Below are 230,686 nucleotides of genomic sequence, written 5' to 3' on the forward strand. Positions count from 1 at the left end.
GTAACATCTTTATTTTCTGCTAAATAATTTTTTAATTCATCTAAATCCTTTATTTTGTGGCTATGTCCTTTTTGATAATTCAAAATTGGTTTTATATGCCCAGTTTCTTTTTTTCTTTTTCTTCATAAAAATAAAGTCTTTCTAGTGATATTGAACACTTTACAAATTTCTTTAATTTTCATATTTTTACTTTCATAAGCTTCTATTACTTTTCTTCGTAAGTCTTCACTGTATGGTTTTGGCATAATTTAATCTTCCTAATCTATTTTAATTATTGCTGAATTGTACTTTTAAATTCAAAAACTGTTTAAATTACATATTATTATTTTACATTATTTATGAGTAAATATTACTTTAGTTAGCTATATATCAAGATATTAATAATATATCAACTATGTTTTGTCATAATAGTTTAGAGATAATTATTAATTTTATTACTAGTGTTATTGTTAGCATAGTTTTGATTAAGATTCATTTTATGATTTGATTAGTAAATTTATTAAATGGTTTTATAACAGTATTAATTAATTTTATAATAATGTTATGAAAAAAACCATTAGTAAAAAAAGAACTAGTTACCAAATTAGATTTGCAGCAACAAATAATTTTAAGTCAAAAAAGTTTTGAAGATGCCTATTTTCGTAATTTGCAACTGCATATTAAAAGTATATTAGTTAAAAAATATAATACACATATTAATAATTATTGACAATTAAATAATTTAGTTATTAGACTTACTGCATAACTAGTTAACTTTTCATTTTTTTGTTATTATTAAAATAAAATTTGAATAGTTAAGGATAAATTTTATGACATATTTTGAATTAAAAGATAAACCGGATCAATATTTTCGTAAAATAGTTGGTATTAATAAACTAGTTTTTAATGAAATTTTAAATATTTTATTAGATCATCAAAATCTAAAAAATACCACTGGTGGAAGGCCATATAAAATGTCAATAGAAGATAGACTAGTAATGACTTTAAGATATTTATATGAAAATCGTACATATCATAGTATTGGTGCTGAGTATGATATGGTTGATACTACTGCTTTACGAAATATTCGTTCAATTGAAGACATTTTAATAAATAATAATAAGTTTAATAATTTAACAAATAAAAATATTTTTTTAAAAAGAAGAATTCAAAAATAAAATTTTGATAATTGATGTAAGAACCTGTTTAGGATCTTTTTTGATTAATTTTTAATAAAATTTATATTATAATGGTTATTTTATAATAAAAAATAGATTTTTAGTCGATAAGTTTTCAAATGATAAAATCTTTTTAACAAAAAAATGAAAAAGAAAATAAATTATTGGTTAAGTACCTATTTATAAATGATTATTTCTTGTTTTAGTTAAATTCTATTAAAAAGATTCTAAACAGGTTCTTAGGTGTCTCATATGAAGATACAAATCTTACTAATAATAAATATAATGAAACAAACGAAAAAAATTTAATTTTTCTTGGTTTTATAACTTTTCTTGATACACCAAAACCTACAGCAACAAAAATGATCAAATTGCTAAAAACACATGGTGTTGATCTTAAAATATTAACTGGTGATAATGAATTAGTAACAAGAGCAATTTGTAATCGTGTTAATCTAGAAATTAAAGGATTAATTTCTGGTGAACAATTAACTGGCCTAACTGAATATGAATTAAAAAGAATTGTTGAAAATAATAATATTTTTGTTAAACTAAACCCATTACAAAAGGCAAAGATTATTCAAACTTTAAAAAGTAATGATCACGTTGTTGGTTTCATGGGTGATGGTATTAATGATGCTTTAGTATTAAGAAATGCTGATGTTGGAATTTCTGTTGATAATGCTACTGATATTGCAAAAGAAGCATCAGATATCATTTTATTAGAAAAATCATTATTAGTTTTAGAAAAAGGGATTATTGAAGGTCGTCGCATTTTTGGTAATATTTTAAAATATATTAAAATTACGATTGCTTCTAACTTTGGTAATGTCTTTAGTGTGCTAGTAGCATCAGCATGATTTGCTTTTGCACCAATGTCACCAGTACAATTATTATTTCAAAATTTATTATATGATATTTCACAATTTACAATTGCCTTTGATCGTGTTGATCCATCATTTTTATTAAAACCACAACGCTGAAATCCAAAAGGAATGTTACCATTTGCTTTTATTAATGGACCTATAAGTAGCATTTTTGATATCTCTACTTTTGCAATTTTTGGATTTGGATTTGGTGTCTTTGCTAATCCTTCTGCAGAAAATATTAATATGTTCAACTCAGGATGATTTATTGAAGGTTTATTAACACAAACATTAATAGTACAAATGTTTAGAACTGAAAAAATTCCTTTTATTCAAAGTCGTGGTACTTGACCAGTGAATATAATGGCAATTGTTATTTGTACCATTGGATTAAGTTTACCTTATACTTACATTGGTCATCAAATGAATATGGTAGGACCACCACCAGTCTATATTCCAATTGTTTTAGGAATAATCATGACTTATTGTGTGCTAAGTCAATTAATAAAAATGGGATACATTAAAGTATTTAAAAAATGATTATAACGGCTAATTAATATTAACGTTTGCAATTGTAAATAGCAATTATCTATATTTACTATAGAAATAAATCTTATGATATAATTTTTTCAAACTTAATATAAGTTTTTAACCTATTTATTTTAGTTTTAAAATAAATAGGTTTTTTAATTTGATAGGAGAAAAAAATGTCTAATTTAAAAGAAATATCTAAATTAAATACAACTATAAATATTAATAAAAATGAAAAATTAATTAAAGGCGCTAAACATGATGATTTAGAATTGACCCAAACTTTACTAAAAAATAACGCTGATGTTAATTATGTAGATGAACATCATAATAGTCCATTAACAATAGCTGCTGAACATGGTAATTTAAAAATTGTTCAAATTTTATTAAAAAATAACGCTAATATTAACCATATAAATGATTTTGGTGATGATGCTTTAAGAATGGCTGCTAAAAAGGGATACACAGAAGTAGTTAACGCTTTATTAGCAACAAATAGTAAGAACCTGTTTAGAATCTTTTTAATAAAACTGAAATAAAGGAAAGAACAACCATTTGTAAACTAGTATTTAGTTTTCTTTCACAATTTTTTCATAATCTTCTGTATTTTTCTAATCAAGCAAAGCTTCGTTCTACAATTCATCTTTTTGGTAATACTACAAAAGTATGTAGTTCATTGCGTTTTATAATTTCAACATTTGCATTTATGATTGTTTTGATTTCAGAAGCAAATTTTTCACCAGTATAACCAGCATCTACTATTATTTTTTGAACTGCAGAAAGATTTTCTTTTTCATTTTCAATCATTATTATAGCGCTATTACGATCTGTTTTTTCTGCTGTGGTTATGTAAATTGCATGTGGTAAACCTTGAGAATCAACAATAATATGACGCTTTATTCCTGAAATCTTTTTACCAGCATCATAACCTTTATTTTCAGTAGTATCTGTATTTTTAACACTTTGCGAATCAATTATACAAAAACTAGTTTGTTCTTTGCGATTATTGTTGATACGAACTTTTTTAACCAATTTTTTTTAAAATTAATTGCCATACACTAGCTTCTTTACCGTTATTTTTACTTCAAATTTGAAAATAATAATATACAGTTTGTCATTTTGGAAAATTTTTTGGTAGCATTCTTCATTGACAACCACTTTTTAATACATATAAAATTGCACAAAATACTTCATATAAATCTAAACTTCTTGGTTTTGTTTTCTTTTTGCTATTTTCTAAAATTGATTTTATGTTCTCAAATTGTTCTTTGGTGACATGACTTGGATAATTTTTATGCATAATATATACCTCTGATTTTAAAATATATAATCATTTTACATTATTTTCGAAAAGATTCTAAACAGGTTCTAACAGAAGTAGAAACAGAACGACCAAAATATAATCAAAAAGATTGATTTTCTGGCAAAAAATGAATGCATACTGTTAAGTTTCAAACCATAATTAATGCACATACTAATGAAATTTTAAATATTTTTCCTGATACTGGTAAAAATCATGATTTTAAAACTTTTAAAAATTCAAAGTTAGAATTTTTGTCAGAAACTGTAATTCTTGCAGATAAAGGTTATCAAGGTTTACAAAAAATTCATAGTAATACATTTTTACCCATTAAAACTAGTAAAAATAATCCTAAAACAAGTAAAATTAAAATTTTTAATAAGATTATTAATAAAACTCGCAGAAAAATTGAACATGTTTTTGCATTTTTAAAATGTTTTAAAATTATTGGTTATAAATTTAGAAAAGGTAGAAAACGAATATTTTTAAGATTTAATTTAATTGCAGGATTTTATAATTTATCATTAAAACTTAAAAACGTTATGCAGTAAGTCTATTAATAATAGTTCGTTAACAAGTTTTATTAAAAATATTATTAGTTTTATTACTATATATAGCTAACTAAAGTAATGTTTACTTATATCTTGAAAAACAAAATCAATCGCTTTTTTAATATTTGGTCAATAATTTGGTAATATTTTTCTTATATTATGTTTTATAGCAAATCAAAAATGTTCAATTGGATTTAAATTAGGAGAATATGGCGGAAGAAATAATAGTTTGCATCCAGCATTTTCAATTAATTGTTGTGTTAATTTAGATTTATGAAACGTTGCATTATCTAAGAACCTGTTTAGAATCTTTTTAATAAAACTGAAATAAAGGAAAGAACAACCATTTGTAAACTAGTATTTAGTTTTCTTTCACAATTTTTTCATAATCTTCTGTATTTTTCTAATCAAGCAAAGCTTCGTTCTACAATTCATCTTTTTGGTAATACTACAAAAGTATGTAGTTCATTGCGTTTTATAATTTCAACATTTGCATTTATGATTGTTTTGATTTCAGAAGCAAATTTTTCACCAGTATAACCAGCATCTACTATTATTTTTTGAACTGCAGAAAGATTTTCTTTTTCATTTTCAATCATTATTATAGCGCTATTACGATCTGTTTTTTCTGCTGTGGTTATGTAAATTGCATGTGGTAAACCTTGAGAATCAACAATAATATGACGCTTTATTCCTGAAATCTTTTTACCAGCATCATAACCTTTATTTTCAGTAGTATCTGTATTTTTAACACTTTGCGAATCAATTATACAAAAACTAGTTTGTTCTTTGCGATTATTGTTGATACGAACTTTTTTAACCAATTTTTTTTAAAATTAATTGCCATACACTAGCTTCTTTACCGTTATTTTTACTTCAAATTTGAAAATAATAATATACAGTTTGTCATTTTGGAAAATTTTTTGGTAGCATTCTTCATTGACAACCACTTTTTAATACATATAAAATTGCACAAAATACTTCATATAAATCTAAACTTCTTGGTTTTGTTTTCTTTTTGCTATTTTCTAAAATTGATTTTATGTTCTCAAATTGTTCTTTGGTGACATGACTTGGATAATTTTTATGCATAATATATACCTCTGATTTTAAAATATAGCTAACTAAAGTAATGTTTACTCATAAATAATGTAAAATAATAATATGTAATTTAAACAGTTTTTGAATTTAAAAGTACAATTCAGCAATAATTAAAATAGATTAGGAAGATTAAATTATGCCAAAACCATACAGTGAAGACTTACGAAGAAAAGTAATAGAAGCTTATGAAAGTAAAAATATGAAAATTAAAGAAATTTGTAAAGTGTTCAATATCACTAGAAAGACTTTATTTTTATGAAGAAAAAGAAAAAAAGAAACTGGGCATATAAAACCAATTTTGAATTATCAAAAAGGACATAGCCACAAAATAAAGGATTTAGATGAATTAAAAAATTATTTAGCAGAAAATAAAGATGTTACAGTTCAAAAAGTAATTGATAAATTTGGAAATATGACTAAAGAAACAGTTTATAACTATTTTAAAAAACTAAATTATACATATAAAAAAAACTTTTCTATATGAACAAAGAGATAAAAATAAACAAGAAGATTTTTTAAAAGAAATAGCTAAAATAATGAATGAAGATTTAGTATATATTGATGAATCTGGAATTGATGATAATGAATTTTATAAATATGGTTGATCTGAAAAAGGTAAAAGATTATTTAATAATAAACCCGCATATAAAATAAAGAGAATGAGTATAATTGGTTCACTAAATAAAGGTAAATTAAAAGCCTTATGAGCATTTGAAGGACATTGCAATAGTAAAATTTTTGAATCATATGTTAAAAATAAACTAATTCCAGTATTAAAGCGTGGACAAATTAGACTTACTGCATAACGTTTTTAAGTTTTAATGATAAATTATAAAATCCTGCAATTAAATTAAATCTTAAAAATATTCGTTTTCTACCTTTTCTAAATTTATAACCAATAATTTTAAAACATTTTAAAAATGCAAAAACATGTTCAATTTTTCTGCGAGTTTTATTAATAATCTTATTAAAAATTTTAATTTTACTTGTTTTAGGATTATTTTTACTAGTTTTAATGGGTAAAAATGTATTACTATGAATTTTTTGTAAACCTTGATAACCTTTATCTGCAAGAATTACAGTTTCTGACAAAAATTCTAACTTTGAATTTTTAAAAGTTTTAAAATCATGATTTTTACCAGTATCAGGAAAAATATTTAAAATTTCATTAGTATGTGCATTAATTATGGTTTGAAACTTAACAGTATGCATTCATTTTTTGCCAGAAAATCAATCTTTTTGATTATATTTTGGTCGTTCTGTTTCTACTTCTGTTACATCAATTATCAAAATTTTATTTTTGAATTCTTCTTTTTAAAAAAATATTTTTATTTGTTAAATTATTAAACTTATTATTATTTATTAAAATGTCTTCAATTGAACGAATATTTCGTAAAGCAGTAGTATCAACCATATCATACTCAGCACCAATACTATGATATGTACGATTTTCATATAAATATCTTAAAGTCATTACTAGTCTATCTTCTATTGACATTTTATATGGCCTTCCACCAGTGGTATTTTTTAGATTTTGATGATCTAATAAAATATTTAAAATTTCATTAAAAACTAGTTTATTAATACCAACTATTTTACGAAAATATTGATCCGGTTTATCTTTTAATTCAAAATATGTCATAAAATTTATCCTTAACTATTCAAATTTTATTTTAATAATAACAAAAAAATGAAAAGTTAACTAGTTATGCAGTAAGTCTGTTGTGTTAATTTAGATTTATGAAACGTTGCATTATCTAAAACTATAATTTGTCCACGCTTTAATACTGGAATTAGTTTATTTTTAACATATGATTCAAAAATTTTACTATTGCAATGTCCTTCAAATGCTCATAAGGCTTTTAATTTACCTTTATTTAGTGAACCAATTATACTCATTCTCTTTATTTTATATGCGGGTTTATTATCAAATAATCTTTTACCTTTTTCAGATCAACCATATTTATAAAATTCATTATCATCAATTCCAGATTCATCAATATATACTAAATCTTCATTCATTATTTTAGCTATTTCTTTTAAAAAATCTTCTTGTTTATTTTTATCTCTTTGTTCATATAGAAAAGTTTTTTTTATATGTATAATTTAGTTTTTTAAAATAGTTATAAACTGTTTCTTTAGTCATATTTCCAAATTTATCAATTACTTTTTGAACTGTAACATCTTTATTTTCTGCTAAATAATTTTTTAATTCATCTAAATCCTTTATTTTGTGGCTATGTCCTTTTTGATAATTCAAAATTGGTTTTATATGCCCAGTTTCTTTTTTTCTTTTTCTTCATAAAAATAAAGTCTTTCTAGTGATATTGAACACTTTACAAATTTCTTTAATTTTCATATTTTTACTTTCATAAGCTTCTATTACTTTTCTTCGTAAGTCTTCACTGTATGGTTTTGGCATAATTTAATCTTCCTAATCTATTTTAATTATTGCTGAATTGTACTTTTAAATTCAAAAACTGTTTAAATTACATATTATTATTTTACATTATTTATGAGTAAATATTACTTTAGTTAGCTATACATTTAATAATTACTTACTTATTTTTATTATGCTTGCTATTTTATTTTTAGTTATTGAGACAATTGCAGATTGACAAAAGTTTAGATTTTCCTTAAAGAAAAAACATGATTTATTTTTTATTAATTATGGTTTATGAAAAGATTGTCGTCACCCTAATTATTTAGCAGAAATTGGGTTTTGATATATGATGACAGCATTGTTTATTTGTGATTTATTATTTAAAAATATTAATAGTGATATAAATAATTTATATCACTTATTATGATTATTAAGTCCGTTGTATTTTAATGTTGTAGTAATTAATATTACCTTAATATTACCGACATACCAATATGAGAAGTAAAACAATGACAAAGGTTACACTCTAATGAAGATTATTACAAATATTTAAATGAAACTAGTTGTGTAATGTGTTATATCGGTAAAAAAGGTCCAATTAATAAAGTGAAAAAATTAATATATAAAAAATAAGAACATATGTTCTTATTTTTTATATATTAATTTATTAAATTCTTTTTATTGCACTATTAATAAAATCTTCATTTGGATCAAATTTAGTTTCGTTATTAATATTTCATAATTTTTCTTGCTCTGTTTTAGTAACTTTATTAGGCATTTGTATATCAAGAATAACATGTAAATCACCACGTTTACTACTATTAGGGTAATAGAATCCTTGATTTTTTAAAGTAATTTTGTCACCGTATTGTAGTCCTAATGGTAATTTATGTTTAATTATTCCTTCAAAGGTAGGAATCATAATAATATTTCCCAAAATAATATCTAAGTAAGATACTGGTAATTTAATATACATATCACTACCTTGACGATCTAAGAAAGCGTGTCGCTTAATATTAATACCAACAAATAAATCGCCTTGAGTGCCACCATTATGACCAATTTTACCTTTACCTTTAATTCTAATTTGTTGACCATCAAAAATACTGCGAGGAATATCAAATTCTAATTTTTGATTTTCAATATAATAGCGATGTCCTTTGCATTTTAAACATTTTTGACGAATAATTTTACCAAGTCCTTGACATTGGTTGCAAACACCTTGATGTCTAAACATACCTAATGGTGATTGTTGAACATATTCAAGAACTCCTTTACCTTTACATTTATCACATGTACTAATATCATTAGGAGTTCTAGCACCAGTTTCTTTACAATCCTTACAAGCAACATCAATGTTAATACTAATGGTCATTTTTTTTCCAAAGAATACATCGCGATAACTAATTTCAACTTTTGTTAGGATATTATCACCTGGTGTTTTACCATTATAGCGTTGTTGTTGTCTTCTATTACCACCAAATAAGTCACCAAATAAGTCACCAAATGCTGAACTAAAGTCACCGAAACCACCAAAACCACCGAAACCAGAAGAACTGCCAACTCCAGGCATATCATGACCAAATTGATCATATTTTGCTCTCTCATTAGTATCAGATAAAACTTGATAAGCTTCGCTTATTTCTTTAAATCGAGCTTCATCACCACCACTTGGTGAATCAGGATGATATTTTTTTGCAAGCGTACGAAACGCTTTCTTAATTTCATCTGGAGTAGCATTACGTGAAACTCCTAGAATTTCATAATAATCACGTTTTTTACTTGCCATTTTGTCCACCTCTAATTATTTTATTTAGTTGTTGCGTCAACATCAATAACATCATCACTTTTATTATCATCTTTTTTAATATGATCTGTTGGTTCTTGTTTTTGTTTGTTCATAAATTGTTGTGCAGCAGCAAACGCTTGTTTTAATTGTTCTAGTTTTTCTTTTAAATCATCATATTTTTTTTCATCTAGTGATTTTTGTAAGTCATCACGTAGTTTTTTCATTTCAGCAATTTGTGGATTTTCTGCTTCACCTTCTTTTGCTGATTTAGTAACTTCAGCAGTCATTTTATCAATATCATAAATATAGGCTTGTGCTTGATTAGATAATTCAATTTCTTCTTTATGCTTTTCATCGTTTTCACGATTCTTTTCAGCATCTTGTACCATTTTTTCAATTTCGTCTTTACTTAAAGTACCACTATTGCTGATAGTAATTTTTTGTTCTTTATTAGTTTTTAGATCTTTAGCACTAACAGATACAATACCATTAACATCAATATCAAAAGTAACTTCAATTTGTGGAACACCTCTTGGTGCTGGTTCGATACCACTTAATTGGAAACGACCTAGTGAATGATTATCTTTAGCTAGTGGACGTTCTCCTTGTAAAACACTAATATCAACAGCGGGTTGATTGTCTTCAGCAGTTGAAAATACTTGTGACTTTTTAGTAGGAACAGTAGTATTACGAGAGATTAATGGTGTCATTACTCCTCCTAAAGTTTCAATACCTAATGATAAAGGAGTTACATCTAATAGTAAAACGTCAGTAACATCACCCGATAATACTCCTCCTTGAATAGCAGCACCTAAAGCTACTACTTCATCAGGGTTAACACCACGATGTGGTTCTTTACCAATTTCGTTTTTAATAACTTCTTGCACAGCTGGGATTCTTGTTGAACCACCAACTAAAATAACTTCATCAATTTCATTTTTGCTTAATTTAGCTTCTTTTAAGGCATCACGAACAGGAGCAATAGTTCTTTCAACTAGTGATTTTGTTAGTTCATTAAATTTGGCACGTGTTAATTTTTCATTTAAATGTAATGGACCTGAGGCATTCATTGAAATAAACGGTAATGAAATATCAGCTTGTACTACTCCTGATAAGTCTTTTTTCGCTTTTTCAGCAGCATCTTTTAAACGTTGCATTGCCATTTTATCTTTTGATAAGTCAACACCATTACTTTTTTTGAATTCACTAACTAAATGTTGAACAATTAAGGCATCAAAGTCATCACCACCAAGTTTGTTATCACCACTAGTTGATAATACTTCAAATGTTCCACCTGCTAATTCTAGAACTGAAACGTCAAATGTTCCACCACCTAAGTCAAATACTAAAATTTTGTGATCTTTATCTTGTTTATCTAAACCATAAGCAATGGCAGCAGCAGTTGGTTCGTTAATAATTCTTTCTACTTTTAATCCCGCAATAATTCCTGCATTTTTAGTAGCTTCACGTTGTTCATTGTTAAAGTAAGCAGGAACAGTAATAACTGCTTTTGATATTTTTTTACCTAATTTTGATTCAGCAAAAGTTTTAATAGTGCGTAAAATTTCTGCAGACACTTCTTCTGGTTTACGTGTTTTAGTAGCGGCTTTAACTGTTTCTTTAGTTCCCATAATTCTTTTAATTGAACTAACAGTATTATCTGGATCAGTAATAGCTTGACGTTTAGCAACTTCACCAACCATAATTTGACCATCTTTGTAAGCAACAACTGATGGTGTTGTTCTTCCACCTTCGGCATTTTCAATAACTTTTGGCTTATCACCTTCCATTACGGCAACACATGAATTAGTTGTTCCTAGATCGATTCCTAAAATGATTTCTTTATTTGTTGTTTTATTTGTAGACATAATATTTTCACTCCTTAATTTTTCTTTGTTTCTGTTTTTTCTTCTTTAGTTTGAAAAATTTTAACTTTAGTGGTGCTAATGACACGATTATGCAATTCATAACCATTAGCTATAACTTCAACAATAGTATTATTTTTTACATTTTGATAAACATTGTTTGTATTATCATTAATAATTTCTACTGCCTCATGTTGGTGAGAATTAAATTGATCTCCAACTTTAGCAGTAATTTCTTTTAAACCCTCTTTACCAAGTGCTTTAATTAATTCTTCATAGATAAATTTAAAACCAACTAGGAAATTTTGAACAGCTGCATTATCAGTTTTAAAGTTTAGTGCTCGTTGGAAATTTAATAAAGTATGAACTAAATCTTTAATAATTTTTTGATTAGCATATTTAATGTGTTCTTTATTTTGAATTTCTAATTCTTTAATGGTATTTAATCTAGTAGCTAGCATTAATTGCTTTTGCTGTGAATTAATTTTATTAAGTTCTGTTGTTAATTCTTTAATTTTTGTTTCTAATTCGATTTCTTTATTTAATGATATTTTTTCTTCTTCAACACTTACTGGTGTTTCAGTAACAGGAGTTGAAATAGTTGTATCTTTAGTTTCTGTTGCTGATACGTTATCAATGTTATCTTTTTTAGCTTTTGTCATTTTATCATCTCATTTCTATTTAAAGTTTTTAATCAATGTTTGATTAATCCAATTTAGAATTTCAGTTAGTTTTTCATATTCTAAACGTTTAGGTCCAACAATTGCAATTTGTCCTTGTTCACCATCATGAACTTTAAAAGTAGTAGTAATCATTGCCATATCGTTATTTTCATTGCCCAGTTCTTCACCAATTTTAATTTGTAGTTGATTATTATTTAATTCATCAAAATACATTCATGGTGATTGTGATTCAATGAATTTAATAATTGTTTTAACCTTATTAATATCATTAAATTCAGGATTTTCTAACATATATTGAACACCGTGTGTTGTTGATAGTGGTCGTGAGAAATTAATTAAAGTGTTAACAAATCCTTGAATAATATATTCTGATTTTTGTACTTGTTGTTCAAGAATTGGTTTTAATAAATTTACTTTCTCACTAATTTCACTAATTTTAGTACCAATTAATCTGGTGTTAAAAATATCAATAGCAATTGATAAATTGGTTAATGATGTTTCTTGAATATTAAACATTTTGTTTTGAACATGACCATTACTAGTAATACAAATTGTTAAAGCATTATCATTACTAATCGGTATTAATTCAATTTTCTTTAAAGTATCTTCATTAAGATTAGGACCAGTAACAATACTAATCAAATTAGTCATTTCACTTAAAATACTACTAGTTTTATTTAATACTTCGGTAATTACTAAGTTACGGTTATTAAATACTTCTGCTATTTTTTTCTTCAAGATTTCTAGTTCTTGGTGTTCACCCATATTCATTAAATTATCAACATAATAGCGATAACCTTTTGTTGAAGGAATACGACCACTAGAGCTATGTGCCTTTTCTAATAATCCTAATGTTTCTAATTCAACACATTCATTACGAATAGTAGCACTAGAAAAATTAATATTGTTATTATTTTCTAAAATAGTTTTGCTACCAATTGGTAATCCTGTTTTAATATATTTTTCAACAATGATTTTTAAAATTTGTGATTGTCTGTTACTTAACATTGTTCACCACCTTTTTTAGCATTCATTAACCTTGAATGCCAATACTTATATAATTATAACTGAGAGTGTAATAATATCAAGACTTAATTGAATTTTATTTTTTTACTGAGAATAAACATATTGTCTTTATTGATAGTAATTACCATTCGTTTGTGGGGTATTAGTTCTTCTTTAATAATAGCTTGTGCGATAATAGTTTCAATATGGTGTTGAATATATCGTTTAATCGGTCGTGCGCCATATTCTTCATCATAAGCATCTTTTAGTATTTTATTAACTACTTCTGATTCATAAGATAATTGTAAATTTTTTTCTTGTCTTAATCGTAATAATAAAGTATCTAATTCTTTAATAATAATTTCTGTTATTACTTTTTTACTTAATGGATTGAAGATAACAATTTCATCAATTCGATTAATAAATTCTGGTCGAAATGATTTTTTTAAGATATTTAATGCTTGCTCTTTGCTGTTATCTTTACCACTTAATAGTTCTTGTGAACCAAGATTTGAAGTCATAATAATTATTGTGTTTTTAAAGTCAATTAAGAGACCATGACTGTCTGTAATTCTACCTTCATCAAGAATTTGTAATAAAATATTTAATACTTCAGGATGGGCTTTTTCGATTTCATCAAAAAGAATGATACTGTAAGGATTTCTTCTTACTTTTTCGGTTAATTGTCCACCATTTTCATAACCAACATAGCCAGGAGGCGAACCTAGTAATTTGCTAACTGCGTGTTTTTCCATAAATTCTGACATATCAATACGAACCATATTTTTTTCGCTATCAAATAAAATATCAGCTAAGGTTCTGGCAACTTCAGTTTTTCCAACACCGGTTGGACCCAAGAAAATAAATGAACCAATTGGGCGATTGGGAACTTTAATACCAGCACGAGCTCTAATTAAAGCATCACTTACCAACTGTAGGGCATTACTTTGACCTTTAATTCTCGTATTTAAAGTTAAGGGTAATTTTAATAATTTTTCTTTTTCGGTTGCTAATAAACGAGTAACAGGAATGCCAGTTCATTTTGCAACAACTTTTGCAATATCTTCACTAGTAACATCTTCGCGTAGTAAAGGATTATCTTTTTTTATATTTTCACTATCTTTAAGTTCTTTTTCTAAGTTGGGAATAATACTATATTGTAGTTCACCAGCTTTTGTAAAATTACCTGATAATTGATACAATTCTAGTTCTGATTTAGCATTTTCTAATTTATTTTTTAAACTAGTAATGTGGTCTAATGCTGACTTTTCTTTGATTCATTTATCTTCTAATTGTTGTAAAGTATTTTTTTTAGTTTTTAATTGTTTATCGACTTCAATTAGTCTTGTTTGCGAGTTTTCATCTTTTTCTTTGCTTAAGACTGCTTGTTCAATTTTTAATTGTAAGACTTTTCTTCTTATATCATCTAAATCACTAGGAACCGAAGCAATTTCAGTTTTAATACTAGCACAAGCTTCATCAATTAAGTCAATTGCTTTATCAGGTAAGTAACGATCATTAATATATTTATTAGATAGATAAACAGCTTCTCGTAATGCACTATCATGAATTTTTACACCATGATAAGCTTCAAAACGTTCTTTTAAACCACGTAAGATAGCAGTTGTATCTTCTGTTGTTGGTTCTTTAATAATCATCTTACGAAATCTTCGTTCAAGGGCTGCATCTTTTTCAATGTATTGACGATATTCGTCAAGTGTTGTGGCACCAATACAACGTAGTTCACCACGCGCTAACGTTGGTTTTAGTAAATTAGAAGCATCCATTGAACCTTGTGTTCTACCAGCACCAACAATTAAATGTAGTTCATCAATAAATAAAATAATTTTTCCATTAGAATTTTTAATTTGGTTAATGACCGCTTTTAATCGTTCTTCAAATTCACCTTGGAATTTAGCGCCAGCAATTAGTGCTCCCATATCTAGTTCATAAATAATTTTATCTTTTAAGTTACTAGGAACATCACCACGAACAATACGTTGGGCTAAACCTTCAATAATAGCAGTTTTACCAATACCAGGTAAACCGATTAAGACGGGGTTGTTTTTAGTTTTTCGTGAGAGTATTTCTTCTACTTTACGAATATCTTCATCACGTCCAATAATAGGGTCTATTTTTCCTGTTTTAGCTTGTACAATTAGATTACGAGCAAATTTATCAAGAATTTTAGGATCATTACTATAGTTAGGGATTTCATTTAATTGCATAATGTCACTCCTCTTTTTAGCACTATAATTACTTGATTGCTAATAATATTAATATACTAACAAATAAAATTAGCAGTTTCAAGTAGTAACTGCTAATTTTATATTTAATTGACTTAGGGATAAGTATTTTCAATTAAAGAAACTAATATAATATTAATATTTGTGATAGATCTTGTAGGTATTTTAAATCTTAAATATATATTTCTCGTGTAAATAATATATATCATATTTTTAAAAGAATTGATATACTAATTACATAATTGCTAGATAAAAATAAATAATAGTAATTTAATAACTTTTAAATATTAAATTTATAAGGAAATATTATGAAACAATTTAAACAAAAATTAATTTTATTACTTAGTGCTAGCAGTTTATTAGTAACTTCAGTATTAAGTATTAGTTTTAATAATAAAAATCATCAAACTAGTAATAGTAAAGTTAGCGGCTTTCATATTACTGTTAAGTCATCAAATCGTAACTTAGTTAATAGTATTAAATCTTGAAATAATGATTCACAATATTTATATAATAATGTTAAAAATACACCATTAAATGTTAATTTTGATAGTTATGATCAAATTATTAATAATGATTGAACACATAGTAATATTGAAACCAATGATATTATTAATGATCAAGGTTATAGTCAATTAAAAAATATTATTAATGATAATAGTAGTTATTTTAAAAATGCAGAAGGTTTTCTTACTACAGGTGCTTTTGGTCATACTTTTAATGAAAAAAGTAATAATTTAATTTTACAATATCATCAAACAATTAAAGAAAGTATTGATGCAGGACTTTTTGCAACAATATATGAAGCAAGTGATATTAATACTTTAATGGAAGTTCCATATAATTTACAACCAACTACTAATTTTCAAAAATCTAATTTTGAAACGCGTGCTAAAATATTTCCAATTGGACCATTTGCAAATACTAAGGATAGTTTTAGTAATGAAATGTTTGTTTTTTATGTGCATCCTCCTTTTAAAAAATCAGGATTAGAAATTTCTATTAATAATGAAAACAGAGAAATAAAAATAATTGTTAAAACTAATAGTAATAAAACTTTTGACTATGCTATTTTAAACCAAGATTATAGTAAAAATAAGCCCACTATATATAATGTGAAATGAAATGATAGTGATGGTAGTACTGTTTTAAGACAAGAAACACTTACTATTAATAGTTCTATGCCAGACATTCAAGTTATTAATGAAAAAGAAGATAAATCTTCATTAATTCATCAATATTTTATTAATGATGAAAAAAATAGTAATTTACAAATGATTGCTTTTAGTCAAATTAAATCAGAAGCTGTTATTACCGCTAATGTTAGTGAAGATAAATGAACATATCAGCGCGTTGATGATAATCTTGTTCCGCAAGAAGAAAAGGTAACACCTATTTCAAATCAACCATTAAAAACATATCAATCTGAAGATCATACTATTTATTTATTACAAAGAATAGTAAATGATAAAGTTGATAGTTCTTCAAGACAATATTTAAATATTTATAATATTAAACCTTTATCAACTAAGTTTTCTGGTTTTACTAATTTTGCTAATAGTCAATCTGGTATTGATTTTAATCAGTATTTACAAGAAACTACTAATATAGATTGTGCAATTGATGTACTAAATCCAGGTCAATTACGTTATTGATTATTATTTTATGAGCACGATTTAATTACTCATTTATATGCTAATGTTAAACATGATGAAAAAAATAAAAATAACCCTTTTGCTTTACCAGAAATAAAACCAAAGACAACAACTTTAATTAATAATTGAAATATTATAATTATTGGTAGTACTTTTTTATTAGTTATTATTGCTATTCCAGTAGTTATAACAATATTAAGAAGAATAAAAATTAAAAAGTAAGCGGTTAATTGAAGTAAGCCTAGTCATTATAGATATAGTTTATTAAATTTTAATCATATAGATAGTATAAAAATTTATGTAATATTGATAAAAATAATTAAATTTTCTATATTAAATATAGAAAATATGATATTATTTTTTTAAAACCTGAATTGTAAAATTAAAAAGGACACTTATATAAAAATTAAATTGTGTTAATTCTATAATTAAGAAAAGAAAGGAATTAACACAATGTATAAGTATCTAACTATTGAATCAATAATAGCAATAAAAGAATATAAAGGTTATCGATTTTCGATTCGTAAAATAGCAAAAATGGTTGATTATAGTAAATCAACAGTACATAGAGTTTGCAGATTATTAAATAAAAACTTATTACCATTAGAAATATTAAATCAATTTAAAAAAAATAAACAAAATGCAGGTAGAAAATTAATAATTTTAAATTTAATAGAAATTAATACTATTAATAATTTGTTAATTACTAAAAATTATGCTCTTGATATAATTGCTAATTTTTTAAAGGAAAATAAAATAAAAAGTATTTCAACAAAAACCTTATATAACATGTTTAAAACAAATCGAATGGGTTTTGATGAAAATAAATTGTTGAGAAAAGGAAAAAATAAATCTCACAAACAAAAAGAAACTAGGGGCAGAATTAATAATTGTAAGTCTATTCATGAAAGAAATTTAATCATTCCTAATATTAAAAATATACAAGAATTTGGTCATTTAGAAGGTGATACTATCATTGGTAAAGATCATAAAAGTTCTATTATTACTTTGGCTGATATATGATCAAAAACCACAATTCCTTTAGCAACTAAAAATAATAAATCAGAAAATATTATGAAAAATATAATAAAATTTATTTCAAAATTACAAAAAGGAACAGTTAAAACCATTACTTTTGATCGTGGCAAAGAATTTAGTAAATGAAGATTAATCGAAAAAATTTGTAATGTCAAAATTTATTTTGCAGATCCTGGTAAACCTTGTCAAAGGGGTTTAAATGAAAATAATAATGGTATTTTAAGAAGATATTTACCAAAATCCATTGATTTATCTAATTTTAATCAAAAATCATTGAATCAAATAGCATTTCAAATTAATTCTACACCAAGAAAATCACTCTCTTATAAAAGACCAATAGATTTAATACAATTATTTTAAAAAAATGTCCCATTTATATTTACAATTCAGGAAACTTAATATAAGTTTTAAACTCATTACTTATTCAAAAGTAAATGAGTTTTTTTATTTTTTTAAAAAAGGAGAAGTTAATAATGACTTGATTAGAAGTAGAAAAGGCAATTGCAGATTTAGATGAAAGACAAAAAGATGAAACTAATTTTATATTAGTTGATAGTAATTATCATCCAGAAATGACTAAGAAAAAATACAAATACTGAAAAAAATTTAAAACAAAACATTCAACAACAGCAAAAACATTAAAAATTATTTGTGCGTCTACTAAAGGACTTGTTAAGGGGGTTATGAAGGTATTCCTGAAGGTGCTGTTAGAGGTACTATTATTGGTGCTGGTGGTGTTTTTTTGGTTACATCTTTTTTTGTATCTCCACCTGCTGGCATTATTGTTGCAGGAACTGCTGTTACTGGTGGTGTTACTTATGCAGTTGTTAAAGGTAGTCATGTAGCTATTATAAAAGGAAAAGCAGCAGCAAAAAAATTTGATGAAAAGAAAAAAGTACAAAAACAAGATTTAGAAGAAGCACAAAAACACGCAATAAATTCTAAGAACCTGTTTAGGATCTTTTTTGATTAATTTTTAATAAAATTTATATTATAATGGTTATTTTATAATAAAAAATAGATTTTTAGTCGATAAGTTTTCAAATGATAAAATCTTTTTAACAAAAAAATGAAAAAGAAAATAAATTATTGGTTAAGTACCTATTTATAAATGATTATTTCTTGTTTTAGTTAAATTCTATTAAAAAGATCCTAAACAGGTTCTAATACAGATTTACAAAATAAAACAAAAATTAAATCAAAAAAATCAATTAATTTATAGGATAGGTAATTTTTAATTTCATTAAATTGTGGAAAACTATTTTTATTTTTATTTTAAATTTTTGTATTAAAATAAGTGTCATTTAATAAATATAAATCTTATTTAATTATTGATAAAAGCATGTTAAAATTGTAAAGAATTATATTATAGAAGAGGATAAGTATGGAAAATAAAAACCAAAAAGTTAATTTTGAAAATAATAGTGAAAATACATTTCCAAGAACTAAGTTTTTGATAAGTGTTGGCTATTTAATAATACAAGTATTAATTCCAGGAATTATTCTTTTTTTTACTACTAGTACTGATTTTACTTTTACTTTTAAATTACCTTTTTGAATAATGGTACTTTCTAGTTTAAGTTTAATTATATTTACTTTTATTATAACCTTTATTACATATAAGTTAAAATTACATCAATTAGATCAATTTACATATAGTATTCCATTTGCTTTTGTTTTATCATTATTTTATTTGTCAGGATACTTTTTAACTCCTCAACAAATTTTAATACGTTTTATTATTTCAATCGCTGGTGCTGTTATTGGTATTTTTTTAACGAGTATTATTTTATTATTAGTATTAAGAAAAAAACAAAAAAAATCATATATTAAGATATAAGTGATATAAATCTAAAAAAATAAAACGAAAAGAAGGCGCGTAATATATGTTACGCACTTTTTTAAGTATGTGTTTTTTATTTACTATATAAAAATTATTCAATCTCTAATTCTCATATAGCTAACTAAAGTAATGTTTACTCATATCTTGAAAAACAAAATCAATCGCTTTTTTAATATTTGGTCAATAATTTGGTAATATTTTTCTTATATTATGTTTTATAGCAAATCAAAAATGTTCAATTGGATTTAAATTAGGAGAATATGGCGGAAGAAATAATAGTTTGCATCCAGCATTTTCAATTAATTGTTGTGTTAATTTAGATTTATGAAACGTTGCATTATCTAAAACTATAATTTGTCCACGCTTTAATACTGGAATTAGTTTATTTTTAACATATGATTCAAAAATTTTACTAGACTTACTGCATAACGTTTTTAAGTTTTAATGATAAATTATAAAATCCTGCAATTAAATTAAATCTTAAAAATATTCGTTTTCTACCTTTTCTAAATTTATAACCAATAATTTTAAAACATTTTAAAAATGCAAAAACATGTTCAATTTTTCTGCGAGTTTTATTAATAATCTTATTAAAAATTTTAATTTTACTTGTTTTAGGATTATTTTTACTAGTTTTAATGGGTAAAAATGTATTACTATGAATTTTTTGTAAACCTTGATAACCTTTATCTGCAAGAATTACAGTTTCTGACAAAAATTCTAACTTTGAATTTTTAAAAGTTTTAAAATCATGATTTTTACCAGTATCAGGAAAAATATTTAAAATTTCATTAGTATGTGCATTAATTATGGTTTGAAACTTAACAGTATGCATTCATTTTTTGCCAGAAAATCAATCTTTTTGATTATATTTTGGTCGTTCTGTTTCTACTTCTGTTACATCAATTATCAAAATTTTATTTTTGAATTCTTCTTTTTAAAAAATATTTTTATTTGTTAAATTATTAAACTTATTATTATTTATTAAAATGTCTTCAATTGAACGAATATTTCGTAAAGCAGTAGTATCAACCATATCATACTCAGCACCAATACTATGATATGTACGATTTTCATATAAATATCTTAAAGTCATTACTAGTCTATCTTCTATTGACATTTTATATGGCCTTCCACCAGTGGTATTTTTTAGATTTTGATGATCTAATAAAATATTTAAAATTTCATTAAAAACTAGTTTATTAATACCAACTATTTTACGAAAATATTGATCCGGTTTATCTTTTAATTCAAAATATGTCATAAAATTTATCCTTAACTATTCAAATTTTATTTTAATAATAACAAAAAAATGAAAAGTTAACTAGTTATGCAGTAAGTCTACTATTGCAATGTCCTTCAAATGCTCATAAGGCTTTTAATTTACCTTTATTTAGTGAACCAATTATACTCATTCTCTTTATTTTATATGCGGGTTTATTATCAAATAATCTTTTACCTTTTTCAGATCAACCATATTTATAAAATTCATTATCATCAATTCCAGATTCATCAATATATACTAAATCTTCATTCATTATTTTAGCTATTTCTTTTAAAAAATCTTCTTGTTTATTTTTATCTCTTTGTTCATATAGAAAAGTTTTTTTTATATGTATAATTTAGTTTTTTAAAATAGTTATAAACTGTTTCTTTAGTCATATTTCCAAATTTATCAATTACTTTTTGAACTGTAACATCTTTATTTTCTGCTAAATAATTTTTTAATTCATCTAAATCCTTTATTTTGTGGCTATGTCCTTTTTGATAATTTAAAATTGGTTTTATATGCCCAGTTTCTTTTTTTCTTTTTCTTCATAAAAATAAAGTCTTTCTAGTGATATTGAACACTTTACAAATTTCTTTAATTTTCATATTTTTACTTTCATAAGCTTCTATTACTTTTCTTCGTAAGTCTTCACTGTATGGTTTTGGCATAATTTAATCTTCCTAATCTATTTTAATTATTGCTGAATTGTACTTTTAAATTCAAAAACTGTTTAAATTACATATTATTATTTTACATTATTTATGAGTAAATATTACTTTAGTTAGCTATATATTTGTAATCGTTCCAGCAAATAGTTTTTTATCAACTATTAATGATGAATATACTGAAGCATTTAATTCATATTTGTTTTTTACTTGACTAAAAGTTGAATCAAGTTCATAAACATTATTATTATCAGTTGTAGCATATATTTTGTTATTTAAATCTTCTATTGATAAAGAAAAAATTTTACCATCTTTCAAATTAATTTTTTCTGTTATTTCATTTTTGATTAAATCATACTGATAAATTTTGTCTTCTGTTACTAATATTAATTCAGTATCAGATAGTGCTTTAATATCAAAAATAATATTACTTTTATTTTTAAAATCATATTTTAATTTCTGGGTTTTAGTTTCTAAGAACCTGTTTAGAATCTTTTTAATAAAACTGAAATAAAGGAAAGAACAACCATTTGTAAACTAGTATTTAGTTTTCTTTCACAATTTTTTCATAATCTTCTGTATTTTTCTAATCAAGCAAAGCTTCGTTCTACAATTCATCTTTTTGGTAATACTACAAAAGTATGTAGTTCATTGCGTTTTATAATTTCAACATTTGCATTTATGATTGTTTTGATTTCAGAAGCAAATTTTTCACCAGTATAACCAGCATCTACTATTATTTTTTGAACTGCAGAAAGATTTTCTTTTTCATTTTCAATCATTATTATAGCGCTATTACGATCTGTTTTTTCTGCTGTGGTTATGTAAATTGCATGTGGTAAACCTTGAGAATCAACAATAATATGACGCTTTATTCCTGAAATCTTTTTACCAGCATCATAACCTTTATTTTCAGTAGTATCTGTATTTTTAACACTTTGCGAATCAATTATACAAAAACTAGTTTGTTCTTTGCGATTATTGTTGATACGAACTTTTTTAACCAATTTTTTTTAAAATTAATTGCCATACACTAGCTTCTTTACCGTTATTTTTACTTCAAATTTGAAAATAATAATATACAGTTTGTCATTTTGGAAAATTTTTTGGTAGCATTCTTCATTGACAACCACTTTTTAATACATATAAAATTGCACAAAATACTTCATATAAATCTAAACTTCTTGGTTTTGTTTTCTTTTTGCTATTTTCTAAAATTGTTTTTATGTTCTCAAATTGTTCTTTGGTGACATGACTTGGATAATTTTTATGCATAATATATACCTCTGATTTTAAAATATATAATCATTTTACATTATTTTCGAAAAGATTCTAAACAGGTTCTAAGAACCTGTTTAGGATCTTTTTTGATTAATTTTTAATAAAATTTATATTATAATGGTTATTTTATAATAAAAAATAGATTTTTAGTCGATAAGTTTTCAAATGATAAAATCTTTTTAACAAAAAAATGAAAAAGAAAATAAATTATTGGTTAAGTACCTATTTATAAATGATTATTTCTTGTTTTAGTTAAATTCTATTAAAAAGATCCTAAACAGGCTCTAAATCAATTTCTCATAATTTTCCTTCACTAGTGCCAGCGTATATTTTATTTTCTGTAACTTTAACTAGGGCATTTACATCACCTCAATCGTCAAAACGATATTTTTTAGTATTACCAGTATTAATATCTAATTCATAAACATTACCAACACCAGTACCAACATATAACTTATCTTTTGAACCTTCAATTAAAGTTTTAGAATCATACTTATCACCAAATCCAATGAATTTCTTTTCTGCAGTTTCAGTTTCTAAATCAATTTCTCAAATTGTATTTGTTATTGTACCAACATATACTTTACCATTTGATGCTTTAATTAAACTATTTATACGTTCTTCATTTAATTGATATTTATTGATTTTTGTATTATTAGTAAAATCAATCTCTCAAATATTTCCGTTTTCTGTTGCAGCAAATATTATACTATCTGAGATTTGAAGAAATTTATTTATTTTTCCATCATTTAATTCATATTTATTAGAAATTTGACCTTCACCTATGATAATTGTTAGATTAGTAGTTAAATTTTTAAATGAATCATAATTATAATTAATTTTTGCATTAATAGAACCACTAACTGTGAAGTCTTCATCTTTTAAATCAATTTCTTTATTATTAGTAATTTTGTTTAATGAAAATAAATTATTTTTAAAAGAATTTTTAATTTCAGAAATTAATGAATTTTTAATAAATTCAGCATTAATTGAATCATTTAATTCCATTACTGAACTTTGAAAATTAACTTTTTTTGTATATTTTATTTCATTAATAGCATCAACAATTTTTTCAGAAGAAGCATTAATATTAATTATTAATAAAGTTTCTTTATTTTTAATTTCTCCATAATTAAAAATGATTTTAGCATTAATTATACCTCATTTATCTAAATCTTCTTGTTTTAAATCTTCTTCATTATTAGTAATTTTATTAAATTTAAAATCTTCGAATTTAAAAGCATTTTTAATATCATTATTTTTCATTTCATTTTTAATAAATTCAGATTTATTAATTTTTTTATTGATAGATTCTAAGCTATCTTTCATTGTTATATTAACTGTATATGTAGTTTCACTAATAGCATCAACAATTTGTTTATCTGAATATTTTACACTGATTTTTAAATCAACAAATTGATTTTTAATTTTTCCATAATTATAATTAATTTTTGCATTAATAAGTCCTATTTTTTTAAAGTCATTATTATTAATTTCTTCATTTTTTTCATTTATAATTTTATTTAATGAAAATAAATCATTATTAAAATTTTTTTGATTAATTTCATCTAATGAATTTTTAATAAAGTCTGAACTAATGTTTGTTTTTAATTCATCTATAGTACTATTAATTATAATATTATCAAGTGAATAATTAGTTTGATTAATTGCATTTACTATTTTTTGATCATTATTTTTTTGTTTTTCTTTTATTGCACATGATGCAATACTTAAAGACATTGGTAATACAACAGTTAATACACCAACTGTTGCTAGCATTTTTTTGTAACTTAATTTTCTTTTCATCTTTCATCAGTCCAAAGTGTTATTATATTGTTTTTCTGTTTGAATTTCAATACTTAAAAAGGAATGAGTTAAATTGAATATCAATTATATTTTCATTCCTAAATAATTTTTTAATGTTTTAATTTACTATTGATCAGTTTATATTAGTTTTAAATTATAGCTAACTAAAGTAATATTTACTCATAAATAATGTAAAATAATAATATGTAATTTAAACAGTTTTTGAATTTAAAAGTACAATTCAGCAATAATTAAAATAGATTAGGAAGATTAAATTATGCCAAAACCATACAGTGAAGACTTACGAAGAAAAGTAATAGAAGCTTATGAAAGTAAAAATATGAAAATTAAAGAAATTTGTAAAGTGTTCAATATCACTAGAAAGACTTTATTTTTATGAAGAAAAAGAAAAAAAGAAACTGGGCATATAAAACCAATTTTGAATTATCAAAAAGGACATAGCCACAAAATAAAGGATTTAGATGAATTAAAAAATTATTTAGCAGAAAATAAAGATGTTACAGTTCAAAAAGTAATTGATAAATTTGGAAATATGACTAAAGAAACAGTTTATAACTATTTTAAAAAACTAAATTATACATATAAAAAAAACTTTTCTATATGAACAAAGAGATAAAAATAAACAAGAAGATTTTTTAAAAGAAATAGCTAAAATAATGAATGAAGATTTAGTATATATTGATGAATCTGGAATTGATGATAATGAATTTTATAAATATGGTTGATCTGAAAAAGGTAAAAGATTATTTGATAATAAACCCGCATATAAAATAAAGAGAATGAGTATAATTGGTTCACTAAATAAAGGTAAATTAAAAGCCTTATGAGCATTTGAAGGACATTGCAATAGTAAAATTTTTGAATCATATGTTAAAAATAAACTAATTCCAGTATTAAAGCGTGGACAAATTATAGTTTTAGATAATGCAACGTTTCATAAATCTAAATTAACACAACAATTAATTGAAAATGCTGGATGCAAACTATTATTTCTTCCGCCATATTCTCCTAATTTAAATCCAATTGAACATTTTTGATTTGCTATAAAACATAATATAAGAAAAATATTACCAAATTATTGACCAAATATTAAAAAAGCGATTGATTTTGTTTTTCAAGATATGAGTAAACATTACTTTAGTTAGCTATATTTCCAAATTTATCAATTACTTTTTGAACTGTAACATCTTTATTTTCTGCTAAATAATTTTTTAATTCATCTAAATCCTTTATTTTGTGGCTATGTCCTTTTTGATAATTCAAAATTGGTTTTATATGCCCAGTTTCTTTTTTTCTTTTTCTTCATAAAAATAAAGTCTTTCTAGTGATATTGAACACTTTACAAATTTCTTTAATTTTCATATTTTTACTTTCATAAGCTTCTATTACTTTTCTTCGTAAGTCTTCACTGTATGGTTTTGGCATAATTTAATCTTCCTAATCTATTTTAATTATTGCTGAATTGTACTTTTAAATTCAAAAACTGTTTAAATTACATATTATTATTTTACATTATTTATGAGTAAATATTACTTTAGTTAGCTATATATTGATTTGTTGAAGATTTTTTTTGTGAATTTAGTGAATTTGCTTCTTTTTTTATTAGACTTACTGCATAACTAGTTAACTTTTCATTTTTTTGTTATTATTAAAATAAAATTTGAATAGTTAAGGATAAATTTTATGACATATTTTGAATTAAAAGATAAACCGGATCAATATTTTCGTAAAATAGTTGGTATTAATAAACTAGTTTTTAATGAAATTTTAAATATTTTATTAGATCATCAAAATCTAAAAAATACCACTGGTGGAAGGCCATATAAAATGTCAATAGAAGATAGACTAGTAATGACTTTAAGATATTTATATGAAAATCGTACATATCATAGTATTGGTGCTGAGTATGATATGGTTGATACTACTGCTTTACGAAATATTCGTTCAATTGAAGACATTTTAATAAATAATAATAAGTTTAATAATTTAACAAATAAAAATATTTTTTTAAAAAGAAGAATTCAAAAATAAAATTTTGATAATTGATGTAAGAACCTGTTTAGGATCTTTTTAATAGAATTTAACTAAAACAAGAAATAATCATTTATAAATAGGTACTTAACCAATAATTTATTTTCTTTTTCATTTTTTTGTTAAAAAGATTTTATCATTTGAAAACTTATCGACTAAAAATCTATTTTTTATTATAAAATAACCATTATAATATAAATTTTATTAAAAATTAATCAAAAAAGATCCTAAACAGGTTCTAACAGAAGTAGAAACAGAACGACCAAAATATAATCAAAAAGATTGATTTTCTGGCAAAAAATGAATGCATACTGTTAAGTTTCAAACCATAATTAATGCACATACTAATGAAATTTTAAATATTTTTCCTGATACTGGTAAAAATCATGATTTTAAAACTTTTAAAAATTCAAAGTTAGAATTTTTGTCAGAAACTGTAATTCTTGCAGATAAAGGTTATCAAGGTTTACAAAAAATTCATAGTAATACATTTTTACTCATTAAAACTAGTAAAAATAATCCTAAAACAAGTAAAATTAAAATTTTTAATAAGATTATTAATAAAACTCGCAGAAAAATTGAACATGTTTTTGCATTTTTAAAATGTTTTAAAATTATTGGTTATAAATTTAGAAAAGGTAGAAAACGAATATTTTTAAGATTTAATTTAATTGCAGGATTTTATAATTTATCATTAAAACTTAAAAACGTTATGCAGTAAGTCTATTGAAGAAAAATCTTGAATCTTATTTACTTTTTTCTTGATTTTATATCCTTGTTTCAATATTTGATATTCTGGTCTAGATTTTACATAACTACTGCCTTTATCAACAATATATTTACCACCTTTAGCAATTACAATACCACCAGCAGTTGCTTCTAATGTATTCATTAATGATACTTCTGGATTTAATACTGCATTTAATACACCAGCACCAGCACCACAAATTAATGATGTTCCAACTTTAGTTTTATTTTTATCTTTATTTTTTACAGCTTTTTTAATTTGATAACCTGCTATTCCTCCAGCTGCAGAACCAATCGCAATGTTGGTAACAGGACCGGATTTGTTCATGAAAGACCGTCAATTGCTCCTAATCCAGCACCAATCAATGGTAAATAATCAATTGTTTCATTAATGATATTTTTATCTTTAGCCATTTCTTTTAATCTTCCTTTCTAAAAATAAAAAAACTCATTTACTTTTGAATAAGTAATGAGTTAAAAACTTATATTAAGTTTAGAAAAATAATATCATAATTTTAGTAATAATTATAAAAAGAATATTAATTACATAATCTAGTGTAGATATAATTATAGTTACATTAATTATTTAAATATTAAAGATATAATTTTTTATTTTCTTTTTAGTAATTTTTATATTTAAATTATGTGTATAATTACTAATTTTGTATTGCTTTTAATAAAAAATACTTTATAATATTTAAGACTGTTTATGCAGTTTCAACCGCTCTACTTTAGGTTAACAAGTGATTTATTCCACCTATAAGGCGAGTCTAAACTGGAGGTAATAAGAAAAATGTTTGTAGTTATTCAAACAGGAGGAAAACAAATTAACGTTTCCTATGGTCAAGAGATTTTTGTTGAAAAACTTGTTGGCAAAGCTAAAGATAAGATTATTTTTGACAAAATATTGATGATTGATCAACAATTCGGTAAACCTTTCCTAAAAGGTGCTGAAGTTCATGGTGAGATTATTAAACAAGATAAATCAAAAAAGATTCGAGTGTTTAAATATAAACCTAAGAAAAATTCAAAAACAATGTATGGACACCGTCAGCCATATACAAAGGTATTAATTACTGATATTTTACTTGGTGGTAAAAGTCTTGTTGATAAGAAGACTGAACAATCAAAACCAGTAATTAAAGATGAAGTAAAAAAAGAACTTACAAAAGAAAAAGTTGTTAAAACTAAATCAGTTGTTAAGGATAATATTACAGAACCAGATAACACTAAAACTGTTGTTAGTGAAGGTAATTTAAAAACTATTTTTGATCATAAAAATATGACTGTTAAAGTTGTTAAAGAAGATGATGAAAATAATAAAAAATAATTTAAGGTAATATTAAATTATGGTTAAAGTTACTTATAATTACCAAAATAGTAACATTGTAGAAGTTATAATTACTGGTCATGCTAATTTTTCAAAAATTGGAAATGATATTGTTTGTGCAGGGATTTCAGCCATTGTTATTGGTACATTAAATGCACTTCATGAACTTGATAATAATCAAGTTCAAGTAATTAATAATACTGCTGGATTAGTTAAACTTAAAGTTGCTAGTTTCACTAATAATAGTCAAATCATTTTAAAAACAATGCTTTGACAATTAAAAACTATTAAAGAACAATATCCAAAATATATTAACATAAAGGAGGTGTAATTATGTTTTATAAATTAAATTTACAATTATTTGCTTCAAAAAAAGGAGTGGGTTCAACTCGTAATGGTCGTGATTCACATTCTAAACGTTTAGGTGCTAAAATTGGTGATGGACAAAGTTTAAAAGAGGGAACAATTATTTATCGTCAACGTGGAACTAAAATTCACCCTGGTGAAAATGTAGGACGTGGTGGTGATGATACCTTATTTGCTTTAAAATCAGGAATTGTTAAGTATACTATTTTTAAAAAAAATAAAACACGAGTTTCAGTTTTAATTGATAAAAAGTGAAAATAAATTTTTAATAATAAAAACCTATTTTCAATGCTATCATATTTTGAAGATAGGTTTTGTTTGTTTATTTTATGTTTAATGATATGATAGGAGAAAATAATGAAACATATTAATTTAATAATTACTGGTAGTATTGCAGCAAACAAAGCCTTAATTTTATTAAAACAATTAAAAAAAGAATTTTTAGTTGATATTATTTGTACTAAAAGTTCTTTACATTTTCTAGAAGATAAAACATTTTCTTATTATTCTGAAATGTTTGAACAAGAATCATATGTTAAAGGAGATTTAATTACTCATACTAATTTAGCGATTAAAACAAATTTAATTGTTGTTTATCCTGCTACTATGAGTTTTATTAGTAAAGCAAATTTAGCAATTGCTGATAGTTTAGCATTATCAGTATTTTTAGCTTCCAAAGCAGAAAAGATATTATTTCCAGCAATGAATCATAATATGTATCACAATCAAAGTTTTCAAAAAAATTTATTAGAATTATCTAATTTTGAAAATATTACTATTATTCCTCCAGATTCAGGAATGTTAGCCTGTAAGATGATTGGTGATGGACGGGTTAAAAGTCCAGATAATGCATTAACAATAATTAAAGATTTTTTTAAAAAAAGTATTGATTTATCTGATAAAAAAATTTTAATTAATATTGGTCGTACTAGAACTTATATTGATCCAATTCGTTATATTACTAATAATTCTTCAGGAAAAATGGGTAAAGCATTAGTAGATGCTTTTCTTAAAATTAATGCTAAAGTAGTATTAGTTGCAGGTGATTGTGATTTTGAAATTAAATCGCAAAAAAACCTAACTATTATTAAAGCGAATACTAATGAAAAAATGTTCTTAGCAATGAAAGAAAACTTTGATAATGCTGATATTGTAATATGTGCTGCTGCTTTAAATGATTATAAAGTAAGTAAATATATTCCTAATAAAATAATTAAAAATAAAAATGAAAATTTATCTTTATCACTGATTGCTAATATTGATGTATTGGCATTTTTAGGTAAGCAGAAAGCACAACAAGTTTTAATTGGTTTTGCTGCTCAAGAAGTTAATGATAAAAATCTTGGTATCGAAAAAATGAAAATTAAAAATTGCGATGGTATTTGTATTAATAATATTAGTGTTATGGGTAAAAATGAAACAGAGATTAATTTTTATTTTAAAAATAATAATTATAATTTGATTGGTTCAAAAGTGGAAGTTGCTAAACAGATAGTTGATATTATGGTAATGTTTAGTAATCTGTGTAACTTACAAAAATAACTATGTTTAATTAATTCTAGTAAATATAATTAAATGACTAGAAAGAGTGAGTTACAGATGGCTAAAAAACAAAGTATTAATAATAATGATCCAATATCAAAAGCAGTAGATTTATTACTAGAAAATACTGAAGATTTAACAACAGTATTTAAAGAAGGAGGATTATATAAAGAATTAACAAAAAGATTAGTAGAAAAGATGTTAAATTCTGAAATGCAAAATTATTTAGGGTATGAAAAAAATCAACATAGTAATAGTGAAAATGCTCGTAATGGTATAAGTTCAAAAAAATTAATAACTCAACAAGGTAAAATTGAAATTAATGTACCAAGAGATCGTAATAGTGGAGGCTTTTATGTAATCTGTGTATCTTTGTTTTACAAAGTTACTAGTTCAGATTAATTCTATCTTCAAATTTTATCATAAAATGAGCAATTGCTGTATTTCAATTTTGAATGGGCATTGTTCATTTTTTTGTTATATTTTCAATTGCTAAGTAAAATATTTTGAAAACTGCCATATCATTAGGAAAAACTTTTTTATTTCTGATAACTTTTCGTAATTGATTATTAACAGATTCAATAGCATTTGTAGTATAAATCACTCTTTTAATTTCTGGTGGATAACTAATAAAAACCATTAAATTATCTCAATTTTTATATCAAGATTTAGTAATTTGCGGATATTGTTTGAGGCTTTTATGTAATCTGTGTATCTTTGTTTTACAAAGTTACTAGTTCAGATTAATTCTATCTTCAAATTTTATCATAAAATGAGCAATTGCTGTATTTCAATTTTGAATGGGCATTGTTCATTTTTTTGTTATATTTTCAATTGCTAAGTAAAATATTTTGAAAACTGCCATATCATTAGGAAAAACTTTTTTATTTCTGATAACTTTTCGTAATTGACTATTAACAGATTCAATAGCATTTGTAGTATAAATCACTCTTTTAATTTCTGGTGGATAACTAATAAAAACCATTAAATTATCTCAATTTTTATATCAAGATTTAGTAATTTGCGGATATTGTTTATTTCATTTACTTTCAAATGATTCTAAAGCTTGCATTGCTTGTTCTTCACTACATGCACTATAAATTGGTTTTAAATCTGCAACTAAGGTTTTTCGATGTTTGTATGAAACATATTTTAAACTATTTCTAATTTGATGAACTATGCATAATTGATGTTCAGTTTTAGGATAAACTGCTTGTATTGCTTCTGACATGCCTGTTAAATTATCACTACAAGCAATCAAAATATCATTTAAGCCTCGATTTTTCATTTCTGTAAAATTAGCTAGTCAAAATTTAGAACCTTCATTTTCACTAATTCATAAACCTAAAACATCTTTTTTGCCTTCTAAATCCACTCCTAATGCTATATAAACTGATTTGTTAATAATGCGTTTATCTTGCCGTACTTTAACTACTATACAATCAAAATAAACAATAGAATAAATACTTTCTAATGGTCGATTTTGCCACGCCTTGACATCATCTATCACATCATCAGTAATTTGACTAATAACACTTTCACTAATATCTGCACCATGATATAACTCTTGCAACTGCATTCTAATATCTGATAAAGTCATTCCTTTGGCATATAGTGAAAGAACTTGTTGATCAAAGCCATCAAATCTTCTCTGTCTTTTTGCAACTATTACAGGAGTAAAATCACTATTACGATCTCTTGGTACATTAATTTCAATTTTACCTTGTTGAGTTATTAATTTTTTTGAACTTATACCATTACGAGCATTTTCACTATTACTATGTTGATTTTTTTCATACCCTAAATAATTTTGCATTTCAGAATTTAACATCTTTTCTACTAATCTTTTTGTTAATTCTTTATATAATCCTCCTTCTTTAAATACTGTTGTTAAATCTTCAGTATTTTCTAGTAATAAATCTACTGCTTTTGATATTGGATCATTATTATTAATACTTTGTTTTTTAGCCATCTGTAACTCACTCTTTCTAGTCATTTAATTATATTTACTAGAATTAATTAAACATAGTTATTTTTGTAAGTTACACAGATTACTAAACATTACCTTAATTGGTCTTTATAAGAAAATATTTTTTCTTTATTCATATTAATCACTTCTACATCAATCACAAACATATCCATATGGTTTTGTATAATCCAAATGTTCTTCAATATCATAATCATCTTCATATTTTTTAATATCATGTTGTTGTGATTCTTCTTCTGTTTTAAAATAATAAGTCATATTTAAATAATCATCATTATATAATTTGTCACATTCTACACATCTTTTTCTTCTTTTTTTAATTTTATTATCAATCTTTCTTAGTGCTTCATAATCAAGAATTTCTATTGCCATAATAATCCTTTCCTAATATGTCCTTTATGTTAGAAGCAACAGGACATATATTTTTATTTTTATATTATTAATAACTACTACTATTCGTTTTATTAATTCCAGCAATTCTGGGCTCAAAAATAAATTGTAAAATTTTAAAAAACATTAAGGCATTCGATTCAATATTTATTTAATTTATGTTTAATAAATTAATATTTTAATTGAACCGGCACCGCTCAATTTTTTTTACAAGTTTTAAATTTATTTTCTCGCCCAAAAATTTTTTCAAAAAAAATAAAAAATAAAACCAACACTTGCTCACTCGAGAGTGGCAAGGTTGGTTAAATAAAGAATAGAATTAATATAGTAGGTTCCCTAGTAGGTCTATATATACTAGTTTCCAATTCGCTCCCACCCCAATAATTACCATTATTGGTTAGTATATTTTATTAGGTATCACTCCACTTATTATTTATCCATGCAAGTCCACATGTTTTAGCCACTATTTTGAACAACTGTGTTGTGGTTCACTGTTTTAATTCCCTAACACGTGTTGATAATAGTATTAAAGAAGTTTATTAATTATTAACTTTCTCCTACTTGGTCACTGCGTGTAGTAGATATTTAAAGGGTGTTAATAATAAAAATTTTAAAATTTTACAATTACAAAAAAAAGACAAGATTTTTATTCTCGTCTTTTTATTAGTAAGAACCTGTTTAGAATCTTTTCGAAAATAATGTAAAATGATTATATATTTTAAAATCAGAGGTATATATTATGCATAAAAATTATCCAAGTCATGTCACCAAAGAACAATTTGAGAACATAAAATCAATTTTAGAAAATAGCAAAAAGAAAACAAAACCAAGAAGTTTAGATTTATATGAAGTATTTTGTGCAATTTTATATGTATTAAAAAGTGGTTGTCAATGAAGAATGCTACCAAAAAATTTTCCAAAATGACAAACTGTATATTATTATTTTCAAATTTGAAGTAAAAATAACGGTAAAGAAGCTAGTGTATGGCAATTAATTTTAAAAAAAATTGGTTAAAAAAGTTCGTATCAACAATAATCGCAAAGAACAAACTAGTTTTTGTATAATTGATTCGCAAAGTGTTAAAAATACAGATACTACTGAAAATAAAGGTTATGATGCTGGTAAAAAGATTTCAGGAATAAAGCGTCATATTGTTGTTGATTCTCAAGGTTTACCACATGCAATTTACATAACCACAGCAGAAAAAACAGATCGTAATAGTGCTATAATAATGATTGAAAATGAAAAAGAAAATCTTTCTGCAGTTCAAAAAATAATAGTAGATGCTGGTTATACTGGTGAAAAATTTGCTTCTGAAATCAAAACAATCATAAATGCAAATGTTGAAATTATAAAACGCAATGAACTACATACTTTTGTAGTATTACCAAAAAGATGAATTGTAGAACGAAGCTTTGCTTGATTAGAAAAATACAGAAGATTATGAAAAAATTGTGAAAGAAAACTAAATACTAGTTTACAAATGGTTGTTCTTTCCTTTATTTCAATTTTATTAAAAAGATTTTATCATTTGAAAACTTATCGACTAAAAATCTATTTTTTATTATAAAATAACCATTATAATATAAATTTTATTAAAAATTAATCAAAAAAGATCCTAAACAGGTTCTAAGATTTTTACATAAGGATTAGAAAGGATTTTATTTTCAAAAATATTTAGTTATAGACATCTTTGCTACGCTCCCAAAATTTAGTTAAAAATTAAATAAAATTTTAATTTTACAATAAATATAAAATTATGAAATAAATTCGCCTTTTTATAAAAAAGTGATTTTTTTATTGTATATTCATTTTTTCAATTATAGACTTAAATTAAGATTTACTTAGAATTCAAAAATAAACAATAAATAATAATTTTTCAATTAAAACTATATTCTATAAAAAATAATTTGTTATCAATTTATGTTATTAACAATATTTTTAATATTGTCATAAATTTAACTTATCATTTTATTTTTTATAAATTTACAAACTAATTTAATGTTCTTACACCATTTCGTATTTTTTTAAAATCCTAAATATTATAAATATAATCTATGTTCTAAGTAAATCTTAAATTATGGGAATATATAAAAAAGTATTGGAGTTAAAAATGAAAAAAATAATTTTATTTATGCGAGATATGATAAAGAAGATAACTGTTTAGGTGTTTATGACACTATGAAAGAAGCAATATTAAAAGTTTACCACATTGATAAAACTAATAAAAAACGCTATTATCAAGCCTATAATAATATTTGTCGTTCTTATCAAAAATATAAAAATAATTTTGGAAATGTTGTTTGTTATGAAGGTTTTTGATTTAAAATACCACTAAATGAAAATGGCTATTAAAATTAAAAAAATAAAATAGTTATACTATGAAATGGTTAAAGATACTTAATAAAAATATTTTTTAATTTTATAGTTAAAACTCAATAAATTAAAAAACCATTACTTTGATTTATAGATATTTATTTTATTAAATTTTTTCAATTATTTCTTTAGTTTAAAACTTTAACTATTAATAAGAATTTAAATCATAATATTTAATATTTTATTATTTATAAGTTGAAAAAAATCTGAATGTTAGTAAACTAAATTAACCTTTACTAACATTCTTTTTTAGATTTAAATTTTTTTATATATTTTTCTAAAAAAACAAAATACTTAATCAATCTTTTATAAAACTACTTTTTTATTAGACTTCTTTTACTCATTGATTAGGTACTACTGAAAAACCAATAGTATTATTACCAGTATGTGTTTTTAAAATATTACATAATGGTTCAACTTTATATTTGGTAAATCCTCTATTTTTTACTTTTTTAATTGCTTCATCAATAATATCTTTTCTACATCAACCATCAATAATATATATTGTTTCTTTAGTAACATCTTTAATTTTAGTAATAATATCTAACATTTCTTCCATAGCTTTACTTAACGTTCTAACTCTACCAATATTATCAATTGTTTCTTTACATCTTAAAATTGGTTTAAAACGTAAAAAATTACCAATTCTTGCTTTACTCATTGGTAATCTACCACCACGAGCTAAAAATTTTAAATCATTAGGAGCAATATAAGATTCATAAGTTTTGCGGAATTTATTTAAAATTTCTAAAATTTCAGGAATTTTTTTTCCATTTTTAACAAGAGTAAAAGCAATTAAAACCATAAATTTTAAAGGTATTGAAGCAGCACCTGTTTCTAAAATATGGACTTTATTTTTATATTTTTCTTCTTTTTGTAAAACTTGCGAACTTGCATATTGTCCTGAAGCATTATTAGCAATTGGTAAAAATAAAATTTGATCATATTTACTCAAAGCATTATCTCAATATTGTTCAAGTTTACCACGACTAGTTTGACTAGTTTTTAAAATATAGTGTTCATCAATCATCTTTTTACGAATTGTTTCACTATCAATATCAATATTATTATCATCATAAGCATTTTCTCCTTCAATAATATTTAAAGGAATAATTATTATTTCAGGATATTTTTTCATATCTTCAAGGGTAAAACCAGTAGCTGAATCACTTACAATTCCAATTTTCATTTTGTTTGCTCCTAACTTTTTATACTAATAAATTATAGTAAAATTATAACAAATTTATTTTACTATATATCGTTTTAATTTGAAAAAATATAAAGTGACTATAAACTTATTAGTAGTAAAAATAAAAATGGTCTTAGTTATTGAGTAATTAAGACCATTTTTTAATTAGTTTTAAGTTAAATAAATAATACGATCAGCAATAATTTCTGTATAGTAAAAATCATTAGCTTTATTAGCAAATGTTTGAATTCTACCTTTAATACCAATAATTGCATTCTGGAATGGCAACACTTTTTAGGACTATTTTTTGGTAGACATTTGTTTTTGATAATTAACTGGAGTTAAGTAGTTTAAAGTGCTGTGGATTCTTATGTTGTTGTATCAATTGATGTAATCAAATAATTCTAATTTTAATTGGATTAATGATCTAAAATTTTTATCATTAATAAATTCAGTTTTGAAAGTTTTAAAAGTTGCTTCAGCAACAGCATTGTCATAAGGACAACCTTTTTTGCTTAAAGAGCGAGTAATATTGAATGCTAGTAAAAGTTTATCAATAATTTTATTATTAAATTCATTACCACAATCACTATGAAATATTTGAATATCTTTTAAACAGCGATTTGATTGCATAAATGCTTGATGTACTAATAAGGCATCTTTTCTAGTACCTACACTATGTCCAATAATTTCGCGGTTAAATAGGTCAATTAATAAGCAAATATAGTTTCATTTACCATTAACTTGAACATAAGTTAAATCACTGACAATAACTTCATTTTTAAGCCTATTATTAAAGTTTCTATTCACAAGATTAGTGATTTTTTCATCATTTACTTTGTTATTATGATTTTTGAATGATAATTTAGTGTATTTTGATATTAAATTATGCTTATTCATAATTTCTTTAATTTTTCGTCTTGATAAATAAATTTCTTGGTTTTCTAATATTACTTTTAATCTTCTTGTTCCATAAACACATTTATTTTCTTTAAAAGCACTAATAATAGCTTCATCATAAATATTATTTTGAATTTTATTTTCTTTTTTCTTTAAATTAAAATAATATGTTGATTTAGAAATTTTTAAAAAATGACACATTGTGCGAATTTTATATTTAAACTTATTGTTTGTAATAATTTCTATTTTCTGCCTATTATTAGTGCTGCTTGCTTTAAAATATCATTTTCCATTCGTAATTGTTTTAATTCTTTTCTTAATTTAATTAATTCATTTTCTTCAACAGAACGATTATCTTTAGCTTTAAAACTACCTGAATTAGTAAATTGCTTAATTCAATTATAAGTAGCTGCTCTTGTAACATTATATTCTTTAGCAAGGTAAGATACTGATTTGCCGCTTTGATATAAAGCTACTATTTGTTTTTTAAATTCATCGGTATATGAATTAATATTGGCCATAATTATAGTTCCTTTCTTTCAACTAATTTGTTCACTTGTCTACGTAATTAGTGTCCAATAAAGTGTAACCCATCCACTTTTCTACTAATCTTTTTGTTAATTCTTTATATAATCCTCCTTCTTTAAATACTGTTGTTAAATCTTCAGTATTTTCTAGTAATAAATCTACTGCTTTTGATATTGGATCATTATTATTAATACTTTGTTTTTTAGCCATCTGTAACTCACTCTTTCTAGTCATTTAATTATATTTACTAGAATTAATTAAACATAGTTATTTTTGTAAGTTACACAGATTACTAAACATTACCGTTTTTTCTGCTGTGGTTATGTAAATTGCATGTGGTAAACCTTGAGAATCAACAATAATATGACGCTTTATTCCTGAAATCTTTTTACCAGCATCATAACCTTTATTTTCAGTAGTATCTGTATTTTTAACACTTTGCGAATCAATTATACAAAAACTAGTTTGTTCTTTGCGATTATTGTTGATACGAACTTTTTTAACCAATTTTTTTTAAAAAAAAGATTGTTTAATTTATAAAATTTGTTAAAAGATAAGCATAAACTAAAAAAATATTTTTTTAGTTTAATAATTTAAAAGTAAGGAAGATTAAAATATAACAATGAAAAAAAATTAATAACTCAACAAGGTAAAATTGAAATTAATGTACCAAGAGATCGTAATAGTGATTTTACTCCTGTAATAGTTGCAAAAAGACAGAGAAGATTTGATGGCTTTGATCAACAAGTTCTTTCACTATATGCCAAAGGAATGACTTTATCAGATATTAGAATGCAGTTGCAAGAGTTATATCATGGTGCAGATATTAGTGAAAGTGTTATTAGTCAAATTACTGATGATGTGATAGATGATGTCAAGGCGTGGCAAAATCGACCATTAGAAAGTATTTATTCTATTGTTTATTTTGATTGTATAGTAGTTAAAGTACGGCAAGATAAACGCATTATTAACAAATCAGTTTATATAGCATTAGGAGTGGATTTAGAAGGCAAAAAAGATGTTTTAGGTTTATGAATTAGTGAAAATGAAGGTTCTAAATTTTGACTAGCTAATTTTACAGAAATGAAAAATCGAGGCTTAAATGATATTTTGATTGCTTGTAGTGATAATTTAACAGGCATGTCAGAAGCAATACAAGCAGTTTATCCTAAAACTGAACATCAATTATGCATAGTTCATCAAATTAGAAATAGTTTAAAATATGTTTCATACAAACATCGAAAAACCTTAGTTGCAGATTTAAAACCAATTTATAGTGCATGTAGTGAAGAACAAGCAATGCAAGCTTTAGAATCATTTGAAAGTAAATGAAATAAACAATATCCGCAAATTACTAAATCTTGATATAAAAATTGAGATAATTTAATGGTTTTTATTAGTTATCCACCAGAAATTAAAAGAGTGATTTATACTACAAATGCTATTGAATCTGTTAATAGTCAATTACGAAAAGTTATCAGAAATAAAAAAGTTTTTCCTAATGATATGGCAGTTTTCAAAATATTTTACTTAGCAATTGAAAATATAACAAAAAAATGAACAATGCCCATTCAAAATTGAAATACAGCAATTGCTCATTTTATGATAAAATTTGAAGATAGAATTAATCTGAACTAGTAACTTTGTAAAACAAAGATACACAGATTACATAAAAGCCTCGAAAAAACAGATCGTAATAGCGCTATAATAATGATTGAAAATGAAAAAGAAAATCTTTCTGCAGTTCAAAAAATAATAGTAGATGCTGGTTATACTGGTGAAAAATTTGCTTCTGAAATCAAAACAATCATAAATGCAAATGTTGAAATTATAAAACGCAATGAACTACATACTTTTGTAGTATTACCAAAAAGATGAATTGTAGAACGAAGCTTTGCTTGATTAGAAAAATACAGAAGATTATGAAAAAATTGTGAAAGAAAACTAAATACTAGTTTACAAATGGTTGTTCTTTCCTTTATTTCAGTTTTATTAAAAAGATTCTAAACAGGTTCTAAGACCAAAATTGAAAAATTAAATAAAAAACTACAAGAAACTCTTGATGATTTAAAAGAAATAAGTGATCTCTATGCAAAATCAGAAAGAGATGCATTAGATAAAAGAAAAATAATTACAAATCTTGCAAATAAAATTACAGAATTAGAAACACAGTTAACAGAAACTCAACAACAAGCAGAAATAAATAATAATAATAAAAAAAAATTATAATTCCAAAAATAAATTTAATAATACCTGGTGAAATATGTTCTTTAGCAACTGATACAAAAGGTAATCTTTATCTTGGAACTAGAAATAGTTCTTGACATGGTGCTTTTTATAAATGTTTAGTAGGAGAAACAAACTTTAAACCAATGTCTGGAATAAAAGGGGGAGTACTATCATTAGTTTTTAATAAAAATACAAATTTTTTATATGTTACTACATGAAACGGAGATGGAAAAACTAAAACTAATGATGGTTCACTTTATAAATGTTTAGCAACAAATAATGTCTTTACTTTAGTTCAAAAAAATTTACCAGCTATATGACATCTAAAAACCAAAGATAGTGAACCATTTATTGAACTTGAATATTAACAAATATCAAAAAAATATAATTGAAATTAATAATTATTAATTTAACATTATTGAAAAATTGATTTCAATTAAATTACATAATTAATCTCTAATGAAAAATAATTAAATTGTTTTTCATTAGAGATTTTTAATATTTATATTTTCTAATTTTATTAAACTTCTAATCACTTTAAAATTAAAATTTTACTTCTTAAATTCCAAATTTAATATTGATAACTGATCAGATGAAATTTCACTAGGACTATTTGTTAATAAACAAATACCACGATTATTTTTAGGAAAAGCAATAGTATCACGAATTGATTCATTCTTAATTAAAATCATTAATAAACGATCAATGCCAAAAGCAATACCACCATGTGGAGGAACTCCGTAATTAAAAGCTGATAAGAAAAAACCAAATTTATTTTCAATTTCTGTTTTACTTAAATCTAATAATTCAAAAATCTTTTTCTGTAATTTATAATCATGAATTCTAATGCTCCCACCAGCAATTTCAAAACCATTTAAAACCAAATCATAAGCATCTGCAGTTAAAGTTCCTAAATCTTTATTTTTTATATCTAATAATTTTTCAGGATTTTTTGGACTTGTAAAAGGATGATGACAAGCTTGTCATTTATTTTCTTCCTGTTCAAACATTGGTCAATCAATAATTCAAATAAATTCAAAGTTTTCAATATTATTCATAAAATCTTTATGATTAATTCGTTTTGACAAATCATTAATATAAAAACTTCTAATAGCACCCATAACTTTATTAGCAATATCTTGTTGTTCATATACGAAAATTAAAAAATTATTATTATATTTTATTTTTGATATTTCTTCTGATAAAACTAAATCATCAAACTTTACTTTAGAATTATTATGAATAATTTTTTTCTTAATTAAGTCATAAATTATTAATGTTTTTCCTCCGTGCTGATTGCTAATTTCTGTTAATTTTTTTATAGTTGTTTCATTAATTTTATCATTAACTATAAAACCCTTATAAATAAATCCATCACTATTATTGTTAATATTAATATTTATTAACTTACATGTACAACGTAAATCGGGTTTATCACTACCATATAAATCCATTGCTTGATCATAGGTAATTGATGAAAATGTTGAAGGAATATTACCAATTTTTAAAGTATTAAAAAGACTTATTAGCATATTTTCTACTATTAATTTAATTTCTTTACTAGTAGTAAATGCCATTTCTAAGTCTAATTGTTGAAATTCGGGTTGTCTATCAGCACGAAAATCTTCATCACGAAAACATTTAGCAATTTGATAATATTTGTCAATACCTGATATCATTAATAATTGCTTATAAATTTGTGGTGATTGTGGTAAAGCATAAAAATGTTTTTTTTGAATACGAGCAGGAACTAAAAAATCACGAGCACCTTCTGGTGTTGATTTTGTTAAGCAAGGAGTATCAATTTCTAAAAAATTATTTTGATTCAAAAATGTTCGTAAGCAACTAAGAACTTGGTGTTTAAATTTAATATTATAATTCATTGCTGGTCTTCTTAAATCTAAATAGCGATATTGTAAACGTAATTCTTCACTAGCAAGCGTATTATCATTTTTAATAACAAATGGTAAATTAATAGAATTGCTTAATATTTCAATATCTTTTGCTACTACTTCAATCATATCATTAGCAGTTTTTGCATCTTTATTTTTTCGTAAGACAACTGTTCCAATTACTTTTAAAACAGATTCAACTTTAACATTTTTTATTTCTTGATAATATCCGTTATCTGGTTTAACAATGACTTGTGTTGTTCCGTACATATCACGTAAATCAATAAAAATACCAAATTTATTAATACGAATATCTTTAACTCAACCACTAATAATAATTTCTTTTGTAATATCACCCTGCGTTAAATTACCACATGTATGAGTTCTAAAGAGTTTTTCCATATTCTTCATTCTCCTCTAATAATAGATTTTTAACCTTACTAAGCAATTGCTGTTCAGTATCAAAAATTAATTTTATCATTTCTTTTTTAACAAAAGAATAAAAACTAACCTGATTTTTTTCTTTTAAAAATAGTATATTTTTGGCTAAACTACGATCAATAATCTGTGACTTATTTTTATCTTGATATAAATTATATTCCATATCAATATGATAATTTTCTTTACGTAATTGGAATAATAAATCGGAAGCCATTATTAATCCTAATTCGCTTAAAGCAATAATTTGTAAATCAATAATTGGTTGTTTATTAATATTTTTATTTTCTACCAATAATAACATTAATCTTTCAATACCAATTGCAAAACCAATAGCAGGAATTTTTAATGGTGAACCCAATTCATTAAATAAATTATCATATCTACCACCACCAAGTAAAGTATTTTGACTTTCACCAATTCGTGAATCAATAGTAGTTATTTCAAAAATAATACCATTATAATAATCTAAACCACGAACTAAATGCTCATCAATAATAAAATTAACTTTATTATTTTTTAAACTATTGATAATGGTTGTAAAATATGTTTTTTCTTCATTAGTTAAAAAATCATTTAAATATGGTATTTCTAAATTTAATTTAGTACAAATTTTACAATCAAGAACTCTTAGTGGTGATACATTAACTCTAATTTGACAATTTTCACACAATTGCTTACTTTGATTTAATAATTGTTCTTTAAGTGCTATTTGATATTTATTTTTTGTTTCATTAGATCCAAAATAATTAATATTTAAAGTTAAATTTGGTATTGATAAACTTTTTATCATTTCTAAGGCCATCATCATTACTTCAACATCAACTAAAGGATGTTTAACACCAACAGTTTCGATACCAAATTGATTAAATTGACGTTGACGCCCTTTTTGAGGTCTTTCATATCGAAACATCGAACCATAATAAAAATACTTTAACGTTTGCTTAGATTTATATAATTTATTTTCAATTATAGCACGAACAATACCTGCTGTTCCTTCAGGACGAAGAGTTAATAATCTATCATTTTTATCATTAAATTGATAAATTTCTTTCTGAATAATATCAGTTGTATCTCCCACAGCTCGCAAAAATAGTTGAGCATTTTCAAAAATAGGAGTAATAAATTCTTGATAATTATATTTAATTGCACACTGTGTTAAAGATTTAATAATATTACGATATATAATAACCTCTTCATTATACATATCACGTGTTCCTCTTGGTTTTTGAAATTGCATACTTTTTTTTACTCCTTTTAATAAAAAAAATCTTCTAAAAAAACGTTCCTTTATTTTAGGAACGTTTCTTAACGCGGTACCATCCTAATTCATTTACAAAGTAAATGCACTTAATTATAATTTATCATTTTTAATTAATTAATAATACAAGCTATTTAATGTCATAAAATTAGTTAACCAGTGTTTGCACCAACCACACTGTCTCTTAATGTTTACCCAAAATTTACTTTTAAATGCTGAAAATATTATACTAAAATATTACATAATTATTCTGTTTATTGCAATAATATCAGGAATTTTTTTAATTGATGAAATAATTTGATGTAAACGTTCAATATTAGAAACTTTAATTAAAATTTTTAAACTTCCATGATTTTCCTTAAGTTTATTATTAGCATCAATACTTTGAATTTGTGCCTTTAAATAGCCCAAAATATTTAAAACATCAGTCATCAATGCTGGTCGATCTAAATATTGAATTTGAATTTTTGAATTATAAAGATGATGACTGGTTGCTAATAAATTTCACTTAGTATCAATAATACGTTCTTTTCGCTCTGGCAAACTAACATTAGGACAAATTAAACGATGAACTTTAATACCTTGCCCTTTAGTAATATAACCCGCAATTGGTTCATCAGGAATAGGTAAGCAACAATGAGCCAATGATGTTTTAGTATTGGGGGCATTTTCAATAATAATTTCATTATTACTACTTAAATTCATTGTTGTTTGTTGTTTAGTTTTTAATTCTTGAAATGTTGCTGAATCACTATATAAAATAGTAGTAACCGCCTGTTCAATTGTATAAGTTCCATTAGCAACATCTAAGCAAAAATCTTCATACGTTTTATATTTTAATGATCTAATTCTTGACATAATAACATTACGTTTTGCAATTTTTCAACGAATGTGATTTTCAATAATATATTCTTCTATTTTTTCCTTTGTTTTTTTTATTTTCTCTTTGTTTTCTGTATCTTTAATTTTATTTTCTTGATTAAATTTTTCTTGCTGATTATTTAAATATTTTTTTATTTTATGTTGAGCAAAATTGGTCTTAACAATATTTAATCAATCACGAGAAGGACGTGCGGTTTTTGCAGTTTTAATTTCAACAATATCCCCTGATTTTAAAACAGTATTAATAGGAGAGTAAATACCATTTATTCTTGCACCCACTGTTGTTTCACCAATTTCAGTATGAACTTTAAAAGCAAAATCTAAAACAGTTGAACCAAATGGTAATGTTATAACATTACCATTTGGAGTTAATACATAAATTAAATCACTAAAAATATCTTGTCGAATTTCTTTTTCTAAATTATTATCTTTGGCAATATTATCTGCTAATATGTTTTCATCAACATTTGGATTTAAGTCATTTAAATTAAATATTTCTTGAAAAATATTTAATTTTTCATCAATTTCTGCTTGACGTTTCTTAGGATTTTTATTTTCCCCTTCTTTATATCTTCAATGCGAAGCTGCACCTGCTTCAGCAAAATCTTCCATTTCTTCAGTTCTAATTTGTAATTCATAAATTTCATTATCAAAAACAACAGATGTATGTAATGATTGATACATATTATTTTTTGGTGTTGCAATATAATCTTTAAATCTACCCGGAACAGGAGTAAAACTTTGATGAATATAACCCAAAATGGCATAACAACTATCAATAGAATTAGTAACAACTCTAATTGCTAAAATATCATGTATATCATCAAAATCTTTTCCAAAATAATACATTTTACGATAAATAGAATATAAGTGTTTACTACGACCATAAATTTTAAAAATTAAATTTTTATGTTGTGATAATGTTTTACTTAATTCTTTAATAATTTCATTAACTAATTTTTCACGTTTTTCACGATCCAAATTAATAAGGTTATCAATTTTTTTATACTCTTTAGGATGTAATACTGCAAAAGAACGATCTTCTAGTTCTGATTGTAATTTACGCATACCTAGACGATGAGCAATAGAAGCATAAACTTCTAAAGTTTCTTTAGCAATAATTATTTGTTTTTCGGGATTTAAAAAATTAATAGTTCTAATATTATGTAAACGATCTGCCATTTTAATAATAATGACACGAATATCATGAGCTAAACTTAAATATAATTTACGTAAATAATTAGCTTTAATTTCATTTCTTTTTTCTTTTGCAAAATGGCTAACTTTAGTTACAGCTAAAACTAAATTAGCAACTTCCAAACCAAATTCTGCTACTAACTCATCAAAAGTTGTTGGTGTATCTTCTAAAATATCATGTAAAAATCCTGCTTGTATTGAAGAGACATCTAAATGTCATAATACTAAATTATATGCTGTTGATAAAACATGATAAACATAAGGATCACCATTCTTTCGATATTGATCTTTATGTTTTAATAATGCATATTCATAAGCTACTTTAATTTTTGTAATTTGCTTAGGATCTTTGATAAATGTTTTTGCTTCCGCTAATAATTGATTAAAATCTTTACAAGTTAAATTATTCATTATTTACTACTTATTAAAACTTAATTATTTCTAACAGCGGAATATTATCAAAATGATGTTTATTAGCAAATTCAGAAAGCGAAATTAAAGTAGCAATGCCAACTGATTGAGCGTTACTTTGCTTTATTAAATTAAGACAAGCATTAATTGTCCCTGAAGTTGCAATCAAATCATCAATTATTACTACTTTATCTTTTGTTGAAAGTACATTTTGCTGCATTTCTAATATAGCAGTACCGTACTCTAAATCATAAGTTACTTTATAAGTTTTATCTGGTAATTTACCTTTTTTACGTGCAAGAACTAATTTAATACCCAACTTATATGCTATAGCAGCACCAAAAATAAATCCTCTTGCTTCAGGTGCTAAAATTGCTGTTGCTCCACATTTTTTAATAAAATCTACAAAAATATTAACAACATTTTGAAATGCTTCTGGATTACTTAATATTGGGTTAATATCTTTAAATTGGATACCTTTAATTGGAAAATCAGGAATATTAATAATAATTTTTTTTAATGATTCTTTTGTCATTGCAACCACCTATTCATTAATACCTTTAATAACATATTCATCTGCACCAATGAAATGTTTTTTAATTTTATTAATACGTTTTTTATATCTATAAACTCTTCATTTCTCAAAATAAGTTCAAATAAAAGGAGCAATAAAGTAAGATGATACTAAACTTACTATACAACCTATTAATAATGATAAACTAACTATTCAGAAACTAGGAATAATAAACATAACAATTACTGATGTTATTAACACTACACCATTAATAACTAATGTTCTTGGTAAAGCCTTTTGAACACTTTTATTTGAAATTTGAATTATTTCTTCTGTGCTAATAACTTGTGTTTGATTATTATTAATCTTAATTTCACGAATATTATCGAAAATTGACATAATACTAATTATTGTTAAAATCATTACTCCCAATAATATTCCAACAATTGAAGTAGAAATTACAATTTGGAAAATACTAATAATAGCAAGTGTCATTAATAAACTAAAAATAATAGCTAAAATTAAAGGAATAACATAAGTCAATTGAAATCTAATAATAATATAAATTAAAATAACAATAAAAGATAAAGCAATTGAAATAATCATATTAATTAATAAATCTACACCTGACTTAGCAACAACTAGATCAATTTCTCCTCATTGTAAAATAGATTCTTGTTTTCAATTTCTAGTAATCTCTCCTAAAAAATTCTTAAACCTTTGCTGCATACTTTGAGAATTTACTGTTGTTTGAACAATAATCTTAAACTGATATTGTTTTCCTTCACCACCAGCAATTAAGGAAAAATTAATATTTTTAAAATATTTACTAAATTGACTATTATTTTGAATTTCTTTATTAATAAAATCTTTTGCTAATTCTGCTTCTTTAATAATATTGTAACTAGGATCACTTGGATCTTGAGTAATTGTACCCATTCCAACAAAATCAGTTCGTTGATCAAAACCAAAACCAAAATTAGAACCAATTACACCATAAGTAATACCTGAAGCAAGAACAATAACAGCAGAGCCCGAAAGAATTCATTTTGTTAATTTATGAAAATAATTTCAGTTATTTATTTTAAGTTTTGAAAAAACATTTTTAAAATTAACTAATATTTTTTTGTCTTTTGCTTTAACTATTTGAATTTTTAACGGTTTTAATGCATTAATTAATTCTTGTTTCAATTTATTAATTTCTTGTGAAAGATTTAATTTTAAATCTTTTACTTTTGACTTATAAACTGATCTTGATTTACTATGTTCTTTTTTTAATTTCTGCTTATCAACTTTAAATTTTTTAATTAATGCTTTAACTTTATTTTTATAATTAATTTGAAGCTGACATTTTTCTGAAATTAATTGTTTTTTTATTTTTTTATCATCAGTTTTAATATTATTTGTATCTATTGAATTATTTAAAACTATAGTGCTTTTTCTACTAATATTATTAGTTCCTAAAAGTTGAGGTTTATTTTCTAACCAGTTATTTCGTAATAATGTTCATAACATTAATCTTAATACGATAATTCCAAAAATAATTACACCAAAAGTAGCAATAGAAGTCATAATAATAAAACCTTTGATAGCACGAGTTCCAAATCAGAAAATAGTTAAATTAACAATTAAAATAATAGCGCTACAATCTAATGAAGAGGATAATGTTTTCTTATTTGCTGATTTAAAAGCACTAATCAAAGTTTTACCTTGCATATATTCATTTTTAAAACGTTCCAACAAACTAATAATCGTATCTAATAATAATGCAAAACCAATAATTAAAGCAATTACGCTTTCAGGAGCAATTATACCATTAATGAAAACAAAACTAACAATAGTAAATAATAAAAATAATGATATTATAATTAGAACAATAATTCCCAACATACGATAATAAAACAGAACAATAGTCATAAGAACAAAGGTAACTAATATAATAATAACAACTGCAATTTTTAAAGATGTTGCACCTAGCGTTGGACTAACATTAGCATAAGATAACATAGTAAAATTATTTTTTGACAATCCTGATGTTAAAACACTTTTCATTTGTTCAACTGTTTCGAGATTAAAAGTATCTGAATTAATTGAAATACTATTGCTAGTTACTTTAACTTCACCAACTCAATATGGAATATAACGATAATCAATAACATCTTCATGTAAAATATCTGAAACATCTGGTAAACGTAGTAAATCTTTAATATAAGGTAATCATGCATTCATAGGTGAACCAACAATAGAAGAAACAGAAGGATCAAAACGATTAGCAGGATCATATGTATTTTTTTCATAATTAGTATCAACAGAAAGACTATGAACTGAACCTAAATTATCAGAATAAATTCAATTAATACCAAATTGACCATTTTGATTAGGATTTAATAGTCGTGCTAAAGTAGGGTCTTGTGCTTTAACTCTAGCTAAAATATCAGTACCTTTACCAAGACCTGGTGTATTATTATCTAATAATGATGTTAATGATGCTTTAATCTTACCATCAGTATCATTTTTAAGATTATCAATTATAAAAGCAAGGGAGCGAATACCCTCCATACTACTTCGAATATAATCTAATAACTGACCAATATCTGAATAAATATAAAATGTATTTTCTTTGGCAGAAGTAAGTTCTTTTAAAACTGAATCATTTTTAACATCAAAAACAAGTTCTGGGCGATGAGTAACAGAATTATTAACAGCTTTAATAGCAGAAAACACATCACTAGTTAATAATCTTTTATCTCTTTTTGTTCAAGTAGTATCTTTGTCATCTTTCTTTTCGGTTGCTAATAAGTCATTACCATCTTTATCAACAATATAAGAATAACCACGTCGTGATACACTATGAACAAAAGTAGAAATATCAACTCCCGCATCTTTACTCATCGCTAAATTATACTTATTATTATTACTGCTAGTAATGCTTTCAATGTCAACGTTACTAGTACCTAAAGGGTCAACTCTGTCTTTTAATAAATTAATAACATCTTTTTGTTTACCTTTACCATCATATTGAACTTGTGTTTGATAACCACCAGCAAACTCAATACTTAATTTACTATTATTTTCAACATATTTAGCACTAAACACTACTGAAATTATTATTGTAGAAACAATAATTATTAAACTAAAAATTCTTAAAAAAAATCCAAGATTTTTAGTTTTTCTTGTCTTAGAAGAAGTGTTCATATTTCTTCACTCCTAAATCAATTTATTTGTATAAACATAGATTGTATATTATTTAAGCACTATATAAGAATACCAACATTCGTTATAAATAACAATTGTTTTACAGTAATATCAAAAATAATTATTTTCTAAATAAAATTAATGGAATGGCAACACTTTTTAGGACTATTTTTTGGTAGACATTTGTTTTTGATAATTAACTGGAGTTAAGTAGCGGATGGGTTACACTTTATTGGACACTAATTACGTAGACAAGTGAACAAATTAGTTGAAAGAAAGGAACTATAATTATGGCCAATATTAATTCATATACCGATGAATTTAAAAAACAAATAGTAGCTTTATATCAAAGCGGCAAATCAGTATCTTACCTTGCTAAAGAATATAATGTTACAAGAGCAGCTACTTATAATTGAATTAAGCAATTTACTAATTCAGGTAGTTTTAAAGCTAAAGATAATCGTTCTGTTGAAGAAAATGAATTAATTAAATTAAGAAAAGAATTAAAACAATTACGAATGGAAAATGATATTTTAAAGCAAGCAGCACTAATAATAGGCAGAAAATAGAAATTATTACAAACAATAAGTTTAAATATAAAATTCGCACAATGTGTCATTTTTTAAAAATTTCTAAATCAACATATTATTTTAATTTAAAGAAAAAAGAAAATAAAATTCAAAATAATATTTATGATGAAGCTATTATTAGTGCTTTTAAAGAAAATAAATGTGTTTATGGAACAAGAAGATTAAAAGTAATATTAGAAAACCAAGAAATTTATTTATCAAGACGAAAAATTAAAGAAATTATGAATAAGCATAATTTAATATCAAAATACACTAAATTATCATTCAAAAATCATAATAACAAAGTAAATGATGAAAAAATCACTAATCTTGTGAATAGAAACTTTAATAATAGGCTTAAAAATGAAGTTATTGTCAGTGATTTAACTTATGTTCAAGTTAATTGTAAATGAAACTATATTTGCTTATTAATTGACCTATTTAACCGCGAAATTATTGGACATAGTGTAGTACTAGAAAAGATGCCTTATTAGTACATCAAGCATTTATGCAATCAAATCGCTGTTTAAAAGATATTCAAATATTTCATAGTGATTGTGGTAATGAATTTAATAATAAAATTATTGATAAACTTTTACTAGCATTCAATATTACTCGCTCTTTAAGCAAAAAAGGTTGTCCTTATGACAATGCTGTTGCTGAAGCAACTTTTAAAACTTTCAAAACTGAATTTATTAATGATAAAAATTTTAGATCATTAATCCAATTAAAATTAGAATTATTTGATTACATCAATTGATACAACAACATAAGAATCCACAGCACTTTAAACTACTTAACTCCAGTTAATTATCAAAAACAAATGTCTACCAAAAAATAGTCCTAAAAAGTGTTGCCATTCCAAACTTGTGAAATAATACTTTTAATATCCTAATAATTATAATCAGATAATTGTAAAATATTAGGAATACGACTTATCAACGCTTTAGTTAAGATTCCTACTTTATTAGTAGCATCAATAAATGTAAAAGAGGGTAAATTAATTTTAACAATTTTATTATTATAATCTTTACCAATCATAATATTAATAAAATTACCTTCTAATGCAGAATATAATACTTCTAATATTTCATAATTAACAACATGAATTTCATCAATAAAAACTATATCAGATTGTTTGATATTTGCTAAAATACTAATAATATCGCTAGTTTTATTAATGCTTGTTCCTTCTAAACTATGAAAATTTACTTGCAATTCTTCTGCTATTAATCGTGCAATAGTTGTTTTTCCAATACCAGGAGGACCAATCAATAAAATATGACTTAAAGCAATATTTTGAATTTTACTACCTTTGATTAAAATTAGAATACGTTCAATAACATTATTTTGTCCAACAAAATTATTAAAACTACTAATACCCATATTTTATTTCCTTAATAGCTAATGCAATAATTTCTTCAACTTCCAAATCTCAATTAATATTTCTTAATAAAAAATTATTAATTACTATTGAACTAAAACCCAATTTTAATAATGTATCAAATACTAAATCTGATTTTTCATTTTGACTAGTTGTTAAATTACTTACTACTTTAATATGATTACTAAAATAGTTAATAATATTATTAGCAATTTTATGAGTTATACCTTTACACTGTTGCAATATCTTATAATCTTGTTTACTTATAGCCAACTTAATACTATCAAGTGATAGTTGATTTAATAATCTTAAAGCAGTTTTTGGTCCAATATTACTAATATTAAGTAAATGAATAAAAAAGGTTTTTATTGGTTTTGATACAAACCCAAAAAATTGTTCATAAGTTGGTTTTTGATGAAAATAAACATAAATTTTCACTTTAATATTTAATGGTAATGTTTGTAAATTAACACCTTCAATAATATATCCATGATCATTACATTCAAAAATAATTTTATTTTCATAAAATTCTTTAATAATACCTAAAAATATTCATCCATGACTTATTCCTCCTTTTCTATTCTTACTATTAATTAGATGAAAAAGAAAAATAAACCTTTTTATTTTTTAAAATTATGTTCAATTGAAAGCACATCATCATCATTTTCAATTGTTTCTAACAATATATCAATTAATTTAATTTGTTGTTGATCAGTAATGGTAATCAATTCATGGGGAATATTAACAATTTCATTACTAATAAAATCATTAATATTATTTTTTTCTAATAAATTAGTTACAGCATTTAACTGTTTAGGATTAACTTCAATATCAATAATATCTTCATTTTTTTCAATATTAAAAATTTCAAAATCAATTATTAACTCCAATATTTCTTCAACTGATAATAAACTTGAAAATTGAATTACCCCCGTTGTTTGAAATAAATATTGAACAGAATTAGTAGCAGCTAAATGACCACCCAATTTATTAAAATAACTTCGAATATTACTTGCAGTTCGATTTTTATTATCAGTTAAACAATGAATAATTATGGCAATATTACTTGGTCCATATCCTTCATAAGTGACTGCTTCATAATTAGTTGTTTCATTTTTATTACTAGCTTTATTAATAGCACGATTAATATTATCCTTTGGCATATTTATACGTCGTGCTTTTTCTAACATTAATTTTAATCGCGGATTATTTTCAACATTTGCACCACCTAATTTAACAGCAACATAAATTTCTCTTGATAATTTTTGAAAAATTTTACCACGTTTGTTATCTTGGGCATCTTTACGATGTTTAATATTTGCATATTGTGAATGTCCAGCCATATTCTCATTCCTTTATTTTTTTCTTGTTCATTTTGGAGCTTGCGGTACAGGTATTCTTTTGTGTGCACTATTCTGATGCATAAATTCAATTTTATTAATTACTGATGATGGTATTAATGATTTATTTCCTAGTAAATATTGATCTAATTGTTCATACTTAAATTGCATTTCCATTTCATCAGTTTGTCCATCTCATAAACCAGCAGTTGGCTTACGAATAATGATCTCTTCATTAACTTTTAATATCTTTGCTGCAGCAAAAACATCTTTTTTTAACAAATGAATAATTGGTAATAAATCAACACCACCATCACCATATTTAGTAAAATAACCAATGTGTCATTCGTCACTATTATCTGTTCCTACAACTAAATAATTATGATTTTGTGCATATGCATAAAGAGTATTCATTCTTAATCTAGCTTTTAAATTGCCTAAAATTAATTTTGATTTTTCTATATTAATTTCAGTTTCTAATGTTTTTTTAAAACTTAAAAAAACATTATTTAAATTAACTACTTTGGCATTTAATTTATGAATATTAACTAAATTATTTGCATATTCTAAATCAATATCTGGTGAAAAACAAGGCATAATTAATGCTAAATGATCATTAGGAAAAGCTTTTTTAATCAATAATGCTACTACTGCTGAATCAACACCACCACTTAAACCAACAATTAAACCTTTGGCATTTGCTTTTTTTACTTCACTTTGTAAAAATTTAATAATTTCATCTAAATATTGTTCTAAATTCATAATTATTCACTCTCTTTTATTTCTTCGGACATTTCAAAAATATTGTTATAATGTCCAGCAATTTTATTATGGGTTTTATCTAAAGTTTCAATGGCTTTATTAGTTGTATCAAAACCAGACTTAACTTTTTCTCATCTATCAACCCAACGATCAAAATCATCTTTGAATAAACGTAATTTTTTTGCCATTTTTTCTAAATTTTTATTGAAATCAATGTCTTTACGATTTTTATCAACTATAAATAAAACAGCAGATAAAGTAGTAGGAGAGGTAATTCAAACACGTTTCTTAAAAGCATATTCAACAATATCATCAGCAAATTGTGCGTAAATAAAAGCAAATATTTCTTCAGAAGGAATAAACATTACTGCGCTAGAAATCTTATTTTTAATATTAATATATTTTCCAACTTCATCAATTCGTTTACGAATATCATTACGAAAATCTTTTAAATAATTTTCTTTAACTTTAATATCTTCACTTACTAAATACCTTTGATAGTTATCAATTGAAAACTTTGAATCAATAGCAATTCCTTCTTTTTCAGAATCTGTTTTTACATAGGCATCAACAACTTTGCCATCAATTGTTTTATATTGTCGTTCTCATAATTTTTGATTTGAACCCAACATATTAGTCAAAATTTTTTCTAAAACAAATTCACCAACATTACCACGTTTTTTAGTATTAATAAAAACTTCTTGTAAACTTTGAATATTATCATTAATTTTTCCTAAAACAGTTGATGATTCTTGTAACTTTGCTAAATCTTTAATAACATCTACTACTTGTCTTTGAATGACATCAGCATTGCGTTTATAATCATCTTCTTTTTTATCTAAATTTTTTTGAAAATTATCAATATTACTCATTAAATTAATTAATTTTTCGGTTTTATCACGATCCGAACCATTTCATGATATTTTAAAATCATTTAATTGTTCTTTTAAAGTTTCTACTTGCATTTTTAAAAAGTCTTGTGCAATTGGGTCACTAGTAACATTCTGACTTTTTTTAATTTGCATATAAATTATTAAGCCACCAATACTACTAATAATTAAAATAACTACCAATAAACTAATTACTATTTCCATTTCCTATTTTCCTTTGCCCTTTTTTATTCTTCTTCTCAAATCATATCATAATTAAAAATCTTAACATGATCACCTTTTTTTATTCCTTGCTTTCTTAATTCATCATAAATTCCTAAATCTTGTAATTTAATTTTAAATAATAAAATATTATGATAATTATTTAAAGGATTTTTTTGATATATTACTTCAACGGTTTTACCAGAAATAGTTCATTGATTACTTGCAATTTTAGTAATAAAAACTTGTGGAACTTTTTCTTTATTAATATATTCATAAAGAATATGTTCTTCATTATTTTCATCATTATTAACTTGATGCAGTTGTTCTTTTTCAACAGCTTTAGCAATATCTTTAATTAATATATCCAAACCAATATGTTTCATAGCAGAAATTGCAATTATTGGTAATTTAATTTGTTCTTTCAATTTCTCTAAATTAGTTTCTGCATCTGGTAAATCAATTTTATTTGCAACAATTAAATGCGGTTTTTTTGTCAAATCTTTATTATAACTTTCTAATTCACTCATAATTAATTGATAATTTAAAAAATGATCTTGAGTCTTATCACTAATATCAATCATATGTACTAAAACTTGACAACGTTCAATATGACGCAAAAATTGTAAACCTAGTCCTTTTCCTAAACTAGCTCCCGCTATTAATCCAGGCAAATCCGCCATAACAAAATTATTATTTTTATCAACTCTAACAACACCTAAATGCGGATTAAGAGTAGTAAAAGGATAATCAGCAACTTTTGGAGTTGAAGCAGAAATAGCTCCTAATAATGTTGATTTACCAGCGTTAGGCAACCCAACTAATCCTGCATTAGCCAATAATTTCAACTCACAAATTATTTCAAAATGTTGTCCAGGCATTCCTTTTTCACATATTTTAGGTACTCGATTTATTGCCGAAGCAAAACGAGCATTTCCTCTTCCACCAAGACCACCGGCAGCAATTATTATTTCTTGTTTATCTTTAATAATATCACCAAGAATATTTTGAGTTTTGTTATCTCTAATAATAGTACCCAATGGAACTTTTACATAAGTATTGGTTCCTTTACGTCCATGCATATTTTTGGGTGCACCATTTTTACCATCTTCAGCAGTTATCTCTTTATTTTTACGTAAGTCTAATAGAGTATTCATACCCGAATCACCAATAAAGATAATATTACCGCCTCTTCCTCCATCTCCACCAGATGGACCACCTTTGGCTACATAAAGTTCACGACGAAAAGCAACAACACCATCACCACCTTTGCCAGCAGTAACTTTTAATTTTGTTACATCTATAAAACGCATTTCTTACTCCTTTTTTATATTAATAATAACTCTTATTATATAGTGTTAACATTTTTGTGTAAAATACTATTTTATTTTTCATATAAGTTTAGTATACAGATATTATTGTTAAAAAAATAATAATTTACTATATCTAGTTAATATTTTTTGTAAACCATTTTTGCTTTATGAAAATTAAAAAAATGTTTTTTTTAATGTTAAATATCATTTAAGTTATTTTCATATATGAAAAATTATATATTAAAATAAAACTTATAGATGTTTTTATTAATTTGCTTAAAATCAAATCAATAGTTTTTTTATTTAGTTTTATCTTTGAAAAAATATATTGTATATTGATTTTTTCACATATAAACTTTATTTGAGATTTATTTAAAGTAATTTAAAAAAATAAAATTTATTACTGACTTATTAGTAAACCACTTTTATTTATAGCTAACTAAAGTAATATTTACTCATAAATAATGTAAAATAATAATATGTAATTTAAGCAGTTTTTGAATTTAAAAGTACAATTCAGCAATAATTAAAATAGATTAGGAAGATTAAATTATGCCAAAACCATACAGTGAAGACTTACGAAGAAAAGTAATAGAAGCTTATGAAAGTAAAAATATGAAAATTAAAGAAATTTGTAAAGTGTTCAATATCACTAGAAAGACTTTATTTTTATGAAGAAAAAGAAAAAAAGAAACTGGGCATATAAAACCAATTTTGAATTATCAAAAAGGACATAGCCACAAAATAAAGGATTTAGATGAATTAAAAAATTATTTAGCAGAAAATAAAGATGTTACAGTTCAAAAAGTAATTGATAAATTTGGAAATATGACTAAAGAAACAGTTTATAACTATTTTAAAAAACTAAATTATACATATAAAAAAAACTTTTCTATATGAACAAAGAGATAAAAATAAACAAGAAGATTTTTTAAAAGAAATAGCTAAAATAATGAATGAAGATTTAGTATATATTGATGAATCTGGAATTGATGATAATGAATTTTATAAATATGGTTGATCTGAAAAAGGTAAAAGATTATTTGATAATAAACCCGCATATAAAATAAAGAGAATGAGTATAATTGGTTCACTAAATAAAGGTAAATTAAAAGCCTTATGAGCATTTGAAGGACATTGCAATAGTAAAATTTTTGAATCATATGTTAAAAATAAACTAATTCCAGTATTAAAGCGTGGACAAATTATAGTTTTAGATAATGTAACGTTTCATAAATCTAAATTAACACAACAATTAATTGAAAATGCTGGATGCAAACTATTATTTCTTCCGCCATATTCTCCTAATTTAAATCCAATTGAACATTTTTGATTTGCTATAAAACATAATATAAGAAAAATATTACCAAATTATTGACCAAATATTAAAAAAGCGATTGATTTTGTTTTTCAAGATATGAGTAAACATTACTTTAGTTAGCTATAGATAATAATATTACTAATATTTCTTTAAAAAATTGAAATAAAAAAATAAGTGAAGATATATGTTTTTATTTAAATGAAAAATATGAATGAAATATAAAAATATCAAATCATGATGAAGCAGATAGTGGATGGGTTACACTTTATTGGACACTAATTACGTAGACAAGTGAACAAATTAGTTGAAAGAAAGGAACTATAATTATGGCCAATATTAATTCATATACCGATGAATTTAAAAAACAAATAGTAGCTTTATATCAAAGCGGCAAATCAGTATCTTACCTTGCTAAAGAATATAATGTTACAAGAGCAGCTACTTATAATTGAATTAAGCAATTTACTAATTCAGGTAGTTTTAAAGCTAAAGATAATCGTTCTGTTGAAGAAAATGAATTAATTAAATTAAGAAAAGAATTAAAACAATTACGAATGGAAAATGATATTTTAAAGCAAGCAGCACTAATAATAGGCAGAAAATAGAAATTATTACAAACAATAAGTTTAAATATAAAATTCGCACAATGTGTCATTTTTTAAAAATTTCTAAATCAACATATTATTTTAATTTAAAGAAAAAAGAAAATAAAATTCAAAATAATATTTATGATGAAGCTATTATTAGTGCTTTTAAAGAAAATAAATGTGTTTATGGAACAAGAAGATTAAAAGTAATATTAGAAAACCAAGAAATTTATTTATCAAGACGAAAAATTAAAGAAATTATGAATAAGCATAATTTAATATCAAAATACACTAAATTATCATTCAAAAATCATAATAACAAAGTAAATGATGAAAAAATCACTAATCTTGTGAATAGAAACTTTAATAATAGGCTTAAAAATGAAGTTATTGTCAGTGATTTAACTTATGTTCAAGTTAATGGTAAATGAAACTATATTTGCTTATTAATTGACCTATTTAACCGCGAAATTATTGGACATAGTGTAGGTACTAGAAAAGATGCCTTATTAGTACATCAAGCATTTATGCAATCAAATCGCTGTTTAAAAGATATTCAAATATTTCATAGTGATTGTGGTAATGAATTTAATAATAAAATTATTGATAAACTTTTACTAGCATTCAATATTACTCGCTCTTTAAGCAAAAAAGGTTGTCCTTATGACAATGCTGTTGCTGAAGCAACTTTTAAAACTTTCAAAACTGAATTTATTAATGATAAAAATTTTAGATCATTAATCCAATTAAAATTAGAATTATTTGATTACATCAATTGATACAACAACATAAGAATCCACAGCACTTTAAACTACTTAACTCCAGTTAATTATCAAAAACAAATGTCTACCAAAAAATAGTCCTAAAAAGTGTTGCCATTCCAAATATTTTTTTAATACTTTTATCATAAAAAATGTATTAGACTTACTGCATAACGTTTTTAAGTTTTAATGATAAATTATAAAATGGTAATGTTTAGTAATCTGTGTAACTTACAAAAATAACTATGTTTAATTAATTCTAGTAAATATAATTAAATGACTAGAAAGAGTGAGTTACAGATGGCTAAAAAACAAAGTATTAATAATAATGATCCAATATCAAAAGCAGTAGATTTATTACTAGAAAATACTGAAGATTTAACAACAGTATTTAAAGAAGGAGGATTATATAAAGAATTAACAAAAAGATTAGTAGAAAAGATGTTAAATTCTGAAATGCAAAATTATTTAGGGTATGAAAAAAATCAACATAGTAATAGTGAAAATGCTCGTAATGGTATAAGTTCAAAAAAATTAATAACTCAACAAGGTAAAATTGAAATTAATGTACCAAGAGATCGTAATAGTGATTTTACTCCTGTAATAGTTGCAAAAAGACAGAGAAGATTTGATGGCTTTGATCAACAAGTTCTTTCACTATATGCCAAAGGAATGACTTTATCAGATATTAGAATGCAGTTGCAAGAGTTATATCATGGTGCAGATATTAGTGAAAGTGTTATTAGTCAAATTACTGATGATGTGATAGATGATGTCAAGGCGTGGCAAAATCGACCATTAGAAAGTATTTATTCTATTGTTTATTTTGATTGTATAGTAGTTAAAGTACGGCAAGATAAACGCATTATTAACAAATCAGTTTATATAGCATTAGGAGTGGATTTAGAAGGCAAAAAAGATGTTTTAGGTTTATGAATTAGTGAAAATGAAGGTTCTAAATTTTGACTAGCTAATTTTACAGAAATGAAAAATCGAGGCTTAAATGATATTTTGATTGCTTGTAGTGATAATTTAACAGGCATGTCAGAAGCAATACAAGCAGTTTATCCTAAAACTGAACATCAATTATGCATAGTTCATCAAATTAGAAATAGTTTAAAATATGTTTCATACAAACATCGAAAAACCTTAGTTGCAGATTTAAAACCAATTTATAGTGCATGTAGTGAAGAACAAGCAATGCAAGCTTTAGAATCATTTGAAAGTAAATGAAATAAACAATATCCGCAAATTACTAAATCTTGATATAAAAATTGAGATAATTTAATGGTTTTTATTAGTTATCCACCAGAAATTAAAAGAGTGATTTATACTACAAATGCTATTGAATCTGTTAATAGTCAATTACGAAAAGTTATCAGAAATAAAAAAGTTTTTCCTAATGATATGGCAGTTTTCAAAATATTTTACTTAGCAATTGAAAATATAACAAAAAAATGAACAATGCCCATTCAAAATTGAAATACAGCAATTGCTCATTTTATGATAAAATTTGAAGATAGAATTAATCTGAACTAGTAACTTTGTAAAACAAAGATACACAGATTACATAAAAGCCTCATCTTCAAAAACAAAATCAATCGCTTTTTTAATATTTGGTCAATAATTTGGTAATATTTTTCTTATATTATGTTTTATAGCAAATCAAAAATGTTCAATTGGATTTAAATTAGGAGAATATGGCGGAAGAAATAATAGTTTGCATCCAGCATTTTCAATTAATTGTTGTGTTAATTTAGATTTATGAAACGTTGCATTATCTAAAACTATAATTTGTCCACGCTTTAATACTGGAATTAGTTTATTTTTAACATATGATTCAAAAATTTTACTATTGCAATGTCCTTCAAATGCTCATAAGGCTTTTAATTTACCTTTATTTAGTGAACCAATTATACTCATTCTCTTTATTTTATATGCGGGTTTATTATCAAATAATCTTTTACCTTTTTCAGATCAACCATATTTATAAAATTCATTATCATCAATTCCAGATTCATCAATATATACTAAATCTTCATTCATTATTTTAGCTATTTCTTTTAAAAAATCTTCTTGTTTATTTTTATCTCTTTGTTCATATAGAAAAGTTTTTTTTATATGTATAATTTAGTTTTTTAAAATAGTTATAAACTGTTTCTTTAGTCATATTTCCAAATTTATCAATTACTTTTTGAACTGTAACATCTTTATTTTCTGCTAAATAATTTTTTAATTCATCTAAATCCTTTATTTTGTGGCTATGTCCTTTTTGATAATTCAAAATTGGTTTTATATGCCCAGTTTCTTTTTTTCTTTTTCTTCATAAAAATAAAGTCTTTCTAGTGATATTGAACACTTTACAAATTTCTTTAATTTTCATATTTTTACTTTCATAAGCTTCTATTACTTTTCTTCGTAAGTCTTCACTGTATGGTTTTGGCATAATTTAATCTTCCTAATCTATTTTAATTATTGCTGAATTGTACTTTTAAATTCAAAAACTGTTTAAATTACATATTATTATTTTACATTATTTATGAGTAAATATTACTTTAGTTAGCTATAACTCTTGCAACTGCATTCTAATATCTGATAAAGTCATTCCTTTGGCATATAGTGAAAGAACTTGTTGATCAAAGCCATCAAATCTTCTCTGTCTTTTTGCAACTATTACAGGAGTAAAATCACTATTACGATCTCTTGGTACATTAATTTCAATTTTACCTTGTTGAGTTATTAATTTTTTTGAACTTATACCATTACGAGCATTTTCACTATTACTATGTTGATTTTTTTCATACCCTAAATAATTTTGCATTTCAGAATTTAACATCTTTTCTACTAATCTTTTTGTTAATTCTTTATATAATCCTCCTTCTTTAAATACTGTTGTTAAATCTTCAGTATTTTCTAGTAATAAATCTACTGCTTTTGATATTGGATCATTATTATTAATACTTTGTTTTTTAGCCATCTGTATTCAATCATTATTATAGCGCTATTACGATCTGTTTTTTCTGCTGTGGTTATGTAAATTGCATGTGGTAAACCTTGAGAATCAACAATAATATGACGCTTTATTCCTGAAATCTTTTTACCAGCATCATAACCTTTATTTTCAGTAGTATCTGTATTTTTAACACTTTGCGAATCAATTATACAAAAACTAGTTTGTTCTTTGCGATTATTGTTGATACGAACTTTTTTAACCAATTTTTTTTAAAATTAATTGCCATACACTAGCTTCTTTACCGTTATTTTTACTTCAAATTTGAAAATAATAATATACAGTTTGTCATTTTGGAAAATTTTTTGGTAGCATTCTTCATTGACAACCACTTTTTAATACATATAAAATTGCACAAAATACTTCATATAAATCTAAACTTCTTGGTTTTGTTTTCTTTTTGCTATTTTCTAAAATTGATTTTATGTTCTCAAATTGTTCTTTGGTGACATGACTTGGATAATTTTTATGCATAATATATACCTCTGATTTTAAAATATATAATCATTTTACATTATTTTCGAAAAGATTCTAAACAGGTTCTAATATTTAAATACACTTATTGTATTTTTAAAAATTAAAAAATAAGAATATATTTTGTTTAATTGCTTATTTTCTAGTACCATGTAAAAAAGAAAAATATGTTCCAACAGCAAACAAACCAATAAATGTTAGGCAAGAAAATACTGGTTGATAAATATTGGTGAATGATAGTTTATAATCAACTGAAGGAACAATCTGAAAAAAAATATAATAATTTTTATCACTTTGACTATAAAAAATAAAATTAATTCAAGTTATATATTTTTGTGGTACAAAATATCCAATAATAATGGTTGGTGTTGAAATTGTATATGTCATATCAATAAAAAAGTCACCAAATAAAATAGAAGTTAAAAAAAATTATATTAATTGTTTGAATTATATAAGGATTTTTTATAGAACCAGAAATTAATAAAGCCAAGAAAAAAATAACAATAATATTTAGACTAATACTAAATATAAGACCAAATCATTGTGAAAAAGTTTTCATTGCTAATATTCATACTGTCATGATATTAGTTCCTTGTAACTGATCAAGAAAAAATAAATATCCAAGTAATATAAATACTGTACAAAAAGAAATAACAAAAATAACAATTAATAAACTTAAAATAAATGCAATCTTATTGATACCAAAATTGTGTAATTGTTTTAAAAAACTGATTCGCGTCATTGACAAATAAGATGACCAATTAAAAAAATATTAAATAATATTGGTAATAAAATATAACTAGAAACTATAATATAACGATTATATTTAATAATTGACTGTGATGTTAAAAAATAAACTAAACTAAGTAAAATAACAGGCATTATTAAAAAGTAAATATAAGTTCTAAATGTTTTTAAAATTGTTTTAAACATATAACTTATACAATGACTAAAAATTACTATACTATTTTTATTTTTCATATTTCACCTTTAAATTTCTATATTAAACACAAATGATTGTTGAGCAATAACATTATTGTTATAAACTGGTTTAATCATTAATTTTAACTGATTATGAATAGATTTTAAATTTTTTAAAAATAATAGTTTTGACTAGTTTCGCCAACACGATATCATTTTTTTTCATCAAAATAATAAATAGCATAATAACTTAAATTTTCAATATTAACAGCATCTCATTGAAAACGAGCATTGTATAATATTTGATTATTAACTGTTCAATTAATTACGTATTCTGATTTTGGATTTGAAATTACTGTATTTTCTTTGATTTGATTATTAGTTGTTGGGCTATTTATTTCAAATTCACCAACATTAAACTTAAAATTATTATTAGTTGCTTTAATTTGTAATCCTAATTTAGAAATACGATTAAAAGTATTAATACCACCAATTTTCTTTAAATCCAAAGTAATTTTAACTCAACCACCTTGTAACTCTTCTTCATTATTTGGTGAAAAAGTTTGACGGTTTGCTATTAACGATTTTTGATCAGTAGTAGTAACTAAAAAATTAACTTTAGCATTATTATCACCATTAGTATTATAAATAAAACTGATCTGATGGTCATTTTTAATTAAATTAGTTCCCATAATATCTCAATCATAAACTTTACTTGTATTTCAATCGCCATTAATTATACTACCTTCTTCATTAAAACCCGAACCAATAGCAATTGAATTTCCTTTTTCATACACTTGATCATAATCATAAAAACCAGAAATTTTAGAGATATCTAATGGTTGTTCTGGATGAGCATCATCACAAATTTTTCATTGATAAGTTAGTTTTCTTATTTAAAATTTGATTATCATCAAATAAAGTAGTTCGTTCTTTAACTAAATCACCAATGCCATAACTTGATGAGTTATAACCATTATTAGTTAAATAATTATAAATAGTATCTTTAACAAATGGATTTGGTTTTCCTTTAGTAACTGCAGTTTTTATTCTAGGATCCGATATAAATGCTGCCTCTTGATAATTATCACTTGCATTTCAACCTTGATAATCATTTGCATTATTATTTGCTTGCATACCAATATTATTATTTCTAATAAAAGTATTTGTTCCTGAAAATTGAATATTATTAAATAAATTTGTTGTTTGTGTCGCAAATAAATAAGCTCTAGTACCATTAACATTATGATTTTTAGCTCAATTATAAGCATACGTTCCAAATGTTCCAGCACCATTATCTAAAAAATCAGAAATTCCAGTATACACATTTTTATTATATTGAGGTTTACCAGCAATCATTGTTTCTGCATACCCTAATTGTCGAAAATCATAACTTCCAAAAAATTGGGCATTAGCTCCAGCATCAAGAATAGTATTTAAATTTTTACCACTATAATTTGGATAATCTGTTAAAAATGATGTTGTTTTATCTGGTGTTTCACCAAAAGTTAATTGAATATCAGTTGGTGTAACTTCACCATTAGTTTTACGATAACCACTATCTGCCATTTTTAATGTTTCTATATCATTATATCCACTAACACCTTTTGAAACTGTAGCACCATTACGATAAAAAATTATTTTTAATGCTTGAATATTTGGATCACTAGCAGTAGCTACTTTATAATTAAATTCTTTAATAATTTCGGCCATAACATTATAATCTAAAACTGTACCATTGGGAGCAGCGCCGTTTGGTTCATTATTAATAAATCAACCATCAAAGCCATTATAATTAGCAATATTAATTAAAATATCAACTATTTTATAAGTACCATCACTATTTTTGCTAAGAAAATCTTTTAACATTTCTTTTGTTAAACCATGATATCCATCAAGAAAAAGATTACCAAATATTGGTGTTCCATTAATGTGTGCACTATCAATAACATCAGCTGGTGATGGAACAATTGGCCCTTCAAATCAAGAACCTGATCAATTAATAAAATAATTAGTATATTGTCAATTTAATGGTGTATTTTCAAATGGATTTTTTGTCCCCACTATTGTATTATCAAAAGTACGATGTTTTCGTGTTGAAAATCCTAGTTGATTATAATTAATATTTTCATCTTGGTTACTTGAATTGTATGTTGCTACAAATTGACGTTTCTGTAAAGGTACTGTTGCTCGATTATACTTTTCATCATAGTCTTTTTGTGGATTCCAATCTAAAATTGAATTCATTCTTAAATATTTTCGAGCTGAAGAAGTTATGCCAAAATCAGAAACATAATTACCATTAGGCATAAAACCTTTATTCAAAGGAACGCCAGTCACTGCTTGTTTTTTAATGTTTTGTGTTCATTGAAAACCAGTATTAAATTTTGAATAATTTAAATAATGACCAGTATTGCTTGGTTTAACATTTCCCAAATCATTAATATTACCAATATTATTAATAATATTTTGCGAGTTAGTATTATCAAAATTAATACCATCTCCATAATCTGAATTTGTTCAGTCAAAATTTGGTAAACCATTTAAATAATCACTACCATCTAAACTACCAATATTACAAGCAACTACTAAACTAGCAGGAGCAGAAATTAAACTAAAAACACCAAAAAGTAATAATATTTTTTTCATTAATTTTTATCCTTTCATTCCTCAATTAAAAAATCTTTTTGATAAATAAGAAAACAACATAGTAAATATCAAGATTCCAATTAATGTTTGCCAAATACTAGTAAAAACAACAAATGATATTTCATTATAATTTTGAATAATTTGACTTATTCCTAGTGAATCTAAAAATTGATATGAAGTAATCAACATATTAAACCAAATAAAATATTTAGTTGGACACAAATAACCAATAACAATAAATATTAAATTATTGTTAGTTACTATTGGTTGAATTAAAACATCCGAAAAAATAATGAAAAATATGGTAAAAATAGCAAGCATTACAAATGATAAATTAAACTTGGGAAAAAATGTTGTAATAAATATGTTAGCAACTGTTAAAAAAAATGTTAAAAATATCATAGCAAATATATAGAAAATTCAAATAAATCATCTAATATTAAAAAGCAAATTTAGATGAAAATTAAATATTGAAATTAAAGAATAAATATTATAACAAATAATATTAATACTTACTGATAATGATACCATTATTAAATTTGATAAAAAAATTATTAAAATAATATAATATTCATTAATACCAATTATTTTTATTTTTTTTAAAAAGTTTTTCTTTCGCCACTCAATCATAAATATTCCTAAATAAAAAGATGAAATAAAAACTGATATTGATAAAAAATTTAACAAAATGGGGGGGTAAAATCTGATAATAACTATAATTATTTCATAATCACGATGATAATGCAGAAATTAAAAAACCTAATAAAAATACAAAAATATAAGTTCTAGGATTTATAAAAATTACTTTTGAAATTAAAGAAAAAAGTCTTGAAAATTTAGAAATAGTACTTTGTTTGAATAATTCTTTAGTTACCATTAACTTCATTTTGATAATACTCCACGATCATTTTACGTAAACTACCATATTTTTGTGTTAATTGCATCAATACTTTGGTCTTGATAAATTTCACCATTTTTTAAAATTACTACCCGATCACAAAGTAATTTAACTTCTTCTGGTGTGTGTGTGAAACAATTAATAAATTAATTTTTTTAATTTCTTTTCATGACTTAATAAAATTAACAAGTTTAATTTGCATTTTTAAATCTAAACCAGTAACTAACTCATCTAAAATTAAAATTTCAGGATCATTTAAAATTGATAAAAAACAATTAAATCTTTGTCTTTGACCACCCGAAAGTAAAGAAATTTCTTTTTTCAAAATATCATTTAACTCAAAAACATCAATTAATCCTTTTCCTTCTTCACTTTTAATATATTTTTTATTTTTATAAAATTTAATTAAATCAATAATTTGTGTACCAACTGGTCAATAACCTTCTTGAAATTAAACACAAATTTTCCGACTAACCTTTTTACCAACATCATCAAGAAATAATACTTTACCTGATGTTGGTTTTAAAACTTGTGAAATAATTTCAACCAAAGTAGTTTTACCAGAACCATTAGCACCTAAAATAGCAAGTGATTGTGAAGCAGGTATCTCTAAATTAATATTTTTTAAAACCTGATTTTTACCATAATTTTTACTTATATTTTCTAGAATAATCATTTTTATTTTCCTTGTAAATTATTATTTAAAATTTCTTCATATAATTGATTAAACATTTTTTTGATATCAGAATCCAAAATTAATAGTGGCTTTACTGTATTGGCAATGGGTGGTTTATTTCACATATAGCTAACTAAAGTAATGTTTACTCATATCTTGAAAAACAAAATCAATCGCTTTTTTAATATTTGGTCAATAATTTGGTAATATTTTTCTTATATTATGTTTTATAGCAAATCAAAAATGTTCAATTGGATTTAAATTAGGAGAATATGGCGGAAGAAATAATAGTTTGCATCCAGCATTTTCAATTAATTGTTGTGTTAATTTAGATTTATGAAACGTTGCATTATCTAAAACTATAATTTGTCCACGCTTTAATACTGGAATTAGTTTATTTTTAACATATGATTCAAAAATTTTACTATTGCAATGTCCTTCAAATGCTCATAAGGCTTTTAATTTACCTTTATTTAGTGAACCAATTATACTCATTCTCTTTATTTTATATGCGGGTTTATTATCAAATAATCTTTTACCTTTTTCAGATCAACCATATTTATAAAATTCATTATCATCAATTCCAGATTCATCAATATATACTAAATCTTCATTCATTATTTTAGCTATTTCTTTTAAAAAATCTTCTTGTTTATTTTTATCTCTTTGTTCATATAGAAAAGTTTTTTTTATATGTATAATTTAGTTTTTTAAAATAGTTATAAACTGTTTCTTTAGTCATATTTCCATATTTATCAATTACTTTTTGAACTGTAACATCTTTATTTTCTGCTAAATAATTTTTTAATTCATCTAAATCCTTTATTTTGTGGCTATGTCCTTTTTGATAATTCAAAATTGGTTTTATATGCCCAGTTTCTTTTTTTCTTTTTCTTCATAAAAATAAAGTCTTTCTAGTGATATTGAACACTTTACAAATTTCTTTAATTTTCATATTTTTACTTTCATAAGCTTCTATTACTTTTCTTCGTAAGTCTTCACTGTATGGTTTTGGCATAATTTAATCTTCCTAATCTATTTTAATTATTGCTGAATTGTACTTTTAAATTCAAAAACTGTTTAAATTACATATTATTATTTTACATTATTTATGAGTAAACATTACTTTAGTTAGCTATATATTCACCTTTGTTATTTCGTTCCACATATTTATCAAAAGTATAAAAATCAATATCAATTGATTTTTCAATTGTTCTACCTAAATCTTGAATTCAAATTTTTACTCATTGAAAATAAAAACCAGCTTCAAAATACTTCATAACTCATAAGTTTAAATATTCATTTGCATTAATATAATTACTACTTGGATCATTAATTTTATTAATAGTAAACTCAATAAAATATGTTCGCAATGTTAAAGCCATGTATATTTGCATTGATTGTGAATGAATAATTTTATTATTAATATAATCATTAATATCTGCTGTTAGTATACCAATTTCATCATAGCCAGGTTTACCAGCATTTTTACTTGCTGAATCACGGTATTTATCAAATTCAGCAAGATAAAAATTATTAAAACCATTAACAATATTATCATTAGTTTTACCTACTTTATCAATAGCATCTTGATATAAAAATTGTCAAACATTTAATTGATTTCTATCTTTTTTTGGTCAACCACGTGTTGGATAAAGAATATCATTTATACTATTTATTTGATCAAAACTATTATTTACTAAAAATGTAATAACATTGCTAATTGATGTTATAAAAATAAACATTATAAATAAAATCCATAAATATTTCTTCATATTTCCTCTTTAATATTAGTTATAAAAGTAAGGATATCATAAATAAGAATTTTATTCATTATTTTATTATACTTTTTATGATTTCTTCAACAAGAAAATTTTCACCAAAAATTTCATTAATATTAGCATTTTCAATGATATTAGTAATAGTTGCTAAATTATATTTTTGTTTTTCTAGTTTTTTTTCTAAACTAGTAGTACCTGCTGAGCCTAGGAAATCACCATATATTTTAATATTTTCAATAATTCCTGCCTTAACATTCATTCAAACGTGAATAGTTCCTTTACTAGGAAAAAGTGTTTTATGTTTTAAATCAAAATCTGGAGATTTACCATAAACTCAATCTCAAGTTCGATATTTAGTATTTGCTAATGATTCAATATCAGCAATCATTTTTTCAGAAAATTCCATAATCTTTGTATTTTTTGTACTTTTTAATTGTTCAATAATTAAATTTTGAAATTCTTCAATTGTTATTGGTGGATTTAATAATGGTAAAATATTTGTTACTCGTGCTTGTACTGATTTAATACCTTTTGATTTTAATTTATCCAAATCAGGTTTTAATACTTTTGGTAACATTTGCATATCAACATTAAAAAGAATAGTACCATGATGTAAAATTCGATTTTTATATGTATATTGGGCATTACCCGATATTTTTTTATCATCAACTAAAATATCATTTTTACCACTAAATTGAGCATTTAAACCTAGACTTTGTAAAACATTAACTATTGGTTTTGTAAAAAGAGCATAATTACGAGCATTATCTTTATTTTTATCAAAAATAAAAGTAAAATTTAAATTTCCTAAATCTTGATAAACAGCTCCACCACCAGATAATCTTCGTACAACATTAACTTTTTTTGTTCTTACATATTCATTATTAATTTCTTCAATTGTATTTTGGTTTCTACCAACAACAATAGTATTATTATTTTGTCATAATAATAAGATTTCATCAGTTATATAAGGATTAGTAATCAAATATTCTTCGGCTGCTAAATTAAAATATGGGTCTTTGCTATTATTAATATAATAAATCATTATTAATTTAATCTCCTTTATCTTCAGTTTTAAAATTTGTTCATTTATTAACAAATTTTAAAGTAGTTTTCCAATATGTATCATAATCGGTAGTGACGGCTCTTATATGTTTAGCAAATGGCATAATTAATAATTCACTTATTGTTTCTTCTTCATAATTTATTTTCTCTTCATACATTTTTTGTGCCATTGTTGCTGGTACAGTTTCATCATCATTACCATGAATAAATAATACAGGAATTGAAGAACAATATTTTAATTTATTAATAGGATCAACTATTAATATTAAATTTATCTTTTAACCTAAAGAAAAATTTAACACCATAATAAAATCAAAATCAATGAAGGTTAAAGTATTGTTTACCCATAATTTTAATAATATGACTAAAACTATCAAATCCACAATCAGAAATTGCACATTTAACACCAAATTTACCAGTATCAAATCGAGATATTGTTTCCAAAACAGTACTAGCACCCATACTATTACCAATTAAAGTAATATTGGGGGGTTGTTTAAAATCTGTTTCTGTTAAATAATTATTAAGACTTAAAATAACAGCATATAAATCATCTGCTTCTTTATTGCCAAAAGTAATTGCATCATGAATATTATTACTACCATGACCTCTTGTATCATAAGTAACAATACTATATCCCTGCTCATAAAAATGTTTAACTAAATATAAAATGCTATAGCGATTTTGTTGTCAACCATGAGTTGCAATTATTCATTTATGATTTTTATTAGATTGATGATTATTAATGAAAAAAGCTGATAACAAGCGATTATCATAAGTAGTTATCGTCATATCTTGTGCTTCCATCATATCCCAATTACTATCATCAATCATTAGTTGTAGAGAATTTTGTAATTCCATATCTCGATTATAAAAACTCAAAGTATTGAGATCAATTTTATCAAAATTTGGCTTAGTACTTCGTCCAATTCGTTGAAAATTTTCTATAACATTTCGCATCATTAAACCAATAAAAAAATTAGTAATTAAAAAAGGAATAATCCATAATGGAAAAGTAAATATCAAAATAATTTTTAATCATCAAGCAATTTTATATTTACTTTCTTTAACTGGTGAAGTCATTCTTGCTCTAAGTTTTAAATATTTTTCATTACTAACCATTATATTTTATTCCTCTCAAAATTAATTTGATAAGGCAATCTATTTTTTCTTACCTTTTAAATATGGATCTGGATATGTAACATCTTCTTTTGTTAAAATTCCTGTTGCTAAAAGTGCTGCCGCAGTAACAAAGTTATAAGGCTTATTAAAGTGTGGTAAAAAATACATATCAATTAATGGAATTTCATCAATAGTAACCTTTTTCAATATTGCTAATGAAAACATTGCAATTGTTTCTGTATGATCATGAGTTGAACCAATTTCAGCTCCAACAATACGACGAGAACTCTTTTCTCATATAATTTTAATTTTTACTTCATGATTTTCACTCATAAAAGGTGGAAACACTGTATCTTGATAAAAATATGCTTCTACATTATTAGAACCTAAAATTGCTTTTGCAGAAACTTCTGATAAACCAGTAGCACATAGCTTTCAACCAAAAACAGCAATTGCATTTGTTCCTTGAACACCAGGAAAGGCGATTCTTGTTTTAGGATCTGTTTTTGCAACATTTAATCCAGCAATTAAACCACTACGTACAGCATTAGTTGCTAAGGCAATATTAACATTTTTATTTCAAGCATTTGAACGAATATTAATACAATCACCAATTGCATAAACATTAGGATCTGAAGTTTGAAAATATTCATTAACTTCAATTGCACCACGAGGATCTAAGTTAAGTTGAACTTTACCATTCTCATCTTTCAAGATAGCAGTATTTGGTAAGAAACCAACAGCCATAATTACTAAATCAGCTTTATATGTTCCTTTATTAGTTTTTACTTCACTCACTTTATCATCTTTAATAATAAATTCTTGTAAAGTTTCTCTTAATTGTAATTTTACTCCTACTTTTTTCATATCTGCTTCAACATCATTTGTAAATTCTTCATCATAATAACGAGGCATAATACGATTTTCAAAATCAATTAAAGTAACTTCTTTTTTATCTTTATAAAAAGCTTCTACTAATTCAATACCAATATAACCGGCACCAATTACTACTACTTTTTTTACTTCCGGTTTACTCAAATCAGAAATAATTTCTTGAGCATGTTGGTATAGTTTTGATAAATGAATGCCATTTGTTAATTTAACACCATTTAAAGTATCTTTAACAATCGCACCATCTTTATGAGCAATTAAACCAGGAATTTCTTTACCACCTGGATTTAAGATTGGTCATGAACCAATTCCTAATACTAACTTATCATAATTTTCAGTAAATACTTCATTAGTATCTAAATTTTTAATAGTAACAGTTTTTGCTTTACTATCATATTTAATCATTTCATGTTTTTCTTTAATTTTAACACCTAATGCTCTTAACTTTTCAATTGTGGCATAAAATAATCCTTTTGGATCAGTAAATTCTTTACCAACTCAAAGCGCAATTCCACATCCTAAAAATGAAATATTATCATTACGATCATATGCTACTACTTCACTATTTGGATTAGACCTCATAATTGCCTTTAGTGCTGTTGTTCCGGCATGATTAACACCTATAACAAGTATCTTTTGTTTTCTTTCCATGCTAAAATCCTCTCTTACTTATTACTTTTTTTCAATTTCTTTTATTGTGTAATCACAAATACAATTATATATTATTTTATCACTTTTTATTTAATAGTTACAACTCTTTCTTTGTTCAGTAAATGAATATAACAATAATTTTAAGAAGCTGAAATTGCCATTGCTGATGGACTACTTCCATCATGATCATGATGATATTTATTAATTTCTAATAAGCCACGACAAGTATCTCAATTATTATTTAAGAACGGCTTATTAGTTTGTTTATTTTTTTTGTCATAATTATTTATTTTATTTATCATGCTTTTATCAAAATTTTCAATTTCATCTTTTTCAAAAATTTTAAAAATTTTCTTTTCTTTAATGTCTTTATATGTCATACTTTTTTCTCCTTGAATCTTTAAAGTATTTATTTTTAATTAAAATTTAATAATTATTAAGTATTTTCACTTAATTTAAACATTATATAGCTAACTAAAGTAATATTTACTCATAAATAATGTAAAATAATAATATGTAATTTAAACAGTTTTTGAATTTAAAAGTACAATTCAGCAATAATTAAAATAGATTAGGAAGATTAAATTATGCCAAAACCATACAGTGAAGACTTACGAAGAAAAGTAATAGAAGCTTATGAAAGTAAAAATATGAAAATTAAAGAAATTTGTAAAGTGTTCAATATCACTAGAAAGACTTTATTTTTATGAAGAAAAAGAAAAAAAGAAACTGGGCATATAAAACCAATTTTGAATTATCAAAAAAGACATAGCCACAAAATAAAGGATTTAGATGAATTAAAAAATTATTTAGCAGAAAATAAAGATGTTACAGTTCAAAAAGTAATTGATAAATTTGGAAATATGACTAAAGAAACAGTTTATAACTATTTTAAAAAACTAAATTATACATATAAAAAAAACTTTTCTATATGAACAAAGAGATAAAAATAAACAAGAAGATTTTTTAAAAGAAATAGCTAAAATAATGAATGAAGATTTAGTATATATTGATGAATCTGGAATTGATGATAATGAATTTTATAAATATGGTTGATCTGAAAAAGGTAAAAGATTATTTGATAATAAACCCGCATATAAAATAAAGAGAATGAGTATAATTGGTTCACTAAATAAAGGTAAATTAAAAGCCTTATGAGCATTTGAAGGACATTGCAATAGTAAAATTTTTGAATCATATGTTAAAAATAAACTAATTCCAGTATTAAAGCGTGGACAAATTATAGTTTTAGATAATGCAACGTTTCATAAATCTAAATTAACACAACAATTAATTGAAAATGCTGGATGCAAACTATTATTTCTTCCGCCATATTCTCCTAATTTAAATCCAATTGAACATTTTTGATTTGCTATAAAACATAATATAAGAAAAATATTACCAAATTATTGACCAAATATTAAAAAAGCGATTGATTTTGTTTTTCAAGATATGAGTAAACATTACTTTAGTTAGCTATATATCAAAACAAAAAAACTTAATATATTTTTTTTATTTTTTAAATATTTTTTAATAAATTATATGTATCTTGACAAATCATTAATTCTTCATTTGTTCTAATTTTAAAAATAGGAACTTCTGATTGTTTATCACTAATTTCTAAGTAATCATTATACTTATCATTATTTTTATTAGTTACTAATTTTAAAGTAAACACTTTAATTTCCTCAATAACTAATTGACGAATAATTGCAGAATTTTCACCAATACCTGCTGTAAATACTAATGCATCAATATTACTATCTAAATCATTACCATATTGAACAATATAATTAGCAATTCTTTGAACAAACATTTTTATTGCTAATTGTGATTGTAAATGATATTTATGGTTTTTATCATTACTACTTGCAAGAACATCACGTAAATCAGAAGAATGTCCACTAATTCCTAATAAACCTGAACTTTTATTTAAATCATTAGTAATAGTTTCAATAGTTGCTTCTGCTTTAACATTACACATATAACCATGAATAGAAGGGTCAATGATACCACTTCTAGAACCCATAATTAAACCATCTAATGGTGTTAATCCCATGCTAGTATTAAAACTTTTACCATTTTTAATAGCACAAATACTAGCACCATTACCTAAATGACAAATAATAGCATTAATCTTATCTTTTGGTTTATTTAAAATATTAGTTAATTTATCTAAAATATAACGATAACTAGTACCATGAAAACCATATCTTCTTACCTCATATGTTTTATATCAATCATATGGAACTGAGTAAAGATATTTTTCTTCAGGAATAGTACTATGAAATGAAGTATCAAATACTGCCACATGTTTAGCATGTGGAACTAATTTTTGAAAAGATGATAATCCTTTTAAAGCTGGTGGATTATGTAATGGTGCTAATGGAATACATGCTTTGATACCAGCAATGACTTTCTCATCAATAATAATTGAGTTATTAAATTTTTGACCACCGTGAACCATACGATGACCAATTCGTTTAATATCATCAAAATTATTAATGACCTTATATTCAATTAATGCATCAATAACTGTTTGCGCTCCTATAACATGATCGGCAATATCTTTCGTTACTTCATGTTTAATAAAGTTATCACCATTAGCAATTTCAATAATAAAATTACTATTTTTAATAGCTATCCTTTCAACTAAACCTTTACAAAGAATAGTAAAATGAGGTTGTTTATCATTATTAATAGCATTAAAAAGTTGAAATTTAATAGAACTACTTCCAGCATTAATAACTAAAATTTTATTTTGTTCTGACATATTTGTTTTATCTCCTTATTAATTCTTAATTAATGTTTGAATAGCAGTGATCAATGCTGTGTAATAAATGTCATCAATAGTAGCACCACGAGAAAGATCATTAACTGGCTGATTTAAACCCAAAACAATAGGACCAATAGCTTTATAATCACCTAATCTTTGGGCAATTTTATAACCAATATTAGCAGCATCTAAAGTTGGGAAAATAAATGCATTACAATGATTTTTAATTGTTAATTCTGGGAATTTTTTATTTCGCACTTCTTGATCTCAAGCAGCATCAAATTGAATTGGTCCTGCTACTTGCACATTCTTTAATTTTAATTGCTGAACAAAGTTAGTAGCATTACGTACTTTATTAACACTTTCACCACTACCACTAGTATTAGTAGAATAAGATAACATTGCTAATTTAATTGGATTAAATTCTAAAAGTTCGCCAAAGTGAATTGTAGATTTTGCAATATCTGCTAATTGTTCAGCTGTTGGATTTAAATTAATTGAACCATCACTAAATAAAAATATTTCTTCATTTTTATTCATAATAAATGTACTTGAAACAGTTTTAGTACCTGGTTTTGGTCCAATAATTTGTAAAGCCGGACGTAAAATATCAGCAGTAGTAAAAGTAATACCACCAACGAAACCATTAACTTCTTTATTATTTAATAACATCATTCCATAGTAATTACGACTTAATAGCAATTTATTAGCTGCTTCTAAAGTTAAACCCTTTGCTTTTCTTAATTCATATAATTGATTAGTAAAATTTGTTACTTGATTTTCTTCAATAGATAATGTTTTAATATTAGAATTTTTAATATTACTAGGAATTTCTTTATCATTATTAAATAATAAAACTGGTGTAATAAAATTTTTAACAGGTGAATTATCATTAATAATTTTTAAAGCTACTGCCTGTACTTTTTCATTATCCCCTTCTGGAAATAAAATTCTGATTGATGTTTTGCTTTTTTGTAAAATAGATAAAATAAAATCTAATAATTTCATATTATCTTCTCTCCTTTATATTTTTTATTTTTTATTACTTAATTTTTCTACTTTTTTATCAATATCTGTAAATCAGATTGATAATTAATAATAATTTCAAACTTTAAGTATCTTTTTTATTATAATAGTTAAATAAATCTACTTGTTATGAAATTGCACTATTATTAGCTGTGATTAATTTTTCTTTATTCATTATTTAGTGATATTATTATCAATTATTAAATTAAAATTAGTTATAATTTTCACTATTATATTCTTTTCTTATAAAAATATTACTGCACAAACTAATAATATTGTAATTATTACTAGAATTGCTAAAACAAATATCATTAATATAAGAAAAATATTACCAAATTATTGACCAAATATTAAAAAAGCGATTGATTTTGTTTTTCAAGATATGAGTAAACATTACTTTAGTTAGCTATATGACTATTTATGCCTCTATAACTTTTATAACAAGAAGAATGTGCTTTATTTATGTATGTATTATCTCATTTATCTTTTTTATAATTAACAACTTTATCAGTTTCTAAAATTTCTTTATTACAAAATTTGCATACTTTTATTTTTATTTTGTTAAGTTCATAATATATTTTTTTATCATTTTTAATTTGTTGTTTATTTTCTTTTAGTTCCTTTTTTAAACTATTGTCCTTTTCTTTTTCTAATTCTACTTCTCCTTGCACTATATTTATTATTCCTATTATCAATAATGGTATTCCTAACACAACAGGTGCCAATACTATTCCTAATATTATTAAAATAATACCTACTACTGTCTTCTTATCCATTAATTCAACATCCTTTATTAATTACAAATTTATTTGTTTTTAAAATTTCTTTTTTACAATCGAACACTGATTTTTTAATTTTGATTGCTAATAATAGTTACAATTGCTTTATTTTGTACTGCTTTAATGATATTATTTTCAACCTTAATATTAAATACCATAATTTTCAAGTTAGCTTCCATGCACATTGTTGAAGCAGTTAAATCCATTACTTTTAATTGTTTATTAGTAATATCTTGATATGATAAATGTGAATAACGAATAGCATTTTTGTTAATATTTGGATCTTTATCATAAACACCATCAACGCCATTTTTTGCCATTAATAATATATCCGCATTAATTTCAGTAGCACGAAGTGCTGCTGCAGTATCCGTTGTAAAGTATGGTGAACCAGTACCACCAGCAAAAATACAAACATAGCCTTTTTCAAAACTACTAATAGCTTTTTTGTAATAAAAAGGTTCAGCAACTTGATTAATCTCTAATGATGTTTGCACAATAACTTTTACGTTAAGCGCTTTTAACTTTGATTCAATTACCAAAGCATTCATAATAGTTGCTAACATTCCCATATAATCAGCATTAATTCTTTTTAAACCAATCTTTTCTCCTTGTTTAGCACCACGTCAAATATTACCACCACCAATTACTAAACCAACTTCTACTTTTGCCTTAACTAGGGTTTGAATTTGTTGACAAACATTATCAATACTTTCATTATTATATAATTCATTACTACCATCACCTAAAGCTTCACCACTAATTTTTAATAATATTCGTTTATATTTAAATTGTTCCATTTTTGATCATCCTCCTTAAATTTAATATTATAAAAAGCCACAGATTGCTTTGTGGCTTCTTATTTATTTATTGTTATCACTAGATAATGAATCATTATTTGCGCTTTCAGCGACAGTTTCTAATTCAACGTTAGCAATAACTTTTTGTGCTAAATGATCTTTAACAAAAAGTTGTGCTTGTGGAGTAATAATTGTTAAACGTTTTTTAATTTTTTTAATACCCTGTTCATAAACAATTTTTAAAACATTTTTCTTTTGTTCCAATGCAACAATTTTACTAGTATTAACGCTTTGTCCAAAGAAATAAATATTATGTTCATCAACTGCGATACCAAAATCAAAACTAAAAATATATGCTAATCCTAACATGATAACTAAAAATATATACTCTACTATTAATAAACTTAAAAAAGCAGGATCAGATTTAATATATTCTGGTTCAAATGTTCAAACTTGCATTCCAATTGGAACAATCGAGATAACTAAACCAATTACCCCAACTATTAATGTTGCTACTAATAATTTTAAATTCAAAAATTTAATAGTTGTTTTTGGTTTATTAAAACTATATCATCCTCAAACAAGAATAACTAATAATAATATAAACATTACTAATGCAATATAATATATAATTTGAAAATTCACTTTATTTACCTCCTAAATGTTTATTTGGCAGAACTATCAATTTTTTCACCTAATTGATAACGTATCATAGCTATAATTGTAGCATGATTTTTAGTTAAATACTCTTTAACCTTAATTGTATTATCTTTAATATAAAGTTTATCAACAATAGTTAATTCAGATAATACTTTTTCAAAACGACCTCTTATAATATTTTCAAGAATATTATCAGGACGTTTTTTTGCTTTCAATTTTTCTTCTTCTTTTGTTTTTTCACTAATAATTGATAATTCTTTATCACGAACTGTTGCGGGTATGTGATCAATATCAATGTATTTAGCATCTGCTGATACTAATTGCATAGCAACATTATTTGGAATATCACTTTCCTTATCAACACCTTTGATAATAACTAAACCACTATATTTACCACCACCATGGATATATGAACCAAAAACTTCATCACTATTTTTACTTAAATATTGAAAACGATTTAAAACAATATTTTCACCTAATTTAGCGATAGCAAATCTTATCTCATCATTTAAACTTTCACTACTTCCATCAGCTTTTAACATTAAAGCTTCTTCAATAGTTTTAGGTTGATGTTTTAAAATTGTTTCTAAAATCTTAGTAAATAAATCATTAAAATCTTCTAAATCAGCAACTTGTTCAGTTTGACAATTTAATTCAGCAATAATTGCATTATTACCACTAATAACAACTTTAGTAACCCCTTCAGTAGCTTTATTAATACTTTTTTTCTCTGCTTTTGCTAAACCTTTAATTTTTAATAGGGAAAGTGCTGCTTCAAAAATATTATTTTTTTCCATCAAAGCTTCTTTACAATCAGTAATTGGTAAATCGGTTGTATCTCTTAATTTTTTCAATAATTTAACATCTACTTTAACTTCTGACATATAAACTATTCTCCTTTATTCATTATTTTTTTTCAATTACATTTTCAGTTTTATTTTCATCAAGACTAGTAGTTTCTTCTACTACTATTTCTTTTTTATCAATAACTGGTTTTACACTTTGTCCTTCATTAATAGCTTCAGCAATTTTCTTTGTAATTAAAGTAATTGATTTTGTAGCATCATCATTACCAGGAATAATATAATCAATATTATCTGGATTTGAATTACTATCACAAATCGCAATAATTTTGATACCAAGTTTAACTGCTTCTTCGACAGCAATTTTATTAGTAATAGTATCAGTAACAAAAATAGCTTCTGGTAATTTATACATATTTCTAATACCACCAAGGTTACGTTCTAAACGTGCTTTTTCTTTAATTACTAACATTTGCTCTTTTTTTGTTAAAAGTTTAATTTCTCCACTTTTTTCTTTATTTTCAATATCAATTAACTTTTTAATACTTGATTTAATAGTTTTAAAATTAGTTAAATTACCACCTAATCAACGTTCTGTTACATAAGGTGAATTACAACTAATTGCAAGTTCTTGCACAGCTTCTTTGGCTTGTTTTTTTGTACCTACAAATAAAACTTTACCACCATTTTCACTAGTTTCTTTAACAAAGTGACAAGCTTCATCTAATTTACGCATTGATTTTTGTAAATCAATAATATGAATACCATTTCTTTGACCAAAAATATATTTACGCATCTTTGGATCTCATCTTTTAGTTTGGTGACCAAACTGAACTCCCGCTTCAAGGAGTTGTTCACGTGTTACAACTGACATATTGTCTCCTTCTAATTTGTTTTTCTTCCATTTATTTCTAACATTGCCACTTTTTAATTAAAAAGCACTAGGCAATGAATTCACAAATGTGTTGCTTATTTTCATTAAATTAAGCCTGTATATTGTAGCATATTTTTTATATTTTAAACAAATTATTTTTAAACATAAAAATAGAATTGTATTTTAATAAACTATATTATAGCTAACTAAAGTAATGTTTACTCATATCTTGAAAAACAAAATCAATAGCTTTTTTAATATTTGGTCAATAATTTGGTAATATTTTTCTTATATTATGTTTTATAGCAAATCAAAAATGTTCAATTGGATTTAAATTAGGAGAATATGGCGGAAGAAATAATAGTTTGCATCCAGCATTTTCAATTAATTGTTGTGTTAATTTAGATTTATGAAACGTTGCATTATCTAAAACTATAATTTGTCCACGCTTTAATACTGGAATTAGTTTATTTTTAACATATGATTCAAAAATTTTACTATTGCAATGTCCTTCAAATGCTCATAAGGCTTTTAATTTACCTTTATTTAGTGAACCAATTATACTCATTCTCTTTATTTTATATGCGGGTTTATTATCAAATAATCTTTTACCTTTTTCAGATCAACCATATTTATAAAATTCATTATCATCAATTCCAGATTCATCAATATATACTAAATCTTCATTCATTATTTTAGCTATTTCTTTTAAAAAATCTTCTTGTTTATTTTTATCTCTTTGTTCATATAGAAAAGTTTTTTTTATATGTATAATTTAGTTTTTTAAAATAGTTATAAACTGTTTCTTTAGTCATATTTCCAAATTTATCAATTACTTTTTGAACTGTAACATCTTTATTTTCTGCTAAATAATTTTTTAATTCATCTAAATCCTTTATTTTGTGGCTATGTCCTTTTTGATAATTCAAAATTGGTTTTATATGCCCAGTTTCTTTTTTTCTTTTTCTTCATAAAAATAAAGTCTTTCTAGTGATATTGAACACTTTACAAATTTCTTTAATTTTCATATTTTTACTTTCATAAGCTTTTATTACTTTTCTTCGTAAGTCTTCACTGTATGGTTTTGGCATAATTTAATCTTCCTAATCTATTTTAATTATTGCTGAATTGTACTTTTAAATTCAAAAACTGTTTAAATTACATATTATTATTTTACATTATTTATGAGTAAATATTACTTTAGTTAGCTATATAAAAATATGTTTTACTTTTCTTAAAAAAATAATACCAATAAAAAACACACAATATATTATAAAAATAAAAAGTAAATTACACATATAAAATATTTATTTATGATATAAAATAATAAAAACTTAATATTAAGTTTTTTAAACTAATTACTTTAATTTTAAAAGTAAATAGTGGAATGGCAACACTTTTTAGGACTATTTTTTGGTAGACATTTGTTTTTGATAATTAACTGGAGTTAAGTAGTTTAAAGTGCTGTGGATTCTTATGTTGTTGTATCAATTGATGTAATCAAATAATTCTAATTTTAATTGGATTAATGATCTAAAATTTTTATCATTAATAAATTCAGTTTTGAAAGTTTTAAAAGTTGCTTCAGCAACAGCATTGTCATAAGGACAACCTTTTTTGCTTAAAGAGCGAGTAATATTGAATGCTAGTAAAAGTTTATCAATAATTTTATTATTAAATTCATTACCACAATCACTATGAAATATTTGAATATCTTTTAAACAGCGATTTGATTGCATAAATGCTTGATGTACTAATAAGGCATCTTTTCTAGTACCTACACTATGTCCAATAATTTCGCGGTTAAATAGGTCAATTAATAAGCAAATATAGTTTCATTTACCATTAACTTGAACATAAGTTAAATCACTGACAATAACTTCATTTTTAAGCCTATTATTAAAGTTTCTATTCACAAGATTAGTGATTTTTTCATCATTTACTTTGTTATTATGATTTTTGAATGATAATTTAGTGTATTTTGATATTAAATTATGCTTATTCATAATTTCTTTAATTTTTCGTCTTGATAAATAAATTTCTTGGTTTTCTAATATTACTTTTAATCTTCTTGTTCCATAAACACATTTATTTTCTTTAAAAGCACTAATAATAGCTTCATCATAAATATTATTTTGAATTTTATTTTCTTTTTTCTTTAAATTAAAATAATATGTTGATTTAGAAATTTTTAAAAAATGACACATTGTGCGAATTTTATATTTAAACTTATTGTTTGTAATAATTTCTATTTTCTGCCTATTATTAGTGCTGCTTGCTTTAAAATATCATTTTCCATTCGTAATTGTTTTAATTCTTTTCTTAATTTAATTAATTCATTTTCTTCAACAGAACGATTATCTTTAGCTTTAAAACTACCTGAATTAGTAAATTGCTTAATTCAATTATAAGTAGCTGCTCTTGTAACATTATATTCTTTAGCAAGGTAAGATACTGATTTGCCGCTTTGATATAAAGCTACTATTTGTTTTTTAAATTCATCGGTATATGAATTAATATTGGCCATAATTATAGTTCCTTTCTTTCAACTAATTTGTTCACTTGTCTACGTAATTAGTGTCCAATAAAGTGTAACCCATCCATAGTTTTTTTATATTTAAAAGGGAAGATGGAAGAAAAATGTTTAAATCTAAAACACAAGAAAGACAACAACTTAAATATCATTTGCAAAATCAACAAAATAGATTAAAAGAAACTGTACTAGAAAAACAAACAATATGTGGAGTTACAGAATCATTTGTGAGAACCTGTTTAGGATCTTTTTAATAGAATTTAACTAAAACAAGAAATAATCATTTATAAATAGGTACTTAACCAATAATTTATTTTCTTTTTCATTTTTTTGTTAAAAAGATTTTATCATTTGAAAACTTATCGACTAAAAATCTATTTTTTATTATAAAATAACCATTATAATATAAATTTTATTAAAAATTAATCAAAAAAGATCCTAAACAGGTTCTGAAACTTACTGAACAACAATTAAAAAAGCACAACTATGCTAATAGAAATGAAGTAACTAATTTAGAAATAGATCAAAGATTAAGAAATAGATTTGCCATAGAAACAAAGACTAAAGGAACAACAAATGGTGGCATTTGTTCTGGTGATGTTTTATATGATAAAGAAATAAAAGCAAGTAAAAATAAAATAGCACAAAACATAAAAACTGTTTATTATGCTCCACCTTCTACACATTCAATGTGAATCTCTAAAAAACAAGGTAAACAATGAAATGAAGAAATGAAAAATAAAAGTAATCAAGATGCTGGAAGTTCTCATTGAGATAGAAAACAAAATAGTAATCCATTTAGTTATCCATTTAAATAAATTTAAATATAACTAGATAAAAAGAAGAGTGAAATTTCACTCTTCTTTTTATCTTTATTAATTTTAATAATTAAGATATAGCTAACTAAAGTAATATTTACTCATAAATAATGTAAAATAATAATATGTAATTTAAACAGTTTTTGAATTTAAAAGTACAATTCAGCAATAATTAAAATAGATTAGGAAGATTAAATTATGCCAAAACCATACAGTGAAGACTTACGAAGAAAAGTAATAAAAGCTTATGAAAGTAAAAATATGAAAATTAAAGAAATTTGTAAAGTGTTCAATATCACTAGAAAGACTTTATTTTTATGAAAAAAAAGAAAAAAAGAAACTGGGCATATAAAACCAATTTTGAATTATCAAAAAGGACATAGCCACAAAATAAAGGATTTAGATGAATTAAAAAATTATTTAGCAGAAAATAAAGATGTTACAGTTCAAAAAGTAATTGATAAATTTGGAAATATGACTAAAGAAACAGTTTATAACTATTTTAAAAAACTAAATTATACATATAAAAAAAATTTTCTATATGAACAAAGAGATAAAAATAAACAAGAAGATTTTTTAAAAGAAATAGCTAAAATAATGAATGAAGATTTAGTATATATTGATGAATCTGGAATTGATGATAATGAATTTTATAAATATGGTTGATCTGAAAAAGGTAAAATATTATGGATGGGTTACACTTTATTGGACACTAATTACGTAGACAAGTGAACAAATTAGTTGAAAGAAAGGAACTATAATTATGGCCAATATTAATTCATATACCGATGAATTTAAAAAACAAATAGTAGCTTTATATCAAAGCGGCAAATCAGTATCTTACCTTGCTAAAGAATATAATGTTACAAGAGCAGCTACTTATAATTGAATTAAGCAATTTACTAATTCAGGTAGTTTTAAAGCTAAAGATAATCGTTCTGTTGAAGAAAATGAATTAATTAAATTAAGAAAAGAATTAAAACAATTACGAATGGAAAATGATATTTTAAAGCAAGCAGCACTAATAATAGGCAGAAAATAGAAATTATTACAAACAATAAGTTTAAATATAAAATTCGCACAATGTGTCATTTTTTAAAAATTTCTAAATCAACATATTATTTTAATTTAAAGAAAAAAGAAAATAAAATTCAAAATAATATTTATGATGAAGCTATTATTAGTGCTTTTAAAGAAAATAAATGTGTTTATGGAACAAGAAGATTAAAAGTAATATTAGAAAACCAAGAAATTTATTTATCAAGACGAAAAATTAAAGAAATTATGAATAAGCATAATTTAATATCAAAATACACTAAATTATCATTCAAAAATCATAATAACAAAGTAAATGATGAAAAAATCACTAATCTTGTGAATAGAAACTTTAATAATAGGCTTAAAAATGAAGTTATTGTCAGTGATTTAACTTATGTTCAAGTTAATGGTAAATGAAACTATATTTGCTTATTAATTGACCTATTTAACCGCGAAATTATTGGACATAGTGTAGGTACTAGAAAAGATGCCTTATTAGTACATCAAGCATTTATGCAATCAAATCGCTGTTTAAAAGATATTCAAATATTTCATAGTGATTGTGGTAATGAATTTAATAATAAAATTATTGATAAACTTTTACTAGCATTCAATATTACTCGCTCTTTAAGCAAAAAAGGTTGTCCTTATGACAATGCTGTTGCTGAAGCAACTTTTAAAACTTTCAAAACTGAATTTATTAATGATAAAAATTTTAGATCATTAATCCAATTAAAATTAGAATTATTTGATTACATCAATTGATACAACAACATAAGAATCCACAGCACTTTAAACTACTTAACTCCAGTTAATTATCAAAAACAAATGTCTACCAAAAAATAGTCCTAAAAAGTGTTGCCATTCCAACTATATTTTCTAATAATATGATATTTTTTTCTGAAAAATTTTGATTCATAATTGGTAATGTTTAGTAATCTGTGTAACTTACAAAAATAACTATGTTTAATTAATTCTAGTAAATATAATTAAATGACTAGAAAGAGTGAGTTACAGATGGCTAAAAAACAAAGTATTAATAATAATGATCCAATATCAAAAGCAGTAGATTTATTACTAGAAAATACTGAAGATTTAACAACAGTATTTAAAGAAGGAGGATTATATAAAGAATTAACAAAAAGATTAGTAGAAAAGATGTTAAATTCTGAAATGCAAAATTATTTAGGGTATGAAAAAAATCAACATAGTAATAGTGAAAATGCTCGTAATGGTATAAGTTCAAAAAAATTAATAACTCAACAAGGTAAAATTGAAATTAATGTACCAAGAGATCGTAATAGTGATTTTACTCCTGTAATAGTTGCAAAAAGACAGAGAAGATTTGATGGCTTTGATCAACAAGTTCTTTCACTATATGCCAAAGGAATGACTTTATCAGATATTAGAATGCAGTTGCAAGAGTTATATCATGGTGCAGATATTAGTGAAAGTGTTATTAGTCAAATTACTGATGATGTGATAGATGATGTCAAGGCGTGGCAAAATCGACCATTAGAAAGTATTTATTCTATTGTTTATTTTGATTGTATAGTAGTTAAAGTACGGCAAGATAAACGCATTATTAACAAATCAGTTTATATAGCATTAGGAGTGGATTTAGAAGGCAAAAAAGATGTTTTAGGTTTATGAATTAGTGAAAATGAAGGTTCTAAATTTTGACTAGCTAATTTTACAGAAATGAAAAATCGAGGCTTAAATGATATTTTGATTGCTTGTAGTGATAATTTAACAGGCATGTCAGAAGCAATACAAGCAGTTTATCCTAAAACTGAACATCAATTATGCATAGTTCATCAAATTAGAAATAGTTTAAAATATGTTTCATACAAACATCGAAAAACCTTAGTTGCAGATTTAAAACCAATTTATAGTGCATGTAGTGAAGAACAAGCAATGCAAGCTTTAGAATCATTTGAAAGTAAATGAAATAAACAATATCCGCAAATTACTAAATCTTGATATAAAAATTGAGATAATTTAATGGTTTTTATTAGTTATCCACCAGAAATTAAAAGAGTGATTTATACTACAAATGCTATTGAATCTGTTAATAGTCAATTACGAAAAGTTATCAGAAATAAAAAAGTTTTTCCTAATGATATGGCAGTTTTCAAAATATTTTACTTAGCAATTGAAAATATAACAAAAAAATGAACAATGCCCATTCAAAATTGAAATACAGCAATTGCTCATTTTATGATAAAATTTGAAGATAGAATTAATCTGAACTAGTAACTTTGTAAAACAAAGATACACAGATTACATAAAAGCCTCTCATAATTACCATCCCTTATTTCGCTCATATTTGCTGTTTTTAGCGATGTTTAAGAATATGAATGGTTTTTGTATTCATATTCTTAAATTCAACGCTTTATATTTGTTTAAACACTATATTATTATACATTGTTCCATATTGTTTACAAATTCTGCTTTTCTTTAAAAGTTTTCAAAACAAAATCTTTTTCAATTTTCAAAATTTCTTCTAATGAAAAATATTTACTAAATTTTTCTCCTAAATTTTTAATATAAAACTGTCATTTTTCATTATCATTTTTTAATCAAATGGTTTCACTAATAATTTTTTGTAAATTTCATACTTGAAACACCAACATCGAAGTTTTAAAAATAAAATAAGCATTACAATAGCTACTTAAATTATACTTCTTTAATCAATTTTGATAACTTGATAAAAGCTCTTGCTCATTATTTGTTAATTGCATAATTTTCTCCTCCTAATCTTTTCAAGATATTTCGTTAGATTTATCAGTATTATTTTTTTGTTCACTTAAAATTTGTAAAATCATATCTAATTTTTGATTTATGCTATTATCAAAATTAATCATATTTTTTAAATTTAATTTGCCATAAGTAGCTAAACTTAAAGCGTCATTTGATTTGTTTAATTGCTTTTCATTAACAAATCTTGCACTAATTTCTTTTTCACCAACTGTATTATCACTTTTTCCTTTATAGGTTGCAGTTAAATCTAAATCTAATTTAGACAAATCAATTCCATAAAAATATCATAATTTCGTACTTGACTTATTTGCATAATGTTTTCCTAAATAATGAATTTTAGTTTTTTCATTTCTAACATCAATACCAGTTTCTTCTAACATTTCTTGAATTACAGTTTGATAATGACTATGCTTTTCTAAACCACCAGTGATAGTACTGTACTGACTAATCTGTTTATTTTTAAACAACGGGTTGTATTCTTTAGTTAATAAATAATGATATTCATTATCTTTTAAAACATAGGGTAATATAGCAACACCTTGGTTATTGCATCAAGGTTCTTCTACTCCATGCATAAATTCAACTTCTATAATTTTTAAATATTCTTTATTCATAAAAAAATCTTCCTTTCAAAGTATTTTTAAAAATAAAAATTGTAACATCATAGGTTACAACTCAAATTATTTTTAATTTTCCTTACTTACAAAAAAAGAAGAATAAAATAAAAAAACTAGATAGGTCTATAATAATTTCGCGAGTGTACCTATTTTAGTATTCAATTTTTATAATTTAACTTTATCATATTTAATTTTTGATTGCAAATCAAATCTTTAATTAAATTGTAGATTAGACACACTTTTTGGACTAATAAAAGTTTTTATAACTTTATATTATTAGTTGAGGTGTAGTTTAAAATGAAATATTTAATTAATAGTGCTGATTTTACTAAATTTGATTATAAATTTAACAAATTTGTAGAAAAGTATAAAAATGATAAAAATATTAATAAAGTTAATATTTATTATCGTAAATTTAGAAAATTTTGTTTTATTTTTAAAAATAAAAATACTTGTAAAGAAATAATTTCTCAATTACATATGCCAAAGCAAACCTTTTATTATTGAGCTAAACGTTTTTATGATGTTTTTTACAGAAATAAACCTTTTGAAGAATTATTATTTAAGTCAACAAAACCTAAAAATATTAAATATTTCTATAAGTTGGAATTATCAGAAAAATTTATAAATTATTTTGTTCAGTATAAAGAAGAGTTTGGTATAGGTGCTTTTCAATTTTGTTATTTAATAAGGCATATTGATGATATTAGGTTTAATTTTTTGCCAAAACCCTCGGTTAAAACTATATATCGTTGATTAAAACGTTTTGGTTTTTGTTCACAAAAAGTTATTAAGAAAAAACATTTGAGATATGAAGTAAAAGAAACTGGATTATTACAAACTGATATTAAAGTAGTATCAGATTATATAACAGGAAGTAAAAGATGATATATTATTGATTTTATTGATGAAAAAACTCGAATTACTTATTGTTATCCATCTGAACAAGCACAAACCAGAGATATTGTAAATGCTACTAAAAATGCTTTAAATTTCTATAGACTTACTGCATAACTAGTTAACTTTTCATTTTTTTGTTATTATTAAAATAAAATTTGAATAGTTAAGGATAAATTTTATGACATATTTTGAATTAAAAGATAAACCGGATCAATATTTTCGTAAAATAGTTGGTATTAATAAACTAGTTTTTAATGAAATTTTAAATATTTTATTAGATCATCAAAATCTAAAAAATACCACTGGTGGAAGGCCATATAAAATGTCAATAGAAGATAGACTAGTAATGACTTTAAGATATTTATATGAAAATCGTACATATCATAGTATTGGTGCTGAGTATGATATGGTTGATACTACTGCTTTACGAAATATTCGTTCAATTGAAGACATTTTAATAAATAATAATAAGTTTAATAATTTAACAAATAAAAATATTTTTTTAAAAAGAAGAATTCAAAAATAAAATTTTGATAATTGATGTAACAGAAGTAGAAACAGAACGACCAAAATATAATCAAAAAGATTGATTTTCTGGCAAAAAATGAATGCATACTGTTAAGTTTCAAACCATAATTAATGCACATACTAATGAAATTTTAAATATTTTTCCTGATACTGGTAAAAATCATGATTTTAAAACTTTTAAAAATTCAAAGTTAGAATTTTTGTCAGAAACTGTAATTCTTGCAGATAAAGGTTATCAAGGTTTACAAAAAATTCATAGTAATACATTTTTACCCATTAAAACTAGTAAAAATAATCCTAAAACAAGTAAAATTAAAATTTTTAATAAGATTATTAATAAAACTCGCAGAAAAATTGAACATGTTTTTGCATTTTTAAAATGTTTTAAAATTATTGGTTATAAATTTAGAAAAGGTAGAAAACGAATATTTTTAAGATTTAATTTAATTGCAGGATTTTATAATTTATCATTAAAACTTAAAAACGTTATGCAGTAAGTCTTATGAAAAATTAGGAATTAAAATTAAAAGAATTAGAACTGATAATGGTAGTCAATATACTAATACATCTTGTGGAAAACCACAAAGGAATCGTTGATTTACAAATTTTTGTAATAAAAAAGGTATAGTTCATGAAACTACACCGTTTAGATCACCACAGAGTAATGGTAAGATTGAAAGATTTCACAGAAATTGAAGTAATTTATTTGAAATAAAACCATATTTAAATAGTGATTTTAGTTTATTTCAAAAATTAGTGAATTCTTTTCAAGAATATTATAACAATTCTAAACCACATAAATCATTAGGATTAATGACTCCTATGGATTATTTTGATAAACTTTTATTAGATAAAAAATAGTCCAAAATGTCTGTACTACCTTACAAATCTTTAATTAAATATGTAGATTAGACACACTTTTTGGACTAATAAAAGTTTTTATAACTTTATATTATTAGTTGAGGTGTAGTTTAAAATGAAATATTTAATTAATAGTGCTGATTTTACTAAATTTGATTATAAATTTAACAAATTTGTAGAAAAGTATAAAAATGATAAAAATATTAATAAAGTTAATATTTATTATCGTAAATTTAGAAAATTTTGTTTTATTTTTAAAAATAAAAATACTTGTAAAGAAATAATTTCTCAATTATAGCTAACTAAAGTAATATTTACTCATAAATAATGTAAAATAATAATATGTAATTTAAACAGTTTTTGAATTTAAAAGTACAATTCAGCAATAATTAAAATAGATTAGGAAGATTAAATTATGCCAAAACCATACAGTGAAGACTTACGAAGAAAAGTAATAGAAGCTTATGAAAGTAAAAATATGAAAATTAAAGAAATTTGTAAAGTGTTCAATATCACTAGAAAGACTTTATTTTTATGAAGAAAAAGAAAAAAAGAAACTGGGCATATAAAACCAATTTTGAATTATCAAAAAGGACATAGCCACAAAATAAAGGATTTAGATGAATTAAAAAATTATTTAGCAGAAAATAAAGATGTTACAGTTCAAAAAGTAATTGATAAATTTGGAAATATGACTAAAGAAACAGTTTATAACTATTTTAAAAAACTAAATTATACATATAAAAAAAACTTTTCTATATGAACAAAGAGATAAAAATAAACAAGAAGATTTTTTAAAAGAAATAGCTAAAATAATGAATGAAGATTTAGTATATATTGATGAATCTGGAATTGATGATAATGAATTTTATAAATATGGTTGATCTGAAAAAGGTAAAAGATTATTTGATAATAAACCCGCATATAAAATAAAGAGAATGAGTATAATTGGTTCACTAAATAAAGGTAAATTAAAAGCCTTATGAGCATTTGAAGGACATTGCAATAGTAAAATTTTTGAATCATATGTTAAAAATAAACTAATTCCAGTATTAAAGCGTGGACAAATTATAGTTTTAGATAATGCAACGTTTCATAAATCTAAATTAACACAACAATTAATTGAAAATGCTGGATGCAAACTATTATTTCTTCCGCCATATTCTCCTAATTTAAATCCAATTGAACATTTTTGATTTGCTATAAAACATAATATAAGAAAAATATTACCAAATTATTGACCAAATATTAAAAAAGCGATTGATTTTGTTTTTCAAGATATGAGTAAACATTACTTTAGTTAGCTATACTATAGCAAAACAAGCAGCAGAATTAAGAGAATCTAAAGGTATTAAAGAAAAATTAGAACAACAATTAAAAGAAGCAGAAAAAAATATTAGATATTTACAAAAAATAATACAAGAAAATACAGAAAATAAAACACAATTAGAAAAAGAATTAAAAGATTATATAAATAATAACCAAAAATTAGAAAAAGAACTAAAACAATCTTGATATGAAAAAGAAAAAATAGAAAAACAATTAAAACAATCAAAAGAAAATATTGAAGAACTAAAAATAATGGTAATGTTTAGTAATCTGTGTAACTTACAAAAATAACTATGTTTAATTAATTCTAGTAAATATAATTAAATGACTAGAAAGAGTGAGTTACAGATGGCTAAAAAACAAAGTATTAATAATAATGATCCAATATCAAAAGCAGTAGATTTATTACTAGAAAATACTGAAGATTTAACAACAGTATTTAAAGAAGGAGGATTATATAAAGAATTAACAAAAAGATTAGTAGAAAAGATGTTAAATTCTGAAATGCAAAATTATTTAGGGTATGAAAAAAATCAACATAGTAATAGTGAAAATGCTCGTAATGGTATAAGTTCAAAAAAATTAATAACTCAACAAGGTAAAATTGAAATTAATGTACCAAGAGATCGTAATAGTGATTTTACTCCTGTAATAGTTGCAAAAAGACAGAGAAGATTTGATGGCTTTGATCAACAAGTTCTTTCACTATATGCCAAAGGAATGACTTTATCAGATATTAGAATGCAGTTGCAAGAGTTATATCATGGTGCAGATATTAGTGAAAGTGTTATTAGTCAAATTACTGATGATGTGATAGATGATGTCAAGGCGTGGCAAAATCGACCATTAGAAAGTATTTATTCTATTGTTTATTTTGATTGTATAGTAGTTAAAGTACGGCAAGATAAACGCATTATTAACAAATCAGTTTATATAGCATTAGGAGTGGATTTAGAAGGCAAAAAAGATGTTTTAGGTTTATGAATTAGTGAAAATGAAGGTTCTAAATTTTGACTAGCTAATTTTACAGAAATGAAAAATCGAGGCTTAAATGATATTTTGATTGCTTGTAGTGATAATTTAACAGGCATGTCAGAAGCAATACAAGCAGTTTATCCTAAAACTGAACATCAATTATGCATAGTTCATCAAATTAGAAATAGTTTAAAATATGTTTCATACAAACATCGAAAAACCTTAGTTGCAGATTTAAAACCAATTTATAGTGCATGTAGTGAAGAACAAGCAATGCAAGCTTTAGAATCATTTGAAAGTAAATGAAATAAACAATATCCGCAAATTACTAAATCTTGATATAAAAATTGAGATAATTTAATGGTTTTTATTAGTTATCCACCAGAAATTAAAAGAGTGATTTATACTACAAATGCTATTGAATCTGTTAATAGTCAATTACGAAAAGTTATCAGAAATAAAAAAGTTTTTCCTAATGATATGGCAGTTTTCAAAATATTTTACTTAGCAATTGAAAATATAACAAAAAAATGAACAATGCCCATTCAAAATTGAAATACAGCAATTGCTCATTTTATGATAAAATTTGAAGATAGAATTAATCTGAACTAGTAACTTTGTAAAACAAAGATACACAGATTACATAAAAGCCTCGATAAATCTCTTTTATTAGTTGTTTGTTCTTTTCCATCTTTATCAATGTAAATTGTATCTTGTTGTGTTTTTTTATCTAAAAGTTCAATTTTTTGTGGAGTTTTATTTAAAACAGTATTTAAAGTTCCAATAGATGTCCCAAATGCTAAAACACTTAGTGCAGTAATCAATGTTTTCATATTGAAAACCTCTCTTTTTATTTTATTCAATAACTTTTTATTAAATCTATAAGTTATTTATATCTTAGAATGCTTTTTAAGATAATGCAATAACAAATATTTATACTCCCACAAAACACTACTTTTAGCATAACATTAACAAATCAAGCAATAAAAATCACTAGCAACAATAAAGATGCTAGTGATTTTTTATTATTAAATTTTAAAAATCTATTTAAATAAATTTAACAAAAAACTATTACTAATTAGCAACAAAAACTGAATTAACAGAGTTTAATGAAGATGAATCATTATCAATATTTGTTTCATTACATCTTGTCTTAAACTCTTTATCATTAATTAATAAAGTACCATTTTCTTCATTATCCAATATTCTCTGATTTTCATTATTAGTTTCAAAATCAATAGGATTTCAAAATTTATTTATTAATCAATTAGTAGTTCCAGAAACTCTTTATCATTAATTAATAAAGTACCATTTTCTTCATTATCCAATATGCTCTGATTTTCATTATTAGTTTCAAAATCAATAGGATTTCAAAATTTATTTATTAATCAATTAGTAGTTCCAGAAACTCCATCAAGTGTAGCAAAAATTGGAGCAATAATTTTTGAATCAAGACCAGGTGTTCAAAATAATGATCCTCCTCCAATAACTGCAGCAAAAGGACATAACAAATTAAAACCATCTTCAATTGACTTTAATATTTTATTAGTTGTTGAATCTTTATTAGTAAAATAAATACGTGTAAGTGTTGTTGTTCCAGCCAAAACACCAGAAATAGCAGATATTTCAAAACTAATAAATGGTAGTAAATTAGGAATTGTTAAATCTCAATTACTTGCTTTAGTAAATATTGTTTTAATAAAATTAACATCTAATGTTGTAACTATATATGAGGTATTTGTTAATATTTTTCAAACTTCTATTAATGTTGCTACTTTTTTACTATCTGGTAAAAATGTAAATGCTGTCCCAAAAACACCCCTATTTAAAGCATTTGCTAAATTTAATCATTGTGAAACTTGACGAGCATTATGTAATAATTTAGTAGTTGCACCAGCACTACCAGCACCAATAGCATTTAAAGCAATAGTAATAATTTTTTTATACTGTTCTTGATTATTTATCATTTAATTACTCTTCTTTCTAAGTTAAAATTTCTCTAATTAAACAGCAAAAAAACCTGTTTAGTATTATTACCTAAACAGGCTTAATTATTTAAGTACATATTTCTTGTCTGTTCATATACATTATAAAATCAAAACATTTAAAAAACAATATTCAAAATAAAGAAAATAGAAAATATTGATTAAATTTCCTGTGGTTGTTGCAAGTGTTAAAACACTTAATCTTGTTAATAATGATTTCATAATTAGTCCCTTTATTTTCCCCAATAACTTTTTCTTAAATCTATAAGTTATCTATATTTTAAATTAAAATATCTAATTATTGAAGAAAATTATTGACTAATATGAAATAATTTTATTTTAAAAATTTTACTTGTAAGAAAATTAGCATTTTTAAATGTAATATCATAACTTTTATTATCTAAATTATTTTTAATTTTATAACTTAAAACTGCACTAACACTAGCATCATCGTGTTTAAATGTATTCATTGCAATATCACTTAAAGTAAAATAACTATTATTGTTAATATCAAAATATTTACTATACATATCTTTATATAAATTTTCTTGGTCCTTTAACATATTATCAAGAATACCATTATGATGTGTTTTATCAACTATTATATTTAGTAAGGAATTTAAACTACTATTAGGAGTATTTATTCAATTAGAAAAGTTTGCAAGAACACTATCTTGTTTAAAATTAGTTTCACCACCAAATTGAACACCTAATAATTGTAATATTTCTTTAGTTTTACTAATATTATCTGTTGTTGGATGATTAATAATATATTTAAGATTATTTAAAGCATTAATAAAATCTTTACTACCAAAAGTTAAATCTAAATATTTTACTAAATCTTTTAAATCAATTAATGGATTTGTTGTTAAATATTTATTAGTAAACTCAAATATTTTATTAATTGTGTCACTAATTGGAACATTTTTAATTGCTGATTCTAAACTATTAACAACTTGTTGAGGAATATCACTAATAGCTGAAATAAAAGAAAATTTCTTTTGAATCTCAGGTAATGTTCAATATGAATCAGTTCATGCAAAGGTAGCTTTCGCAATAATATCTTCACCAAAAGGTCCAGTCATTAAATTGGTAACTAATTTAAGAATATTATCTTTTGAAGATATTAATTCTTGAAAAATAGTTAATACTTTTTTTAGTTGAACTGTATTATTTTTAAGTAGTGTTTTATCATCTCAAGTAATACTATCAATGCCAAAAGTTGGATTAGTTAATTTTAATACTTCGCTTTTAACCATTGGTATTATTGTTTTTATTAAATAAGGTCATGCCACTGGATTTGTTAAAATCTTATTAAGAGTTTCACTAAATGTAGCATTAAAATTATCAGAATTAAAACCGATAGGTCCAGCACCTCATAAAGCATATTTAATATTATCACTAATCATTTCACCAATATATTTTCCTGATATTGACTTAAACATATAATTAAAATTAACACCAGCTATATATTCATAAAATTGATTTCAATTTCAATTTTTTGCTTCATCTTTAACATAGTATCACTTTTCATGACTTGGAATATTTCAAGCTTGAGCAAATGTCGCTTTCTTTGACATATAATCTTGCATTTTTTCAAAAGTAGTATTACCACTAAAATTATCTTCTTGATCTCAATCTGCTAATAATTCATCAATAGTATTAGTTATAATTGGAATATAATTAGTATAAGATAAGTAATCATTAATATTTGGTATTAATTTTTTAATATTTTTTAACATTCCATCAATCATATTAACAGTATCATCATTAGATAAAATAGAATTATTTAAATAATTTTTAACCATTGGCAATATGTCACGATAACTACTATAGCTATTAATATTATTAGTGATAGTATCAACTTTAGATTGATTAATACCATTACGTTGAAATAAAGACTGAATAGTATTAATACTATTACCATCTAAGTTGCTAGTTCAATCATTAATAAAATCATTTCCATTATTCTTACATGTAAGATTATCAATTTGAATAGAAGGGGTTTGATTATACATATCATTTAATAAATTATTAGTATTAAAACCTTTATTTTTACCAATTAATAACGATTTACCAACAATAAAGGTTTCATTAGCATACTTAGTTGCTGTTTTAGTATCAACATTGTTGTTAGCAAAATTATTAATACTAATATTGTTTGTATCAATTGTGAATGCTAAAAGCGACATACTAGAACTTAATAAAAGGCTGGTAGTAAAAAATAAATTTAATTTTCGTCTCATATTTTACACTCCATTTATAATGATTTTCTTATTATTATAAACTATTACAAAATAATGTACAGTAAATTTTATTTTTAAAAAAATATCTACTAATAAGTTAAATTAGTAGATACTTAATACATTTTAATTATGAATTTAATTAGATATTCCGTTTTTGTTAAGTTAGGACTAATAACTAGTAAAGGAACATTTATAAATTTATGAGAAAGTATGTTTATTTGTCATAATACCTTTTGATGTAGAAGCATTAGTTTGTGTTTTATTAAAAACATGTGTTGGTTTAACTGAATGATTATTCTCTTGAGTAAAATGAGAATATTTTTTGTGTTGATGTAATTTATTATTACATTTATTAAACAAATGTTTAATCAAATGTAAGGGATTTACTATACGGTGATGATGATAACATAAAATATCAACAATATTAGTTAATAAATAATTAACATTTTTATTAGCTTCCAAATTATGTTGGATAGGTTTTTCTAAAATGCTATAAAAGGTAGGAATAATATTATTATAATTAGCGATATCTCTTTCCTGTAAATATGTTAACATTTCCAATACTTTTTTATTATTTACTAAATCATTATTACTTTTAAACTTTCTATTCTTGATAATGCTACTATGATAAGAATTTGGAACACATAAACGATATTTTATTTTCCTTGATGATTTTATTTTCTTTTTTCTTAATTTCAGAAAAAATATTATTATAAAACCAATTAAAAAAATAATACTCATGATAATAATTACAATAACTATTAACTTCATATGTTGCTCCCTAATTTTATTTTTAATTAATAAGTATTAATTTAACATTTTATTTTATAAAATAAAATACTTTTTATTAAAAATAATAACGTTTAGCAGAATCTATCTTTCTTTCAACTAAACTAAATAAGATAAAGATAAAAATAAATCTTAAAATTTCAATACCAAGTAAAATAAATAATATAATTACTGAATGATTATTAAAATTAAGAATATTATTATCATATTCATCAGGTCTTGGTAAGTTAGGACTAAAATAAAGTACTACTAAAGTTAAAGCAAAAGATAAAGTAGCAATAATCGCATTTGAGGGTACTATTACTAGACCAGCACTTACTTTTTTGATAGTATCTACTTTTAAATTTTTATTTTTATTACACAATTTAAAAAGATAGTAGTAAATAAAATAAAAAGAAACAATAAATAAAATATTAGCAATATTATCAAAGAAAATTTGAATTGCTGGATGATCACTATCTGCTAATAAATGTAATCAAGGTTCGATAATACCAATTGCTAATGTATAATATAAACCAATAATTGGTAAAGCAAAAGCAATAATTAATGAATCAAAAATTCTTAATGGTAAAATTACTCCCATAAACTGAATAGGTATTTCAATTAATGAAGAAGCAACAGCTAATCCCAATAAAATTCCTGTCAAAGTAATATTAAAAATTTGTTGTTTTGAATTAATCTTTATTTTTTTCTTTGTTTTTATATCTACTTTTTCTTTTTCTTGGTCAACACTTTTAACTCTCATTATAACTTCTCCTTTTTAAAATAGGTATTTAATTAAATAAATACTTATTTATAAAAATTATAAATTACTTTTAATTAAAAAACAAGACATTTATTAAATTTTTATAAAAACTATTAATACTACTCTAATTCAGAAAATTAATTAACAATGAAAATATCATAATAATAATTTGATAGATAATTTTTATTAAAATAAAAATAACAAAAACTAAAAAAATAAATTATAATATTAATCATTAATTTAAACAGTGTTAAATCCTTATATATAGCTAACTAAAGTAATGTTTACTCATATCTTGAAAAACAAAATCAATCGCTTTTTTAATATTTGGTCAATAATTTGGTAATATTTTTCTTATATTATGTTTTATAGCAAACTAAAGTAATATTTACTCATAAATAATGTAAAATAATAATATGTAATTTAAGCAGTTTTTGAATTTAAAAGTACAATTCAGCAATAATTAAAATAGATTAGGAAGATTAAATTATGCCAAAACCATACAGTGAAGACTTACGAAGAAAAGTAATAGAAGCTTATGAAAGTAAAAATATGAAAATTAAAGAAATTTGTAAAGTGTTCAATATCACTAGAAAGACTTTATTTTTATGAAGAAAAAGAAAAAAAGAAACTGGGCATATAAAACCAATTTTGAATTATCAAAAAGGACATAGCCACAAAATAAAGGATTTAGATGAATTAAAAAATTATTTAGCAGAAAATAAAGATGTTACAGTTCAAAAAGTAATTGATAAATTTGGAAATATGACTAAAGAAACAGTTTATAACTATTTTAAAAAACTAAATTATACATATAAAAAAAACTTTTCTATATGAACAAAGAGATAAAAATAAACAAGAAGATTTTTTAAAAGAAATAGCTAAAATAATGAATGAAGATTTAGTATATATTGATGAATCTGGAATTGATGATAATGAATTTTATAAATATGGTTGATCTGAAAAAGGTAAAAGATTATTTGATAATAAACCCGCATATAAAATAAAGAGAATGAGTATAATTGGTTCACTAAATAAAGGTAAATTAAAAGCCTTATGAGCATTTGAAGGACATTGCAATAGTAAAATTTTTGAATCATATGTTAAAAATAAACTAATTCCAGTATTAAAGCGTGGACAAATTATAGTTTTAGATAATGCAACGTTTCATAAATCTAAATTAACACAACAATTAATTGAAAATGCTGGATGCAAACTATTATTTCTTCCGCCATATTCTCCTAATTTAAATCCAATTGAACATTTTTGATTTGCTATAAAACATAATATAAGAACCTGTTTAGGATCTTTTTAATAGAATTTAACTAAAACAAGAAATAATCATTTATAAATAGGTACTTAACCAATAATTTATTTTCTTTTTCATTTTTTTGTTAAAAAGATTTTATCATTTGAAAACTTATCGACTAAAAATCTATTTTTTATTATAAAATAACCATTATAATATAAATTTTATTAAAAATTAATCAAAAAAGATCCTAAACAGGTTCTAAGAAAAATATTACCAAATTATTGACCAAATATTAAAAAAGCGATTGATTTTGTTTTTCAAGATATGAGTAAACATTACTTTAGTTAGCTATATCAATATAAAAATATTAGAAAACATAAAAAAACATGTCAATTATGTAAACAACATTCAAATAAAATACAATTGGAGGAATAAATTATGAATTTATCTACAACAGTAATTTCAGCAGTATTAAGTGGAGCAGTTGCTAGTGGAGTAATTATTACTATTGTTTTATTATTTTTATCAAAATTTATTAAAAAATCAAAACATTCAAATTTAGCAAAAGAATTAAAAAATAATAAAGAATTAGAATTTATTAAAGCAAATATTAAACAAATAAATTCTCAATTACAATTAGAAACTACATCAATTGCTAAATCTTTAGATAGTTTTAATAATGATGAAGAAAAGCAAGAAGTATTTAAAAATACTATTATTAATCAAAGAGCTTCTAGAAAAGAATTATCAGAAAAAGATAAGAAAAAAGCAATTAAAGTTAAAATTTAAAGGGTTTAAATACCCTTTATTTTACATTAAGGAGTAAATTATTATGGCTATTAAAGACCCATTAATGTTTATTACAATTGAAGAATTTAAAAATTGAAATGGTTTTAATAAATTAGAATTTGATGATATTACAACACCAGATAATGAAATTTGATTTGCTATTTCAATTGCAAGTAATAATATTGATTATTTAAGTGGTTTTGAAATTAGTAAAAAATGACCAGAAACTACATTAACAGAATTTACTGATGTTGTTCAAACTGCAACTGCATATTATGTTAGATTTTTATTAACAAAAGATAGTAATTATATTCGTGGTCAATCAAGTATTAGTCAAGGTGGTATGACTTATAAGACTTACTGCATAACTAGTTAACTTTTCATTTTTTTGTTATTATTAAAATAAAATTTGAATAGTTAAGGATAAATTTTATGACATATTTTGAATTAAAAGATAAACCGGATCAATATTTTCGTAAAATAGTTGGTATTAATAAACTAGTTTTTAATGAAATTTTAAATATTTTATTAGATCATCAAAATCTAAAAAATACCACTGGTGGAAGGCCATATAAAATGTCAATAGAAGATAGACTAGTAATGACTTTAAGATATTTATATGAAAATCGTACATATCATAGTATTGGTGCTGAGTATGATATGGTTGATACTACTGCTTTACGAAATATTCGTTCAATTGAAGACATTTTAATAAATAATAATAAGTTTAATAATTTAACAAATAAAAATATTTTTTTAAAAAGAAGAATTCAAAAATAAAATTTTGATAATTGATGTAACAGAAGTAGAAACAGAACGACCAAAATATAATCAAAAAGATTGATTTTCTGGCAAAAAATGAATGCATACTGTTAAGTTTCAAACCATAATTAATGCACATACTAATGAAATTTTAAATATTTTTCCTGATACTGGTAAAAATCATGATTTTAAAACTTTTAAAAATTCAAAGTTAGAATTTTTGTCAGAAACTGTAATTCTTGCAGATAAAGGTTATCAAGGTTTACAAAAAATTCATAGTAATACATTTTTACCCATTAAAACTAGTAAAAATAATCCTAAAACAAGTAAAATTAAAATTTTTAATAAGATTATTAATAAAACTCGCAGAAAAATTGAACATGTTTTTGCATTTTTAAAATGTTTTAAAATTATTGGTTATAAATTTAGAAAAGGTAGAAAACGAATATTTTTAAGATTTAATTTAATTGCAGGATTTTATAATTTATCATTAAAACTTAAAAACGTTATGCAGTAAGTCTATAGTGAAAATAATCCTAATGATCCTTATTTTATTGTTCCAGAAGTATTTAATTGTTTAAGAAAAATTAAAGAATATCCAAATATTACTGGTTTTAATTTAGATGTTTTACCTAAAAGAAATGATTTTTTTAGTGATTTTTATAGTAATTATGGTGAAGATAGTCCTTTAACAAGATATATTGAAGTTATAAATTTAAAATCTAAAGACCCTAGAACTAAAATAATTTTAGAAAGGCCTAAAAATTTAATTGGAACTCAAGTATGAATTGATACTACTGGTATTAAATCAAGTGATAGTCATTCATTATGAGAAGTTAATAAAGATAATCCTAATTTTATTATTCCAAAAGATGATAAAGGTATTGATGTTAATGGTAAAAGAATTATTGATGTTGGTACACCTACATTTTTAAGTGATGCTACAACTAAAGTATATGTTGATGATTTATTAGAACCTGTTTAGGATCTTTTTTGATTAATTTTTAATAAAATTTATATTATAATGGTTATTTTATAATAAAAAATAGATTTTTAGTCGATAAGTTTTCAAATGATAAAATCTTTTTAACAAAAAAATGAAAAAGAAAATAAATTATTGGTTAAGTACCTATTTATAAATGATTATTTCTTGTTTTAGTTAAATTCTATTAAAAAGATTCTAAACAGGTTCTAATATTACTTTTAATCTTCTTGTTCCATAAACACATTTATTTTCTTTAAAAGCACTAATAATAGCTTCATCATAAATATTATTTTGAATTTTATTTTCTTTTTTCTTTAAATTAAAATAATATGTTGATTTAGAAATTTTTAAAAAATGACACATTGTGCGAATTTTATATTTAAACTTATTGTTTGTAATAATTTCTATTTTCTGCCTATTATTAGTGCTGCTTGCTTTAAAATATCATTTTCCATTCGTAATTGTTTTAATTCTTTTCTTAATTTAATTAATTCATTTTCTTCAACAGAACGATTATCTTTAGCTTTAAAACTACCTGAATTAGTAAATTGCTTAATTCAATTATAAGTAGCTGCTCTTGTAACATTATATTCTTTAGCAAGGTAAGATACTGATTTGCCGCTTTGATATAAAGCTACTATTTGTTTTTTAAATTCATCGGTATATGAATTAATATTGGCCATAATTATAGTTCCTTTCTTTCAACTAATTTGTTCACTTGTCTACGTAATTAGTGTCCAATAAAGTGTAACCCATCCAAATTTTAACTCATTACTTTTATACCAAAGTAAATGGACTTTTTATTGTTAAAGGAGGCATTAAAATGGCAATAATAGATAAGACTAAATCACAAACATATAATTTTCTATCAGAAAATAAATCCATAGAAGATATTAAAAAACAACCAAACACTACTTTAAAAGAAAAAAGTAGACATGGTGGATCAACATTTAAAATAATTGAAAAAATTACTGCTAGTGAACAACAACTTAATGATGACCTGTCCAAAAATATTAATGAAAATTTAAAAATAGTTTCTACTAATTTAACAGATAACGAAAAAGAACAAAAAACAAATAATGATTTTTGAACAAAATTAACCAATTACTTAAATTTACCAAAACCAAATACAGAAGAACTAATACAAGCTCAAAGAAAAATTCAAGAACTAGAAAAGGAAATTCAACAACTTAAAAAAGAATATGAAGAATTAAAACTAAAGCAAGGCAATGTAAATTTGGCTAAATTTAAATATAATGCCATAACAATTTATAATGAAAAACAAACTAAAAAAACAGGTATTGATAAAATTCACGAAGAATTTTTACCAATAGCAGATAAAATATTTTTTATAACAACTTTTGTGCATATTAATCAATCAATAAGCGAAGAAATAATGTATTTTCATCATTTTAAATATGATGCTAGTTTAAAAATAATAAAACAAACCAAATATAGCTAACTAAAGTAATGTTTACTCATAAATAATGTAAAATAATAATATGTAATTTAAACAGTTTTTGAATTTAAAAGTACAATTCAGCAATAATTAAAATAGATTAGGAAGATTAAATTATGCCAAAACCATACAGTGAAGACTTACGAAGAAAAGTAATAGAAGCTTATGAAAGTAAAAATATGAAAATTAAAGAAATTTGTAAAGTGTTCAATATCACTAGAAAGACTTTATTTTTATGAAGAAAAAGAAAAAAAGAAACTGGGCATATAAAACCAATTTTGAATTATCAAAAAGGACATAGCCACAAAATAAAAGATTTAGATGAATTAAAAAATTATTTAGCAGAAAATAAAGATGTTACAGTTCAAAAAGTAATTGATAAATTTGGAAATATGACTAAAGAAACAGTTTATAACTATTTTAAAAAACTAAATTATACATATAAAAAAAACTTTTCTATATGAACAAAGAGATAAAAATAAACAAGAAGATTTTTTAAAAGAAATAGCTAAAATAATGAATGAAGATTTAGTATATATTGATGAATCTGGAATTGATGATAATGAATTTTATAAATATGGTTGATCTGAAAAAGGTAAAAGATTATTTGATAATAAACCCGCATATAAAATAAAGAGAATGAGTATAATTGGTTCACTAAATAAAGGTAAATTAAAAGCCTTATGAGCATTTGAAGGACATTGCAATAGTAAAATTTTTGAATCATATGTTAAAAATAAACTAATTCCAGTATTAAAGCGTGGACAAATTATAGTTTTAGATAATGCAACGTTTCATAAATCTAAATTAACACAACAATTAATTGAAAATGCTGGATGCAAACTATTATTTCTTCCGCCATATTCTCCTAATTTAAATCCAATTGAACATTTTTGCTTTGCTATAAAACATAATATAAGAAAAATATTACCAAATTATTGACCAAATATTAAAAAAGCGATTGATTTTGTTTTTCAAGATATGAGTAAACATTACTTTAGTTAGCTATACTACAAAAATATAAATGAATATAAAAGTAATATTTTTTTAATTGATGAACAAAATCAAAATTTAAACAAAATAACAGCAAAAGATTTTTTAAAAAAACAACAAGATTTTAAACTAAAACCAACTAAAATTGAAAGAACTCTATGATATATTTTTACAGTAATTGTTGTATTAGCTGGCATATCTACTTTCATAGGTGTCATCATTCTTTTTTTTCCAACTGTAGCTAGTATACCTGCTGTAGCAATAGGATTAAAAGTTGTAGGTACACTTTCTAGTATTAGTTTTATAAGAATATTTGCATCAATATTTTCTTCTGCAACAAGAAAAGTTGATGTATGATTTGGTTATAAATTTTATAAAAACAAAGAACAAAAAGAAAAAGAAAAAAAAGAACGTCAATCAATAATTAAAAATTTATCAGTTGATAAATTAGAAACTAAATTACAAACACAATATGAGATTTTAAAACAAGAACTAGATAACAGAAAAGAAAAAAATCCAGACCAACTAATAAACAAAAACATTATAAATCATAATTTAAATAACATTTCTCAAAATCTAAATATTGAATCTGAAAATAATCAAAATTTTGATTCATCTATACGAAATACAGTAAATAATCAAGACTCACAACCTTTAACAAGTTCAATTAAAAATTGAAATAAAGTGAAATGTTTATTAACATAATTAATAAAGTTTTGATCACTATTTTTCAAAATAGTGATTTTTTATTATTTATTAAACATTTTTCGTTTTAAAAATATATAATTTTTTGTGAGTATTTTAAGGGTAGAAAAAAATATTCAAAAATAATAAAGAGAGGAAAAATAAATTATGCCATGAGAACCATATGACAAATGAAGTCAATCGGAAAAAGATGAATTTAAAAAAGAAGCTGAACGAATAAATAAAGCTTGAGGAGAAAAAAACGAACGTGAAAGACGAGAAAAAGTTGCTAATGCTCTTGGATTTGAAAAAGAAGACACTATAAAAAAAGAACAAGAACAGTTGAAAGAAGTATGAACAGAAAAACAAAAAGTTGGTAATTCTTTGGGATTCAAAGAAATTAAAAAAATAAATAATGAAGCTTCAACAAGTAAAAGTCAAAGTTCTAATAGTAAATCAGCAAAAATGTAAATCTTAAATACTTTAAAACTGCACAATTGTGCAGTTTATTTAGTGATTTTATTGATTATAATCTTAATTAAAATCTTTAACGTAAATAAGTGTTAAATATAAAATAAAAGTGTTATAATTAAATTGTTCTTATTTTTTATAGAACAAATAATTTTAAAAAATGAATATAAAATTTAAATAAACATAAATTCAAAAATTCCAAATAACCCCTAAAACTTTAGTTTCTATTTTTAATATAGAAACTTTTTTTGTATAATTTAATTAAACTTAATATAAGTTTTTAACTCATTATTTTATGGAATAGCAACACTTTTTAGGACTATTTTTTGGTAGACATTTGTTTTTGATAATTAACTGGAGTTAAGTAGTTTAAAGTGCTGTGGATTCTTATGTTGTTGTATCAATTGATGTAATCAAATAATTCTAATTTTAATTGGATTAATGATCTAAAATTTTTATCATTAATAAATTCAGTTTTGAAAGTTTTAAAAGTTGCTTCAGCAACAGCATTGTCATAAGGACAACCTTTTTTGCTTAAAGAGCGAGTAATATTGAATGCTAGTAAAAGTTTATCAATAATTTTATTATTAAATTCATTACCACAATCACTATGAAATATTTGAATATCTTTTAAACAGCGATTTGATTGCATAAATGCTTGATGTACTAATAAGGCATCTTTTCTAGTACTTAGAACCTGTTTAGGATCTTTTTAATAGAATTTAACTAAAACAAGAAATAATCATTTATAAATAGGTACTTAACCAATAATTTATTTTCTTTTTCATTTTTTTGTTAAAAAGATTTTATCATTTGAAAACTTATCGACTAAAAATCTATTTTTTATTATAAAATAACCATTATAATATAAATTTTATTAAAAATTAATCAAAAAAGATCCTAAACAGGTTCTTAGATAAAAAACAAGATAAATTAACTTTAATTAAAGAAGATATAACTTATAAAGTTTTACAATATAAAGAATTAGGAACTGGTATATTTACTGGTGATAAAGATATTCCACCAACTAAATTTATTAAACAATGAATTAATGAAAGTATAAGTAAAAAACAAGATAAATTAATTGCTGGTGAAAATATTCATATTAGTGATACTAATGTAATTAGTGCTACTGGTGGAAGTGAACCCCCTAATTTAGATAATTATTATACAAAACCAGAAGTTGATAAAAAATTAGAAGATAAATTAGATATAGATAAATTTTCATATGCTTTTGCTATACATGCTGTTAGTACTGAAATTCCTAATTTAGAAACTACTGATAAAACAGTTGTTGATGGTATTAATGAAAATAAAATTAATATAGATAATAAACAAGATAAATTAACTTTAATTAAAGAAGATACTACTTATAAAATATTAGAATATATTTCTGGTGATTGGAGTGAAACAACATTTCAAGGAGATAAAGATATTCCTCCCACAAAATTTGTTAAAAAATTTATTGATGAAAAAATTAATGCTTTAAATATTATTAAATGAAAATCAGTAGGTACAAAAGAAAGTAATATTAAAATTAATTATGAATTTAAAATAAATACTTTATATAGAATTGCTTATTCATGAAATGCAAATGATACTGGTGCAATAAAATATATTATTTTTAAATATAGCTAACTAAAGTAATGTTTACTCATAAATAATGTAAAATAATAATATGTAATTTAAACAGTTTTTGAATTTAAAAGTACAATTCAGCAATAATTAAAATAGATTAGGAAGATTAAATTATGCCAAAACCATACAGTGAAGACTTACGAAGAAAAGTAATAGAAGCTTATGAAAGTAAAAATATGAAAATTAAAGAAATTTGTAAAGTGTTCAATATCACTAGAAAGACTTTATTTTTATGAAGAAAAAGAAAAAAAGAAACTGGGCATATAAAACCAATTTTGAATTATCAAAAAGGACATAGCCACAAAATAAAAGATTTAGATGAATTAAAAAATTATTTAGCAGAAAATAAAGATGTTACAGTTCAAAAAGTAATTGATAAATTTGGAAATATGACTAAAGAAACAGTTTATAACTATTTTAAAAAACTAAATTATACATATAAAAAAAACTTTTCTATATGAACAAAGAGATAAAAATAAACAAGAAGATTTTTTAAAAGAAATAGCTAAAATAATGAATGAAGATTTAGTATATATTGATGAATCTGGAATTGATGATAATGAATTTTATAAATATGGTTGATCTGAAAAAGGTAAAAGATTATTTGATAATAAACCCGCATATAAAATAAAGAGAATGAGTATAATTGGTTCACTAAATAAAGGTAAATTAAAAGCCTTATGAGCATTTGAAGGACATTGCAATAGTAAAATTTTTGAATCATATGTTAAAAATAAACTAATTCCAGTATTAAAGCGTGGACAAATTATAGTTTTAGATAATGCAACGTTTCATAAATCTAAATTAACACAACAATTAATTGAAAATGCTGGATGCAAACTATTATTTCTTCCGCCATATTCTCCTAATTTAAATCCAATTGAACATTTTTGCTTTGCTATAAAACATAATATAAGAAAAATATTACCAAATTATTGACCAAATATTAAAAAAGCGATTGATTTTGTTTTTCAAGATATGAGTAAACATTACTTTAGTTAGCTATACTACAAAAATATAAATGAATATAAAAGTAATATTTTTTTAATTGATGAACAAAATCAAAATTTAAACAAAATAACAGCAAAAGATTTTTTAAAAAAACAACAAGATTTTAAACTAAAACCAACTAAAATTGAAAGAACTCTATGATATATTTTTACAGTAATTGTTGTATTAGCTGGCATATCTACTTTCATAGGTGTCATCATTCTTTTTTTTCCAACTGTAGCTAGTATACCTGCTGTAGCAATAGGATTAAAAGTTGTAGGTACACTTTCTAGTATTAGTTTTATAAGAATATTTGCATCAATATTTTCTTCTGCAACAAGAAAAGTTGATGTATGATTTGGTTATAAATTTTATAAAAACAAAGAACAAAAAGAAAAAGAAAAAAAAGAACGTCAATCAATAATTAAAAATTTATCAGTTGATAAATTAGAAACTAAATTACAAACACAATATGAGATTTTAAAACAAGAACTAGATAACAGAAAAGAAAAAAATCCAGACCAACTAATAAACAAAAACATTATAAATCATAATTTAAATAACATTTCTCAAAATCTAAATATTGAATCTGAAAATAATCAAAATTTTGATTCATCTATACGAAATACAGTAAATAATCAAGACTCACAACCTTTAACAAGTTCAATTAAAAATTGAAATAAAGTGAAATGTTTATTAACATAATTAATAAAGTTTTGATCACTATTTTTCAAAATAGTGATTTTTTATTATTTATTAAACATTTTTCGTTTTAAAAATATATAATTTTTTGTGAGTATTTTAAGGGTAGAAAAAAATATTCAAAAATAATAAAGAGAGGAAAAATAAATTATGCCATGAGAACCATATGACAAATGAAGTCAATCGGAAAAAGATGAATTTAAAAAAGAAGCTGAACGAATAAATAAAGCTTGAGGAGAAAAAAACGAACGTGAAAGACGAGAAAAAGTTGCTAATGCTCTTGGATTTGAAAAAGAAGACACTATAAAAAAAGAACAAGAACAGTTGAAAGAAGTATGAACAGAAAAACAAAAAGTTGGTAATTCTTTGGGATTCAAAGAAATTAAAAAAATAAATAATGAAGCTTCAACAAGTAAAAGTCAAAGTTCTAATAGTAAATCAGCAAAAATGTAAATCTTAAATACTTTAAAACTGCACAATTGTGCAGTTTATTTAGTGATTTTATTGATTATAATCTTAATTAAAATCTTTAACGTAAATAAGTGTTAAATATAAAATAAAAGTGTTATAATTAAATTGTTCTTATTTTTTATAGAACAAATAATTTTAAAAAATGAATATAAAATTTAAATAAACATAAATTCAAAAATTCCAAATAACCCCTAAAACTTTAGTTTCTATTTTTAATATAGAAACTTTTTTTGTATAATTTAATTAAACTTAATATAAGTTTTTAACTCATTATTTTATGGAATAGCAACACTTTTTAGGACTATTTTTTGGTAGACATTTGTTTTTGATAATTAACTGGAGTTAAGTAGTTTAAAGTGCTGTGGATTCTTATGTTGTTGTATCAATTGATGTAATCAAATAATTCTAATTTTAATTGGATTAATGATCTAAAATTTTTATCATTAATAAATTCAGTTTTGAAAGTTTTAAAAGTTGCTTCAGCAACAGCATTGTCATAAGGACAACCTTTTTTGCTTAAAGAGCGAGTAATATTGAATGCTAGTAAAAGTTTATCAATAATTTTATTATTAAATTCATTACCACAATCACTATGAAATATTTGAATATCTTTTAAACAGCGATTTGATTGCATAAATGCTTGATGTACTAATAAGGCATCTTTTCTAGTACTTAGAACCTGTTTAGGATCTTTTTAATAGAATTTAACTAAAACAAGAAATAATCATTTATAAATAGGTACTTAACCAATAATTTATTTTCTTTTTCATTTTTTTGTTAAAAAGATTTTATCATTTGAAAACTTATCGACTAAAAATCTATTTTTTATTATAAAATAACCATTATAATATAAATTTTATTAAAAATTAATCAAAAAAGATCCTAAACAGGTTCTTAGATAAAAAACAAGATAAATTAACTTTAATTAAAGAAGATATAACTTATAAAGTTTTACAATATAAAGAATTAGGAACTGGTATATTTACTGGTGATAAAGATATTCCACCAACTAAATTTATTAAACAATGAATTAATGAAAGTATAAGTAAAAAACAAGATAAATTAATTGCTGGTGAAAATATTCATATTAGTGATACTAATGTAATTAGTGCTACTGGTGGAAGTGAACCCCCTAATTTAGATAATTATTATACAAAACCAGAAGTTGATAAAAAATTAGAAGATAAATTAGATATAGATAAATTTTCATATGCTTTTGCTATACATGCTGTTAGTACTGAAATTCCTAATTTAGAAACTACTGATAAAACAGTTGTTGATGGTATTAATGAAAATAAAATTAATATAGATAATAAACAAGATAAATTAACTTTAATTAAAGAAGATACTACTTATAAAATATTAGAATATATTTCTGGTGATTGGAGTGAAACAACATTTCAAGGAGATAAAGATATTCCTCCCACAAAATTTGTTAAAAAATTTATTGATGAAAAAATTAATGCTTTAAATATTATTAAATGAAAATCAGTAGGTACAAAAGAAAGTAATATTAAAATTAATTATGAATTTAAAATAAATACTTTATATAGAATTGCTTATTCATGAAATGCAAATGATACTGGTGCAATAAAATATATTATTTTTAAATATAGCTAACTAAAGTAATGTTTACTCATAAATAATGTAAAATAATAATATGTAATTTAAACAGTTTTTGAATTTAAAAGTACAATTCAGCAATAATTAAAATAGATTAGGAAGATTAAATTATGCCAAAACCATACAGTGAAGACTTACGAAGAAAAGTAATAGAAGCTTATGAAAGTAAAAATATGAAAATTAAAGAAATTTGTAAAGTGTTCAATATCACTAGAAAGACTTTATTTTTATGAAGAAAAAGAAAAAAAGAAACTGGGCATATAAAACCAATTTTGAATTATCAAAAAGGACATAGCCACAAAATAAAGGATTTAGATGAATTAAAAAATTATTTAGCAGAAAATAAAGATGTTACAGTTCAAAAAGTAATTGATAAATATGGAAATATGACTAAAGAAACAGTTTATAACTATTTTAAAAAACTAAATTATACATATAAAAAAAACTTTTCTATATGAACAAAGAGATAAAAATAAACAAGAAGATTTTTTAAAAGAAATAGCTAAAATAATGAATGAAGATTTAGTATATATTGATGAATCTGGAATTGATGATAATGAATTTATAAATATGGTTGATCTGAAAAAGGTAAAAGATTATTTGATAATAAACCCGCATATAAAATAAAGAGAATGAGTATAATTGGTTCACTAAATAAAGGTAAATTAAAAGCCTTATGAGCATTTGAAGGACATTGCAATAGTAAAATTTTTGAATCATATAGCTAACTAAAGTAATATTTACTCATAAATAATGTAAAATAATAATATGTAATTTAAACAGTTTTTGAATTTAAAAGTACAATTCAGCAATAATTAAAATAGATTAGGAAGATTAAATTATGCCAAAACCATACAGTGAAGACTTACGAAGAAAAGTAATAGAAGCTTATGAAAGTAAAAATATGAAAATTAAAGAAATTTGTAAAGTGTTCAATATCACTAGAAAGACTTTATTTTTATGAAGAAAAAGAAAAAAAGAAACTGGGCATATAAAACCAATTTTGAATTATCAAAAAGGACATAGCCACAAAATAAAGGATTTAGATGAATTAAAAAATTATTTAGCAGAAAATAAAGATGTTACAGTTCAAAAAGTAATTGATAAATTTGGAAATATGACTAAAGAAACAGTTTATAACTATTTTAAAAAACTAAATTATACATATAAAAAAAACTTTTCTATATGAACAAAGAGATAAAAATAAACAAGAAGATTTTTTAAAAGAAATAGCTAAAATAATGAATGAAGATTTAGTATATATTGATGAATCTGGAATTGATGATAATGAATTTTATAAATATGGTTGATCTGAAAAAGGTAAAAGATTATTTGATAATAAACCCGCATATAAAATAAAGAGAATGAGTATAATTGGTTCACTAAATAAAGGTAAATTAAAAGCCTTATGAGCATTTGAAGGACATTGCAATAGTAAAATTTTTGAATCATATGTTAAAAATAAACTAATTCCAGTATTAAAGCGTGGACAAATTATAGTTTTAGATAATGCAACGTTTCATAAATCTAAATTAACACAACAATTAATTGAAAATGCTGGATGCAAACTATTATTTCTTCCGCCATATTCTCCTAATTTAAATCCAATTGAACATTTTTGATTTGCTATAAAACATAATATAAGAAAAATATTACCAAATTATTGACCAAATATTAAAAAAGCGATTGATTTTGTTTTTCAAGATATGAGTAAACATTACTTTAGTTAGCTATATGTTAAAAATAAACTAATTCCAGTATTAAAGCGTGGACAAATTATAGTTTTAGATAATGCAACGTTTCATAAATCTAAATTAACACAACAATTAATTGAAAATGCTGGATGCAAACTATTATTTCTTCCGCCATATTCTCCTAATTTAAATCCAATTGAACATTTTTGATTTGCTATAAAACATAATATAAGAAAAATATTACCAAATTATTGACCAAATATTAAAAAAGCGATTGATTTTGTTTTTGAAGATATGAGTAAACATTACTTTAGTTAGCTATATATATCTAACTAAAGTAATATTTACTCATAAATAATGTAAAATAATAATATGTAATTTAAACAGTTTTTGAATTTAAAAGTACAATTCAGCAATAATTAAAATAGATTAGGAAGATTAAATTATGGATGGGTTACACTTTATTGGACACTAATTACGTAGACAAGTGAACAAATTAGTTGAAAGAAAGGAACTATAATTATGGCCAATATTAATTCATATACCGATGAATTTAAAAAACAAATAGTAGCTTTATATCAAAGCGGCAAATCAGTATCTTACCTTGCTAAAGAATATAATGTTACAAGAGCAGCTACTTATAATTGAATTAAGCAATTTACTAATTCAGGTAGTTTTAAAGCTAAAGATAATCGTTCTGTTGAAGAAAATGAATTAATTAAATTAAGAAAAGAATTAAAACAATTACGAATGGAAAATGATATTTTAAAGCAAGCAGCACTAATAATAGGCAGAAAATAGAAATTATTACAAACAATAAGTTTAAATATAAAATTCGCACAATGTGTCATTTTTTAAAAATTTCTAAATCAACATATTATTTTAATTTAAAGAAAAAAGAAAATAAAATTCAAAATAATATTTATGATGAAGCTATTATTAGTGCTTTTAAAGAAAATAAATGTGTTTATGGAACAAGAAGATTAAAAGTAATATTAGAAAACCAAGAAATTTATTTATCAAGACGAAAAAGGTAATGTTTAGTAATCTGTGTAACTTACAAAAATAACTATGTTTAATTAATTCTAGTAAATATAATTAAATGACTAGAAAGAGTGAGTTACAGATGGCTAAAAAACAAAGTATTAATAATAATGATCCAATATCAAAAGCAGTAGATTTATTACTAGAAAATACTGAAGATTTAACAACAGTATTTAAAGAAGGAGGATTATATAAAGAATTAACAAAAAGATTAGTAGAAAAGATGTTAAATTCTGAAATGCAAAATTATTTAGGGTATGAAAAAAATCAACATAGTAATAGTGAAAATGCTCGTAATGGTATAAGTTCAAAAAAATTAATAACTCAACAAGGTAAAATTGAAATTAATGTACCAAGAGATCGTAATAGTGATTTTACTCCTGTAATAGTTGCAAAAAGACAGAGAAGATTTGATGGCTTTGATCAACAAGTTCTTTCACTATATGCCAAAGGAATGACTTTATCAGATATTAGAATGCAGTTGCAAGAGTTATAGCTAACTAAAGTAATGTTTACTCATATCTTCAAAAACAAAATCAATCGCTTTTTTAATATTTGGTCAATAATTTGGTAATATTTTTCTTATATTATGTTTTATAGCAAATCAAAAATGTTCAATTGGATTTAAATTAGGAGAATATGGCGGAAGAAATAATAGTTTGCATCCAGCATTTTCAATTAATTGTTGTGTTAATTTAGATTTATGAAACGTTGCATTATCTAAAACTATAATTTGTCCACGCTTTAATACTGGAATTAGTTTATTTTTAACATATGATTCAAAAATTTTACTATTGCAATGTCCTTCAAATGCTCATAAGGCTTTTAATTTACCTTTATTTAGTGAACCAATTATACTCATTCTCTTTATTTTATATGCGGGTTTATTATCAAATAATCTTTTACCTTTTTCAGATCAACCATATTTATAAAATTCATTATCATCAATTCCAGATTCATCAATATATACTAAATCTTCATTCATTATTTTAGCTATTTCTTTTAAAAAATCTTCTTGTTTATTTTTATCTCTTTGTTCATATAGAAAAGTTTTTTTTATATGTATAATTTAGTTTTTTAAAATAGTTATAAACTGTTTCTTTAGTCATATTTCCAAATTTATCAATTACTTTTTGAACTGTAACATCTTTATTTTCTGCTAAATAATTTTTTAATTCATCTAAATCCTTTATTTTGTGGCTATGTCCTTTTTGATAATTCAAAATTGGTTTTATATGCCCAGTTTCTTTTTTTCTTTTTCTTCATAAAAATAAAGTCTTTCTAGTGATATTGAACACTTTACAAATTTCTTTAATTTTCATATTTTTACTTTCATAAGCTTCTATTACTTTTCTTCGTAAGTCTTCACTGTATGGTTTTGGCATAATTTAATCTTCCTAATCTATTTTAATTATTGCTGAATTGTACTTTTAAATTCAAAAACTGTTTAAATTACATATTATTATTTTACATTATTTATGAGTAAACATTACTTTAGTTAGCTATATATCATGGTGCAGATATTAGTGAAAGTGTTATTAGTCAAATTACTGATGATGTGATAGATGATGTCAAGGCGTGGCAAAATCGACCATTAGAAAGTATTTATTCTATTGTTTATTTTGATTGTATAGTAGTTAAAGTACGGCAAGATAAACGCATTATTAACAAATCAGTTTATATAGCATTAGGAGTGGATTTAGAAGGCAAAAAAGATGTTTTAGGTTTATGAATTAGTGAAAATGAAGGTTCTAAATTTTGACTAGCTAATTTTACAGAAATGAAAAATCGAGGCTTAAATGATATTTTGATTGCTTGTAGTGATAATTTAACAGGCATGTCAGAAGCAATACAAGCAGTTTATCCTAAAACTGAACATCAATTATGCATAGTTCATCAAATTAGAAATAGTTTAAAATATGTTTCATACAAACATCGAAAAACCTTAGTTGCAGATTTAAAACCAATTTATAGTGCATGTAGTGAAGAACAAGCAATGCAAGCTTTAGAATCATTTGAAAGTAAATGAAATAAACAATATCCGCAAATTACTAAATCTTGATATAAAAATTGAAATAATTTAATGGTTTTTATTAGTTATCCACCAGAAATTAAAAGAGTGATTTATACTACAAATGCTATTGAATCTGTTAATAGTCAATTACGAAAAGTTATCAGAAATAAAAAAGTTTTTCCTAATGATATGGCAGTTTTCAAAATATTTTACTTAGCAATTGAAAATATAACAAAAAAATGAACAATGCCCATTCAAAATTGAAATACAGCAATTGCTCATTTTATGATAAAATTTGAAGATAGAATTAATCTGAACTAGTAACTTTGTAAAACAAAGATACACAGATTACATAAAAGCCTCACGAAAAATTAAAGAAATTATGAATAAGCATAATTTAATATCAAAATACACTAAATTATCATTCAAAAATCATAATAACAAAGTAAATGATGAAAAAATCACTAATCTTGTGAATAGAAACTTTAATAATAGGCTTAAAAATGAAGTTATTGTCAGTGATTTAACTTATGTTCAAGTTAATGGTAAATGAAACTATATTTGCTTATTAATTGACCTATTTAACCGCGAAATTATTGGACATAGTGTAGGTACTAGAAAAGATGCCTTATTAGTACATCAAGCATTTATGCAATCAAATCGCTGTTTAAAAGATATTCAAATATTTCATAGTGATTGTGGTAATGAATTTAATAATAAAATTATTGATAAACTTTTACTAGCATTCAATATTACTCGCTCTTTAAGCAAAAAAGGTTGTCCTTATGACAATGCTGTTGCTGAAGCAACTTTTAAAACTTTCAAAACTGAATTTATTAATGATAAAAATTTTAGATCATTAATCCAATTAAAATTAGAATTATTTGATTACATCAATTGATACAACAACATAAGAATCCACAGCACTTTAAACTACTTAACTCCAGTTAATTATCAAAAACAAATGTCTACCAAAAAATAGTCCTAAAAAGTGTTGCCATTCCAGATTTAATATATTAAAAATATATTATATTTTTTCTTTATTTTTTGTTTAATAATGACACTAATTGTGCTTTTGGTAAATTATTCATTTCATTTTGATATTGTTTAAACATATTTTTACATGTTGTAAGTTCAGCTAATGCTTCTTTTAAGTTACCTCAACCTTCAATTATGACTTTCTTTTTTTGTAATTCTTTATATTGTAGAAAAAAATTAACAATTTCATCACGTAAATGTTGTGGTACATCTTTTAGATCTTGATACTCATTAAAGCGTGGATCAGAATTAACAACACCAAATAATTTAGTATCAACTTCACCACCGTCAATCATTTTAATCATTCCTAAAATTCTAACTTCTACTAAGCAACCAGGGAAAGTTGGATAAGTAATTAAACTAATAATATCTAAAGGATCACCATCGTAATCTAAAGTTTCAGAAATATATCCATATTCACCGGGATAAAAATTAGCACCATAAAGAACACGATCTAATATCATAGTTTTAGATTTTCAATCATATTCATATTTATTACTTGATCCTTTGGGAATTTCAACTACCATTTGCACAATGTTATTTTCACTTTTATTCATTAATACTTCATCTCCTTTTAAAAATTAATTTTATTATATAATAAATAAACGTTTTTTTTATATATAATTAAAATAATAAATGTATTTTAAGGAGTAAAAGATGAGTTTAAAATATGAGAAAAAGTGACAACAATTTAAAAGTAATATTAATAATTCTTTAAAACTAACTACTCATAGGATAGCATTAGTTAGTAGTTTATTGGCAGTTACGACATTAATGACCTTATTAGAAACACCACCTATTTTTTTACCTTTTTTAAAAATTGATTTTGGTAATACTATTAATTTAATTGCATTGTTAATTATTAAACTTCCTTATAGTTTGTTAATTGCCATTATTGTTCCTTGACTAAGTTTAATCTTACCTCATTTTCCTTCTGGTAATGCTGAACCGATTGGTGAATTTGCTTATATGTTAAATACTATTACTTTATTGTTATTATATAGTAGTTTTAAATTATTATTTAAGCAATTACCATTTTGAAAAACGCAATCTAATAATTCTTTAAAACGATTAATGATTATTGAAATACCAACAATTGTTATTACTTGTATTTTAGTATCATTAATTAGTGTTTTTTATAATTGAACTTTTATTTTAGACATGTATGGTGCTGGTGATCTTAAAGATAAGATTTGAATTGTATTTGTACCATTTAATTTAATTAAATTTACTTCAGTTTTGCTTTTATATTTATTATTAGTTAGGCCAGTACAAATTTTAGTACAACATTTTAATATTTAAATAGAGGCTTTTATGTAATCTGTGTATCTTTATTTTACAAAGTTACTAGTTCAGATTAATTCTATCTTCAAATTTTATCATAAAATGAGCAATTGCTGTATTTCAATTTTGAATGGGCATTGTTCATTTTTTTGTTATATTTTCAATTGCTAAGTAAAATATTTTGAAAACTGCCATATCATTAGGAAAAACTTTTTTATTTCTGATAACTTTTCGTAATTGACTATTAACAGATTCAATAGCATTTGTAGTATAAATCACTCTTTTAATTTCTGGTGGATAACTAATAAAAACCATTAAATTATCTCAATTTTTATATCAAGATTTAGTAATTTGCGGATATTGTTTATTTCATTTACTTTCAAATGATTCTAAAGCTTGCATTGCTTGTTCTTCACTACATGCACTATAAATTGGTTTTAAATCTGCAACTAAGGTTTTTCGATGTTTGTATGAAACATATTTTAAACTATTTCTAATTTGATGAAATATGCATAATTGATGTTCAGTTTTAGGATAAACTGCTTGTATTGCTTCTGACATGCCTGTTAAATTATCACTACAAGCAATCAAAATATCATTTAAGCCTCGATTTTTCATTTCTGTAAAATTAGCTAGTCAAAATTTAGAACCTTCATTTTCACTAATTCATAAACCTAAAACATCTTTTTTGCCTTCTAAATCCACTCCTAATGCTATATAAACTGATTTGTTAATAATGCGTTTATCTTGCCGTACTTTAACTACTATACAATCAAAATAAACAATAGAATAAATACTTTCTAATGGTCGATTTTGCCACGCCTTGACATCATCTATCACATCATCAGTAATTTGACTAATAACACTTTCACTAATATCTGCACCATGATATAACTCTTGCAACTGCATTCTAATATCTGATAAAGTCATTCCTTTGGCATATAGTGAAAGAACTTGTTGATCAAAGCCATCAAATCTTCTCTGTCTTTTTGCAACTATTACAGGAGTAAAATCACTATTACGATCTCTTGGTACATTAATTTCAATTTTACCTTGTTGAGTTATTAATTTTTTTGAACTTATACCATTACGAGCATTTTCACTATTACTATGTTGATTTTTTTCATACCCTAAATAATTTTGCATTTCAGAATTTAACATCTTTTCTACTAATCTTTTTGTTAATTCTTTATATAGCTAACTAAAGTAATATTTACTCATAAATAATGTAAAATAATAATATGTAATTTAAACAGTTTTTGAATTTAAAAGTACAATTCAGCAATAATTAAAATAGATTAGGAAGATTAAATTATGCCAAAACCATACAGTGAAGACTTACGAAGAAAAGTAATAGAAGCTTATGAAAGTAAAAATATGAAAATTAAAGAAATTTGTAAAGTGTTCAATATCACTAGAAAGACTTTATTTTTATGAAGAAAAAGAAAAAAAGAAACTGGGCATATAAAACCAATTTTGAATTATCAAAAAGGACATAGCCACAAAATAAAGGATTTAGATGAATTAAAAAATTATTTAGCAGAAAATAAAGATGTTACAGTTCAAAAAGTAATTGATAAATTTGGAAATATGACTAAAGAAACAGTTTATAACTATTTTAAAAAACTAAATTATACATATAAAAAAAACTTTTCTATATGAACAAAGAGATAAAAATAAACAAGAAGATTTTTTAAAAGAAATAGCTAAAATAATGAATGAAGATTTAGTATATATTGATGAATCTGGAATTGATGATAATGAATTTTATAAATATGGTTGATCTGAAAAAGGTAAAAGATTATTTGATAATAAACCCGCATATAAAATAAAGAGAATGAGTATAATTGGTTCACTAAATAAAGGTAAATTAAAAGCCTTATGAGCATTTGAAGGACATTGCAATAGTAAAATTTTTGAATCATATGTTAAAAATAAACTAATTCCAGTATTAAAGCGTGGACAAATTATAGTTTTAGATAATGCAACGTTTCATAAATCTAAATTAACACAACAATTAATTGAAAATGCTGGATGCAAACTATTATTTCTTCCGCCATATTCTCCTAATTTAAATCCAATTGAACATTTTTGATTTGCTATAAAACATAATATAAGAAAAATATTACCAAATTATTGACCAAATATTAAAAAAGCGATTGATTTTGTTTTTCAAGATATGAGTAAACATTACTTTAGTTAGCTATATAATCCTCCTTCTTTAAATACTGTTGTTAAATCTTCAGTATTTTCTAGTAATAAATCTACTGCTTTTGATATTGGATCATTATTATTAATACTTTGTTTTTTAGCCATCTGTAACTCACTCTTTCTAGTCATTTAATTATATTTACTAGAATTAATTAAACATAGTTATTTTTGTAAGTTACACAGATTACTAAATATTACCTTTAAATAATATATTTTAATTGTTCTTTTTTTATTTCTATTACTTAAAGATTCTTCACTATTTTGTTTTATTTCTGACTCTTCTCAAGGTCTTCAAATATTTACTTCTTCTTTATAATCTTCATCAATTACTAATCGTTCTGAATCACTATCTTCTTCTGAATTATCAAAATAGTTGTTTTCTATTTGTTTGTTAATATTTACTGATAATAAATTTATTGCTTGCCGTTGATTTAAAAATTCTTCTTTATAATTTTGATTTTCATTATTATCACAATTTATTTCCGCAATATTGATAGATTCTTCTAAGAACCTGTTTAGGATCTTTTTAATAGAATTTAACTAAAACAAGAAATAATCATTTATAAATAGGTACTTAACCAATAATTTATTTTCTTTTTCATTTTTTTGTTAAAAAGATTTTATCATTTGAAAACTTATCGACTAAAAATCTATTTTTTATTATAAAATAACCATTATAATATAAATTTTATTAAAAATTAATCAAAAAAGATCCTAAACAGGTTCTAAGAACCTGTTTAGAATCTTTTTAATAAAACTGAAATAAAGGAAAGAACAACCATTTGTAAACTAGTATTTAGTTTTCTTTCACAATTTTTTCATAATCTTCTGTATTTTTCTAATCAAGCAAAGCTTCGTTCTACAATTCATCTTTTTGGTAATACTACAAAAGTATGTAGTTCATTGCGTTTTATAATTTCAACATTTGCATTTATGATTGTTTTGATTTCAGAAGCAAATTTTTCACCAGTATAACCAGCATCTACTATTATTTTTTGAACTGCAGAAAGATTTTCTTTTTCATTTTCAATCATTATTATAGCACTATTACGATCTGTTTTTTCTGCTGTGGTTATGTAAATTGCATGTGGTAAACCTTGTGAATCAACAACAATATGACGCTTTATTCCTGAAATCTTTTTACCAGCATCATAACCTTTATTTTCAGTAGTATCTGTATTTTTAACACTTTGCGAATCAATTATACAAAAACTAGTTTGTTCTTTGCGATTATTGTTGATACGAACTTTTTTAACCAATTTTTTTTAAAATTAATTGCCATACACTAGCTTCTTTACCGTTATTTTTACTTCAAATTTGAAAATAATAATATACAGTTTGTCATTTTGGAAAATTTTTTGGTAGCATTCTTCATTGACAACCACTTTTTAATACATATAAAATTGCACAAAATACTTCATATAAATCTAAACTTCTTGGTTTTGTTTTCTTTTTGCTATTTTCTAAAATTGATTTTATGTTCTCAAATTGTTCTTTGGTGACATGACTTGGATAATTTTTATGCATAATATATACCTCTGATTTTAAAATATATAATCATTTTACATTATTTTCGAAAAGATTCTAAACAGGTTCTAATATATCTCTTGGAGTTGAGTTGACTGAATGTTTTGTTTTAAGTTCATTCTTTCTTGCTTTTTGTTTTCAAATTCAAATTGTTGTTTTTGAAATGCCAGTTTCTTTTTTGATTTCATCATAACTTTTACCATCTTGTAAATATTGTAATACTTTTTCTTTTATTTCGGGTGTATATTTTTTTGCCATCTTTTAATCTTCCTTTTCCTTTTCAATATTTAATTTAATAAAAATCCTAATACAGAAAAATATCTATAGCTAACTAAAGTAATGTTTACTCATATCTTGAAAAACAAAATCAATAGCTTTTTTAATATTTGGTCAATAATTTGGTAATATTTTTCTTATATTATGTTTTATAGCAAATCAAAAATGTTCAATTGGATTTAAATTAGGAGAATATGGCGGAAGAAATAATAGTTTGCATCCAGCATTTTCAATTAATTGTTGTGTTAATTTAGATTTATGAAACGTTGCATTATCTAAAACTATAATTTGTCCACGCTTTAATACTGGAATTAGTTTATTTTTAACATATGATTCAAAAATTTTACTATTGCAATGTCCTTCAAATGCTCATAAGGCTTTTAATTTACCTTTATTTAGTGAACCAATTATACTCATTCTCTTTATTTTATATGCGGGTTTATTATCAAATAATCTTTTACCTTTTTCAGATCAACCATATTTATAAAATTCATTATCATCAATTCCAGATTCATCAATATATACTAAATCTTCATTCATTATTTTAGCTATTTCTTTTAAAAAATCTTCTTGTTTATTTTTATCTCTTTGTTCATATAGAAAAGTTTTTTTTATATGTATAATTTAGTTTTTTAAAATAGTTATAAACTGTTTCTTTAGTCATATTTCCAAATTTATCAATTACTTTTTGAACTGTAACATCTTTATTTTCTGCTAAATAATTTTTTAATTCATCTAAATCCTTTATTTTGTGGCTATGTCCTTTTTGATAATTCAAAATTGGTTTTATATGCCCAGTTTCTTTTTTTCTTTTTCTTCATAAAAATAAAGTCTTTCTAGTGATATTGAACACTTTACAAATTTCTTTAATTTTCATATTTTTACTTTCATAAGCTTCTATTACTTTTCTTCGTAAGTCTTCACTGTATGGTTTTGGCATAATTTAATCTTCCTAATCTATTTTAATTATTGCTGAATTGTACTTTTAAATTCAAAAACTGTTTAAATTACATATTATTATTTTACATTATTTATGAGTAAACATTATTTTAGTTAGCTATATATTAATCATAATTTAATTTTTCTCTTTATCTTTTAATTCATTTTCTTTTGGTTTTAATTCATTTTCTTGTTTTTCTTTTTTTAATTCTAATGAATTAACATTTTTCTTTTTTACTTTTGAAAATGTTATTTTTACTGTTCCATAATATTCTTTATTATCACCAGTCATAGTTGCACTTGTTGTTGTAATATCAGTATATGTTGCTTTTTTAGGATTAAATCCAACATTACCAGCATTTATTATTGCTGTATCTAATTCATCACTAGTAGGATTATCACCAGCAATAGTAATTTTTCCTAAATCTTTATAATAAATAACATCTTCTAAATTTAATTTAGTAATATCATCATATAAAGTTGATTGATAAGTTGCATTTTCATTTTTTGGATTAGTTAAAAAATCTTTTGCTCTTGCTTCTTTAATTTCATCAAGTGTAGGCATAGTTGGTCTAATTAAATACATTAAATTAGGTCTAATAGCACTTGGTAATGCAAATAAACATTTACCAATAATTTTAATATTATCTGTATCATTATCTAATTTTTGTCTTATTTTAGTAAATGAAATAGGCATACCTCACATATATAGCTAACTAAAGTAATGTTTACTCATATCTTCAAAAACAAAATCAATCGCTTTTTTAATATTTGGTCAATAATTTGGTAATATTTTTCTTATATTATGTTTTATAGCAAATCAAAAATGTTCAATTGGATTTAAATTAGGAGAATATGGCGGAAGAAATAATAGTTTGCATCCAGCATTTTCAATTAATTGTTGTGTTAATTTAGATTTATGAAACGTTGCATTATCTAAAACTATAATTTGTCCACGCTTTAATACTGGAATTAGTTTATTTTTAACATATGATTCAAAAATTTTACTATTGCAATGTCCTTCAAATGCTCATAAGGCTTTTAATTTACCTTTATTTAGTGAACCAATTATACTCATTCTCTTTATTTTATATGCGGGTTTATTATCAAATAATCTTTTACCTTTTTCAGATCAACCATATTTATAAAATTCATTATCATCAATTCCAGATTCATCAATATATACTAAATCTTCATTCATTATTTTAGCTATTTCTTTTAAAAAATCTTCTTGTTTATTTTTATCTCTTTGTTCATATAGAAAAGTTTTTTTTATATGTATAATTTATTTTTTTAAAATAGTTATAAACTGTTTCTTTAGTCATATTTCCAAATTTATCAATTACTTTTTGAACTGTAACATCTTTATTTTCTGCTAAATAATTTTTTAATTCATCTAAATCCTTTATTTTGTGGCTATGTCCTTTTTGATAATTCAAAATTGGTTTTATATGCCCAGTTTCTTTTTTTCTTTTTCTTCATAAAAATAAAGTCTTTCTAGTGATATTGAACACTTTACAAATTTCTTTAATTTTCATATTTTTACTTTCATAAGCTTCTATTACTTTTCTTCGTAAGTCTTCACTGTATGGTTTTGGCATAATTTAATCTTCCTAATCTATTTTAATTATTGCTGAATTGTACTTTTAAATTCAAAAACTGTTTAAATTACATATTATTATTTTACATTATTTATGAGTAAATATTACTTTAGTTAGCTATATATTAATCATAATTTAATTTTTCTCTTTATCTTTTAATTCATTTTCTTTTGGTTTTAATTCATTTTCTTGTTTTTCTTTTTTTAATTCTAATGAATTAACATTTTTCTTTTTTACTTTTGAAAATGTTATTTTTACTGTTCCATAATATTCTTTATTATCACCAGTCATAGTTGCACTTGTTGTTGTAATATCAGTATATGTTGCTTTTTTAGGATTAAATCCAACATTACCAGCATTTATTATTGCTGTATCTAATTCATCACTAGTAGGATTATCACCAGCAATAGTAATTTTTCCTAAATCTTTATAATAAATAACATCTTCTAAATTTAATTTAGTAATATCATCATATAAAGTTGATTGATAAGTTGCATTTTCATTTTTTGGATTAGTTAAAAAATCTTTTGCTCTTGCTTCTTTAATTTCATCAAGTGTAGGCATAGTTGGTCTAATTAAATACATTAAATTAGGTCTAATAGCACTTGGTAATGCAAATAAACATTTACCAATAATTTTAATATTATCTGTATCATTATCTAATTTTTGTCTTATTTTAGTAAATGAAATAGGCATACCTCACATATATAGCTAACTAAAGTAATGTTTACTCATATCTTGAAAAACAAAATCAATCGCTTTTTTAATATTTGGTCAATAATTTGGTAATATTTTTCTTATATTATGTTTTATAGCAAATCAAAAATGTTCAATTGGATTTAAATTAGGAGAATATGGCGGAAGAAATAATAGTTTGCATCCAGCATTTTCAATTAATTGTTGTGTTAATTTAGATTTATGAAACGTTGCATTATCTAAAACTATAATTTGTCCACGCTTTAATACTGGAATTAGTTTATTTTTAACATATGATTCAAAAATTTTACTATTGCAATGTCCTTCAAATGCTCATAAGGCTTTTAATTTACCTTTATTTAGTGAACCAATTATACTCATTCTCTTTATTTTATATGCGGGTTTATTATCAAATAATCTTTTACCTTTTTCAGATCAACCATATTTATAAAATTCATTATCATCAATTCCAGATTCATCAATATATACTAAATCTTCATTCATTATTTTAGCTATTTCTTTTAAAAAATCTTCTTGTTTATTTTTATCTCTTTGTTCATATAGAAAAGTTTTTTTTATATGTATAATTTAGTTTTTTAAAATAGTTATAAACTGTTTCTTTAGTCATATTTCCAAATTTATCAATTACTTTTTGAACTGTAACATCTTTATTTTCTGCTAAATAATTTTTTAATTCATCTAAATCCTTTATTTTGTGGCTATGTCCTTTTTGATAATTCAAAATTGGTTTTATATGCCCAGTTTCTTTTTTTCTTTTTCTTCATAAAAATAAAGTCTTTCTAGTGATATTGAACACTTTACAAATTTCTTTAATTTTCATATTTTTACTTTCATAAGCTTCTATTACTTTTCTTCGTAAGTCTTCACTGTATGGTTTTGGCATAATTTAATCTTCCTAATCTATTTTAATTATTGCTGAATTGTACTTTTAAATTCAAAAACTGTTTAAATTACATATTATTATTTTACATTATTTATGAGTAAATATTACTTTAGTTAGCTATATTATTTATTTTAACTATTTTACTTATAATTTCTGGTTTAATTCTCATAGATTTTTGTGATTATCATTCTCATATTCGTAATCAAACAACGTTAAAGTTTGAAAATATAGAAAGAAATGGATTTCAAATATTAGCTACAACTAGCATATATCATATTTTAGAATATTCACCAAAATACATATGTTATATAAATCAAAATATTGGAAATTATTATAATTGAATAGAATTACAAATTGGAGTTATTTTCTGTATAATTTTAGTACCAACTTTATTTTTTGTAATTACTTTATTAATTTTTACTAATATTTGTTTAAAAATAAAAAATAAAAGAAATAACAATTTTTGAGATGCAATCGAAAATTGTGAAATAATTAACAATTACTATATTCATTAAAATTTAATAATTTATATTTATTATTATTTCAATACTAATAATAATATATTAGACTTACTGCATAACTAGTTAACTTTTCATTTTTTTGTTATTATTAAAATAAAATTTGAATAGTTAAGGATAAATTTTATGACATATTTTGAATTAAAAGATAAACCGGATCAATATTTTCGTAAAATAGTTGGTATTAATAAACTAGTTTTTAATGAAATTTTAAATATTTTATTAGATCATCAAAATCTAAAAAATACCACTGGTGGAAGGCCATATAAAATGTCAATAGAAGATAGACTAGTAATGACTTTAAGATATTTATATGAAAATCGTACATATCATAGTATTGGTGCTGAGTATGATATGGTTGATACTACTGCTTTACGAAATATTCGTTCAATTGAAGACATTTTAATAAATAATAATAAGTTTAATAATTTAACAAATAAAAATATTTTTTTAAAAAGAAGAATTCAAAAATAAAATTTTGATAATTGATGTAACAGAAGTAGAAACAGAACGACCAAAATATAATCAAAAAGATTGATTTTCTGGCAAAAAATGAATGCATACTGTTAAGTTTCAAACCATAATTAATGCACATACTAATGAAATTTTAAATATTTTTCCTGATACTGGTAAAAATCATGATTTTAAAACTTTTAAAAATTCAAAGTTAGAATTTTTGTCAGAAACTGTAATTCTTGCAGATAAAGGTTATCAAGGTTTACAAAAAATTCATAGTAATACATTTTTACCCATTAAAACTAGTAAAAATAATCCTAAAACAAGTAAAATTAAAATTTTTAATAAGATTATTAATAAAACTCGCAGAAAAATTGAACATGTTTTTGCATTTTTAAAATGTTTTAAAATTATTGGTTATAAATTTAGAAAAGGTAGAAAACGAATATTTTTAAGATTTAATTTAATTGCAGGATTTTATAATTTATCATTAAAACTTAAAAACGTTATGCAGTAAGTCTATTATTTTTTACTATTATTATTTTTCTACATTTCAATAATGTTAAATGTTATTATATTTATATAGTTTAAAATGATATATAGGTGATATAAATGAAATTAAAAATAAAAAATATTGGTCCTTTTAATGATACTTCTTTAAATATTGGTGATATTACTATTATTGCTGGTGTTAATGATACTGGTAAAAGTTACTTAAGTAGATTAGTTTTTGCTATGGTGAAAATTGCTACTAGTGATATTAAGTCAGAAATAATTAAGAATTTTTTTAACTTTGCTGAAGATACTTTTACACAAATTGAAAATACTGGTAGTAATTTTCTTGAAACAAATTTTAATAGTAGTGAAAAAGAAAGTACTTTATTTAAAGAAATTGAATCTATTTATAATAATATTAATCTAAATAATAAAACATTTATGCAAAAATGAATAACAAATTTCAACTATAAAATTGAAAAATTTAAAAATTTTTGAATTAATTTATTAACAGACTATCATCAATTGCTAAAAATAAATGATGATTTAATTACCAAAACATTACAAAGAATTGAATTAGATACTAATAAAGATAGTTACAAAATTAAAATTATTAAATATACAATTAATATTATTAATAATGATATTTTACAAACCTTAGAATTATTTAATAATAAAGATACTGATATCATTTCATATTTAATGGCTAATATTCTTCGTGAAAACTTTCATGGTGAAAACTTAAGAAATAAAAAATATAATAATAAAGATAGTTATTTAAAACTTAGTTTAGACAATAACAAAACTTTAACGATCAATACTAATGAAATTTTAAATATTTTTCCTGATACTGGTAAAAATCATGATTTTAAAACTTTTAAAAATTCAAAGTTAGAATTTTTGTCAGAAACTGTAATTCTTGCAGATAAAGGTTATCAAGGTTTACAAAAAATTCATAGTAATACATTTTTACCCATTAAAACTAGTAAAAATAATCCTAAAACAAGTAAAATTAAAATTTTTAATAAGATTATTAATAAAACTCGCAGAAAAATTGAACATGTTTTTGCATTTTTAAAATGTTTTAAAATTATTGGTTATAAATTTAGAAAAGCTAGAAAACGAATATTTTTAAGATTTAATTTAATTGCAGGATTTTATAATTTATCATTAAAACTTAAAAACGTTATGCAGTAAGTCTTATATTTGCTTATTAATTGACCTATTTAACCGCAAAATTATTGGACATAGTGTAGGTACTAGAAAAGATGCCTTATTAGTACATCAAGCATTTATGCAATCAAATCGCTGTTTAAAAGATATTCAAATATTTCATAGTGATTGTGGTAATGAATTTAATAATAAAATTATTGATAAACTTTTACTAGCATTCAATATTACTCGCTCTTTAAGCAAAAAAGGTTGTCCTTATGACAATGCTGTTGCTGAAGCAACTTTTAAAACTTTCAAAACTGAATTTATTAATGATAAAAATTTTAGATCATTAATCCAATTAAAATTAGAATTATTTGATTACATCAATTGATACAACAACATAAGAATCCACAGCACTTTAAACTACTTAACTCCAGTTAATTATCAAAAACAAATGTCTACCAAAAAATAGTCCTAAAAAGTGTTGCCATTCCATTAATAAATATTTAACAATTGATTTTGAAATTCCAGAATTTGATATTGAAAGATTTATGAAAGCACCAAAAGATATTGCAGTACAAATTGTTTCAAATTGAACAGCAAGTTTTATGAGAAATTTAGGTGAAAATTTAGAATTAATATTTTTAAATGGTATTCAAGATTATGCAATTGCTAAATCATTAGTATTACCTTTAGATTTAATTAATATGAATGCAGAACAAGCAAAAGAAGCTTATTATAAAATTTGAGCAAGAAATAATAAATTAATTAAATTAGTAAATTATATTACTGTTGGAACAAATAGAGAAGATTTAATGGGAGCAACTGGAATTGATAGTAATTTAGGTTTATCAAAAGCATTTACTGTTTTAAATTATAGTCAAATTTCAGCAGATACATTAGCATATGGTAGAAGATATACAAGTTTAATTGCTGGTATGGAATTTTGAGAAAGTTTTTATTTAGAACAAGAATTTATTCATGATACTGAAAAAGCAATGCACTTAGAAAAAGATTATAGTTTAAAAAATACACATGGTTTTGTAGTTAATAGATATAGCTAACTAAAGTAATGTTTACTCATATCTTCAAAAACAAAATCAATCGCTTTTTTAATATTTGGTCAATAATTTGGTAATATTTTTCTTATATTATGTTTTATAGCAAATCAAAAATGTTCAATTGGATTTAAATTAGGAGAATATGGCGGAAGAAATAATAGTTTGCATCCAGCATTTTCAATTAATTGTTGTGTTAATTTAGATTTATGAAACGTTGCATTATCTAAAACTATAATTTGTCCACGCTTTAATACTGGAATTAGTTTATTTTTAACATATAGCTAACTAAAGTAATGTTTACTCATATCTTGAAAAACAAAATCAATCGCTTTTTTAATATTTGGTCAATAATTTGGTAATATTTTTCTTATATTATGTTTTATAGCAAATCAAAAATGTTCAATTGGATTTAAATTAGGAGAATATGGCGGAAGAAATAATAGTTTGCATCCAGCATTTTCAATTAATTGTTGTGTTAATTTAGATTTATGAAACGTTGCATTATCTAAAACTATAATTTGTCCACGCTTTAATACTGGAATTAGTTTATTTTTAACATATGATTCAAAAATTTTACTATTGCAATGTCCTTCAAATGCTCATAAGGCTTTTAATTTACCTTTATTTAGTGAACCAATTATACTCATTCTCTTTATTTTATATGCGGGTTTATTATCAAATAATCTTTTACCTTTTTCAGATCAACCATATTTATAAATTCATTATCATCAATTCCAGATTCATCAATATATACTAAATCTTCATTCATTATTTTAGCTATTTCTTTTAAAAAATCTTCTTGTTTATTTTTATCTCTTTGTTCATATAGAAAAGTTTTTTTTATATGTATAATTTAGTTTTTTAAAATAGTTATAAACTGTTTCTTTAGTCATATAGCTAACTAAAGTAATATTTACTCATAAATAATGTAAAATAATAATATGTAATTTAAACAGTTTTTGAATTTAAAAGTACAATTCAGCAATAATTAAAATAGATTAGGAAGATTAAATTATGCCAAAACCATACAGTGAAGACTTACGAAGAAAAGTAATAGAAGCTTATGAAAGTAAAAATATGAAAATTAAAGAAATTTGTAAAGTGTTCAATATCACTAGAAAGACTTTATTTTTATGAAGAAAAAGAAAAAAAGAAACTGGGCATATAAAACCAATTTTGAATTATCAAAAAGGACATAGCCACAAAATAAAGGATTTAGATGAATTAAAAAATTATTTAGCAGAAAATAAAGATGTTACAGTTCAAAAAGTAATTGATAAATTTGGAAATATGACTAAAGAAACAGTTTATAACTATTTTAAAAAACTAAATTATACATATAAAAAAAACTTTTCTATATGAACAAAGAGATAAAAATAAACAAGAAGATTTTTTAAAAGAAATAGCTAAAATAATGAATGAAGATTTAGTATATATTGATGAATCTGGAATTGATGATAATGAATTTTATAAATATGGTTGATCTGAAAAAGGTAAAAGATTATTTGATAATAAACCCGCATATAAAATAAAGAGAATGAGTATAATTGGTTCACTAAATAAAGGTAAATTAAAAGCCTTATGAGCATTTGAAGGACATTGCAATAGTAAAATTTTTGAATCATATGTTAAAAATAAACTAATTCCAGTATTAAAGCGTGGACAAATTATAGTTTTAGATAATGCAACGTTTCATAAATCTAAATTAACACAACAATTAATTGAAAATGCTGGATGCAAACTATTATTTCTTCCGCCATATTCTCCTAATTTAAATCCAATTGAACATTTTTGATTTGCTATAAAACATAATATAAGAAAAATATTACCAAATTATTGACCAAATATTAAAAAAGCGATTGATTTTGTTTTTCAAGATATGAGTAAACATTACTTTAGTTAGCTATAATATATCAATATAAACATATTAGAAAACATAAAAAAGAATGTCATTTATGTAAACAGCATTCAAATAAAATACAATTGGAGGAATAAAAAATGAATTTATCAAAAGAATTAATAACAGCAGTATTAAGTGGAGCATTAGCTAGTGGAATTATAGTTACTATTGTTTTATTATTTTTATCAAAAATTATTAAAAAATCAAAACAAAATAAAATATCAAAAGAATTAAAAAGAGATAAAGAAATTCAATTTATTATTGAAAATATTAAACAAATAAATTCTCAATTACAATTAGAAACTACATCAGTTGCTAAATTACTTGATAGTTTTAATAATGATAATGAAAAAGATGAAGTATTTAAAAATACTATTATTAGTCAAAGAGCTTCTAAAAAAGAATTATCAGAAAAAGATAAGAAAAAAGCAACTAAAGTTGGAATTTAAAGGGTTTAAATACCCTTTATTTTACATTAAGGAGTAAATTATTATGGCAATTAAAGAACCATTAATGTTTATAACAGTTGAAGAATTTAAAAATTCTAAATATTTTAATGAATTATTATTTGATAAAGTAACTACTCCAGATAATGAAATTTGATTTGCAATATCTGTAGCAAGTAGTAATATTGATTACTTAAGTGGTTTTACTATTTCAAAAAAATGACCAGAAATAACACCAACTGATTTTACTGATAATATTCAAACAGCAACTACTCATTATGTTAGATTTTTATTAACTAAAGATGTAGATTATTTACGTGGTCAAGGTTTAATTAGTCAAGGTGGATTAACTTATAGTGAAACTAATCCAGATGACCCTTATTTTATACCACCAGAAGTATTTAATTGTTTAAGAAAAATTAAAGAATATCCAAATATTAAAGGTTTTAATTTAAAAGATATAGAACCACAAAAAAATAATTGATTTAATAAATTTATTTCAAATTGTGGTGAAGATAGTCCATTAACTGCATATATACCTTATAATAATATAAAATCATTAGATTCTAGAACTAAAATTACTATCAGTCATCCACAAAATTTATTAAGACCAATAGTTAATATTGATACAACTGATATTAAAACAAATATTGATAATTTATTATGAGAAGTTGATAAAGATATTCCTAATTTTATTAAACCAAAAGATGATAAAGGTATTAGTGCTAATGATAAAAGAATAATTGATGTTGGAACACCTACATTTTTAACTGATGCTACAAATAAAGTATATGTTGATAATTTATTAGATAAAAAACAAGATAAATTAATTGCTGGTGAAAATATTAAAATTGATGAAAATAATAAAATTAGTGCTACTGGTGGTAGTAGTGAATCATTATGAGAAATAGACATTAATAGTCCTAATATTATTCAACCTAAAGAAAAAAGAAAATGGTAAGGTTAAAAATTATGAATTTACTTGAAATCAAAAAGAAAAATCTGGATGGGTTACACTTTATTGGACACTAATTACGTAGACAAGTGAACAAATTAGTTGAAAGAAAGGAACTATAATTATGGCCAATAAAGTGTAACCCATCCATAATGATAGAATAATAATTTCTTTACAAATGCAAAATGATACAATTGCTATTGTTAGTGACCCTGTAAGATATGGACAACTTTTAAAATTAGAAGAATTACAGGAATAATATTATGAATAAAGAATTTACTTATTTACATGAAATTAGTTATTGATTATTAAATAAAAGTGATTTTACTCATAGTGAATATAATTTAAGTGGAAGTCGTTATTCAAGTAAAACATATAGTATTGCAGAAGAATTAGCAATATTAATTGCAATTTCAATTAAAGTTAATAAATTAATTGCTATATATTGTTTTAGAAAATTAAATAAAGATATTAATGATTTAGTTAAAGAAATTTATAATGCTTTAATAACAATTGGATTAAATGATTATAAAGATTTTACTTTAAAATATCCTAATAAACAAGCAGACTTTCGTTTTAAAGGTTCAAAATCATTTATTAGAGTTATGGGTGTATATAGTAATTCAAATGATAGAATACCTTTAAAAGGGCTTTCTCGTAGTGAAATAAAAGGATTTGATTTAGCAATTGAATGATGTGAAGAAGCAAATGAATTTAGTCAACAAGAATTTCAAGCAATAACATTTGCATTAGGAAATGCTAAAAAAAGAATAAAAATTAAAAGTTGTAATCCAGATAATATTTATCAATATTTTATTGAATATATGAATAAAATAGTACCTTTTAATTTAGAAATTATGAAAACTAATAATGAACAAATTAAATCAATATTTGATAATAATATTTTTAAATTATTTCATTATTCAAATTGAAAAGTAAATTCTCATAATTTGACATTAGATATGATTAATGATTTAGAAGAATTAAAAATATTAGACCCTATTAAAGCACAAAGTTGATATTATGGTGTACCAAGTGTTCTAACTGGTGCTATATTTGCAAGATATCTTGATAAAGTTGGTACTAAATTAGATTTTCAAGTACAAAGATTAACTGGTGGATTAGATATTGGTATGGCAACAAGTAGTAGTGGTCATCCAACTGCTGCTTCATTATGATTTATTGGTGAAAATGAATATAGTAGAAGAGCACATAAAGAAAGTGAATTTTATCATAGTAATGTAACAATGCAATATAAAGATACTGATACATTAGCAAATGATATTATTAATTATTATTTAAATGAAAGTAAACGTTATATAGCAATGTTATTTGGTTTTATTTGTTATGTTGATTATGGTAATGGTGGATTAGTATTTATTGATGTTTTAAAAAGTTGAGTTAAAAAACGTAATATAACATGATTAAAATTTATAGCAGTAGATAAATCAACTTTATATTTAAATGATAGAATTGATTTTACAACAATTTGTATGCTTAAAAATATTATTAGTTTTAATTGAGAAAGATGTCCAGAAACTAAAAGACAATATAGTTTAATGCAATGATTATCTAAAGTAAAAATAGATACTAATAATAATACTCCTAAAATGTTAGATTTACATGATGATACTTGAGATAGTGATATGTATGCTTTAATGCATGAAATGAAATGATTAATTAATGGTATTAATAATAAATTATTAATTAATAAAAATAAATTTAATGGTGATGAATTATGATAAATACAATGGAATATTTAAGTTGTGATAAAAGTAATTGATATATTGATATACCTATGATTATTGCTCAAAAATCAACTAAATTATGATTAGGTAAAGGATTTTTATTTAATTCAAGTAAAAAAGAAATATTAGAACCTGTTTAGAATCTTTTTAATAAAACTGAAATAAAGGAAAGAACAACCATTTGTAAACTAGTATTTAGTTTTCTTTCACAATTTTTTCATAATCTTCTGTATTTTTCTAATCAAGCAAAGCTTCGTTCTACAATTCATCTTTTTGGTAATACTACAAAAGTATGTAGTTCATTGCGTTTTATAATTTCAACATTTGCATTTATGATTGTTTTGATTTCAGAAGCAAATTTTTCACCAGTATAACCAGCATCTACTATTATTTTTTGAACTGCAGAAAGATTTTCTTTTTCATTTTCAATCATTATTATAGCACTATTACGATCTGTTTTTTCTGCTGTGGTTATGTAAATTGCATGTGGTAAACCTTGAGAATCAACAACAATATGACGCTTTATTCCTGAAATCTTTTTACCAGCATCATAACCTTTATTTTCAGTAGTATCTGTATTTTTAACACTTTGCGAATCAATTATACAAAAACTAGTTTGTTCTTTGCGATTATTGTTGATACGAACTTTTTTAACCAATTTTTTTTAAAATTAATTGCCATACACTAGCTTCTTTACCGTTATTTTTACTTCAAATTTGAAAATAATAATATACAGTTTGTCATTTTGGAAAATTTTTTGGTAGCATTCTTCATTGACAACCACTTTTTAATACATATAAAATTGCACAAAATACTTCATATAAATCTAAACTTCTTGGTTTTGTTTTCTTTTTGCTATTTTCTAAAATTGATTTTATGTTCTCAAATTGTTCTTTGGTGACATGACTTGGATAATTTTTATGCATAATATATACCTCTGATTTTAAAATATATAATCATTTTACATTATTTTCGAAAAGATTCTAAACAGGTTCTTAGATTATTTAAATGAAATGAATTTAAAAGATAAATGATTAGAAAAATTTTATAAATTTGGTTTACAAAATAGTTTAATGGGTAAAGTATTTATTATGATTATAGTTAATGAAGATAATAGTAAATCACTTAAAATATTACCTAATAGTTTTTGTGGTAGAGTTGCTAAATATAGCTAACTAAAGTAATATTTACTCATAAATAATGTAAAATAATAATATGTAATTTAAACAGTTTTTGAATTTAAAAGTACAATTCAGCAATAATTAAAATAGATTAGGAAGATTAAATTATGCCAAAACCATACAGTGAAGACTTACGAAGAAAAGTAATAGAAGCTTATGAAAGTAAAAATATGAAAATTAAAGAAATTTGTAAAGTGTTCAATATCACTAGAAAGACTTTATTTTTATGAAGAAAAAGAAAAAAAGAAACTGGGCATATAAAACCAATTTTGAATTATCAAAAAGGACATAGCCACAAAATAAAGGATTTAGATGAATTAAAAAATTATTTAGCAGAAAATAAAGATGTTACAGTTCAAAAAGTAATTGATAAATTTGGAAATATGACTAAAGAAACAGTTTATAACTATTTTAAAAAACTAAATTATACATATAAAAAAAACTTTTCTATATGAACAAAGAGATAAAAATAAACAAGAAGATTTTTTAAAAGAAATAGCTAAAATAATGAATGAAGATTTAGTATATATTGATGAATCTGGAATTGATGATAATGAATTTTATAAATATGGTTGATCTGAAAAAGGTAAAAGATTATTTGATAATAAACCCGCATATAAAATAAAGAGAATGAGTATAATTGGTTCACTAAATAAAGGTAAATTAAAAGCCTTATGAGCATTTGAAGGACATTGCAATAGTAAAATTTTTGAATCATATGTTAAAAATAAACTAATTCCAGTATTAAAGCGTGGACAAATTATAGTTTTAGATAATGCAACGTTTCATAAATCTAAATTAACACAACAATTAATTGAAAATGCTGGATGCAAACTATTATTTCTTCCGCCATATTCTCCTAATTTAAATCCAATTGAACATTTTTGATTTGCTATAAAACATAATATAAGAAAAATATTACCAAATTATTGACCAAATATTAAAAAAGCTATTGATTTTGTTTTTCAAGATATGAGTAAACATTACTTTAGTTAGCTATATAATGAACAAGAACAATCAGCAGAATTTTATTTTATTAATGAACAAGCAGATAGTGCAACTTTAACATGAGTAACAATACAAAATGGAAAAGTTAAATATGAAACATATAAAGATAATAATAAAGATATTATTTTAGGTTCTACACGTACTAAATTAAAACCAAATATTACTCCTTTAAAAACTTATGAAATTAAAAATCCATTTAATTATATACCTATTTTTGAAATAACGAATTTGCCAATTATTAATTTATATGGTAATGCTACAACTTTAAATGCTTATCCAGATTGTACACCAGTATGAGATTTAATTTGAGATTTAAATCGTGTAATTAGACAAAAAAGATTAGAAAGAGAATTAAATGTTACTACTTTATTTGCTGCATTAGATAATGAAACAGTTAAAGAAATGCAAGAAAATGGTAATATTGCAGAAAATCCTAAAAAAGATATGTTTGTTAATGTTGGTAGTGCTGGATATGATAAAAATGGTAATGGTGGTATGCAAATTATTCAAGGTGACCCTAAATTTAATGAATATTGATTAGATTATAATGGTACTGCTAAAGTAATATTTAATGGTGCTGGTTATGATTATGATGAACATGGTAATGATGTTTATACTAATAAAACACAAAGTATGTTTAATAATAAATATGATATGGAAACAACAGAAATAAAAATAGCATTTTATAGTGCTTATTTTTATCGTATCTTTGATTTATTACTTATTAGTGAAAAATTATGAAATGGAAATGGTGAAAGACCTTATAGTTTTAAATTTATTCCAATTGCTATGACTGACCAAATAATACAAGACCAAATTATTAATTCAAGATTAAATAATGGCACAATGACAATAATTGAAGCAATTGGTGAATATGATAATATTGACCAACTTATGGCTGAAAATAAATTAGAAAATATTATTAATGAAAATCAAAAATTAAATAAAGATTTAGGAGGTAATGATAATGAGCAGACATCAACAAATTCAATTAATGAAACACGCTCACATGAGATTAAAGATGCAACAAATATTAATTAAAAGACAATCACATTGAAAAATATTTCCATTTGTTATAAATAATGGAGCAATTCCTTTAACTGAAACTGGTTATAAACCTATTAATAGTAAAATAAGTGATTTTGGTCAATATGAATTAATTTTAACTGGTAATACTCCAGTTGTATGTATTTGAAAAAATAGTACAAAAATATATCAAAAAAAATAAAGGGATTATTAATCCAGATACTCATAAATTTACAGGTCAAGATGAATTTTATACAAAACAATATAAAATTGGTGATTATTGAAATGCTTATTTAATTGATGATACAAGTGGTGTTGATTTTAGTAATTTACCAAATAATCAAATATTTAAAACAGTACAAACTAAAAGACAATATACTTTAGTAATGTTTGAAGAACATATTACAATTGATGATTATTTACAATTTTTTGTTGTATTTAATGATGAAAATGAAAATATTGGTGGTAATAGTGGTAAAAATCAAGATAGACAATTATTATATATTTCAAATGTAACAAATTATTATAGTCCTTATAATGGTGCATTTAGTATGCAAGTTTTAACTTTTAGTAGTTTAAATGATAGAGTAGTTTCTAGTGGTCAAAATACACTTGATTTTGTACAATATGCTTCACCAGGTAGTGGTTATGCTTTCCCTACTATTAAACAAGGAAAAGTAACTTTAAATCGTACTTTAATGCGTGATATTGGTGTACGTTATAGTCATAGACAATCATATGGATTAGAATTATTATCAAGTTGTTATTATTATGGAAGACCAATAATTCAAGGTCAAGAACCTATTCAACAAAATAATGATGAAATATTTGAAAGTAAAGTATTTGCTTCAAGAAGATTATTTATTGCTGGAAATAATGAAAAATCTACAACTGATATTAAAAATAATGGTGGTTTACTTGCTGGAATAAATGATAAAATAACAACAAGTAGTCATCCAGAAACTACATTTTATAATATTATGGATGCAAAACCAACTGGATTTACTAATTTTAAAAATTTTACAGAATGATTGAAAACTTCATTAAATTTTCAAGATAATTTATTTGTAACAAAAGATTTTAAAGGTATGTTATCTTTTGATAAAGATAAAGCAACAAAAAGTAATGGTACAGCAATTGGAGAAGCTAAATTCTTTTGAGATAGTGAATGAAATATAAATAATATCTCTGGTAATTATAAGGTAATGTTTAGTAATCTGTGTAACTTACAAAAATAACTATGTTTAATTAATTCTAGTAAATATAATTAAATGACTAGAAAGAGTGAGTTACAGATGGCTAAAAAACAAAGTATTAATAATAATGATCCAATATCAAAAGCAGTAGATTTATTACTAGAAAATACTGAAGATTTAACAACAGTATTTAAAGAAAGAGGATTATATAAAGAATTAACAAAAAGATTAGTAGAAAAGATGTTAAATTCTGAAATGCAAAATTATTTAGGGTATGAAAAAAATCAACATAGTAATAGTGAAAATGCTCGTAATGGTATAAGTTCAAAAAAATTAATAACTCAACAAGGTAAAATTGAAATTAATGTACCAAGAGATCGTAATAGTGATTTTACTCCTGTAATAGTTGCAAAAAGACAGAGAAGATTTGATGGCTTTGATCAACAAGTTCTTTCACTATATGCCAAAGGAATGACTTTATCAGATATTAGAATGCAGTTGCAAGAGTTATATCATGGTGCAGATATTAGTGAAAGTGTTATTAGTCAAATTACTGATGATGTGATAGATGATGTCAAGGCGTGGCAAAATCGACCATTAGAAAGTATTTATTCTATTGTTTATTTTGATTGTATAGTAGTTAAAGTACGGCAAGATAAACGCATTATTAACAAATCAGTTTATATAGCATTAGGAGTGGATTTAGAAGGCAAAAAAGATGTTTTAGGTTTATGAATTAGTGAAAATGAAGGTTCTAAATTTTGACTAGCTAATTTTACAGAAATGAAAAATCGAGGCTTAAATGATATTTTGATTGCTTGTAGTGATAATTTAACAGGCATGTCAGAAGCAATACAAGCAGTTTATCCTAAAACTGAACATCAATTATGCATAGTTCATCAAATTAGAAATAGTTTAAAATATGTTTCATACAAACATCGAAAAACCTTAGTTGCAGATTTAAAACCAATTTATAGTGCATGTAGTGAAGAACAAGCAATGCAAGCTTTAGAATCATTTGAAAGTAAATGAAATAAACAATATCCGCAAATTACTAAATCTTGATATAAAAATTGAGATAATTTAATGGTTTTTATTAGTTATCCACCAGAAATTAAAAGAGTGATTTATACTACAAATGCTATTGAATCTGTTAATAGTCAATTACGAAAAGTTATCAGAAATAAAAAAGTTTTTCCTAATGATATGGCAGTTTTCAAAATATTTTACTTAGCAATTGAAAATATAGCTAACTAAAGTAATGTTTACTCATATCTTGAAAAACAAAATCAATCGCTTTTTTAATATTTGGTCAATAATTTGGTAATATTTTTCTTATATTATGTTTTATAGCAAATCAAAAATGTTCAATTGGATTTAAATTAGGAGAATATGGCGGAAGAAATAATAGTTTGCATCCAGCATTTTCAATTAATTGTTGTGTTAATTTAGATTTATGAAACGTTGCATTATCTAAAACTATAATTTGTCCACGCTTTAATACTGGAATTAGTTTATTTTTAACATATGATTCAAAAATTTTACTATTGCAATGTCCTTCAAATGCTCATAAGGCTTTTAATTTACCTTTATTTAGTGAACCAATTATACTCATTCTCTTTATTTTATATGCGGGTTTATTATCAAATAATCTTTTACCTTTTTCAGATCAACCATATTTATAAAATTCATTATCATCAATTCCAGATTCATCAATATATACTAAATCTTCATTCATTATTTTAGCTATTTCTTTTAAAAAATCTTCTTGTTTATTTTTATCTCTTTGTTCATATAGAAAAGTTTTTTTATATGTATAATTTAGTTTTTTAAAATAGTTATAAACTGTTTCTTTAGTCATATTTCCAAATTTATCAATTACTTTTTGAACTGTAACATCTTTATTTTCTGCTAAATAATTTTTTAATTCATCTAAATCCTTTATTTTGTGGCTATGTCCTTTTTGATAATTCAAAATTGGTTTTATATGCCCAGTTTCTTTTTTTCTTTTTCTTCATAAAAATAAAGTCTTTCTAGTGATATTGAACACTTTACAAATTTCTTTAATTTTCATATTTTTACTTTCATAAGCTTCTATTACTTTTCTTCGTAAGTCTTCACTGTATGGTTTTGGCATAATTTAATCTTCCTAATCTATTTTAATTATTGCTGAATTGTACTTTTAAATTCAAAAACTGTTTAAATTACATATTATTATTTTACATTATTTATGAGTAAATATTACTTTAGTTAGCTATATATGCAATCTAAAATTGATGATTATATTGTTGCACAAAGCATTGAAAATAAAAAAGATACAATGTTAGGATTTTGTGATTTTTATGATAAAGAATTTAATTTAATTGTTCAATTATTTCCAAATATCATGCAATTAGAACTTGCGCTTTTTAGTGAAAAAGATATTTTAAGAACCTGTTTAGGATCTTTTTAATAGAATTTAACTAAAACAAGAAATAATCATTTATAAATAGGTACTTAACCAATAATTTATTTTCTTTTTCATTTTTTTGTTAAAAAGATTTTATCATTTGAAAACTTATCGACTAAAAATCTATTTTTTATTATAAAATAACCATTATAATATAAATTTTATTAAAAATTAATCAAAAAAGATCCTAAACAGGTTCTAAGACCAATAACACAATATATAAGATATTATAAATACTATAAATTAACTATTTCAAAAATAGTATTTAATCCTAGATAATGTGCTATAATAAAATCATTAATAATATAAGTAGGTGAATAATTTCATGAAAAAATTAATTAGAATTTTAACAACAATAATTTTATCAAGTATATCTAGTGCTAGTATAATTGCTTGTAATAATAATCCAAATGTTTTACCTCAAAAATATGATATATCTTTTAGTGAAATTAAAGGAATTAATGTTGAAACATTTGATAAAAAAAACCTTTTATTTTCTTTAAAATTGATAAAAAAAATATTATTGGTAAAACTTCTATACCGGATGATATAAATTCTCTTTATGAAAAAGCAAAATATGTTTATTTTGTTGTAAATAATAATAGTAATTTAAAACAAATTTTAGATGTATATAAACTTAATGAAAACTCTACAGAAAAAGAAATAAAAGATAAATTATCTAATACTGTTATTAAAAATGCTAATATTAATGTTTCTAAGAATGGTTCTCCTTATTTTAATATTATTGTAAATTCTTTTTCGGGAAAAATATAAAATAATATTCCCCCACAATCTTAAATATTTCATGTTATAATTTACTGATACTTACTTTTGTAAGTATATGAAATAAAAAGTTCTCAAACTTATATTGTTGTTAGGTTGGCACCTAATTAAAAAGTTACCAATTAAGGTAACTTTTTTGTTTATATTTTTATAAACTTGTTATATTACTTGTAGAGAAATTAGTTTTATTATCAATTGGTAAATGTTGTTCATTATTTATTGATTTTGTAAATTCATCATTTCATTTAGTTACATTTTTAAGTTCATTTTTTTCTTCTAATTTTTTTGTAAATTTTTCATTATTATTTGAATTATTGTCAAAAACACTTCTTTTACTTCTGTCAGAATTATCATTATATAATCTGATTCCAGAACCAATCTTAAGTCAACAATCCAAATCCGCATAAGAACTTTTTCAATTTAAATATTGAAAAACTAAAAATTGTAAATAATAATTTTCATTTTCTCAATATCAAGTTAGTCCTATTTTTTGCCTACCTTCAACCCAAGCCAAAAAATCATGCTCAGAAATACTTTGAAGAAGGATATTAGTATGGGTTTCAAATTCTTCTCGAGAAATATTATCATAAACTATTTGATTTTTAATTATATCATGAAATTTATAGTTTCTATTTTGCATATAATAATCAAGACTATAAGTATTTTCTGGTAGACGATTTTGATGTTGACCATCATAAATTCAACTTCCTCATTTGATTTTTACTCCTCAATTATCAGAAAAAGTATCACCTAAAAAATTAAATCTATTAAAATTATCAATAGGATTACGTTTTCCTAAATTAACAGTATAAATTTTTTGTTGTCTAATTACAGAATTTGTTGGAGCAAAATGTATTATTTCATTTGATCTATCACCATTTCAATAAATTTCCAATTCATATGAAATTTTTTTTAAACAATATAGTTTTTTTGAAATTTCTCTTTTATTGAAATTTCTTTTATTGAAACACTCATTAACAAAACGATCTATTAATATACCTTGAAGTACAGTTAATAAACGTGTGTAATATGTTGATAAAGAACCTTCTTCTCTTAGTTGATCTATTGCCGATGAAGTACTAGCTTCTCAATTATTTATAGTTGGTGAAAAATGATTTCATGTAAAGGAAGTAATATGATCAAAATGATTTTGATTATTTGAATTAATATTTTCTCTTATTGTATTAATAAGATCTTGATTGTTAACATCCAAATGTCTATTAGTTGAAAGAATATCTTCTCGAACGTTTTTAAAACGTATACTTTCTGATGTTGCTAAAATTACAAATGGTAAGCTTAATCTTAATCTTTGTATAGCAGTTCTGATTGTTTGCGGATTGGGGGTTGGGGCGGTGCGGATTTGATGATAATTAATTATATTATTAAAGGCATCAAAGATATTTTGTCAATTAACGGTCGGATTTTCACCTTGAATCATTGAATTATAATTTGAATTAAAACTTAATTGATAATTATTATTTACATCATCTACATTTACACTTCTTGTATCAGAGTCGCTAAAATAATAATAAGTATTATTTACAATAAAACCCTGTAAATATAGATTATTTGTTCTAAATACTAATTGTATTCTTTGTCCATAATCTTGTTGCTCATTAGTATTAACTATATTAATAGGAATAATAAAATTTTGATAATTAGAATTTTCATTTATATAATAAATAGGATTATTACTACTTCTTGAATATCCAACATTAATAATTCAAGGAGCGATTTCTCTTAAAATATCATTATCTCTTAAAAATTCAATAACATTAAGTAATTCTCTAAAATAAATTCCATCTTGATCAACTGCAATTAAATTTATAATAGGAGTTGTTAAACTTCTATTATTATTTCTTGATTGTCTTTTATGTCTATTTCTACTTTTTTCATGACGGTTTTTATGAGTACTTGTTTCTAATTGTTGACTTAAAAATGAATCTAAATATGGTTGATAAATAGGGTCAATATTTTGATTTGTTTCATTTAAATTATATGGTTGATAATTAGTAATTGAGTTTGTATAACTTATTTCTTGATTTATTGATTCTAAAATGGTATTGTTGCTAGCTCAATCTTTAATCTTTTTATTATCAATTGACTTAGCATTAATACCTTGTGTTTTATCATTAAATAATGGTGCAGATAATACTGATAATTTAAATCAATAACTTGGATTAAAATATTTCATAATTTTATACCTCTTTATTTTAAAAATAAAAAACCCAATTACTTTAAAAATAAAGTAATGAGTTAAAAACTTATATTAAGTTTTATTAGTGTATTCTACACCATTATTTTATTTATACTTGTTTAAACTTTTGGAATGGCAACACTTTTTAGAACCTGTTTAGAATCTTTTTAATAAAACTGAAATAAAGGAAAGAACAACCATTTGTAAACTAGTATTTAGTTTTCTTTCACAATTTTTTCATAATCTTCTGTATTTTTCTAATCAAGCAAAGCTTCGTTCTACAATTCATCTTTTTGGTAATACTACAAAAGTATGTAGTTCATTGCGTTTTATAATTTCAACATTTGCATTTATGATTGTTTTGATTTCAGAAGCAAATTTTTCACCAGTATAACCAGCATCTACTATTATTTTTTGAACTGCAGAAAGATTTTCTTTTTCATTTTCAATCATTATTATAGCGCTATTACGATCTGTTTTTTCTGCTGTGGTTATGTAAATTGCATGTGGTAAACCTTGAGAATCAACAATAATATGACGCTTTATTCCTGAAATCTTTTTACCAGCATCATAACCTTTATTTTCAGTAGTATCTGTATTTTTAACACTTTGCGAATCAATTATACAAAAACTAGTTTGTTCTTTGCGATTATTGTTGATACGAACTTTTTTAACCAATTTTTTTTAAAATTAATTGCCATACACTAGCTTCTTTACCGTTATTTTTACTTCAAATTTGAAAATAATAATATACAGTTTGTCATTTTGGAAAATTTTTTGGTAGCATTCTTCATTGACAACCACTTTTTAATACATATAAAATTGCACAAAATACTTCATATAAATCTAAACTTCTTGGTTTTGTTTTCTTTTTGCTATTTTCTAAAATTGATTTTATGTTCTCAAATTGTTCTTTGGTGACATGACTTGGATAATTTTTATGCATAATATATACCTCTGATTTTAAAATATATAATCATTTTACATTATTTTCGAAAAGATTCTAAACAGGTTCTTAGGACTATTTTTTGGTAGACATTTGTTTTTGAGAATTAACTGGAGTTAAGTAGTTTAAAGTGCTGTGGATTCTTATGTTGTTGTATCAATTGATGTAATCAAATAATTCTAATTTTAATTGGATTAATGATCTAAAATTTTTATCATTAATAAATTCAGTTTTGAAAGTTTTAAAAGTTGCTTCAGCAATAATTAAAATAGATTAGGAAGATTAAATTATGCCAAAACCATACAGTGAAGACTTACGAAGAAAAGTAATAGAAGCTTATGAAAGTAAAAATATGAAAATTAAAGAAATTTGTAAAGTGTTCAATATCACTAGAAAGACTTTATTTTTATGAAGAAAAAGAAAAAAAGAAACTGGGCATATAAAACCAATTTTGAATTATCAAAAAGGACATAGCCACAAAATAAAGGATTTAGATGAATTAAAAAATTATTTAGCAGAAAATAAAGATGTTACAGTTCAAAAAGTAATTGATAAATTTGGAAATATGACTAAAGAAACAGTTTATAACTATTTTAAAAAACTAAATTATACATATAAAAAAAACTTTTCTATATGAACAAAGAGATAAAAATAAACAAGAAGATTTTTTAAAAGAAATAGCTAAAATAATGAATGAAGATTTAGTATATATTGATGAATCTGGAATTGATGATAATGAATTTTATAAATATGGTTGATCTGAAAAAGGTAAAAGATTATTTGATAATAAACCCGCATATAAAATAAAGAGAATGAGTATAATTGGTTCACTAAATAAAGGTAAATTAAAAGCCTTATGAGCATTTGAAGGACATTGCAATAGTAAAATTTTTGAATCATATGTTAAAAATAAACTAATTCCAGTATTAAAGCGTGGACAAATTATAGTTTTAGATAATGCAACGTTTCATAAATCTAAATTAACACAACAATTAATTGAAAATGCTGGATGCAAACTATTATTTCTTCCGCCATATTCTCCTAATTTAAATCCAATTGAACATTTTTGATTTGCTATAAAACATAATATAAGAAAAATATTACCAAATTATTGACCAAATATTAAAAAAGCGATTGATTTTGTTTTTCAAGATATGAGTAAACATTACTTTAGTTAGCTATATAATAAATATTTTATACAATATTTCATTTTTTTTATTATAATTTAGTAGACTATTAATAAACATATTTTATAAGGAGTGAAATATATATAATGTTAAAAATGAAAGGTATTGGTGCTAGTAATGGCATTGCTCTAGCCAAAGCATTAATCTTAAAACATGAAACTATCAAAACTAATCCTAAAAAAATTAATGAAAAAGAAATAGAAGGAGAAGTTAAAAAGTTACATGATGCCTTAAAAATAGCAGGTGATGAAATTAAACAACTCATCCAAAATACAACAAAAACTTTGGGTGAAGAAAAAGCCGCTGTTTTTGAAGCTCATTTTTTAGTAACAACTGATCCAGTATTAATTGAAGATACTGAAAAGTTAATTAAAGAAGAAAAATATAATGCTGCTAATGCTTTAGAAAATACTGCTAATAAAGCAATTGCAACATTGCAAGCAATGGATGATGATTATTTTCGTGAACGTGCTGCTGATGTTATTGATGTTCGTGATCGAATTTTACGTAAAATTTTAAATATTAAAACTATTGATTTAAGTGCAATTAAAGAAGAAACAATTATTGTTAGTCATGATCTAACACCTTCAGAAACAAGTCAATTGAATCCTAAATTTGTTAAAGGATTTTTATGTGATATTGGTGGTAGAACTTCTCATGCAGCAATTATGGCTCGTAGTCTTGGTATTCCAGCAGTTCTTGGGTTAAAAAATGTTACTACAAAAGTAAAAAATAATCAATTTTGTGTATTAGATGGTAATACTGGTGAAATTGAAATTGATTTAAATAGTAGTGAAAAAAATAAATGAGTTGCTAAACAAAACGCATGAATTGAAGAACAAAAAGAGTTATTAGTATTTAAAGGTAAATTAACTAAAACCAGTGATAATCATGAAGTAAAGTTAGAAGCAAATATTGGTTCACCTAAAGATATGATTAAAGCAATTGAATATGATGCACAAGGAGTAGGGCTTTTTAGAAGTGAATTTCTTTATATGGAAAGTAGTGATTTTCCAAGTGAAGATATTCAATTTGAAGAATATAAAAAAGTATTGTCTGCTACTAAACATAAAGTTGTTATTAGAACTTTAGATATTGGTGGTGATAAAGAATTATCATATTTAGATTTACCAAAAGAAATGAATCCTTTCCTTGGTTATCGTGCCATTCGTTTGTGTTTAGATCGTAAAGATATTTTTAAAACTCAGTTACGTGCTTTAATTCGTGCTTCAGCTTTTGGTAAATTAGCTATTATGTTTCCAATGATTGCTAATGTTGAAGAATTTAAAGCAGCTAAAGCATTATATGAAACTTGCAAAAAAGAATTAATTAAAGAAAAAGTTAAAGTTAGTGATGATATTCAAGTTGGAATGATGATTGAAATTCCAGCAGCAGCAGTTAATGCAGAAATATTTGCTAAATATGCGGATTTCTTTTCAATTGGAACTAATGATTTAATTCAATATAGTTTAGCCGCTGATCGTATGTCAGAAAAAGTGTCTTATTTATATCAACCATATCATCCATCAATTTTACGTTTGATTAAGATGACAATTGATGGTGGACATAAATATAATCGTCCTGTTGCCATGTGTGGTGAAATGGCTGGTGATAAAATTGCTGTTCCACTACTAGTTGGTCTAGGGCTAGATGAATTTTCAATGTCTGCATCTAGTGTTTTAGAAACTAGAAAAATTATTAGTACTTTAAATAAAAAGGATACAGAAATATTAGCATCAAAAGCATTACAATGTGAAACCAATGAAGAAGTTAAATCATTAGTAGAAAAATTTTTATCAAAAAAATAAAAATATTATTTATTTTTAAAGTTACATTATTTAATGTTAAAATTATAAACATCTAATTTACATAATTTTGAGGAGAATCGACATATGTTTTTCAAGAAAAAAAAACAATTACCTTTATTAATTTATGCACCAGTTACTGGTAAAGTTATTAACCTTAGTAAAGTTGAAGATCCGGTATTTGCTCAGAAAATGTTAGGGACTGGTTTTGCTATTATTCCTGAATATAAAGGTAAAGATGGAGTTGAATTTGTATCACCATTTGATGGAAAATTAGCAACAGTATTTAATACAGGACATGCTTATGGTATTAAAGATGTAAATACAGGTATTGAATGTTTAGTTCATATTGGTATTGATACTGTTGAATTAGCTGGTAAGGGCTTTGATATTAAAGTTGAACAAGGTAAACCAATTAAAAAATCAGAAGTAATGGTAGTTGCTAATTTACAAGAAGTTAAGAATAAAGGTAAAAAAGTAACAACACCAATTGTTTTCACTAATGAAACAATGGAAGGTTATGTTGTAAAGCAAGTAGTAAAAGATGATGAACAAGTAACGGTTGGTCAATTAATTGCTGAAGTCACTAAGAAATAAATATTTTTATTAAAACAAAATTAATTTGATAAAATATTAGTAAGTATTTATATATTATTGGAGGGTATCATTTATTATGGATAATTTTTGGCAACATTATTGATGAGCAATACTTATCGTAGTTTTAGCTATGTTAATAATACTTTATATTTTATATAGAATTTATCAAATTTTCCATATTGATTATCACTGAGAACTGAATCGTCATTTTCCACAATGAAGTAACGAGGGAATCATTACTAGGGATAACTATTTTTTACATACTGAATTTAAATTTGTTGATAATAGTAAATATATTATTATTGGTATTCATGGTATGGGTGCCTCTTTAACAGACTTTAAAACAGCTGCTAAGTTTTTTACTAAACATGGTATTTCATTTTTAAGTTTTGATCAACGAGGTTGAGGAGAAAATGAAAAATGAAAATATCATACTTTAGGAACAACTATTAATGATATTAAAGATATTATAACGGTTTTGAATGAACGTTATCCTAATAAAAAAATTTTATTAATGGGTGAATCATTAGGTTCTGCATTAATAGCATTAGCAATTAAAAGATTACCAAAAATGATTGATCGTGCAATTTTAACTAATTTTGTTACTAAGAAACAAATATTTAAAATAAAACCTTCATTAGTTTGTAATGCAATTTGAGGATTTCTATTTTATAAACATCATCCATTACCTATTACTTTTGATATGGAAACAATTTCTATTAACTCTAATTATATTAAAAAAGGGAAAATTAGAGCAATGACTAATATGAAATTTACATTATTATTTTCCTTACAAGCACAAAAATTAAGTAAACAAGTACCGAAAAATCTTAATAGTGCTAAATGTCCGGTTTTGATTGTTCAATCTGCAAAAGATATATTTGCTGATTTTGATAAAATTGAAAAAAATAATAAACGTTGAAGACAGGGGATAACTTATAGTTTTTATGAAGAAGGTAATCATGCAATTTTAAATGAACCCAATATTAATATTATTTTAGAAGATATTTTAACTTGAATAGAAAAAGAACATATATAATGATTATTTATGATATTAGATCAAAAAAATAAATTAGAAAATTTAAAAATAGTAAATAATAGTTGATTGAGTAATTTTTATTTTATAGTTATAATAGTATTTATAATTTAATAATTATTCATACCTAGTATAGTAATTTAACTATACTAGGTTTTATTAAATTAAAATTATATAGCTAACTAAAGTAATATTTACTCATAAATAATGTAAAATAATAATATGTAATTTAAACAGTTTTTGAATTTAAAAGTACAATTCAGCAATAATTAAAATAGATTAGGAAGATTAAATTATGCCAAAACCATACAGTGAAGACTTACGAAGAAAAGTAATAGAAGCTTATGAAAGTAAAAATATGAAAATTAAAGAAATTTGTAAAGTGTTCAATATCACTAGAAAGACTTTATTTTTATGAAGAAAAAGAAAAAAAGAAACTGGGCATATAAAACCAATTTTAAATTATCAAAAAGGACATAGCCACAAAATAAAGGATTTAGATGAATTAAAAAATTATTTAGCAGAAAATAAAGATGTTACAGTTCAAAAAGTAATTGATAAATTTGGAAATATGACTAAAGAAACAGTTTATAACTATTTTAAAAAACTAAATTATACATATAAAAAAAACTTTTCTATATGAACAAAGAGATAAAAATAAACAAGAAGATTTTTTAAAAGAAATAGCTAAAATAATGAATGAAGATTTAGTATATATTGATGAATCTGGAATTGATGATAATGAATTTTATAAATATGGTTGATCTGAAAAAGGTAAAAGATTATTTGATAATAAACCCGCATATAAAATAAAGAGAATGAGTATAATTGGTTCACTAAATAAAGGTAAATTAAAAGCCTTATGAGCATTTGAAGGACATTGCAATAGTAAAATTTTTGAATCATATGTTAAAAATAAACTAATTCCAGTATTAAAGCGTGGACAAATTATAGTTTTAGATAATGCAACGTTTCATAAATCTAAATTAACACAACAATTAATTGAAAATGCTGGATGCAAACTATTATTTCTTCCGCCATATTCTCCTAATTTAAATCCAATTGAACATTTTTGATTTGCTATAAAACATAATATAAGAAAAATATTACCAAATTATTGACCAAATATTAAAAAAGCGATTGATTTTGTTTTTCAAGATATGAGTAAACATTACTTTAGTTAGCTATATGTGAAAAGGAAGATAAAAATTATGAATATTATTACAGATCAAAAAGAATTAATGAATGAAATTGAAGTAGAAAGAAGAATTGATAAAACTAAAAAGAAATATTGGGTGATATTTCAGATTCTGTAGGGACTCCTACCTATATGAAAACATCTGGACTAGTACAATATATTAAACAACAATTAAAGAGGCTTTTATGTAATCTGTGTATCTTTGTTTTACAAAGTTACTAGTTCAGATTAATTCTATCTTCAAATTTTATCATAAAATGAGCAATTGCTGTATTTCAATTTTGAATGGGCATTGTTCATTTTTTTGTTATATTTTCAATTGCTAAGTAAAATATTTTGAAAACTGCCATATCATTAGGAAAAACTTTTTTATTTCTGATAACTTTTCGTAATTGACTATTAACAGATTCAATAGCATTTGTAGTATAAATCACTCTTTTAATTTCTGGTGGATAACTAATAAAAACCATTAAATTATCTCAATTTTTATATCAAGATTTAGTAATTTGCGGATATTGTTTATTTCATTTACTTTCAAATGATTCTAAAGCTTGCATTGCTTGTTCTTCACTACATGCACTATAAATTGGTTTTAAATCTGCAACTAAGGTTTTTCGATGTTTGTATGAAACATATTTTAAACTATTTCTAATTTGATGAACTATGCATAATTGATGTTCAGTTTTAGGATAAACTGCTTGTATTGCTTCTGACATGCCTGTTAAATTATCACTACAAGCAATCAAAATATCATTTAAGCCTCGATTTTTCATTTCTGTAAAATTAGCTAGTCAAAATTTAGAACCTTCATTTTCACTAATTCATAAACCTAAAACATCTTTTTTGCCTTCTAAATCCACTCCTAATGCTATATAAACTGATTTGTTAATAATGCGTTTATCTTGCCGTACTTTAACTACTATACAATCAAAATAAACAATAGAATAAATACTTTCTAATGGTCGATTTTGCCACGCCTTGACATCATCTATCACATCATCAGTAATTTGACTAATAACACTTTCACTAATATCTGCACCATGATATAACTCTTGCAACTGCATTCTAATATCTGATAAAGTCATTCCTTTGGCATATAGTGAAAGAACTTGTTGATCAAAGCCATCAAATCTTCTCTGTCTTTTTGCAACTATTACAGGAGTAAAATCACTATTACGATCTCTTGGTACATTAATTTCAATTTTACCTTGTTGAGTTATTAATTTTTTTGAACTTATACCATTACGAGCATTTTCACTATTACTATGTTGATTTTTTTCATACCCTAAATAATTTTGCATTTCAGAATTTAACATCTTTTCTACTAATCTTTTTGTTAATTCTTTATATAATCCTCCTTCTTTAAATACTGTTGTTAAATCTTCAGTATTTTCTAGTAATAAATCTACTGCTTTTGATATTGGATCATTATTATTAATACTTTGTTTTTTAGCCATCTGTAACTCACTCTTTCTAGTCATTTAATTATATTTACTAGAATTAATTAAACATAGTTATTTTTGTAAGTTACACAGATTACTAAACATTACCCAATTAAACGAGGAAAAGTCAAAAACAATTCCTAATATTAAACAATTAATTTCAATTGTGTCAGAACTTAATGAAGTAAAAGAAAAAATAGATGTCGCAGGTCAAGAGTATAATTGACGTAATGCTAGAAAATATCAAACATCTAATAATCCTGAATTTTTAAAAAGAATTGAAAACCTTAAAGTTGAGTGTTTAGAAATTCACGAAGAATATTTAATTAATAATTCTAATCAAATGGCAGAAAACCAATCATCAGCATCTAATCAAAGTAGTGTAAGACAACATTCATTGTAAAAATGATGCCTTAATTAAGGCATCATTTTTTATATATTAAATTTAATTATTTTTTAAATTGAAAACTAATATTATCTAAATCAATTGCTAAACTACAACCAGCAATTAAATTTGGTGATGAAGTAACACGTGCATTTCATTGATAATAAATATTATTATCATCATGGTATACATAAAGATCAATAATTGGAAGTTGAATAATAAGATCAGAAATTGCTACAACTTTATAAGGATTTTGTAGTTCATATTTAATATTTTTATTAGTAGTAATATTATTAGTATCACCAGTAAGATTATTATTTTCTTTATATGTACCCATATTATTAATTGATAGTTTAGAATTATTAAAATTAAATTTAGGATAAAGTTGTGAAAATTGTTCTCAATTTTTTGCATATTTAGTTCAATTTAAAATGATTTGTTGATCACTATTTTTGATCAATCATTTTTATTAATATTGCTAAAGTCTTCTTTATAATGATAGTTAATACTTTGTTTTATATTTTGGACATTTCATTTTGTATAGTAAATTGCTACTAAGTTATTATCATTATCAAAAATAAAGTTTAATGAATAATCTTTTATATTTAGGAAAAGGGGTGAATTTTTAATAAAGTTAAAGATGTTAGTATTTTCAACAATTAAGTTAATAATATTATTTGTTAATTGGTTACTAATTAGTTTGTTTAAACTGCTTTTATTAATGAATTGTTGGCTGATATTATAAGCTATTGCTAAAGAAATTTTATTATTAATAGCAGCATCAGCAATGTAATATAATCCTAAGTTCTCACTAAGATTTGTTATTATTTTCAATTTTAGAAGCACCAGCAATGTTAGAAATATCAATATTTTGTTCAAGACCACCAAATTGTAAATATGTTCAATTATTGTCACCAATAAAATTATTTTGTTGATATTCACTAAAATTGTAAGCATCAGAATAATTAGGATTGCTTTTAAGTGATGTTACTTTCTTCTTAGTAATCATTTCTTGTTTTGTATTTTCAATATCTGATTTATCTTCATTAGGAATAGTAACTTTGGTATTATAAACTAGGTTACTTGTTGTATCTACTAAGAAGACGTTTCTAGCATTGGTAAAAGTGTAACTTTTTAATGCTGAAGTATCATAACTATAAAATTTATGATCGGTTGTTGATTGGTTAGTAATTCAGTCACTATTATTTAAATATTGATATTGATTATTAAATAATGATGTTTGATTAGTAGTGGCATTTGCTTTTTGTAAATCATTTTTGCTAGTATTAAAGTGATTCATACTAGTTAAAATAGTGGTACTTGTTGCTAGTGAAAAAATACCAATTGTTAAAATATTTATTGTTTTTCTCATATTTTATACCTTTAAAGTTAATATATAATTTTAATAAAGATATAAAGTTTATATCATCATTAAAATTATAACGATATTAAACTATCGTTATTTATATTATAGTACTTTTAGGGAAATTCTACAATTATGAGTTAAATATTTATTTTACTTTTATTTTTTTTAGTTAAATTTTTACTTTTATATATGTTTAAAATTTCAAAAGAAAAATAAACAAGTTCATACACATCATATAAATAATTTACTAAAGTTTTAATATTAGTAATAATACTACATTTAGATTTTTCTAATATAATTAAATCATTACTAATACTTGTAATATTAACTCTAGCATTTCGTAATTTTTGTATTTGGTTTTGATCATAAGATCACTTTTTTTCTTTAGAAGCCTCATTTAATAAAACTGAACCAAAAAATTTATATATTCATATATAACTTTCTAATTTAACTATTGCGTTAAGTTTATCTTCATAGGAATTATTATTTTTCATATTATTATATTCCTTACTAAATTTGAAAATATTAATTTTATTTTTTAATTTAAATATGGGAATATTAATGATTCATTAAAAATTTTACCCCATAATTCCAGCTTCATATAAATGTTTAAAGTGACCTTCTTTAACTTTTAATTCATCAAAAGTACCAACTTGAACTAAACCTTTTTCTTTTTCTAAAACTAAAATCTTATCAACAGTTTTAATTGTTGATAAACGATGGGCAATAATAATACTAGTACGACCAATCATTAATTTATTAAATTGTGCTTGTATTTCCTTTTCGACAATATTATCTAAAGCACTAGTAGCTTCATCTAAAATTAATAGTTCTGGATTTTTTAAAAAGATACGAGCGATAGCTACTCTTTGTTTTTGACCACCAGATAAGTTAATTCCACGTTCACCTAAAATTGTATTATAACTATTAGGTAATTGTTCAATGTAATCATGTAAGTTAGCTTTACTTGCAGCAATTTTGATTTCTTCTAAAGTTGCTCCTTGCTTAGTATAACTAATGTTTTCAGCAAATGTACCAAATAAAATTTGTGGATCTTGTTGAATATAGCCAATATGATGTAAGTATTGTGCTAAGTCAATATCACGTAAATCAGTATTATTATTAATTAAAATTCTTCCTTCAGCAGGGTCATAGTAACGTAGTAATAACTTAGAAATAGTAGTTTTTCCGACACCAGTTGCACCAACAATAGCATAACTTTTACCTTTTTCAAAAGTGAAAGAGAAGTTATTTAAAATTCAGTCTTCTTTTTCATCATAGCGGAAATTAACATTTTCAAAAATAATATCACTAGTAATTTGTTTTACTGGTAAGGTTTTTTCTTTATTAACTATTTTTGGTTTAATATTAAGAATTTCATTAACTCTTAAAATTGAAGTTGATGTTTTAGCCCAATTACCTAAGAATTGAATACTTTGAATAACTGGGAAAATTAAAGTGTTGACTGCTAATAAAAAAGCAATTAGTGTTGGAATACTAATGATGTGTTTACTTACAAACATGAAACCAGCAACTAAACCAACAATGTTAATTCCTGTTAGTAATGTAATTAGTAATGCTCTAGTAAAACTTTCAAAAGTAATAGTTTTTTTTGCTGCTTGGTAATATTTAAGATGTTCATTAGAAAATCTTTTATTTTCACTTTTTTCTGTAGCATTACTTTTAATTAAAGTAATAGTATTTAGTCGATCAATAATATCAGCATTAACTTCAGTATAAACTTTTCTTCATTTATAGTTTAAATAACGAATAATTTGAACATTTAATACTGATATTATTAAAATTGATAAAACAATACCTAAAACAATTAATGATAATTGTCAATTTAAAGAAAAAATAACGTAAATTGAACCAAAAAAGGTCACAATTGAACTAAGCATAGTTAAAGGAATAGATTGCATGTTTTCACCAATAACACTAGTATCACTAATTAGTTTTGTTAAAGTGTCACCAATTTTGCGGTCTTCATAATATGACATATCTAAATCTAGTAAATGTTTTAAAACTTTATTTCGATATTCAATTTCAACTTTAACACCAATGATGCTTCCTGTTAAATTACGAAAGTACATAAATAATCCTGATGCAATTTGTAAACTAATTAAAATATAAGCTAAAGTAGTAATTTTTTCTCATTGAAAACCATCGGGGGTAGCTAAAAAATTATTAGTAATTTTAGGAATAATTACTGAAATTATTGAAGAAGCAATAGTGGTTAGTATTGCAATTAGATAAAGTAGCGGATATTTTTTAAAGTATTTAATAACTGCGCTTAAGAAACCACTTTTTTTTATTTTTAGTTCGTTATAATTAGTCATGCTTTTTTTTATTTTTGCTGTTGTTTTTTCTTTTGTCGGCGAAGCAGTAATTTTTGTTTTATTTTTTTTGGACATAATATTTGATCTCCTTATTAATAATTTATTTTTATTTGTTATAGTGGTAAACCCAATTCTTTTAATGGAATATAATTAAAAAAATAACGACAATTACTATCTATTATATAGCTAACTAAAGTAATATTTACTCATAAATAATGTAAAATAATAATATGTAATTTAAACAGTTTTTGAATTTAAAAGTACAATTCAGCAATAATTAAAATAGATTAGGAAGATTAAATTATGCCAAAACCATACAGTGAAGACTTACGAAGAAAAGTAATAGAAGCTTATGAAAGTAAAAATATGAAAATTAAAGAAATTTGTAAAGTGTTCAATATCACTAGAAAGACTTTATTTTTATGAAGAAAAAGAAAAAAAGAAACTGGGCATATAAAACCAATTTTGAATTATCAAAAAGGACATAGCCACAAAATAAAGGATTTAGATGAATTAAAAAATTATTTAGCAGAAAATAAAGATGTTACAGTTCAAAAAGTAATTGATAAATTTGGAAATATAACTAAAGAAACAGTTTATAACTATTTTAAAAAACTAAATTATACATATAAAAAAAACTTTTCTATATGAACAAAGAGATAAAAATAAACAAGAAGATTTTTTAAAAGAAATAGCTAAAATAATGAATGAAGATTTAGTATATATTGATGAATCTGGAATTGATGATAATGAATTTTATAAATATGGTTGATCTGAAAAAGGTAAAAGATTATTTGATAATAAACCCGCATATAAAATAAAGAGAATGAGTATAATTGGTTCACTAAATAAAGGTAAATTAAAAGCCTTATGAGCATTTGAAGGACATTGCAATAGTAAAATTTTTGAATCATATGTTAAAAATAAACTAATTCCAGTATTAAAGCGTGGACAAATTATAGTTTTAGATAATGCAACGTTTCATAAATCTAAATTAACACAACAATTAATTGAAAATGCTGGATGCAAACTATTATTTCTTCCGCCATATTCTCCTAATTTAAATCCAATTGAACATTTTTGATTTGCTATAAAACATAATATAAGAAAAATATTACCAAATTATTGACCAAATATTAAAAAAGCGATTGATTTTGTTTTTGAAGATATGAGTAAACATTACTTTAGTTAGCTATATAATTTAAAGTATCTTTATATTCTGGTTTTTTAAATCAATCACTTAATAAATATCAGTATTCAATTTTGCAATTTAATATTGATAAAAGTTTTTGTCATTGTTTTCTTTTAAAATCACAAGTTTGTAGTTTTTCATGAACACTTCCAGCAACATTTTGTGTTTTAATTTCAATAATGAAAAAAGTATTATTCTTATATACAAAAATACTGTCATCTGGTAGTAATTTTTTTGATAAAAAGTAATTTCAGTTTAAATTGTGGTGTTTTTCTAAATAAACATAGATTGCATGTTTTTTGAAAATATTAGCAACATGTTCTCCCATATAAAACAATTCAAATGCATCATTTCGTTTTAAATTGTGAATTCCAATCATATTTTTAATTTCATAATTTTCCTGTTTTTTAAAAAATGAATATAACTCTTTTTCTCCTTCAAAAGCGAGACCAGTTTTTGTATTTGCGACACAAACAACAAATTTATTTAATAATATTCAATATTATTTTCAATTCCTATGAAATTTCTATTGTGCATTTTACATGCAAGACCAGTTGTGCCACTACCCATAAACGGATCTAAGACAATATCATTTTCATTAGTACAAGCAATTATAATTCTTTTTAAAAGATCTAATGGTTTTTGTGAAGGATGTTTACCATAAATTTTTTCAAATGGTTTAGGAGTAGTTATTGCTCAAACACTTCGCATTTGCTTATCTTCATTCTTAAAATTATCTTCTTCTCATTTAGAATATTTCATATCTTTGTAATTAAAAACATGTTTAGAATTGCTATCTTTTTTTGCTCATATTAATGTTTCATGACTAGCAGTAAAATTTCTACAACCAATATTAGGTGTACAATTAGGTTTGTATCAAGCTATATCATTAAGAATGTGAAAATTTAGTTCTTGTAAAATAAAACCACAAATATAAATAGAATGATAAGTTCCGGTAATTATTAAAGTTCCATTTGGTTTTAAAATTCTTTTGCATTCTTTAATTCATTTTTGATGAAATTTATAATTTTCAAGAAAACCTTTACTTTTATCTCATTCACCTTTATTAACAGATGTTCTTTTGCCGGCGTTAACACTATAACCATCATTTGATAAAAAATAAGGTGGATCGATAAAAATAAAATCAACTAATTCATTTTTCATTTTTTTCATTTCAACAAAACTATCTCCAAAAATAAGATTTATTTTTTTAACTTGATTTGAATTTGAATTATCTATTTTAAGTTTAACTGTTTTTCCATTTTTGGTTTCTAATTCTTTACTCACTAAACTCATTATTAGTACTCCTTAGTTACAATTATTTGTTTATATTATTACAATACTATTTAGTTTATTAAACTTCCCTTTTCTTTAATATTATATAGCTAACTAAAGTAATGTTTACTCATATCTTGAAAAACAAAATCAATAGCTTTTTTAATATTTGGTCAATAATTTGGTAATATTTTTCTTAGAACCTGTTTAGGATCTTTTTTGATTAATTTTTAATAAAATTTATATTATAATGGTTATTTTATAATAAAAAATAGATTTTTAGTCGATAAGTTTTCAAATGATAAAATCTTTTTAACAAAAAAATGAAAAAGAAAATAAATTATTGGTTAAGTACCTATTTATAAATGATTATTTCTTGTTTTAGTTAAATTCTATTAAAAAGATCCTAAACAGGTTCTTATATTATGTTTTATAGCAAATCAAAAATGTTCAATTGGATTTAAATTAGGAGAATATGGCGGAAGAAATAATAGTTTGCATCCAGCATTTTCAATTAATTGTTGTGTTAATTTAGATTTATGAAACGTTGCATTATCTAAAACTATAATTTGTCCACGCTTTAATACTGGAATTAGTTTATTTTTAACATATGATTCAAAAATTTTACTATTGCAATGTCCTTCAAATGCTCATAAGGCTTTTAATTTACCTTTATTTAGTGAACCAATTATACTCATTCTCTTTATTTTATATGCGGGTTTATTATCAAATAATCTTTTACCTTTTTCAGATCAACCATATTTATAAAATTCATTATCATCAATTCCAGATTCATCAATATATACTAAATCTTCATTCATTATTTTAGCTATTTCTTTTAAAAAATCTTCTTGTTTATTTTTATCTCTTTGTTCATATAGAAAAGTTTTTTTTATATGTATAATTTAGTTTTTTAAAATAGTTATAAACTGTTTCTTTAGTCATATTTCCAAATTTATCAATTACTTTTTGAACTGTAACATCTTTATTTTCTGCTAAATAATTTTTTAATTCATCTAAATCCTTTATTTTGTGGCTATGTCCTTTTTGATAATTCAAAATTGGTTTTATATGCCTAGTTTCTTTTTTTCTTTTTCTTCATAAAAATAAAGTCTTTCTAGTGATATTGAACACTTTACAAATTTCTTTAATTTTCATATTTTTACTTTTATAAGCTTCTATTACTTTTCTTCGTAAGTCTTCACTGTATGGTTTTGGCATAATTTAATCTTCCTAATCTATTTTAATTATTGCTGAATTGTACTTTTAAATTCAAAAACTGTTTAAATTACATATTATTATTTTACATTATTTATGAGTAAATATTACTTTAGTTAGCTATATATTAAATAATTAATAAATAAGTATTTTACTATAGATACTATTTGTTAATTTTTATTACTTCACGCTTCATATATTGTTAAAAACTTATTATTTAATGGTTTTTTTTGTTCTAGTAAATATTTTTTTAAAATTTCTAGATAGTATTTAAAAGCAACAGTTAAATCTTGAAAAGCAAGTTTTCTTAATTCTTCAACATAATAATGGTTACGTTCAATTGATATTTTATCTGCTAATAATACTATTAATTCTAAAGGTTTCATTTCGGTTGCACCAGTAGTGTGTTTAGCAATTGCACGAAGAACTAAATCATCATGGTACTGATAATGATTTTTTAAATACAATGCTGCTACATAACCATGTCAAACTGGAAATGGTTCTTGTAAAATTTCTTTATTATATTTTGTTAAATATTTAGTCATTTTATTTTTACTTCATTGTTTGCAAAGGTCATGATAAGTTCCAGCAATTAGCACTTTATTAGCATCTTCATTATAATGGATTGCTAATTTAACAGCCATTTTACCAACATTAATACAATGTTCAGTTCTATTGTTATCCAAATTTGCTTTTAAACGCTCATAACTATATATTAAATTATTGTTAATATAATCATTAATTTTAATATCAATTTGATTAATAATTTCACCATTTCTAATTTTGGCAGAGCTAATATCACTACTTGGTCGAACTACTAAATTTTGACACTTGTATTTTGACATTAGTTCTAATGTTTTACGATAATGAGGGCGATTAACAACAATAATTTTAACTAAATTAATTAACTGTTCAATTCCTTGTCATTTATTTAAGGTATATAAATTATCAGAACCGATAATAAAAAAGAATTTGTGATTTGGATAGTTTTCAATAAAGTAGTTAATAGTATTAATAGTATAACTAGGTTGTTTACTTGTTAGTTCATAATCATTTAATTTTATTCAAGAATAGTTTTTAATAACTAAATTAATCATATCAACTCTTTGTTGATCGCTGGCACTGACACTATCTTTTAACGGATTTTGTTTTGTTGGTAAAATTCAAACTTCATCAAGTGAAAGTTTATGATAGGCTGTATTTGCAATGTTCAAATGTTGATTATGAAATGGATCAAAAGTTCCACCAAAAATACCAATTCTTTTCATTATTTGCTAGTTCCTAATGATTCTAAAATTTCTTTATTATATTTTTTTGTTCTTATCATTTTAATTTCATGTAAATAAGGTGGATGACCGTTAATTCATGGCGTTTCTAAAATTTTTATTTTAGTAAGCAACAATGGATGGTAAATAATGTTAATTAAAGTTTGAAAACCAAGGTAACCCATTCCTAAGTTAGCATGACGATCTTTATGAGCATTGATTGGGTTTTTAGAATCATTAACATGAATAACTAATAATTTATCTAATCCAATAAGTTGATCAAATTGTTGTATTACTTGTTCTAAATTATTATTAAGATCATAACCAGCATCAGATAAGTGGCAAGTATCTCAACAAACCCCAATTAGTTCGGGTCTTTTTACATTATTAATAATATATTGAAGTTGTTCAAAACTAGTTCCTACTTCACTACCTTTTCCTGACATTGTTTCCAAAGCAATTTTTACAGTTTGTTTTTCTAAACATGCTGCATTTAGTCCTTTAACAATTTGATCTAAAGCAGTTTGTGGTAAAGCACCAACAGCGCTACCTGGATGTAAAACCAAAGTTTTAATGCCAATATCTTGACAGCGAATTATTTCTTGTCGTAAGAAATCTACTGCTAATTGGTAAGTACTTTTGTTAATACTATTAGCCAGATTAATAATGTAAGGAGCATGAACAATAAGATTATTAATATCAATATTTTTTTCAATTAGTTTTTCTGTAAATTCTTTAATAAATAATGCTTTGGTTGGTTTACGAATTGTATTTTGTGGAGCACTTGTATAAAACATAAACGTATTGGCATTATAACTTAGAGCTTCTTCAAGAGCACCTAATAAATATTTTGGTGCTTTCATTGAAACATGAGATCCAATAATTAATTTGTCATTTTCCATCTTGCTTCCTCTTTCATTATTAATTTTCATCAAAAAGTTTTTTTCTTCTTGCAATTGCTTGTGTTTTTTTAATTTTCTTAATTGATGCTTTAATGTGTTGTTTTCTTGTTTCTTTTTTTATTGCTTCTAAATCTTTATTAAATTTTTTCTTATAACCAGGAGTTACATTTTTATTTTTTTTAAAGCGATTAATAACATATTGCTCTTCTTTATTTCTTTCTATTTTTCGTTTATGAGCAACGATGTTGTCATTAGTAATTTCTGGTAGTAACTTATTATCTTTAATTTTATAGTATTCTATTGGAACATTTAAATTTTTTAACTTATGAATAGTAGAATTATCACTCTTATCATAAAATACATAAGAAATACCTGAATAGTTAGCTCGTCCTGTTCGCCCTGCTCGATGAAAATAATATTCTAGATTATTTGTCGGTAATTGTAAAGAGATAACATGAGATACCCCTTCAATATCAATACCACGTGCTGCGATATCTGAACAAACAACATATTGATATTCAAAATTTTTAATACGTTTAAAAGTTTGAGAACGTTCTCGTGCTGGTAATCCACCATGTAAGATTGCTACTTTTTTATTTTCTTCAATTAAGATGTTTGCAATTTCTTCAATATTTTCTTTGTTATTAACAAAAATTAAACATAAATAAGGATCAAACATTGCTAATAATGACTGTAGTTGTTTTTTACTATCTTGATGATGACGATTAATAAAAATATGTTGAATTTTTTGAGATTTATTATCAATACTAATTGTAGTAGCGTTAGTAATATATTTTTTTAATCAAGTAACTAGTTGGGGTAATATTGTTGCTGAAAAAGTCATAATTTGAGTATTTTTATTCATTTTAGTAATTAAAAAATCTAAATCTTCCATGAATCCCATATCAAATAACATATCACATTCATCAATAACTAAAGTGTTAGTAGTAGTAATTGCTAACATATTAAGTTCATATAAACGTTTTAATCTAGTTGGAGTGCCAATTACAATTTGTGGTTGATTATTACTTAAATTATTACTTTGACGAATAATATCTTTGCCACCTACTAAACAAGCAATGCTAATATTTTGATCTTTGATTAAAGCTTTTAAAAAATTGAACGTTTGTTGAGCAAGTTCACGAGTAGGTGTAATAATAACTGCTTGTGTTACTTTTAAAGTAACATTACAATTATTTAAAATTGGAATTAAATAAGTATGAGTTTTACCACTACCAGTAGCACTTTTAATAATTAAGTTTTTATTAGTTAATGCTAAAGGAATAATTTCGGTTTGGACTGATGTTGGATTAATTAGTTTTTCTTTTTTTAAATTTTCAATTAGTCATGGTTGTAAATTAAATTGTTGAAATGACATACGTTCACCTTTTTCTTTAATGCAATATTAATATTTTATCTTATTTTTACTAAGTTCTTTAAAAAAAAAGATAAAAAACTTTATTAAAAGTAATAATAATTACTATTTTAATGTTTAAGATTATTAATTTTCAAAAAATAAAAAAACACATCAGTAATTTATACAACTAATTGTTTATCTAAATTTCTACTCTAATAAAAGTAAAATGTCAATAGAATATTTTTAATCATGTAAAATTAATTTAGAAAAAATTTAAGGGCTTAGAAAAGGGGTTTGTAATTTATGTCAGAAGAAGATGAAGAAGAAATCAACAAAAATTATTGTTGGTCTTATCGGCTCTGCAGCTTTAATTGGAGCCACCATTGCTGGTGGTATGACAGCTATTGCTGAAACAGAAGGAGAAAAAGAAGAAGAAGAGGAAGAAAAAAATAAAAAAAATCAAATGATTTGATTTCTAAACAATCATCAATTAGTGATAATAAACGAATTTTAGTAGTAATTTTCAAAAACAAAACAAATCTGCAATTAAAACCTGAAGACAAATTGAGAATGACAAGTCCAGAAACTGTAAAAGAGGTTATTAAGGAGAGATTAATTGAAAATAATCAACAATCAAATTTAATAAAAGAAAAAATTATTTTAGGTGATTTAAAATATAATAATATGAACATTAAACCAACTACTTTAACAGTTGAAATGACTTATGATGACCCTTTAGTTATTGGAAGTGTAATTTTAAATGTAATTTATCCAAAATAAAAAATAAGAAGAACTTGTTTATAAAATCACGCAAATTTATATATTAAGAAAATTTAGGGGGTTATTTATATGCAAAATAATTTAAATATAATGTTTTTAGTTAATTGATCAGATTTTTCAATAAAGGACTGAATAATAATAGGATTATCAATATTATTATTAATAATAACTTTTATTTTTATTTTAGTTATTTTTCTTTTTAAAAGAAAAAGATTTAAGTTTAAAATAAACAATATTATAAGTGATAATTTAGTAAAAATAGGTAAAAATAATTATAAATTTTCAAGTAGAAATGCTTTTATACTCTTTAATGAAATTAAATCAATAATTCTAGATAAGCGTTATAAGTATTTTTATAAATTTAAAAAGAGATATAAAGATGGTAGTTTAAATAATGAGCTTTTTGATATAGTTCAAAAATATTATTTAAAAAATGAAAAAGAATTAAAGAAAAAACCAAAACCTTTATTTGAAGATAAAAAAAATGATAAAGCCAGTGATGTTGTTAATAAAGAAGATGATAAAAAAGTTAAATTTGTTTTTGATGATCAAGAAATGACAGTAAAAATTGAAGAAGATAAATAAAACTACTCAATTGAGTAGTTTTATTTTTTTATAACTATTTTCTTATTTTTAAAAATATGTATAAAATTTAATACCAAATACCATATATAGCTAACTAAAGTAATATTTACTCATAAATAATGTAAAATAATAATATGTAATTTAAACAGTTTTTGAATTTAAAAGTACAATTCAGCAATAATTAAAATAGATTAGGAAGATTAAATTATGCCAAAACCATACAGTGAAGACTTACGAAGAAAAGTAATAGAAGCTTATAAAAGTAAAAATATGAAAATTAAAGAAATTTGTAAAGTGTTCAATATCACTAGAAAGACTTTATTTTTATGAAGAAAAAGAAAAAAAGAAACTAGGCATATAAAACCAATTTTGAATTATCAAAAAGGACATAGCCACAAAATAAAGGATTTAGATGAATTAAAAAATTATTTAGCAGAAAATAAAGATGTTACAGTTCAAAAAGTAATTGATAAATTTGGAAATATGACTAAAGAAACAGTTTATAACTATTTTAAAAAACTAAATTATACATATAAAAAAAACTTTTCTATATGAACAAAGAGATAAAAATAAACAAGAAGATTTTTTAAAAGAAATAGCTAAAATAATGAATGAAGATTTAGTATATATTGATGAATCTGGAATTGATGATAATGAATTTTATAAATATGGTTGATCTGAAAAAGGTAAAAGATTATTTGATAATAAACCCGCATATAAAATAAAGAGAATGAGTATAATTGGTTCACTAAATAAAGGTAAATTAAAAGCCTTATGAGCATTTGAAGGACATTGCAATAGTAAAATTTTTGAATCATATGTTAAAAATAAACTAATTCCAGTATTAAAGCGTGGACAAATTATAGTTTTAGATAATGCAACGTTTCATAAATCTAAATTAACACAACAATTAATTGAAAATGCTGGATGCAAACTATTATTTCTTCCGCCATATTCTCCTAATTTAAATCCAATTGAACATTTTTGATTTGCTATAAAACATAATATAAGAAAAATATTACCAAATTATTGACCAAATATTAAAAAAGCGATTGATTTTGTTTTTCAAGATATGAGTAAACATTAATTTAGTTAGCTATATATTATGATATAATTCTTTAAACTTAATTTAAGTTTTCAACTCATTATTTTAATTTTTAAAGTATATGAGTTTTTTATTTTTGAAAGGAAGATTAAAAGATATGTATAGTAAAGTTAAAAAAATAAAAAGTATATATAAATTAATTACCGAAATTAAAGAAAAAATAAAACTTCCAGAAGAATTTGAAGAAAGAAAAATGTACCACGCTTGAGTAGAAGAACCACTTTGGAATGTTGTAGATACCACTTGATATCATGAAATTGATATAAAAATTCAAAATTTTGAAAAAAGATTAAATAATAATATTAATAAAACTAGTGGAATGGCAACACTTTTTAGGACTATTTTTTGGTAGACATTTGTTTTTGATAATTAACTGGAGTTAAGTAGTTTAAAGTGCTGTGGATTCTTATGTTGTTGTATCAATTGATGTAATCAAATAATTCTAATTTTAATTGGATTAATGATCTAAAATTTTTATCATTAATAAATTCAGTTTTGAAAGTTTTAAAAGTTGCTTCAGCAACAGCATTGTCATAAGGACAACCTTTTTTGCTTAAAGAGCGAGTAATATTGAATGCTAGTAAAAGTTTATCAATAATTTTATTATTAAATTCATTACCACAATCACTATGAAATATTTGAATATCTTTTAAACAGCGATTTGATTGCATAAATGCTTGATGTACTAATAAGGCATCTTTTCTAGTACCTACACTATGTCCAATAATTTCGCGGTTAAATAGGTCAATTAATAAGCAAATATAGTTTCATTTACCATTAACTTGAACATAAGTTAAATCACTGACAATAACTTCATTTTTAAGCCTATTATTAAAGTTTCTATTCACAAGATTAGTGATTTTTTCATCATTTACTTTGTTATTATGATTTTTGAATGATAATTTAGTGTATTTTGATATTAAATTATGCTTATTCATAATTTCTTTAATTTTTCGTCTTGATAAATAAATTTCTTGGTTTTCTAATATTACTTTTAATCTTCTTGTTCCATAAACACATTTATTTTCTTTAAAAGCACTAATAATAGCTTCATCATAAATATTATTTTGAATTTTATTTTCTTTTTTCTTTAAATTAAAATAATATGTTGATTTAGAAATTTTTAAAAAATGACACATTGTGCGAATTTTATATTTAAACTTATTGTTTGTAATAATTTCTATTTTCTGCCTATTATTAGTGCTGCTTGCTTTAAAATATCATTTTCCATTCGTAATTGTTTTAATTCTTTTCTTAATTTAATTAATTCATTTTCTTCAACAGAACGATTATCTTTAGCTTTAAAACTACCTGAATTAGTAAATTGCTTAATTCAATTATAAGTAGCTGCTCTTGTAACATTATATTCTTTAGCAAGGTAAGATACTGATTTGCCGCTTTGATATAAAGCTACTATTTGTTTTTTAAATTCATCGGTATATGAATTAATATTGGCCATAATTATAGTTCCTTTCTTTCAACTAATTTGTTCACTTGTCTACGTAATTAGTGTCCAATAAAGTGTAACCCATCCATAATGCTGTCAATATTTTTTTCATTTTTTCATCCTTCTATTTTATTTTAACTTTATTTAAGAAGTCAATTTTACTTTACTACTTTTTGAAGGTAAATTCACAAAAATTATATTTTTTTGACTAAAAATTTTTATTTTTTAAAGTTAAAACTTTTTTGCTGCTTCTTTAATATACTGTTCAAATTTATCCATCGTTTTTTCTGGTCCTAATGTCGGCAAACCTCCACCTTTTGCTAATATTTTAGAACCAATAAGTAAATTAGCATCATTTTGATGAAGTTCTTGAACCTTAGTACCACAAATAAGAATTGGTTCTACTACTTTAGCACCTACAAATTCTCATGTTCCTTTTAAATAAGTTGCGTGATTGCCTCATAAATATCAACCATATGGTGCTCCTTGTGTCGCCAAAATTTGAACTTTTAAATGTGGTAATAATCCTCTAGCTTCACCTTGTTTGGTATATTTATAATCAAAAGTTTTACCAGCAACTAAGATGTGATCTAAATAATTTTTTGTCATGCTAGTAACATTAAAATTTGTCATTGGTGTTGTATATATAACTTTATTAACATTTTTTAGCTGATTAATATAATAATCAGAATCTTTTTCATTAAAATATGAAGTAAAGTTTTTTTGCGTAATAGTAATACTTGCCATTGGTATTTGATTTAAATCTAATTCAATTATTGAATCTTCTGGATGAAATTCACGATAATATTTAATAAAACGAGATACTAAACTTTCAGAATAAGATAGTTCTTTTTTAATCATAGAAGAACGAATTACTAATACTTTATTTGCCATTATTTTTGCCTCCGAAATATCTAAAATAACTTTGTAATTTGATTTTATCAGTTTTTATTTATTATTTTTTAAAAAATAATAAATAAAAATATAGTTTTATAAAAAAAATGAAATATTTATTATAATTTTATCAATTTCTATAAAGTGTTATTATTAAAGTGTGTAAAACTTTTAAAAAAGTTTATAGAAAAATTTTAAATTAAATAAATATTAAATCTAAAAAATAGATATAAGTTAGTTATTATAGAAATTTTAGTACTTGTACACAAATTATAATTATTAAGAAATTTGAGACCAGACTATCAAAAAAATGGAAAGAGGTAAAAATATGAATCAAAGAAAACAAAAATTACTTGAATTGATGAATAGAAATTTTAAAATTAGTACTTTAATTAATTACAGATTTAAAATTTCTGAAATAACTAATGCAATTGCGAGTATGAATAATGATTTATATAAACAACAAAAATATTTTTTAGAATTAGAAAATAATAGAAAATATAGAAATAAAATTCAAAGAAAATTCAATAAAAACAAAAAGATAAAAAAGAAATTAAATAAAATTTTAAACAAATATTTAACACAAATAAAAAAATTTATTTTTTTTATTAATAAATATAAAAAAGAACCTCAACAATTATTTGAAATATTAAGTGAATTAAATTTATTTGTAGGTGAATTAATAAATCAAGAAAACATAACAGATGAAGAATTACAATATTTATTTACAATATCTCATCAATTTTCAGAACAATTAAAAAATGAAAAACCATTAGATTTATCACTATCAAGTAAAAAACAAAGACTACAACAAGAACCATTAGATTTATCATTACCAAATAAAAATCAAATATGAGAATTAACAACAAAAATTAACACATCTTTAATTATTAAAAAACATTATAATAATAAATTAGAAACACACACTAAAGACAGTTTATTTATCGAAATAAAAATATCAAAACCTAGTAGCAGTTTTATATATACAAATAATTTTAATGATATACAAACATACTTATTAAGCCAACAAATTCAACAAAATAATTTTTTAAACAATAATGATAAAAGTACATATAGAAATAAAACTGATGAAAATGAAAAAAAATCACAAATCATAACATTTAGACAATTATTATATGTCAAAAAAATCACTTTTAATAAATTATTTTTTTAATTATTTTACTAAATTTAAAAATATTGCGTATAATTTATATAATGTCAAAATTTAAGAATAACGGAGAATGAATAATGTCTGAACAAGAAAAAGTTTCTGCTGAACAAAAAATTATTAATATTGCAGTGATAGCACACGTCGATGTTGGAAAGTCAACATTAGTTGATGCTTTATTAAAGCAATCAAATATTTTTCATCAAAACCAAGTTATTGTTGAACAAATAATGGATAGTAATGATCAAGAACGTCAACGAGGAATTACTATTTATTCTAAAAATTGTTCAATCATGCATGGTAATACAAAAATTAATATTATTGATACACCTGGTCATGCTGACTTTTCCTCTGAAGTTGAAAGAATTATGAAAACAGTAGACTGTGTTATTTTACTAGTTGATAGTGTTGAAGGACCAATGCCACAAACTCGTTTTGTATTGCAAAAAGCACTAGAACATAACTTAAATCCAATTTTAATGATTAACAAAATTGATAAAAAGGACCAAAGAATTGAAGAAGTAAAAGATGAAGTATTAGAACTTTTTATGGAATTAAATGCTAATGATGAACAGTTAGACTTTCCAACACTTTATGGAATTACTAAACAAGGTATTGCCCAATATGAACTGAATCAATCAAGTGAAAATTTAGAACCATTATTTGAAACAATTATTAAACATGCTAAAATTTCTAAATTAGTAAAATATAATGAGCCCTTACAAATGCAAATTAGTTCATTAGATTATGATAGTTTTATTGGCAGAATTGGAATTGGTAGATTATTTCAAGGTACTATTTCTGAAGGACAAGAAATAATTGTTGTTGATGATTATGATTTAAAAAGAAAAGCAAAAGTAAAATATTTATTTGTTTATCAAGGATTAAAACGAGTAGCTGTTAAAAACGCTGTTGCTGGTGATATTGTTTGCATAGCAGGTATTGAAAATATAACAATTGGTAATACTATTTGTGATAAAGATAATGTTGTGCCAATGGAACCAATTACAATCCAAGCTCCAACAATGTCAATGAATTTCCTTGTCAATAATTCACTATTTTCTGGAACTGAAGGTAAACTAGTAACTAGTAATAAAATTAAAGAACGTTTAACAAGAGAATTAGAAACTAATGTTGGTTTAAAAATAGAACAATTATCTGGAAGTAATGCTGATGGTTTTAAAGTTTTTGGTCATGGTGAATTACATTTATCTGTTTTAATTGAAAATATGCGTCGCGAAGGCTTTGAATTAGGTATTTCTAAACCGGAAGTAGTATTTAAAAAAGATGAAAAAGGACACACCACTGAACCAGTGGAAGAAATTATTTTAAATCATCCTACTGAATATAGTAGTACTGTTATTAATAATTTAAATCTAAGAAAAGGTATTATGACTAATATGGATTCTGATAATGTTCGTGATAAAATTATTTTTCATATTCCAACAAGAGGATTAATTGGATTTGGTCGTCAATACGTTAATATTACTCGCGGAACGGGTGTTATGGTTCGTAGTTTCCTTACATATGAACCATTAAAAGGCGAAATTAATAATAATAGAAATGGCGTTCTAGTAAGTATGATTACAGGGACAACATTACCTTATGCTTTAAATTCTTTAGAAGAACGTGGTACTTTATTTGTTAAACCACAAACTAAAGTGTATGAAGGAATGATTATTGGTTTAAGTAATCGTGATAAAGATTTAGATGTTAATCCTTGTAAAGCAAAACAATTAACAAATACTAGAAGTTCAGGTAATGATGAAGCTGTTAGATTAACAACACCAACTATTTTTAGTTTAGAAGAATCTTTAGAATTTATTGCTAGCGATGAATTAGTTGAAGTAACACCACAAAATATTCGTATGCGTAAAAAATTCTTGACTGAAAATGAACGTAAACAAAAAAATCGTAAGTAATACTTACGATTTTTTTGTTTAAAGATTAAAAGGATTATAATTTACACAGTTAACTGTAGATACTCTAAATCAACAGGTAATTTTATAGCCACTGATAAAATTACAGTTAGAACCTGTTTAGGATCTTTTTAATAGAATTTAACTAAAACAAGAAATAATCATTTATAAATAGGTACTTAACCAATAATTTATTTTCTTTTTCATTTTTTTGTTAAAAAGATTTTATCATTTGAAAACTTATCGACTAAAAATCTATTTTTTATTATAAAATAACCATTATAATATAAATTTTATTAAAAATTAATCAAAAAAGATCCTAAACAGGTTCTTAGATTTAAAATCGGTGAATTTATGATTTTTGTAGGAGAAGAATTAATAGTTAACCCTTAATAATAACATCATACTCAATGCTAATTATTTTAATAAAATATATCAAAAAAATAAAAAATAGTTTTTAAAACTATTTTTTATTTAATATAACAGGAATAATTAAAGGGTTTCTTCTTTTCTTTTTAAATATATAAGGTGCTAATGTTGATTTGATAGCATTTTTTATTGTGGCAAAAGTAGGTCTTTCGCTTTTTAATACTTCATTAATAGCTTTTGTTAGTAATGATATTGCTTCAGATACTAAAGGTGCTGCATCGCGAACATAGAAAGAACCGCGAGAAATAAATGTTGGTGGTGCTAATAATTTATTATTTTGTGAATCAATAGAAACAACAATTGCAATTAAACCATCTTTAGAAAGAATTTGTCTATCACGGATTACTGCAGCAGTTGTTACTCCTGACATATCTTTTCCACCATCAACATAAATAGGATCGGCAGCAATGCGTTTATCACTTAAAGAACATTTACCATTATCCATAATAATTGGATCACCATTAGCACAAATAAATATATTTTCTTCGGGGATTCCGATTGATACAGCTGTTTCTTTATGAACTTTTAACATTCGATAATCACCATGCATTGGCATAAAGTATGATGGTTTAATTAAATTTAACATTAGTTTTTGTTCTTCTTGTGAAGCATGACCAGAAGTATGTAATCAATTTAATGGTGAATTTTCTTCAACAATCGCACTAAGTCGTGTTAGTTTATTAACTACTCTTTCAACGTCAGCACGGTTACCGGGAATTGCCGATGAAGAGAATATTACTGTATCACCGGGTATAATTTTTATTTGACGATGTTCGCGATTAGCAATTCTTGATAATGCTGCCATTGGTTCACCTTGGGAACCCGTACAAATAATAACAATTTGATTATTATCATATTTTTTAGCTTCTTCTGCTTTAATAAATGAACTATCACGAACTTTTAAATGTCCCATTTGACGAATAACATTAACTATTCTTTCTAAACTTCTTCCAACAACAATAACTTTTCTATTATGTTTTGTTGCAACTTCAATAATTTGTTGTAAACGGTGTACATTAGAAGCAAAAGTAGAAATTAAAATTCTGCCCTTCGCTTTAGCAAATATTTCACTAATTCTTTTAACAACAAGCATTTCTGTCATTGTATAACCGGGTACTTCAGCATTGGTTGAATCTGCTAAAAATAATGTTACTCCTTTTTGACCCATTTGTGCCATTTTATCAATATCTGCCTTATGACCCAAAGGTGTTCAATCAAATTTATAATCACCTGTTGTAACAACAGTTCCATTTGAATTTTCTACACAAATTCCATATGCATCAGGAATTGAATGATTAACAGCAAAGAAACTAATAATAAATCTGTTAGTTTTAATTTTACTATTACCATCAACAATATTTATTTTTATTTTTGATTTTATTCCTTTGTCTTTAATTTTATGACGAATTAAAGCTGCTGCTAAATTAGGAGCGTAGATAGCCGGAATATCACTAATTTCTTTTAATAAGTATGGTATACCACCAATATGATCTTCATGACCATGAGTAATAAATATTCCTTTAATTTTATGTTTATTTTCTTTTAGGTAGCTATAATCAGGAATTACTGCTTCAATTCCTGGCATAGAAGCATCAGCAAATTTTACTCCAGCATCAATAATAATAATTTCATTATCTTGTTCAATTACATAAGTATTTTTTCCAACTTCTTCTAGCCCACCAAGCGCAAAGATTTTCGTGACGAACTTTTTAACTGGCATAGTATTTTTTGTGGATGTATCACTCATATTTTTTCTCCTTCATTCATTTTAAAATTATAAGAAAATAACATAAAACATAACATAAAAAAATGTAATGAATTTAATCATATTTTTACTTATTACTTATTTGGTATATTATATTTAACTATAATAAAACAATTTAAAAACTTAAGTTTATCATTCTACTTTATATCATAATCCATTTATCATCATTAAGTCAAGGATTATCCTTATTAATGTGATGATAAAAGAGTTTTCCTTCTAAATGGTCTTGCTCATGTTGAAAAACAATTGCTTCATAACCTCTAACAGTTAAAGTTACTTTCTTCTTTTTTAAATAGTCATAACCTGTAACATTGATTTTATAATTACGTGGAACTAAACCTTCATGAGGGTGATTAGTTACACTTAAACAACCTTCACCTTTTTTTAAATAAGCTATTTGTTCGCTTTTACCAATGATTTTTGGATTTATTAATGCATGTTCATAGTAAATAATCTTTTCATTTTTATCAGGAATTGGTAATAAAATATAATACATTTTTATATTTTCTCCAATTTGTGGTGCAGCAATACCAATAGCTTCGGTTAAAATGTTGTTAGCATTAAATTCTTTATCTTGTGATGCTTTTATTCAATCAATCATACGTTTCATAATATTTTCATCTTTAGGTGTTAAGGGTAAAATAACATCAGCACAAGGTTTTAATAAACTAGGTTTTGTATCTTCAGTAATTCAAGATGCTGATGGTACTTCGTTTTGTAATTTTTTTAACATTGCAGATCCTTTCATCAGTTTGTAATAAATAATAAATTAAACTAATTTGCTTTTATCAAATTTAATGATAAAGTTATTATAAACTAAATTTTGGAGAAAACATGAAAATTATTGCTGGAAAATTAAAAGGAAAAAAAATAATTACTTTAGATGGTTTATCAACACGGCCAACATTAAATCGAATTAAAGAAAATATTTTTAATATTATGTTAAATTATTGTAGTTTTGAAGATAAAATTGTTGTTGATTTATTTGCTGGAAGTGGTAATTTAATTCTTGAAAGTTTATCACGAGGGGCAAAATTTGCTTTTGCAAATGATATTAACAAAGCTGCTTGTAATATTATTAATCAAAATTGTTTTGCTTGTAATTTACAAGAACAAGTTAAATTAAGTAATTTGGATTATCAAATTTTTAGTAAAACACTAGTACAACAGTGTGATATTGTTTTTATTGATCCACCGTTTGCAAATATTACTTGTCAACAGTGAATTATTGATTTCTTTTATAAAAATAATTTACTTGCTAATAATGCTTTAATTGTTTTAGAAACAAATGTACCACTTGAAAATTTACAATTAAATTTCCATTTTAAAGTAGTATCTAATAAAAAATACGGTAAAATATATATTAAAATAATTCAATTTTATGAAAAGTAGAAAGTAGAATGTAAATGGCACAAAAAAAAGGAAAATTAATTATTCTTTCTGGACCAAGTGGTGTTGGTAAGGGTGCAATTATTGCTAAATTATTTGCTGATAAATCATTAAATTTAGCATATTCAGTTTCGATGACAACAAGAAAACCACGTAATAAAGAACAAGATGGCATTAATTATTTTTTTGTTGATGTATCAACTTTTTTAAATCATGTTAAAGGTAATGATTTTTTAGAATATACAAATTTTATTGGTAATTACTATGGTACTAGTAAGAGTTATGTTTTAAATTTGCAAAATCAAGGTTATAATGTTATTTTGGAAATTGAGGTTGATGGTGCTAGTCAAGTTTTAAAAAATTATGAACATCGCAATGATATTATGAGTATTTTTATTATGCCTCCTTCTTATCAAGAATTAGAACAAAGAATTCGTATGCGTGCTAGTGAGTCAGAAGCAATTATTGAGAAAAGGTTAAATAAAGCAAAAGAAGAATTTAAAGTTCAACATGAATATGATTATATTGTTATTAATGATGACTTAGATATTGCTGTTAAAGAAATAACAGATATTATTAAAAATAATATTAATTAGTTTTTGATTTGATAGTTTAGAATTAAATATTAAAAACATTTAATGGTGTTAATTAGTATAAAAATATAATATTATAAAAAACTATATTACAATAATTTTATAAACTTAATAAGTTTTTAAACCTATTATTTTAATTTTAAAGTAGTAGATTTTTTATTTAATTAGAAAAAGGTGAATAAAATATGGACGCTAAATCAATTGCAATCTTGCTGAAAACACTAGTTGGGTTAGGGAAAGTAATATATGAAGGAATAGAATCAATCAAAACCAGTAAGACAAAAAATAAAGCAAAAGAAAAATTAAAAGATGAGACAGAAAATATTAAACTACAAGATATAAAAACATTAGAAACAAAAGTATTAACAGCATTAAAAGTATTACAAACATTACAAACATTAAAAGAAAAAGTATGAGAAGATGAAATATTAAAAGAATTAGTAGAATCTTTAAAAAAATTAGAAGAACAATTATCAAATGCATCAGAAAAATTAGAAAAATTAAAAACAGAACCAGCAACAGTAACAATTACAGATATATCAGTAGCATCAGTATGATTACAGGAAAAACTATCAAATTCACTAAAATTAATTGAAGAATTACAAACTAAATTATCTTCAAGATGAAATAGTAAAGATAGTGATAATGATTTTTCAATAAAAGCAGAAGTAAATGAGAATTTACCAGCATTATCGGTAGTAAATAAAAATAATGTTCATAACACTGTACCAAATTTATAGTAAATAAAGATAATTAACAAATAATAATTTTATAAACTTATATAAGGTAAAATCTAAAATTATTAGTAATATTAATACTCCTTTTAAATTTATTTTTAAAAGGAGTATTTTGTAAATTATGATAAGTTGTTATACTAATAATATCAAAAATAATTTTTTTACTTTATAATTAAAGTAGTAGAATCAAAAAATAAAGGAATGGTGGTATTTAATATGAGTGTATTACCGTTAAATATTATTTCGACTGTAATTTCAGCAGATATTGGAACAGTTATTGCTGAAATAGCGGTTTTATTTGGAATAACCATTTCTTTATTAATGACAATTCTTATTTTAATAGTTATGAATACTTTTATTCGTGCTAAAAAAGTTTGATGAACAACAAGAAATAAATCTCATATGAAACTACTAGCAACTTCAGAAAAAAGAATGTTAGCAAGTGTTTTAGCAGAAGCAGTGATTAAATTAGCAGAAGAAAAAATTGGAGCACTAATTACTATTGAAAGGAATGTTTCATTAAATGAATATACTGATTTGGGACTAAAAATTGATGGTGAAGTTACTTCACAACTATTACAGTCTATTTTTATTAAAGGTTCACCATTGCATGATGGTGCAGTTATTATTCGTTTAGGTCGTATTGAATGTGCCTCTACTTATTTTCCACTAACTAATAAAAAAATATCTAGTCAATTTGGTTCACGTCATCGTGCTGCTATTGGAATATCAGAACAAACTGATGCAGTATCAGTTATTGTCAGTGAAACTAATGGTTCTGTTTCAATAGCTCGTAGTGGTAAGTTTTTACAAGTTGAAAACTTAAATAATCTTGTTCGTACACTATATGATGAATTAGCTTCAACTAAAGAAATGGTTCAACAAGTATAATAATGAAAAGTTTGTTATTAGTAGATATTGGTAATACATTAATTAAGATTGCTATGATTAATGATAGTGAAATTATTGAACAATGAGCAGTAATAGAAACCAAAAGTAAAACTGCAATTGATCAATTGAAAAAAGCATTTAAATTAAATAAAAAATTACATTTTGAAGAAGCTGTTATTAGTTGTGTTGTTCCAAATTTTTTAATAATAATAGAGAAATTAATTGTTTTTACATATAATTTAAAACCGTTAATTGTTGATTTTAATTTACTAAGTTCTTTACCTTTAAAACTTAATTTAGAAAATCGTCAATTAGGTAGTGATTTGATAGCATTATCATATGCTGCTTATACTAAGTATCACAATGCGATAGTTGTTAGTTTGGGAACTGCTACTACCTATAGTATTGTTGTTAATGATGTTTTGGTTGGCGTTATTATTGGACCTGGATTTAGTACAAGTAAAGATGCATTGATTGATAATGCTGCTTTACTTGTCGATTTTGAAATGCAACATTATCAATCAATGTTAGGTAAAAATACTAATCATGCTTTATCAATTGGTTATGGTTATGGTTTTAGTGCAATGATTAATAGTATAGTTGCTAGAATTCAAAATGAAACAAATATTAGTTTACCTGTAATTTTAACAGGAGGTAGTGTACCTATTTTAAAATCTTATTTTAATTTTTCTTATATTTATGAACCACAAATGTTATTTTTAGGTTTAGTTGATATTATTAAATATTTTAGAAGTAATAATAAAATAAAAGATTAATATCTTTTAATATATTTAAAATATAAGGAAAGGAGAAAAAAACTATGTTGATGTTAATAAAAATTTATAAATTAACTAGTGCACAAATTATTATAATAACTATTATTAGTTTATTAATTTTTACTATTATCGTTTTAACAAGTTTATTAGTAATTTTTAGTTCGTATAAAAATAAACAATTTATGGTTTATAAAAATTTGCAATATATTCAAAATATTAATATTAAAGAAAGATTAAATCGTATTAATCAAATGGTACAAGCAAATGAACAATATAGTTCTATTTTAGGAATTTGAATTAGTCGTTATAATCTTTTTTTAAAAAAAGATTTAAATAAGATTTTTAAAAATTATATTCAAATTTTAAAATTACAAAATAATAAAGAATTATGAAAAAGATATAAATTAATGTATAGAATGCATAATAAGAGTAATAATTTAAAAAATCATTTGCAGTTATTAACAATTGAAATAGATTATTTTATTAGTATTGATCAATTATTACGAGAATATCAATTATTTTTTAAACAAAATTTTAATTATTTACAAGATCAAATGATCAAGATTAATTTACAAAACGATCTTAATCGAGAACAATTAGATGAAGTTATTAAAATAATTAATGATATGTTTAAAGAATTAGAAACAAATATTAATGCTATTAATGTTAGTCAAATTATTACTATTTTAAGTGAGATTGCGATTGCTATTGTAACATTGGCAGAAATTTTAGATAATTTACCAACACTTCGTTATATTATAACATATGAAATTAAACAGAAAATGGCTGCCTTAAAAAATAAATATCAAATGATAAAAATAAATAATACTTTACTTTTACAATACGAACAATTAGTAGCAAACGTTGATGAAAAGTTAAGTTTTATTAATAAACAAATTAATAATTTACAATACAAAAAAGCTAAGGTTAACACTCAAGAAATATTAAAATTAATTGCCACTTTTAGTAATAAAATTGATAAAGAACAAATATTTTATAATATTTTTAAACAAAATTATGAAAAATTTTTAGTTATGAGTTTTAATTTTAATGAAATATTTGAAACTATTAAAAATGAAATTGCTCTTTCAAATAAAATTAATTCTAAAATGATAGAAAATAGCAAAATAACTAACTTAGAAACTATTATTAATAAACAACTTGCTTCTGTTAATCATTTTGATAATTTATTAATCATAGAACATCAAAAATCAATAAAAAATACTAGTTATGAAACATTAGTGATGTTATTAGCGGCGTTATTTGAAAATAGTATTGTTGTTTTTAATAGTTTAAAAGAGTATAATAAATTGTTGAATGAACAAAATAAAGCAAAAATTAAATTTAAAACTTATGTTGATAAAATCAATTCAATGATGTTACAAATTGATAATATTTTAAATAATATTAATTTTTATTATTTAAATGAAATTTATAAAGAAAAGTTTAGTGATTTACAATATTTAATAAATGATACTATTTTAAATTTTAAAAATGGAAATTATGATAATTCTTCTTTTAGTAAATTTAATGATTTACAAAATAAAATTTTTCATCTTTATACTGAATTAAAAATGGAAATTACTATTCATAAATTATCACATTTAACTCTTGTTTATGCTAACCGTCATCGTTCAATTAATCAGCAACTTAATAGTAAATTTAATGAAATTGAAAATAATATCACTAATAATCATAATCAAAAAGCATTAACATTATTATTGGAATTAATGGAATAAATTTTAAAAAAGAGGAAAATTAAATGGTACCAATTATTATTATTCGTTATGGTGAATTAACAACTAAAAGTAAAAATCGGATTGATTTTATTAAACAATTAAAAATAAATATTAAGTATGCTCTTAGTGATTATAAACAAATAAATATTATTCATTTTCATGATCGGATGGAACTAACCAATTTATCTCTTGATGTAATGAATGATGTTATTAATATTTTGGTGAAAATATTTGGTATTAGTTCATTATCACCTGCTTTTAGAATTGCTAAAAATATGGAAATATTATCAAAAAAAGTAATATCATTAATTTTAAGTCAAGATCTAACAAATTTTAAAACATTTAAACTTTTTGTTAGTCGTAGTGATAAGGGTTTTTCATTAAATTCAGAACAAATAGTTAAAATTATAGCTTCTATAATTTTAAAGAAAACAGATTTAAAAGTTAATGTTACTAATCCTGATTTAAAAATAAATATCAAAGTTAATAAGGATGATATTTATTTATTTGCAAATAAAATTATTGGTGCTGGTGGATTTCCAGTAGGTAGTTCAGGGAAAGTGTTATTATTATTGAGCGGTGGTATTGATTCCCCTGTAGCAGCATATAAATTAATGAAACGAGGATTACAAGTTCAATATTTACATTTTGCTACTCCACCTTTTACTTTACCAACAGCATTAAAAAAAGTAGAAACTTTAGTTCAAATTTTAGCACCTTATAATGCTGGCAGTAAAAATTTATATATTTGTAATTTTATCAACTTGCAAAATGAATTAAGTCATATTAAGAAAGAAAGTTATGCTATTACTTTAATGCGTAGAATGTTTATTAGAATTGCTAGTTTATTTGCAGAAAAATATAAAATTCAAGCATTAGCAACTGGTGAAGCAATTGGTCAGGTTGCTTCACAAACATTAGCAAGTATTAATGCTATTAATATTGTTAGCAATTTACCAATTTTGCGTAGTTTAATTGCCGAAGATAAAGTTGATATTATTAATCTTGCTAAAAAAATTGGTACTTATGAAACATCAATTTTACCATTCGCTGATTGTTGTTCATTATTTGTTCCCAAAAACCCTGTTACACAACCAAAGATTAAAGAATGTGAACTTTTAGAAAATTATTTAAAGCAAATAATTGATTGAGAACAAATTTTAATAAATAGTTTTAAAGATATTGAAAAAATATAAATAAATTTATTAATAATTTAATAGTTTTAATAAATTGCAGTTTATTTACTTTAAATATAAAAAAAGAGTGAAGTTTCACTCTTTTTGTTATTTTTTAATAGTAAACTATAAAATATTACAATAAGTATTTTGATTACTTGTTGAAGGTTGATTTTGTAAATCGATTGCATTTATTTCATTTACTAATAATTTTGTTTTTTCAATTCTTTTATTGATTTCATTTATTTTTTTCTTATCAATTTCTAATTGAGCAAGTTTTAAATTTATTTGTAATTTTTGATATGGATTTGGTTCTCTAAAATCAATATTTGTTGTTATTTTTTGTACTTCATTTGCTAATTCTTGAAGAGATTTAACTTCAAAATTATTTTTATTGGTTGTAACATTAAGAATAGTAGGTAATCCAAATTTATATCGTTGTTTTATTTCTTGTTCATAAATTTCATAGGCTAATCTTTCAACTATTTTTGGGTGTTTGTTTTTAGCAGCTATTGTTAAAGCTGTATCACCATTTTCAATAGTATCTAGTAAAAGATTAGCATAGTTATAATAACCATTTGTTTTTAAATATTTGGCTATAATTATTTGTCCATTAATATTATTTAATATTCAAGGATCAGGTCTATTTTTAACTACATGATAAATATTAACATCATTATCTATTAAGATATTAACTACATCTAAATGACCATTTTGCGCTGCTCATATTAAAGCGGTTATATCATCGCATATATAGCTAACTAAAGTAATGTTTACTCATATCTTGAAAAACAAAATCAATAGCTTTTTTAATATTTGGTCAATAATTTGGTAATATTTTTCTTAGAACCTGTTTAGGATCTTTTTAATAGAATTTAACTAAAACAAGAAATAATCATTTATAAATAGGTACTTAACCAATAATTTATTTTCTTTTTCATTTTTTTGTTAAAAAGATTTTATCATTTGAAAACTTATCGACTAAAAATCTATTTTTTATTATAAAATAACCATTATAATATAAATTTTATTAAAAATTAATCAAAAAAGATCCTAAACAGGTTCTTATATTATGTTTTATAGCAAATCAAAAATGTTCAATTGGATTTAAATTAGGAGAATATGGCGGAAGAAATAATAGTTTGCATCCAGCATTTTCAATTAATTGTTGTGTTAATTTAGATTTATGAAACGTTGCATTATCTAAAACTATAATTTGTCCACGCTTTAATACTGGAATTAGTTTATTTTTAACATATGATTCAAAAATTTTACTATTGCAATGTCCTTCAAATGCTCATAAGGCTTTTAATTTACCTTTATTTAGTGAACCAATTATACTCATTCTCTTTATTTTATATGCGGGTTTATTATCAAATAATCTTTTACCTTTTTCAGATCAACCATATTTATAAAATTCATTATCATCAATTCCAGATTCATCAATATATACTAAATCTTCATTCATTATTTTAGCTATTTCTTTTAAAAAATCTTCTTGTTTATTTTTATCTCTTTGTTCATATAGAAAAGTTTTTTTTATATGTATAATTTAGTTTTTTAAAATAGTTATAAACTGTTTCTTTAGTCATATTTCCAAATTTATCAATTACTTTTTGAACTGTAACATCTTTATTTTCTGCTAAATAATTTTTTAATTCATCTAAATCCTTTATTTTGTGGCTATGTCCTTTTTGATAATTCAAAATTGGTTTTATATGCCCAGTTTCTTTTTTTCTTTTTCTTCATAAAAATAAAGTCTTTCTAGTGATATTGAACACTTTACAAATTTCTTTAATTTTCATATTTTTACTTTCATAAGCTTCTATTACTTTTCTTCGTAAGTCTTCACTGTATGGTTTTGGCATAATTTAATCTTCCTAATCTATTTTAATTATTGCTGAATTGTACTTTTAAATTCAAAAACTGTTTAAATTACATATTATTATTTTACATTATTTATGAGTAAATATTACTTTAGTTAGCTATAATTAACATTGCAACCATTTTTAATTATTTTTTTAATTACTTGTAGATCACCACTTTTAGCAGCTTTTATTAAATTAATATTTTGAATATCCATTTTTTTCTCCTTATTTGATTAAAAATAACAAACTCACTTACTTTAAAATGAAGTAATAAGTTGAAAACTTGTATTAAGTTTATGCAGATTTTAGCATATTATTGGTTTTAATATTCAAAAAATATATTATAATTTTTCCAAATTATTTATTATTAATTATTGAAAAAAATAATGTTTATTTTTTCTTTTTTAATATAAATTTTATTTCTAAAGAAGTTTATTTTAAGTGTTTTAAATAGGTTTGTATCGAAAACAATAACTTAAGAATAACCTAGCAAGATAAAATTATGTTAAAATTAACTTGTAATATAAGTCATTCAAGAATTGTAGGAGATAGTATGAAATATATAGTTAATTTAAATGTTCGTTCTAATTATTCATTTCTTTCATCAACTATTAAAATAAGTGATTATATTGAATTTGCTAAAAAAAATAATTTAAAAGTTCTATCTTTAGTAGATAAAAATATAATGTATGGTGCTTATGAATTTTGTAATTTATGTATAGAGAATGATATTAAACCATTAATTGGTTTAAATTGTGTTTGAGAAAGTGCTAGTGATAAAGTTGAATTAACTATTATGGCAACTTCATATGCTGGTTATCAAAGATTAATAGAACTTTCTACTATTATTAGTACTAATAATAATATTGTTACTACTAATGATGTAAAAAAATATCTTAATCAAACACGTGAAGTTTTAGTTATTATTCATGCTAATAACAAAAATATTAGATATATTAAAAATAATTATGATATTTTAAATTCAACAGGTCATGAACTAGTTTATTTTGGTTTAGTACCTAGTGATATGGATAATATTACTTTATTAAAATCGATTACATCTAATATTATTCCAATTGATTTGGTTTTATATTTAGATGAAAAACAACATCGTACTTATCAAATTTTACAAGCTATTAAAAAACAAAAAACATTAAAATCAGAAGATTTATCAAAAAGTAATGAGTTTTTATATAAAACTAAACAAGATTTAATACAACATTATCCAAATAAAATTATTGAAAACATTGAAAAGGTTATTTGATTATGTAATTTAAAATTTCCTAAAAATAAGCCAAATAGTGCAGAATTAAGTTTACCAAAATTTACTTGCCCTAATAATCTTACTAGTAATTTATATTTGCAAGAATTATGTAAGCAGGGATTAGAAGCGCATTTTCAAAGTCGCGAAATTCCTGAAACATACGTTAAAAGAGTTTTATATGAATTACAAGTAATTAATGAAATGGGTTTTGCTGATTATTTTTTAATTGTTAATGATTATGTTAAATTTGCAAAAAGCAAGAATATAATGGTTGGACCAGGTAGAGGAAGTGTTGCTGGTAGTTTAGTGGCATATGTTTTAGGAATTACTGGTGTTGATCCTATTGCTTATAATTTAATTTTTGAAAGATTTTTAAATCCAGAACGAATATCATTACCAGACATTGATATCGATTTTGAAGATACAAGAAGAGATGAAGTTATTAAATATATTCATCAAAAATATGGCAAAGAACATGTTGCATATATTGTTACTTTTCAAACAATTGCTAGTAAAATGGCAATTCGTGATTTGGGAAGAGTTTTTCAAGTTAATATTGAAGATATTAATGAAATGACAAAATTAATACCAATTCAATATAATTTTGAAATAGATATGGCTATTAAACAATCACCAAAATTAGCATGATATGCAAATAAGTATCCTTTATTGTTTACTTTAACCAAAGAAATTCTTGGTTTTCCACGACAAACTAGTACTCATGCAGCAGGAATCGTTATTACAAGTGCACCATTAGTTACTGCTATTCCATTACAATTAGGATTTCAAGGTATTTATCAAACGCAATTTCCAATGCAAACCCTAGAAGCTCTTGGTTTGATAAAAATGGATATTTTGGGATTACGTAATTTAACTATTTTGCAAAATATTTTACAACAAGTAAGTAAACATTATTTTTTAAATTTAAAATTATCTCAAATTCCTTTAAATGATGAAAAAAGTTTTAGCATTATTAAAAATGGTGATACAACCGGTATTTTTCAATTGGAATCTTCAGGAATGCGTCAAATTTTAATTAAAATGAAAGTTGATAACTTAGAAGATATTATTGCTAGTTCTTCTTTATTTCGTCCTGGACCACAAGAGTACATTCAAGATTATATTAATCGTAAATTAGGAAAACAAAAAGTTGCGTATATTCATGAAGATTTAAAACCTTATTTAGCATCAACTTATGGCATTATTATTTATCAAGAACAAATATTATTAATTTTACAGAAAGTTGCTGGTTATTCATTAGGAAAAGCTGATTTAATTCGTCGTGCAATTAGTAAAAAAGATACTACAGTTATGAAAGAACAAGCAAACTCATTTATTAAAAGTGCTGTTAATAGAGGTTATTCATCAAGAGTTGTTAAGAAAATATGAGAAGATATTGAAAAATTTGCTGGTTATGGATTTAATCGATCTCATGCTGTTGCTTATTCATTAATTAGTTATTATTTAGTTTATTTAAAAGCAAATTATCCATTGGCATTTATGGTATCGTTATTAAGCAGTGTTATTGGTAATGATCAAAAAATGTTACAATATTTGAATGAATGTCAAAAATATCAAATTAAAGTTTTACCACCATCAATTCAATTTTCTGGCATTGATTTTTTAATTGATGATGCTAAAAAAGCTATTCGTTATAGTTTACAAGCAATTAAGCAAATGAGTCAAGGTAGTTGTAGTAATCTTATTAAAGAACGTACTAGTAATGGATTTTTTCAAGATTTTTTTAATTTTTGTGCTCGAGCAATATTTATTGGTTTGAATCGTAAAAACATTGAACATTTAATTGCCGCTGGTGCTTTAGATGATATTCAATCAAATCGAACAATGTTATTATTAAACTTGGATGCTGCATTAGAATATGCCAATATGGTGCAGGTAAAAGATGAAACTAGTGGCGAATTATCATTAAATTTTAATTTAATTGCTAAACCAATTATGTTACAAAGAGAAGATGATTGAAATAATAATAGTATTAATGAACATCGTGCATTAGGACTTTACTTAAAATATAATCCTAAATTACTATGAAAAGAGCAATTAGATCCTCATAATAAAGCTATTGATTTAGCATATATTAATAATTATGTTGATCAACATGTTAGAGTATATGGAGTTATCAATAATATTAGAGTAATTAAAACTAAAACTAAAAAATTAATGGCTTTTTTTGAAATGCAAAATGATAGTAATGTTATTGAAGTAACGATTTTTGAAAAGTTATATCAAATATACCAAGAATATTTACAAGTTAATAAAGTAATTTTAATGGAAGGAAAGGTAGAAATTTATAATGATAATATTCAGTTAATTTTATCAAGAGTAATTAAAAATTTATAGTAAGCATATAATTTTATCTATGCTTACTATATTAAATAATAAATATAATCAATAGTTTTTAAGTTTCTTACTTTAATTTCTAATAATAAATAAAAAAAATAATGAAAATAATAATTATTAATAATTTCACAATTTTCAATAGCATCTCAAAAGTTATTATCTACTTTTTTTATTTTTAAATAAATATTTAAAAAGATTAGTAATATAGTTATAAATAATAAAATTGGACTTAAAATTATAGCAAAAACAATTCCAATTTTTAGTTGTACTAATGATTTAAGATTATAGTTTTCAACAATATTTTGAAAGAGGTAATGTTTACAAAAATATAATTTATTATTAGTTAATATATAAATTAAACCATGTTCTTTTATTAAATTAAAACCATTTTCTTTTGTTATTATTTCTTGTTTTCGATAATGATTATAGAAAGAAGGAATATATTTTATATCATTTTTTATGTTAAAAAAATCTATTAAGGTTAAAGATGTAAATATAACCAAAATAGTTAAAATCAATAGTGATAGTGTTATTAAATTTCTTTTTTTAAGTTTCTGAATTTTCATTTCTAAAAATCTCCTTATATTTTATTTATAGGTTAATTTTATTTGTTAGGAAAGTATTGTAATATATTTTTTATTAAATAAAATTAAATTATAAAATATTTATAGCTAACTAAAGTAATGTTTACTCATATCTTGAAAAACAAAATCAATCGCTTTTTTAATATTTGGTCAATAATTTGGTAATATTTTTCTTATATTATGTTTTATAGCAAATCAAAAATGTTCAATTGGATTTAAATTAGGAGAATATGGCGGAAGAAATAATAGTTTGCATCCAGCATTTTCAATTAATTGTTGTGTTAATTTAGATTTATGAAACGTTGCATTATCTAAAACTATAATTTGTCCACGCTTTAATACTGGAATTAGTTTATTTTTAACATATGATTCAAAAATTTTACTATTGCAATGTCCTTCAAATGCTCATAAGGCTTTTAATTTACCTTTATTTAGTGAACCAATTATACTCATTCTCTTTATTTTATATGCGGGTTTATTATCAAATAATCTTTTACCTTTTTCAGATCAACCATATTTATAAAATTCATTATCATCAATTCCAGATTCATCAATATATACTAAATCTTCATTCATTATTTTAGCTATTTCTTTTAAAAAATCTTCTTGTTTATTTTTATCTCTTTGTTCATATAGAAAAGTTTTTTTTATATGTATAATTTAGTTTTTTAAAATAGTTATAAACTGTTTCTTTAGTCATATTTCCAAATTTATCAATTTGGAATGGCAACACTTTTTAGGACTTTTTTTTGGTAGACATTTGTTTTTGATAATTAACTGGAGTTAAGTAGTTTAAAGTGCTGTGGATTCTTATGTTGTTGTATCAATTGATGTAATCAAATAATTCTAATTTTAATTGGATTAATGATCTAAAATTTTTATCATTAATAAATTCAGTTTTGAAAGTTTTAAAAGTTGCTTCAGCAACAGCATTGTCATAAGGACAACCTTTTTTGCTTAAAGAGCGAGTAATATTGAATGCTAGTAAAAGTTTATCAATAATTTTATTATTAAATTCATTACCACAATCACTATGAAATATTTGAATATCTTTTAAACAGCGATTTGATTGCATAAATGCTTGATGTACTAATAAGGCATCTTTTCTAGTACCTACACTATGTCCAATAATTTCGCGGTTAAATAGGTCAATTAATAAGCAAATATAGTTTCATTTACCATTAACTTGAACATAAGTTAATGGTATAGCTAACTAAAGTAATGTTTACTCATATCTTGAAAAACAAAATCAATCGCTTTTTTAATATTTGGTCAATAATTTGGTAATATTTTTCTTATATTATGTTTTATAGCAAATCAAAAATGTTCAATTGGATTTAAATTAGGAGAATATGGCGGAAGAAATAATAGTTTGCATCCAGCATTTTCAATTAATTGTTGTGTTAATTTAGATTTATGAAACGTTGCATTATCTAAAACTATAATTTGTCCACGCTTTAATACTGGAATTAGTTTATTTTTAACATATGATTCAAAAATTTTACTATTGCAATGTCCTTCAAATGCTCATAAGGCTTTTAATTTACCTTTATTTAGTGAACCAATTATACTCATTCTCTTTATTTTATATGCGGGTTTATTATCAAATAATCTTTTACCTTTTTCAGATCAACCATATTTATAAAATTCATTATCATCAATTCCAGATTCATCAATATATACTAAATCTTCATTCATTATTTTAGCTATTTCTTTTAAAAAATCTTCTTGTTTATTTTTATCTCTTTGTTCATATAGAAAAGTTTTTTTTATATGTATAATTTAGTTTTTTAAAATAGTTATAAACTGTTTCTTTAGTCATATTTCCAAATTTATCAATTACTTTTTGAACTGTAACATCTTTATTTTCTGCTAAATAATTTTTTAATTCATCTAAATCCTTTATTTTGTGGCTATGTCCTTTTTGATAATTCAAAATTGGTTTTATATGCCCAGTTTCTTTTTTTCTTTTTCTTCATAAAAATAAAGTCTTTCTAGTGATATTGAACACTTTACAAATTTCTTTAATTTTCATATTTTTACTTTCATAAGCTTCTATTACTTTTCTTAGTAAGTCTTCACTGTATGGTTTTGGCATAATTTAATCTTCCTAATCTATTTTAATTATTGCTGAATTGTACTTTTAAATTCAAAAACTGTTTAAATTACATATTATTATTTTACATTATTTATGAGTAATCATTACTTTAGTTAGCTATAATTGTAATAAATCTTTTTGAGTATCGTTATTAGATTCTTGCATTTTTTGTTTTAATTCTTTTAAATTAATAAAGTATTTATTAAAAACTAAAACTATTTTAACTGTTTTGCCATTAAAATCATTATGTCCATTTCAAACATCAATTTTACCTTCCATTTCACCACTATTAAATGAACTATTTAAAAGAAATCCTTCTTTTTTATAAAAATCTTGTCTTTTACTAATAACTTCCTTTTTATTAATATTTTGTAATTCATCAATTGTTAAACTATTATAAAAATCAGCAATATTGGATGGGTTACACTTTATTGGACACTAATTACGTAGACAAGTGAACAAATTAGTTGAAAGAAAGGAACTATAATTATGGCCAATATTAATTCATATACCGATGAATTTAAAAAACAAATAGTAGCTTTATATCAAAGCGGCAAATCAGTATCTTACCTTGCTAAAGAATATAATGTTACAAGAGCAGCTACTTATAATTGAATTAAGCAATTTACTAATTCAGGTAGTTTTAAAGCTAAAGATAATCGTTCTGTTGAAGAAAATGAATTAATTAAATTAAGAAAAGAATTAAAACAATTACGAATGGAAAATGATATTTTAAAGCAAGCAGCACTAATAATAGGCAGAAAATAGAAATTATTACAAACAATAAGTTTAAATATAAAATTCGCACAATGTGTCATTTTTTAAAAATTTCTAAATCAACATATTATTTTAATTTAAAGAAAAAAGAAAATAAAATTCAAAATAATATTTATGATGAAGCTATTATTAGTGCTTTTAAAGAAAATAAATGTGTTTATGGAACAAGAAGATTAAAAGTAATATTAGAAAACCAAGAAATTTATTTATCAAGACGAAAAATTAAAGAAATTATGAATAAGCATAATTTAATATCAAAATACACTAAATTATCATTCAAAAATCATAATAACAAAGTAAATGATGAAAAAATCACTAATCTTGTGAATAGAAACTTTAATAATAGGCTTAAAAATGAAGTTATTGTCAGTGATTTAACTTATGTTCAAGTTAATGGTAAATGAAACTATATTTGCTTATTAATTGACCTATTTAACCGCGAAATTATTGGACATAGTTTGTAGGTACTAGAAAAGATGCCTTATTAGTACATCAAGCATTTATGCAATCAAATCGCTGTTTAAAAGATATTCAAATATTTCATAGTGATTGTGGTAATGAATTTAATAATAAAATTATTGATAAACTTTTACTAGCATTCAATATTACTCGCTCTTTAAGCAAAAAAGGTTGTCCTTATGACAATGCTGTTGCTGAAGCAACTTTTAAAACTTTCAAAACTGAATTTATTAATGATAAAAATTTTAGATCATTAATCCAATTAAAATTAGAATTATTTGATTACATCAATTGATACAACAACATAAGAATCCACAGCACTTTAAACTACTTAACTCCAGTTAATTATCAAAAACAAATGTCTACCAAAAAATAGTCCTAAAAAGTGTTGCCATTCCAAGTATTTCTCTTTTCATTCTATTTATAAAATATGGTTTATATATATTTATTGATTTATTAAATAAAGCTTTTGATAATTCTTGTGATTTTAGAAAATTTTGATATATTTGGTCAAGTTTATTTTTATATTCTTTGATAGGATTTGTTCAATTGTTAATTTCTATAATGGTGTTTAATGAACTATTATTAATAGATTTTGTTAGTTCGTTTGAAAAATTAAGTAAAATTTTCATTTTTTTATTTTTCCTTTCAATGATATCAATTAAAACATAAAAACTCATTTACTTTAAATTAAGCAATGAGTTAAAAAACCTTTATAATTTTTTTAATAATTCTTATTATATGTGTTAATTATATTTGAGTTTAAAGAAAATACAACGAAAATGATATTTTAAGCATTTTAAATTATTTAATTAATTATTAATTAAAAATAACATTAAATTTTGAAGGATAGTAGTTATGTGATAAAATTTCAAACATATACTAAAAAAACATTATAATTAAATATAAAATTATAATTAAATTATATTTAATTATTTAAAGCATTATATTTATAGTCTACTTTAAATAAAGTATTTTATTAAAAAATTGATTTAGGAGTAAGCAATGAATAAAGATTGAACTATAGGTTTAACTAATTTAACTTTAACACCAATAATGGAACAACAATTAAGTCGGTATTATAAAATTTTAATTGCTGAAAATAAAAAATATAACTTAACAACAATTATTGAAGAAGTAGAAGTTTATTATAAACATTTCTATGATGCTCTTTTAATTAGTAATAACATCACTTTGGATGATCAAAATATTTGTGATGTTGGTAGTGGTGCTGGTATACCAGGAATAATTTTAAAAATTTGTTTTCCCAAATTACAATTAACCATTATTGAATCAAATGCAAAGAAATGTCAATTTCTAAAAACAGTAATTACTGAATTAAACTTAGAAAACGTTTATATAATTAATCAAAGAGCAGAAGCATTTGCTCATCAATATCGTGAAACATTTGATATTGTAACAGCAAGAGCATTAGCACCGCTAAATATTTTAAGTGAATTATGTTTAGGATTAGTAAAAGTTGAAGGATTATTTATTGCTTATAAGGGTCTTAAAGTTGAAGAAGAACTTGCGTTGGCACAAAATAGTATTAACACAATGGGTGCAAAGTTAATTAATCAATTTACTGTTCAATTACCAAACAACTATGGTCAAAGAACAATCCTTCATTTTCAAAAATATAAATTATGTGCTTTAAAATATCCAAGACCTTATCAACAAATTAAAAGTAAACCTTTGTAAATAATATTAATTAAAATTAGTGTTAAACTTAATTAGTAGGATAAAATATTAGTCTATTAATTTAGAAAGGTAATTATTATGGGCAAAATTATTGCAATTGCTAATCAAAAAGGTGGAGTTGGAAAAACAACTACTGCTACTAATCTTGCTGCAGGTTTAGGTATAAAAAATAAAAAAGTGTTACTTATTGATTTGGATCCACAAGGTAGTGCTACTATTTCAATGGGTTTTGCTGCTGATAAAGTTGAACAAGATATATATGATGTTTTAGTACATGATGTTCCATTGGAAAAAGTCATTAAAACTGAAGTTTGTCAAGGAGTAGATTTATTACCATCGACCATTTCTTTGGCGGGAGCCGAAATATTTTTATTAGAGCAATCTCGTAATAAAAGAAATATTTTATTAGAAAAATTAGAACCCGTAAAGGAAATATATGATTTTATTATTATTGACTGTCCGCCTAGTTTAGGATTAGTTAATCGTAATGCTTTAGCTTCGGCTAATTCAGTTATTATTCCGTTACAAGCTGAGTTTTATGCATTAGGTGGTTTGGTACAATTATTATCTACTATTCGTTTAGTACAACAATTATTTAATCCCAATTTAGAAATTGAAGGCATTTTATTAACTATGGTTAATATTAGAACAACTTCTTCTGTTGAAGTTATCAAAGAAATTCAAAAAAATTTTAGAGAAAAAGTTTATAAAAATTATATTCCAAGAAATGTAACCCTAAGTGAAGCACCAAGTCATGGTAAAAATATTTTTAGTTATCGGCCACGTTGCAGTGGTGCTATTGCTTATCAAAGTTTAGTGAATGAGGTGTTAAATAATGTCTAATGATAAAAAAAATCGTATTTCTGCTAAAGGTTTAGCATCAATTTTTGGTGAAGGTTTAAATGATTTGATAACTAACATTGAAAGTTCACCAGAAATTGCTAAAACTTTTTCACAAACTATTTCTCTTGCTAAAATTATTCCTAATCCATATCAACCGCGTGTAGTATTTAATGAACAAGAAATTAAAGAACTAAGTGATTCAATTAAAATTCATGGTTTAATTCAACCAATTATTGTTAAGAAAACGATAACAGATGGTGTTTTTCAATTAGTTGCTGGTGAACGTAGAACTAAAGCTGCAAAATTAGCAGGTTTAACAGAGATCTCTGCAGTAACTATTGAAGTAACAGATCAACAATTAATGGAATTTGCTTTGATTGAAAATATTCAACGTGTTGATTTGAATGCTTTTGAAGAAGCACAGGCATATCAAACTTTAATTAGTAAAATGAAATGAACTCAAGAACAACTCTCACAAAAAGTTAATAAATCACGTAGTCACATTGCTAATACTTTACGAATTTTGCAATTGCCAGTAGAGATTTTACAAATGCTTCAACGCAATGAATTAACAATGGGTCATGTTAAACCATTATTAAGTTTAGGTACTAATCTTAATTTAATGGTAACTATTGCTAAAAGGGCATATAGTGAACAATGGAGTGTTCGTAAGGTTGAAGATGTTATTAAGATGCAACAATTAAGTTTAAATCAAAAACAAAATGTTAATAAAAAGTCAGATCTTCATTTAGTAGCATTAGAAAATACTTTATCAAGAACTTTAGATACTAAAGTAAAAATCAATAAAAAACAATTAATCATCAATTATAGTAATCACAAAGAATTAAATCGAATTTTAGAATTTTTAAAATTAATATAAATTTAAAATGAGTATAAATGTTTTAAAGCATTTATACTCATTTTTTATCTTGTAAATTTATTTTATGATATTTCTCTAAAAGGAAATATTAATCCTGAATTAGTATAGATAATTAAGTTTGTAATAAAAACAAATAAGATAGACAAACCAATTGCAATTTTACTTATACCTAGTATGATTAATAATTTTTTGATATATCATGAGGATAAGTTAAAAGTTTTTTTTCCATATTTTCCTCCTAAAAGTTATATTTATTTTTAAGCCTTACTTATTTATAATTATAGCTAACTAAAGTAATGTTTACTCATATCTTGAAAAACAAAATCAATCGCTTTTTTAATATTTGGTCAATAATTTGGTAATATTTTTCTTATATTATGTTTTATAGCAAATCAAAAATGTTCAATTGGATTTAAATTAGGAGAATATGGCGGAAGAAATAATAGTTTGCATCCAGCATTTTCAATTAATTGTTGTGTTAATTTAGATTTATTAAACGTTGCATTATCTAAAACTATAATTTGTCCACGCTTTAATACTGGAATTAGTTTATTTTTAACATATGATTCAAAAATTTTACTATTGCAATGTCCTTCAAATGCTCATAAGGCTTTTAATTTACCTTTATTTAGTGAACCAATTATACTCATTCTCTTTATTTTATATGCGGGTTTATTATCAAATAATCTTTTACCTTTTTCAGATCAACCATATTTATAAAATTCATTATCATCAATTCCAGATTCATCAATATATACTAAATCTTCATTCATTATTTTAGCTATTTCTTTTAAAAAATCTTCTTGTTTATTTTTATCTCTTTGTTCATATAGAAAAGTTTTTTTTATATGTATAATTTAGTTTTTTAAAATAGTTATAAACTGTTTCTTTAGTCATATTTCCAAATTTATCAATTACTTTTTGAACTGTAACATCTTTATTTTCTGCTAAATAATTTTTTAATTCATCTAAATCCTTTATTTTGTGGCTATGTCCTTTTTGATAATTCAAAATTGGTTTTATATGCCCAGTTTCTTTTTTTCTTTTTCTTCATAAAAATAAAGTCTTTCTAGTGATATTGAACACTTTACAAATTTCTTTAATTTTCATATTTTTACTTTCATAAGCTTCTATTACTTTTCTTCGTAAGTCTTCACTGTATGGTTTTGGCATAATTTAATCTTCCTAATCTATTTTAATTATTGCTGAATTGTAGTTTTAAATTCAAAAACTGTTTAAATTACATATTATTATTTTACATTATTTATGAGTAAACAAAATCAATCGCTTTTTTAATATTTGGTCAATAATTTGGTAATATTTTTCTTATATTATGTTTTATAGCAAATCAAAAATGTTCAATTGGATTTAAATTAGGAGAATATGGCGGAAGAAATAATAGTTTGCATCCAGCATTTTCAATTAATTGTTGTGGATGGGTTACACTTTATTGGACACTAATTACGTAGACAAGTGAACAAATTAGTTGAAAGAAAGGAACTATAATTATGGCCAATATTAATTCATATACCGATGAATTTAAAAAACAAATAGTAGCTTTATATCAAAGCGGCAAATCAGTATCTTACCTTGCTAAAGAATATAATGTTACAAGAGCAGCTACTTATAATTGAATTAAGCAATTTACTAATTCAGGTAGTTTTAAAGCTAAAGATAATCGTTCTGTTGAAGAAAATGAATTAATTAAATTAAGAAAAGAATTAAAACAATTAAGAATGGAAAATGATATTTTAAAGCAAGCAGCACTAATAATAGGCAGAAAATAGAAATTATTACAAACAATAAGTTTAAATATAAAATTCGCACAATGTGTCATTTTTTAAAAATTTCTAAATCAACATATTATTTTAATTTAAAGAAAAAAGAAAATAAAATTCAAAATAATATTTATGATGAAGCTATTATTAGTGCTTTTAAAGAAAATAAATGTGTTTATGGAACAAGAAGATTAAAAGTAATATTAGAAAACCAAGAAATTTATTTATCAAGACGAAAAATTAAAGAAATTATGAATAAGCATAATTTAATATCAAAATACACTAAATTATCATTCAAAAATCATAATAACAAAGTAAATGATGAAAAAATCACTAATCTTGTGAATAGAAACTTTAATAATAGGCTTAAAAATGAAGTTATTGTCAGTGATTTAACTTATGTTCAAGTTAATGGTAAATGAAACTATATTTGCTTATTAATTGACCTATTTAACCGCGAAATTATTGGACATAGTGTAGGTACTAGAAAAGATGCCTTATTAGTACATCAAGCATTTATGCAATCAAATCGCTGTTTAAAAGATATTCAAATATTTCATAGTGATTGTGGTAATGAATTTAATAATAAAATTATTGATAAACTTTTACTAGCATTCAATATTACTCGCTCTTTAAGCAAAAAAGGTTGTCCTTATGACAATGCTGTTGCTGAAGCAACTTTTAAAACTTTCAAAACTGAATTTATTAATGATAAAAATTTTAGATCATTAATCCAATTAAAATTAGAATTATTTGATTACATCAATTGATACAACAACATAAGAATCCACAGCACTTTAAACTACTTAACTCCAGTTAATTATCAAAAACAAATGTCTACCAAAAAATAGTCCTAAAAAGTGTTGCCATTCCAACTATTAAATACCAAGTAAAATAAATTTAAAATATACTAAAAATAACCAAATATTTGGTTATTTTTTATTAATATAACAAATCAATAAATATAAAATTGATAATACTAATTAATTAGTATTTGTATTAGTACTTTCTTTTAATAATTGTTGATCTCCTGTTTTTGAACCATTAATTATTGGTTTAATAAATGATTCAAAAACAAGATTAGGATTTATAAATAATTGATCTTGATTATTTAATTCAAAAATAGATTTTTCTAATATTTCATTTTTTTGATGTGCTGGTACTTTAATTATATCTTCAATAAAAATATCAATTATAGCATTTTGTGTTTCTTCATTAATTTCTTTATCAGACAACTGATTTTTAAGTTTCAATCTAGCATTAATTAAAAAATCAGCACTTTCCTTTCTTGGAAATAAAATACTTTCTTGAGAACTATTATTACTTGAATTAACCTCAAATGAAGGCGTCACTACTTTTGTAGTTTCTTCCTCATTCCTTTTTGCTGGTGTTTGATTAGTAACATTTGAAAAATATTGATAATGTCGAGCTTGATAGTATAACTTCACCTCATTATTAGCAATTACATTATCTGGTTCAAATCTTTCCCTACTTGCAACATCAAAATCTTCATTAATTCTAATAATATCACAATTTAAAATATTACAAATTGCTTCAATTTCAACAGAACCTGTTATTTCACCATTTTTTCTCATTTGTTCTAAAGTTTTTCTTATTTGTGTATCTTCACTATTGTTAGGATACAATTCTTTATTTTTATTATTGATTTCACTATCTAATAACATTGATCTAAAATTAGCTTTATTATCTGGCCGTTTTGTATCTAAATTTTTTTCAATATAATTACAAATACGATTACGAAAGACTTTAACTAATTTTTCATTTTCTTTATCAGCAAAACTAAAATCAGCAAAACTAAAAATTCGTTCTCAACCGATTTCTATACCAAAAAGTGATTTATATCTTTTTTTAAATTGGTTTTTATTAGTTTTAACTTGTTCTAAATATGAAACGATTACTGCTCATAATAAACAATTACCATCTCTTTGTACATCTTTAATTGCCATGGTGATGTGCACTCCTTTAAAAGAAAAATAGTTACTTTAAAATAAAATAATAAACTAAAATTTTAAATAAATATATTGGGATTTTAATGCTCGTTGCTTTGTAATTCATCGCAAAATTGGTAATAAATATTACTACTTATAATATAACAAAAAAACAATAGCAAATCATTATTAAAATATTATATAGCTAACTAAAGTAATATTTACTCATAAATAATGTAAAATAATAATATGTAATTTAAGCAGTTTTTGAATTTAAAAGTACAATTCAGCAATAATTAAAATAGATTAGGAAGATTAAATTATGCCAAAACCATACAGTGAAGACTTACGAAGAAAAGTAATAGAAGCTTATGAAAGTAAAAATATGAAAATTAAAGAAATTTGTAAAGTGTTCAATATCACTAGAAAGACTTTATTTTTATGAAGAAAAAGAAAAAAAGAAACTGGGCATATAAAACCAATTTTGAATTATCAAAAAGGACATAGCCACAAAATAAAGGATTTAGATGAATTAAAAAATTATTTAGCAGAAAATAAAGATGTTACAGTTCAAAAAGTAATTGATAAATTTGGAAATATAACTAAAGAAACAGTTTATAACTATTTTAAAAAACTAAATTATACATATAAAAAAAACTTTTCTATATGAACAAAGAGATAAAAATAAACAAGAAGATTTTTTAAAAGAAATAGCTAAAATAATGAATGAAGATTTAGTATATATTGATGAATCTGGAATTGATGATAATGAATTTTATAAATATGGTTGATCTGAAAAAGGTAAAAGATTATTTGATAATAAACCCGCATATAAAATAAAGAGAATGAGTATAATTGGTTCACTAAATAAAGGTAAATTAAAAGCCTTATGAGCATTTGAAGAACATTGCAATAGTAAAATTTTTGAATCATATGTTAAAAATAAACTAATTCCAGTATTAAAGCGTGGACAAATTATAGTTTTAGATAATGCAACGTTTCATAAATCTAAATTAACACAACAATTAATTGAAAATGCTGGATGCAAACTATTATTTCTTCCGCCATATTCTCCTAATTTAAATCCAATTGAACATTTTTGATTTGCTATAAAACATAATATAAGAAAAATATTACCAAATTATTGACCAAATATTAAAAAAGCGATTGATTTTGTTTTTCAAGATATGAGTAAATATTACTTTAGTTAGCTATATTTAAAAATAATATATTTTATTGCACCAGTATCATTTGCATTTCATGAATAAGCAATTCTATATAAAGTATTTATTTTAAATTCATAATTAATTTTAATATTACTTTCTTTTGTACCTACTGATTTTCATTTAATAATATTTAAAGCATTAATTTTTTCATCAATAAATTTTTTAACAAATTTTGTGGGAGGAATATCTTTATCTCCTTGAAATGTTGTTTCACTCCAATCACCAGAAATATATTCTAATATTTTATAAGTAGTATCTTCTTTAATTAAAGTTAATTTATCTTGTTTATTATCTATATTAATTTTATTTTCATTAATACCATCAACAACTGTTTTATCAGTAGTTTCTAAATTAGGAATTTCAGTACTAACAGCATGTATAGCAAAAGCATATGAAAATTTATCTATATCTAATTTATCTTCTAATTTTTTATCAACTTCTGGTTTTGTATAATAATTATCTAAATTAGGGGGTTCACTTCCACCAGTAGCACTAATTACATTAGTATCACTAATATGAATATTTTCACCAGCAATTAATTTATCTTGTTTTTTACTTATACTTTCATTAATTCATTGTTTAATAAATTTAGTTGGTGGAATATCTTTATCACCAGTAAATATACCAGTTCCTAATTCTTTATATTGTAAAACTTTATAAGTTATATCTTCTTTAATTAAAGTTAATTTATCTTGTTTTTTATCTAAGAACCTGTTTAGGATCTTTTTTGATTAATTTTTAATAAAATTTATATTATAATGGTTATTTTATAATAAAAAATAGATTTTTAGTCGATAAGTTTTCAAATGATAAAATCTTTTTAACAAAAAAATGAAAAAGAAAATAAATTATTGGTTAAGTACCTATTTATAAATGATTATTTCTTGTTTTAGTTAAATTCTATTAAAAAGATCCTAAACAGGTTCTAAGTACTAGAAAAGATGCCTTATTAGTACATCAAGCATTTATGCAATCAAATCGCTGTTTAAAAGATATTCAAATATTTCATAGTGATTGTGGTAATGAATTTAATAATAAAATTATTGATAAACTTTTACTAGCATTCAATATTACTCGCTCTTTAAGCAAAAAAGGTTGTCCTTATGACAATGCTGTTGCTGAAGCAACTTTTAAAACTTTCAAAACTGAATTTATTAATGATAAAAATTTTAGATCATTAATCCAATTAAAATTAGAATTATTTGATTACATCAATTGATACAACAACATAAGAATCCACAGCACTTTAAACTACTTAACTCCAGTTAATTATCAAAAACAAATGTCTACCAAAAAATAGTCCTAAAAAGTGTTGCTATTCCATAAAATAATGAGTTAAAAACTTATATTAAGTTTAATTAAATTATACAAAAAAAGTTTCTATATTAAAAATAGAAACTAAAGTTTTAGGGGTTATTTGGAATTTTTGAATTTATGTTTATTTAAATTTTATATTCATTTTTTAAAATTATTTGTTCTATAAAAAATAAGAACAATTTAATTATAACACTTTTATTTTATATTTAACACTTATTTACGTTAAAGATTTTAATTAAGATTATAATCAATAAAATCACTAAATAAACTGCACAATTGTGCAGTTTTAAAGTATTTAAGATTTACATTTTTGCTGATTTACTATTAGAACTTTGACTTTTACTTGTTGAAGCTTCATTATTTATTTTTTTAATTTCTTTGAATCCCAAAGAATTACCAACTTTTTGTTTTTCTGTTCATACTTCTTTCAACTGTTCTTGTTCTTTTTTTATAGTGTCTTCTTTTTCAAATCCAAGAGCATTAGCAACTTTTTCTCGTCTTTCACGTTCGTTTTTTTCTCCTCAAGCTTTATTTATTCGTTCAGCTTCTTTTTTAAATTCATCTTTTTCCGATTGACTTCATTTGTCATATGGTTCTCATGGCATAATTTATTTTTCCTCTCTTTATTATTTTTGAATATTTTTTTCTACCCTTAAAATACTCACAAAAAATTATATATTTTTAAAACGAAAAATGTTTAATAAATAATAAAAAATCACTATTTTTCAAAATAGTGATCAAAACTTTATTAATTATGTTAATAAACATTTCACTTTATTTCAATTTTTAATTGAACTTGTTAAAGGTTGTGAGTCTTGATTATTTACTGTATTTCGTATAGATGAATCAAAATTTTGATTATTTTCAGATTCAATATTTAGATTTTGAGAAATGTTATTTAAATTATGATTTATAATGTTTTTGTTTATTAGTTGGTCTGGATTTTTTTCTTTTCTGTTATCTAGTTCTTGTTTTAAAATCTCATATTGTGTTTGTAATTTAGTTTCTAATTTATCAACTGATAAATTTTTAATTATTGATTGACGTTCTTTTTTTTCTTTTTCTTTTTGTTCTTTGTTTTTATAAAATTTATAACCAAATCATACATCAACTTTTCTTGTTGCAGAAGAAAATATTGATGCAAATATTCTTATAAAACTAATACTAGAAAGTGTACCTACAACTTTTAATCCTATTGCTACAGCAGGTATACTAGCTACAGTTGGAAAAAAAAGAATGATGACACCTATGAAAGTAGATATGCCAGCTAATACAACAATTACTGTAAAAATATATCATAGAGTTCTTTCAATTTTAGTTGGTTTTAGTTTAAAATCTTGTTGTTTTTTTAAAAAATCTTTTGCTGTTATTTTGTTTAAATTTTGATTTTGTTCATCAATTAAAAAAATATTACTTTTATATTCATTTATATTTTTGTAGTATTTGGTTTGTTTTATTATTTTTAAACTAGCATCATATTTAAAATGATGAAAATACATTATTTCTTCGCTTATTGATTGATTAATATGCACAAAAGTTGTTATAAAAAATATTTTATCTGCTATTGGTAAAAATTCTTCGTGAATTTTATCAATACCTGTTTTTTTAGTTTGTTTTTCATTATAAATTGTTATGGCATTATATTTAAATTTAGCCAAATTTACATTGCCTTGCTTTAGTTTTAATTCTTCATATTCTTTTTTAAGTTGTTGAATTTCCTTTTCTAGTTCTTGAATTTTTCTTTGAGCTTGTATTAGTTCTTCTGTATTTGGTTTTGGTAAATTTAAGTAATTGGTTAATTTTGTTCAAAAATCATTATTTGTTTTTTGTTCTTTTTCGTTATCTGTTAAATTAGTAGAAACTATTTTTAAATTTTCATTAATATTTTTGGACAGGTCATCATTAAGTTGTTGTTCACTAGCAGTAATTTTTTCAATTATTTTAAATGTTGATCCACCATGTCTACTTTTTTCTTTTAAAGTAGTGTTTGGTTGTTTTTTAATATCTTCTATGGATTTATTTTCTGATAGAAAATTATATGTTTGTGATTTAGTCTTATCTATTATTGCCATTTTAATGCCTCCTTTAACAATAAAAAGTCCATTTACTTTGGTATAAAAGTAATGAGTTAAAATTTATATATTGGATAACAACTATATGTTATCAAATTTTGTATATTTTACAATTAGTTAAGTGGATGGGTTACACTTTATTGGACACTAATTACGTAGACAAGTGAACAAATTAGTTGAAAGAAAGGAACTATAATTATGGCCAATATTAATTCATATACCGATGAATTTAAAAAACAAATAGTAGCTTTATATCAAAGCGGCAAATCAGTATCTTACCTTGCTAAAGAATATAATGTTACAAGAGCAGCTACTTATAATTGAATTAAGCAATTTACTAATTCAGGTAGTTTTAAAGCTAAAGATAATCGTTCTGTTGAAGAAAATGAATTAATTAAATTAAGAAAAGAATTAAAACAATTACGAATGGAAAATGATATTTTAAAGCAAGCAGCACTAATAATAGGCAGAAAATAGAAATTATTACAAACAATAAGTTTAAATATAAAATTCGCACAATGTGTCATTTTTTAAAAATTTCTAAATCAACATATTATTTTAATTTAAAGAAAAAAGAAAATAAAATTCAAAATAATATTTATGATGAAGCTATTATTAGTGCTTTTAAAGAAAATAAATGTGTTTATGGAACAAGAAGATTAAAAGTAATATTAGAAAACCAAGAAATTTATTTATCAAGACGAAAAATTAAAGAAATTATGAATAAGCATAATTTAATATCAAAATACACTAAATTATCATTCAAAAATCATAATAACAAAGTAAATGATGAAAAAATCACTAATCTTGTGAATAGAAACTTTAATAATAGGCTTAAAAATGAAGTTATTGTCAGTGATTTAACTTATGTTCAAGTTAATGGTAAATGAAACTATATTTGCTTATTAATTGACCTATTTAACCGCGAAATTATTGGACATAGTGTAGGTACTAGAAAAGATGCCTTATTAGTACATCAAGCATTTATGCAATCAAATCGCTGTTTAAAAGATATTCAAATATTTCATAGTGATTGTGGTAATGAATTTAATAATAAAATTATTGATAAACTTTTACTAGCATTCAATATTACTCGCTCTTTAAGCAAAAAAGGTTGTCCTTATGACAATGCTGTTGCTGAAGCAACTTTTAAAACTTTCAAAACTGAATTTATTAATGATAAAAATTTTAGATCATTAATCCAATTAAAATTAGAATTATTTGATTACATCAATTGATACAACAACATAAGAATCCACAGCACTTTAAACTACTTAACTCCAGTTAATTATCAAAAACAAATGTCTACCAAAAAATAGTCCTAAAAAGTGTTGCCATTCCAGATATTTTAAAGCAAGCAGCACTAATAATAGGCAGAAAATAGAAATTATTACAAACAATAAGTTTAAATATAAAATTCGCACAATGTGTCATTTTTTAAAAATTTCTAAATCAACATATTATTTTAATTTAAAGAAAAAAGAAAATAAAATTCAAAATAATATTTATGATGAAGCTATTATTAGTGCTTTTAAAGAAAATAAATGTGTTTATGGAACAAGAAGATTAAAAGTAATATTAGAACCTGTTTAGGATCTTTTTAATAGAATTTAACTAAAACAAGAAATAATCATTTATAAATAGGTACTTAACCAATAATTTATTTTCTTTTTCATTTTTTTGTTAAAAAGATTTTATCATTTGAAAACTTATCGACTAAAAATCTATTTTTTATTATAAAATAACCATTATAATATAAATTTTATTAAAAATTAATCAAAAAAGATCCTAAACAGGTTCTAAGAAAAATATTACCAAATTATTGACCAAATATTAAAAAAGCGATTGATTTTGTTTTTCAAGATATGAGTAAACATTACTTTAGTTAGCTATATATAATCATTTTACATTATTTTCGAAAAGATTCTAAACAGGTTCTTAAAAATATTTTATTTTAAATAATAGTTTAAAATTAAAATAAAAAGACCTTAATAGTATTATATTACATAAAAGATAATGGCTGTTTTTAATATTAGTGTTATAGTATAATTAATAATATTAGAAGGAAGTGACAAAGTGTTCAAATCGTTAAGAAATTATCATTTAATAATGATTATTTGATTAGTAATTGAAATTTTAATTGGCTTGACTTATTTTATTGTTAATATTGAGACAGCAGAACAAGTGGTCACTATTACTGTAATTTTAAGTTTAGTTTTAGGTAATTTTATTATTGTTTGTCTTTATATTTTTTTATTTAGTTTATGAATTCGTCATCGTTATATTAACACAGCTGAAATCATAAAATTAAATAATGCACAAGCTTTAACTTTTGGTAGTGTTGGTATGATTGTTTTAGATAGTGATTTATCAATTATGTGAGTAAGTGAATTTTTAGAAGATAAAGGTTTAGGTAGATTAATTGGAAAATCAATTGTTAAACTATCAAGAGATTTAGAACAATTAATTAGTAATAATATTACTCAAATTACACTTAAAATTGAAGATATGCTTTATGATGCTATTTATTTAGTACAAACTAGAACAATTTTGTTACAAGAAACAACTAAATATCATTTCTTATATAATAAATTACAGCAAGAAAAATTAGTTTTTGGTGTAATTAGTATTGATAATTTTTATAATTCTTTACAAAAATTAAGAGTTGAGAATCAAATTCGTGTTGAAGCATTTATTAAAACTGAATTAAATGATTTTGCTAATAATTATTCAGGTTTATTATTAGGTAATATTGAAGATGGTTACAATATTTTACTTTATCAAAATGAATTTAATAAAGCAAGAAATGATAACTTTCCACTTATTAAAAATATTCGAGAAGGTGTTAAAAAATTTAAAGCAGATATTACGTTATCTGCTGGTTTCTCTTATGGTAATGCTATTAGTAAAGATCTATATGATTTGGCTATTGAAAGTAAAGAGTTAGCAGTTTATCGTGGTGGTGATCAAGTAGTTATTCGTGAATTTGGTGGTAATACAGTTTTTATTGGAGGTACTATTGAAGCAAAACAATCAGAATCTAAAATTAATATTAGAATGTTTGCACAATCATTATATAATGAAATAAAATTAGCAGAAAACATTTTAGTTATGGGACATGCGGCTGCTGATTTTGATAGTATTTCTTCAGGAACAGCTATTATTGAAATTGCTAAAAGTTTAAATAAAAGTGCTCATTATGTTATTAATCAAAATGAAGTTGATGAAAAAACATTAAAAATTCTTCATGAACTTGTTCCTGAAAGTTATATTAGTCGTAATTTTATTACAGGTAAACAAGCACTTAAATTTCTTCATGCAAATACTTTATTAATTGTTGTTGATACTCATAATCCGCAACGCGTTGATAGTCCTGATTTATTAAGTAAAGCTGTAAAAATTATTGTTATTGATCATCATCGTGTTTCTGATGAATCAATTAGTAGTACCATTACTTCTTATATTGATGCAGGAACTTCTTCAACAGCTGAAGCAATGACAGAAATTATTTATTATAATGATTTTAATAATATTGAATCATTATTTTTATGAAATATAATGTTTGCAGGTATTTTAATTGATACTAATAATTTCCAAGTAAGAACAACAAGAAGAACTTTTGAAGCCTGTGGATTATTAACTGATTGAGGAGCTTCTCCTTCTAAAGTTAAAGGATTATTGAAAAATAGTTTAAATGAACTAATTGATAAATTTGCTTTAATTAGTCACGCCCAAGAAATTAAAAAAGGATTTTTAGTTGCTGTTGGTGATGAAAACTTAGAAGTACATACTTCATATTTAGCCCAAATTTCAGAAATGTTGTTAGACTTACGTGATTGTAAAGCATCATTTACTATTGCTTATGATCGTCAAGGACGTGCCTGTTTATCAGCACGAAGCAACGGTGAAATAAATGTTCAAATTATTTGTGAAAACTTAGGTGGTGGTGGTCACTTTAGTGCTGCTGCTGTCCAAAGTAGTAAATTGGGAATTAGAGCATTGTATGATGAATTGGTAAAACTAATTGAAAGTGGCGTATATCAAAGTGAGAGTGCTACTACTGAAAGGTATTAAAAATTATTAAAATAGAAAGTGAGATGTTTACAATGAAAGTTGTCCTTTTAACGGATATTAAAAATTATGGTAAAAAAGGTGAAGTTGTTAATGTTAGTGATGGTTATGGTAAAAATTATTTATTACCTAGAAAATTAGCTGTAATTGCTACATCAGAAGCATTAAAAATTAATCAAAAAGTAATTGAAAATAAAAAAATACAACGAGAAATGGAATTAGAAGATTTACAAAAAATTAAAGAACAATTAGCTTTAATTACTTTACAATTTAAATTAAAAAGTAATAATGGTAAAGTTTCTGGTGCTATTTCTTCAAAACAAATTTGTGAACAACTAGTGCAAAAATATAACATTAAAATTGATAAACATAAATTTGTTAAATTTAATCCTATTAATGAATTAGGTATAACTAACATTAATATTAAATTAGATGTTACAATTATTGCACAATTAAAGGTTGAAGTTTTAGGAGAATAATTATGTCTAACAATGGTCAATATATAAATAATGCAGAAGTTAATGTTTTAAGTGCGATGATTCAATCATCACCAGCATGTGAAAGTGCATTAAATTTATTGGCACCACATGACTTTACAATTAATTCTAATCAAATTATTTTTAAAACAATTACCAATCTTTATAAAAATAATTCTGGTATTGATGTAACAACTATTGCCGAAGAATTAGTTAAGCAAAATAATTTGGATAAAATTGGTGGAATTGAATATTTATCTTCTTTAGTGGCTCAATATATTACTGATGCTAATTTAAAAGAACACATTGATATTTTGATTGAAAGAACTACTAAACGACAATTAGAAAATGCTTTAAAAAATATTGGTAAAGAGTTACAAAGTGAAAAGTCAATTAATGAAGTTTTAATTGCTGCTGAAGCTCAAATTGTACAAGTAAGTAGTGAACGTAATCATGAAGAGATGTTGCCAATTAGTGAACACATTGATGATGTGGTAACTAAAATTGAACAACTACAAAAATCAACAGTTAATATTACTGGTACAAGTTCAGGTATTAACAATTTGGATATGATTACTAGTGGTTTTCAACGAGGTGACTTAATTATTTTAGCAGCTAGACCTTCAATGGGTAAAACCGCCTTAGCACTTAATTTTGCTTTAAATGCTGCTAATGAACAAGATAATAAAAACGATGTTGTTGTTATTTTTTCATTAGAAATGCCAAAAGATCAATTAATTACAAGAATGATTTCTTGTCAAGGACATTTTGATGCTAATCGTTTACGTAATAAGTCTAAATTTACACAGGCTGATTGAAATCGTATTAGTGCTACTGCTGAGCAATTGAAACAAAAAAGAATTATTATTGATGATACACCTGGTTTAAGAGTTTTAGAGTTGCAAACTAAATTAAGAAAATTAAGTCGTGAAAATAGCATTAAGTTAGTAATTATTGATTATTTACAGTTATTAACTGGTAGAGATAGTGAATCACGTCAACAAGAAGTTTCAAATATTTCTCGTAGTTTAAAAATTTTGGCAAGAGAATTAAGAGTACCAATTGTTTGTTTATCACAATTATCAAGAATGGTGGAGAGACGTGAAGAAAAACGTCCTTTAATGTCTGATTTACGTGAGTCAGGGGCTATTGAACAAGATGCTGATGTAATTATGTTTTTATATCGTGATGATTATTATAAGGAAAAAAATAGCGAAGAAACAACAAGTTCACAAGAAAGTAATCTTGCTGAAATTCTTATTTCTAAACATCGAAACGGCCCGACAGGAAAAGTAGTAACTGTTTTTATTCCAAAATGAGGTAAGTTTGAAAATTATACAGGATAAAAATAATAAAAAACCTAAAATTTAATTTTAGGTTTTTTTAAAAGAAGTTAATAAATTAAATTAATTAGTTTTTATTATCCTTCTGGATTTAAACTTTTAAATAGTTTTCCTTTATTATCACTAATTTTAGTTCCAGCCTAAACAATACCATTGACATTTAATAAACTATGTACTTCACCACCACTGCTACTTCAACTAAAAATACCAATTGCTACTGTATAGACAACTTTAAATAATCTTCCTTTACCATCAATAGTTCTTGTTCCAACAAAGATTGTATTATTATCATTAACTAGACTTAAAACTTCACCATTAGTATCTTTTCAGTTAGTTACTACTGTATTTTCACCATCTTCTTTAACTTTATATAAATATCCTTGACCATCACCAGTTTTGGTTCCAATATAAATACTTTCGTTTGTTGAATTAGTTAAACTATAAATTTCACCGTTGTTTTCATCTCATTTAGATAGTGCTGTTATTGTATCATCATCAGTAATTTTAAATAAATTACCTTTGCCATCGCCAGTTTTTGTTCCAACATAGATCGTATCATTAACATTTAATAAACTTTGAACTTTACCATTACTTTCTTTTCAATTTGTTAAAGGTGTTGTTGTGTCTTCTTTTGTAATTTTAAATAAATTACCTTTGTCATCACCAGTTTTGGTTCCTGCATAAATAGTATTTTTATTATTAACTAAGCTTTGAATTTCACCATTACTTTCTTTTCAATTTGTTATTTCTTGAAAATTACTTGTTATATTACTTATACATGCAGTGACATTGCTTGTTGTTGCTGCTGTAAATCCTAAAACACCTACAATTGATAGTATACTTTTTAAATTTTTCATAAAATACCCCTTTTTCAAAGTTTAACCCCTTTTATAAAATAATTTTACATTATTTCAAAAATAAAATAGTATTTATAATACTTTTAAGTGTTATTTATGAAGTTAATGCAAGTATTTTAGAAAGATATTAAATTAGAAATCTATATTAAATTTTTTTGATTAATATATGAAGTATTTACAAAAGGTTCATTTAATAAATCATTAATTTCTTCGATATTTATGATTTTTTCTGTAGTTATTTCTTGAATTTTATTTCAACTTAAACTTAAAAAATTATTTATTTCAGTATCATTTAGTTTTAAAATTTTGCTTGTTATTTCCAAAATATTATTTGTTATTTTAACAGTTTTTTTAATTTTTTTATAATATAGTGAAACATCCGCTAGTAATTCTAAGTTACTATAAAATTTATTTTCTTCTTTTTTTGAATTTATAAGTTTTACTAAGAACTCTTTGATTTGATCATTTTTATATTGTTTTTCTAAAATTGATTTAACTTCTAAGTCACATTTTTCATCTTCATCATTCATTGTTATATTGCCCCTTTTCATTATTATAATTAATAAATTTAGCTTAAATATACACTATTTATTTGAAGTTTAAAGTGTGCTCCTTCTACAGCATTTTTTGATTCTTCTTTTAAATGAATAGATAAATATATATTGCCATTATTACTATATCAAAAAAATGCTTGAGGATAGATATGAATAAAAACTAAAGGAGTAAGTCAACTGCCATAATAATACATAAATTCTATATTTCAAATTTTGTTTTTTTCATCATTTGTGTTGTTTGATGTATTAATTTTTGCTGTATTAACTGATAAGTTAGGTCCTGTAATTTGAGATGGTAAATTATGTCATATACAGTTTTTATATGTGGCAGTTTCAACTTTAATAATTGCTTTATCATCAAAATTTAACAATTGATACTTTTTAATAAATGATTGTCAATTTAAATGATATTTTTTTCAAGACATTATATTGATATTGTCTACAATATTACCTTCATATTGAGAACTTGTGCCATTAAATCATTCTTCATTTTCGTACAAAGGTTTTGATTTGTGAGGGTTATTATCAAAAAAATCACAAGCGTTAATGTTAATAGTAGTTAATGCACTAAATGTTAAACAACTTAAAATATTTAATATTCTTTTCATTTTATACCTCTTTAAAATTTTTAAACTTATGGTGACATATCCAAATATATCATTTATTTATTATAATATTTTTACATCTTTTTTGAGTGTATAAAAGGTAATTTATTTTATTTCATTTCAATGATATATGAAATTATATAGCTAACTAAAGTAATGTTTACTCATATCTTGAAAAACAAAATCAATCGCTTTTTTAATATTTGGTCAATAATTTGGTAATATTTTTCTTATATTATGTTTTATAGCAAATCAAAAATGTTCAATTGGATTTAAATTAGGAGAATATGGCGGAAGAAATAATAGTTTGCATCCAGCATTTTCAATTAATTGTTGTGTTAATTTAGATTTATGAAACGTTGCATTATCTAAAACTATAATTTGTCCACGCTTTAATACTGGAATTAGTTTATTTTTAACATATGATTCAAAAATTTTACTATTGCAATGTCCTTCAAATGCTCATAAGGCTTTTAATTTACCTTTATTTAGTGAACCAATTATACTCATTCTCTTTATTTTATATGCGGGTTTATTATCAAATAATCTTTTACCTTTTTCAGATCAACCATATTTATAAAATTCATTATCATCAATTCCAGATTCATCAATATATACTAAATCTTCATTCATTATTTTAGCTATTTCTTTTAAAAAATCTTCTTGTTTATTTTTATCTCTTTGTTCATATATAGCTAACTAAAGTAATGTTTACTCATATCTTGAAAAACAAAATCAATCGCTTTTTTAATATTTGGTCAATAATTTGGTAATATTTTTCTTATATAGCTAACTAAAGTAATGTTTACTCATATCTTGAAAAACAAAATCAATCGCTTTTTTAATATTTGGTCAATAATTTGGTAATATTTTTCTTATATTATGTTTTATAGCAAATCAAAAATGTTCAATTGGATTTAAATTAGGAGAATATGGCGGAAGAAATAATAGTTTGCATCCAGCATTTTCAATTAATTGTTGTGTTAATTTAGATTTATGAAACGTTGCATTATCTAAAACTATAATTTGTCCACGCTTTAATACTGGAATTAGTTTATTTTTAACATATGATTCAAAAATTTTACTATTGCAATGTCCTTCAAATGCTCATAAGGCTTTTAATTTACCTTTATTTAGTGAACCAATTATACTCATTCTCTTTATTTTATATGCGGGTTTATTATCAAATAATCTTTTACCTTTTTCAGATCAACCATATTTATAAAATTCATTATCATCAATTCCAGATTCATCAATATATACTAAATCTTCATTCATTATTTTAGCTATTTCTTTTAAAAAATCTTCTTGTTTATTTTTATCTCTTTGTTCATATAGAAAAGTTTTTTTTATATGTATAATTTAGTTTTTTAAAATAGTTATAAACTGTTTCTTTAGTCATATTTCCATATTTATCAATTACTTTTTGAACTGTAACATCTTTATTTTCTGCTAAATAATTTTTTAATTCATCTAAATCCTTTATTTTGTGGCTATGTCCTTTTTGATAATTCAAAATTGGTTTTATATGCCCAGTTTCTTTTTTTCTTTTTCTTCATAAAAATAAAGTCTTTCTAGTGATATTGAACACTTTACAAATTTCTTTAATTTTCATATTTTTACTTTCATAAGCTTCTATTACTTTTCTTCGTAAGTCTTCACTGTATGGTTTTGGCATAATTTAATCTTCCTAATCTATTTTAATTATTGCTGAATTGTACTTTTAAATTCAAAAACTGTTTAAATTAGATATTATTATTTTACATTATTTATGAGTAAATATTACTTTAGTTAGCTATATATGTATAAAATTAATAATGTCACTACCTTATAATTTCTCCAAACACTACTATAAATGAATTAATGAAGTAAAATATTAAATATTTTTCCAATTTTTAAAATTAATTAGTTGCGTAATATGTCTAAAGTTTTAAAGTATCTAAGATTTATATTTTTTATAATTTATTACTAGAACTTTGACCTTTACTTGTTGAAACTTTGCTATTTTCTTGATTAATAAATTCTATATCTGTTTTATTTCATTGTGAATAAAATGGTATTTCTTTTCATAATATTTTACTTAAAATAGTTTCAGTAAAATTTATAGATGCATTATTTCAATCTTCTGCTACTGTTATTGATTTTTTAACAATTTCTTCAACTACTTTTGTATATTCTTTAATAATTTTTAATTTCAATGAATCATTTTTCAAACACAAATCAATCATTTTATCACTAAAGTTTTCATAAGCATTTGCTTCGGATTTTAAATTTGGATAGAAATTTAATAATGTCTTAAATTCAAACAATTCATATTTAAAAAAGTCTTCAAAACTATAATTTTGATATTTTTTAAAACTTTCGACATTAAATTCTGAATTTAAAAAATTATTCAAATTTGTATCTTGTTCTATTTTACATTTGATGTGTTTTGGTAACTCTTTATATTTATAAATAAATTCTATTTCTTCTTTATTATTTTCTTTTTTAACAATACACATTATTGCAATTAAATGTATTGTCTTATAATTTTCTATTAATGTATTTACGGTTTCTTGTGTTTGTTTTAGTAAAATTTTTGGTATTTTATGACTTAAATTTATTTTTGATAATTCATCTAATAATTCTAAAATATTTTGTATATCATGTGAGGCTGATTGAGGAATTGATTTTCCTATCATAATTTTTTCAGCTATTTTTCCCGCAAGATTAGAAGATATCATTGATAATAATGAAACATTTTCTGATGGTTCTATCATTGTATGACCACCGCCATTGTTTTTAATAGTAATTCCTTCTTCTGATAATGAAATACCTTTTGCTAAGTTTATAAAAGCATGTCCTGCCTCATGATAAATTGTATTTATTAAATTGTCATTGATATTCATTTTTAACTTTCTCCTTTTTTAAAATATAAATAACTCAATTACTTATTCAAAAGTAATTGAGTTATAAACTATATTAGATTCATATACAGTATAGATATTAAAAATAAAAATGTCAATGTTATTAAATATTTTAATTGTAGATTAGACACACTTTTTGGACTAATAAAAGTTTTTATAACTTTATATTATTAGTTGAGGTGTAGTTTAAAATGAAATATTTAATTAATAGTGCTGATTTTACTAAATTTGATTATAAATTTAACAAATTTGTAGAAAAGTATAAAAATGATAAAAATATTAATAAAGTTAATATTTATTATCGTAAATTTAGAAAATTTTGTTTTATTTTTAAAAATAAAAATACTTGTAAAGAAATAATTTCTCAATTACATATGCCAAAGCAAACCTTTTATTATTGAGCTAAACGTTTTTATGATGTTTTTTAGAACCTGTTTAGGATCTTTTTTGATTAATTTTTAATAAAATTTATATTATAATGGTTATTTTATAATAAAAAATAGATTTTTAGTCGATAAGTTTTCAAATGATAAAATCTTTTTAACAAAAAAATGAAAAAGAAAATAAATTATTGGTTAAGTACCTATTTATAAATGATTATTTCTTGTTTTAGTTAAATTCTATTAAAAAGATCCTAAACAGGTTCTTAGAACCTGTTTAGAATCTTTTCGAAAATAATGTAAAATGATTATATATTTTAAAATCAGAGGTATATATTATGCATAAAAATTATCCAAGTCATGTCACCAAAGAACAATTTGAGAACATAAAATCAATTTTAGAAAATAGCAAAAAGAAAACAAAACCAAGAAGTTTAGATTTATATGAAGTATTTTGTGCAATTTTATATGTATTAAAAAGTGGTTGTCAATGAAGAATGCTACCAAAAAATTTTCCAAAATGACAAACTGTATATTATTATTTTCAAATTTGAAGTAAAAATAACGGTAAAGAAGCTAGTGTATGGCAATTAATTTTAAAAAAAATTGGTTAAAAAAGTTCGTATCAACAATAATCGCAAAGAACAAACTAGTTTTTGTATAATTGATTCGCAAAGTGTTAAAAATACAGATACTACTGAAAATAAAGGTTATGATGCTGGTAAAAAGATTTCAGGAATAAAGCGTCATATTATTGTTGATTCTCAAGGTTTACCACATGCAATTTACATAACCACAGCAGAAAAAACAGATCGTAATAGCGCTATAATAATGATTGAAAATGAAAAAGAAAATCTTTCTGCAGTTCAAAAAATAATAGTAGATGCTGGTTATACTGGTGAAAAATTTGCTTCTGAAATCAAAACAATCATAAATGCAAATGTTGAAATTATAAAACGCAATGAACTACATACTTTTGTAGTATTACCAAAAAGATGAATTGTAGAACGAAGCTTTGCTTGATTAGAAAAATACAGAAGATTATGAAAAAATTGTGAAAGAAAACTAAATACTAGTTTACAAATGGTTGTTCTTTCCTTTATTTCAGTTTTATTAAAAAGATTCTAAACAGGTTCTTACAGAAATAAACCTTTTGAAGAATTATTATTTAAGTCAACAAAACCTAAAAATATTAAATATTTCTATAAGTTGGAATTATCAGAAAAATTTATAAATTATTTTGTTCAGTATAAAGAAGAGTTTGGTATAGGTGCTTTTCAATTTTGTTATTTAATAAGGCATATTGATGATATTAGGTTTAATTTTTTGCCAAAACCCTCGGTTAAAACTATATATCGTTGATTAAAACGTTTTGGTTTTTGTTCACAAAAAGTTATTAAGAAAAAACATTTGAGATATGAAGTAAAAGAAACTGGATTATTACAAACTGATATTAAAGTAGTATCAGATTATATAACAGGAAGTAAAAGATGATATATTATTGATTTTATTGATGAAAAAACTCGAATTACTTATTGTTATCCATCTGAACAAGCACAAACCAGAGATATTGTAAATGCTACTAAAAATGCTTTAAATTTCTATGAAAAATTAGGAATTAAAATTAAAAGAATTAGAACTGATAATGGTAGTCAATATACTAATACATCTTGTGGAAAACCACAAAGGAATCGTTGATTTACAAATTTTTGTAATAAAAAAGGTATAGTTCATGAAACTACACCGTTTAGATCACCACAGAGTAATGGTAAGATTGAAAGATTTCACAGAAATTGAAGTAATTTATTTGAAATAAAACCATATTTAAATAGTGATTTTAGTTTATTTCAAAAATTAGTGAATTCTTTTCAAGAATATTATAACAATTCTAAACCACATAAATCATTAGGATTAATGACTCCTATGGATTATTTTGATAAACTTTTATTAGATAAAAAATAGTCCAAAATGTCTGTACTACCTTACAATTAAATATTTTAATGATTTTCAATTACCAAAAAATATAAAAAATAAAAAAATATAATCTATTACTAGATTATATTTTTTTATTTACATTTAATATAATACTTTTTATAAAGTTGAAGATTGTTTTTGAACAGTTGTTTGTTCATCATAATAATTATTCATATCATTTCTAGTAATTCAGCAGTTAACATATTATTGAGAATATTGAAAATTAAAAAATAAATAACTTTTTATTTAAAAAATAAGATAAGGATGAATGTTATAATTTCTTTGTGAAGTAAAATTAAAAATTTTGTAAAAAGAGCAAGGAGGTCTTACTTTGAGTAAATTAAAATTTATAGATTTATTTGCTGGAATTGGTGGCTTAAGTTTACCTTTTAGAGAATTAGGAATGGAATGTGTTTTTAGTAGTGAAATAGATAAATTTGCAGTGCAAACATATAATGAAAATTTTAATGAAATACCTTTTGGAGATATCAGAGAAATATCTGAAGAAAGTATACCAAATCATGATTTATTATTAGGTGGTTTTCCTTGTCAAGCTTTTTCAATTGCAGGAAAAAGAAAAGGTTTTAACGATGATCGTGGTAATTTATTTTATGAAATAGTTAGAGGGCGGTTGTCAAAGTTACGAAATAATTAATTATCATATTAGTAACTTATTTCCAAAAATGAATTATTTGAAAAATAATGAAAATTAGACAAAATTACTCTCTTTTTTACCCTTAAATTTAAATTTATATTCGACGTATTTTAAAAAATATATATTTAAAAAATAAAATAAAAATTATTCTCAAAGTTATTATTAAGGAAAAAGACAAGAAATAATCTTGTCTTTTTTTTGTAATTGTAAAATTTTAAAATTTTTAATAACCGTCTTTAACGCTATTATCAACACGTGTTAGGGAACTAAAAAAGTGAACTACAACACAGTTGTTAAAAATAGTAGCTAGAACATATGGACTTGCATGGATAAATAAAAAGTGGAGTGATACCTAATAAAATATACTAACCATTTAATGGTAATTCTTGGGGTGGGAGCGAATTGGAAACTAGTATATATAGACCTGCTTAGGGAACCTACTATATTAATTCTATTCTTTATTTAACCAACCTTGCCACTCCCCAGTGAGCAAGTGTTGGTTTTATTTTTTATTTTTTTTTGAAAATTTTTTTGGGCGAGAAAATAAATTTCAAACTTGTAAAAAAAATTGAGCGGTGCCGGTTCAATTAAAATATTAATTTGTTTAACACAAATTAAATAAATATTGAATCGAATGCCTCGATTTCTTTTTAAAATTTCACAATTTATTTTTGAGCCCAGAATTGCTGGAATGAATAAAACTAATAATAGTAGTATTAATAATCTAAAAACAAAATATATGTTCTTTATGCTAGAAGCAACAGAACATATTAGGAAAGGATTATTATGGCAATAGAAATTCTTGATTATGAAGCACTAAGAAAGATTGATAAAAAAATTAAAAAAAGAAGAAAAAGATGTGTTGAATGTAATGAATTATATGAAGATGACAAAATCCAAATGCTTTATCGCTTTAAAACAGAATTAGAAGCAGAACAACATGATATTAGAAAATTTGAAGATGATTATGATATTGATAAACATTTGGATTATACAAAAAACCATTTGGGTATGTTTGTGATTGATGTAGAAGTGATTAATTATGCAAATAGAATTTAAAAAAGAACAAATTGTAAAAGATAAACCACAATCTATTCTTATTGATTATGTTGAATATAAATTATCGCTTCCAAAATGAATGATTAAAAATAATTCTTTTATTGTTGATAACAGTTATACATATTGAGTTTTTAATTTAGAAAATATTAAAAGAGAATTAAGTGGTAATGAATTAATAAAATTATTAGAACCATATATTAAAGACCAAAAAATAACTGTTAATAAACCAAGTGCTCCAAAAGAATATTATCTTAATGATATAAAACTTGAATCACTAACATTTTATGACCATCATAATAGTTGATTTATGGGTGAAATAACAGATAACAAAACTAAAATTACTAATCCTTGTTTTAAATATAACATTACGTGAGAAGAAAACAGAAAAGGTTTTAAAATAAATAATCCATATAACCATAATGATTTAGCAATTAATTATATAGTTACTTCTTATAAGAACCTGTTTAGGATCTTTTTAATAGAATTTAACTAAAACAAGAAATAATCATTTATAAATAGGTACTTAACCAATAATTTATTTTCTTTTTCATTTTTTTGTTAAAAAGATTTTATCATTTGAAAACTTATCGACTAAAAATCTATTTTTTATTATAAAATAACCATTATAATATAAATTTTATTAAAAATTAATCAAAAAAGATCCTAAACAGGTTCTTAGACATAAAAGCAAATTTCTTATTACTTGATTGACTTTCAAAATTATAATAAATTTTATATTTAGTATTTGATTTAAAAGTATATTTAATATGATTTATATTAACTTTTGTTCCTACTTCTTTTCAATTTGAACCACTTGGACTTGGTTGTTGTTGTTTTTCTAATATTTCATTAATTGCTTGTAATAATTTTTTATTTTGAGTTTTTAATATTTTATATTCATTATTTTCCAATAAATCCCTACAAAGTAATGAATTTTCTTCATCATGTAATGCAATTTCATTTGTTTCAGTATTATATTTAAAATAATCATTTGAAAATTTTTTATCTTTTATTTTTTCTTTTAATTCATTAATAGCACCGGCAATGGTTTTATCAGTAGTTTCTAAATTAGGAATTTCAGTACTAATAGTATTAATAGAAAAAGCATATTTAAAATGGTCTTTATCGATTTTGTCTTCTAATTTTTTATCTATTTCTTCTTTTTTATAATAATCCGATAAATCTACTTTACCGCCAATAGAATTAATTTTAATATCTGAACCACTTCCAGTAATAGTAATATTTTCTCCAGCATTTTCTGATTTTAATTGTGATTGTTTACTTTCAATTAATTTACCTATTTCATCACTAATACTAATAACTTTCTTTTCTTGACCTTGTTTACCGTCTACTAACTGTAAACTGTCATTACTAAAATATTTAATAAATAATTCAAGTGTTGTTAAATTATCAAATGATTTTATACCCTTAGAACCTGTTTAGGATCTTTTTTGATTAATTTTTAATAAAATTTATATTATAATGGTTATTTTATAATAAAAAATAGATTTTTAGTCGATAAGTTTTCAAATGATAAAATCTTTTTAACAAAAAAATGAAAAAGAAAATAAATTATTGGTTAAGTACCTATTTATAAATGATTATTTCTTGTTTTAGTTAAATTCTATTAAAAAGATCCTAAACAGGTTCTAAGGAAATTTCAATTCATAATGAAAAAGTATTTTTGTTGAACATGTAAACAACATAAATTAGAATATTTATTTTTTAATACTAATGATATAAAAACAAGAAAATATTTTTTAAGAGATAAAAATAGTAAAGCAATTTGTTATGACTGTATTTTAAATATTAGGTTAAGGAGGAGGTATAAATATGAATAAACAAAAACCATTTTCTTATAAAGACCAAGAAATTATTAATGAATATAATAAAAAACGTAATCAAAAAATAACAGAAGAACATTTAAATAATATAAAAAAAATAAGAGCAGATTTTAAAAAAGAAGAATTTAATGAATATAAAGAAAATTTAATTTGTTCATTAAATATATTTTTGGGTCATTATATAGAACAATATAATAAAGAAAAAGACATATAGCTAACTAAAGTAATGTTTACTCATATCTTGAAAAACAAAATCAATCGCTTTTTTAATATTTGGTCAATAATTTGGTAATATTTTTCTTATATTATGTTTTATAGCAAATCAAAAATGTTCAATTGGATTTAAATTAGGAGAATATGGCGGAAGAAATAATAGTTTGCATCCAGCATTTTCAATTAATTGTTGTGTTAATTTAGATTTATGAAACGTTGCATTATCTAAAACTATAATTTGTCCACGCTTTAATACTGGAATTAGTTTATTTTTAACATATGATTCAAAAATTTTACTATTGCAATGTCCTTCAAATGCTCATAAGGCTTTTAATTTACCTTTATTTAGTGAACCAATTATACTCATTCTCTTTATTTTATATGCGGGTTTATTATCAAATAATCTTTTACCTTTTTCAGATCAACCATATTTATAAAATTCATTATCATCAATTCCAGATTCATCAATATATACTAAATCTTCATTCATTATTTTAGCTATTTCTTTTAAAAAATCTTCTTGTTTATTTTTATCTCTTTGTTCATATAGAAAAGTTTTTTTTATATGTATAATTTAGTTTTTTAAAATAGTTATAAACTGTTTCTTTAGTTATATTTCCAAATTTATCAATTACTTTTTGAACTGTAACATCTTTATTTTCTGCTAAATAATTTTTTAATTCATCTAAATCCTTTATTTTGTGGCTATGTCCTTTTTGATAATTCAAAATTGGTTTTATATGCCCAGTTTCTTTTTTTCTTTTTCTTCATAAAAATAAAGTCTTTCTAGTGATATTGAACACTTTACAAATTTCTTTAATTTTCATATTTTTACTTTCATAAGCTTCTATTACTTTTCTTCGTAAGTCTTCACTGTATGGTTTTGGCATAATTTAATCTTCCTAATCTATTTTAATTATTGCTGAATTGTACTTTTAAATTCAAAAACTGTTTAAATTACATATTATTATTTTACATTATTTATGAGTAAATATTACTTTAGTTAGCTATAGAAAAGTTTTTTTTATATGTATAATTTAGTTTTTTAAAATAGTTATAAACTGTTTCTTTAGTTATATTTCCAAATTTATCAATTACTTTTTGAACTGTAACATCTTTATTTTCTGCTAAATAATTTTTTAATTCATCTAAATCCTTTATTTTGTGGCTATGTCCTTTTTGATAATTCAAAATTGGTTTTATATGCCCAGTTTCTTTTTTTCTTTTTCTTCATAAAAATAAAGTCTTTCTAGTGATATTGAACACTTTACAAATTTCTTTAATTTTCATATTTTTACTTTCATAAGCTTCTATTACTTTTCTTCGTAAGTCTTCACTGTATGTTTTTGGCATAATTTAATCTTCCTAATCTATTTTAATTATTGCTGAATTGTACTTTTAAATTCAAAAACTGTTTAAATTACATATTATTATTTTACATTATTTATGAGTAAATATTACTTTAGTTAGCTATATTTACTAGAATTAATTAAACATAGTTATTTTTGTAAGTTACACAGATTACTAAACATTACCTAAAAAAATAAAAAATGTATAATTTTTTATACATTTTTGGTGAAAATTAAGAGTTAAATATGAAATTTATTCGGGTTCATAAAATGGAACAATAACTTTTAAAGTATCTGGCTCTTCAGTTTTTAGTAAACGTTTGTCAATTTTATAAAGGTTACTATTAGACATTGCAATTCAATCCAATAAGTCTTTTTCATAAGCAATTTCTTCATAGAAATCAATTAAGAATCAGTCATAAAATTTCGCAGTTAAATTATCATTATTTTCACGAGCACTTTTAACAAGTTTATTGGTAAAATCAAGTAATTCTTCTTTAGTAGATTTTAATTTTTTTAATGCTTCTTCAATGTTTTTTGTAGTAAAAGTTGGAACTTTAATGTCTTTAATTTCAACTTGAGCATCTTGATCCATTAAATAGTTACAAATTTTACGAATATGAACAACAGCATCAGCTGCTTCTACTTGGAAGAAGCGTGCAAACCCAGGATATCCTTTTTGATTTGCATCATTACTTAATTTAAAACTAAGCATTTGATATTTTAGATGTTCGCTAATATAATCATTTAGATCATCGTTAATTTTTTTAATCATTAAATACACCTTCTTTCTTGGCTTTATATGTATTATACTACTTTAATACTATATATATTAAAATAAATTAAGAATAAAAATATTGTTAATTTATTGTTTTTGTTACATTTTTTATGAAGTAAGTTCAGTGAATAGTTCAAAACCAATTTGATCATGTGCTCATTTATTTGGATGAACATAATCAAAGAAAAAATTATTATTAATAGTTTCTGGAGTTGTTCCATCAATATATAGCTAACTAAAGTAATGTTTACTCATATCTTGAAAAACAAAATCAATAGCTTTTTTAATATTTGGTCAATAATTTGGTAATATTTTTCTTATATTATGTTTTATAGCAAATCAAAAATGTTCAATTGGATTTAAATTAGGAGAATATGGCGGAAGAAATAATAGTTTGCATCCAGCATTTTCAATTAATTGTTGTGTTAATTTAGATTTATGAAACGTTGCATTATCTAAAACTATAATTTGTCCACGCTTTAATACTGGAATTAGTTTATTTTTAACATATGATTCAAAAATTTTACTATTGCAATGTCCTTCAAATGCTCATAAGGCTTTTAATTTACCTTTATTTAGTGAACCAATTATACTCATTCTCTTTATTTTATATGCGGGTTTATTATCAAATAATCTTTTACCTTTTTCAGATCAACCATATTTATAAAATTCATTATCATCAATTCCAGATTCATCAATATATACTAAATCTTCATTCATTATTTTAGCTATTTCTTTTAAAAAATCTTCTTGTTTATTTTTATCTCTTTGTTCATATAGAAAAGTTTTTTTTATATGTATAATTTAGTTTTTTAAAATAGTTATAAACTGTTTCTTTAGTCATATTTCCAAATTTATCAATTACTTTTTGAACTGTAACATCTTTATTTTCTGCTAAATAATTTTTTAATTCATCTAAATCCTTTATTTTGTGGCTATGTCCTTTTTGATAATTCAAAATTGGTTTTATATGCCCAGTTTCTTTTTTTCTTTTTCTTCATAAAAATAAAGTCTTTCTAGTGATATTGAACACTTTACAAATTTCTTTAATTTTCATATTTTTACTTTCATAAGCTTCTATTACTTTTCTTCGTAAGTCTTCACTGTATGGTTTTGGCATAATTTAATCTTCCTAATCTATTTTAATTATTGCTGAATTGTACTTTTAAATTCAAAAACTGTTTAAATTACATATAGCTAACTAAAGTAATGTTTACTCATATCTTGAAAAACAAAATCAATCGCTTTTTTAATATTTGGTCAATAATTTGGTAATATTTTTCTTATATTATGTTTTATAGCAAATCAAAAATGTTCAATTGGATTTAAATTAGGAGAATATGGCGGAAGAAATAATAGTTTGCATCCAGCATTTTCAATTAATTGTTGTGTTAATTTAGATTTATGAAACGTTGCATTATCTAAAACTATAATTTGTCCACGCTTTAATACTGGAATTAGTTTATTTTTAACATATGATTCAAAAATTTTACTATTGCAATGTCCTTCAAATGCTCATAAGGCTTTTAATTTACCTTTATTTAGTGAACCAATTATACTCATTCTCTTTATTTTATATGCGGGTTTATTATCAAATAATCTTTTACCTTTTTCAGATCAACCATATTTATAAAATTCATTATCATCAATTCCAGATTCATCAATATATACTAAATCTTCATTCATTATTTTAGCTATTTCTTTTAAAAAATCTTCTTGTTTATTTTTATCTCTTTGTTCATATAGAAAAGTTTTTTTTATATGTATAATTTAGTTTTTTAAAATAGTTATAAACTGTTTCTTTAGTCATATTTCCAAATTTATCAATTACTTTTTGAACTGTAACATCTTTATTTTCTGCTAAATAATTTTTTAATTCATCTAAATCCTTTATTTTGTGGCTATGTCCTTTTTGATAATTCAAAATTGGTTTTATATGCCCAGTTTCTTTTTTTCTTTTTCTTCATAAAAATAAAGTCTTTCTAGTGATATTGAACACTTTACAAATTTCTTTAATTTTCATATTTTTACTTTCATAAGCTTCTATTACTTTTCTTCGTAAGTCTTCACTGTATGGTTTTGGCATAATTTAATCTTCCTAATCTATTTTAATTATTGCTGAATTGTACTTTTAAATTCAAAAACTGTTTAAATTACATATTATTATTTTACATTATTTATGAGTAAATATTACTTTAGTTAGCTATAGATGATGTCAAGGCGTGGCAAAATCGACCATTAGAAAGTATTTATTCTATTGTTTATTTTAATTGTATAGTAGTTAAAGTACGGCAAGATAAACGCATTATTAACAAATCAGTTTATATAGCATTAGGAGTGGATTTAGAAGGCAAAAAAGATGTTTTAGGTTTATGAATTAGTGAAAATGAAGGTTCTAAATTTTGACTAGCTAATTTTACAGAAATGAAAAATCGAGGCTTAAATGATATTTTGATTGCTTGTAGTGATAATTTAACAGGCATGTCAGAAGCAATACAAGCAGTTTATCCTAAAACTGAACATCAATTATGCATAGTTCATCAAATTAGAAATAGTTTAAAATATGTTTCATACAAACATCGAAAAACCTTAGTTGCAGATTTAAAACCAATTTATAGTGCATGTAGTGAAGAACAAGCAATGCAAGCTTTAGAATCATTTGAAAGTAAATGAAATAAACAATATCCGCAAATTACTAAATCTTGATATAAAAATTGAGATAATTTAATGGTTTTTATTAGTTATCCACCAGAAATTAAAAGAGTGATTTATACTACAAATGCTATTGAATCTGTTAATAGTCAATTACGAAAAGTTATCAGAAATAAAAAAGTTTTTCCTAATGATATGGCAGTTTTCAAAATATTTTACTTAGCAATTGAAAATATAACAAAAAAATGAACAATGCCCATTCAAAATTGAAATACAGCAATTGCTCATTTTATGATAAAATTTGAAGATAGAATTAATCTGAACTAGTAACTTTGTAAAACAAAGATACACAGATTACATAAAAGCCTCTTTTTTTATAAAAATTTTGTTGTATTTTTTTGATTTTCTTCTGCTTGATAGTTTAAACTGTATTCTCTTTTTTTTACCTTCAATATTTATTTCATCTTTACTTTTATTACTTCATTCAATAACTTTTAACTTATTTTCTCCTAAATCAGTTTTAATATTAATTATTACTCATATATACTCATTATAAATCTCTTTAAGTTTTTGAAAATGCTTTTGAAATAAAAATTTATCTTTTTCACTATAATTACCCTCAAATGTAATCATTATTGAAATGTTTTCTATTATTTTTATTTGTTTTACATACTCTTCTGATATTTTTTGTAATCTTCTTTGTTTATTATATTCGGTTTCATTTATTTCATTTCAATTATTGGAACCATGTTGATAACCAATATCAAAAGAAGAAAATAATTCTGATGGAAATGCCATTTTTCTAAAAGTCTTTAATGAAAAATATAAATTATTTTTCATTGAATAAAAATCTACTCCTATATATTGACTATTAGCATCATATAATATTTCTTTTTCTTCTTCTTTAAAATTATTTTCAATTATATCATTAACAATTTTTTCAATTTTTACCAATTCTCCTACATCATATGTTGGATTATTTTTTTGATCTAATTCTTCTCTTAATTCATTTATGACCTTACTAATAATTTTAGAATGCTTTGTGACAACAATTACATCATAAAAATCTGTATCAAAATATAATTTATAATTATCATTTTTTTGAATTTTAATATTTAATAAAATACCATAACAAGCATAAAGAAATCTAGGGATTGAACGTTTTAATTCAACATCACCATCTAAATAAATGCCTCCATATTGGTTTAATATAACAATTCTTATAAAATCTAATGCTGATTTTAGTTTTTCTTTAATTGCTAATCTATTACTTTTAAATATTTGTTCAAATATTAATACATCATTATTTTCTAAATTTTCTATTTCTTTTAAACTAATAATTTTAATATTATTAAGTAACTTATGTTGTTGTTTTTCATTTTCAGTAATTTCTCTATTTTTTTCATTTTTAGAAATTCATAAAATAACTTCACGTTCATGTTGATGTAATAAAGCCGCATAAATTATATTATTTCTTAGAACCTGTTTAGAATCTTTTCGAAAATAATGTAAAATGATTATATATTTTAAAATCAGAGGTATATATTATGCATAAAAATTATCCAAGTCATGTCACCAAAGAACAATTTGAGAACATAAAATCAATTTTAGAAAATAGCAAAAAGAAAACAAAACCAAGAAGTTTAGATTTATATGAAGTATTTTGTGCAATTTTATATGTATTAAAAAGTGGTTGTCAATGAAGAATGCTACCAAAAAATTTTCCAAAATGACAAACTGTATATTATTATTTTCAAATTTGAAGTAAAAATAACGGTAAAGAAGCTAGTGTATGGCAATTAATTTTAAAAAAAATTGGTTAAAAAAGTTCGTATCAACAATAATCGCAAAGAACAAACTAGTTTTTGTATAATTGATTCGCAAAGTGTTAAAAATACAGATACTACTGAAAATAAAGGTTATGATGCTGGTAAAAAGATTTCAGGAATAAAGCGTCATATTGTTGTTGATTCACAAGGTTTACCACATGCAATTTACATAACCACAGCAGAAAAAACAGATCGTAATAGTGCTATAATAATGATTGAAAATGAAAAAGAAAATCTTTCTGCAGTTCAAAAAATAATAGTAGATGCTGGTTATACTGGTGAAAAATTTGCTTCTGAAATCAAAACAATCATAAATGCAAATGTTGAAGTTATAAAACGCAATGAACTACATACTTTTGTAGTATTACCAAAAAGATGAATTGTAGAACGAAGCTTTGCTTGATTAGAAAAATACAGAAGATTATGAAAAAATTGTGAAAGAAAACTAAATACTAGTTTACAAATGGTTGTTCTTTCCTTTATTTCAATTTTATTAAAAAGATTTTATCATTTGAAAACTTATCGACTAAAAATCTATTTTTTATTATAAAATAACCATTATAATATAAATTTTATTAAAAATTAATCAAAAAAGATCCTAAACAGGTTCTTACAGTAATTGGTATTTCTCCAATCATACAAAATGAATTGGATATTTATTATCTATAAACTGGCATTTTTTAATAACTCTTATATTTTATTTAAATGCATTGTTTAAAAATGATAATTCATCTTCAATATTTAATCTTGGAAATAATAACTCTTTTTTATTAACAGATTTATTAAAAACTTCATTCAAGTTAATATTGACTATTGGCTTAGTAATTTTTAAGACACCCAATTGTTCATGAATTTTTAATGAACTATTAACCAAAATTGGACTTAATAAAGCACTACTAATAATTAAAATATTTGCTAATAAATTTAAAATATTATGTAATTCAATAGTTTTATTATTTTTATGTAAATCTCATGGTTTTGTTAAATCAATTAATTTATTACCACTAGTTATTAATTTAAAAACGACATTAATTGCTTCATGAATTTGATACTCATCCATTTCAATATTAAAATCATTAATAGTACTTTTAATAATTTTAATTATTTCTATTGCTTCTGGTTGTAACTTATTTAAATTAACTTTGGGAATTTTACCATCACAATATTTAATGATCATTGTAACTGTTCGCGAAAGCAAATTGCCTAAATCATTAACAAGATAAGAGTTATAACAATTTAAAAATAATTCATGACTATATTTTGCATCATGACCAATAATAATTTCTTTCATTAAAAAAAACCGTAATCCATCTGCACCATAACGATTTACTAATACTAAAGGATCAATAACATTACCTTTTGATTTTGACATTTTTCCTTCTTCATTAGTAATTCAACCGTGAGCCAAAATTCGATTTGGTTGTCTCAAGTTTAATCCCATTAATAAAATTGGTCAATAAATCATATGAAAACGACTAATTTCTTTACCAACTAAATTCACAATTTCACAATTTGAATCTAGTCAAAATTTTTTAAAATTAATGTCATCATCTTGTAAATAACCTAATCCTGTTAAATAATTACTTAATGCATCAATTCAAACATAAATAACATGTTTTGGATTTTCTAATACTGGTACGCCTCAAGTAAAACTCGTTCTAGTAACACTTAAATTTTCTAAGCCTGGTGTAATAAAATTATTAATCATTTCCGTTTTACGATTAAGTGGTCATAAAAATAATGGGTGTTCATCATAATATTTTAATAATTGTTTAGTATATTTTTCCAATTTTAAAAAATATGATGGTTCTGATAAAGTAGTAATATTACCTTGACATATTTTACATGTATTATTAGTTTTATTAATTTGGCTATCTGTCAAAAATTCTTCACAAGAAATACAATATGAGCCTTCATATTTTCCCAAATAAATATCATTTTGTTTTAATAATTTGCTGAATATTTTCTGAATACTTAAAATATGATTTTTATCAGTTGTTCTAATAAATTTATCATAATCAATATTTAAGTTTTTTCATAAATTCTTAAACCCAACAACAATATCATCAACAAATTTTTGTGGAGTTTGTTTATTTTCATCCGCCTTTTTAGCAATTTTTTGACCATGTTCATCACTTCCAGTTAAAAAGAATACTTCATAACCTTGCATTTTCTTATAGCGAGCTAAAACATCAGCAATAATTGTTGTATAAGCATGTCCCAAGTGTAACTTAGCACTAGGATAATAAATAGGGGTAGTAATATAAAATTTTTTTGTCATTATTTGCTCCTAAATTTAATAATTATAATTTTACATTAAAATAGTATTATTTATTGTAAATACTTATTTAAATTAATAATATTTTATTAATCTTTTTTTTATAAAACGGAACATTTTTGTTGATATTGATTTTTATTAAAACCATTATCAGAGTTAACAGCATCTATATCAACATTTAAGTAAAACTGATAATCACTATTTACGCGTGAAATAACACTATTTTTTCATTATCAGAATTATTTATTAGTAAATACTGATTACCATTACTCATTAATGGTTGATTTTGTAATTTTCTTGAAATTGCAACATCATATCAATGTCTCAAAAGATCATTTTTTTCTCATTGTCTTCTTTTTTCTTTTTCTATTTTTTCTAAAATATTATTAAGTTTTAAAATTTTTAATCCAACCTTTTTCAATTCTTCTTTTTGATTACTTATATTAACTTTTTCGCATACTATTTTGTTAATTTGTTTTTTTTCAAAATTATAATAACCAAAAGTAAAAAAAATAACTAATTTATTCTTAAATTTAAAAATTTTACTTGTTTTTTGTTTTTCGAAAATTTCTAATTTTTTAAGACTATTTATA

At 23.3% G+C, this 230,686-nt stretch carries 276 protein-coding genes, 20 pseudogenes and 1 other annotated feature (1 of these 297 cut by a window edge); of the genes and pseudogenes, 139 read left to right on the forward strand and 157 right to left on the reverse strand.

Annotation, left to right across the window (positions count from 1 at the left end):
- Nucleotides 1-245, reverse strand: the 5' portion of a protein-coding gene (locus ACQH26_RS07955; protein WP_425381863.1) for a helix-turn-helix domain-containing protein. The gene continues 115 nt to the left of window position 1, outside the view; only the first 245 of its 360 coding nucleotides appear in the window; it begins with the start codon at nt 243-245; its stop codon lies beyond the left edge, outside the window.
- A gap of 293 nt (nt 246-538) precedes the next feature.
- Between ACQH26_RS07955 and ACQH26_RS07960 the strand changes: the two genes are divergently transcribed.
- The 4 genes from ACQH26_RS07960 to ACQH26_RS07975 all read left to right on the forward strand — a co-directional run bounded on the left by ACQH26_RS07960 (nt 539) and on the right by ACQH26_RS07975 (nt 3,093).
- Entirely contained in the window at nt 539-745 is a 207-nt protein-coding gene (locus ACQH26_RS07960; RefSeq protein ID WP_425382196.1) for a hypothetical protein, read from the forward strand.
- Between the two features lie 64 nt (nt 746-809).
- Nucleotides 810-1,157 (forward strand): transposase family protein, encoded by a 348-nt coding sequence (locus ACQH26_RS07965; RefSeq protein ID WP_425381897.1) that lies wholly within the window; start codon nt 810-812, stop codon nt 1,155-1,157.
- 323 nt (nt 1,158-1,480) lie between these two features.
- Nucleotides 1,481-2,569, forward strand: coding sequence for an HAD-IC family P-type ATPase (locus ACQH26_RS07970; RefSeq protein WP_425383105.1), 1,089 nt, complete (start codon nt 1,481-1,483; stop codon nt 2,567-2,569).
- Between the two features lie 161 nt (nt 2,570-2,730).
- Nucleotides 2,731-3,093, forward strand: a complete 363-nt coding sequence (locus ACQH26_RS07975; protein ID WP_425382197.1) for an ankyrin repeat domain-containing protein — start codon at nt 2,731-2,733, stop codon at nt 3,091-3,093.
- Here ACQH26_RS07975 and ACQH26_RS07980 read toward each other — a convergent pair.
- Nucleotides 3,065-3,854 (reverse strand): IS5 family transposase gene (locus ACQH26_RS07980; protein WP_425382012.1). Its coding sequence is split into 2 segments (ribosomal slippage): nt 3,065-3,592 and nt 3,594-3,854, totalling 789 coding nucleotides; the frame shifts between segments, so codons are not numbered across the junction. The two genes, ACQH26_RS07975 and ACQH26_RS07980, sit on opposite strands and share 29 nt — an antisense overlap.
- 134 nt (nt 3,855-3,988) lie before the next feature.
- Between ACQH26_RS07980 and ACQH26_RS07985 the strand changes: the two genes are divergently transcribed.
- A complete protein-coding gene (locus ACQH26_RS07985) occupies nt 3,989-4,405 on the forward strand; it encodes a transposase family protein (protein WP_425382198.1) in 417 nt (138 codons plus the stop codon).
- Nucleotides 4,406-4,471: 66 nt separating this feature from the next.
- Here the strand turns inward: ACQH26_RS07985 and ACQH26_RS07990 are convergent, their stop codons facing one another.
- Together ACQH26_RS07990 and ACQH26_RS07995 are read right to left on the reverse strand one after the other, a co-directional pair.
- On the reverse strand, nt 4,472-4,723 hold the full coding sequence (locus ACQH26_RS07990) for a transposase (RefSeq protein ID WP_425383106.1): 252 nt from the start codon (nt 4,721-4,723) through the stop codon (nt 4,472-4,474).
- Nucleotides 4,708-5,497 (reverse strand): IS5 family transposase gene (locus tag ACQH26_RS07995; protein ID WP_425382012.1). Its coding sequence is split into 2 segments (ribosomal slippage): nt 4,708-5,235 and nt 5,237-5,497, totalling 789 coding nucleotides; the frame shifts between segments, so codons are not numbered across the junction. The genes ACQH26_RS07990 and ACQH26_RS07995 overlap by 16 nt, the downstream gene beginning before the upstream one ends.
- 145 nt (nt 5,498-5,642) lie before the next feature.
- Here ACQH26_RS07995 and ACQH26_RS08000 point away from each other — a divergent pair.
- Nucleotides 5,643-6,002 (forward strand): helix-turn-helix domain-containing protein, encoded by a 360-nt coding sequence (locus ACQH26_RS08000; protein WP_425381863.1) that lies wholly within the window; start codon nt 5,643-5,645, stop codon nt 6,000-6,002.
- A 40-nt stretch (nt 6,003-6,042) separates the two neighbouring features.
- Nucleotides 6,043-6,312: a transposase gene (locus ACQH26_RS08005; RefSeq protein ID WP_425382199.1), complete on the forward strand. Its 270-nt coding sequence runs from the start codon at nt 6,043-6,045 to the stop codon at nt 6,310-6,312.
- Here ACQH26_RS08005 and ACQH26_RS08010 read toward each other — a convergent pair.
- From ACQH26_RS08010 to ACQH26_RS08050, 9 genes are all read right to left on the reverse strand, one after another.
- Nucleotides 6,302-6,796 carry a transposase family protein gene (locus ACQH26_RS08010; RefSeq protein ID WP_425381872.1) on the reverse strand — a complete coding sequence of 165 codons (495 nt, stop codon included), beginning with the start codon at nt 6,794-6,796 and terminating at the stop codon, nt 6,302-6,304. The genes ACQH26_RS08005 and ACQH26_RS08010 overlap by 11 nt on opposite strands.
- Before the next feature lie 4 nt (nt 6,797-6,800).
- Complete coding sequence (locus ACQH26_RS08015) at nt 6,801-7,148, reverse strand: transposase family protein (RefSeq protein WP_425381897.1); 348 nt, start codon at nt 7,146-7,148, stop codon at nt 6,801-6,803.
- A 56-nt stretch (nt 7,149-7,204) separates the two neighbouring features.
- Nucleotides 7,205-7,528 carry a transposase gene (locus ACQH26_RS08020; RefSeq protein ID WP_425382200.1) on the reverse strand — a complete coding sequence of 108 codons (324 nt, stop codon included), beginning with the start codon at nt 7,526-7,528 and terminating at the stop codon, nt 7,205-7,207.
- A 40-nt stretch (nt 7,529-7,568) separates the two neighbouring features.
- On the reverse strand, nt 7,569-7,928 hold the full coding sequence (locus ACQH26_RS08025) for a helix-turn-helix domain-containing protein (RefSeq protein ID WP_425381863.1): 360 nt from the start codon (nt 7,926-7,928) through the stop codon (nt 7,569-7,571).
- Between the two features lie 628 nt (nt 7,929-8,556).
- Entirely contained in the window at nt 8,557-9,678 is a 1,122-nt protein-coding gene (locus ACQH26_RS08030; protein ID WP_425382201.1) for a DnaJ C-terminal domain-containing protein, read from the reverse strand.
- Nucleotides 9,679-9,698: 20 nt separating this feature from the next.
- Entirely contained in the window at nt 9,699-11,546 is a 1,848-nt protein-coding gene (gene dnaK / locus ACQH26_RS08035) for a molecular chaperone DnaK (protein ID WP_425382202.1), read from the reverse strand.
- Nucleotides 11,547-11,560: 14 nt separating this feature from the next.
- A complete protein-coding gene (locus ACQH26_RS08040) occupies nt 11,561-12,205 on the reverse strand; it encodes a nucleotide exchange factor GrpE (RefSeq protein ID WP_425382203.1) in 645 nt (214 codons plus the stop codon).
- Between the two features lie 15 nt (nt 12,206-12,220).
- Entirely contained in the window at nt 12,221-13,234 is a 1,014-nt protein-coding gene (gene hrcA / locus ACQH26_RS08045; protein ID WP_425382204.1) for a heat-inducible transcriptional repressor HrcA, read from the reverse strand.
- An 83-nt stretch (nt 13,235-13,317) separates the two neighbouring features.
- Nucleotides 13,318-15,459 (reverse strand): ATP-dependent Clp protease ATP-binding subunit, encoded by a 2,142-nt coding sequence (locus ACQH26_RS08050; RefSeq protein ID WP_425382205.1) that lies wholly within the window; start codon nt 15,457-15,459, stop codon nt 13,318-13,320.
- A gap of 326 nt (nt 15,460-15,785) precedes the next feature.
- Between ACQH26_RS08050 and ACQH26_RS08055 the strand changes: the two genes are divergently transcribed.
- The 4 genes from ACQH26_RS08055 (at nt 15,786) to ACQH26_RS08070 (ending at nt 20,010) form a co-directional block, all read left to right on the forward strand.
- Nucleotides 15,786-17,354, forward strand: coding sequence for a hypothetical protein (locus tag ACQH26_RS08055; RefSeq protein ID WP_425382206.1), 1,569 nt, complete (start codon nt 15,786-15,788; stop codon nt 17,352-17,354).
- Nucleotides 17,355-17,585: 231 nt separating this feature from the next.
- Nucleotides 17,586-18,530, forward strand: coding sequence for an IS30 family transposase (locus ACQH26_RS08060; RefSeq protein WP_425381880.1), 945 nt, complete (start codon nt 17,586-17,588; stop codon nt 18,528-18,530).
- 382 nt (nt 18,531-18,912) lie between these two features.
- Nucleotides 18,913-19,143, forward strand: coding sequence for a hypothetical protein (locus ACQH26_RS08065; RefSeq protein WP_425382207.1), 231 nt, complete (start codon nt 18,913-18,915; stop codon nt 19,141-19,143).
- Between the two features lie 411 nt (nt 19,144-19,554).
- The gene (locus ACQH26_RS08070; protein WP_425382208.1) at nt 19,555-20,010 is read left to right on the forward strand and encodes a DxFTY motif-containing membrane protein; all 456 of its coding nucleotides are present in this window, start codon (nt 19,555-19,557) and stop codon (nt 20,008-20,010) included.
- A gap of 120 nt (nt 20,011-20,130) precedes the next feature.
- Here the strand turns inward: ACQH26_RS08070 and ACQH26_RS08075 are convergent, their stop codons facing one another.
- From ACQH26_RS08075 to ACQH26_RS08110, 8 genes are all read right to left on the reverse strand, one after another.
- Nucleotides 20,131-20,451: a transposase gene (locus ACQH26_RS08075; protein ID WP_425383107.1), complete on the reverse strand. Its 321-nt coding sequence runs from the start codon at nt 20,449-20,451 to the stop codon at nt 20,131-20,133.
- On the reverse strand, nt 20,432-20,926 hold the full coding sequence (locus ACQH26_RS08080; RefSeq protein ID WP_425381872.1) for a transposase family protein: 495 nt from the start codon (nt 20,924-20,926) through the stop codon (nt 20,432-20,434). Before ACQH26_RS08080 ends, ACQH26_RS08075 begins: the two co-directional genes overlap by 20 nt.
- Nucleotides 20,927-20,950: 24 nt before the next feature.
- The gene (locus ACQH26_RS08085) at nt 20,951-21,277 is read right to left on the reverse strand and encodes a transposase family protein (protein ID WP_425382209.1); all 327 of its coding nucleotides are present in this window, start codon (nt 21,275-21,277) and stop codon (nt 20,951-20,953) included.
- A gap of 64 nt (nt 21,278-21,341) precedes the next feature.
- Nucleotides 21,342-21,551, reverse strand: coding sequence for a transposase (locus ACQH26_RS08090; RefSeq protein WP_425382210.1), 210 nt, complete (start codon nt 21,549-21,551; stop codon nt 21,342-21,344).
- Between the two features lie 40 nt (nt 21,552-21,591).
- On the reverse strand, nt 21,592-21,951 hold the full coding sequence (locus ACQH26_RS08095; protein ID WP_425381863.1) for a helix-turn-helix domain-containing protein: 360 nt from the start codon (nt 21,949-21,951) through the stop codon (nt 21,592-21,594).
- 117 nt (nt 21,952-22,068) lie between these two features.
- Complete coding sequence (locus ACQH26_RS08100; protein WP_425382211.1) at nt 22,069-22,266, reverse strand: hypothetical protein; 198 nt, start codon at nt 22,264-22,266, stop codon at nt 22,069-22,071.
- A 167-nt stretch (nt 22,267-22,433) separates the two neighbouring features.
- Nucleotides 22,434-23,223 (reverse strand): IS5 family transposase gene (locus ACQH26_RS08105; protein ID WP_425382212.1). Its coding sequence is split into 2 segments (ribosomal slippage): nt 22,434-22,961 and nt 22,963-23,223, totalling 789 coding nucleotides; the frame shifts between segments, so codons are not numbered across the junction.
- A 279-nt stretch (nt 23,224-23,502) separates the two neighbouring features.
- The gene (locus ACQH26_RS08110; protein WP_425382213.1) at nt 23,503-25,119 is read right to left on the reverse strand and encodes a hypothetical protein; all 1,617 of its coding nucleotides are present in this window, start codon (nt 25,117-25,119) and stop codon (nt 23,503-23,505) included.
- Nucleotides 25,120-25,312: 193 nt separating this feature from the next.
- Between ACQH26_RS08110 and ACQH26_RS08115 the strand changes: the two genes are divergently transcribed.
- Both ACQH26_RS08115 and ACQH26_RS08120 read left to right on the forward strand, forming a co-directional pair.
- The gene (locus tag ACQH26_RS08115) at nt 25,313-25,672 is read left to right on the forward strand and encodes a helix-turn-helix domain-containing protein (RefSeq protein WP_425381863.1); all 360 of its coding nucleotides are present in this window, start codon (nt 25,313-25,315) and stop codon (nt 25,670-25,672) included.
- Nucleotides 25,673-25,712: 40 nt separating this feature from the next.
- The gene (locus ACQH26_RS08120) at nt 25,713-26,201 is read left to right on the forward strand and encodes an IS630 family transposase (protein WP_425381862.1); all 489 of its coding nucleotides are present in this window, start codon (nt 25,713-25,715) and stop codon (nt 26,199-26,201) included.
- On the opposite strand, the gene ACQH26_RS08125 is transcribed toward ACQH26_RS08120, so the two are convergent.
- The gene (locus ACQH26_RS08125; RefSeq protein WP_425382214.1) at nt 26,194-26,481 is read right to left on the reverse strand and encodes an IS630 transposase-related protein; all 288 of its coding nucleotides are present in this window, start codon (nt 26,479-26,481) and stop codon (nt 26,194-26,196) included. The genes ACQH26_RS08120 and ACQH26_RS08125 overlap by 8 nt on opposite strands.
- 258 nt (nt 26,482-26,739) lie before the next feature.
- Between ACQH26_RS08125 and ACQH26_RS08130 the strand changes: the two genes are divergently transcribed.
- Nucleotides 26,740-27,087, forward strand: coding sequence for a transposase family protein (locus ACQH26_RS08130; RefSeq protein ID WP_425381897.1), 348 nt, complete (start codon nt 26,740-26,742; stop codon nt 27,085-27,087).
- A 304-nt stretch (nt 27,088-27,391) separates the two neighbouring features.
- Nucleotides 27,392-27,808: a transposase family protein gene (locus ACQH26_RS08135; RefSeq protein ID WP_425382215.1), complete on the forward strand. Its 417-nt coding sequence runs from the start codon at nt 27,392-27,394 to the stop codon at nt 27,806-27,808.
- On the opposite strand, the gene ACQH26_RS08140 is transcribed toward ACQH26_RS08135, so the two are convergent.
- Together ACQH26_RS08140 and ACQH26_RS08145 are read right to left on the reverse strand one after the other, a co-directional pair.
- Nucleotides 27,782-28,162, reverse strand: coding sequence for a hypothetical protein (locus ACQH26_RS08140; protein ID WP_425382216.1), 381 nt, complete (start codon nt 28,160-28,162; stop codon nt 27,782-27,784). The two genes, ACQH26_RS08135 and ACQH26_RS08140, sit on opposite strands and share 27 nt — an antisense overlap.
- Nucleotides 28,105-28,248, reverse strand: a complete 144-nt coding sequence (locus ACQH26_RS08145) for a hypothetical protein (RefSeq protein WP_425382217.1) — start codon at nt 28,246-28,248, stop codon at nt 28,105-28,107. Before ACQH26_RS08145 ends, ACQH26_RS08140 begins: the two co-directional genes overlap by 58 nt.
- Before the next feature lie 295 nt (nt 28,249-28,543).
- Nucleotides 28,544-28,616, forward strand: a sequence feature (ribosomal protein L21 leader region).
- Nucleotides 28,617-28,627: 11 nt separating this feature from the next.
- Here ACQH26_RS08145 and rplU point away from each other — a divergent pair.
- From rplU to ACQH26_RS08170, 5 genes and pseudogenes are all read left to right on the forward strand, one after another.
- Nucleotides 28,628-28,918, forward strand: a pseudogene (rplU, locus tag ACQH26_RS08150) (50S ribosomal protein L21); the annotation flags it as partial.
- Between the two features lie 265 nt (nt 28,919-29,183).
- Nucleotides 29,184-29,495, forward strand: coding sequence for a ribosomal-processing cysteine protease Prp (locus ACQH26_RS08155; RefSeq protein WP_281748879.1), 312 nt, complete (start codon nt 29,184-29,186; stop codon nt 29,493-29,495).
- A 2-nt stretch (nt 29,496-29,497) separates the two neighbouring features.
- On the forward strand, nt 29,498-29,791 hold the full coding sequence (rpmA, locus tag ACQH26_RS08160) for a 50S ribosomal protein L27 (RefSeq protein WP_425382218.1): 294 nt from the start codon (nt 29,498-29,500) through the stop codon (nt 29,789-29,791).
- A gap of 96 nt (nt 29,792-29,887) precedes the next feature.
- Nucleotides 29,888-31,072, forward strand: coding sequence for a bifunctional phosphopantothenoylcysteine decarboxylase/phosphopantothenate--cysteine ligase CoaBC (gene coaBC, locus ACQH26_RS08165; RefSeq protein WP_425382219.1), 1,185 nt, complete (start codon nt 29,888-29,890; stop codon nt 31,070-31,072).
- A gap of 57 nt (nt 31,073-31,129) precedes the next feature.
- A pseudogene (locus tag ACQH26_RS08170) lies at nt 31,130-31,417 on the forward strand (transposase); the annotation flags it as partial.
- A 43-nt stretch (nt 31,418-31,460) separates the two neighbouring features.
- Here ACQH26_RS08170 and ACQH26_RS08175 read toward each other — a convergent pair.
- The 3 genes and pseudogenes from ACQH26_RS08175 to ACQH26_RS08185 form a co-directional block, all read right to left on the reverse strand.
- A pseudogene (locus ACQH26_RS08175) lies at nt 31,461-31,763 on the reverse strand (transposase); the annotation flags it as partial.
- Nucleotides 31,764-31,805: 42 nt separating this feature from the next.
- A complete protein-coding gene (locus ACQH26_RS08180; RefSeq protein ID WP_425383069.1) occupies nt 31,806-33,044 on the reverse strand; it encodes an IS256 family transposase in 1,239 nt (412 codons plus the stop codon).
- A 135-nt stretch (nt 33,045-33,179) separates the two neighbouring features.
- Nucleotides 33,180-33,431, reverse strand: coding sequence for a hypothetical protein (locus ACQH26_RS08185; protein ID WP_425382220.1), 252 nt, complete (start codon nt 33,429-33,431; stop codon nt 33,180-33,182).
- Between the two features lie 757 nt (nt 33,432-34,188).
- Here ACQH26_RS08185 and ACQH26_RS08190 point away from each other — a divergent pair.
- Both ACQH26_RS08190 and ACQH26_RS08195 read left to right on the forward strand, forming a co-directional pair.
- A protein-coding gene (locus tag ACQH26_RS08190; RefSeq protein WP_425382123.1) for an IS5 family transposase occupies nt 34,189-35,020 on the forward strand; the annotation gives its coding sequence in 2 pieces (ribosomal slippage) (nt 34,189-34,458 and nt 34,460-35,020; 831 coding nt in all).
- Between the two features lie 611 nt (nt 35,021-35,631).
- Entirely contained in the window at nt 35,632-35,805 is a 174-nt protein-coding gene (locus ACQH26_RS08195; RefSeq protein WP_425382221.1) for a hypothetical protein, read from the forward strand.
- A gap of 346 nt (nt 35,806-36,151) precedes the next feature.
- Here ACQH26_RS08195 and ACQH26_RS08200 read toward each other — a convergent pair whose 3' ends face one another.
- The 4 genes and pseudogenes from ACQH26_RS08200 to ACQH26_RS08215 form a co-directional block, all read right to left on the reverse strand.
- Nucleotides 36,152-37,015, reverse strand: coding sequence for a DegV family protein (locus tag ACQH26_RS08200; protein WP_281748924.1), 864 nt, complete (start codon nt 37,013-37,015; stop codon nt 36,152-36,154).
- Between the two features lie 300 nt (nt 37,016-37,315).
- Nucleotides 37,316-38,436 (reverse strand): IS3 family transposase gene (locus tag ACQH26_RS08205; RefSeq protein ID WP_425381867.1). Its coding sequence is split into 2 segments (ribosomal slippage): nt 37,316-38,166 and nt 38,166-38,436, totalling 1,122 coding nucleotides; the frame shifts between segments, so codons are not numbered across the junction.
- 70 nt (nt 38,437-38,506) lie between these two features.
- Nucleotides 38,507-38,653: pseudogene (locus tag ACQH26_RS08210) on the reverse strand (IS256 family transposase); the annotation flags it as partial.
- Nucleotides 38,654-38,746: 93 nt separating this feature from the next.
- Nucleotides 38,747-38,908 (reverse strand): annotated as a pseudogene (locus tag ACQH26_RS08215) (transposase); the annotation flags it as partial.
- A gap of 162 nt (nt 38,909-39,070) precedes the next feature.
- On the opposite strand from ACQH26_RS08215, the pseudogene ACQH26_RS08220 reads away from it, so the two are divergent.
- From ACQH26_RS08220 to ACQH26_RS08230, 3 genes and pseudogenes are all read left to right on the forward strand, one after another.
- Nucleotides 39,071-40,081, forward strand: a pseudogene (locus ACQH26_RS08220) (IS256 family transposase); the annotation flags it as partial.
- 45 nt (nt 40,082-40,126) lie between these two features.
- Nucleotides 40,127-40,450: pseudogene (locus tag ACQH26_RS08225) on the forward strand (transposase); the annotation flags it as partial.
- 365 nt (nt 40,451-40,815) lie between these two features.
- Nucleotides 40,816-41,040, forward strand: a complete 225-nt coding sequence (locus tag ACQH26_RS08230; protein ID WP_342274265.1) for a hypothetical protein — start codon at nt 40,816-40,818, stop codon at nt 41,038-41,040.
- A 183-nt stretch (nt 41,041-41,223) separates the two neighbouring features.
- Here the strand turns inward: ACQH26_RS08230 and aspS are convergent, their stop codons facing one another.
- The 5 genes from aspS to secDF form a co-directional block, all read right to left on the reverse strand.
- On the reverse strand, nt 41,224-42,966 hold the full coding sequence (gene aspS, locus ACQH26_RS08235) for an aspartate--tRNA ligase (protein WP_425382222.1): 1,743 nt from the start codon (nt 42,964-42,966) through the stop codon (nt 41,224-41,226).
- Nucleotides 42,950-44,242 carry a histidine--tRNA ligase gene (hisS, locus tag ACQH26_RS08240; RefSeq protein ID WP_425382223.1) on the reverse strand — a complete coding sequence of 431 codons (1,293 nt, stop codon included), beginning with the start codon at nt 44,240-44,242 and terminating at the stop codon, nt 42,950-42,952. The genes aspS and hisS overlap by 17 nt, the downstream gene beginning before the upstream one ends.
- 258 nt (nt 44,243-44,500) lie before the next feature.
- Entirely contained in the window at nt 44,501-46,753 is a 2,253-nt protein-coding gene (locus ACQH26_RS08245; protein ID WP_425382224.1) for a RelA/SpoT family protein, read from the reverse strand.
- Between the two features lie 13 nt (nt 46,754-46,766).
- Complete coding sequence (locus tag ACQH26_RS08250) at nt 46,767-47,288, reverse strand: adenine phosphoribosyltransferase (protein WP_425382225.1); 522 nt, start codon at nt 47,286-47,288, stop codon at nt 46,767-46,769.
- A gap of 9 nt (nt 47,289-47,297) precedes the next feature.
- A complete protein-coding gene (secDF, locus tag ACQH26_RS08255; RefSeq protein WP_425382226.1) occupies nt 47,298-50,462 on the reverse strand; it encodes a protein translocase subunit SecDF in 3,165 nt (1,054 codons plus the stop codon).
- A gap of 290 nt (nt 50,463-50,752) precedes the next feature.
- Here secDF and ACQH26_RS08260 point away from each other — a divergent pair.
- Nucleotides 50,753-51,872 (forward strand): annotated as a pseudogene (locus ACQH26_RS08260) (IS3 family transposase).
- A 50-nt stretch (nt 51,873-51,922) separates the two neighbouring features.
- Here the strand turns inward: ACQH26_RS08260 and ACQH26_RS08265 are convergent.
- From ACQH26_RS08265 to obgE, 6 genes are read right to left on the reverse strand one after another with little or no spacing between them, the layout of a single operon-like run.
- Nucleotides 51,923-52,417, reverse strand: coding sequence for an AAA family ATPase (locus tag ACQH26_RS08265; RefSeq protein ID WP_425382227.1), 495 nt, complete (start codon nt 52,415-52,417; stop codon nt 51,923-51,925).
- Nucleotides 52,407-53,039 carry a Holliday junction branch migration protein RuvA gene (gene ruvA, locus ACQH26_RS08270; protein WP_425383108.1) on the reverse strand — a complete coding sequence of 211 codons (633 nt, stop codon included), beginning with the start codon at nt 53,037-53,039 and terminating at the stop codon, nt 52,407-52,409. The genes ACQH26_RS08265 and ruvA overlap by 11 nt, the downstream gene beginning before the upstream one ends.
- Nucleotides 53,036-53,758 (reverse strand): YebC/PmpR family DNA-binding transcriptional regulator, encoded by a 723-nt coding sequence (locus ACQH26_RS08275; RefSeq protein WP_338975273.1) that lies wholly within the window; start codon nt 53,756-53,758, stop codon nt 53,036-53,038. The genes ruvA and ACQH26_RS08275 overlap by 4 nt, the downstream gene beginning before the upstream one ends.
- 12 nt (nt 53,759-53,770) lie before the next feature.
- The gene (nadE, locus tag ACQH26_RS08280) at nt 53,771-54,517 is read right to left on the reverse strand and encodes an NAD(+) synthase (protein ID WP_338977649.1); all 747 of its coding nucleotides are present in this window, start codon (nt 54,515-54,517) and stop codon (nt 53,771-53,773) included.
- A 2-nt stretch (nt 54,518-54,519) separates the two neighbouring features.
- Entirely contained in the window at nt 54,520-55,611 is a 1,092-nt protein-coding gene (locus ACQH26_RS08285) for a DNA recombination protein RmuC (RefSeq protein ID WP_425382228.1), read from the reverse strand.
- Nucleotides 55,612-55,634: 23 nt separating this feature from the next.
- On the reverse strand, nt 55,635-56,921 hold the full coding sequence (gene obgE, locus ACQH26_RS08290) for a GTPase ObgE (protein WP_425382229.1): 1,287 nt from the start codon (nt 56,919-56,921) through the stop codon (nt 55,635-55,637).
- 552 nt (nt 56,922-57,473) lie between these two features.
- On the opposite strand from obgE, the gene ACQH26_RS08295 reads away from it, so the two are divergent.
- The 4 genes from ACQH26_RS08295 (at nt 57,474) to ACQH26_RS08310 (ending at nt 61,129) form a co-directional block, all read left to right on the forward strand.
- On the forward strand, nt 57,474-57,833 hold the full coding sequence (locus ACQH26_RS08295; RefSeq protein ID WP_425381863.1) for a helix-turn-helix domain-containing protein: 360 nt from the start codon (nt 57,474-57,476) through the stop codon (nt 57,831-57,833).
- A gap of 40 nt (nt 57,834-57,873) precedes the next feature.
- The gene (locus ACQH26_RS08300; RefSeq protein ID WP_425382230.1) at nt 57,874-58,362 is read left to right on the forward strand and encodes an IS630 family transposase; all 489 of its coding nucleotides are present in this window, start codon (nt 57,874-57,876) and stop codon (nt 58,360-58,362) included.
- Nucleotides 58,363-58,568: 206 nt separating this feature from the next.
- Nucleotides 58,569-59,689, forward strand: a protein-coding gene (locus tag ACQH26_RS08305; protein ID WP_425381867.1) for an IS3 family transposase whose coding sequence is annotated in 2 segments (ribosomal slippage) — nt 58,569-58,839 and nt 58,839-59,689 — 1,122 coding nt in all. Because the reading frame shifts where the segments join, the coding sequence is not laid out codon by codon here.
- A gap of 201 nt (nt 59,690-59,890) precedes the next feature.
- A complete protein-coding gene (locus ACQH26_RS08310; RefSeq protein ID WP_425383069.1) occupies nt 59,891-61,129 on the forward strand; it encodes an IS256 family transposase in 1,239 nt (412 codons plus the stop codon).
- A gap of 27 nt (nt 61,130-61,156) precedes the next feature.
- Here ACQH26_RS08310 and ACQH26_RS08315 read toward each other — a convergent pair whose 3' ends face one another.
- The 17 genes and pseudogenes from ACQH26_RS08315 to ACQH26_RS08395 all read right to left on the reverse strand — a co-directional run bounded on the left by ACQH26_RS08315 (nt 61,157) and on the right by ACQH26_RS08395 (nt 74,108).
- A complete protein-coding gene (locus ACQH26_RS08315; protein WP_425382231.1) occupies nt 61,157-61,636 on the reverse strand; it encodes an IS630 family transposase in 480 nt (159 codons plus the stop codon).
- Nucleotides 61,637-61,676: 40 nt separating this feature from the next.
- Nucleotides 61,677-62,036, reverse strand: coding sequence for a helix-turn-helix domain-containing protein (locus ACQH26_RS08320; RefSeq protein WP_425381863.1), 360 nt, complete (start codon nt 62,034-62,036; stop codon nt 61,677-61,679).
- A 120-nt stretch (nt 62,037-62,156) separates the two neighbouring features.
- Nucleotides 62,157-62,567 (reverse strand): annotated as a pseudogene (locus ACQH26_RS08325) (transposase); the annotation flags it as partial.
- 17 nt (nt 62,568-62,584) lie between these two features.
- A pseudogene (locus tag ACQH26_RS08330) lies at nt 62,585-63,074 on the reverse strand (IS5 family transposase); the annotation flags it as partial.
- Nucleotides 63,075-63,209: 135 nt separating this feature from the next.
- Nucleotides 63,210-63,461 (reverse strand): hypothetical protein, encoded by a 252-nt coding sequence (locus tag ACQH26_RS08335; protein ID WP_425382232.1) that lies wholly within the window; start codon nt 63,459-63,461, stop codon nt 63,210-63,212.
- A 707-nt stretch (nt 63,462-64,168) separates the two neighbouring features.
- Nucleotides 64,169-64,792 (reverse strand): hypothetical protein, encoded by a 624-nt coding sequence (locus ACQH26_RS08340; protein WP_425382233.1) that lies wholly within the window; start codon nt 64,790-64,792, stop codon nt 64,169-64,171.
- Between the two features lie 28 nt (nt 64,793-64,820).
- Entirely contained in the window at nt 64,821-66,644 is a 1,824-nt protein-coding gene (locus ACQH26_RS08345) for an endo-beta-N-acetylglucosaminidase (RefSeq protein ID WP_425382234.1), read from the reverse strand.
- Between the two features lie 6 nt (nt 66,645-66,650).
- Nucleotides 66,651-67,046: a hypothetical protein gene (locus tag ACQH26_RS08350; protein ID WP_425382235.1), complete on the reverse strand. Its 396-nt coding sequence runs from the start codon at nt 67,044-67,046 to the stop codon at nt 66,651-66,653.
- A 584-nt stretch (nt 67,047-67,630) separates the two neighbouring features.
- Nucleotides 67,631-68,218, reverse strand: a pseudogene (locus ACQH26_RS08355) (ATP-binding cassette domain-containing protein).
- 129 nt (nt 68,219-68,347) lie between these two features.
- Complete coding sequence (locus ACQH26_RS08360; protein WP_425381862.1) at nt 68,348-68,836, reverse strand: IS630 family transposase; 489 nt, start codon at nt 68,834-68,836, stop codon at nt 68,348-68,350.
- Between the two features lie 40 nt (nt 68,837-68,876).
- Entirely contained in the window at nt 68,877-69,236 is a 360-nt protein-coding gene (locus ACQH26_RS08365; protein ID WP_425381993.1) for a helix-turn-helix domain-containing protein, read from the reverse strand.
- A 109-nt stretch (nt 69,237-69,345) separates the two neighbouring features.
- Nucleotides 69,346-69,963 carry a hypothetical protein gene (locus ACQH26_RS08370; RefSeq protein WP_425382236.1) on the reverse strand — a complete coding sequence of 206 codons (618 nt, stop codon included), beginning with the start codon at nt 69,961-69,963 and terminating at the stop codon, nt 69,346-69,348.
- 88 nt (nt 69,964-70,051) lie between these two features.
- Nucleotides 70,052-71,044: a lipoate--protein ligase gene (locus ACQH26_RS08375; protein ID WP_425382237.1), complete on the reverse strand. Its 993-nt coding sequence runs from the start codon at nt 71,042-71,044 to the stop codon at nt 70,052-70,054.
- A 7-nt stretch (nt 71,045-71,051) separates the two neighbouring features.
- Nucleotides 71,052-71,222, reverse strand: a complete 171-nt coding sequence (locus ACQH26_RS08380; protein WP_425382238.1) for a hypothetical protein — start codon at nt 71,220-71,222, stop codon at nt 71,052-71,054.
- A gap of 85 nt (nt 71,223-71,307) precedes the next feature.
- Nucleotides 71,308-72,186, reverse strand: a complete 879-nt coding sequence (locus tag ACQH26_RS08385; RefSeq protein WP_425382239.1) for an alpha/beta hydrolase — start codon at nt 72,184-72,186, stop codon at nt 71,308-71,310.
- A gap of 39 nt (nt 72,187-72,225) precedes the next feature.
- Nucleotides 72,226-73,728, reverse strand: a complete 1,503-nt coding sequence (locus ACQH26_RS08390; protein ID WP_425382240.1) for an FAD-dependent oxidoreductase — start codon at nt 73,726-73,728, stop codon at nt 72,226-72,228.
- A gap of 140 nt (nt 73,729-73,868) precedes the next feature.
- On the reverse strand, nt 73,869-74,108 hold the full coding sequence (locus ACQH26_RS08395; protein ID WP_425382241.1) for a hypothetical protein: 240 nt from the start codon (nt 74,106-74,108) through the stop codon (nt 73,869-73,871).
- Nucleotides 74,109-74,315: 207 nt separating this feature from the next.
- Between ACQH26_RS08395 and ACQH26_RS08400 the strand changes: the two genes are divergently transcribed.
- Together ACQH26_RS08400 and ACQH26_RS08405 are read left to right on the forward strand one after the other, a co-directional pair.
- Nucleotides 74,316-74,675, forward strand: coding sequence for an IS630 transposase-related protein (locus ACQH26_RS08400; RefSeq protein WP_425382242.1), 360 nt, complete (start codon nt 74,316-74,318; stop codon nt 74,673-74,675).
- A gap of 40 nt (nt 74,676-74,715) precedes the next feature.
- Nucleotides 74,716-75,204: an IS630 family transposase gene (locus tag ACQH26_RS08405; RefSeq protein ID WP_425381862.1), complete on the forward strand. Its 489-nt coding sequence runs from the start codon at nt 74,716-74,718 to the stop codon at nt 75,202-75,204.
- 43 nt (nt 75,205-75,247) lie between these two features.
- On the opposite strand, the gene ACQH26_RS08410 is transcribed toward ACQH26_RS08405, so the two are convergent.
- Entirely contained in the window at nt 75,248-76,501 is a 1,254-nt protein-coding gene (locus tag ACQH26_RS08410) for an acetate kinase (protein WP_425382243.1), read from the reverse strand.
- An 18-nt stretch (nt 76,502-76,519) separates the two neighbouring features.
- Complete coding sequence (gene pta, locus ACQH26_RS08415) at nt 76,520-77,512, reverse strand: phosphate acetyltransferase (RefSeq protein WP_425382244.1); 993 nt, start codon at nt 77,510-77,512, stop codon at nt 76,520-76,522.
- 199 nt (nt 77,513-77,711) lie between these two features.
- Between pta and ACQH26_RS08420 the strand changes: the two genes are divergently transcribed.
- On the forward strand, nt 77,712-77,936 hold the full coding sequence (locus ACQH26_RS08420; protein WP_425382245.1) for a hypothetical protein: 225 nt from the start codon (nt 77,712-77,714) through the stop codon (nt 77,934-77,936).
- Here the strand turns inward: ACQH26_RS08420 and ACQH26_RS08425 are convergent.
- The 8 genes from ACQH26_RS08425 to ACQH26_RS08460 all read right to left on the reverse strand — a co-directional run bounded on the left by ACQH26_RS08425 (nt 77,929) and on the right by ACQH26_RS08460 (nt 83,973).
- The gene (locus ACQH26_RS08425; protein ID WP_425382246.1) at nt 77,929-78,306 is read right to left on the reverse strand and encodes a hypothetical protein; all 378 of its coding nucleotides are present in this window, start codon (nt 78,304-78,306) and stop codon (nt 77,929-77,931) included. The two genes, ACQH26_RS08420 and ACQH26_RS08425, sit on opposite strands and share 8 nt — an antisense overlap.
- Before the next feature lie 74 nt (nt 78,307-78,380).
- A complete protein-coding gene (gene pyrH, locus ACQH26_RS08430) occupies nt 78,381-79,109 on the reverse strand; it encodes a UMP kinase (RefSeq protein WP_425382247.1) in 729 nt (242 codons plus the stop codon).
- A gap of 63 nt (nt 79,110-79,172) precedes the next feature.
- On the reverse strand, nt 79,173-79,754 hold the full coding sequence (locus tag ACQH26_RS08435) for a hypothetical protein (protein ID WP_425382248.1): 582 nt from the start codon (nt 79,752-79,754) through the stop codon (nt 79,173-79,175).
- Nucleotides 79,755-79,774: 20 nt separating this feature from the next.
- Nucleotides 79,775-80,653 (reverse strand): translation elongation factor Ts, encoded by an 879-nt coding sequence (gene tsf / locus ACQH26_RS08440; protein ID WP_425382249.1) that lies wholly within the window; start codon nt 80,651-80,653, stop codon nt 79,775-79,777.
- 22 nt (nt 80,654-80,675) lie between these two features.
- Nucleotides 80,676-81,446 carry a 30S ribosomal protein S2 gene (gene rpsB, locus ACQH26_RS08445; protein ID WP_425382250.1) on the reverse strand — a complete coding sequence of 257 codons (771 nt, stop codon included), beginning with the start codon at nt 81,444-81,446 and terminating at the stop codon, nt 80,676-80,678.
- Between the two features lie 202 nt (nt 81,447-81,648).
- The gene (locus ACQH26_RS08450; protein ID WP_425381862.1) at nt 81,649-82,137 is read right to left on the reverse strand and encodes an IS630 family transposase; all 489 of its coding nucleotides are present in this window, start codon (nt 82,135-82,137) and stop codon (nt 81,649-81,651) included.
- 40 nt (nt 82,138-82,177) lie between these two features.
- Complete coding sequence (locus ACQH26_RS08455; RefSeq protein ID WP_425382087.1) at nt 82,178-82,537, reverse strand: helix-turn-helix domain-containing protein; 360 nt, start codon at nt 82,535-82,537, stop codon at nt 82,178-82,180.
- Nucleotides 82,538-82,852: 315 nt separating this feature from the next.
- A protein-coding gene (locus ACQH26_RS08460) for an IS3 family transposase (RefSeq protein WP_425381867.1) occupies nt 82,853-83,973 on the reverse strand; the annotation gives its coding sequence in 2 pieces (ribosomal slippage) (nt 82,853-83,703 and nt 83,703-83,973; 1,122 coding nt in all).
- Nucleotides 83,974-84,086: 113 nt separating this feature from the next.
- Between ACQH26_RS08460 and ACQH26_RS08465 the strand changes: the two genes are divergently transcribed.
- On the forward strand, nt 84,087-84,233 hold the full coding sequence (locus ACQH26_RS08465; RefSeq protein ID WP_425382251.1) for a hypothetical protein: 147 nt from the start codon (nt 84,087-84,089) through the stop codon (nt 84,231-84,233).
- 230 nt (nt 84,234-84,463) lie between these two features.
- On the opposite strand, the gene ACQH26_RS08470 is transcribed toward ACQH26_RS08465, so the two are convergent.
- Nucleotides 84,464-84,631, reverse strand: a complete 168-nt coding sequence (locus ACQH26_RS08470) for a hypothetical protein (RefSeq protein ID WP_425382252.1) — start codon at nt 84,629-84,631, stop codon at nt 84,464-84,466.
- A 37-nt stretch (nt 84,632-84,668) separates the two neighbouring features.
- Here ACQH26_RS08470 and ACQH26_RS08475 point away from each other — a divergent pair, with 37 nt between their 5' ends.
- The 4 genes from ACQH26_RS08475 (at nt 84,669) to ACQH26_RS08490 (ending at nt 88,091) form a co-directional block, all read left to right on the forward strand.
- On the forward strand, nt 84,669-84,797 hold the full coding sequence (locus ACQH26_RS08475) for a hypothetical protein (protein ID WP_425382253.1): 129 nt from the start codon (nt 84,669-84,671) through the stop codon (nt 84,795-84,797).
- A 198-nt stretch (nt 84,798-84,995) separates the two neighbouring features.
- Nucleotides 84,996-85,538: an IS630 transposase-related protein gene (locus tag ACQH26_RS08480; protein ID WP_425382254.1), complete on the forward strand. Its 543-nt coding sequence runs from the start codon at nt 84,996-84,998 to the stop codon at nt 85,536-85,538.
- A gap of 22 nt (nt 85,539-85,560) precedes the next feature.
- Nucleotides 85,561-86,681, forward strand: a protein-coding gene (locus tag ACQH26_RS08485; RefSeq protein ID WP_425381867.1) for an IS3 family transposase whose coding sequence is annotated in 2 segments (ribosomal slippage) — nt 85,561-85,831 and nt 85,831-86,681 — 1,122 coding nt in all. Because the reading frame shifts where the segments join, the coding sequence is not laid out codon by codon here.
- A gap of 171 nt (nt 86,682-86,852) precedes the next feature.
- A complete protein-coding gene (locus ACQH26_RS08490; protein WP_425383069.1) occupies nt 86,853-88,091 on the forward strand; it encodes an IS256 family transposase in 1,239 nt (412 codons plus the stop codon).
- Nucleotides 88,092-88,276: 185 nt separating this feature from the next.
- Here ACQH26_RS08490 and ACQH26_RS08495 read toward each other — a convergent pair whose 3' ends face one another.
- Together ACQH26_RS08495 and ACQH26_RS08500 are read right to left on the reverse strand one after the other, a co-directional pair.
- Entirely contained in the window at nt 88,277-88,579 is a 303-nt protein-coding gene (locus ACQH26_RS08495; RefSeq protein WP_425382255.1) for a hypothetical protein, read from the reverse strand.
- Between the two features lie 12 nt (nt 88,580-88,591).
- Nucleotides 88,592-89,212: an NUDIX domain-containing protein gene (locus tag ACQH26_RS08500; protein WP_425382256.1), complete on the reverse strand. Its 621-nt coding sequence runs from the start codon at nt 89,210-89,212 to the stop codon at nt 88,592-88,594.
- Nucleotides 89,213-89,512: 300 nt separating this feature from the next.
- On the opposite strand from ACQH26_RS08500, the gene ACQH26_RS08505 reads away from it, so the two are divergent.
- The 9 genes from ACQH26_RS08505 to ACQH26_RS08545 all read left to right on the forward strand — a co-directional run bounded on the left by ACQH26_RS08505 (nt 89,513) and on the right by ACQH26_RS08545 (nt 94,420).
- Nucleotides 89,513-90,229, forward strand: coding sequence for a hypothetical protein (locus tag ACQH26_RS08505; RefSeq protein WP_425382257.1), 717 nt, complete (start codon nt 89,513-89,515; stop codon nt 90,227-90,229).
- 64 nt (nt 90,230-90,293) lie between these two features.
- The gene (locus ACQH26_RS08510; protein ID WP_425381897.1) at nt 90,294-90,641 is read left to right on the forward strand and encodes a transposase family protein; all 348 of its coding nucleotides are present in this window, start codon (nt 90,294-90,296) and stop codon (nt 90,639-90,641) included.
- Between the two features lie 4 nt (nt 90,642-90,645).
- Entirely contained in the window at nt 90,646-91,140 is a 495-nt protein-coding gene (locus ACQH26_RS08515) for a transposase family protein (protein WP_425381872.1), read from the forward strand.
- 127 nt (nt 91,141-91,267) lie between these two features.
- Nucleotides 91,268-91,504, forward strand: a complete 237-nt coding sequence (locus tag ACQH26_RS08520; RefSeq protein WP_425383065.1) for an integrase core domain-containing protein — start codon at nt 91,268-91,270, stop codon at nt 91,502-91,504.
- 115 nt (nt 91,505-91,619) lie between these two features.
- Nucleotides 91,620-91,802, forward strand: a complete 183-nt coding sequence (locus ACQH26_RS08525) for a hypothetical protein (protein WP_425382258.1) — start codon at nt 91,620-91,622, stop codon at nt 91,800-91,802.
- A gap of 117 nt (nt 91,803-91,919) precedes the next feature.
- A complete protein-coding gene (locus ACQH26_RS08530) occupies nt 91,920-92,279 on the forward strand; it encodes a helix-turn-helix domain-containing protein (protein WP_425381863.1) in 360 nt (119 codons plus the stop codon).
- 40 nt (nt 92,280-92,319) lie between these two features.
- On the forward strand, nt 92,320-92,808 hold the full coding sequence (locus ACQH26_RS08535; RefSeq protein WP_425381862.1) for an IS630 family transposase: 489 nt from the start codon (nt 92,320-92,322) through the stop codon (nt 92,806-92,808).
- Entirely contained in the window at nt 92,771-93,124 is a 354-nt protein-coding gene (locus tag ACQH26_RS08540) for a hypothetical protein (RefSeq protein ID WP_425382259.1), read from the forward strand. The genes ACQH26_RS08535 and ACQH26_RS08540 overlap by 38 nt, the downstream gene beginning before the upstream one ends.
- Before the next feature lie 57 nt (nt 93,125-93,181).
- Nucleotides 93,182-94,420 (forward strand): IS256 family transposase, encoded by a 1,239-nt coding sequence (locus tag ACQH26_RS08545; protein WP_425383069.1) that lies wholly within the window; start codon nt 93,182-93,184, stop codon nt 94,418-94,420.
- On the opposite strand, the gene ACQH26_RS08550 is transcribed toward ACQH26_RS08545, so the two are convergent.
- The 6 genes from ACQH26_RS08550 to ACQH26_RS08575 form a co-directional block, all read right to left on the reverse strand.
- A complete protein-coding gene (locus ACQH26_RS08550) occupies nt 94,417-94,641 on the reverse strand; it encodes a hypothetical protein (protein WP_425382260.1) in 225 nt (74 codons plus the stop codon). The two genes, ACQH26_RS08545 and ACQH26_RS08550, sit on opposite strands and share 4 nt — an antisense overlap.
- Before the next feature lie 241 nt (nt 94,642-94,882).
- Nucleotides 94,883-95,011 carry a hypothetical protein gene (locus ACQH26_RS08555; protein WP_425382261.1) on the reverse strand — a complete coding sequence of 43 codons (129 nt, stop codon included), beginning with the start codon at nt 95,009-95,011 and terminating at the stop codon, nt 94,883-94,885.
- A 56-nt stretch (nt 95,012-95,067) separates the two neighbouring features.
- Nucleotides 95,068-95,775 (reverse strand): hypothetical protein, encoded by a 708-nt coding sequence (locus tag ACQH26_RS08560; RefSeq protein WP_425382262.1) that lies wholly within the window; start codon nt 95,773-95,775, stop codon nt 95,068-95,070.
- Between the two features lie 329 nt (nt 95,776-96,104).
- Nucleotides 96,105-97,985: a hypothetical protein gene (locus ACQH26_RS08565; RefSeq protein WP_425382263.1), complete on the reverse strand. Its 1,881-nt coding sequence runs from the start codon at nt 97,983-97,985 to the stop codon at nt 96,105-96,107.
- 252 nt (nt 97,986-98,237) lie between these two features.
- A complete protein-coding gene (locus tag ACQH26_RS08570) occupies nt 98,238-98,810 on the reverse strand; it encodes a hypothetical protein (RefSeq protein ID WP_425382264.1) in 573 nt (190 codons plus the stop codon).
- Nucleotides 98,811-98,886: 76 nt separating this feature from the next.
- Nucleotides 98,887-99,573, reverse strand: coding sequence for a hypothetical protein (locus tag ACQH26_RS08575; RefSeq protein ID WP_425382265.1), 687 nt, complete (start codon nt 99,571-99,573; stop codon nt 98,887-98,889).
- Between the two features lie 489 nt (nt 99,574-100,062).
- On the opposite strand from ACQH26_RS08575, the gene ACQH26_RS08580 reads away from it, so the two are divergent.
- The 6 genes from ACQH26_RS08580 to ACQH26_RS08605 all read left to right on the forward strand — a co-directional run bounded on the left by ACQH26_RS08580 (nt 100,063) and on the right by ACQH26_RS08605 (nt 102,893).
- A complete protein-coding gene (locus ACQH26_RS08580; RefSeq protein WP_425381863.1) occupies nt 100,063-100,422 on the forward strand; it encodes a helix-turn-helix domain-containing protein in 360 nt (119 codons plus the stop codon).
- Between the two features lie 40 nt (nt 100,423-100,462).
- Nucleotides 100,463-100,888, forward strand: a complete 426-nt coding sequence (locus ACQH26_RS08585) for an IS630 family transposase (RefSeq protein WP_425381899.1) — start codon at nt 100,463-100,465, stop codon at nt 100,886-100,888.
- 375 nt (nt 100,889-101,263) lie between these two features.
- Complete coding sequence (locus tag ACQH26_RS08590; RefSeq protein ID WP_425382266.1) at nt 101,264-101,614, forward strand: hypothetical protein; 351 nt, start codon at nt 101,264-101,266, stop codon at nt 101,612-101,614.
- A gap of 43 nt (nt 101,615-101,657) precedes the next feature.
- Nucleotides 101,658-101,990, forward strand: coding sequence for a hypothetical protein (locus ACQH26_RS08595; RefSeq protein WP_425382267.1), 333 nt, complete (start codon nt 101,658-101,660; stop codon nt 101,988-101,990).
- Nucleotides 101,991-102,046: 56 nt separating this feature from the next.
- Nucleotides 102,047-102,394, forward strand: coding sequence for a transposase family protein (locus ACQH26_RS08600; protein ID WP_425381897.1), 348 nt, complete (start codon nt 102,047-102,049; stop codon nt 102,392-102,394).
- 4 nt (nt 102,395-102,398) lie between these two features.
- Nucleotides 102,399-102,893: a transposase family protein gene (locus tag ACQH26_RS08605; protein ID WP_425381872.1), complete on the forward strand. Its 495-nt coding sequence runs from the start codon at nt 102,399-102,401 to the stop codon at nt 102,891-102,893.
- A gap of 663 nt (nt 102,894-103,556) precedes the next feature.
- Here the strand turns inward: ACQH26_RS08605 and ACQH26_RS08610 are convergent.
- Both ACQH26_RS08610 and ACQH26_RS08615 read right to left on the reverse strand, forming a co-directional pair.
- Nucleotides 103,557-103,724: a hypothetical protein gene (locus ACQH26_RS08610; RefSeq protein ID WP_425382101.1), complete on the reverse strand. Its 168-nt coding sequence runs from the start codon at nt 103,722-103,724 to the stop codon at nt 103,557-103,559.
- Nucleotides 103,725-103,765: 41 nt separating this feature from the next.
- Nucleotides 103,766-104,044 carry a transposase gene (locus ACQH26_RS08615; RefSeq protein ID WP_425381925.1) on the reverse strand — a complete coding sequence of 93 codons (279 nt, stop codon included), beginning with the start codon at nt 104,042-104,044 and terminating at the stop codon, nt 103,766-103,768.
- Between the two features lie 140 nt (nt 104,045-104,184).
- Here ACQH26_RS08615 and grpE point away from each other — a divergent pair, with 140 nt between their 5' ends.
- From grpE to ACQH26_RS08635, 4 genes are all read left to right on the forward strand, one after another.
- Nucleotides 104,185-104,823, forward strand: a complete 639-nt coding sequence (grpE, locus tag ACQH26_RS08620; RefSeq protein WP_425382268.1) for a nucleotide exchange factor GrpE — start codon at nt 104,185-104,187, stop codon at nt 104,821-104,823.
- A gap of 113 nt (nt 104,824-104,936) precedes the next feature.
- Entirely contained in the window at nt 104,937-105,296 is a 360-nt protein-coding gene (locus ACQH26_RS08625; protein WP_425381863.1) for a helix-turn-helix domain-containing protein, read from the forward strand.
- Nucleotides 105,297-105,336: 40 nt separating this feature from the next.
- Entirely contained in the window at nt 105,337-105,825 is a 489-nt protein-coding gene (locus ACQH26_RS08630; protein ID WP_425382269.1) for an IS630 family transposase, read from the forward strand.
- A gap of 840 nt (nt 105,826-106,665) precedes the next feature.
- Nucleotides 106,666-106,968: a hypothetical protein gene (locus tag ACQH26_RS08635; RefSeq protein ID WP_425382270.1), complete on the forward strand. Its 303-nt coding sequence runs from the start codon at nt 106,666-106,668 to the stop codon at nt 106,966-106,968.
- A gap of 319 nt (nt 106,969-107,287) precedes the next feature.
- Here the strand turns inward: ACQH26_RS08635 and ACQH26_RS08640 are convergent, their stop codons facing one another.
- Nucleotides 107,288-107,620 (reverse strand): IS3 family transposase, encoded by a 333-nt coding sequence (locus tag ACQH26_RS08640; RefSeq protein WP_425381973.1) that lies wholly within the window; start codon nt 107,618-107,620, stop codon nt 107,288-107,290.
- Between the two features lie 1,099 nt (nt 107,621-108,719).
- Here ACQH26_RS08640 and ACQH26_RS08645 point away from each other — a divergent pair.
- The 3 genes from ACQH26_RS08645 (at nt 108,720) to ACQH26_RS08655 (ending at nt 110,751) form a co-directional block, all read left to right on the forward strand.
- Nucleotides 108,720-109,079 (forward strand): helix-turn-helix domain-containing protein, encoded by a 360-nt coding sequence (locus tag ACQH26_RS08645; RefSeq protein ID WP_425381863.1) that lies wholly within the window; start codon nt 108,720-108,722, stop codon nt 109,077-109,079.
- A gap of 40 nt (nt 109,080-109,119) precedes the next feature.
- Nucleotides 109,120-109,608: an IS630 family transposase gene (locus tag ACQH26_RS08650; RefSeq protein ID WP_425382269.1), complete on the forward strand. Its 489-nt coding sequence runs from the start codon at nt 109,120-109,122 to the stop codon at nt 109,606-109,608.
- An 840-nt stretch (nt 109,609-110,448) separates the two neighbouring features.
- Nucleotides 110,449-110,751, forward strand: a complete 303-nt coding sequence (locus ACQH26_RS08655) for a hypothetical protein (RefSeq protein ID WP_425382270.1) — start codon at nt 110,449-110,451, stop codon at nt 110,749-110,751.
- Between the two features lie 319 nt (nt 110,752-111,070).
- Here the strand turns inward: ACQH26_RS08655 and ACQH26_RS08660 are convergent, their stop codons facing one another.
- Complete coding sequence (locus ACQH26_RS08660; protein WP_425381973.1) at nt 111,071-111,403, reverse strand: IS3 family transposase; 333 nt, start codon at nt 111,401-111,403, stop codon at nt 111,071-111,073.
- A gap of 1,099 nt (nt 111,404-112,502) precedes the next feature.
- On the opposite strand from ACQH26_RS08660, the gene ACQH26_RS08665 reads away from it, so the two are divergent.
- From ACQH26_RS08665 to ACQH26_RS08695, 7 genes and pseudogenes are all read left to right on the forward strand, one after another.
- The gene (locus tag ACQH26_RS08665; RefSeq protein WP_425381993.1) at nt 112,503-112,862 is read left to right on the forward strand and encodes a helix-turn-helix domain-containing protein; all 360 of its coding nucleotides are present in this window, start codon (nt 112,503-112,505) and stop codon (nt 112,860-112,862) included.
- A gap of 371 nt (nt 112,863-113,233) precedes the next feature.
- The gene (locus ACQH26_RS08670) at nt 113,234-113,593 is read left to right on the forward strand and encodes a helix-turn-helix domain-containing protein (protein ID WP_425381863.1); all 360 of its coding nucleotides are present in this window, start codon (nt 113,234-113,236) and stop codon (nt 113,591-113,593) included.
- A gap of 40 nt (nt 113,594-113,633) precedes the next feature.
- Entirely contained in the window at nt 113,634-114,122 is a 489-nt protein-coding gene (locus ACQH26_RS08675) for an IS630 family transposase (RefSeq protein ID WP_425381862.1), read from the forward strand.
- 21 nt (nt 114,123-114,143) lie between these two features.
- Nucleotides 114,144-114,404 carry a transposase gene (locus ACQH26_RS08680; protein ID WP_425383109.1) on the forward strand — a complete coding sequence of 87 codons (261 nt, stop codon included), beginning with the start codon at nt 114,144-114,146 and terminating at the stop codon, nt 114,402-114,404.
- Between the two features lie 204 nt (nt 114,405-114,608).
- Complete coding sequence (locus ACQH26_RS08685) at nt 114,609-114,887, forward strand: transposase (RefSeq protein WP_425381925.1); 279 nt, start codon at nt 114,609-114,611, stop codon at nt 114,885-114,887.
- 41 nt (nt 114,888-114,928) lie between these two features.
- On the forward strand, nt 114,929-115,123 hold the full coding sequence (locus ACQH26_RS08690; RefSeq protein ID WP_425382271.1) for a hypothetical protein: 195 nt from the start codon (nt 114,929-114,931) through the stop codon (nt 115,121-115,123).
- 89 nt (nt 115,124-115,212) lie between these two features.
- Nucleotides 115,213-115,623: pseudogene (locus tag ACQH26_RS08695) on the forward strand (transposase); the annotation flags it as partial.
- A gap of 3 nt (nt 115,624-115,626) precedes the next feature.
- On the opposite strand, the gene ACQH26_RS08700 reads toward ACQH26_RS08695, so the two are convergent.
- Nucleotides 115,627-116,115: an IS630 family transposase gene (locus ACQH26_RS08700; RefSeq protein ID WP_425382141.1), complete on the reverse strand. Its 489-nt coding sequence runs from the start codon at nt 116,113-116,115 to the stop codon at nt 115,627-115,629.
- A gap of 40 nt (nt 116,116-116,155) precedes the next feature.
- Nucleotides 116,156-116,515, reverse strand: coding sequence for a helix-turn-helix domain-containing protein (locus ACQH26_RS08705; protein ID WP_425381863.1), 360 nt, complete (start codon nt 116,513-116,515; stop codon nt 116,156-116,158).
- Between the two features lie 125 nt (nt 116,516-116,640).
- Here ACQH26_RS08705 and ACQH26_RS08710 point away from each other — a divergent pair.
- Together ACQH26_RS08710 and ACQH26_RS08715 are read left to right on the forward strand one after the other, a co-directional pair.
- Nucleotides 116,641-117,465 (forward strand): annotated as a pseudogene (locus tag ACQH26_RS08710) (IS256 family transposase); the annotation flags it as partial.
- Nucleotides 117,440-118,126, forward strand: a complete 687-nt coding sequence (locus ACQH26_RS08715) for an IS3 family transposase (RefSeq protein ID WP_425382272.1) — start codon at nt 117,440-117,442, stop codon at nt 118,124-118,126. The pseudogene ACQH26_RS08710 and the gene ACQH26_RS08715, both read left to right, overlap by 26 nt.
- Nucleotides 118,127-118,184: 58 nt before the next feature.
- Here ACQH26_RS08715 and ACQH26_RS08720 read toward each other — a convergent pair whose 3' ends face one another.
- The gene (locus ACQH26_RS08720) at nt 118,185-118,739 is read right to left on the reverse strand and encodes an inorganic diphosphatase (protein ID WP_425382273.1); all 555 of its coding nucleotides are present in this window, start codon (nt 118,737-118,739) and stop codon (nt 118,185-118,187) included.
- 100 nt (nt 118,740-118,839) lie between these two features.
- Here ACQH26_RS08720 and ACQH26_RS08725 point away from each other — a divergent pair, with 100 nt between their 5' ends.
- Nucleotides 118,840-119,484 (forward strand): hypothetical protein, encoded by a 645-nt coding sequence (locus tag ACQH26_RS08725; protein WP_425382274.1) that lies wholly within the window; start codon nt 118,840-118,842, stop codon nt 119,482-119,484.
- A 45-nt stretch (nt 119,485-119,529) separates the two neighbouring features.
- Here the strand turns inward: ACQH26_RS08725 and ACQH26_RS08730 are convergent.
- A pseudogene (locus tag ACQH26_RS08730) lies at nt 119,530-120,663 on the reverse strand (IS256 family transposase); the annotation flags it as partial.
- 117 nt (nt 120,664-120,780) lie between these two features.
- Here ACQH26_RS08730 and ACQH26_RS08735 point away from each other — a divergent pair.
- Both ACQH26_RS08735 and ACQH26_RS08740 read left to right on the forward strand, forming a co-directional pair.
- On the forward strand, nt 120,781-121,140 hold the full coding sequence (locus tag ACQH26_RS08735; protein WP_425381863.1) for a helix-turn-helix domain-containing protein: 360 nt from the start codon (nt 120,781-120,783) through the stop codon (nt 121,138-121,140).
- Nucleotides 121,141-121,180: 40 nt separating this feature from the next.
- A complete protein-coding gene (locus tag ACQH26_RS08740; protein WP_425381862.1) occupies nt 121,181-121,669 on the forward strand; it encodes an IS630 family transposase in 489 nt (162 codons plus the stop codon).
- Here the strand turns inward: ACQH26_RS08740 and ACQH26_RS08745 are convergent.
- The 11 genes from ACQH26_RS08745 to ACQH26_RS08795 all read right to left on the reverse strand — a co-directional run bounded on the left by ACQH26_RS08745 (nt 121,666) and on the right by ACQH26_RS08795 (nt 127,620).
- The gene (locus tag ACQH26_RS08745) at nt 121,666-121,806 is read right to left on the reverse strand and encodes a hypothetical protein (protein WP_425383124.1); all 141 of its coding nucleotides are present in this window, start codon (nt 121,804-121,806) and stop codon (nt 121,666-121,668) included. The two genes, ACQH26_RS08740 and ACQH26_RS08745, sit on opposite strands and share 4 nt — an antisense overlap.
- A 608-nt stretch (nt 121,807-122,414) precedes the next feature.
- Nucleotides 122,415-123,204, reverse strand: a protein-coding gene (locus ACQH26_RS08750; protein ID WP_425382275.1) for an IS5 family transposase whose coding sequence is annotated in 2 segments (ribosomal slippage) — nt 122,415-122,942 and nt 122,944-123,204 — 789 coding nt in all. Because the reading frame shifts where the segments join, the coding sequence is not laid out codon by codon here.
- Between the two features lie 57 nt (nt 123,205-123,261).
- Entirely contained in the window at nt 123,262-123,462 is a 201-nt protein-coding gene (locus tag ACQH26_RS08755) for a transposase (RefSeq protein WP_425382276.1), read from the reverse strand.
- Nucleotides 123,463-123,531: 69 nt separating this feature from the next.
- Nucleotides 123,532-124,020 (reverse strand): IS630 family transposase, encoded by a 489-nt coding sequence (locus ACQH26_RS08760; RefSeq protein WP_425381862.1) that lies wholly within the window; start codon nt 124,018-124,020, stop codon nt 123,532-123,534.
- Nucleotides 124,021-124,060: 40 nt separating this feature from the next.
- Nucleotides 124,061-124,420, reverse strand: a complete 360-nt coding sequence (locus tag ACQH26_RS08765; RefSeq protein WP_425381863.1) for a helix-turn-helix domain-containing protein — start codon at nt 124,418-124,420, stop codon at nt 124,061-124,063.
- Between the two features lie 135 nt (nt 124,421-124,555).
- Nucleotides 124,556-125,125 (reverse strand): hypothetical protein, encoded by a 570-nt coding sequence (locus ACQH26_RS08770; protein ID WP_425382277.1) that lies wholly within the window; start codon nt 125,123-125,125, stop codon nt 124,556-124,558.
- Between the two features lie 6 nt (nt 125,126-125,131).
- On the reverse strand, nt 125,132-125,620 hold the full coding sequence (locus tag ACQH26_RS08775; RefSeq protein WP_425382141.1) for an IS630 family transposase: 489 nt from the start codon (nt 125,618-125,620) through the stop codon (nt 125,132-125,134).
- 40 nt (nt 125,621-125,660) lie between these two features.
- Entirely contained in the window at nt 125,661-126,020 is a 360-nt protein-coding gene (locus ACQH26_RS08780; protein WP_425382278.1) for a helix-turn-helix domain-containing protein, read from the reverse strand.
- 135 nt (nt 126,021-126,155) lie between these two features.
- Nucleotides 126,156-126,725: a hypothetical protein gene (locus ACQH26_RS08785; RefSeq protein ID WP_425382277.1), complete on the reverse strand. Its 570-nt coding sequence runs from the start codon at nt 126,723-126,725 to the stop codon at nt 126,156-126,158.
- Between the two features lie 6 nt (nt 126,726-126,731).
- On the reverse strand, nt 126,732-127,220 hold the full coding sequence (locus ACQH26_RS08790) for an IS630 family transposase (protein ID WP_425381862.1): 489 nt from the start codon (nt 127,218-127,220) through the stop codon (nt 126,732-126,734).
- Nucleotides 127,221-127,260: 40 nt separating this feature from the next.
- A complete protein-coding gene (locus ACQH26_RS08795; RefSeq protein ID WP_425381863.1) occupies nt 127,261-127,620 on the reverse strand; it encodes a helix-turn-helix domain-containing protein in 360 nt (119 codons plus the stop codon).
- 644 nt (nt 127,621-128,264) lie between these two features.
- Here ACQH26_RS08795 and ACQH26_RS08800 point away from each other — a divergent pair.
- The 5 genes from ACQH26_RS08800 to ACQH26_RS08820 all read left to right on the forward strand — a co-directional run bounded on the left by ACQH26_RS08800 (nt 128,265) and on the right by ACQH26_RS08820 (nt 131,308).
- The gene (locus tag ACQH26_RS08800; protein WP_425381897.1) at nt 128,265-128,612 is read left to right on the forward strand and encodes a transposase family protein; all 348 of its coding nucleotides are present in this window, start codon (nt 128,265-128,267) and stop codon (nt 128,610-128,612) included.
- Between the two features lie 4 nt (nt 128,613-128,616).
- A complete protein-coding gene (locus ACQH26_RS08805; protein WP_425381872.1) occupies nt 128,617-129,111 on the forward strand; it encodes a transposase family protein in 495 nt (164 codons plus the stop codon).
- 95 nt (nt 129,112-129,206) lie between these two features.
- Nucleotides 129,207-130,286: a transposase family protein gene (locus ACQH26_RS08810; RefSeq protein ID WP_425382279.1), complete on the forward strand. Its 1,080-nt coding sequence runs from the start codon at nt 129,207-129,209 to the stop codon at nt 130,284-130,286.
- A gap of 43 nt (nt 130,287-130,329) precedes the next feature.
- Nucleotides 130,330-130,716 (forward strand): transposase, encoded by a 387-nt coding sequence (locus tag ACQH26_RS08815; RefSeq protein ID WP_425383110.1) that lies wholly within the window; start codon nt 130,330-130,332, stop codon nt 130,714-130,716.
- Between the two features lie 79 nt (nt 130,717-130,795).
- Nucleotides 130,796-131,308, forward strand: coding sequence for a hypothetical protein (locus tag ACQH26_RS08820; RefSeq protein ID WP_425382280.1), 513 nt, complete (start codon nt 130,796-130,798; stop codon nt 131,306-131,308).
- On the opposite strand, the gene ACQH26_RS08825 is transcribed toward ACQH26_RS08820, so the two are convergent.
- Both ACQH26_RS08825 and ACQH26_RS08830 read right to left on the reverse strand, forming a co-directional pair.
- Nucleotides 131,305-131,565 (reverse strand): transposase, encoded by a 261-nt coding sequence (locus ACQH26_RS08825; RefSeq protein ID WP_425383109.1) that lies wholly within the window; start codon nt 131,563-131,565, stop codon nt 131,305-131,307. The two genes, ACQH26_RS08820 and ACQH26_RS08825, sit on opposite strands and share 4 nt — an antisense overlap.
- 21 nt (nt 131,566-131,586) lie before the next feature.
- Nucleotides 131,587-131,952: a transposase gene (locus ACQH26_RS08830; protein WP_425382104.1), complete on the reverse strand. Its 366-nt coding sequence runs from the start codon at nt 131,950-131,952 to the stop codon at nt 131,587-131,589.
- Nucleotides 131,953-132,319: 367 nt separating this feature from the next.
- Here ACQH26_RS08830 and ACQH26_RS08835 point away from each other — a divergent pair, with 367 nt between their 5' ends.
- From ACQH26_RS08835 to ACQH26_RS08860, 6 genes are all read left to right on the forward strand, one after another.
- On the forward strand, nt 132,320-132,679 hold the full coding sequence (locus ACQH26_RS08835) for a helix-turn-helix domain-containing protein (protein ID WP_425381863.1): 360 nt from the start codon (nt 132,320-132,322) through the stop codon (nt 132,677-132,679).
- Nucleotides 132,680-132,719: 40 nt separating this feature from the next.
- Nucleotides 132,720-133,208, forward strand: a complete 489-nt coding sequence (locus tag ACQH26_RS08840; protein ID WP_425381862.1) for an IS630 family transposase — start codon at nt 132,720-132,722, stop codon at nt 133,206-133,208.
- A 95-nt stretch (nt 133,209-133,303) separates the two neighbouring features.
- Nucleotides 133,304-133,654 carry a hypothetical protein gene (locus ACQH26_RS08845; RefSeq protein ID WP_174480758.1) on the forward strand — a complete coding sequence of 117 codons (351 nt, stop codon included), beginning with the start codon at nt 133,304-133,306 and terminating at the stop codon, nt 133,652-133,654.
- Nucleotides 133,655-133,697: 43 nt separating this feature from the next.
- Entirely contained in the window at nt 133,698-134,612 is a 915-nt protein-coding gene (locus ACQH26_RS08850) for a hypothetical protein (RefSeq protein WP_425382281.1), read from the forward strand.
- A 257-nt stretch (nt 134,613-134,869) separates the two neighbouring features.
- Nucleotides 134,870-136,351 (forward strand): hypothetical protein, encoded by a 1,482-nt coding sequence (locus ACQH26_RS08855; RefSeq protein WP_425382282.1) that lies wholly within the window; start codon nt 134,870-134,872, stop codon nt 136,349-136,351.
- A gap of 5 nt (nt 136,352-136,356) precedes the next feature.
- Entirely contained in the window at nt 136,357-136,494 is a 138-nt protein-coding gene (locus ACQH26_RS08860; RefSeq protein WP_425382283.1) for a hypothetical protein, read from the forward strand.
- Here ACQH26_RS08860 and ACQH26_RS08865 read toward each other — a convergent pair.
- Nucleotides 136,491-137,280, reverse strand: a protein-coding gene (locus ACQH26_RS08865; RefSeq protein WP_425382275.1) for an IS5 family transposase whose coding sequence is annotated in 2 segments (ribosomal slippage) — nt 136,491-137,018 and nt 137,020-137,280 — 789 coding nt in all. Because the reading frame shifts where the segments join, the coding sequence is not laid out codon by codon here. The two genes, ACQH26_RS08860 and ACQH26_RS08865, sit on opposite strands and share 4 nt — an antisense overlap.
- 87 nt (nt 137,281-137,367) lie before the next feature.
- Between ACQH26_RS08865 and ACQH26_RS08870 the strand changes: the two genes are divergently transcribed.
- The 6 genes and pseudogenes from ACQH26_RS08870 to ACQH26_RS08895 form a co-directional block, all read left to right on the forward strand.
- Nucleotides 137,368-137,529 carry a hypothetical protein gene (locus ACQH26_RS08870; RefSeq protein ID WP_425382284.1) on the forward strand — a complete coding sequence of 54 codons (162 nt, stop codon included), beginning with the start codon at nt 137,368-137,370 and terminating at the stop codon, nt 137,527-137,529.
- A 113-nt stretch (nt 137,530-137,642) separates the two neighbouring features.
- Nucleotides 137,643-138,002, forward strand: a complete 360-nt coding sequence (locus tag ACQH26_RS08875) for a helix-turn-helix domain-containing protein (RefSeq protein ID WP_425381863.1) — start codon at nt 137,643-137,645, stop codon at nt 138,000-138,002.
- 40 nt (nt 138,003-138,042) lie between these two features.
- On the forward strand, nt 138,043-138,531 hold the full coding sequence (locus ACQH26_RS08880; RefSeq protein ID WP_425381862.1) for an IS630 family transposase: 489 nt from the start codon (nt 138,043-138,045) through the stop codon (nt 138,529-138,531).
- Nucleotides 138,532-138,771: 240 nt separating this feature from the next.
- Nucleotides 138,772-139,584, forward strand: coding sequence for a hypothetical protein (locus ACQH26_RS08885; RefSeq protein WP_425382285.1), 813 nt, complete (start codon nt 138,772-138,774; stop codon nt 139,582-139,584).
- Nucleotides 139,585-139,724: 140 nt separating this feature from the next.
- Nucleotides 139,725-140,807: a hypothetical protein gene (locus ACQH26_RS08890; RefSeq protein WP_425382286.1), complete on the forward strand. Its 1,083-nt coding sequence runs from the start codon at nt 139,725-139,727 to the stop codon at nt 140,805-140,807.
- Between the two features lie 57 nt (nt 140,808-140,864).
- Nucleotides 140,865-142,013: pseudogene (locus tag ACQH26_RS08895) on the forward strand (IS256 family transposase); the annotation flags it as partial.
- 1 nt (nt 142,014) lies between these two features.
- Here ACQH26_RS08895 and ACQH26_RS08900 read toward each other — a convergent pair.
- Nucleotides 142,015-142,902 (reverse strand): IS630 family transposase, encoded by an 888-nt coding sequence (locus ACQH26_RS08900; RefSeq protein WP_425382094.1) that lies wholly within the window; start codon nt 142,900-142,902, stop codon nt 142,015-142,017.
- A 123-nt stretch (nt 142,903-143,025) separates the two neighbouring features.
- On the opposite strand from ACQH26_RS08900, the gene ACQH26_RS08905 reads away from it, so the two are divergent.
- Together ACQH26_RS08905 and ACQH26_RS08910 are read left to right on the forward strand one after the other, a co-directional pair.
- Nucleotides 143,026-143,217, forward strand: a complete 192-nt coding sequence (locus tag ACQH26_RS08905; protein WP_425382287.1) for a hypothetical protein — start codon at nt 143,026-143,028, stop codon at nt 143,215-143,217.
- A 322-nt stretch (nt 143,218-143,539) separates the two neighbouring features.
- The gene (locus ACQH26_RS08910; RefSeq protein WP_425382288.1) at nt 143,540-143,767 is read left to right on the forward strand and encodes a hypothetical protein; all 228 of its coding nucleotides are present in this window, start codon (nt 143,540-143,542) and stop codon (nt 143,765-143,767) included.
- 378 nt (nt 143,768-144,145) lie between these two features.
- On the opposite strand, the gene ACQH26_RS08915 is transcribed toward ACQH26_RS08910, so the two are convergent.
- The 3 genes and pseudogenes from ACQH26_RS08915 to ACQH26_RS08925 all read right to left on the reverse strand — a co-directional run.
- Nucleotides 144,146-146,191, reverse strand: coding sequence for a ribosome-inactivating family protein (locus ACQH26_RS08915; protein ID WP_425382289.1), 2,046 nt, complete (start codon nt 146,189-146,191; stop codon nt 144,146-144,148).
- A 159-nt stretch (nt 146,192-146,350) separates the two neighbouring features.
- A protein-coding gene (locus ACQH26_RS08920; protein WP_425382012.1) for an IS5 family transposase occupies nt 146,351-147,140 on the reverse strand; the annotation gives its coding sequence in 2 pieces (ribosomal slippage) (nt 146,351-146,878 and nt 146,880-147,140; 789 coding nt in all).
- A gap of 75 nt (nt 147,141-147,215) precedes the next feature.
- Nucleotides 147,216-147,401 (reverse strand): annotated as a pseudogene (locus tag ACQH26_RS08925) (IS3 family transposase); the annotation flags it as partial.
- Between the two features lie 28 nt (nt 147,402-147,429).
- Between ACQH26_RS08925 and ACQH26_RS08930 the strand changes: the two are divergent.
- The 7 genes from ACQH26_RS08930 (at nt 147,430) to ACQH26_RS08960 (ending at nt 152,949) form a co-directional block, all read left to right on the forward strand.
- On the forward strand, nt 147,430-147,789 hold the full coding sequence (locus tag ACQH26_RS08930; RefSeq protein ID WP_425381863.1) for a helix-turn-helix domain-containing protein: 360 nt from the start codon (nt 147,430-147,432) through the stop codon (nt 147,787-147,789).
- A gap of 40 nt (nt 147,790-147,829) precedes the next feature.
- Nucleotides 147,830-148,318, forward strand: a complete 489-nt coding sequence (locus ACQH26_RS08935) for an IS630 family transposase (RefSeq protein ID WP_425381862.1) — start codon at nt 147,830-147,832, stop codon at nt 148,316-148,318.
- A gap of 95 nt (nt 148,319-148,413) precedes the next feature.
- Nucleotides 148,414-150,135 (forward strand): phosphoenolpyruvate--protein phosphotransferase, encoded by a 1,722-nt coding sequence (gene ptsP / locus ACQH26_RS08940; RefSeq protein ID WP_425382290.1) that lies wholly within the window; start codon nt 148,414-148,416, stop codon nt 150,133-150,135.
- An 84-nt stretch (nt 150,136-150,219) separates the two neighbouring features.
- A complete protein-coding gene (locus tag ACQH26_RS08945; protein WP_342273962.1) occupies nt 150,220-150,729 on the forward strand; it encodes a glucose PTS transporter subunit IIA in 510 nt (169 codons plus the stop codon).
- Between the two features lie 76 nt (nt 150,730-150,805).
- On the forward strand, nt 150,806-151,768 hold the full coding sequence (locus ACQH26_RS08950) for an alpha/beta hydrolase (RefSeq protein WP_425382291.1): 963 nt from the start codon (nt 150,806-150,808) through the stop codon (nt 151,766-151,768).
- 292 nt (nt 151,769-152,060) lie between these two features.
- The gene (locus ACQH26_RS08955; RefSeq protein WP_425381863.1) at nt 152,061-152,420 is read left to right on the forward strand and encodes a helix-turn-helix domain-containing protein; all 360 of its coding nucleotides are present in this window, start codon (nt 152,061-152,063) and stop codon (nt 152,418-152,420) included.
- Nucleotides 152,421-152,460: 40 nt separating this feature from the next.
- Nucleotides 152,461-152,949, forward strand: a complete 489-nt coding sequence (locus ACQH26_RS08960; RefSeq protein WP_425381862.1) for an IS630 family transposase — start codon at nt 152,461-152,463, stop codon at nt 152,947-152,949.
- 232 nt (nt 152,950-153,181) lie between these two features.
- On the opposite strand, the gene ACQH26_RS08965 is transcribed toward ACQH26_RS08960, so the two are convergent.
- Nucleotides 153,182-154,420, reverse strand: coding sequence for an IS256 family transposase (locus ACQH26_RS08965; RefSeq protein ID WP_425383069.1), 1,239 nt, complete (start codon nt 154,418-154,420; stop codon nt 153,182-153,184).
- A gap of 151 nt (nt 154,421-154,571) precedes the next feature.
- Between ACQH26_RS08965 and ACQH26_RS08970 the strand changes: the two genes are divergently transcribed.
- Nucleotides 154,572-154,808: a hypothetical protein gene (locus ACQH26_RS08970; protein ID WP_425382292.1), complete on the forward strand. Its 237-nt coding sequence runs from the start codon at nt 154,572-154,574 to the stop codon at nt 154,806-154,808.
- Nucleotides 154,809-154,854: 46 nt separating this feature from the next.
- Here ACQH26_RS08970 and ACQH26_RS08975 read toward each other — a convergent pair whose 3' ends face one another.
- The 5 genes from ACQH26_RS08975 to ACQH26_RS08995 all read right to left on the reverse strand — a co-directional run bounded on the left by ACQH26_RS08975 (nt 154,855) and on the right by ACQH26_RS08995 (nt 158,570).
- Nucleotides 154,855-155,250 (reverse strand): hypothetical protein, encoded by a 396-nt coding sequence (locus ACQH26_RS08975; protein WP_425382293.1) that lies wholly within the window; start codon nt 155,248-155,250, stop codon nt 154,855-154,857.
- The gene (locus tag ACQH26_RS08980) at nt 155,217-155,624 is read right to left on the reverse strand and encodes a hypothetical protein (protein ID WP_425382294.1); all 408 of its coding nucleotides are present in this window, start codon (nt 155,622-155,624) and stop codon (nt 155,217-155,219) included. The genes ACQH26_RS08975 and ACQH26_RS08980 overlap by 34 nt, the downstream gene beginning before the upstream one ends.
- A complete protein-coding gene (locus ACQH26_RS08985; RefSeq protein ID WP_425382295.1) occupies nt 155,602-156,162 on the reverse strand; it encodes a hypothetical protein in 561 nt (186 codons plus the stop codon). The genes ACQH26_RS08980 and ACQH26_RS08985 overlap by 23 nt, the downstream gene beginning before the upstream one ends.
- Nucleotides 156,163-156,293: 131 nt before the next feature.
- Entirely contained in the window at nt 156,294-156,650 is a 357-nt protein-coding gene (locus ACQH26_RS08990; RefSeq protein WP_425382296.1) for a hypothetical protein, read from the reverse strand.
- Nucleotides 156,651-156,734: 84 nt separating this feature from the next.
- Nucleotides 156,735-158,570, reverse strand: coding sequence for an ABC transporter ATP-binding protein (locus tag ACQH26_RS08995; RefSeq protein WP_425382297.1), 1,836 nt, complete (start codon nt 158,568-158,570; stop codon nt 156,735-156,737).
- A gap of 228 nt (nt 158,571-158,798) precedes the next feature.
- Between ACQH26_RS08995 and ACQH26_RS09000 the strand changes: the two genes are divergently transcribed.
- Both ACQH26_RS09000 and ACQH26_RS09005 read left to right on the forward strand, forming a co-directional pair.
- Entirely contained in the window at nt 158,799-159,158 is a 360-nt protein-coding gene (locus ACQH26_RS09000; RefSeq protein ID WP_425382298.1) for a helix-turn-helix domain-containing protein, read from the forward strand.
- 40 nt (nt 159,159-159,198) lie between these two features.
- Nucleotides 159,199-159,687, forward strand: a complete 489-nt coding sequence (locus ACQH26_RS09005) for an IS630 family transposase (RefSeq protein ID WP_425382141.1) — start codon at nt 159,199-159,201, stop codon at nt 159,685-159,687.
- Here the strand turns inward: ACQH26_RS09005 and ACQH26_RS09010 are convergent.
- From ACQH26_RS09010 to ACQH26_RS09040, 7 genes are all read right to left on the reverse strand, one after another.
- The gene (locus tag ACQH26_RS09010) at nt 159,680-160,015 is read right to left on the reverse strand and encodes a hypothetical protein (RefSeq protein WP_425382299.1); all 336 of its coding nucleotides are present in this window, start codon (nt 160,013-160,015) and stop codon (nt 159,680-159,682) included. The genes ACQH26_RS09005 and ACQH26_RS09010 overlap by 8 nt on opposite strands.
- Nucleotides 160,016-160,173: 158 nt before the next feature.
- On the reverse strand, nt 160,174-160,983 hold the full coding sequence (locus ACQH26_RS09015; protein ID WP_425382300.1) for a DNA-methyltransferase: 810 nt from the start codon (nt 160,981-160,983) through the stop codon (nt 160,174-160,176).
- 374 nt (nt 160,984-161,357) lie between these two features.
- Nucleotides 161,358-161,783 (reverse strand): IS630 family transposase, encoded by a 426-nt coding sequence (locus tag ACQH26_RS09020; protein ID WP_425381899.1) that lies wholly within the window; start codon nt 161,781-161,783, stop codon nt 161,358-161,360.
- 40 nt (nt 161,784-161,823) lie between these two features.
- Nucleotides 161,824-162,183 (reverse strand): IS630 transposase-related protein, encoded by a 360-nt coding sequence (locus ACQH26_RS09025; protein WP_425382301.1) that lies wholly within the window; start codon nt 162,181-162,183, stop codon nt 161,824-161,826.
- Between the two features lie 167 nt (nt 162,184-162,350).
- Nucleotides 162,351-163,448, reverse strand: a complete 1,098-nt coding sequence (locus tag ACQH26_RS09030) for a nicotinate-nucleotide adenylyltransferase (RefSeq protein ID WP_425382302.1) — start codon at nt 163,446-163,448, stop codon at nt 162,351-162,353.
- Nucleotides 163,448-164,347, reverse strand: coding sequence for a deoxyribonuclease IV (locus ACQH26_RS09035; RefSeq protein ID WP_425383111.1), 900 nt, complete (start codon nt 164,345-164,347; stop codon nt 163,448-163,450). The genes ACQH26_RS09030 and ACQH26_RS09035 overlap by 1 nt, the downstream gene beginning before the upstream one ends.
- Nucleotides 164,348-164,366: 19 nt before the next feature.
- On the reverse strand, nt 164,367-165,725 hold the full coding sequence (locus ACQH26_RS09040; RefSeq protein ID WP_425382303.1) for a DEAD/DEAH box helicase: 1,359 nt from the start codon (nt 165,723-165,725) through the stop codon (nt 164,367-164,369).
- A gap of 295 nt (nt 165,726-166,020) precedes the next feature.
- Between ACQH26_RS09040 and ACQH26_RS09045 the strand changes: the two genes are divergently transcribed.
- The 6 genes from ACQH26_RS09045 (at nt 166,021) to ACQH26_RS09070 (ending at nt 168,526) form a co-directional block, all read left to right on the forward strand.
- Nucleotides 166,021-166,218, forward strand: a complete 198-nt coding sequence (locus ACQH26_RS09045) for a hypothetical protein (RefSeq protein ID WP_425382304.1) — start codon at nt 166,021-166,023, stop codon at nt 166,216-166,218.
- Between the two features lie 56 nt (nt 166,219-166,274).
- Nucleotides 166,275-166,484 carry a hypothetical protein gene (locus ACQH26_RS09050; RefSeq protein ID WP_425382305.1) on the forward strand — a complete coding sequence of 70 codons (210 nt, stop codon included), beginning with the start codon at nt 166,275-166,277 and terminating at the stop codon, nt 166,482-166,484.
- 69 nt (nt 166,485-166,553) lie between these two features.
- Entirely contained in the window at nt 166,554-167,069 is a 516-nt protein-coding gene (locus ACQH26_RS09055) for a hypothetical protein (protein WP_425382306.1), read from the forward strand.
- A 207-nt stretch (nt 167,070-167,276) separates the two neighbouring features.
- Nucleotides 167,277-167,636, forward strand: a complete 360-nt coding sequence (locus ACQH26_RS09060; RefSeq protein WP_425382301.1) for an IS630 transposase-related protein — start codon at nt 167,277-167,279, stop codon at nt 167,634-167,636.
- Between the two features lie 40 nt (nt 167,637-167,676).
- Nucleotides 167,677-168,156, forward strand: coding sequence for an IS630 family transposase (locus ACQH26_RS09065; RefSeq protein ID WP_425382307.1), 480 nt, complete (start codon nt 167,677-167,679; stop codon nt 168,154-168,156).
- Between the two features lie 115 nt (nt 168,157-168,271).
- On the forward strand, nt 168,272-168,526 hold the full coding sequence (locus ACQH26_RS09070; protein ID WP_425382308.1) for a hypothetical protein: 255 nt from the start codon (nt 168,272-168,274) through the stop codon (nt 168,524-168,526).
- On the opposite strand, the gene ACQH26_RS09075 is transcribed toward ACQH26_RS09070, so the two are convergent.
- Nucleotides 168,513-169,633, reverse strand: a protein-coding gene (locus tag ACQH26_RS09075) for an IS3 family transposase (RefSeq protein ID WP_425381867.1) whose coding sequence is annotated in 2 segments (ribosomal slippage) — nt 168,513-169,363 and nt 169,363-169,633 — 1,122 coding nt in all. Because the reading frame shifts where the segments join, the coding sequence is not laid out codon by codon here. The genes ACQH26_RS09070 and ACQH26_RS09075 overlap by 14 nt on opposite strands.
- Nucleotides 169,634-169,852: 219 nt before the next feature.
- The gene (locus tag ACQH26_RS09080; protein ID WP_425382309.1) at nt 169,853-170,515 is read right to left on the reverse strand and encodes an FMN-dependent NADH-azoreductase; all 663 of its coding nucleotides are present in this window, start codon (nt 170,513-170,515) and stop codon (nt 169,853-169,855) included.
- 328 nt (nt 170,516-170,843) lie between these two features.
- Here ACQH26_RS09080 and ACQH26_RS09085 point away from each other — a divergent pair, with 328 nt between their 5' ends.
- A complete protein-coding gene (locus ACQH26_RS09085; RefSeq protein WP_425382310.1) occupies nt 170,844-171,689 on the forward strand; it encodes a hypothetical protein in 846 nt (281 codons plus the stop codon).
- 74 nt (nt 171,690-171,763) lie between these two features.
- On the forward strand, nt 171,764-173,605 hold the full coding sequence (gene typA, locus ACQH26_RS09090) for a translational GTPase TypA (RefSeq protein ID WP_425382311.1): 1,842 nt from the start codon (nt 171,764-171,766) through the stop codon (nt 173,603-173,605).
- Nucleotides 173,606-174,065: 460 nt separating this feature from the next.
- On the opposite strand, the gene ACQH26_RS09095 is transcribed toward typA, so the two are convergent.
- Complete coding sequence (locus ACQH26_RS09095) at nt 174,066-175,778, reverse strand: ribonuclease J (protein WP_425382312.1); 1,713 nt, start codon at nt 175,776-175,778, stop codon at nt 174,066-174,068.
- Between the two features lie 160 nt (nt 175,779-175,938).
- On the reverse strand, nt 175,939-176,544 hold the full coding sequence (def, locus tag ACQH26_RS09100) for a peptide deformylase (protein WP_425382313.1): 606 nt from the start codon (nt 176,542-176,544) through the stop codon (nt 175,939-175,941).
- Nucleotides 176,545-176,630: 86 nt separating this feature from the next.
- Between def and ACQH26_RS09105 the strand changes: the two genes are divergently transcribed.
- From ACQH26_RS09105 to thiI, 7 genes are all read left to right on the forward strand, one after another.
- On the forward strand, nt 176,631-177,188 hold the full coding sequence (locus ACQH26_RS09105) for an RsmD family RNA methyltransferase (RefSeq protein ID WP_338957664.1): 558 nt from the start codon (nt 176,631-176,633) through the stop codon (nt 177,186-177,188).
- Between the two features lie 14 nt (nt 177,189-177,202).
- Entirely contained in the window at nt 177,203-177,781 is a 579-nt protein-coding gene (gene gmk, locus ACQH26_RS09110) for a guanylate kinase (protein WP_338957663.1), read from the forward strand.
- 182 nt (nt 177,782-177,963) lie between these two features.
- Nucleotides 177,964-178,518, forward strand: a complete 555-nt coding sequence (locus tag ACQH26_RS09115) for a hypothetical protein (RefSeq protein WP_425382314.1) — start codon at nt 177,964-177,966, stop codon at nt 178,516-178,518.
- Between the two features lie 213 nt (nt 178,519-178,731).
- Nucleotides 178,732-179,406, forward strand: a complete 675-nt coding sequence (locus ACQH26_RS09120) for a diadenylate cyclase (RefSeq protein WP_425382315.1) — start codon at nt 178,732-178,734, stop codon at nt 179,404-179,406.
- Between the two features lie 2 nt (nt 179,407-179,408).
- Complete coding sequence (locus ACQH26_RS09125) at nt 179,409-180,182, forward strand: type III pantothenate kinase (RefSeq protein WP_425382316.1); 774 nt, start codon at nt 179,409-179,411, stop codon at nt 180,180-180,182.
- 50 nt (nt 180,183-180,232) lie between these two features.
- Nucleotides 180,233-181,921 (forward strand): hypothetical protein, encoded by a 1,689-nt coding sequence (locus ACQH26_RS09130; RefSeq protein ID WP_425382317.1) that lies wholly within the window; start codon nt 180,233-180,235, stop codon nt 181,919-181,921.
- 23 nt (nt 181,922-181,944) lie between these two features.
- A complete protein-coding gene (gene thiI, locus ACQH26_RS09135) occupies nt 181,945-183,117 on the forward strand; it encodes a tRNA uracil 4-sulfurtransferase ThiI (protein ID WP_425382318.1) in 1,173 nt (390 codons plus the stop codon).
- A 105-nt stretch (nt 183,118-183,222) separates the two neighbouring features.
- Here thiI and ACQH26_RS09140 read toward each other — a convergent pair whose 3' ends face one another.
- From ACQH26_RS09140 to ACQH26_RS09150, 3 genes are all read right to left on the reverse strand, one after another.
- On the reverse strand, nt 183,223-183,891 hold the full coding sequence (locus ACQH26_RS09140; RefSeq protein ID WP_425382319.1) for an ankyrin repeat domain-containing protein: 669 nt from the start codon (nt 183,889-183,891) through the stop codon (nt 183,223-183,225).
- A 235-nt stretch (nt 183,892-184,126) separates the two neighbouring features.
- Nucleotides 184,127-184,564: an IS630 family transposase gene (locus tag ACQH26_RS09145; RefSeq protein WP_425382320.1), complete on the reverse strand. Its 438-nt coding sequence runs from the start codon at nt 184,562-184,564 to the stop codon at nt 184,127-184,129.
- Between the two features lie 40 nt (nt 184,565-184,604).
- Entirely contained in the window at nt 184,605-184,964 is a 360-nt protein-coding gene (locus ACQH26_RS09150; protein WP_425381863.1) for a helix-turn-helix domain-containing protein, read from the reverse strand.
- 553 nt (nt 184,965-185,517) lie between these two features.
- Here ACQH26_RS09150 and ACQH26_RS09155 point away from each other — a divergent pair.
- Nucleotides 185,518-188,586 carry a DNA polymerase III subunit alpha gene (locus ACQH26_RS09155; RefSeq protein ID WP_425382321.1) on the forward strand — a complete coding sequence of 1,023 codons (3,069 nt, stop codon included), beginning with the start codon at nt 185,518-185,520 and terminating at the stop codon, nt 188,584-188,586.
- A gap of 671 nt (nt 188,587-189,257) precedes the next feature.
- Here the strand turns inward: ACQH26_RS09155 and ACQH26_RS09160 are convergent.
- From ACQH26_RS09160 to ACQH26_RS09180, 5 genes and pseudogenes are all read right to left on the reverse strand, one after another.
- Nucleotides 189,258-189,746 carry an IS630 family transposase gene (locus ACQH26_RS09160; protein WP_425381862.1) on the reverse strand — a complete coding sequence of 163 codons (489 nt, stop codon included), beginning with the start codon at nt 189,744-189,746 and terminating at the stop codon, nt 189,258-189,260.
- Between the two features lie 160 nt (nt 189,747-189,906).
- Nucleotides 189,907-190,371: pseudogene (locus ACQH26_RS09165) on the reverse strand (transposase); the annotation flags it as partial.
- Between the two features lie 8 nt (nt 190,372-190,379).
- Nucleotides 190,380-190,868, reverse strand: a complete 489-nt coding sequence (locus tag ACQH26_RS09170) for an IS630 family transposase (protein WP_425381862.1) — start codon at nt 190,866-190,868, stop codon at nt 190,380-190,382.
- A gap of 40 nt (nt 190,869-190,908) precedes the next feature.
- Nucleotides 190,909-191,268 carry a helix-turn-helix domain-containing protein gene (locus tag ACQH26_RS09175; protein WP_425382322.1) on the reverse strand — a complete coding sequence of 120 codons (360 nt, stop codon included), beginning with the start codon at nt 191,266-191,268 and terminating at the stop codon, nt 190,909-190,911.
- 117 nt (nt 191,269-191,385) lie between these two features.
- On the reverse strand, nt 191,386-191,547 hold the full coding sequence (locus tag ACQH26_RS09180) for a hypothetical protein (protein ID WP_425382323.1): 162 nt from the start codon (nt 191,545-191,547) through the stop codon (nt 191,386-191,388).
- A gap of 210 nt (nt 191,548-191,757) precedes the next feature.
- Between ACQH26_RS09180 and ACQH26_RS09185 the strand changes: the two are divergent.
- A pseudogene (locus tag ACQH26_RS09185) lies at nt 191,758-192,880 on the forward strand (IS3 family transposase).
- On the opposite strand, the gene ACQH26_RS09190 reads toward ACQH26_RS09185, so the two are convergent.
- A complete protein-coding gene (locus ACQH26_RS09190) occupies nt 192,867-193,136 on the reverse strand; it encodes a hypothetical protein (RefSeq protein WP_425382324.1) in 270 nt (89 codons plus the stop codon). The pseudogene ACQH26_RS09185 and the gene ACQH26_RS09190 overlap by 14 nt on opposite strands.
- A 373-nt stretch (nt 193,137-193,509) precedes the next feature.
- On the opposite strand from ACQH26_RS09190, the gene rsmG reads away from it, so the two are divergent.
- The 3 genes from rsmG (at nt 193,510) to ACQH26_RS09205 (ending at nt 195,928) form a co-directional block, all read left to right on the forward strand.
- Nucleotides 193,510-194,205 (forward strand): 16S rRNA (guanine(527)-N(7))-methyltransferase RsmG, encoded by a 696-nt coding sequence (rsmG, locus tag ACQH26_RS09195; RefSeq protein WP_425382325.1) that lies wholly within the window; start codon nt 193,510-193,512, stop codon nt 194,203-194,205.
- Between the two features lie 78 nt (nt 194,206-194,283).
- Nucleotides 194,284-195,048: a ParA family protein gene (locus ACQH26_RS09200; protein WP_425382326.1), complete on the forward strand. Its 765-nt coding sequence runs from the start codon at nt 194,284-194,286 to the stop codon at nt 195,046-195,048.
- A complete protein-coding gene (locus ACQH26_RS09205; RefSeq protein WP_174480208.1) occupies nt 195,041-195,928 on the forward strand; it encodes a ParB/RepB/Spo0J family partition protein in 888 nt (295 codons plus the stop codon). The genes ACQH26_RS09200 and ACQH26_RS09205 overlap by 8 nt, the downstream gene beginning before the upstream one ends.
- A 284-nt stretch (nt 195,929-196,212) precedes the next feature.
- Here ACQH26_RS09205 and ACQH26_RS09210 read toward each other — a convergent pair whose 3' ends face one another.
- The 3 genes from ACQH26_RS09210 to ACQH26_RS09220 all read right to left on the reverse strand — a co-directional run bounded on the left by ACQH26_RS09210 (nt 196,213) and on the right by ACQH26_RS09220 (nt 197,354).
- Nucleotides 196,213-196,701, reverse strand: coding sequence for an IS630 family transposase (locus ACQH26_RS09210; protein WP_425382327.1), 489 nt, complete (start codon nt 196,699-196,701; stop codon nt 196,213-196,215).
- Nucleotides 196,702-196,741: 40 nt separating this feature from the next.
- Nucleotides 196,742-197,101, reverse strand: a complete 360-nt coding sequence (locus ACQH26_RS09215; RefSeq protein ID WP_425381863.1) for a helix-turn-helix domain-containing protein — start codon at nt 197,099-197,101, stop codon at nt 196,742-196,744.
- A 91-nt stretch (nt 197,102-197,192) separates the two neighbouring features.
- Nucleotides 197,193-197,354, reverse strand: a complete 162-nt coding sequence (locus tag ACQH26_RS09220) for a transposase (RefSeq protein ID WP_425383112.1) — start codon at nt 197,352-197,354, stop codon at nt 197,193-197,195.
- An 82-nt stretch (nt 197,355-197,436) separates the two neighbouring features.
- Between ACQH26_RS09220 and ACQH26_RS09225 the strand changes: the two genes are divergently transcribed.
- A protein-coding gene (locus ACQH26_RS09225) for an IS3 family transposase (protein WP_425381867.1) occupies nt 197,437-198,557 on the forward strand; the annotation gives its coding sequence in 2 pieces (ribosomal slippage) (nt 197,437-197,707 and nt 197,707-198,557; 1,122 coding nt in all).
- A 132-nt stretch (nt 198,558-198,689) separates the two neighbouring features.
- Here ACQH26_RS09225 and ACQH26_RS09230 read toward each other — a convergent pair.
- Nucleotides 198,690-199,673, reverse strand: coding sequence for an OTU domain-containing protein (locus ACQH26_RS09230; RefSeq protein WP_425382328.1), 984 nt, complete (start codon nt 199,671-199,673; stop codon nt 198,690-198,692).
- 304 nt (nt 199,674-199,977) lie between these two features.
- Between ACQH26_RS09230 and ACQH26_RS09235 the strand changes: the two genes are divergently transcribed.
- The 3 genes from ACQH26_RS09235 (at nt 199,978) to ACQH26_RS09245 (ending at nt 202,181) form a co-directional block, all read left to right on the forward strand.
- Entirely contained in the window at nt 199,978-200,337 is a 360-nt protein-coding gene (locus ACQH26_RS09235) for a helix-turn-helix domain-containing protein (protein WP_425382298.1), read from the forward strand.
- Nucleotides 200,338-200,377: 40 nt separating this feature from the next.
- The gene (locus ACQH26_RS09240; RefSeq protein ID WP_425382329.1) at nt 200,378-200,866 is read left to right on the forward strand and encodes an IS630 family transposase; all 489 of its coding nucleotides are present in this window, start codon (nt 200,378-200,380) and stop codon (nt 200,864-200,866) included.
- Between the two features lie 982 nt (nt 200,867-201,848).
- The gene (locus tag ACQH26_RS09245) at nt 201,849-202,181 is read left to right on the forward strand and encodes an IS3 family transposase (protein ID WP_425381973.1); all 333 of its coding nucleotides are present in this window, start codon (nt 201,849-201,851) and stop codon (nt 202,179-202,181) included.
- Nucleotides 202,182-202,500: 319 nt separating this feature from the next.
- Here the strand turns inward: ACQH26_RS09245 and ACQH26_RS09250 are convergent, their stop codons facing one another.
- Both ACQH26_RS09250 and ACQH26_RS09255 read right to left on the reverse strand, forming a co-directional pair.
- Nucleotides 202,501-202,803, reverse strand: a complete 303-nt coding sequence (locus ACQH26_RS09250; RefSeq protein ID WP_425382270.1) for a hypothetical protein — start codon at nt 202,801-202,803, stop codon at nt 202,501-202,503.
- Between the two features lie 147 nt (nt 202,804-202,950).
- Nucleotides 202,951-204,270, reverse strand: a complete 1,320-nt coding sequence (locus tag ACQH26_RS09255) for a hypothetical protein (RefSeq protein ID WP_425382330.1) — start codon at nt 204,268-204,270, stop codon at nt 202,951-202,953.
- Between the two features lie 198 nt (nt 204,271-204,468).
- Between ACQH26_RS09255 and ACQH26_RS09260 the strand changes: the two genes are divergently transcribed.
- The 5 genes from ACQH26_RS09260 (at nt 204,469) to dnaB (ending at nt 210,163) form a co-directional block, all read left to right on the forward strand.
- Nucleotides 204,469-205,589, forward strand: a protein-coding gene (locus tag ACQH26_RS09260; RefSeq protein ID WP_425381867.1) for an IS3 family transposase whose coding sequence is annotated in 2 segments (ribosomal slippage) — nt 204,469-204,739 and nt 204,739-205,589 — 1,122 coding nt in all. Because the reading frame shifts where the segments join, the coding sequence is not laid out codon by codon here.
- A gap of 106 nt (nt 205,590-205,695) precedes the next feature.
- Nucleotides 205,696-205,863 (forward strand): hypothetical protein, encoded by a 168-nt coding sequence (locus ACQH26_RS09265; RefSeq protein WP_425382101.1) that lies wholly within the window; start codon nt 205,696-205,698, stop codon nt 205,861-205,863.
- 483 nt (nt 205,864-206,346) lie between these two features.
- On the forward strand, nt 206,347-208,344 hold the full coding sequence (locus tag ACQH26_RS09270; protein ID WP_425382331.1) for a DHH family phosphoesterase: 1,998 nt from the start codon (nt 206,347-206,349) through the stop codon (nt 208,342-208,344).
- Between the two features lie 32 nt (nt 208,345-208,376).
- Nucleotides 208,377-208,820: a 50S ribosomal protein L9 gene (rplI, locus tag ACQH26_RS09275; protein WP_425382332.1), complete on the forward strand. Its 444-nt coding sequence runs from the start codon at nt 208,377-208,379 to the stop codon at nt 208,818-208,820.
- A gap of 2 nt (nt 208,821-208,822) precedes the next feature.
- The gene (gene dnaB / locus ACQH26_RS09280) at nt 208,823-210,163 is read left to right on the forward strand and encodes a replicative DNA helicase (protein ID WP_338974284.1); all 1,341 of its coding nucleotides are present in this window, start codon (nt 208,823-208,825) and stop codon (nt 210,161-210,163) included.
- Nucleotides 210,164-210,300: 137 nt separating this feature from the next.
- Here dnaB and ACQH26_RS09285 read toward each other — a convergent pair whose 3' ends face one another.
- From ACQH26_RS09285 to ACQH26_RS09320, 8 genes are all read right to left on the reverse strand, one after another.
- Nucleotides 210,301-211,017: a hypothetical protein gene (locus ACQH26_RS09285; protein ID WP_425382333.1), complete on the reverse strand. Its 717-nt coding sequence runs from the start codon at nt 211,015-211,017 to the stop codon at nt 210,301-210,303.
- A gap of 140 nt (nt 211,018-211,157) precedes the next feature.
- Entirely contained in the window at nt 211,158-211,547 is a 390-nt protein-coding gene (locus ACQH26_RS09290) for a hypothetical protein (RefSeq protein WP_425382334.1), read from the reverse strand.
- A 38-nt stretch (nt 211,548-211,585) separates the two neighbouring features.
- Nucleotides 211,586-212,179, reverse strand: a complete 594-nt coding sequence (locus ACQH26_RS09295; RefSeq protein ID WP_425382335.1) for a hypothetical protein — start codon at nt 212,177-212,179, stop codon at nt 211,586-211,588.
- Nucleotides 212,180-212,320: 141 nt separating this feature from the next.
- Nucleotides 212,321-212,809 (reverse strand): IS630 family transposase, encoded by a 489-nt coding sequence (locus tag ACQH26_RS09300; protein ID WP_425381862.1) that lies wholly within the window; start codon nt 212,807-212,809, stop codon nt 212,321-212,323.
- Nucleotides 212,810-212,871: 62 nt separating this feature from the next.
- Nucleotides 212,872-213,003, reverse strand: a complete 132-nt coding sequence (locus tag ACQH26_RS09305) for a hypothetical protein (RefSeq protein WP_425381898.1) — start codon at nt 213,001-213,003, stop codon at nt 212,872-212,874.
- The gene (locus ACQH26_RS09310; RefSeq protein ID WP_425381862.1) at nt 212,966-213,454 is read right to left on the reverse strand and encodes an IS630 family transposase; all 489 of its coding nucleotides are present in this window, start codon (nt 213,452-213,454) and stop codon (nt 212,966-212,968) included. Before ACQH26_RS09310 ends, ACQH26_RS09305 begins: the two co-directional genes overlap by 38 nt.
- Nucleotides 213,455-213,494: 40 nt before the next feature.
- Nucleotides 213,495-213,854, reverse strand: a complete 360-nt coding sequence (locus ACQH26_RS09315; protein ID WP_425381993.1) for a helix-turn-helix domain-containing protein — start codon at nt 213,852-213,854, stop codon at nt 213,495-213,497.
- Between the two features lie 277 nt (nt 213,855-214,131).
- Nucleotides 214,132-215,064 carry a hypothetical protein gene (locus ACQH26_RS09320; RefSeq protein ID WP_425382336.1) on the reverse strand — a complete coding sequence of 311 codons (933 nt, stop codon included), beginning with the start codon at nt 215,062-215,064 and terminating at the stop codon, nt 214,132-214,134.
- 209 nt (nt 215,065-215,273) lie between these two features.
- Between ACQH26_RS09320 and ACQH26_RS09325 the strand changes: the two genes are divergently transcribed.
- The 6 genes from ACQH26_RS09325 to ACQH26_RS09350 all read left to right on the forward strand — a co-directional run bounded on the left by ACQH26_RS09325 (nt 215,274) and on the right by ACQH26_RS09350 (nt 219,643).
- Nucleotides 215,274-215,510, forward strand: a complete 237-nt coding sequence (locus ACQH26_RS09325; protein ID WP_425382337.1) for a hypothetical protein — start codon at nt 215,274-215,276, stop codon at nt 215,508-215,510.
- A 290-nt stretch (nt 215,511-215,800) separates the two neighbouring features.
- Nucleotides 215,801-216,590 (forward strand): IS5 family transposase gene (locus ACQH26_RS09330; RefSeq protein WP_425382012.1). Its coding sequence is split into 2 segments (ribosomal slippage): nt 215,801-216,061 and nt 216,063-216,590, totalling 789 coding nucleotides; the frame shifts between segments, so codons are not numbered across the junction.
- An 81-nt stretch (nt 216,591-216,671) separates the two neighbouring features.
- Nucleotides 216,672-217,424, forward strand: coding sequence for a DDE-type integrase/transposase/recombinase (locus ACQH26_RS09335; RefSeq protein WP_425382338.1), 753 nt, complete (start codon nt 216,672-216,674; stop codon nt 217,422-217,424).
- A 343-nt stretch (nt 217,425-217,767) separates the two neighbouring features.
- A complete protein-coding gene (locus tag ACQH26_RS09340; protein WP_425382339.1) occupies nt 217,768-218,091 on the forward strand; it encodes a DNA cytosine methyltransferase in 324 nt (107 codons plus the stop codon).
- 786 nt (nt 218,092-218,877) lie between these two features.
- Nucleotides 218,878-219,150: a hypothetical protein gene (locus ACQH26_RS09345; RefSeq protein WP_425382340.1), complete on the forward strand. Its 273-nt coding sequence runs from the start codon at nt 218,878-218,880 to the stop codon at nt 219,148-219,150.
- Nucleotides 219,134-219,643, forward strand: a complete 510-nt coding sequence (locus ACQH26_RS09350) for a hypothetical protein (RefSeq protein ID WP_425382341.1) — start codon at nt 219,134-219,136, stop codon at nt 219,641-219,643. Before ACQH26_RS09345 ends, ACQH26_RS09350 begins: the two co-directional genes overlap by 17 nt.
- Nucleotides 219,644-219,797: 154 nt before the next feature.
- On the opposite strand, the gene ACQH26_RS09355 is transcribed toward ACQH26_RS09350, so the two are convergent.
- Nucleotides 219,798-220,061: a hypothetical protein gene (locus tag ACQH26_RS09355; protein WP_425382342.1), complete on the reverse strand. Its 264-nt coding sequence runs from the start codon at nt 220,059-220,061 to the stop codon at nt 219,798-219,800.
- A 922-nt stretch (nt 220,062-220,983) separates the two neighbouring features.
- On the opposite strand from ACQH26_RS09355, the gene ACQH26_RS09360 reads away from it, so the two are divergent.
- The gene (locus tag ACQH26_RS09360; RefSeq protein WP_425382343.1) at nt 220,984-221,208 is read left to right on the forward strand and encodes a hypothetical protein; all 225 of its coding nucleotides are present in this window, start codon (nt 220,984-220,986) and stop codon (nt 221,206-221,208) included.
- Here ACQH26_RS09360 and ACQH26_RS09365 read toward each other — a convergent pair whose 3' ends face one another.
- The 8 genes from ACQH26_RS09365 to ACQH26_RS09400 all read right to left on the reverse strand — a co-directional run bounded on the left by ACQH26_RS09365 (nt 221,209) and on the right by ACQH26_RS09400 (nt 225,420).
- Complete coding sequence (locus ACQH26_RS09365; RefSeq protein WP_425381862.1) at nt 221,209-221,697, reverse strand: IS630 family transposase; 489 nt, start codon at nt 221,695-221,697, stop codon at nt 221,209-221,211.
- 40 nt (nt 221,698-221,737) lie between these two features.
- Complete coding sequence (locus tag ACQH26_RS09370; RefSeq protein ID WP_425382298.1) at nt 221,738-222,097, reverse strand: helix-turn-helix domain-containing protein; 360 nt, start codon at nt 222,095-222,097, stop codon at nt 221,738-221,740.
- Between the two features lie 109 nt (nt 222,098-222,206).
- The gene (locus ACQH26_RS09375) at nt 222,207-222,560 is read right to left on the reverse strand and encodes a helix-turn-helix domain-containing protein (protein ID WP_425382344.1); all 354 of its coding nucleotides are present in this window, start codon (nt 222,558-222,560) and stop codon (nt 222,207-222,209) included.
- 249 nt (nt 222,561-222,809) lie between these two features.
- Nucleotides 222,810-223,331, reverse strand: a complete 522-nt coding sequence (locus ACQH26_RS09380) for a ferritin-like domain-containing protein (RefSeq protein ID WP_174481292.1) — start codon at nt 223,329-223,331, stop codon at nt 222,810-222,812.
- A gap of 234 nt (nt 223,332-223,565) precedes the next feature.
- Complete coding sequence (locus ACQH26_RS09385) at nt 223,566-224,054, reverse strand: IS630 family transposase (RefSeq protein WP_425381862.1); 489 nt, start codon at nt 224,052-224,054, stop codon at nt 223,566-223,568.
- Nucleotides 224,055-224,094: 40 nt separating this feature from the next.
- Entirely contained in the window at nt 224,095-224,454 is a 360-nt protein-coding gene (locus tag ACQH26_RS09390) for a helix-turn-helix domain-containing protein (RefSeq protein WP_425381863.1), read from the reverse strand.
- 77 nt (nt 224,455-224,531) lie between these two features.
- Complete coding sequence (locus ACQH26_RS09395) at nt 224,532-225,020, reverse strand: IS630 family transposase (RefSeq protein ID WP_425381862.1); 489 nt, start codon at nt 225,018-225,020, stop codon at nt 224,532-224,534.
- Nucleotides 225,021-225,060: 40 nt separating this feature from the next.
- Nucleotides 225,061-225,420: a helix-turn-helix domain-containing protein gene (locus ACQH26_RS09400; RefSeq protein WP_425381863.1), complete on the reverse strand. Its 360-nt coding sequence runs from the start codon at nt 225,418-225,420 to the stop codon at nt 225,061-225,063.
- Nucleotides 225,421-225,539: 119 nt separating this feature from the next.
- Between ACQH26_RS09400 and ACQH26_RS09405 the strand changes: the two are divergent.
- Nucleotides 225,540-226,313, forward strand: a pseudogene (locus ACQH26_RS09405) (IS256 family transposase); the annotation flags it as partial.
- A gap of 27 nt (nt 226,314-226,340) precedes the next feature.
- On the opposite strand, the gene ACQH26_RS09410 reads toward ACQH26_RS09405, so the two are convergent.
- On the reverse strand, nt 226,341-226,940 hold the full coding sequence (locus ACQH26_RS09410) for a hypothetical protein (protein ID WP_425382345.1): 600 nt from the start codon (nt 226,938-226,940) through the stop codon (nt 226,341-226,343).
- A 207-nt stretch (nt 226,941-227,147) separates the two neighbouring features.
- Nucleotides 227,148-227,528: pseudogene (locus tag ACQH26_RS09415) on the reverse strand (glycosyltransferase); the annotation flags it as partial.
- A 5-nt stretch (nt 227,529-227,533) separates the two neighbouring features.
- Here ACQH26_RS09415 and ACQH26_RS09420 point away from each other — a divergent pair.
- Nucleotides 227,534-228,365, forward strand: a protein-coding gene (locus tag ACQH26_RS09420; protein WP_425382346.1) for an IS5 family transposase whose coding sequence is annotated in 2 segments (ribosomal slippage) — nt 227,534-227,803 and nt 227,805-228,365 — 831 coding nt in all. Because the reading frame shifts where the segments join, the coding sequence is not laid out codon by codon here.
- A gap of 147 nt (nt 228,366-228,512) precedes the next feature.
- Here the strand turns inward: ACQH26_RS09420 and metG are convergent.
- Nucleotides 228,513-230,096 (reverse strand): methionine--tRNA ligase, encoded by a 1,584-nt coding sequence (metG, locus tag ACQH26_RS09425; RefSeq protein ID WP_425382347.1) that lies wholly within the window; start codon nt 230,094-230,096, stop codon nt 228,513-228,515.
- 199 nt (nt 230,097-230,295) lie between these two features.
- The gene (locus ACQH26_RS09430; protein ID WP_425382348.1) at nt 230,296-230,514 is read right to left on the reverse strand and encodes a hypothetical protein; all 219 of its coding nucleotides are present in this window, start codon (nt 230,512-230,514) and stop codon (nt 230,296-230,298) included.
- Nucleotides 230,515-230,686: the final 172 nt, after the last annotated feature.

Source organism: Spiroplasma endosymbiont of Melieria omissa (genome assembly GCF_964031175.1).
GTDB lineage: Bacteria > Bacillota_I > Bacilli_A > Mycoplasmatales > VBWQ01 > Spiroplasma_E > Spiroplasma_E ixodetis_A.